The 230,686-nt window shown below is 69.1% G+C and carries 210 protein-coding genes, 5 tRNA genes and 2 pseudogenes (1 of these 217 cut by a window edge); 103 read left to right on the top strand and 114 right to left on the bottom strand.

The features are described 5' to 3' along the window. Positions 1-401 precede the first annotated feature (401 nt). Positions 402-1,085, bottom strand: a complete 684-nt coding sequence (locus QJS31_RS12620; RefSeq protein ID WP_306356789.1) for a DUF6461 domain-containing protein — start codon at positions 1,083-1,085, stop codon at positions 402-404. Between the two features lie 115 nt (positions 1,086-1,200). Further along, positions 1,201-1,917 carry a TetR/AcrR family transcriptional regulator gene (locus QJS31_RS12625; RefSeq protein WP_282782843.1) on the bottom strand — a complete coding sequence of 239 codons (717 nt, stop codon included), beginning with the start codon at positions 1,915-1,917 and terminating at the stop codon, positions 1,201-1,203. Between the two features lie 95 nt (positions 1,918-2,012). Here QJS31_RS12625 and QJS31_RS12630 point away from each other — a divergent pair, with 95 nt between their 5' ends. The 4 genes from QJS31_RS12630 (at position 2,013) to QJS31_RS12645 (ending at position 5,878) form a co-directional block, all read left to right on the top strand. After that, the gene (locus tag QJS31_RS12630) at positions 2,013-2,858 is read left to right on the top strand and encodes an alpha/beta fold hydrolase (protein WP_306356790.1); all 846 of its coding nucleotides are present in this window, start codon (positions 2,013-2,015) and stop codon (positions 2,856-2,858) included. 279 nt (positions 2,859-3,137) lie between these two features. Then, positions 3,138-3,899, top strand: coding sequence for a tetratricopeptide repeat protein (locus tag QJS31_RS12635; RefSeq protein ID WP_306356791.1), 762 nt, complete (start codon positions 3,138-3,140; stop codon positions 3,897-3,899). A 282-nt stretch (positions 3,900-4,181) separates the two neighbouring features. Continuing rightward, complete coding sequence (locus QJS31_RS12640; RefSeq protein WP_306356792.1) at positions 4,182-5,057, top strand: SDR family NAD(P)-dependent oxidoreductase; 876 nt, start codon at positions 4,182-4,184, stop codon at positions 5,055-5,057. A gap of 395 nt (positions 5,058-5,452) precedes the next feature. Then, positions 5,453-5,878, top strand: coding sequence for a DUF4189 domain-containing protein (locus QJS31_RS12645; protein ID WP_282782837.1), 426 nt, complete (start codon positions 5,453-5,455; stop codon positions 5,876-5,878). 220 nt (positions 5,879-6,098) lie between these two features. On the opposite strand, the gene QJS31_RS12650 is transcribed toward QJS31_RS12645, so the two are convergent. Then, complete coding sequence (locus QJS31_RS12650; protein ID WP_282782239.1) at positions 6,099-7,409, bottom strand: FAD-binding oxidoreductase; 1,311 nt, start codon at positions 7,407-7,409, stop codon at positions 6,099-6,101. Between the two features lie 178 nt (positions 7,410-7,587). On the opposite strand from QJS31_RS12650, the gene QJS31_RS12655 reads away from it, so the two are divergent. Then, positions 7,588-7,845: a hypothetical protein gene (locus tag QJS31_RS12655; protein ID WP_306356793.1), complete on the top strand. Its 258-nt coding sequence runs from the start codon at positions 7,588-7,590 to the stop codon at positions 7,843-7,845. On the opposite strand, the gene QJS31_RS12660 is transcribed toward QJS31_RS12655, so the two are convergent. Together QJS31_RS12660 and QJS31_RS12665 are read right to left on the bottom strand one after the other, a co-directional pair. Beyond that, complete coding sequence (locus QJS31_RS12660) at positions 7,834-8,718, bottom strand: alpha/beta fold hydrolase (RefSeq protein ID WP_282782243.1); 885 nt, start codon at positions 8,716-8,718, stop codon at positions 7,834-7,836. The two genes, QJS31_RS12655 and QJS31_RS12660, sit on opposite strands and share 12 nt — an antisense overlap. Positions 8,719-8,732: 14 nt before the next feature. Beyond that, positions 8,733-9,563 (bottom strand): NmrA family transcriptional regulator, encoded by an 831-nt coding sequence (locus QJS31_RS12665; protein ID WP_282782245.1) that lies wholly within the window; start codon positions 9,561-9,563, stop codon positions 8,733-8,735. A gap of 126 nt (positions 9,564-9,689) precedes the next feature. Between QJS31_RS12665 and QJS31_RS12670 the strand changes: the two genes are divergently transcribed. Beyond that, on the top strand, positions 9,690-10,589 hold the full coding sequence (locus tag QJS31_RS12670; RefSeq protein WP_282782246.1) for a LysR family transcriptional regulator: 900 nt from the start codon (positions 9,690-9,692) through the stop codon (positions 10,587-10,589). A gap of 53 nt (positions 10,590-10,642) precedes the next feature. Here the strand turns inward: QJS31_RS12670 and QJS31_RS12675 are convergent, their stop codons facing one another. Then, a complete protein-coding gene (locus QJS31_RS12675) occupies positions 10,643-11,263 on the bottom strand; it encodes a TetR/AcrR family transcriptional regulator (RefSeq protein ID WP_282782249.1) in 621 nt (206 codons plus the stop codon). Positions 11,264-11,395: 132 nt separating this feature from the next. Here QJS31_RS12675 and QJS31_RS12680 point away from each other — a divergent pair, with 132 nt between their 5' ends. The 3 genes from QJS31_RS12680 to QJS31_RS12690 all read left to right on the top strand — a co-directional run bounded on the left by QJS31_RS12680 (position 11,396) and on the right by QJS31_RS12690 (position 14,169). After that, positions 11,396-11,839 (top strand): hypothetical protein, encoded by a 444-nt coding sequence (locus QJS31_RS12680; protein ID WP_282782251.1) that lies wholly within the window; start codon positions 11,396-11,398, stop codon positions 11,837-11,839. A gap of 14 nt (positions 11,840-11,853) precedes the next feature. Beyond that, positions 11,854-12,822 carry a haloalkane dehalogenase gene (locus tag QJS31_RS12685; RefSeq protein WP_306356794.1) on the top strand — a complete coding sequence of 323 codons (969 nt, stop codon included), beginning with the start codon at positions 11,854-11,856 and terminating at the stop codon, positions 12,820-12,822. A gap of 480 nt (positions 12,823-13,302) precedes the next feature. Beyond that, positions 13,303-14,169 carry an Ig-like domain-containing protein gene (locus QJS31_RS12690; protein ID WP_282782253.1) on the top strand — a complete coding sequence of 289 codons (867 nt, stop codon included), beginning with the start codon at positions 13,303-13,305 and terminating at the stop codon, positions 14,167-14,169. Between the two features lie 65 nt (positions 14,170-14,234). Here the strand turns inward: QJS31_RS12690 and QJS31_RS12695 are convergent, their stop codons facing one another. Continuing rightward, complete coding sequence (locus QJS31_RS12695; RefSeq protein WP_282782255.1) at positions 14,235-15,107, bottom strand: polysaccharide deacetylase family protein; 873 nt, start codon at positions 15,105-15,107, stop codon at positions 14,235-14,237. 217 nt (positions 15,108-15,324) lie between these two features. Between QJS31_RS12695 and QJS31_RS12700 the strand changes: the two genes are divergently transcribed. Then, a complete protein-coding gene (locus QJS31_RS12700) occupies positions 15,325-15,540 on the top strand; it encodes a hypothetical protein (RefSeq protein ID WP_282782257.1) in 216 nt (71 codons plus the stop codon). Positions 15,541-15,611: 71 nt separating this feature from the next. Here QJS31_RS12700 and QJS31_RS12705 read toward each other — a convergent pair whose 3' ends face one another. Together QJS31_RS12705 and QJS31_RS12710 are read right to left on the bottom strand one after the other, a co-directional pair. Further along, complete coding sequence (locus tag QJS31_RS12705) at positions 15,612-16,001, bottom strand: hypothetical protein (RefSeq protein WP_282782259.1); 390 nt, start codon at positions 15,999-16,001, stop codon at positions 15,612-15,614. A 50-nt stretch (positions 16,002-16,051) separates the two neighbouring features. Next, the gene (locus QJS31_RS12710) at positions 16,052-16,693 is read right to left on the bottom strand and encodes a DUF4097 family beta strand repeat-containing protein (RefSeq protein WP_306356795.1); all 642 of its coding nucleotides are present in this window, start codon (positions 16,691-16,693) and stop codon (positions 16,052-16,054) included. A 230-nt stretch (positions 16,694-16,923) separates the two neighbouring features. On the opposite strand from QJS31_RS12710, the gene QJS31_RS12715 reads away from it, so the two are divergent. Together QJS31_RS12715 and QJS31_RS12720 are read left to right on the top strand one after the other, a co-directional pair. Next, entirely contained in the window at positions 16,924-19,383 is a 2,460-nt protein-coding gene (locus tag QJS31_RS12715) for a BTAD domain-containing putative transcriptional regulator (protein WP_306356796.1), read from the top strand. After that, a complete protein-coding gene (locus QJS31_RS12720) occupies positions 19,362-20,084 on the top strand; it encodes a hypothetical protein (RefSeq protein WP_306356797.1) in 723 nt (240 codons plus the stop codon). The genes QJS31_RS12715 and QJS31_RS12720 overlap by 22 nt, the downstream gene beginning before the upstream one ends. On the opposite strand, the gene QJS31_RS12725 is transcribed toward QJS31_RS12720, so the two are convergent. The 4 genes from QJS31_RS12725 to QJS31_RS12740 form a co-directional block, all read right to left on the bottom strand. Next, the gene (locus QJS31_RS12725; RefSeq protein ID WP_282784746.1) at positions 20,068-20,835 is read right to left on the bottom strand and encodes an ABC transporter permease; all 768 of its coding nucleotides are present in this window, start codon (positions 20,833-20,835) and stop codon (positions 20,068-20,070) included. The genes QJS31_RS12720 and QJS31_RS12725 overlap by 17 nt on opposite strands. Next, the gene (locus tag QJS31_RS12730) at positions 20,832-21,776 is read right to left on the bottom strand and encodes an ATP-binding cassette domain-containing protein (RefSeq protein WP_282784748.1); all 945 of its coding nucleotides are present in this window, start codon (positions 21,774-21,776) and stop codon (positions 20,832-20,834) included. Before QJS31_RS12730 ends, QJS31_RS12725 begins: the two co-directional genes overlap by 4 nt. Positions 21,777-21,865: 89 nt before the next feature. After that, entirely contained in the window at positions 21,866-23,671 is a 1,806-nt protein-coding gene (locus tag QJS31_RS12735; RefSeq protein WP_282784750.1) for a long-chain fatty acid--CoA ligase, read from the bottom strand. Beyond that, complete coding sequence (locus tag QJS31_RS12740) at positions 23,664-24,119, bottom strand: MarR family winged helix-turn-helix transcriptional regulator (RefSeq protein WP_282784752.1); 456 nt, start codon at positions 24,117-24,119, stop codon at positions 23,664-23,666. The genes QJS31_RS12735 and QJS31_RS12740 overlap by 8 nt, the downstream gene beginning before the upstream one ends. 195 nt (positions 24,120-24,314) lie before the next feature. Between QJS31_RS12740 and QJS31_RS12745 the strand changes: the two genes are divergently transcribed. The 3 genes from QJS31_RS12745 to QJS31_RS12755 all read left to right on the top strand — a co-directional run bounded on the left by QJS31_RS12745 (position 24,315) and on the right by QJS31_RS12755 (position 27,709). Continuing rightward, the gene (locus tag QJS31_RS12745; protein ID WP_282784753.1) at positions 24,315-24,947 is read left to right on the top strand and encodes a glyoxalase; all 633 of its coding nucleotides are present in this window, start codon (positions 24,315-24,317) and stop codon (positions 24,945-24,947) included. A gap of 385 nt (positions 24,948-25,332) precedes the next feature. Continuing rightward, positions 25,333-26,697, top strand: a complete 1,365-nt coding sequence (locus tag QJS31_RS12750) for a hemolysin family protein (protein WP_306356798.1) — start codon at positions 25,333-25,335, stop codon at positions 26,695-26,697. Beyond that, a complete protein-coding gene (locus QJS31_RS12755; RefSeq protein ID WP_282784756.1) occupies positions 26,690-27,709 on the top strand; it encodes a hemolysin family protein in 1,020 nt (339 codons plus the stop codon). Before QJS31_RS12750 ends, QJS31_RS12755 begins: the two co-directional genes overlap by 8 nt. A 116-nt stretch (positions 27,710-27,825) precedes the next feature. Here QJS31_RS12755 and QJS31_RS12760 read toward each other — a convergent pair whose 3' ends face one another. Further along, the gene (locus QJS31_RS12760) at positions 27,826-28,269 is read right to left on the bottom strand and encodes an iron chaperone (protein WP_282784758.1); all 444 of its coding nucleotides are present in this window, start codon (positions 28,267-28,269) and stop codon (positions 27,826-27,828) included. A 20-nt stretch (positions 28,270-28,289) separates the two neighbouring features. Further along, a complete protein-coding gene (locus tag QJS31_RS12765; RefSeq protein WP_282784759.1) occupies positions 28,290-28,661 on the bottom strand; it encodes a VOC family protein in 372 nt (123 codons plus the stop codon). 111 nt (positions 28,662-28,772) lie between these two features. On the opposite strand from QJS31_RS12765, the gene QJS31_RS12770 reads away from it, so the two are divergent. After that, positions 28,773-31,844, top strand: coding sequence for a LuxR C-terminal-related transcriptional regulator (locus QJS31_RS12770; protein ID WP_306356799.1), 3,072 nt, complete (start codon positions 28,773-28,775; stop codon positions 31,842-31,844). A gap of 97 nt (positions 31,845-31,941) precedes the next feature. Continuing rightward, on the top strand, positions 31,942-32,715 hold the full coding sequence (locus QJS31_RS12775; RefSeq protein WP_306356800.1) for a hypothetical protein: 774 nt from the start codon (positions 31,942-31,944) through the stop codon (positions 32,713-32,715). 228 nt (positions 32,716-32,943) lie between these two features. Here the strand turns inward: QJS31_RS12775 and fabG are convergent, their stop codons facing one another. From fabG to QJS31_RS12820, 9 genes are all read right to left on the bottom strand, one after another. Then, complete coding sequence (gene fabG / locus QJS31_RS12780) at positions 32,944-33,696, bottom strand: 3-oxoacyl-ACP reductase FabG (RefSeq protein WP_195120011.1); 753 nt, start codon at positions 33,694-33,696, stop codon at positions 32,944-32,946. A 10-nt stretch (positions 33,697-33,706) separates the two neighbouring features. Further along, positions 33,707-34,246, bottom strand: coding sequence for a TerD family protein (locus tag QJS31_RS12785; RefSeq protein ID WP_282785327.1), 540 nt, complete (start codon positions 34,244-34,246; stop codon positions 33,707-33,709). A gap of 19 nt (positions 34,247-34,265) precedes the next feature. After that, positions 34,266-35,099: an SAM-dependent methyltransferase gene (locus QJS31_RS12790; protein ID WP_306356801.1), complete on the bottom strand. Its 834-nt coding sequence runs from the start codon at positions 35,097-35,099 to the stop codon at positions 34,266-34,268. Positions 35,100-35,250: 151 nt separating this feature from the next. After that, a complete protein-coding gene (locus QJS31_RS12795; protein ID WP_306356802.1) occupies positions 35,251-36,204 on the bottom strand; it encodes a purine nucleoside permease in 954 nt (317 codons plus the stop codon). A gap of 60 nt (positions 36,205-36,264) precedes the next feature. Further along, the gene (gene ctaD, locus QJS31_RS12800) at positions 36,265-37,998 is read right to left on the bottom strand and encodes a cytochrome c oxidase subunit I (RefSeq protein WP_306356803.1); all 1,734 of its coding nucleotides are present in this window, start codon (positions 37,996-37,998) and stop codon (positions 36,265-36,267) included. A 192-nt stretch (positions 37,999-38,190) separates the two neighbouring features. Further along, the gene (locus tag QJS31_RS12805) at positions 38,191-39,321 is read right to left on the bottom strand and encodes a lipase family protein (RefSeq protein ID WP_306356804.1); all 1,131 of its coding nucleotides are present in this window, start codon (positions 39,319-39,321) and stop codon (positions 38,191-38,193) included. A gap of 45 nt (positions 39,322-39,366) precedes the next feature. Next, a complete protein-coding gene (locus tag QJS31_RS12810; protein WP_282777212.1) occupies positions 39,367-41,481 on the bottom strand; it encodes an AMP-binding protein in 2,115 nt (704 codons plus the stop codon). Continuing rightward, positions 41,478-42,377 carry an SDR family NAD(P)-dependent oxidoreductase gene (locus QJS31_RS12815; RefSeq protein ID WP_282777214.1) on the bottom strand — a complete coding sequence of 300 codons (900 nt, stop codon included), beginning with the start codon at positions 42,375-42,377 and terminating at the stop codon, positions 41,478-41,480. The genes QJS31_RS12810 and QJS31_RS12815 overlap by 4 nt, the downstream gene beginning before the upstream one ends. Then, positions 42,374-43,006 carry a TetR/AcrR family transcriptional regulator gene (locus tag QJS31_RS12820; RefSeq protein WP_282777216.1) on the bottom strand — a complete coding sequence of 211 codons (633 nt, stop codon included), beginning with the start codon at positions 43,004-43,006 and terminating at the stop codon, positions 42,374-42,376. Before QJS31_RS12820 ends, QJS31_RS12815 begins: the two co-directional genes overlap by 4 nt. Before the next feature lie 195 nt (positions 43,007-43,201). Here QJS31_RS12820 and QJS31_RS12825 point away from each other — a divergent pair, with 195 nt between their 5' ends. The 4 genes from QJS31_RS12825 to QJS31_RS12840 all read left to right on the top strand — a co-directional run bounded on the left by QJS31_RS12825 (position 43,202) and on the right by QJS31_RS12840 (position 47,149). After that, positions 43,202-43,975, top strand: a complete 774-nt coding sequence (locus QJS31_RS12825) for a hypothetical protein (RefSeq protein WP_306356805.1) — start codon at positions 43,202-43,204, stop codon at positions 43,973-43,975. A 91-nt stretch (positions 43,976-44,066) separates the two neighbouring features. Beyond that, complete coding sequence (locus tag QJS31_RS12830; RefSeq protein WP_143982888.1) at positions 44,067-45,413, top strand: wax ester/triacylglycerol synthase family O-acyltransferase; 1,347 nt, start codon at positions 44,067-44,069, stop codon at positions 45,411-45,413. Positions 45,414-45,467: 54 nt separating this feature from the next. Next, complete coding sequence (locus QJS31_RS12835) at positions 45,468-46,220, top strand: RluA family pseudouridine synthase (protein ID WP_306356806.1); 753 nt, start codon at positions 45,468-45,470, stop codon at positions 46,218-46,220. A gap of 140 nt (positions 46,221-46,360) precedes the next feature. Next, positions 46,361-47,149, top strand: a complete 789-nt coding sequence (locus tag QJS31_RS12840) for a phosphodiesterase (RefSeq protein ID WP_306356807.1) — start codon at positions 46,361-46,363, stop codon at positions 47,147-47,149. Here QJS31_RS12840 and QJS31_RS12845 read toward each other — a convergent pair. The 3 genes from QJS31_RS12845 to crcB (QJS31_RS12855) are packed head-to-tail and all read right to left on the bottom strand — an operon-like array spanning position 47,130 to position 49,098. Then, positions 47,130-48,197 carry an AraC family transcriptional regulator gene (locus tag QJS31_RS12845; RefSeq protein WP_282777226.1) on the bottom strand — a complete coding sequence of 356 codons (1,068 nt, stop codon included), beginning with the start codon at positions 48,195-48,197 and terminating at the stop codon, positions 47,130-47,132. The genes QJS31_RS12840 and QJS31_RS12845 overlap by 20 nt on opposite strands. A gap of 47 nt (positions 48,198-48,244) precedes the next feature. Beyond that, positions 48,245-48,607 carry a fluoride efflux transporter CrcB gene (gene crcB / locus QJS31_RS12850; RefSeq protein WP_282777228.1) on the bottom strand — a complete coding sequence of 121 codons (363 nt, stop codon included), beginning with the start codon at positions 48,605-48,607 and terminating at the stop codon, positions 48,245-48,247. Next, positions 48,604-49,098, bottom strand: a complete 495-nt coding sequence (crcB, locus tag QJS31_RS12855; protein ID WP_282777230.1) for a fluoride efflux transporter CrcB — start codon at positions 49,096-49,098, stop codon at positions 48,604-48,606. Before crcB (QJS31_RS12855) ends, crcB (QJS31_RS12850) begins: the two co-directional genes overlap by 4 nt. Before the next feature lie 267 nt (positions 49,099-49,365). On the opposite strand from crcB (QJS31_RS12855), the gene QJS31_RS12860 reads away from it, so the two are divergent. Next, on the top strand, positions 49,366-50,817 hold the full coding sequence (locus tag QJS31_RS12860) for an NAD(P)/FAD-dependent oxidoreductase (protein ID WP_306356808.1): 1,452 nt from the start codon (positions 49,366-49,368) through the stop codon (positions 50,815-50,817). Positions 50,818-50,839: 22 nt separating this feature from the next. Here the strand turns inward: QJS31_RS12860 and QJS31_RS12865 are convergent, their stop codons facing one another. Further along, positions 50,840-51,754: a cation diffusion facilitator family transporter gene (locus tag QJS31_RS12865; RefSeq protein ID WP_282777232.1), complete on the bottom strand. Its 915-nt coding sequence runs from the start codon at positions 51,752-51,754 to the stop codon at positions 50,840-50,842. A gap of 345 nt (positions 51,755-52,099) precedes the next feature. Here QJS31_RS12865 and QJS31_RS12870 point away from each other — a divergent pair, with 345 nt between their 5' ends. The 3 genes from QJS31_RS12870 (at position 52,100) to QJS31_RS12880 (ending at position 55,812) form a co-directional block, all read left to right on the top strand. Continuing rightward, positions 52,100-54,178 carry an ATP-binding cassette domain-containing protein gene (locus tag QJS31_RS12870; RefSeq protein ID WP_282777236.1) on the top strand — a complete coding sequence of 693 codons (2,079 nt, stop codon included), beginning with the start codon at positions 52,100-52,102 and terminating at the stop codon, positions 54,176-54,178. Continuing rightward, positions 54,175-54,936: an energy-coupling factor transporter transmembrane protein EcfT gene (locus tag QJS31_RS12875; protein WP_282777238.1), complete on the top strand. Its 762-nt coding sequence runs from the start codon at positions 54,175-54,177 to the stop codon at positions 54,934-54,936. The genes QJS31_RS12870 and QJS31_RS12875 overlap by 4 nt, the downstream gene beginning before the upstream one ends. Before the next feature lie 216 nt (positions 54,937-55,152). After that, positions 55,153-55,812 (top strand): ammonium transporter, encoded by a 660-nt coding sequence (locus QJS31_RS12880; protein WP_282777240.1) that lies wholly within the window; start codon positions 55,153-55,155, stop codon positions 55,810-55,812. Positions 55,813-56,291: 479 nt separating this feature from the next. Here QJS31_RS12880 and QJS31_RS12885 read toward each other — a convergent pair whose 3' ends face one another. Next, positions 56,292-57,566 carry a lipase family protein gene (locus QJS31_RS12885; protein WP_282777242.1) on the bottom strand — a complete coding sequence of 425 codons (1,275 nt, stop codon included), beginning with the start codon at positions 57,564-57,566 and terminating at the stop codon, positions 56,292-56,294. 606 nt (positions 57,567-58,172) lie between these two features. Here QJS31_RS12885 and QJS31_RS12890 point away from each other — a divergent pair. Beyond that, positions 58,173-58,817 carry a cysteine hydrolase family protein gene (locus QJS31_RS12890; protein ID WP_282777244.1) on the top strand — a complete coding sequence of 215 codons (645 nt, stop codon included), beginning with the start codon at positions 58,173-58,175 and terminating at the stop codon, positions 58,815-58,817. A gap of 17 nt (positions 58,818-58,834) precedes the next feature. Here QJS31_RS12890 and QJS31_RS12895 read toward each other — a convergent pair whose 3' ends face one another. From QJS31_RS12895 to QJS31_RS12910, 4 genes are all read right to left on the bottom strand, one after another. Then, on the bottom strand, positions 58,835-61,129 hold the full coding sequence (locus QJS31_RS12895; RefSeq protein ID WP_306356809.1) for an ATP-dependent DNA ligase: 2,295 nt from the start codon (positions 61,127-61,129) through the stop codon (positions 58,835-58,837). 232 nt (positions 61,130-61,361) lie between these two features. Then, positions 61,362-61,637, bottom strand: a complete 276-nt coding sequence (locus tag QJS31_RS37350; protein WP_372341764.1) for an antitoxin — start codon at positions 61,635-61,637, stop codon at positions 61,362-61,364. A gap of 38 nt (positions 61,638-61,675) precedes the next feature. Further along, positions 61,676-62,794, bottom strand: a complete 1,119-nt coding sequence (locus QJS31_RS12905) for an MBL fold metallo-hydrolase (RefSeq protein WP_282777265.1) — start codon at positions 62,792-62,794, stop codon at positions 61,676-61,678. Positions 62,795-62,877: 83 nt separating this feature from the next. After that, the gene (locus tag QJS31_RS12910) at positions 62,878-63,603 is read right to left on the bottom strand and encodes an enoyl-CoA hydratase (RefSeq protein WP_029930959.1); all 726 of its coding nucleotides are present in this window, start codon (positions 63,601-63,603) and stop codon (positions 62,878-62,880) included. A gap of 121 nt (positions 63,604-63,724) precedes the next feature. Here QJS31_RS12910 and QJS31_RS12915 point away from each other — a divergent pair, with 121 nt between their 5' ends. Beyond that, positions 63,725-65,158: an FAD-dependent oxidoreductase gene (locus tag QJS31_RS12915; RefSeq protein WP_282777248.1), complete on the top strand. Its 1,434-nt coding sequence runs from the start codon at positions 63,725-63,727 to the stop codon at positions 65,156-65,158. Here the strand turns inward: QJS31_RS12915 and QJS31_RS12920 are convergent. Further along, positions 65,136-65,993 carry an aldo/keto reductase gene (locus QJS31_RS12920; protein WP_282777250.1) on the bottom strand — a complete coding sequence of 286 codons (858 nt, stop codon included), beginning with the start codon at positions 65,991-65,993 and terminating at the stop codon, positions 65,136-65,138. The two genes, QJS31_RS12915 and QJS31_RS12920, sit on opposite strands and share 23 nt — an antisense overlap. 99 nt (positions 65,994-66,092) lie before the next feature. Here QJS31_RS12920 and QJS31_RS12925 point away from each other — a divergent pair, with 99 nt between their 5' ends. After that, entirely contained in the window at positions 66,093-66,362 is a 270-nt protein-coding gene (locus QJS31_RS12925; protein WP_029930956.1) for a helix-turn-helix transcriptional regulator, read from the top strand. Next, positions 66,359-66,898, top strand: a complete 540-nt coding sequence (locus QJS31_RS12930) for a hypothetical protein (protein WP_306356810.1) — start codon at positions 66,359-66,361, stop codon at positions 66,896-66,898. Before QJS31_RS12925 ends, QJS31_RS12930 begins: the two co-directional genes overlap by 4 nt. Positions 66,899-66,917: 19 nt before the next feature. Here the strand turns inward: QJS31_RS12930 and QJS31_RS12935 are convergent, their stop codons facing one another. Genes QJS31_RS12935 through QJS31_RS12955 form a run of 5 tightly spaced genes read right to left on the bottom strand, consistent with a single transcriptional unit; the run spans position 66,918 to position 73,255 of the window. Then, positions 66,918-68,441, bottom strand: coding sequence for a carboxyl transferase domain-containing protein (locus QJS31_RS12935; protein WP_306356811.1), 1,524 nt, complete (start codon positions 68,439-68,441; stop codon positions 66,918-66,920). 49 nt (positions 68,442-68,490) lie between these two features. Beyond that, entirely contained in the window at positions 68,491-69,093 is a 603-nt protein-coding gene (locus tag QJS31_RS12940; protein WP_172544792.1) for an ATP/GTP-binding protein, read from the bottom strand. Then, positions 69,074-69,448, bottom strand: coding sequence for a DUF742 domain-containing protein (locus QJS31_RS12945; protein WP_029930952.1), 375 nt, complete (start codon positions 69,446-69,448; stop codon positions 69,074-69,076). The genes QJS31_RS12940 and QJS31_RS12945 overlap by 20 nt, the downstream gene beginning before the upstream one ends. Before the next feature lie 7 nt (positions 69,449-69,455). Then, the gene (locus QJS31_RS12950; protein ID WP_029930951.1) at positions 69,456-69,869 is read right to left on the bottom strand and encodes a roadblock/LC7 domain-containing protein; all 414 of its coding nucleotides are present in this window, start codon (positions 69,867-69,869) and stop codon (positions 69,456-69,458) included. Then, entirely contained in the window at positions 69,866-73,255 is a 3,390-nt protein-coding gene (locus QJS31_RS12955) for an ATP-binding protein (protein WP_306356812.1), read from the bottom strand. Before QJS31_RS12955 ends, QJS31_RS12950 begins: the two co-directional genes overlap by 4 nt. 319 nt (positions 73,256-73,574) lie before the next feature. Here QJS31_RS12955 and QJS31_RS12960 point away from each other — a divergent pair, with 319 nt between their 5' ends. The 6 genes from QJS31_RS12960 (at position 73,575) to QJS31_RS12985 (ending at position 79,950) form a co-directional block, all read left to right on the top strand. Then, complete coding sequence (locus QJS31_RS12960; RefSeq protein WP_306356813.1) at positions 73,575-75,671, top strand: AMP-binding protein; 2,097 nt, start codon at positions 73,575-73,577, stop codon at positions 75,669-75,671. Between the two features lie 72 nt (positions 75,672-75,743). Then, complete coding sequence (locus tag QJS31_RS12965) at positions 75,744-76,139, top strand: hemophore-related protein (protein ID WP_306356814.1); 396 nt, start codon at positions 75,744-75,746, stop codon at positions 76,137-76,139. Between the two features lie 16 nt (positions 76,140-76,155). Further along, positions 76,156-76,872 (top strand): response regulator transcription factor, encoded by a 717-nt coding sequence (locus QJS31_RS12970; protein WP_306356815.1) that lies wholly within the window; start codon positions 76,156-76,158, stop codon positions 76,870-76,872. A 97-nt stretch (positions 76,873-76,969) separates the two neighbouring features. Then, positions 76,970-78,316, top strand: a complete 1,347-nt coding sequence (locus QJS31_RS12975) for a sensor histidine kinase KdpD (protein ID WP_282784625.1) — start codon at positions 76,970-76,972, stop codon at positions 78,314-78,316. Positions 78,317-78,346: 30 nt separating this feature from the next. Continuing rightward, a complete protein-coding gene (locus QJS31_RS12980; protein WP_282784627.1) occupies positions 78,347-79,555 on the top strand; it encodes a YhgE/Pip domain-containing protein in 1,209 nt (402 codons plus the stop codon). A 98-nt stretch (positions 79,556-79,653) separates the two neighbouring features. Next, complete coding sequence (locus QJS31_RS12985; protein WP_029930944.1) at positions 79,654-79,950, top strand: hypothetical protein; 297 nt, start codon at positions 79,654-79,656, stop codon at positions 79,948-79,950. Between the two features lie 335 nt (positions 79,951-80,285). Here the strand turns inward: QJS31_RS12985 and QJS31_RS12990 are convergent, their stop codons facing one another. Beyond that, the gene (locus QJS31_RS12990) at positions 80,286-80,648 is read right to left on the bottom strand and encodes an FKBP-type peptidyl-prolyl cis-trans isomerase (RefSeq protein ID WP_029930943.1); all 363 of its coding nucleotides are present in this window, start codon (positions 80,646-80,648) and stop codon (positions 80,286-80,288) included. Positions 80,649-80,759: 111 nt separating this feature from the next. Here QJS31_RS12990 and QJS31_RS12995 point away from each other — a divergent pair, with 111 nt between their 5' ends. Both QJS31_RS12995 and QJS31_RS13000 read left to right on the top strand, forming a co-directional pair. Next, positions 80,760-81,563, top strand: coding sequence for an RNA methyltransferase (locus QJS31_RS12995; RefSeq protein WP_282786177.1), 804 nt, complete (start codon positions 80,760-80,762; stop codon positions 81,561-81,563). Next, positions 81,560-81,856, top strand: a complete 297-nt coding sequence (locus QJS31_RS13000) for a DUF2537 domain-containing protein (protein WP_029930941.1) — start codon at positions 81,560-81,562, stop codon at positions 81,854-81,856. The genes QJS31_RS12995 and QJS31_RS13000 overlap by 4 nt, the downstream gene beginning before the upstream one ends. 133 nt (positions 81,857-81,989) lie before the next feature. Here QJS31_RS13000 and QJS31_RS13005 read toward each other — a convergent pair whose 3' ends face one another. From QJS31_RS13005 to serC, 3 genes are all read right to left on the bottom strand, one after another. Further along, positions 81,990-82,766, bottom strand: a complete 777-nt coding sequence (locus tag QJS31_RS13005; protein WP_282786176.1) for a hypothetical protein — start codon at positions 82,764-82,766, stop codon at positions 81,990-81,992. A 574-nt stretch (positions 82,767-83,340) separates the two neighbouring features. Further along, positions 83,341-84,357, bottom strand: coding sequence for a septation protein SepH (sepH, locus tag QJS31_RS13010; protein WP_306356816.1), 1,017 nt, complete (start codon positions 84,355-84,357; stop codon positions 83,341-83,343). A gap of 216 nt (positions 84,358-84,573) precedes the next feature. Then, the gene (serC, locus tag QJS31_RS13015) at positions 84,574-85,698 is read right to left on the bottom strand and encodes a phosphoserine transaminase (RefSeq protein ID WP_029930938.1); all 1,125 of its coding nucleotides are present in this window, start codon (positions 85,696-85,698) and stop codon (positions 84,574-84,576) included. A 134-nt stretch (positions 85,699-85,832) separates the two neighbouring features. On the opposite strand from serC, the gene QJS31_RS13020 reads away from it, so the two are divergent. Further along, the gene (locus tag QJS31_RS13020; RefSeq protein WP_306356817.1) at positions 85,833-86,534 is read left to right on the top strand and encodes a hypothetical protein; all 702 of its coding nucleotides are present in this window, start codon (positions 85,833-85,835) and stop codon (positions 86,532-86,534) included. A 79-nt stretch (positions 86,535-86,613) separates the two neighbouring features. Here QJS31_RS13020 and QJS31_RS13025 read toward each other — a convergent pair whose 3' ends face one another. After that, on the bottom strand, positions 86,614-86,961 hold the full coding sequence (locus QJS31_RS13025) for a DoxX family protein (RefSeq protein WP_306356818.1): 348 nt from the start codon (positions 86,959-86,961) through the stop codon (positions 86,614-86,616). 126 nt (positions 86,962-87,087) lie between these two features. Beyond that, positions 87,088-87,288 (bottom strand): DUF1272 domain-containing protein, encoded by a 201-nt coding sequence (locus tag QJS31_RS13030; protein ID WP_306356819.1) that lies wholly within the window; start codon positions 87,286-87,288, stop codon positions 87,088-87,090. 203 nt (positions 87,289-87,491) lie between these two features. Here QJS31_RS13030 and QJS31_RS13035 point away from each other — a divergent pair, with 203 nt between their 5' ends. Next, on the top strand, positions 87,492-88,265 hold the full coding sequence (locus tag QJS31_RS13035) for an RDD family protein (protein WP_306356820.1): 774 nt from the start codon (positions 87,492-87,494) through the stop codon (positions 88,263-88,265). A 113-nt stretch (positions 88,266-88,378) separates the two neighbouring features. Here QJS31_RS13035 and QJS31_RS13040 read toward each other — a convergent pair whose 3' ends face one another. After that, positions 88,379-89,521 carry a citrate synthase 2 gene (locus tag QJS31_RS13040; RefSeq protein ID WP_306356821.1) on the bottom strand — a complete coding sequence of 381 codons (1,143 nt, stop codon included), beginning with the start codon at positions 89,519-89,521 and terminating at the stop codon, positions 88,379-88,381. 100 nt (positions 89,522-89,621) lie between these two features. Here QJS31_RS13040 and pdxH point away from each other — a divergent pair, with 100 nt between their 5' ends. From pdxH to QJS31_RS13065, 5 genes are all read left to right on the top strand, one after another. Then, positions 89,622-90,347: a pyridoxamine 5'-phosphate oxidase gene (gene pdxH, locus QJS31_RS13045; RefSeq protein WP_282781196.1), complete on the top strand. Its 726-nt coding sequence runs from the start codon at positions 89,622-89,624 to the stop codon at positions 90,345-90,347. 109 nt (positions 90,348-90,456) lie between these two features. Continuing rightward, positions 90,457-91,743: an MFS transporter gene (locus QJS31_RS13050; protein ID WP_306356822.1), complete on the top strand. Its 1,287-nt coding sequence runs from the start codon at positions 90,457-90,459 to the stop codon at positions 91,741-91,743. 198 nt (positions 91,744-91,941) lie between these two features. After that, positions 91,942-93,255 (top strand): citrate synthase, encoded by a 1,314-nt coding sequence (locus QJS31_RS13055; RefSeq protein WP_282781200.1) that lies wholly within the window; start codon positions 91,942-91,944, stop codon positions 93,253-93,255. A 303-nt stretch (positions 93,256-93,558) separates the two neighbouring features. After that, positions 93,559-94,767, top strand: a complete 1,209-nt coding sequence (locus tag QJS31_RS13060) for a GNAT family N-acetyltransferase (RefSeq protein WP_282781202.1) — start codon at positions 93,559-93,561, stop codon at positions 94,765-94,767. 204 nt (positions 94,768-94,971) lie between these two features. Further along, positions 94,972-95,385 carry a YccF domain-containing protein gene (locus QJS31_RS13065; RefSeq protein WP_282781203.1) on the top strand — a complete coding sequence of 138 codons (414 nt, stop codon included), beginning with the start codon at positions 94,972-94,974 and terminating at the stop codon, positions 95,383-95,385. Between the two features lie 6 nt (positions 95,386-95,391). Here the strand turns inward: QJS31_RS13065 and QJS31_RS13070 are convergent, their stop codons facing one another. After that, complete coding sequence (locus tag QJS31_RS13070) at positions 95,392-95,829, bottom strand: MarR family winged helix-turn-helix transcriptional regulator (protein WP_282781205.1); 438 nt, start codon at positions 95,827-95,829, stop codon at positions 95,392-95,394. A gap of 528 nt (positions 95,830-96,357) precedes the next feature. On the opposite strand from QJS31_RS13070, the gene QJS31_RS13075 reads away from it, so the two are divergent. Then, complete coding sequence (locus tag QJS31_RS13075; RefSeq protein ID WP_282781206.1) at positions 96,358-96,597, top strand: DUF2530 domain-containing protein; 240 nt, start codon at positions 96,358-96,360, stop codon at positions 96,595-96,597. 34 nt (positions 96,598-96,631) lie between these two features. On the opposite strand, the gene QJS31_RS13080 is transcribed toward QJS31_RS13075, so the two are convergent. Then, entirely contained in the window at positions 96,632-98,671 is a 2,040-nt protein-coding gene (locus tag QJS31_RS13080) for a neutral/alkaline ceramidase (RefSeq protein WP_306356823.1), read from the bottom strand. A 128-nt stretch (positions 98,672-98,799) separates the two neighbouring features. On the opposite strand from QJS31_RS13080, the gene QJS31_RS13085 reads away from it, so the two are divergent. Further along, positions 98,800-99,414 (top strand): TetR/AcrR family transcriptional regulator, encoded by a 615-nt coding sequence (locus QJS31_RS13085; protein WP_228807462.1) that lies wholly within the window; start codon positions 98,800-98,802, stop codon positions 99,412-99,414. Positions 99,415-99,501: 87 nt separating this feature from the next. Here QJS31_RS13085 and QJS31_RS13090 read toward each other — a convergent pair whose 3' ends face one another. Both QJS31_RS13090 and QJS31_RS13095 read right to left on the bottom strand, forming a co-directional pair. Continuing rightward, positions 99,502-102,774, bottom strand: coding sequence for a sacsin N-terminal ATP-binding-like domain-containing protein (locus QJS31_RS13090; RefSeq protein WP_306356824.1), 3,273 nt, complete (start codon positions 102,772-102,774; stop codon positions 99,502-99,504). A 441-nt stretch (positions 102,775-103,215) separates the two neighbouring features. Beyond that, a pseudogene (locus tag QJS31_RS13095) lies at positions 103,216-104,055 on the bottom strand (DUF3027 domain-containing protein); the annotation flags it as partial. 17 nt (positions 104,056-104,072) lie between these two features. On the opposite strand from QJS31_RS13095, the gene QJS31_RS13100 reads away from it, so the two are divergent. The 3 genes from QJS31_RS13100 (at position 104,073) to QJS31_RS13110 (ending at position 107,445) form a co-directional block, all read left to right on the top strand. Continuing rightward, a complete protein-coding gene (locus QJS31_RS13100) occupies positions 104,073-104,888 on the top strand; it encodes a glutaminyl-peptide cyclotransferase (protein ID WP_282781213.1) in 816 nt (271 codons plus the stop codon). Between the two features lie 345 nt (positions 104,889-105,233). Beyond that, entirely contained in the window at positions 105,234-106,853 is a 1,620-nt protein-coding gene (locus tag QJS31_RS13105; RefSeq protein WP_306356928.1) for an MFS transporter, read from the top strand. A gap of 16 nt (positions 106,854-106,869) precedes the next feature. Next, complete coding sequence (locus tag QJS31_RS13110) at positions 106,870-107,445, top strand: DUF2771 domain-containing protein (RefSeq protein ID WP_306356825.1); 576 nt, start codon at positions 106,870-106,872, stop codon at positions 107,443-107,445. Between the two features lie 125 nt (positions 107,446-107,570). Here QJS31_RS13110 and QJS31_RS13115 read toward each other — a convergent pair whose 3' ends face one another. Then, entirely contained in the window at positions 107,571-107,990 is a 420-nt protein-coding gene (locus QJS31_RS13115) for a cold-shock protein (RefSeq protein ID WP_029930919.1), read from the bottom strand. A 179-nt stretch (positions 107,991-108,169) separates the two neighbouring features. Between QJS31_RS13115 and QJS31_RS13120 the strand changes: the two genes are divergently transcribed. From QJS31_RS13120 to QJS31_RS13135, 4 genes are all read left to right on the top strand, one after another. Next, the gene (locus QJS31_RS13120; protein ID WP_282785832.1) at positions 108,170-108,400 is read left to right on the top strand and encodes a hypothetical protein; all 231 of its coding nucleotides are present in this window, start codon (positions 108,170-108,172) and stop codon (positions 108,398-108,400) included. Positions 108,401-108,821: 421 nt separating this feature from the next. Then, positions 108,822-109,445: a transglycosylase family protein gene (locus QJS31_RS13125; RefSeq protein ID WP_282785831.1), complete on the top strand. Its 624-nt coding sequence runs from the start codon at positions 108,822-108,824 to the stop codon at positions 109,443-109,445. 203 nt (positions 109,446-109,648) lie between these two features. Beyond that, complete coding sequence (locus QJS31_RS13130; protein WP_029930916.1) at positions 109,649-109,837, top strand: hypothetical protein; 189 nt, start codon at positions 109,649-109,651, stop codon at positions 109,835-109,837. 570 nt (positions 109,838-110,407) lie between these two features. After that, a complete protein-coding gene (locus QJS31_RS13135) occupies positions 110,408-112,669 on the top strand; it encodes a helicase-associated domain-containing protein (RefSeq protein WP_306356929.1) in 2,262 nt (753 codons plus the stop codon). A 213-nt stretch (positions 112,670-112,882) separates the two neighbouring features. On the opposite strand, the gene QJS31_RS13140 is transcribed toward QJS31_RS13135, so the two are convergent. After that, the gene (locus QJS31_RS13140) at positions 112,883-113,398 is read right to left on the bottom strand and encodes a hypothetical protein (protein WP_306356826.1); all 516 of its coding nucleotides are present in this window, start codon (positions 113,396-113,398) and stop codon (positions 112,883-112,885) included. Between the two features lie 322 nt (positions 113,399-113,720). Continuing rightward, on the bottom strand, positions 113,721-115,328 hold the full coding sequence (locus QJS31_RS13145) for a cellulase family glycosylhydrolase (RefSeq protein ID WP_306356827.1): 1,608 nt from the start codon (positions 115,326-115,328) through the stop codon (positions 113,721-113,723). A gap of 245 nt (positions 115,329-115,573) precedes the next feature. On the opposite strand from QJS31_RS13145, the gene QJS31_RS13150 reads away from it, so the two are divergent. The 5 genes from QJS31_RS13150 to QJS31_RS13170 all read left to right on the top strand — a co-directional run bounded on the left by QJS31_RS13150 (position 115,574) and on the right by QJS31_RS13170 (position 120,810). Beyond that, the gene (locus QJS31_RS13150) at positions 115,574-117,232 is read left to right on the top strand and encodes a DNA repair helicase XPB (protein ID WP_282784358.1); all 1,659 of its coding nucleotides are present in this window, start codon (positions 115,574-115,576) and stop codon (positions 117,230-117,232) included. Between the two features lie 43 nt (positions 117,233-117,275). After that, positions 117,276-117,950 carry a DUF3239 domain-containing protein gene (locus QJS31_RS13155; protein WP_282784360.1) on the top strand — a complete coding sequence of 225 codons (675 nt, stop codon included), beginning with the start codon at positions 117,276-117,278 and terminating at the stop codon, positions 117,948-117,950. A gap of 44 nt (positions 117,951-117,994) precedes the next feature. Beyond that, positions 117,995-118,633: a LysE family translocator gene (locus QJS31_RS13160; RefSeq protein ID WP_282784362.1), complete on the top strand. Its 639-nt coding sequence runs from the start codon at positions 117,995-117,997 to the stop codon at positions 118,631-118,633. A gap of 55 nt (positions 118,634-118,688) precedes the next feature. Further along, positions 118,689-120,098, top strand: a complete 1,410-nt coding sequence (locus tag QJS31_RS13165; RefSeq protein ID WP_306356828.1) for a M1 family metallopeptidase — start codon at positions 118,689-118,691, stop codon at positions 120,096-120,098. Between the two features lie 67 nt (positions 120,099-120,165). Next, on the top strand, positions 120,166-120,810 hold the full coding sequence (locus tag QJS31_RS13170) for a LysE family translocator (RefSeq protein WP_282784367.1): 645 nt from the start codon (positions 120,166-120,168) through the stop codon (positions 120,808-120,810). Positions 120,811-120,894: 84 nt separating this feature from the next. Here QJS31_RS13170 and QJS31_RS13175 read toward each other — a convergent pair whose 3' ends face one another. Beyond that, a complete protein-coding gene (locus QJS31_RS13175) occupies positions 120,895-122,070 on the bottom strand; it encodes a pyridoxal phosphate-dependent aminotransferase (protein ID WP_306356829.1) in 1,176 nt (391 codons plus the stop codon). A 174-nt stretch (positions 122,071-122,244) separates the two neighbouring features. On the opposite strand from QJS31_RS13175, the gene QJS31_RS13180 reads away from it, so the two are divergent. Continuing rightward, positions 122,245-122,511: a hypothetical protein gene (locus tag QJS31_RS13180; RefSeq protein WP_039809360.1), complete on the top strand. Its 267-nt coding sequence runs from the start codon at positions 122,245-122,247 to the stop codon at positions 122,509-122,511. A gap of 128 nt (positions 122,512-122,639) precedes the next feature. Here the strand turns inward: QJS31_RS13180 and sigJ are convergent, their stop codons facing one another. Continuing rightward, positions 122,640-123,566, bottom strand: a complete 927-nt coding sequence (gene sigJ / locus QJS31_RS13185; RefSeq protein WP_306356830.1) for an RNA polymerase sigma factor SigJ — start codon at positions 123,564-123,566, stop codon at positions 122,640-122,642. Between the two features lie 28 nt (positions 123,567-123,594). Between sigJ and QJS31_RS13190 the strand changes: the two genes are divergently transcribed. The 5 genes from QJS31_RS13190 to QJS31_RS13210 all read left to right on the top strand — a co-directional run bounded on the left by QJS31_RS13190 (position 123,595) and on the right by QJS31_RS13210 (position 126,846). Next, positions 123,595-124,182 (top strand): GNAT family N-acetyltransferase, encoded by a 588-nt coding sequence (locus QJS31_RS13190; RefSeq protein ID WP_282786631.1) that lies wholly within the window; start codon positions 123,595-123,597, stop codon positions 124,180-124,182. Between the two features lie 156 nt (positions 124,183-124,338). Next, a complete protein-coding gene (locus QJS31_RS37355) occupies positions 124,339-125,529 on the top strand; it encodes a hypothetical protein (RefSeq protein ID WP_372341586.1) in 1,191 nt (396 codons plus the stop codon). A gap of 56 nt (positions 125,530-125,585) precedes the next feature. Further along, positions 125,586-125,828 (top strand): CopG family transcriptional regulator, encoded by a 243-nt coding sequence (locus QJS31_RS13200; protein WP_282784945.1) that lies wholly within the window; start codon positions 125,586-125,588, stop codon positions 125,826-125,828. Then, complete coding sequence (locus QJS31_RS13205) at positions 125,825-126,259, top strand: type II toxin-antitoxin system VapC family toxin (RefSeq protein WP_306356831.1); 435 nt, start codon at positions 125,825-125,827, stop codon at positions 126,257-126,259. Before QJS31_RS13200 ends, QJS31_RS13205 begins: the two co-directional genes overlap by 4 nt. A gap of 92 nt (positions 126,260-126,351) precedes the next feature. Continuing rightward, entirely contained in the window at positions 126,352-126,846 is a 495-nt protein-coding gene (locus tag QJS31_RS13210; protein WP_306356832.1) for a trans-aconitate 2-methyltransferase, read from the top strand. 116 nt (positions 126,847-126,962) lie between these two features. Here the strand turns inward: QJS31_RS13210 and QJS31_RS13215 are convergent, their stop codons facing one another. Beyond that, complete coding sequence (locus tag QJS31_RS13215) at positions 126,963-128,051, bottom strand: 3-deoxy-7-phosphoheptulonate synthase (RefSeq protein WP_306356833.1); 1,089 nt, start codon at positions 128,049-128,051, stop codon at positions 126,963-126,965. Positions 128,052-128,521: 470 nt separating this feature from the next. Continuing rightward, on the bottom strand, positions 128,522-129,403 hold the full coding sequence (locus QJS31_RS13220) for an oxidoreductase (protein WP_282784952.1): 882 nt from the start codon (positions 129,401-129,403) through the stop codon (positions 128,522-128,524). A 158-nt stretch (positions 129,404-129,561) separates the two neighbouring features. On the opposite strand from QJS31_RS13220, the gene QJS31_RS13225 reads away from it, so the two are divergent. Next, positions 129,562-129,726 (top strand): DUF5993 family protein, encoded by a 165-nt coding sequence (locus QJS31_RS13225; protein ID WP_282784954.1) that lies wholly within the window; start codon positions 129,562-129,564, stop codon positions 129,724-129,726. Then, positions 129,720-130,379, top strand: a complete 660-nt coding sequence (locus QJS31_RS13230; protein WP_282784955.1) for a disulfide bond formation protein B — start codon at positions 129,720-129,722, stop codon at positions 130,377-130,379. The genes QJS31_RS13225 and QJS31_RS13230 overlap by 7 nt, the downstream gene beginning before the upstream one ends. 60 nt (positions 130,380-130,439) lie before the next feature. Here QJS31_RS13230 and QJS31_RS13235 read toward each other — a convergent pair whose 3' ends face one another. After that, entirely contained in the window at positions 130,440-135,266 is a 4,827-nt protein-coding gene (locus QJS31_RS13235) for a non-ribosomal peptide synthetase (RefSeq protein WP_306356834.1), read from the bottom strand. 115 nt (positions 135,267-135,381) lie between these two features. Between QJS31_RS13235 and QJS31_RS13240 the strand changes: the two genes are divergently transcribed. Continuing rightward, entirely contained in the window at positions 135,382-137,034 is a 1,653-nt protein-coding gene (locus tag QJS31_RS13240) for a (2,3-dihydroxybenzoyl)adenylate synthase (protein ID WP_282785205.1), read from the top strand. A gap of 232 nt (positions 137,035-137,266) precedes the next feature. Here the strand turns inward: QJS31_RS13240 and QJS31_RS13245 are convergent, their stop codons facing one another. Both QJS31_RS13245 and QJS31_RS13250 read right to left on the bottom strand, forming a co-directional pair. Beyond that, positions 137,267-137,410, bottom strand: coding sequence for a hypothetical protein (locus QJS31_RS13245; protein ID WP_282785206.1), 144 nt, complete (start codon positions 137,408-137,410; stop codon positions 137,267-137,269). 125 nt (positions 137,411-137,535) lie between these two features. Then, a complete protein-coding gene (locus QJS31_RS13250) occupies positions 137,536-138,891 on the bottom strand; it encodes a salicylate synthase (protein ID WP_372341587.1) in 1,356 nt (451 codons plus the stop codon). A 199-nt stretch (positions 138,892-139,090) separates the two neighbouring features. Here QJS31_RS13250 and QJS31_RS13255 point away from each other — a divergent pair, with 199 nt between their 5' ends. Further along, a complete protein-coding gene (locus tag QJS31_RS13255; protein ID WP_306356835.1) occupies positions 139,091-141,811 on the top strand; it encodes a glycerol-3-phosphate 1-O-acyltransferase in 2,721 nt (906 codons plus the stop codon). Beyond that, complete coding sequence (locus QJS31_RS13260) at positions 141,808-143,376, top strand: HAD-IB family hydrolase (RefSeq protein ID WP_306356836.1); 1,569 nt, start codon at positions 141,808-141,810, stop codon at positions 143,374-143,376. The genes QJS31_RS13255 and QJS31_RS13260 overlap by 4 nt, the downstream gene beginning before the upstream one ends. A 23-nt stretch (positions 143,377-143,399) precedes the next feature. Here QJS31_RS13260 and QJS31_RS13265 read toward each other — a convergent pair whose 3' ends face one another. From QJS31_RS13265 to QJS31_RS13290, 6 genes are all read right to left on the bottom strand, one after another. After that, positions 143,400-144,101, bottom strand: a complete 702-nt coding sequence (locus QJS31_RS13265; RefSeq protein WP_306356930.1) for a polyprenol monophosphomannose synthase — start codon at positions 144,099-144,101, stop codon at positions 143,400-143,402. 151 nt (positions 144,102-144,252) lie between these two features. Next, on the bottom strand, positions 144,253-144,429 hold the full coding sequence (locus QJS31_RS13270) for a hypothetical protein (protein ID WP_162836493.1): 177 nt from the start codon (positions 144,427-144,429) through the stop codon (positions 144,253-144,255). Positions 144,430-144,608: 179 nt separating this feature from the next. Continuing rightward, a tRNA-Phe gene (locus tag QJS31_RS13275) sits at positions 144,609-144,682 on the bottom strand. Between the two features lie 36 nt (positions 144,683-144,718). Then, positions 144,719-144,792, bottom strand: a tRNA-Asp gene (locus QJS31_RS13280). Positions 144,793-144,823: 31 nt separating this feature from the next. Further along, positions 144,824-144,899: transfer RNA gene (locus QJS31_RS13285), tRNA-Glu, on the bottom strand. A 92-nt stretch (positions 144,900-144,991) separates the two neighbouring features. Further along, a complete protein-coding gene (locus QJS31_RS13290; RefSeq protein ID WP_282785683.1) occupies positions 144,992-145,657 on the bottom strand; it encodes a TetR/AcrR family transcriptional regulator in 666 nt (221 codons plus the stop codon). Positions 145,658-146,834: 1,177 nt separating this feature from the next. On the opposite strand from QJS31_RS13290, the gene QJS31_RS13295 reads away from it, so the two are divergent. From QJS31_RS13295 to phoU, 6 genes are all read left to right on the top strand, one after another. Further along, a tRNA-Lys gene (locus QJS31_RS13295) sits at positions 146,835-146,907 on the top strand. 135 nt (positions 146,908-147,042) lie between these two features. Beyond that, a complete protein-coding gene (locus QJS31_RS13300) occupies positions 147,043-147,642 on the top strand; it encodes a DUF937 domain-containing protein (protein ID WP_282786502.1) in 600 nt (199 codons plus the stop codon). A 203-nt stretch (positions 147,643-147,845) separates the two neighbouring features. Continuing rightward, positions 147,846-148,817, top strand: coding sequence for an acyl-ACP desaturase (locus QJS31_RS13305; RefSeq protein ID WP_039809347.1), 972 nt, complete (start codon positions 147,846-147,848; stop codon positions 148,815-148,817). Positions 148,818-149,068: 251 nt separating this feature from the next. Then, complete coding sequence (gene dusB / locus QJS31_RS13310; protein WP_282784505.1) at positions 149,069-150,220, top strand: tRNA dihydrouridine synthase DusB; 1,152 nt, start codon at positions 149,069-149,071, stop codon at positions 150,218-150,220. Positions 150,221-150,329: 109 nt separating this feature from the next. Continuing rightward, a complete protein-coding gene (locus QJS31_RS13315) occupies positions 150,330-152,828 on the top strand; it encodes an LCP family protein (RefSeq protein ID WP_306356837.1) in 2,499 nt (832 codons plus the stop codon). A gap of 101 nt (positions 152,829-152,929) precedes the next feature. After that, the gene (gene phoU / locus QJS31_RS13320; protein ID WP_282784507.1) at positions 152,930-153,601 is read left to right on the top strand and encodes a phosphate signaling complex protein PhoU; all 672 of its coding nucleotides are present in this window, start codon (positions 152,930-152,932) and stop codon (positions 153,599-153,601) included. Between the two features lie 129 nt (positions 153,602-153,730). Here the strand turns inward: phoU and QJS31_RS13325 are convergent, their stop codons facing one another. From QJS31_RS13325 to QJS31_RS13355, 7 genes are all read right to left on the bottom strand, one after another. Then, the gene (locus tag QJS31_RS13325) at positions 153,731-155,365 is read right to left on the bottom strand and encodes an MFS transporter (RefSeq protein ID WP_306356838.1); all 1,635 of its coding nucleotides are present in this window, start codon (positions 155,363-155,365) and stop codon (positions 153,731-153,733) included. Positions 155,366-155,578: 213 nt separating this feature from the next. Beyond that, a complete protein-coding gene (gene pstB / locus QJS31_RS13330; RefSeq protein ID WP_282784511.1) occupies positions 155,579-156,355 on the bottom strand; it encodes a phosphate ABC transporter ATP-binding protein PstB in 777 nt (258 codons plus the stop codon). Positions 156,356-156,376: 21 nt separating this feature from the next. Then, positions 156,377-157,279, bottom strand: a complete 903-nt coding sequence (pstA, locus tag QJS31_RS13335) for a phosphate ABC transporter permease PstA (RefSeq protein WP_282784512.1) — start codon at positions 157,277-157,279, stop codon at positions 156,377-156,379. After that, a complete protein-coding gene (pstC, locus tag QJS31_RS13340; RefSeq protein ID WP_306356839.1) occupies positions 157,276-158,247 on the bottom strand; it encodes a phosphate ABC transporter permease subunit PstC in 972 nt (323 codons plus the stop codon). The genes pstA and pstC overlap by 4 nt, the downstream gene beginning before the upstream one ends. A 103-nt stretch (positions 158,248-158,350) precedes the next feature. Continuing rightward, on the bottom strand, positions 158,351-159,460 hold the full coding sequence (gene pstS, locus QJS31_RS13345) for a phosphate ABC transporter substrate-binding protein PstS (protein ID WP_306356840.1): 1,110 nt from the start codon (positions 159,458-159,460) through the stop codon (positions 158,351-158,353). Between the two features lie 473 nt (positions 159,461-159,933). After that, the gene (gene mshD, locus QJS31_RS13350; protein ID WP_306356931.1) at positions 159,934-160,830 is read right to left on the bottom strand and encodes a mycothiol synthase; all 897 of its coding nucleotides are present in this window, start codon (positions 160,828-160,830) and stop codon (positions 159,934-159,936) included. Between the two features lie 633 nt (positions 160,831-161,463). Then, complete coding sequence (locus tag QJS31_RS13355; protein ID WP_282785603.1) at positions 161,464-162,219, bottom strand: response regulator transcription factor; 756 nt, start codon at positions 162,217-162,219, stop codon at positions 161,464-161,466. Between the two features lie 668 nt (positions 162,220-162,887). On the opposite strand from QJS31_RS13355, the gene QJS31_RS13360 reads away from it, so the two are divergent. The 6 genes from QJS31_RS13360 (at position 162,888) to QJS31_RS13385 (ending at position 167,006) form a co-directional block, all read left to right on the top strand. Beyond that, entirely contained in the window at positions 162,888-163,715 is an 828-nt protein-coding gene (locus QJS31_RS13360; protein ID WP_039809301.1) for an LmeA family phospholipid-binding protein, read from the top strand. Continuing rightward, a complete protein-coding gene (locus QJS31_RS13365; protein WP_282785601.1) occupies positions 163,712-164,167 on the top strand; it encodes a thioredoxin family protein in 456 nt (151 codons plus the stop codon). The genes QJS31_RS13360 and QJS31_RS13365 overlap by 4 nt, the downstream gene beginning before the upstream one ends. Before the next feature lie 260 nt (positions 164,168-164,427). After that, on the top strand, positions 164,428-164,940 hold the full coding sequence (locus QJS31_RS13370) for a DUF4395 domain-containing protein (protein ID WP_306356841.1): 513 nt from the start codon (positions 164,428-164,430) through the stop codon (positions 164,938-164,940). Between the two features lie 27 nt (positions 164,941-164,967). Beyond that, positions 164,968-165,801 (top strand): sulfurtransferase, encoded by an 834-nt coding sequence (locus QJS31_RS13375; RefSeq protein ID WP_282785600.1) that lies wholly within the window; start codon positions 164,968-164,970, stop codon positions 165,799-165,801. 5 nt (positions 165,802-165,806) lie between these two features. Beyond that, positions 165,807-166,112: a DUF1416 domain-containing protein gene (locus tag QJS31_RS13380; protein ID WP_029930876.1), complete on the top strand. Its 306-nt coding sequence runs from the start codon at positions 165,807-165,809 to the stop codon at positions 166,110-166,112. A 201-nt stretch (positions 166,113-166,313) separates the two neighbouring features. Beyond that, positions 166,314-167,006, top strand: coding sequence for an FABP family protein (locus QJS31_RS13385; RefSeq protein WP_372341588.1), 693 nt, complete (start codon positions 166,314-166,316; stop codon positions 167,004-167,006). 9 nt (positions 167,007-167,015) lie between these two features. Here QJS31_RS13385 and QJS31_RS13390 read toward each other — a convergent pair whose 3' ends face one another. The 6 genes and pseudogenes from QJS31_RS13390 to QJS31_RS13415 form a co-directional block, all read right to left on the bottom strand. Then, positions 167,016-167,618 carry a Uma2 family endonuclease gene (locus tag QJS31_RS13390; protein WP_306356842.1) on the bottom strand — a complete coding sequence of 201 codons (603 nt, stop codon included), beginning with the start codon at positions 167,616-167,618 and terminating at the stop codon, positions 167,016-167,018. 309 nt (positions 167,619-167,927) lie between these two features. After that, a complete protein-coding gene (locus QJS31_RS13395) occupies positions 167,928-169,793 on the bottom strand; it encodes an ATP-binding cassette domain-containing protein (RefSeq protein WP_372341599.1) in 1,866 nt (621 codons plus the stop codon). 704 nt (positions 169,794-170,497) lie between these two features. After that, a pseudogene (locus tag QJS31_RS13400) lies at positions 170,498-172,432 on the bottom strand (ABC transporter ATP-binding protein/permease); the annotation flags it as partial. Between the two features lie 3 nt (positions 172,433-172,435). After that, the gene (gene cydB / locus QJS31_RS13405) at positions 172,436-173,485 is read right to left on the bottom strand and encodes a cytochrome d ubiquinol oxidase subunit II (RefSeq protein ID WP_282782469.1); all 1,050 of its coding nucleotides are present in this window, start codon (positions 173,483-173,485) and stop codon (positions 172,436-172,438) included. A gap of 10 nt (positions 173,486-173,495) precedes the next feature. Continuing rightward, positions 173,496-174,959 (bottom strand): cytochrome ubiquinol oxidase subunit I, encoded by a 1,464-nt coding sequence (locus QJS31_RS13410; protein ID WP_306356843.1) that lies wholly within the window; start codon positions 174,957-174,959, stop codon positions 173,496-173,498. A gap of 189 nt (positions 174,960-175,148) precedes the next feature. Further along, on the bottom strand, positions 175,149-176,066 hold the full coding sequence (locus QJS31_RS13415) for an aminodeoxychorismate lyase (protein WP_306356844.1): 918 nt from the start codon (positions 176,064-176,066) through the stop codon (positions 175,149-175,151). A gap of 89 nt (positions 176,067-176,155) precedes the next feature. On the opposite strand from QJS31_RS13415, the gene QJS31_RS13420 reads away from it, so the two are divergent. The 4 genes from QJS31_RS13420 (at position 176,156) to QJS31_RS13435 (ending at position 179,616) form a co-directional block, all read left to right on the top strand. Then, a complete protein-coding gene (locus tag QJS31_RS13420) occupies positions 176,156-177,271 on the top strand; it encodes a folate-binding protein YgfZ (protein WP_306356845.1) in 1,116 nt (371 codons plus the stop codon). After that, on the top strand, positions 177,268-178,017 hold the full coding sequence (locus QJS31_RS13425) for an MOSC domain-containing protein (RefSeq protein ID WP_306356846.1): 750 nt from the start codon (positions 177,268-177,270) through the stop codon (positions 178,015-178,017). Before QJS31_RS13420 ends, QJS31_RS13425 begins: the two co-directional genes overlap by 4 nt. A 251-nt stretch (positions 178,018-178,268) precedes the next feature. Then, the gene (locus QJS31_RS13430) at positions 178,269-179,231 is read left to right on the top strand and encodes an asparaginase (RefSeq protein WP_282782479.1); all 963 of its coding nucleotides are present in this window, start codon (positions 178,269-178,271) and stop codon (positions 179,229-179,231) included. A gap of 172 nt (positions 179,232-179,403) precedes the next feature. Next, positions 179,404-179,616, top strand: coding sequence for a DUF3073 domain-containing protein (locus QJS31_RS13435; protein ID WP_282782482.1), 213 nt, complete (start codon positions 179,404-179,406; stop codon positions 179,614-179,616). A 403-nt stretch (positions 179,617-180,019) separates the two neighbouring features. Here the strand turns inward: QJS31_RS13435 and purM are convergent, their stop codons facing one another. After that, positions 180,020-181,099 (bottom strand): phosphoribosylformylglycinamidine cyclo-ligase, encoded by a 1,080-nt coding sequence (gene purM / locus QJS31_RS13440; protein ID WP_282782484.1) that lies wholly within the window; start codon positions 181,097-181,099, stop codon positions 180,020-180,022. A 289-nt stretch (positions 181,100-181,388) separates the two neighbouring features. After that, the gene (gene purF / locus QJS31_RS13445; protein WP_282782486.1) at positions 181,389-182,939 is read right to left on the bottom strand and encodes an amidophosphoribosyltransferase; all 1,551 of its coding nucleotides are present in this window, start codon (positions 182,937-182,939) and stop codon (positions 181,389-181,391) included. Between the two features lie 113 nt (positions 182,940-183,052). Here purF and QJS31_RS13450 point away from each other — a divergent pair, with 113 nt between their 5' ends. Continuing rightward, the gene (locus tag QJS31_RS13450) at positions 183,053-184,396 is read left to right on the top strand and encodes a YhgE/Pip domain-containing protein (RefSeq protein ID WP_372341589.1); all 1,344 of its coding nucleotides are present in this window, start codon (positions 183,053-183,055) and stop codon (positions 184,394-184,396) included. A 246-nt stretch (positions 184,397-184,642) separates the two neighbouring features. Here the strand turns inward: QJS31_RS13450 and QJS31_RS13455 are convergent, their stop codons facing one another. The 3 genes from QJS31_RS13455 to QJS31_RS13465 form a co-directional block, all read right to left on the bottom strand. Next, positions 184,643-185,032 carry a sterol carrier family protein gene (locus tag QJS31_RS13455; RefSeq protein ID WP_282782658.1) on the bottom strand — a complete coding sequence of 130 codons (390 nt, stop codon included), beginning with the start codon at positions 185,030-185,032 and terminating at the stop codon, positions 184,643-184,645. Between the two features lie 348 nt (positions 185,033-185,380). Continuing rightward, complete coding sequence (locus tag QJS31_RS13460) at positions 185,381-186,043, bottom strand: CPBP family intramembrane glutamic endopeptidase (protein WP_282782656.1); 663 nt, start codon at positions 186,041-186,043, stop codon at positions 185,381-185,383. A gap of 158 nt (positions 186,044-186,201) precedes the next feature. Beyond that, entirely contained in the window at positions 186,202-187,908 is a 1,707-nt protein-coding gene (locus QJS31_RS13465) for an alpha/beta hydrolase (RefSeq protein WP_372341600.1), read from the bottom strand. A gap of 215 nt (positions 187,909-188,123) precedes the next feature. Here QJS31_RS13465 and QJS31_RS13470 point away from each other — a divergent pair, with 215 nt between their 5' ends. Continuing rightward, complete coding sequence (locus tag QJS31_RS13470; RefSeq protein WP_282782652.1) at positions 188,124-188,414, top strand: YiaA/YiaB family inner membrane protein; 291 nt, start codon at positions 188,124-188,126, stop codon at positions 188,412-188,414. A 45-nt stretch (positions 188,415-188,459) separates the two neighbouring features. On the opposite strand, the gene purL is transcribed toward QJS31_RS13470, so the two are convergent. Next, a complete protein-coding gene (gene purL / locus QJS31_RS13475) occupies positions 188,460-190,757 on the bottom strand; it encodes a phosphoribosylformylglycinamidine synthase subunit PurL (RefSeq protein ID WP_306356847.1) in 2,298 nt (765 codons plus the stop codon). A 363-nt stretch (positions 190,758-191,120) separates the two neighbouring features. Here purL and QJS31_RS13480 point away from each other — a divergent pair, with 363 nt between their 5' ends. Beyond that, positions 191,121-192,461, top strand: a complete 1,341-nt coding sequence (locus tag QJS31_RS13480; RefSeq protein WP_306356848.1) for a glycosyltransferase 87 family protein — start codon at positions 191,121-191,123, stop codon at positions 192,459-192,461. A 246-nt stretch (positions 192,462-192,707) separates the two neighbouring features. On the opposite strand, the gene QJS31_RS13485 is transcribed toward QJS31_RS13480, so the two are convergent. Continuing rightward, on the bottom strand, positions 192,708-193,832 hold the full coding sequence (locus QJS31_RS13485) for an HNH endonuclease signature motif containing protein (RefSeq protein WP_306356849.1): 1,125 nt from the start codon (positions 193,830-193,832) through the stop codon (positions 192,708-192,710). Positions 193,833-195,259: 1,427 nt separating this feature from the next. On the opposite strand from QJS31_RS13485, the gene QJS31_RS13490 reads away from it, so the two are divergent. After that, on the top strand, positions 195,260-195,916 hold the full coding sequence (locus QJS31_RS13490; RefSeq protein ID WP_306356850.1) for a hypothetical protein: 657 nt from the start codon (positions 195,260-195,262) through the stop codon (positions 195,914-195,916). Positions 195,917-196,140: 224 nt separating this feature from the next. Here QJS31_RS13490 and QJS31_RS13495 read toward each other — a convergent pair whose 3' ends face one another. Together QJS31_RS13495 and QJS31_RS13500 are read right to left on the bottom strand one after the other, a co-directional pair. After that, positions 196,141-196,353, bottom strand: a complete 213-nt coding sequence (locus QJS31_RS13495; RefSeq protein ID WP_029926459.1) for a hypothetical protein — start codon at positions 196,351-196,353, stop codon at positions 196,141-196,143. A 2-nt stretch (positions 196,354-196,355) separates the two neighbouring features. Further along, on the bottom strand, positions 196,356-196,520 hold the full coding sequence (locus QJS31_RS13500) for a hypothetical protein (RefSeq protein ID WP_306356851.1): 165 nt from the start codon (positions 196,518-196,520) through the stop codon (positions 196,356-196,358). A gap of 210 nt (positions 196,521-196,730) precedes the next feature. Between QJS31_RS13500 and QJS31_RS13505 the strand changes: the two genes are divergently transcribed. Beyond that, positions 196,731-197,903, top strand: a complete 1,173-nt coding sequence (locus QJS31_RS13505) for a helix-turn-helix domain-containing protein (RefSeq protein ID WP_282784597.1) — start codon at positions 196,731-196,733, stop codon at positions 197,901-197,903. Between the two features lie 126 nt (positions 197,904-198,029). On the opposite strand, the gene QJS31_RS13510 is transcribed toward QJS31_RS13505, so the two are convergent. The 4 genes from QJS31_RS13510 to QJS31_RS13525 form a co-directional block, all read right to left on the bottom strand. Then, complete coding sequence (locus tag QJS31_RS13510; RefSeq protein ID WP_306356852.1) at positions 198,030-198,446, bottom strand: type II toxin-antitoxin system VapC family toxin; 417 nt, start codon at positions 198,444-198,446, stop codon at positions 198,030-198,032. Next, the gene (locus QJS31_RS13515; RefSeq protein ID WP_195144990.1) at positions 198,446-198,697 is read right to left on the bottom strand and encodes an Arc family DNA-binding protein; all 252 of its coding nucleotides are present in this window, start codon (positions 198,695-198,697) and stop codon (positions 198,446-198,448) included. Before QJS31_RS13515 ends, QJS31_RS13510 begins: the two co-directional genes overlap by 1 nt. Positions 198,698-198,761: 64 nt before the next feature. Then, a complete protein-coding gene (locus QJS31_RS13520; RefSeq protein WP_282784603.1) occupies positions 198,762-200,081 on the bottom strand; it encodes a M18 family aminopeptidase in 1,320 nt (439 codons plus the stop codon). A 154-nt stretch (positions 200,082-200,235) separates the two neighbouring features. After that, positions 200,236-200,673, bottom strand: coding sequence for a MarR family winged helix-turn-helix transcriptional regulator (locus tag QJS31_RS13525; protein WP_282784605.1), 438 nt, complete (start codon positions 200,671-200,673; stop codon positions 200,236-200,238). Positions 200,674-200,718: 45 nt separating this feature from the next. On the opposite strand from QJS31_RS13525, the gene QJS31_RS13530 reads away from it, so the two are divergent. Next, a complete protein-coding gene (locus QJS31_RS13530) occupies positions 200,719-201,798 on the top strand; it encodes a substrate-binding domain-containing protein (protein WP_306356853.1) in 1,080 nt (359 codons plus the stop codon). A 15-nt stretch (positions 201,799-201,813) separates the two neighbouring features. Here QJS31_RS13530 and purQ read toward each other — a convergent pair whose 3' ends face one another. Together purQ and purS are read right to left on the bottom strand one after the other, a co-directional pair. Beyond that, positions 201,814-202,491 (bottom strand): phosphoribosylformylglycinamidine synthase subunit PurQ, encoded by a 678-nt coding sequence (purQ, locus tag QJS31_RS13535; protein WP_282784609.1) that lies wholly within the window; start codon positions 202,489-202,491, stop codon positions 201,814-201,816. Then, positions 202,488-202,721, bottom strand: a complete 234-nt coding sequence (purS, locus tag QJS31_RS13540; protein WP_029926445.1) for a phosphoribosylformylglycinamidine synthase subunit PurS — start codon at positions 202,719-202,721, stop codon at positions 202,488-202,490. The genes purQ and purS overlap by 4 nt, the downstream gene beginning before the upstream one ends. Before the next feature lie 237 nt (positions 202,722-202,958). On the opposite strand from purS, the gene QJS31_RS13545 reads away from it, so the two are divergent. Then, on the top strand, positions 202,959-203,603 hold the full coding sequence (locus QJS31_RS13545) for an MBL fold metallo-hydrolase (RefSeq protein WP_282784612.1): 645 nt from the start codon (positions 202,959-202,961) through the stop codon (positions 203,601-203,603). Here QJS31_RS13545 and QJS31_RS13550 read toward each other — a convergent pair. From QJS31_RS13550 to QJS31_RS13560, 3 genes are read right to left on the bottom strand one after another with little or no spacing between them, the layout of a single operon-like run. Next, a complete protein-coding gene (locus QJS31_RS13550) occupies positions 203,600-204,988 on the bottom strand; it encodes a dipeptidase (RefSeq protein WP_306356854.1) in 1,389 nt (462 codons plus the stop codon). The two genes, QJS31_RS13545 and QJS31_RS13550, sit on opposite strands and share 4 nt — an antisense overlap. Before the next feature lie 14 nt (positions 204,989-205,002). Further along, complete coding sequence (locus tag QJS31_RS13555) at positions 205,003-205,200, bottom strand: hypothetical protein (protein ID WP_306356855.1); 198 nt, start codon at positions 205,198-205,200, stop codon at positions 205,003-205,005. Next, a complete protein-coding gene (locus tag QJS31_RS13560; protein ID WP_306356856.1) occupies positions 205,197-206,309 on the bottom strand; it encodes an APC family permease in 1,113 nt (370 codons plus the stop codon). Before QJS31_RS13560 ends, QJS31_RS13555 begins: the two co-directional genes overlap by 4 nt. 9 nt (positions 206,310-206,318) lie before the next feature. On the opposite strand from QJS31_RS13560, the gene QJS31_RS13565 reads away from it, so the two are divergent. After that, positions 206,319-206,516, top strand: coding sequence for a hypothetical protein (locus tag QJS31_RS13565; RefSeq protein ID WP_282783723.1), 198 nt, complete (start codon positions 206,319-206,321; stop codon positions 206,514-206,516). 135 nt (positions 206,517-206,651) lie between these two features. Here the strand turns inward: QJS31_RS13565 and QJS31_RS13570 are convergent, their stop codons facing one another. Then, entirely contained in the window at positions 206,652-208,811 is a 2,160-nt protein-coding gene (locus tag QJS31_RS13570; protein ID WP_306356857.1) for a S9 family peptidase, read from the bottom strand. Between the two features lie 419 nt (positions 208,812-209,230). Between QJS31_RS13570 and QJS31_RS13575 the strand changes: the two genes are divergently transcribed. Next, positions 209,231-209,446 (top strand): DUF397 domain-containing protein, encoded by a 216-nt coding sequence (locus tag QJS31_RS13575; RefSeq protein ID WP_029926432.1) that lies wholly within the window; start codon positions 209,231-209,233, stop codon positions 209,444-209,446. Positions 209,447-209,458: 12 nt separating this feature from the next. On the opposite strand, the gene QJS31_RS13580 is transcribed toward QJS31_RS13575, so the two are convergent. From QJS31_RS13580 to QJS31_RS13600, 5 genes are all read right to left on the bottom strand, one after another. After that, positions 209,459-210,418, bottom strand: a complete 960-nt coding sequence (locus tag QJS31_RS13580) for an alpha/beta hydrolase family protein (RefSeq protein WP_282783727.1) — start codon at positions 210,416-210,418, stop codon at positions 209,459-209,461. 137 nt (positions 210,419-210,555) lie between these two features. Beyond that, the gene (locus QJS31_RS13585; RefSeq protein ID WP_282783729.1) at positions 210,556-210,981 is read right to left on the bottom strand and encodes an HIT family protein; all 426 of its coding nucleotides are present in this window, start codon (positions 210,979-210,981) and stop codon (positions 210,556-210,558) included. Between the two features lie 44 nt (positions 210,982-211,025). Then, positions 211,026-212,447 carry an adenylosuccinate lyase gene (gene purB, locus QJS31_RS13590; RefSeq protein WP_306356858.1) on the bottom strand — a complete coding sequence of 474 codons (1,422 nt, stop codon included), beginning with the start codon at positions 212,445-212,447 and terminating at the stop codon, positions 211,026-211,028. A gap of 184 nt (positions 212,448-212,631) precedes the next feature. Then, positions 212,632-213,243 carry a TetR/AcrR family transcriptional regulator gene (locus QJS31_RS13595; protein ID WP_029926424.1) on the bottom strand — a complete coding sequence of 204 codons (612 nt, stop codon included), beginning with the start codon at positions 213,241-213,243 and terminating at the stop codon, positions 212,632-212,634. Positions 213,244-213,486: 243 nt separating this feature from the next. Continuing rightward, positions 213,487-214,644 carry a pyridoxal phosphate-dependent aminotransferase gene (locus tag QJS31_RS13600; RefSeq protein WP_306356859.1) on the bottom strand — a complete coding sequence of 386 codons (1,158 nt, stop codon included), beginning with the start codon at positions 214,642-214,644 and terminating at the stop codon, positions 213,487-213,489. A gap of 53 nt (positions 214,645-214,697) precedes the next feature. On the opposite strand from QJS31_RS13600, the gene QJS31_RS37360 reads away from it, so the two are divergent. Beyond that, positions 214,698-216,485, top strand: coding sequence for a peptidoglycan DD-metalloendopeptidase family protein (locus QJS31_RS37360; RefSeq protein ID WP_372341591.1), 1,788 nt, complete (start codon positions 214,698-214,700; stop codon positions 216,483-216,485). A 22-nt stretch (positions 216,486-216,507) separates the two neighbouring features. Here the strand turns inward: QJS31_RS37360 and purD are convergent, their stop codons facing one another. Beyond that, positions 216,508-217,791, bottom strand: coding sequence for a phosphoribosylamine--glycine ligase (gene purD, locus QJS31_RS13610; RefSeq protein WP_306356860.1), 1,284 nt, complete (start codon positions 217,789-217,791; stop codon positions 216,508-216,510). A 103-nt stretch (positions 217,792-217,894) separates the two neighbouring features. Here purD and QJS31_RS13615 point away from each other — a divergent pair, with 103 nt between their 5' ends. Further along, a complete protein-coding gene (locus QJS31_RS13615) occupies positions 217,895-218,272 on the top strand; it encodes a PH domain-containing protein (protein WP_143982975.1) in 378 nt (125 codons plus the stop codon). Positions 218,273-218,276: 4 nt separating this feature from the next. Here the strand turns inward: QJS31_RS13615 and QJS31_RS13620 are convergent, their stop codons facing one another. Next, positions 218,277-218,723, bottom strand: coding sequence for an SRPBCC family protein (locus tag QJS31_RS13620; protein WP_282786227.1), 447 nt, complete (start codon positions 218,721-218,723; stop codon positions 218,277-218,279). A gap of 91 nt (positions 218,724-218,814) precedes the next feature. Between QJS31_RS13620 and QJS31_RS13625 the strand changes: the two genes are divergently transcribed. Further along, a complete protein-coding gene (locus tag QJS31_RS13625; protein WP_306356861.1) occupies positions 218,815-219,240 on the top strand; it encodes an HIT family protein in 426 nt (141 codons plus the stop codon). A 78-nt stretch (positions 219,241-219,318) separates the two neighbouring features. On the opposite strand, the gene QJS31_RS13630 is transcribed toward QJS31_RS13625, so the two are convergent. Together QJS31_RS13630 and QJS31_RS13635 are read right to left on the bottom strand one after the other, a co-directional pair. After that, positions 219,319-220,767, bottom strand: a complete 1,449-nt coding sequence (locus QJS31_RS13630; RefSeq protein ID WP_306356862.1) for a cell wall metabolism sensor histidine kinase WalK — start codon at positions 220,765-220,767, stop codon at positions 219,319-219,321. Next, complete coding sequence (locus QJS31_RS13635; RefSeq protein ID WP_282779032.1) at positions 220,764-221,498, bottom strand: response regulator transcription factor; 735 nt, start codon at positions 221,496-221,498, stop codon at positions 220,764-220,766. Before QJS31_RS13635 ends, QJS31_RS13630 begins: the two co-directional genes overlap by 4 nt. 155 nt (positions 221,499-221,653) lie before the next feature. Between QJS31_RS13635 and QJS31_RS13640 the strand changes: the two genes are divergently transcribed. Both QJS31_RS13640 and QJS31_RS13645 read left to right on the top strand, forming a co-directional pair. Further along, complete coding sequence (locus QJS31_RS13640; protein ID WP_282779034.1) at positions 221,654-222,094, top strand: prevent-host-death protein; 441 nt, start codon at positions 221,654-221,656, stop codon at positions 222,092-222,094. Then, positions 222,091-222,525, top strand: coding sequence for a cytotoxic translational repressor of toxin-antitoxin stability system (locus QJS31_RS13645; RefSeq protein WP_282779035.1), 435 nt, complete (start codon positions 222,091-222,093; stop codon positions 222,523-222,525). The genes QJS31_RS13640 and QJS31_RS13645 overlap by 4 nt, the downstream gene beginning before the upstream one ends. A 38-nt stretch (positions 222,526-222,563) precedes the next feature. On the opposite strand, the gene QJS31_RS13650 is transcribed toward QJS31_RS13645, so the two are convergent. The 3 genes from QJS31_RS13650 to QJS31_RS13660 form a co-directional block, all read right to left on the bottom strand. Then, a tRNA-Thr gene (locus QJS31_RS13650) sits at positions 222,564-222,638 on the bottom strand. Positions 222,639-222,850: 212 nt separating this feature from the next. After that, on the bottom strand, positions 222,851-223,093 hold the full coding sequence (locus tag QJS31_RS13655) for an MbtH family protein (protein ID WP_282779037.1): 243 nt from the start codon (positions 223,091-223,093) through the stop codon (positions 222,851-222,853). A gap of 140 nt (positions 223,094-223,233) precedes the next feature. Continuing rightward, positions 223,234-224,067, bottom strand: coding sequence for an alpha/beta fold hydrolase (locus QJS31_RS13660; protein WP_282779056.1), 834 nt, complete (start codon positions 224,065-224,067; stop codon positions 223,234-223,236). Positions 224,068-224,262: 195 nt separating this feature from the next. Between QJS31_RS13660 and QJS31_RS13665 the strand changes: the two genes are divergently transcribed. Together QJS31_RS13665 and QJS31_RS13670 are read left to right on the top strand one after the other, a co-directional pair. Then, complete coding sequence (locus tag QJS31_RS13665; protein ID WP_157533579.1) at positions 224,263-224,436, top strand: hypothetical protein; 174 nt, start codon at positions 224,263-224,265, stop codon at positions 224,434-224,436. A gap of 65 nt (positions 224,437-224,501) precedes the next feature. Then, a complete protein-coding gene (locus QJS31_RS13670) occupies positions 224,502-226,076 on the top strand; it encodes a trehalose-6-phosphate synthase (protein ID WP_282779039.1) in 1,575 nt (524 codons plus the stop codon). A gap of 27 nt (positions 226,077-226,103) precedes the next feature. Here the strand turns inward: QJS31_RS13670 and QJS31_RS13675 are convergent, their stop codons facing one another. Then, on the bottom strand, positions 226,104-226,685 hold the full coding sequence (locus tag QJS31_RS13675) for an NADPH-dependent FMN reductase (protein WP_282779040.1): 582 nt from the start codon (positions 226,683-226,685) through the stop codon (positions 226,104-226,106). Positions 226,686-226,874: 189 nt separating this feature from the next. Between QJS31_RS13675 and QJS31_RS13680 the strand changes: the two genes are divergently transcribed. Together QJS31_RS13680 and QJS31_RS13685 are read left to right on the top strand one after the other, a co-directional pair. Further along, positions 226,875-227,447, top strand: coding sequence for a hypothetical protein (locus QJS31_RS13680; protein WP_306356863.1), 573 nt, complete (start codon positions 226,875-226,877; stop codon positions 227,445-227,447). 50 nt (positions 227,448-227,497) lie between these two features. Next, positions 227,498-228,463: a hypothetical protein gene (locus QJS31_RS13685; protein ID WP_306356864.1), complete on the top strand. Its 966-nt coding sequence runs from the start codon at positions 227,498-227,500 to the stop codon at positions 228,461-228,463. Here QJS31_RS13685 and QJS31_RS13690 read toward each other — a convergent pair. The 3 genes in view from QJS31_RS13690 to QJS31_RS13700 are tightly spaced (at most 43 nt apart) and all read right to left on the bottom strand, a layout consistent with a single transcriptional unit that may run on beyond the window. Beyond that, complete coding sequence (locus QJS31_RS13690; protein WP_306356865.1) at positions 228,448-229,431, bottom strand: oxidoreductase; 984 nt, start codon at positions 229,429-229,431, stop codon at positions 228,448-228,450. The genes QJS31_RS13685 and QJS31_RS13690 overlap by 16 nt on opposite strands. 43 nt (positions 229,432-229,474) lie before the next feature. Further along, positions 229,475-229,966 carry a h domain protein gene (locus tag QJS31_RS13695; RefSeq protein WP_282779045.1) on the bottom strand — a complete coding sequence of 164 codons (492 nt, stop codon included), beginning with the start codon at positions 229,964-229,966 and terminating at the stop codon, positions 229,475-229,477. Next, positions 229,963-230,686, bottom strand: partial view of a hypothetical protein gene (locus QJS31_RS13700; protein ID WP_306356866.1) — the 3' portion only. The gene runs 209 nt beyond the window's last position; only the last 724 of its 933 coding nucleotides appear in the window; the start codon falls outside the window, past its right edge; its stop codon occupies positions 229,963-229,965. The genes QJS31_RS13695 and QJS31_RS13700 overlap by 4 nt, the downstream gene beginning before the upstream one ends.

The raw sequence follows: 230,686 nt of genomic DNA on the forward strand, positions 1-230,686 counted from the left end.
ACGCCAGGGACGTCCGTGGACCGGGTCCACGATTCATCACAGCGACGCCGGGTCGCAAGCCGGACACGATCTGCGGTGACATCAGAGTTCGCCGATTCCAGTGGATCTCAATCTCGGAGACTGACCCCAGGGTTCGCAGTACCCGCCGTCAGGATTCACCCGCATAGCCAGCAGCGAAAACCCCGCTATGCCGAGGTCGGCGAGCGGGTGTCCGTTGCCAGTTGACCTGACGTATTGCCATCGTTCTGGCACAAGTACGGGGCTTCTGCCATTAACCTGACGCGGTTCGTTCGTTCCGACTGTATTTCGCACAGCGCGATGATGCTCATGGCAGACGTACGAACGATCGTCCCGGGGCGAAGCCCCGCTATCGTGACTCTTCGGGTTCATTAGGTCTGGCCCTATGTGGCGCCGCGGCCGGGAAGTGGCCATCGGTAGGCGATAGGTCCCACGAGCAGAGGCTGGTTCAGCATGACCGGCGTGAACGACACTCCAGTGACCTTGGCCGCCAGGGCGAAAGCTCTCGGCACGGCGATGTTGTAGTTGATCTTCGTGACAGCATCCCAGTCGATCTCATTGTCCGAGCTATCCAGCACCATTCCCAGCTCACGCATGTAATCGTTGAGTCGGTCGGGATCGGAGCCCCAGCGGTTGTACGGGATCTCCAAGTCGTGGGCGGTAACAAGCGTGCTGTCGATTGCGTACGCGAGGCTGTGGCTGGCGTAGTCGTGGCGTGTGATCGCCAGGACCTCACATCCTCGCGACAGGTCCGCCAGCACATCACGATCGGTCGCCCAAAACCCGTACGGCTCGATGGCCACGCTCCACTCACCGGCCGGGAACACGCCCACGTGACCACCGCCGCTTCCGCCGCCGGTCTTCTCGAGGAACTCAACCATCCTGTCGTTGAGCTGTTCGAAGTCCAATTCCTGGCTGGAGTCCTCGCCATTGTTGAAGCGACGCACCACCTCCGACGGGTCGAGCCCGCGGAAGAAGGACACACTGAAGATCACGTCCAGGGGGCCTGCTTGGCTCTCGGATGCAGCGAGCCACTCGAACGGGGCCCAAGGATCGGCTGTCGTCATACAGGCCATGGTGGCAGGCCGCACCGACAATCGACCTCAGCCTCGAAAGCGTCAACAAACTGGCAGACACAGATCCCCACGATCTGGACTGCACCGTTCATCAACCGTCACGTATTCACGGACGTTCCGGTTTGCTCGTGCTAGTTCGCGCTGCGGCACTCGGCTGCGATGTGCACTCGGCGCGAGCGACACCCAGACCACGGCCGCGGAAGCGACTGAGGAAGGTTTCCACGCCCTCGGTCAGCAGTTTGTCCGCCGCATCGGGCGGGATGCTGGAGCCGAGCGAACCGACGATCAGGTGCGGGTAGATGGTGAGCGCGAAGAACTGGGCGACCGCGACCTCCATATCGGGGATATCCAGTTGTCCGCGGTCGCGGAGGTCGCTGAGCAGTTCGGCGGTCGCGGCGGCCGACAGCGCGGGGCCGCGCTGCTGGTAGGCCGGGCCGAGGTCGGGGAAGCGGCGGAGTTCGCCGGTGACCAGATTCCGTAGGGCCAATCGGGAGGGGTCGGTGGCGGAGTCGATCAGGCTGCGGGCCGCGCGCAGCAGCGCCTCGCGCGGATCCATCGTGGCGGCGAGTTCGGCGCGCACCTCCGCCAGGCTCGCGCGCGCCTGGTCCATGGCCTCGCCGACGACCTCGGTGAACAGTTCTTCCTTACTCGGGAAATGGTTGTAGACGGTCACTTTCGACACGCCCGCCGCAGTGGCGATGGCGTCCATACCGGTGTCGAACCCGGAGTTGACGAACAGTTCCCGGGCCGCGGCCAGAATCGCCTGCCGACTGCGCGCGGCGCGTTTGCCGGTCGGTGCCGGGGTGCTGCTTGCTCTGGCCACGAGACCATTCTAGCCACAATTTTAACTGTTGAGTACAGTTCTTCTTTACTGTACTGTTCAGTTAATTTTTCCTTCGATGGTCAGGAGCACCCACGATGACCCGGAATTCGACAGCATCCCCCGCCCACACCCTCCGCGTCGCCGACGCGACCCTCCACTACGAGGTGCGCGGGCAGGGCCCTCTGGTAGCGCTCGTCGGCGCGCCCATGGATGCCGACGCTTTTGCACCGCTGGCAGACCTGCTCGCCGCGGACTACACGGTGCTCACCACCGATCCACGCGGCAGCAATCGCAGCATGCTCGACGATCGCGAACAGGACACCACCCCGGAACTGCGCGCCGCGGACCTGTCCGGACTGCTGACCCATCTCGATGCCGGACCCGCCGCGGTGTTCGGGTCCAGCGGCGGTGCGGTCACCGCGCTCGAGCTCGCTCGGTCGCGACCCGATCAGGTGCACACGGTGATCGCACATGAGCCCCCTGTGGTGGAGCTTCTCGAGGATGCCGAGGATCTGCACGCGGGCACCGAGGAGATGATCGCCACCTACCTGCGCGGCGATGTGCTCGGTGCCTGGGGGAAATTCATGACGCAAGCCAACATTCACCTCCCCGCCGAGGTACTGGAGATGATGTTCGGCGGTGAGCGCGATCCCCGCGCGCTCGCCGACGAACGCCGGTGGTTCGCCCACGAACTGCGGGCGACCACCCGATACCGGCCCGATATCGACGCGCTGCGCCGGTCGGGCGTCTCGATCGTGGCCGGCATCGGTGAGGACTCGGCCGGGCAACTCTGCGACCGCACCACACGCGCGCTGGCCGCGGCGCTGGGTGTGGAACCGACGCTGTTCCCCGGTGATCACACCGGCTTCGCCCAGCAGCCGCAACAGTTCGTCGAACCGTTGCGCGCTGTGCTGCGTCGGGCTCGAGCGCTCGCCGACTGAGCGAGCCCCGAGGGCAGCGCCTGCGTTGCGCCGAGCGGTCGGCCATGACTGGCGCGGCCGGACGGTCGGGCCGTGCTCGCGGTGGAGTTGTGCGAGCGGGTTGCCCTCGAATATGCGGGTCAGCCCATCCTGACCGAGCTCGCGTTCGCCGCGCGAACCGGATCGCGCGGAAACAGCCCGTCCGACCCGATGCGATCAGCCCGGACTTCCCGAACCACAGGACCGGTCGTCCGCGTATCCGCTGGTAGCTTGAACGCCTGACGCCAGGGAGGAGCGGCCGTGAGTGATGTCGCCGCGGATGCGTTCGAGCATGCCGAGTCGCTGATGAATGAAGGGCGTGCCGAGGAGGCCGAGCACCGGTATCAGTTGGCGGCGGCGGCTGGACACGTCCGGGCGATGCGAACGCTGGGAGTGATCGCGGTCGAGCGAGGTGACGAGTCCGCCGCCGAGACGTGGTGGCGGCAGGCGGCAGAAGCTGGGGACGCGGGGGCCATGTTCAATCTCGGTGTCCTGAAGTCCGAGCAGGGAGACTTCACCGAATCCGAACGCTGGTATCGCGCTGCCGCTGCCGCAGGCGACCAGACGGCTGCGTACAACCTCGGGTACCTGCTCGCGGAACGAGGCGCCCGGCAGGAAGCCATCGAGTATTACCGGCAGGCGGCCGACGCCGGCGACTTCCAGGCGATGAACAACCTCGCCAACCTGTTGTCGGAGCTGGGTCGTGAGGACGATGCGGAACGGTGGTTGCTCGCCGCGGCCGAGGCTGGTTCCGGACCGGCCATGAACAACCTCGGCAACCTGTACTTCCGCCGCGGTCAGGCCACCGAGTACGAGCGGTGGTGGCGCTCCGGCGCGCAAGTGGGCGATCCCACCTGCATGTACAACCTCGCTGTCGTCCTCGAGGTGCGCGACCCGAGCGCGGCCGCGCGGTTCTATCGCTCCGCTGCCGCCGCCGGGCATCCGCACGCCGAGGAGAAATTGAACGGACTGCTGACGGGTTTCACTTCGAGAGGCCTTCCGTATATCACCGGTATCTTCTGAGCCTGGACCTGCGGCTTACGTCGGTGCACGTCGGGACCGGCATGGCTGTGCGCGCGAACGGGCCGTCCACGGGTTGTGGCCGTCTCGACCAGTGCGTCGGCGGCGTCGAGGACGTTCGGGCGAGATCGACGAGGTTATGACGGCAATCTAAACAAGACGATACGTCTCGTCTTGACAAATCGGTCGACATGGCGCAGAGTTGCCCCATCATCGAGACGCAACGTCTCGTTTCAACTCTGCCGACCACTCCTTCGAGGCGCGAGTGCCGGACGAAAGGGATTTGTGTTGTCCAGAACCTGGTTCATCACCGGAGCCAACCGCGGTCTCGGCCGTGCTTTCACCGTGGCCGCGCTCGCCGCCGGTGACACCGTCGTCGCGACCGCCCGTGACCCACACGCCATGGCCGACCTGGCCACCGGGCGGCTCACCGTGCTGCCCCTCGACGTCCGGGACCGCGACCGCGTCCGCACCACGGTGGCCAAGGCCTTCGCCGTCACCGGCCGCGTCGACGTCATCGTCAACAACGCGGGCTACGGGCTCGTCGGCGCGCTCGAGGAACTCACCGAAGCCCAGATCCGCGACCAGATCGACACCAACTTCTACGGCGCGCTCTGGGTCTCGCAGGCCGCGCTGCCACACCTGCGCGCCCAGGGCTCCGGCCACATCGTGCAGATCTCGACCGTCGGCGCGGTCGGCTCGCTGCCGCTGTTCAGCATGTACAACGCCAGCAAATGGGCACTCGAGGGGTTCAGCGCCTCGCTCGCCGACGAGCTACGCCCCTTCGGCATCAAGGTCACGCTCGCCCAACTGGGCGGCTTCGACACCGACTGGGCCACATCGAGCATGAAGTTCGCCACCGGCATTCCCGCCTATGCGGCGATCCGCGAAGCCATCCTCGGCATGCCCGACTACCCCGGCACCACCACCGCACCGCCTGCCGCCGAGCCGCCCGCGACCGACACCACGCCTGCCGCCGAGGACGAATGGGCCGATGCCGCACCCGAAGTCGCCGCGACCGCCCTGTTGGCACTCGTCGACGACCCCAACCCGCCGCTGCGCAAGGTCATCGGCCCCACTGCCCATCAGATGGTCACCATGGCCCTCGACGCCCGTCGCGAGGACTACCTCACCGACCCGGAATTCACCTGGCCCGCATAACCGGCGGCCGGGTCCAGCGACTGGAGTACGGCTGTCGCACCGGTCGAATACCGACTTATCGCGGCGAGTTCGACTCACGGCGCAGGAAGGAGACGACCGTGGGAGACGCGGCTCCGGCCGGTGCACGACCGAGACATGGGACGCGCCGGCCAGGCTTCCCGTGTCCGCGGACCCCGCCCATGCGGTGCACCCAGACCGTTTGGTCTGAATATCGAGACAGCGGATCGGGTACGGCGTAGAGTTCGCGATCGGTGAACTGATCTTGGTTGCGGTGGTCGCGGCGACTCAGGAGCGCGGCGATCGCGAGAGTTCGACGAATCGGCACTGTCGACCCGGATCCGGATCGCACGGACCACACGGTGGCGGGACGGATCCCTTCGCGGGAGAAGACGCTGATGAGCCTGTTGCACAGGGTATTCGGTATGTGCGCGTTGGCCGTCGTCGCCACGGCCTGTCCGGGGATCGCGGCGGCACAGCCCGGTTCCGACGGGCGTTTCTACGGATCCATGGCCTCGGAGATCCTCGGGGACCAGGTCCACATCATCTGGGCGCTCAACTACCCGAGTTGGGCGGACTCCGACGGCCAGGTGCTGTCGAAGTGCGTTTCGGAGAACTGCACCGTGCAGGCGCGGTTCGCCAATGGGTGCGGGTCCATCGCGATCCGCAACGGCGTACTGCTGGGCGGGGCGGGCTTCACCCGGGGCGACGCCGAGGGTGCCGCCATGGCCGCCTTCGGTCCTCCGGACTTCGTTTCGATGAGCGCGGGCGGCGATCCGTTCCCCACGGTGCTGCATACCGAATGCACCGCCCACTCGGGCTGAGCGGACAACCGATTCGCCTCGCCTGATCGTCGGCCGACGACAGGAACCGCCTGCCGTCGGCCGACACTCGCCCTAGTAGCCGAAACTGCCGGTGGCGGGCGGTGTTCCGGGGCAAGCACGATGATCGCGGCAACTGGCGACCGTCCGCGCCCGCTCGTCTCCGGCCAACCGCGCGGTGAGCGAACGGGATCCGCCGCCGGGGGCGGCGGATCGACAACGGTCAGCCGAGTACCGGGAAGTTGGCGCGGATGACGTTGTGCGGGTCGCGGGCCCGCTTGATGGTCTGCAGGCGGGTCAGGGTGGCATGGTCGAAGGCCGCGGCGGCGGATTCGCCCGGGGCGAGGAAGGTGTACGGCTTGCTGCCGGTGATGTGGGGGCCGAGGGTGTCGACGATATCGGCGAATCGGGTTCGGATATCGGCGGTCAGATGGGGCAGACCGAGGCCGAGCAGATAGAGGGCGTAGGGCTCGGTGACCGGGCCGCGGGCTCCGCCGTCCGGGCGGGATTCGGCGAGCGCGCCGCCGAGGCCGCGGAGCTGGATGTTGAGCAGCGGGGCCACGGGGGCGTCGAGGAGGGTTTTCACCACCGCGTCGCCGAGATCGGTGAGCAGCTCGCCGCGCGAGAGCGACGGGCTGGGGTCGGTGGGCTCGGCGGTGATTCGGCCGATCTCGGCGGGGGTGAGTTCGCCCCGGGTGTCGGCGATCGCACCGGACAGGGAGTCGAGGCGGGCGGTCAGGTCGCGGCCTTCGACCGGGTCGCCCAGGTAGGCGAAGTCGAGCGCGACCGTCGGGGCCGCGCCGGGAATCTGGTAGCGCTGCAACCACACCGACAGTTCCGCGGGAGCGTCGGTGGTGAGTTCGGTGAACAGGTCGAAGACCTCTCGGGTCCGATCCGCCGACCACATGACGCGGCCACCGTACAGGCGCGGCAGCGGCACCAGGTCGAACTCGAGGGCGGTGACGACGCCGAAATCACCACCGCCACCGCGCAATGCCCAGAACAGCTCCGGATCGGAGTCGGCGGTCACCCGCGCCGGACGGCCCGCCGCGTCCACGATCTCGAAGGCGCGCACCGCATTCGATGCCCAGCCGTACTTGCGGGCCAGCCAGCCGAACCCACCGCCGAGGGTGTAGCCGGTGACACCGACCACCGGATTGCTACCGGATAGCCCCGCCAGCCCGTGCGCGGCGGCCGCGGCCTGCACCCGGCCCCACTGCGCACCGGTGCCGACCCGGGCCACCCGGCGCTCGGCATCGATCTCGATGGAGTTCAGTGCTCCGGTGCGCACGAGCACGGCACCGTCGACGTCCCCGGTGGCTCCGTGCCCGGTCGGCTGCGTCACCACCTGCCGCCCGGTCCGGCCCGCGAATTCCACCACGGCCGCCACATCCTGCGCGTCGGCCACCGCGACAACCGCCGAAACCGATTGCGTGACAGCCACATTCCACGGCTGCGCGGCCCGGTCGAACTCCGCGTCGCCCGGCGTCAGCACCCCACCGCGAACCACGGAGCGCAATTCTTCGATACCCACTGTTCTCATCCTGTCTGCCGCTGTCTCCAGTTTGCTGCTTGGTTGACGACGCGGCGCGCACGAGTGTGACACAGACCTGAGAAGTGGCCCATCGCAGCACCTCGTAGCGGGGATGTCACAGTCGGGCGGGCGGCACCGTCGTCACGGTGAAAGGTCAGGGAAAGGAACGATGATGACCATGACTCACGAGTCCACGGTGCGGAACACAGCGGCCGAGGAGCCCGGCGCCCACCCGCCGAAGTGGAAGTTCTGGCTGCTGACGCTGGCCGGCCTCTACCCGATGCTCACCATCCTGGTGACGGTCACCGCGCCGGTGCTGGAACCGCTGGCGACACCGCTGCGCCTCGCCTGCATCCTGCCGGTCGCGGTGGCCGCCATGGTGTGGGTGATCATGCCGTTCCTGACGCGCCGCTGCGCGGGGTGGCTAGCGCGTTGAGTCCGCTGTCGGGTCGGTGAGCGCGAGCAACTCCGTCACCACGCCATCCCAGGTGTGCGGCGGGAACACCTCATGACCCGTCTGCGATAGTGGCACGAATCGGGCGTCCGGGATCTCGGCGGCCAGCGCCCGGCCGTGTTCGATCGGAAACAGCGGGTCGTCGACGCCGTGCAGCACCAGGGTGGGTACCGAGATCTCGCCCAGCCGATGACGCCACGGCTCGCCCGGATCGAGGAGATACGGGTTGGTGAGCTGCGCGGCGATATCGGCCGCACGATCCACCACGCGACGAGCCTGCTCACGGTGCGCGTCGATGTCGAACGGCCGGGTGGCAGCGGCGAAGGGACGCAGCGACTCGGCCAGGAAGTCGGCCACCGCGGCGTGATCCGACCAATCCGGCGTCGGCGTCTCCCCGCCGAAGTGCGCCGCGAGCTCCGGCGTCATGCCCGGTAGATCCGGCTGCTCATGTCCTGGTCCGCCCGGTGTGCCCGAGGCGATGGCCAGGGTCGTGACCAGTTCGGGATGGTCGAGCGCCACCAGTTGGGCGACGGCCGAACCCTGGGACATGCCGACGAAACCGGCTCGATCGAGGCCGACGGCCTTGATCAGCCCGGCCGCGTCGGCGACCAGATCCCGCAGGCCGTAGGGCGGCGCGCCGACCTGGAATGTGGTCGAGCGCCCGGCATCCCGACTGTCGTATCGGATCACATACCGACCGCCCGCGGCGAGCAACTCGGCGAATTCGGCATCCCACGCCAGCATCGAATCCCCCGCGCCGTGCAGCAGCACGATCGCAGGGTCGGCCGGATCACCGAAACCCTCCATGCACAAATCGATTCCGTCGATGGTGACGGTCCGTTGATGGGAGTCCATTGTCACACCCGCCTTTACACAGTCCAGACACCGGTGGCGGCGGTCTTGCGCACGTAGTCGGCGAAATCGCCCGGCGCGCGACCGAGTCCGCGTTCGATGTCGTCGGTCACGTGCGCGTTGCGGCCGTCGAGTACCGTCGTGAACAGGTAGACGAGGAAGTCCACCAATTCGTCCGGCAAACCCTGGGCGCGCGCCCCGGCGGCGTAGTCGTCCGCCGGGATCTGGAGGAACTCGATCGGACGCCCTGCGGCCGTGGCGATTTCGGCGATGGCTTCGGCGAAGGTGAGCAGCCGCGGGCCGGTCACCTCGTAGACCTGTCCGGCGTGCCCGTCCCCGGTCAGGGCGGCCACCGCGAGATCGGCGATGTCGTCGATGTCGATGAACGGTTCGGCCACCTCGCCGACCGGCAGCACCAGCCGACCGGCCTTGATCTCCGCCGCGAAATGACCCTCGTCGAAGTTCTGCGCGAAGAAACTGGACCGGATCACCGTCAAACCCGGATGGACCTCGGCGAGCAGCCTTTCCGCGGCCTGCGCCTCCTCTTCACCGCGACCGGACAACAGGACCATGCGCCGGACACCTGCCGTCGCGGCCATCTCCCCGAAGGCGCGCACCGCGTCGGGCGCGCCGGGGACCGCGAGGTCGGGCTGAAAGGTGATGTAGACGGCCTCGACGTCCAGCAGCACCGGGGCCCAGGTGGCCGGGTTGTCCCAGTCGAACGGCGGTTCGGCGGAACGGGATCCGATCCGCACCGGCAGCCCGCGCGCGTGCAGCCGTTCGACGATCCGGCTACCCGTCTTGCCGGTGCCGCCCAAGACCAGGGTGTATTTCGTGTTGTCGCTCATGACATTTCCTTCCGCAATGGCTCATCCGATTGCCATCTCCGAGCATCGGTTCGCGAGGCCGCCGAAACAACGACGCGATCGGCAACGTTCGTTCACGCCCACTCAACGATGGAAAGCGATTGAAATATGTTGGAGCGAAGCGAAATCGAGACGTTCTTGACGGTCGCCGAGGAGCTGCACTTCAGCCGGGCCGCCGCACGCCTGCACGTGTCCACCGGCCGCGTCAGCCAGACCATCCAGCGCCTCGAACGCCGGATCGGCGCGGCCCTGTTCGAACGCACCAGCCGCCGCGTGGCCCTGACACCCATCGGTCGACAGTTGCGCGAGGACCTACAACACGGTCATGATCAGATCCAGCAGGCCGTACGCCGCGCCACCGACGCCGGGCGCGGCATCGACGGTGTGCTCACGGTGGGCTTCGTGGGGGCCGCCGCGGGACAGTTGATCCTGCGCACCACCGCGAACTTCCGGCTCGAACACCCGGGCGCGGAGGTGCGCATCCGAGAGGTTCAGATCACCGACGGCTTGGACGGGTGGCGCAGCGACGCCTACGACATGGTGCTGATCAGCCGCCCGATCGCCGAACCCGACCTGGTCACGGGCCCCATCCTGATCAGCGAACACCGGATGCTCGCCATCCCCGCGAAACACCCACTGGCCACGCGAGGTTCGATCGTGCTCGAGGACTTGGCGGAATTCACCCTGCTGCGCATGCCGAGCAGCCTGCCGCGATCGGTCCTGGACGATCGCATCCCGAGCCGGACTCCCGGCGGTAGACCGATCGCGCACGGCCGTACCGCACACACCTTCCAGGAGATCCTCACCCTCATCGGTGCCGGGGCAGGCGCCTTCGTCTGCGGTGCTCAGGTCACCAAGTTCTACCTGCGCCCCGATGTCGTCTATCTGCCCATAGCCGACGCGCCGCCGGTCGAATGGGGCTTCGTCTGGCGCGCCGCGCACGAAACCGCGCGCGTGCGCGCCTTCAACGAGGCCGCCTTACACACCGCACGGCGAGGCATCGACTGAGTTCGGCGCATACTCGAGACGGCCGGGTCCGCGGGAGTGGACGACCACGGCCGTCAGGTCGTCAGCCGCAGGGCGTCGGGGATGGCGGCGAAGGCGTCCCGTAGCCGGTCGAGCAAGGCGGGTCGGCCGCCGTCGCCGTCGGCGGCCACCCAGTCGCGTCCCGCGATGCTCCAAGCGGTGGTGGTCATTTCGGCGAGGATGCGCGGACGCAGGTCGTCGCCGGGGAGGTCGAGTGTGCCGATGAGCTGTGCGGTGATCTGTTTCCGCACGCCGGAACGGGTGTAGCCGACGTGCCCGAGCAGGCTGGGCGCGGTGAGGATCAGCCGCCGGGTGGCGACGTAGCGCTGGTCCCAGTCCTCCGGTAGCGCGAGCGCGGTGTCGATGAGCGCGTCGCGCAATGCGGCGATGATCGGCCCGGAGAGGTCGCGATCGGCCAGGATTTCGAGGTAGCTCGTCCAGAGTTCGGTTTCGGCCTCGATGGCCACGTCCTCCTTGGTGGGGAACGCGCGGAAGAAGGTGCTGCGCGACACCTCGGCCATGTCCACCACCTCCTCCACCGTGGTTGCGGCGAACCCCTTTTCGGTGAAAAGCCGCAGTGCCGCGTCGGCGAGGGCACGACGGGTGCGGATCCGTTTGCGTTCGCGCAGCGGCAGGGTGCGGTCGTCGGTGGCCATGCCGGAATCCTAGCGCGATGCGAACCCGAGAACCGAAAGAAACTAAATCTCGATTGATACTTGCGCATATATGAGACTTAGTGCCAGAATCTACCTCGTCAGCGAGCAACACCCCGATCGAGGAGATCGCGAATGAGCACCACCACCCCGGCCACCTTGACCCCGTCGATCGTCGGCCAGGCCGAGAAGCACCACACCGCGGTCCTCGCCAGGGCACTGGCCGGCACCACGCTCGACGAGAAGCAGTGGATCACCCTCAACCAAGCCGTCGCCGCAGGTCAGCCTGTCGAGCGCGCCGGGCACACCGCTCGCGTCGCGGGCATGACCCAGTGGAACCTCGCGGATGTCGACCACGCCGTGGTCGCGCTACTCGACGCGGGTCTGCTGCGCACCGTGACCGATGGCCGTCTCGCGGTCACCGACGCGGGCACGGCGCTGACCGCCGAGGTGCGCGCCGATTCCGGCGCGATCGTGCAGGCCGCCTACGGCGCGGTCACCCCCGAGGACCTGGCCACCGCGGCCCGCGTACTGGCCACCATCACCACCCGCATGGCCGAGGAACTGGCCCGCGCCTGAAGGAAAGACCCGACATGAAACACCTGAACCGGCGATCACTGCTGCGACTGGCGGGCGCTCTGGCGCTCGTCGCCGGCACCACCATGGCGTGCGCGACACCGCCCGAGAAAGGACCATCCGCCGTGAACACCGTCGATGTGCTCGACTCCTACATCTCCTACACCGATACCGGATCCGGCGACATCCCCGTCGTATTCCTGCACGGCAACCCGACCTCGTCGTACTTGTGGCGCAACGTGATTCCGCATGTTTCGGACAAGACCCGGGTCCTGGCCCCGGACCTGATCGGCATGGGCGCCTCCGGCAAGCCCGACAGTCCCTACCGTTTCACCGACCACGCCCGCTACCTCGACGCCTGGTTCGACGCCCTCGACCTCGATCAGGTGATCATCGTCGGCCACGACTGGGGCGGCGCGCTCGGTATGGACTGGGCCGCACGCCATCCCGGCCGGGTGCGCGGCATCGCCGTGATCGAGACCTTCCTGCGGCCGGGCCGGGCCGCGGACATGCCACCGCAGGCCCGGGAGCTGTTCGACAAGTACCGCAGCTCCGAAGGCGAGCGAATGGTGTTGGAGGAGAACATGTTCATCGAGTTCAACCTGCCCGCGCAGGTGACGAATCTGTCCGAGGAAGACCATGATGTCTACCGCGCCCCCTATCCGACACCGGCCTCGCGCAAACCTCTGCTGGCGTGGCCCAGGGAGCTACCGCTCGATGGCGAGCCCGCCGATGTGGTGGCCATCATCGAGAACTACGGCCGCTACCTGGCGAGCACACCGGAACTTCCGAAGCTGATCATGGCCTTGGAGAACGGCCAGGGCGTCCCCGCGGAGGCCGTCGACTGGGCGGCGACCACCTTCGCGAGTGCGGAGAAGGTCACCATCCCGCCCGCCAAGCATCACGCCCCGGAGGACCGCCCACACGAGATCGGCGCGGCCGTCGCCACCTGGATGGACCGGCACGCCTTGCACGGAACCCGTTGAGCCGTATCGCGAGTCGGGTCGTCACGGCCACCGGGTGCACTCGACAGGATCATCGGACGAACGCGCGGCCGGAGCGGACGACCGGGCGTATCCGCTGGAAGCCCAGCGGGCAGACCTGGGCGAACGGCTTCGATCGCCGTCACGACCACCCGATCGGCCCGGTTCGCGAGACAGCGAATCGGGGCGCTCAACTATCCGAGCTGGGCGGGTGGCGATTCGTTCCCGACCGTGATGCACACGGAATGCACCGCCCACTCCGGCTGAGCCGACAGCTGATTCGATGGGGCATCGGACGACGGTGCGCGGCTCGATACCGTCGGCCGATGCCACACCGCGCGGCACCTCGCCGCACAGTCTGACTAGCTAATATTTCAGAACCTGTTTCAGTTGCGGTTCCACCGTGATTCAATGCTCGCCAACTCGGGTGCGCCAGCGCCTCGATGACGATGTCGAGGGGCACCCGGGGGCGTGGGAGTGACGATGGTGGACAGCAGAATGCAGCGGGTGGCCGGGTCGGTGGCCGCGGTGGCGGTGGCGGCCGGTTTCGCGGTGGCGGCGATGCCGGGGACGGCGGCGGCCGCGCCGGGGTCGATCACCTGGAGCGACGGGAACAGCAAGTTCACCCGGACGGTGTCGAACACCAATCCGGTCGTCGGTGATATCGTCACGGTGACAACGAAATTCGAGCGGACCGGCATTCCGGTGGAGTACATCTACTCGATCAAGGATCTGCATCCCGCCTGCCTGACCCCGGTCCCGGGCTCGGCACGGATGGGCGGCGATCAGGTGCAGCTCGACACCTCCTCCTCGGATTGGGTCCGGGCCGAGTTCGGCATCACCAAATACCCGGTGTACCCGAATATTCAGCCGAAGTCGCAGACCTTCGAGGTGCAGTACACGGTGGGCGTCAACTGCGCCCGCGACACCCCGCTGCCGACCTCCATGCACTACGGCGGTTCCCTCGGCGACGGCATCTACCAGGGCAAGGGTCCGGCCATCACGGTGTCCGGCGATGCCGTGTCGAGCACGGTGCTCAGCGATGTGACCGGCGCGCAGGTCGGCAAGGCCGTGACCCTGGAGGCGAGCGTGTCGCCCGCGGCGGCGGGCGGCACCGTCCAGTTCAAGGCGGGCGACCAGATCCTCGGTGACATCCCCGTCGCCGCGAACGGCAGGGCCGCGATCGTGTGGACCCCGGGCGCACCGGGCGACTACACCATCGGAGCCACGTTCTCCGGCCGCGGTGGTGTGGCCGGATCGTCGACTACCAGGGTGGTCACCGTGGCCGACCAGCCGACCGACCCCGACCCGGGGCCCGGCAAGCCCAGCACCGGCTCCTTCGGGTCCTGACCACTCCGGAATCGGTTGCCGCGCGGGCACGGACAGGCGACCGTGCTCACCGGCCGCGGTGGACTTCAGTGTTGTCCCAGCACCGTGTCGCGGAAGTAGGCGGCGATCTCGTCCGCGGTGGTGAGCCAGACGTCCGGCTGGGCGGCGAGGAAACCCAGCGCCTGCTCGAGGTACTTCGTCCGGAACGCCTGGCCGATGACGAAGGGGTGCAGGGCGATCGGGAGAACGCGGGCGCTGCGGTCGGATTCGGACAGCAGGACGTCGTACTGGTCCTGGATCATCCGAACGTATTCGGGTCCGGTGGTGGCCTTGGCGAAGATGCCGAGATCGTTGAGTTCGAGGGTGTAGGGCACCGAGAGCATGCCGGGGACGTTCAGCGCATAGGGCTGATCGTCATTGGTCCAGTCGAGGATGTAGTCCAGACCGAGATCGCGCAGAATCCGCGGGGTTTCGAAGGTTTCGGTGAGGCCGGGCCCCATCCAGCCTTTCGGGCGCGCACCGGTCGCCCCGGCGATGACGTCGACGACGCGCGTGAGGTAGTCACGCTCCTCCTCGGGCGACATTCCCGCCGTCACCTCGGAATTGGTCTTGCCGTGCACCAGCCAGGCCCAATCCCGCTCCATACCCGCCTTGACGATCTGCGGGTTGTATTCCACCACATCGGAATTCAACAGGGCGCTGGCGCGGATGCCGTACTTGTCCAGCGCGTCCATCACGCGCCAGACACCGACGCGGGCACCGTAGTCGCGCCAGCCGTAGTTGAGCGCGTCGGGGACCAGATCCGCGGTGCCGGGCCAGATGCTGGTGGAGGGCTTGTCGATGCGGAAGTGCTCGATGTTCAGGCCGACATAGAAGGCGACCTTCTTACCGCCCGGCCAGCTGAACTCCGGACGTTCGGTGATGGGGCTGTAGTCGAAGAGGGTGTTCTCCAGTTGCACATGAGCAACCTTCGACGGGATGAGCAGGTCGAACAAGGCCGAATTCCGATACGATCGGTGAGCTGAACTCAACGATCGAGGACACCGGGATGGAACGACACGAGATCGAAGCGTTCCTGCCCCTGGCCGAGAAACTGCACTTCCCCACCGCACCCCCGCCGGGCGACCCATCGCGCGCGGCCCGGCGGTGGCCTATTGGAACGAGGTGCCGACCCCGGTGGCGAAGGGTCGCGGCGGCTCCCCCGTCTCCATGCGCGCCGCGCGGTTCCACGCGCGCCCCGGCGTCGCCTTCGTGCCGATCGCCGATGCGCCGCCGGTGGAGTACGGCCCGATCCGGCGGCGCGACGGCGACACCGCGCGGGTCCGCGTATTCGCCGAGACCCTCTATGAACTTGCTGAACTCGCTGAACCCGCTGGCCTCCCGGCCCGATAGCCATAACGATGCCGACGCCGCGTGATGATCACGACGGCATGGACGATGGCGGTACCGGGGCGCGAAGCTGATCAGCTGCTGCCGGATTCGAGGAGGTCGACGATCGGATTGGATGCGGCGACCTCGACCTGCCCGTTGAATGCCTCGATCCCGCGCGGATTGACCAGGCAGTCCGCGCTCTCGGCGACCTGCAAGATCACCACCACATCGTGGGTGCCGGGTGCGACACCGGTGATGACGAACTCCGGATTGTCGGCTTGGGCCAGTGGCGCCTGCAACTCGCCGTCGATCAGGGCGTATGCGCTCCAGCACGGGTAGTCGGACTCCGCCGACACGGTGATCTTCTCGTGCCCGCCGGTGACGGTCGCCGTATCGGCGGCGGCAGCGGTTCCCGGTATCGCAAGCATCATCATGCCCGCCGCGAGACCCGTTACCGCCGTTGCGATCTTGGAATTTCTCATACCTATCCCTAGCACAACGGTGGTTCCCGGCGGCACCGACGCGGTCGGACTCACGCCGCAGCGGCGTGGCGAACAATGATGTTACCGTACAGGTTTCGCGCGTACACCTGTACCTCATCGGCGTGTGGCGCAGCGCCGACCGGCGCCATGAGGTTGCGGACCGCACCGACCGGGGCGGTGGTCTCCAGCCGCACGGCGCTGCCCGGTTGGATTCCGACTTCCAGCTCGCCCATGGCGGTTTCCAGCCGCAGCACGCCGTGGGCCGCGGTGCCGATACGTATGTCGCCCTGGGCCGCCTTGGCGGTCACGGCACCGCGGACGCGGTCCAGGATGATGTCGCCGGAGGAGATGTCGAGGTCGCAGTCGCCGAGTTCGCCGGTGGCCCGGAGTCGGCCGACGGCGGCGGTGACGGACAGCCGGGAGCCGGTGGGGACCTCGATGGTCATCTCGATGGCGGGATTGCCGCCGAACGGGGTGTAGGTGCGCCAGTTCTTCGGGGCACGCACGGTCAAGGTGTCGCCGGAAAAGTCGACCGTGGTGTGCGCGGCGGCGCGCACATCGCCCTTCTTGGACGGGTCGGCCGGGCAGACCTCGACGACGGTGTCGGTGCGGTCGGAGGCGATCACCGTGACGGTGCCGGACAGCACCTCGGCGGCGACGGTGATCGGTTCCTGGGTCGGGAATGTGGGCATGGTGGTTTCTACCTTCGGAGGTTGGTCGGTGAACCGGGAGGCATCCGGTGGTTCGGGAGCCGCACTCACTGTGCTGTTCACATGGAATACCGTCGCGAGTCCGGCTGATATCGACCTGACACCCGGCTGATACCGCCGCTGGCACCGCATCTGTCCAGCTCACGACCGGTAGTGAGGGCACCGAAAGGTCGACGCGCGAGGCACCGGCCGGTCACGGCAGAATGAGCGAGGTGCAGATCGGAGTGCTGGGCCCGCTGGAAATCCGGGCGGACGACGGCGACGTGATCCAGATATCGGGTTCCCGATTGCGCGCGCTGTTCATCGCGCTCGCACTGGAGCCCGGTCGGGCGGTTCCCAAAACCCAACTGGTGGACTGGATCTGGGGTGAACAGCCGCCCGCGGACGCGGCGAACGCGCTGCAGGCGCTGGTCTCCCGGCTGCGCCGGGCACTGCCGGACGGGGCGCTCGACGTCCAGGCGGGCGGCTACCGACTGGCGGTGGCGCCGGAGTCCGTGGACGCCTTCCGGTTCGAGCAGTTGCTGGAACGGGCGCGCGGCGGCACGGACCCGCAGCGGGCTCCGCTGCTGTGTGCGGCACTGGAGCTGTGGCGCGGTGCGCCCATGCGGGACGTCGACGTGGACAGCGGTGCGGTCGACGCCGTCGTCACGCGATTCGAGGGGCTGCATCTCGCCGCCCTGGAGGACCGCTACGAGGCGGAGGTCCGCCTGGGCGGGGGTGCGGACCTGGTCGCCGAGCTGACCGAGGTGGTGGCTCGGCACCCGTTGCGGGAGCGGCTCGCCGCCGCGCTGATGCGGGCCTTGGCGGCGGCCGGTCGCGGCGCGGAGGCGCTGACCGTGTACCAGCGCACCCGGGAGGCCCTCGCCGACGAACTGGGCGCGGACCCCGCGCCGGAACTGTCCGCGCTGCATGTCGCCCTGTTGCGCGGCGAGGTGGGCGCGCGGGACGAGGAACGCCGGACCAATCTGCGGGTCGAACTGACCAGCTTCGTCGGCAAGGACGCCGAAATCGCCGTGGTCCGTGAGCTTCTCGCGGGATATCGGCTCACCACCCTGACCGGACCCGGCGGCTCCGGCAAGACCCGGCTCGCGCAGGAGACCGCGCGGACCATGCTCGACGATCTGCCGGACGGAGCCTGGCTGGTGGAGTTGGCGGCGCTCGGCCCCTCCGGCGATGTGGCGCAGGCGGCGCTGGCCGCGCTCGGGCTGCGGGACACGCTGCTCGGCGGCGCGTCCCACGCCGAACCGATGGAACGCCTGATCACCGCCATCCGCGACCGGGAAACACTGTTGATCCTGGACAACTGTGAGCACGTGATCGAGGCGGCGGCGCGATTCGCGCACCGGATCCTCGGCGAATGTCCGGGCCTGCGGATTCTGGCCACCAGCCGGGAACCGCTCGGCATCACCGGTGAGGCGATCCGGCGGGTGGAACCGCTGCTCTCCCCCGCCCCCGACGCCGACCCCGCACAGATCGAATCCGCGCCCGCCGTCAGGCTGCTGCGCGATCGCGCCGCCGCCGTACGCCAGGACATGACAGCGGATCCGCCGACCCTGGCGACCATGGCCCGCGTCTGCCGCGCACTGGACGGCATACCGCTGGCGATCGAGCTGGCGGCGGCCCGCCTGCGCACCATGTCCCTGGATCAGCTCGCCGACCGCCTCGATGACCGGTTCCGGCTGTTGACCGGCGGCAGCCGCACCGCGATCCCGCAGCACCGGACCCTGCGCGCGGTGGTGGACTGGAGTTGGGAGCTGCTCACCGACAGCGAACGGGTCGTGCTGCGTCGGCTCGCGGTCTTCGCCGACGGCGCGAGTTCCGAAGCGGCCGAACAGGTGTGCGCGAGCGACGAGACGAATCCGGCGGTCGAGGCATGGGAGGTGCCGGACCTGCTGACCGCGCTGGTCGAGAAGTCGCTGCTGCGCAGCGCCGACGACGATGCCGCTCGCGCGAACGGGCCGCGCTATCGGATGCTCGACACGATCAAGCGGTACGCCCGCGATCGGCTCGACGAAGCCGGCGACGCCGAATCCGCGCGCCGGGCGCACCTCGCGTACTGCACCGACCTGGCCGCGACCGCGGAACCACACCTGCGCCGTGCCGAACAACGGGAGTGGCTCACCGTGCTCGCACTCGAGCACGACAATATCGCCGCCGCCATGCGCGCCGCGCGGGCCGCCGACGACGGTCCCGGGGCGCTGCGGCTCGCGGCCGCCGCGGGGTGGTACTGGTGGCTCGGCGGGCACAAGGCCGAGGGCACCGAATTCGTGACCGCCGCCGCCGACGCCCCCGGCGAGGTGGACGACGAGACCCGCGCCACCGTGTACGGGCTGGCCGTCCACTTCCTGAGTTCGGGGCGCAGTGGCGAGCAGCAGCTGGCGGAATGGATTCGCAAGTCGCACGAATACGCTCACGACCGCCGCGACGGCCATCCGACGCTGCGTTTCGCCGGTGTGCTGGAGCGGCTGCTGCACGGACCGCAGGAGTATCTGCCCGCGTTCGAATCGCTGCTCTCCGACGAGGATCCGTGGGTGCGGGCGCTGGCTCGGCTACAGCTGGGCAAGATGCGGGTCGTCCTCGGTCAGGACGGTCCGGAGACCGGTGCCCACCTGCGGACCGCGCTGACCGAGTTCCGGGAGATCGGAGAGCGGTGGGTATCTCGTTCGCGCTGACCGAGCTGGCCGATCATCTGGCCACCGGCGGCGAATTCGCTGCCGCCGGCGAGCTTTTCGAACAGGCGGCCACGGTGGTGGCCGAAGTCGGCGCGTACGAGGACACGGTGCGGATGCGGGCGCGGCAGGCGCAGCTGTACTGGCTGTTGGGCGATGCGGACGCGAGCGGGGCCGCGCTGGCCGAGGCGCGGCGGCGGGCGGAACAGGCCGCGTGGCCCATCGCACGCGCCGAATTGGCTTTGGCCGAAGCGGAACTCGCGCGGTGGACCGGCGATACCGAGCGGGCACACCGGCAGATCGACCTCGCGACGACCATGCTGGGCGCGGAAGCGGAACAGCCGCACACCAGCGCGGTCATCCACGAGCTGCGCGGCTATCTGGCGACGGATCTCGACACGGCCCGCGCCCACCACGACGCGGCCTACCGGGCGGCCACCGCGTCCGGACACGTCCCGCTGCTGGCTCGCGTGCTCGTCGGCATCGGGGATCTGGCCCTGCGGTCGGGTGCGGACGAGCGAGCGGTGCGGCTGCTCGCGGCGAGCACGACCGTGCGCGGACGCTCCGATCGCTCGCTGCCCGACGCGGCCCGCATCGAGGCGACCGCACGGCAGCGCCTCGGTGACGCGAGGTTCACCGAGGCGCTGCGGGAGGGTGAGCGGGCCGACTGGCAGGATCTGGTCGCCGCTACGCTCGCTTCGTGAAAGTGGCGCGCGACCACAGGAATCCGACGATGGCGAACCCGGCGCACCAGGCCAGCGCCGCGGCGGTGTCACCGCCCGAGGGGTTGCCGGAGAGGAATCCGCGCAGCGCCTCGATGATCGGCGTGAAGGGCTGGTACTCGGCGAACTGCCGCACACCCTGACCCATCTGCTCGGCGGGCACGATCGCGGTGCTCAGGAAGGGCAGCATGATCAGCGGCACCACGCTCATGCCCGCCGACTCCGGGGTTGTGGCGGCCATACCCAGCGCGACCGTCAGCCAGGACGCCGCGAACGAGGTCGCCAGCATGACGCCGATCGCACCGAGCCAGTCGGTCGCGGTGGCGTCCGGGCGGAAGCCCAGCGCGAAGGCCACGCCGATGACCGCCGCGATGGCGACCAGATTGATGACGATGGTCGCCACCACATGCCCGATCAGGATGGCGCTGCGGGAGACCGACATGACCTTGAACCGGTTGATGATGCCCTTGGCCATATCGGAGCTCACCGACACCGCGGTGCCCGACAGCCCGTAGCTGATGGCCAGCAGGATCATGCCCGGCGTGGCGTAGTCGATGTAGTCCTCGCCGACCTCGAACGCGCCGCCGAAGACGTACACGAAGATCAGCATCATCACCACCGGCATCAATGCCGCGTTGAAGATGGTGACCGGGTTGCGGGCGATGTGCTTGAAGTTGCGGCCCAGCATGGTCGACGCATCGGCCAGCGATGCGACCGGGGACAGGGTGCTCATGATGCGACAGCCTCCGTGGTGGCGCGCCCGGTGAGGGCGAGGAAAACGTCATCGAGATCAGGGGTGTGAATGGAGACCTCGGCGGCCTCGAGCGAGTGGGCGGCGAGCCGGTCCAGCAGCTCGCGCAGGAAGGCGCTGCCGCCGCTGCCCTCCACCCGCAGGGCGAGAGCGTCGTCGTCGCGGGTGGCGGTGGGCAGGGCGCGCTCGGCCGCCGCCATTTCGGCGGCGGTGGTGAACCGCAGCCGGACGTGGCTGCCGGGGATACGGCGCTTGAGTTCCGCGGCGGTGCCCTCGGCGACGATGCGCCCAGCGTCCAGCACCGCGATCCGGTCGGCCAGCTGATCGGCTTCCTCGAGGTACTGGGTGGTGAGGAAGATGGTCACGCCGTCGGCCGTGAGTTCGCGGACGATCTCCCACATGGTGCGGCGGCTGCGCGGGTCCAGACCCGTGGTGGGCTCGTCCAGGAAGACGATGTCCGGTTTGGTCACCAGGGTCATGGCCAGATCCAGTTTGCGTCGCATGCCGCCGGAGTAGGTGGCGGCGGGCTTGCGCGCCGAGTCCGTCAGCTCGAAGCGTTCCAGCAGTGCGTCGATCACCTGCTGCCGCCGCGCGCCCCGCATCCGGTGCAGGTCCGCCATCAGCCGCAGGTTCTCCTCACCGGTGAGCAGATCGTCCACGGCGGCGAACTGCCCGGTCACCCCGATGACCCGGCGCACCGCCTCGGGTTCGGTCATCAGGTCGTGCCCGGCGATGCGCGCCGTACCGCCATCCGCCGTTTGCAGCGTGGTCAGCACGTTCACCGTCGTCGTCTTGCCCGCCCCGTTCGGGCCGAGCAGCGAGAAGATCGTGCCCGCACGGATATTCAGGTCGATTCCGTCGAGGATCGTCTTGTCCCCGTATGCCTTCCGCAGCCCGGAGGCCACGATTGCCGCGTCGTTCATGGGTAGAACGATCACGGCAGCGCCTGACACGGACCTGATACCGGGCTGACACACCCGCCGAACCGATGTTCGCGCTGTTCAGGGCACGGTCAGCGGCGGTACATGCCCTCGATCTCGTCGGCGAAGCGTTCGGCGATGACGTGGCGTTTGACCTTGAGGGTGGCGGTGAGTTCGCCGGATTCCTCGGAGAGATCGCGGGGCAGGACGGTGAACTTCTTGATCGCCTCGGCGTGCGAGACGGTGTTGTTGGCGTCGTCGACGGCGCGCTGCACCTCGGCCAGCAGGGTCGGGTCGTCGCGCAGGTCGGCGACGGTGGCGTGGGCCGGGGTGGCGGTGGCCGCCTTCCAGGACTCGAACGCCTCCGGGTCGATGGTGATCAGGGCGGTGATGTAGGTGCGGCCGTCACCGACCACGATCGCCTGGGAGATCAGCGCGTGCGAGCGGATGCGGTCTTCCAGCGGGCCGGGTGAGACGTTCTTGCCGCCCGCGGTGACGAGCAGATCCTTCTTGCGGCCGGTGATGGACAGGAAGCCGTCGGCGTCGAGTTCGCCGAGATCGCCGGTGCGCAGCCAGCCGTCGGACAGCGCCGCGGCGGTGGCCTCCTCGTTGCGCCAGTAGCCGGTGAACACCACGCCGCCGGACAGTTCGATCTCGCCGTCCTCGGCGATCCGAACCCCGTTGCCGCCCAACGGCTGTCCCACGGTGCCGATCTTCACCGCGCCCGGCACGTTGACGCAGTGCGCGGCGGTGGACTCGGTCAGGCCGTAACCCTCGTAGATCGGGACGCCGACGCCGCGGAAGAAATGTCCGAGCCGGGGCGCGAGCGCTCCGCCGCCGGAGATGGCGAACTCGCAGTCCCCGCCCAGGGCCGCGCGCAGCGGCGCGTACACCAGGCGATCGCACAGCGCGTGCTGGACGCGCAGCAGCGGGGACGGTCGCCGCGCGAAACCGCCGGTGCGATCCAGGTTCTGGCTCCATCGGATGGCGGTGCGCTCGGCGAACCGGAAGATCGCGCCCTTGAGCGCGCCGCCCTCGTGCGCCTTCTTGTCCGCGCCGTCGCGCACCTTCTCGAACACCCGCGGCACCCCGAGAATGGTGTGCGGGCGGAACCGCGTGAACTGCCCGGTAATCGTCTTGAAGTCCGACCAGTGCGCCTGGGTCATGCCGCCCTCGAGGGCGGCCAGCGAGACGGCACGGGCCAGCACGTGGGCCAGCGGCAGGAAGGTGAGCATGCGCTGCCCGGGGCGGGCGACGTCGCCGATGCTGGCCTTCAGGATGCCGCGCACCTCCGACAGGAAATTGCGGTGGGTGAGCATGCAGCCCTTGGGGCGGCCGGTGGTGCCGGAGGTGTAGACCAGGGAGGCGAGGCCGTCGGCGCGCAGCCCGTCGAGCCGCTCCCGCAGCGCCGCGTCGGGCACGTCCGCGCCTTCGGCGATCAGGGTGGCCTCGGCCCCGTCGTCGATGACCAGCATGCGCCGCAGCGTGTCCGGTGCGGCGGTGACCAGATCCTTGTGCCGGGCGGTCTCCACCACCGCGAGCGCGGCCCCGGAATCCTCCAGGATCCAGCGCACCTGCTCGGCGGCGGAGGAATCGTAGACCGGCACGGTCACCGCGCCCGCGGCCCAGATCGCGAAGTCGAGCAGCGTCCACTCGAATCGGGTCGCCGACAGCAGCACCACCCGGTCGCCGGGTTCGATGCCATTGGCGATCAGGCCCTTGGCGACGGCGGAGACGAGGCGCGCGAACTCGGCGGCGGTGACGTCACGCCACTGGTCTCCGGCGGGCCGGGAGAACAGCACCCGGCTCGGAAAGTGCTCGGCTTGGGCGTAGACCGATCCGACGATGGTCTCGTCGGCGGCGATGGTGAAGCTGGCTGCCGCGGTGAACTCACGCATGCTCGTCTCCAGTGGTCGGATGGGAGTGACGGAATCGCCGGAGCGCGGCGGCGAAGTCGGAGATTTCCCGGGAGGTCCAGTCGGTCATGCGCTCGCCGAGCAGGGTCAGATCCCGCGCGACCGCCGCTTCGAGGGCCTGCCGTCCCGCGGCGGTCAGGGTGAGCGGGTATCCGGCGTGCAGGCTGCCCTCGCCCGCCGCCACCCAGCCCGCGTCCATGCAGGACCGCAGCTGCCGCGACACCGTCGACCGGTGCACACCGAACGCCTCGGCGAGCTGGGTGGCCCGGCATCCCGGATTCCGCGCGATATAGGACAGGGTCGACTGCTGCGCGAACGACGGCACGCCCTCGGCGACGGGGCGGCCCGCGATGATCTCGCGGACGATCCACGCGAGCTCGTCGTGAACCGCGACGAGCTCGGGGGACGCCCCGCCCGACTGGTGTTGCATAGCGCAACTATAGCGCCGCGGACCGCCGCCCCGACGGACCGGGGTGTTCGGCCGCACGACCGGCCGGTCGCGCCGAACCGGACCGGATACCGAGACACGGCGACGCACCCACGGTCCGCTACGTGCTCGTTCCGTGCCCGGAATCCGTGGTCGGCACGGATGTCGTTCCGCCGCGCGGAAAATAGCGTTAGCTGCATGAACTCCACCATGGAAACCAAGACCGACATCACCGTTCACCTCGAGGTCGCCGACCCCGACGCCGCCCGCGCCACCTACGACGCGGCCTTCGGACTGGGCGATCGTGTGCGGTTCCGCGCCGGACAGGAACCGTCCTCTGGCTTCCGCGGCTGCATGCTCTCCCTCGTCGTCGCCCAGCCCGGCACCGTCGACAGCCTCATCGCCACCGCGCTGGACGCGGGCTTCACCACCCTGAAACCGGCCAAGAAGACCTTCTGGGGCTACGGCGGCGTCATCCAGGCCCCCGAGGGGACCATCTGGAAGATCACCAGCTCCAACAAGAAGAACACCGGCCCGGTCACCCGCGAGGTCGACAGCATCGTGCTGCTGCTCGGCGTCGAGAACGTCAAGGCGACCAAGCAGTTCTACGCCGACCGCGGCCTGCCCGTGGGCAAGAGCTTCGGCAGCAAGTACGTCGAGTTCGCCACCCCGGGCTCGACCGTCACCCTGGCGCTCTACGGCCGCCGCGCCGCCGCCAAGGACGCGGGCGTCGACCCGGAGGGGTCGGGTTCGCACCGGATCGTCATCGGCGGCGATATCGGAACATGCACCGATCCCGACGGCTTCGTCTGGGAGAGCAGCGCTGTCTGACCTCGATATTCCCCATCCGACGCCATGGGCGGCGTCGAACCGGCGGACCACGCGATCATGTGCGGTCCGCCCCCCGATTCCCCTGCGGCACAACGAAGTCCAGCGGCGTCAGTGGTCGTGTCCCGAGGAACGGCATCACCAGGTTCGAACCGATCCGGATGGGCGTTGCCGCCCCGCCCCGCCCCGGGGGCGACGGCGGCCGCCCGCTGGCGAGGGGTCCGGGCCGGGTTGTGACCTCGGCCCGGCATTCAGCCGTGGCGGCCCGATTTGCCCTATCCTCGATGCCACCCATTCCGTCCCGGAGAAAGCAGGTCATGAAGCGACGTTCGCGCCGCCGAAAATCCGTTCCCGGTCGAAGTAAGCGACCCCGACGAGGGGAGCTGACGTGGTGACCGCGGTGAGCATTGTCGCCGGTGTGCTGGTCGTCTTCGCCATCACCGCCGTGACCGGGTACTTCGTGGCCCAGGAGTTCGCCTATATGGCGGTGGACCGGTCGCGGTTGAAGGCGGCCGCGGAAGCGGGGGACGCGAGTGCGGCCCGGGCGCTGGGGGTGACGCGGCGCACGTCGTTCATGTTGTCGGGGGCGCAGCTCGGCATCACGGTCACCGGGCTGCTCGTCGGGTATGTGGCCGAACCGCTGATCGGCCGCGGGATCGGGGATCTGCTCGACGGCGCGGGAGTGCCGCTCGCGGTGGGCGTCGGCATCGGTGCGGTGGCGGCCGTGGTGTTCTCCACGCTCGTACAGATGGTGTTCGGCGAACTGGTGCCCAAGAACCTCGCCATCGCCCGGCCCGAACCGGTGGCCCGCTGGCTGGCCTGGTCCACCACGCTGTACCTGCGCCTGTTCGGCTGGCTCATCACGCTGTTCGACCACGCCTCGAATCTGCTACTGCGCGCGGTGCGCATCGAACCGGTGCACGATGTGGAGCATTCGGCCAATCCGCGCGACCTCGCGCATATCGTCGCCGAATCCCGCGATGCCGGTGAACTGCCCGCCGACCTGTCCACCCTGCTCGACCGAATGCTCGACTTCCCCACCGGCAGCGCCGAACACGCCATGATCCCGCGGCCTCGCGTCGACACCGTGCGCGCCGATCAGCCCGTCGAACTGGTGCTGGAACGGATGGCCACCGGCCACACCCGCTATCCGGTGATCGGCGAGACCAGCGACGACCTGGTCGGCATCGTGCACCTGCACGACCTGCTCGCCACCACTGTCACCGGACCGGTGGCCGCGTACACCCGGCGCGCGGTGGTGGTGCCGGAATCGCTGCCGCTGCCGGAGGTGCTGGCCAGGCTGAACGCGGCCGACGACGAAATGGCGCTGGTGGTGGACGAATACGGCGGCTTCGCCGGCATCGTCACCATCGAGGACATGGCCGAGGAGCTGGTCGGCGAGCTCGCCGACGAGCACGACCCGTCCACCGATCCGAGTCGGGCGCGGCGGCTCGACAACGGCTGGCTCATGCCGGGCGGCCTGCATCTCGACGAGGTCGCCCGTGAGCTGGACCACCGGCTACCGTCCGGTGACTACGAGACACTCGCCGGTCTGCTCATCGCCGTGCACGGTGACCTGCCCGCCGTCGGCGACACCGTCGATGTCGAACTGCCGCCGGACCCGGCCGAACTGGTGGCCGACGCCCCACCCACACCCAGGGTGCTGCACGCCGAGGTGCGTGCCGTCGACAAACACGTGCCCGCACAGGTTTTCGTGACCGTCTCCGAGTCGCGGGAGGACGACCGTGGATAACCCGTGGATCGTCGCCGCCGTCACCGTCGCGCTCATCGCGGCCAGCGCCTTCTTCGTAGCGGTGGAATTCGCGCTGGTCGCAGCCCGCCGCTACCGACTCGAGGACGCCGCGCCGCACAGTGCCGCCGCCCGCGCCGCGCTGCGCAGCGCCTCGGAACTGTCGGTGCTGCTGGCCGGTTCGCAGCTCGGCATCACCGTCTGCACGCTCGCGCTCGGCGCGATCACCAAACCGGCCGTGCACCACTGGCTCACCCCGGTCTTCGACACCTGGGGCGCGCCACTGTGGTTGGCCGATGTCGCCGGATTCGTCCTCGCCCTGCTGATCGTGACCTTCCTGCACCTGGTGATCGGTGAGATGGCCCCGAAGTCCTGGGCCATCGCGCATCCGGAGCGGTCGGCGATCATGCTGGCGCTGCCCATGCGCGCCTTCATGTGGCTGACCCGGCCGCTGCTGACCCGGCTCAACGAACTGGCCAACTGGTGTCTGCGCCGGATCGGCGTACAACCGGTCGACGAGGTGTCGGCCGGGCAGAATTCGGAGGCGCTGCGGCATCTGGTGGAACACTCCGCCACCGTCGGCGCGCTCGACCCTGACGACCATCGGCGGCTGGCGGCCGCGCTGGAACTGGAGAGCGTGACCGTCGCGGATCTGATGCGGGCCGACCCGAATCCGAGTTCGGTACCCGCCGACGCCGGCCCGGCCCAGATCCAGACCGCCGCCGACGCCACCGGGCATCTGCGTCTGCTGGTCACCGGTCCCGACGGCATCACCGGCGTGGTCCACGTCCGCGACGCGCTGCGCGCCCCGGCCACCGCGACCGCCGCCGACCTGGCCCGCCCGGTGCTGCGGCTGGCCGCCGACACCCCGGCCTATCAGGTGCTGCGCACCATCCAGGATTCGCGCAACCACCTGGCCGTGGTGTCCGACGGCGACGGGCGAATGCTCGGCGTGGTCACCCTCGCCGACATCCTGCAGCGCCTCATGCCGACCCCCAGCCGTCCGGCGACCTGACGGGGTGGACGTGCGCCGTGGCATGCCCGCGGCCGATTCCTGCCCGGACGTTCGCGACCGACCTCGCACGGCGGCCCCCGGAACCGTGCGGTTCCGGGGGCCGATATTTCGGGTCGTCAGGATTCGGCCCGGCGCACCAGGTCGGCGATCCGCTGTTCGACGGCCGGGGTGAGTTCGGTGAGGGCGAAGGCCGTGGGCCACATGGGGCCGTCGTCGAGGTGGGCGATGTCGTTGAAGCCGAAGGTGGCGTAGCGGGCCTTGAACTTCTCGGCGCTCTGGAAGAAGCAGACGACCTTCCCGGCGCGGGCGTAGGCGGGCATGCCGTACCAGAGCTTGGGGCTCAGGGTGGGGGCGTGCTCCTTGACGATGGCGTGGACGCGTTCGGCCAACGCGCGGTCCGCGTCGGACATCGCGGCGATCTTGGCGAGCACGTCGACCTCGGGGTCGGCCTTGGAGCCGCGGCGGGCGGCGGCCTTCAACTCCTGGGCGTGCTCCTTCATGGCGGCGCGCTCCTCGGCCGAGAAGCCCACGGTGGTCTTGGTCTTGCGGGTGGTGGTCATGGCGGTTGCCTCTTTCGGTGTCAGTGCGTGCGGTCTTGGAGCAGGCCGAGGACATTGCCGTCGGGATCGGTGACGGTGGCGACCAGGCGGCCGCCGCCGACATCGCGCACCGGTTCCCGCACGGTCGCGCCCGCCGCCAACACGTCGGCGAGCTTCGCCTCGATATCCGGTACGTGCCAGTAGGAGACCGGTGCGGTCATGCCCTGCGGCCCGCCGTCGGGCACCAGGCCGATGTGCTGACCGCCGACCTCGAAACCGACGTAGAAGGTGCCGTCGATCTCGGGCGGCACCCCGAGCAGCGCGCTGTAGACCTGCTTGGCCGCCGCCAGATCGGAGACGGGATGCAGCACGGTCCTGATGCCGGAGTGGTCGACCGTTCGTGTTGCTTCCATGGCGATAACGCTAGATTCGGCGCGGGCCGGTGCCATCCGTGCCGACCACGGATCTCACCACGTAATCGGGTCCGAGGGACGGATCGACGGCGATGCGAGAGGATGGGTGGCGTGTCGAAGCAGAGGGTCTCCGCCGGGATCTCGGACCGGGAGGCCGAGGTGCTGGCTCTGGTCGGGCAGCATCGCAGCAATGCCGAGATCGCGGCCGAGCTGTACATCTCCGTGCGCACCGTGGAAACCCACGTGTCCTCCCTGCTGCGCAAGGTCGGCGTCCCCGACCGGCGGGCGCTGGCGGGCCGCGCGGCCGAGCTGACCAGGGCGGAGCCGACCGGGGAGGCGGCGACCACACTGCCCGCGCCGCTGACGTCGTTCGTCGGCCGGACCGGCGAGCGCGTGGCGCTGCGGGCGGCCGTCACCGCGCATCGGCAGGTGACCGCGCTCGGGCCCGGCGGCGTCGGCAAGACGCGGCTCGCGCTGGCCGTCGCCGCGGATCTGGCGGGTGCATTCGGCGACGGCGCGTGGTTCGTGGACCTGGTGCCGGTGACCGATCCGGAGATGACCGGCTCCGCGGTGGCCCGCGCGCTCGGACTCGGCGAGCAGCAGGGGCGCAGCCTCGACGATTCGGTGCTGGCCGCCCTCGCCGACCGGCACACGCTGCTGGTGCTCGACAACTGCGAACATCTGCTCGACGGCGTGGTGCCGTTCGTCGAACGCCTGCTCGCGCGCTGCCCGCGAGTGTCCGTGCTGGCCACCAGCCGGGCGCGGCTCATGGTGCCCTTCGAGCAGGTCTACCCGGTGCCGTCGCTGTCGGTGGACGGCGGCACGGCCGATGCCGTCGCGCTGTTCCTGGACCGGGCCGCGGCACTGGGCTCGACCGTGCCCGCGGAGCAGGTGGATCAGGTCTTCGAGGTGTGCCAGCGACTCGACGGGCTGGCGCTGGCCATCGAACTGGCGGCGGCGCGACTGCCCACGCTGGGCCTGGACGGACTGCGCGCCAGCCTCGCCGATCCGCTGCGGCTGCTGGTCGGCGGGCGGCGTGCCGATGAACGGCACCGGTCCGTGCGGGCCATGCTGGATTGGAGTCAGGCGCTGCTGACGGCCGAGGACCGCTGCCTGCTGCGCCGCATCGCCGTCTTCGTCGCGCCGTTCACCGCGGCCGATGCCGTCGCGGTGGCGGGATACACACCGCTGGAACCGTTCTCGGTGACCGAGGGGCTGGCGCGGCTGGCCGAGCAGAGCCTGCTGACCGCCGTGCCCTCCACACGCGGCACCCGCTACCGGGCGCTGGCGACCATTCGGCAGTACGAGACCGAACAGCTGGTCGAGACCGGCGAGTTGGTGGACGTGCTCGCGCGCCATCTGCGGTGGTGCCTGACGACCGCCACCGCACTGGACGCGGCCGAGCCGACCGGCGATTGGCGCACCCGCTTCGACGCGGCGGCCGACGATATCCGGGCGGCGCTGGCCTGGGCGGCCGAGCAGGACGATCACCGCGCCGACGCGCACGCCCTGGCCTCGGCCCTCGCGCGACTGGCCTTCTCCCGCAACCTGATCGGCGAATCGCAGCTGCGATACGAGCAGGCCGCGTCCCTCACCGACGACCCGGCCGCCGCGGCTGCGGCACTGCGGCACGCGGCCGAGGTGGCCGGATGCCGGATGCGCGGCGAGGACATGTACCGCCTGTACCGCGCCGCCGCCGACATCGCACGGACCGCCGGAGGGCAGGCCGCAGCGGCCCGCGACCTCGCCACGGCCGCCATCACCGTATTCCGCCTGGCCGACACCTTCTCCGCGCCGCCACCCCCGACCGAGGCCGCGACCCTGCTGATCGAGGCACGAGCCCTGGGCGGCGACGACCCGGCCGCCGTGGCCGCGGTGGCGCTGGCCGAATGCGGGGTGCTCGCCCACCTCGACGACACGATGGCCGCGGAGCTGAAAACCATGGTCCCCGAGGATGATTCGTCCGGCGCAGCGACGGCCGACACCACTCGCGGGGCCGCGAGTATCACACCGCGCCCGCCCGACCGGCGAGCCGCCGCCGAGGGCGGCACGGCCCCGATCATCGGACAGCCACCCGCGGCGACGGCGACACCTGCCCCCTGTACCGCTCCGGCTGGCACGACGCCCGCAGCCACCGCTCACACCGCGAGCGGCCGCACGACACCGCCGAACGCCGCGACTCGTCCGATCGTGGGGTCCGCGGCCGAGCCCACTCCCGCCGCGACCCATCCGAACGCTGGGCCCACCGCCGCGGCGACTGCCGAGCCCACCGCCGCCGCGATCACCCTGGCCCGGCGAGCGGTCGAGCTGGCGGAGCGGACCGGAGAACCGTTGGCGCACAGTGCCGCTCTCGATGCGCTGGCGGCAGCGCAGTGCTGGGCGGGCGATATCTTCGCCGCCGCCGAGACCGCACGCCGCCGGGTGGAACTGCTCGACGCGGTACCGGTGAGTCCGGCCAGTGCGCTGGAGCGGGTGAACGCGCTCGCCGAGGCCGCCGAAACCCTGATCGGGGTCGGTGATCTCGCGGCGGCGCGGCGCTGCGGGGAACAGTTGCGCGATCTTCCGCTGCTGGCCGAGCGGGGTGATTTCGCCACCTCTCGGCTGCTGGCGGCGGATGCCCTGGCCGGCAATGTCGATGATGTGATCGCGGGCAGTGGGCGATTCCTCGATGCCTGGGAGCTGGCCGGGCGACCGCGGGCTCCGCAGCTCGCCATCGCGGCGACCGCAGTGGCGCTGGCGCACGGGCTGCGCGGGGACGACCGGGCTCGGGCCGACTGGCTGGGGATCGTCGACGCCCTCGGCGTCACCCCGGACCAGAATGCCTTCAGCGCCATCGCCGATGCCGTACTGCTGCTCCATCACGGCGAGGCGGACCAGGCGCTGGCCCGGCTCGCGGCTCCGCCCGAGGAACTGGATGTGGAGTTCGTCTGGGTGTGGCGGCACTGGTACACGGCGCTGCGCGCGGAGGCCGCGACACTCGCGAACGATCCGAAGTCCGCCGAATACCGCACCGCGGCGGGCCCGGTGGTCGCCGGGAACCCCGTTGCCAGCGCCATCGTCGACCGCGCCATCGCACTGCACGACGGCGATCTCGCCCGCCTGCCCGCTATCGCCACCGCCTTCGAGGCCGCGGCGTGCCCGTACCAGCGCGACCGCACCCGGTCCCTCGGCGGTGAGGCCTGATCCGGTCGAGGCACTTCACGTCCGGTGGACGGCCGTCGGCAACCTGGTCATTCGCCGCCCTGTCTCCGCGTGGCCGCCGCCCCTAGCGTGATGCGGCATGAGGATTCGTTATCCACAGCTGATGAGGGTCGCGGCGGCGGCCATGTGCGCGGGCCTGCTGGGCGTCGGTGCGGCGGGCGCGGAGCCGCCGACGCCGGGCGGACCGGTGCCGCCCGCCGAGGCACCGGTGGACGGCCCGGCCAATCTCGACGGGCTGACGGTGCGCGTCCGGCCGGACGGCGGCTATCTCACCGGGGTCACCGTGGAATTCGATCGGACCAGCCGCACCGAGAGCGGCGAGAAACCCGCCGCCGCACAGCAGTTCGTCTTCCTGTTCGATCGGTCCGTGCGGATCAACGCGGAGCGGTTCCCCACCTGTGCGCGTGCGGTGCTGGCCGCGCGGGGACCGGCGGGCTGCCCGGCCGGTTCGCAGGTCGGGGCGGGCGCGGCGGAGATCCATCCGGATCGGGCCGTGGAGGTGCTGGTGTTCAATACCCGCTACGCGAACGGCGATCGGGGCGTGCTGATCACCATTCCCGCCACCGGCGGCATTCTGGAGAACACCCTCGAGCCGGTGTCCGACGGCTACCGCGCCGACTACGGCGTCGCCCTCGACGAACTCCTCCCCTCGCCCCTGCCCGCCGCGCAGCGCCCCGCCACCACCCGCTTCCGCGTCACCTTCGGCGCGACCCACACCGACCACACCAGCACCCACAGCTACCTGGAGTCCTTCGCCCTCCCCGGCGCACCGCTGAAGTTCGGCCTCTGGAGCCACTTCGTCACCGGCCAGATCCTCGAACCGACGGCCTACGCACCCCGCCCACTTGCCTGACTCGGTGCTCTTTGTCCAAGACCGCGCAGTATCGATCGCGCACACTGAGGATGTGACATTGAGCTGGCAGGAGGTGGTGGCGATGGCCCCCTCGTCGCGCCGGACCAGTTGCGCGAACTGATCGACGCGGCGTGGTGGGCGGCGGCTCCAGTCGCGATCCGCCGCCGACGCGAGGCACCCGGAGTCTCATGGCGAAGGCCCTCGAAACGGATACGGCCGGTTCAGGTGTCAGTTCTTGGGGCCGCCCGCGACGTAGAGCACCTGCCCGGAGACGAAACCGGCTGCTTCGCCGACGAAGAACGAGACCGCGTTGGCGATATCCGCGGGCACGCCCGTGCGGGCGACCGGGATCATGGCGGCGTTGGCGGCCTTGAAGTCGTCGAAGTTCATGCCCAGGCGTTCGGCGGTGGCCGCGGTCATCTCGGTCTCGATGAAACCGGGGGCGATGGCATTGGCGGTGATGCCGTACTTGCCGAGTTCGACGGCGAGGGTCTTGGTGAAGCCCTGCAGGCCCGCCTTGGCGGCCGAGTAGTTGGCCTGGCCGCGATTGCCGAGCGCGGAGGTGCTGGACAGGTTGACGATGCGGCCGTACTTGGCCTCCACCATGTACTTCTGCACGGCCCGGGTCATCAGGAAGGAGCCGCGCAGATGCACGTTCATGACCGAATCCCAGTCCGCCACCGACATTTTGAACAGCAGGTTGTCGCGGGTGATGCCCGCGTTGTTGACCAGGACGGTGGGCGCGCCGAGTTCGTCGGCGACCCGCCGAACGGCGGTCTCGACGGCCTGCTCGTCGCTCACGTCGACGCCGACCGCGAGGGCCTTGCCGCCCGCGGCGACGATCTCGTCCACCACCGGCTTACCGGCGGCCTCGTCCAGATCCAGTACGGCGACGGCGAATCCGTCGGCGGCGAGGCGGCGGGCGGTCTCCGCGCCGATACCGCGGGCAGCTCCCGTCACGATTGCGATGCGCTCGGTCATGGTCCTGAGCTTAGGCGAGGAACCGCGTCACCTGCCCCACGGCTTCCACCGGATGCTCGGCGTGGATCGGCACCCCGAGCGCCTCGAACCGCCACGTCCCGTCGACCGGGAACAACCTGCCCATGACGAATCCCGCGTGCTCACTGTCGACCAGGTCGTAGCGGGCGAGTTCGGTGCCGCGCACCCCGTCCACCAGGCGGCAGAAGGCATTCTCGATCTGGTCGAAAGCCTGGCCGGTATAACAGGTCACCAGGAACAAGACCGTCGTGACCCGGGTGGACAGCCGGGTCAGATCGACGGTGATCACCTCGTTGTCGCCCTTGCCCTCACCGGTCAGGCTGTCGCCGTGGTGCCGCACCGAACCATCCCGCGAGGTCAGCTGTTCGGAGTAGACGACATCGACGATATCGCCGCCGACGAACAGCAGCGCCGCCGCATTGAGGTCGATATTGCGGCCCCGCCCGCCGAACACGCGGCGGTGAGCAGGATCCCATCCCAGCGCCATCTCGATATAGGTCAGCGCCGCCCCGGTCTCATCACGCAGAGTCATCACACGAGCTTGCCAGCAATCAGCGCTTGCGTCCCACGCCACCCGCGATACAGTGCCGAACCGATTCGAGCGGACGCAGCCGGGGCCCGTCCGGCCACCATTCGTCGCATAGCACCACACCGGGATCGACCATCTCCAGACCGTCGAACATGGCGTCGATCTGCGCACGGGTGCGGAAACGTCCACTGCCCATGGGACTGTGGACGAACTTGTCCTCCATCTTGCGTGCCAGCTCGCTGTGCTCCGGTGTCTCCGGATCGAAGAAGTGCGCGATGGCCACATACGAGCCGGACGGCAGCGCATCGACGTAGGTGCGCATGAGCGCGCCGGCGTCGTCATCCAGATAGTGGTGCAGGGTGCCGATCTGGAACAGCGCGATCGGCTCGTCGAAATCGAGATGGGCGCGCACCGTCGGATGATTCATCACATCGAAGGGCCGGAAGATGTCCGCGCCGACGATGGTGGTGTGTGCCGCGCTGTCGAGCAGTGCGCGGGAATGGGTGAGCACCATGGGGTCGTTGTCCACGTACACCACCCGAGCATTCGGGGCGATGCGCTGCACCACCTGGTGGGTGTTCTCCGCCGTCGGCAGCCCGGAACCCAGATCCAGGAATTGCCCGACCCCGGCCTCCCGCGCCAGGAACCGGCATACCCGAATAAGGAAATCCCGGTTGGCCCAGGCCAATTCGGCCACCTGCGGGGCGACCGCGCGCACCTGCTCCAGTACTTCGCGGTCCACCTCGAAGTTGTCCTTGCCACCCAGCGCGGCATCATAGACTCGCGCGATACTCGCGCGAGTGATGTCCACCCCGACCGGCGCCGCACTCGGATAGGCGGCGAAGTGTTGGGACATCGCGAACTCCTCGCGTCGGGTTCGGCATCGACACGAAGATTTTCCCGCATTTCGCACATTCTGTGGGCAATACGGCCTTACCTATCTGCGACGTTCCCCGTCGCGGCTCGGCCGCACGCGCTCGAGCTGGGCGAACGCCATATGGCGAACGCTAATTCCGATACGGATTCTGCAACAAGTGCTCCACCACGCGGCGGCCGACGGTGTACTGATTCTCCAGCGCCAGAGCGAAACCCGGCCCGGAGTGGTCCAGATGCGCGACCACGGACTGGCCGGGGAAGGGCTGGTCGAAGTTGCTCACGGTACGCAGTGACAGGTAGCGGTCGAGGTAGCCGAAACCGTTCAGGGCCGTCGCGGTGGCATTGTCCTCCATCTGGGTGGTGCAGTAGACGCCCTCACCCTTGCTGCGCACGCCCATGATGTGGCGGGCGGTATCGGAGGGGACCTTCCCGGAGAAGTAGTCGTCGCCGGTCATGGTGTCGCAGATTCGCACATCCGGGGTGCGCCCGGCCTGGCCCGGGTACTGCGCGCGTTCGGCGGCGGCCTCCGGGCTGTCGGCGAGCGTGGCCTCGCGGGTGAGTCCGTAGGCGGTGTCCACGAGCGCGTCGTCGAGGCGATAGGCGGCGGTGTTATAGTCCTCCACCGGACGGAATCCGAACGGCACCTCGGGGGCCTCGGCGGGATCGAGGTGATTGCCGAGGTCGAAGTCGACCACCCAGCGGGCCCAGGACGCGGAGCCGAGCGTGCCCTGATCCGGTGGCGTACCGGCGATTCCGGCGGTCAGGAACCAGGCGTGTGAGAAGTCGAATTTCGGGCTGCTCAGAATGGCGGTCATGGTGGTGGCCGCATTGGATTTGCCCTGGCCGGTCTCGGCCACGCACAGACCGTCGCCATTGCATGCGACCGGTTTGTACGCGCCGGGGACCTCCACCGTGGTGGACAACTGCTCGCGCCGCAGCCACACCTCCGATTCCGGGTCGAACATGGTGATGACCAGGACGCCGACCTCGAGCCGGTCGGGGCCGTCCTCGGTTCCGGAGCAGCCGGCCAGGGCCAGCGCGGCCACGCCGAGGGCGATGGCGAACTTTCGGCAACGGTGCGTCATCGGGTCAGCATAAGCACACCGGGGTGCGGTGGCCGGGCACGCCACCGCACCGAATCCGAGTCAGACGTGTTCGGTTTCGCGCACCTCGTGCTGGCCGCCGGAGCCCCAACCCACGTGGGCCTCGGCGCGCATGCGGTCGATCATGTGCGGGTAGTGCAGCTCGAACGCCGGACGCTCGGAGCGGATGCGCGGCAGCTCGTAGAAGTTGTGCCGCGGCGGCGGGCACGCGGTCGCCCACTCCAGCGAATTACCGTAGCCCCACGGATCGTCCACGGTCACCACCTCGCCGTAGCGGTAGGACTTGAAGACATTCCACGCGAACGGCAGCACCGACGCGCCGAGGATGAACGATCCGATGGTGGACACGGTGTTCAGCGTGGTGAATCCGTCCATCGGCAGGTAGTCGGCGTAGCGGCGCGGCATACCCTCATTGCCCAGCCAGTGCTGCACCAGGAAGGTGGCATGGAAGCCGACGAAGGTGGTCCAGAAGTGCCACTTGCCCAGACGTTCGTCCAACATGCGGCCGGTCATCTTGGGGAACCAGAAGTAGATGCCCGCGTAGGTGGCGAAGGCGATGGTGCCGAAGAGCACGTAGTGGAAATGCGCCACCACGAAATAGGTGTCGGAGACGTGGAAGTCCAGCGGCGGGCTGGCGAGCAGCACGCCGGACAGGCCGCCGAAGAGGAACGTGACGATGAAGCCGACCGCGAACAGCATCGGCGTCTCGAAGGTCAACTGCCCCTTCCACATGGTGCCGATCCAGTTGAAGAACTTCACACCGGTCGGCACCGCGATCAGGAAGGTCATGAACGAGAAGAACGGCAGCAGCACCGCGCCGGTGGCGTACATGTGGTGCGCCCACACCGCCACCGACAGCGCCGCGATGGCGATGGTCGCGTAGATCAGCGTGGTGTAGCCGAAGACCGGCTTGCGGCTGAACACCGGGATGACCTCGGAGATGATGCCGAAGAACGGCAGCGCGATGATGTATACCTCGGGGTGCCCGAAGAACCAGAACAGATGCTGGTAGAGGATGGTGCCGCCGGAGGCCGGATCGTAGATGTGCCCGCCCAGGTGCCGGTCGTAGTACAGCGCCAGCAGGGCCGCGGTGAGAATCGGGAAGGCCAGCAGCACCAGGATGCTCGTGACCGCGATGGTCCAGGTGAACACCGGCATCCGGAACATGGTCATACCCGGGCAGCGCAGGCAGACCACCGTGGTGAGCATGTTGACGCCGCCGAGGATGGTGCCCAGACCGGATACGGCCAGCCCCAGGATCCACAGGTCCGCGCCGACGCCGGGCGAGTGCACGATGTCCGAGAGCGGGATGTAGGCGGTCCAGCCGAAGTCGGCCGCGCCGCCCGGGGTGATGAATCCGGCCGTGGCCATGGTCGCGCCGAACAGGTACAGCCAGTAGCTGAAGGCGTTCAGGCGCGGGAAGGCGACGTCGGGTGCGCCGATCTGCAACGGCAGGATGATGTTGGCGAAGCCGAACACGATCGCGGTCGCGTAGAACAGCAGCATGATGGTGCCGTGCATGGTGAACAGCTGGTTGAACTGTTCCGCCGACAGGAACTGCATGCCCGGCCGCGCCAGCTCGGCCCGCATCAGCAACGCCATCAGCCCGCCGATCAGGAAGAACGAGATGGCGGTGAACAGGTACATCTGACCGAGCGTCTTCGGATCGGTCGTGGTGACCGCGTCACGCAGGAACCCGCCCTTCGGCCTGCCACGCCGGGGGAACGGCCGGGCGGCCTCGAGGTTCTGTTCGGGTTTTGGAGCTACGGCAGTCACGCACATCCTCCTCGGGAGGGTATTCGTTGCGAACGATCCGATCGGCACCACAGCAGACGCGGGCACAGCGTACCCACAGCAAATAGATCTTCGCGGAAAACACTCCGATTCGGAAGAAAAGCAACCGAACTGGAAGAAAGAGCCCCACGGCGGCCGATGCCGAGCGCGACGGCGCGGCACCGGCGCCGGCGCTCAGGCGCTGAGGGGGCGCTGGAGGCGGTTCTCCGTGAAGCGGTCGGCGAGGAAGGAGAAGGCCCGCGGCGCGAAGCCGAAGGCCCCGGTGAGGTGTTCGAGCCGGGGCATGGTGTGCAGGGTGACGTCCACACCGAGCTCACGCCAGTCCGCGTAGAGGTTGGCGGTCTGGCTGAACGGGACGATCTGCTCCCCCGTCCCCGCGCCGAGCAGGATCGGCGTGGCGGGCGGAATGGAACCCAGGCGGTTCTCACGCACCCGGGCGAGCACCTCCGGCACCTCGAGCGGGTGGCGGTGCACGAAACGCGCCGACTGGGTGGGCAGCACCGCGCCGTAGGCCATGCCGAACGCGAAACCGGGAACCACGTGGGCGCGGCGCAGCACCGCGGCCAACATCCGGGCCGAGGGCTTGAGGTGGGAGAGCACCTCGAGTTCGGGGTAGGCGGCGTCGATGCCCATGACCGCCCAGAACAGCAGGAAGGCGAACAGCTTTCCGTCGTGCGCCTCGAACATGCCCTCCAGATCCGCGGGCGGCGACCCCACGGCCCCACCGACCAGCGGCAGATCGGGCGCGTAGCCGGGCTGCAATTGCAGCGCCCAGCCCGCCGCGCAGCCGCCCTCGGAGTAGCCGCAGATGGCGAGCGGACCGTCCGGATCCAGCTCCGCGTCGGCCAACTGCCGGGCCGCCCGCATGCTGTCCAGCACCGACGGTCCCAGCGCCCGCCCCATCACGTACGGATGGGTGCCGTCACTGCCGAGCCCGGGATAGTCGGTGATGGCCACGGCCCACCCGCGCCGCAGCGCCTGCGCGATGAACAGCGATTCGTACTCCAGACCGCGGCTCAGCTGCCACGACGCGGCGGCCACGAAATCGGCCAGGCCCTGGGTGCCGACCGCGTAGCCGATCAGCGGCCGCGGCCCGTCGGCGTGCGGGGTGCGCGGCACCAGCACGGTCCCGGTGACCTCGATGGGTGCGCCCTGCGCATTGGTGGAGGTGTAGCGGATGTGCCAGGCGCGGGCTCGATGCCGCAGTCCGGGAAGCAGATACGCTTTCATCCGCCGCGCCTCGAGCAGTCGCCCGGGCGAATGCTGGTGCGCGGTGACATCGGAGGAGCTCGGGAACGCGGTCATCGTCGATCCGCCTTTCACATCCCGGGCAGGCATGTTCCCCATGGCCTACCCGCCGTACTGCTGTCGCAAGGCCGCGCGGTCGATCTTGCCGGCGGCATTGCGGGGAATCTCCCCCGTGATCATGATGTCACGGGGTCGTTCGAAACGAGAGACGTTGGGATACAGATACTCTCGCAATCGGGTGACGGACGGTGACGATCCGGTCGCGGCCACGACATACGCCACCAGCCGCTGACCGTATTCCTCGTCGTCTACACCCATGACCGCCACATCCGATACATCGGGATGGGCGGCCAAAACGTTCTCCACGACTTGGGGATACACGTTCTCCCCACCCGAGACGATCATGTCGTCGGAGCGCCCGACCACGAACAGCCGCCCCGCGGCATCGAATCGCCCCAGGTCACCGGAGTCGATGAGGCCGGCCACCCGCTGCTTGTCGTGCCCGCTGGAATAGCCGGAGAACCCCTGTGCGCCACCGACGCAGATGCGCCCCGTGCGGCCCGCCGGGACGGGACGACCGGCGGTGTCGAGCACCGCCACCGCGGTACCCGCCACCGGCCTGCCCACGGTGCCGGGCGCGGCCCGCAGCTCCGCGGGCGTGGCCAGCGCGGCGATGCCGATCTCGGAGGAGCCGTAGCCGTTGCACAGGACCTCACCGAAGACGTCCATGAACCGGTGCGCGAGCGCGGGAGACAGCGGGGCGGCACCGCACAGCACGACGGCGAGCGCGGAGGTGTCGTACCGCTCGCGCACCTCGGTCGGCAGGTCCAGCACCCGCCGCAGCATGACCGGAACGACCGCCCAGGCGTCGGCGCGGCGGGCGGCGGTGGCGGCCAGCGCCGCCTCCGGATCGAATCCGCGGCGCAGCACCAGGGTTCCGCCCAACAGCAGCCCGAGCGACAGCACGGCCAGCCCGAAACCGTGGAACAACGGAATCCCGACCACGATGGTGGTACCGCTGCGCAAACCCAGTCGATACAGCGCGCTCAGCCCCGGGCCGAGGAACGACCGCACCGACGGCCGCCGCGGCACCCCCTTGGGCGCGCCCGTGGTCCCGGCGGTCAAAATGACGATGCGGCCCGGCCGAACCCGCCCCGGTGCCGGATATCCCAACCGGATCAACCCCTCGAGGCTCCGCTCCGCCCCGCCCGCACGAACTCGACCCGGATCCGCACCATCGCGCCCGGGCCGGACGCCCACCCCTTCGACGCCCACGGGCCCGCCCGCTCCACCGGCACCAGAACGCTCGCCGGAGCCGACGACCCCCGCCCGCTCGCCAGCCCTACCGCCCCCCGCGTGCGCGCCAACTCCTCCGGCGTCCGCATGCTCGCCGGCGCGGCTGATATCCGCATGCTCGTTGGCGCGGCCGGCATCCGCCTCGCCGGTCCGGCCACTCCCGGGCCTGCCGATCGGCGGCGCGTCCGCTCGCGCGGGCCGCGGACGATCGCCGACCCAGCCGACATCCCCGTGCTCGCCATATCCTCCGGCATCCGCACGCTCGCCACGGCGGCTGGCATCCGTATCCGAGCCGGTCCGGCCGACACCCCCGGGCCTGCCGACGGACGGCGTTTCCGCACGCGCGGGCCGCGAACGATCGCCGTCCCGGTCGCCATCCCCGTGCTCACTGGGGCGTGGCTCGTTTCCGCGGGCGGGTCGGGGGTGATCGCCGTCCGCTCCGGTCAGGATCGGGCCGGAATAGCCTGCGGCGCGGACCTTCTCGATGAACTCCGCGTCGCACACCAGGACCGAGGCGCGTTGCTCGGCCAGGGTGCGGCGCAGCGCCTCGGTGTGGAACTCGGTATTGCACAGCACCATGTCCGCGCCGCAGAGCGCGGCGGCCAACGCTGCTTCCACGAAGGCCCGGCCGTTGCGGCACAGCACCAGAACCGAATCACCGTGCCCGACGCCGTATTCGGTGCGCAATCCGCCCGCGAGGGCTTGCACCCGGCGGTGCAGCGTCGCGAAGGTGAGCGGGCTGCGCTCGTCCACCAGGGCGATGCGGTGCGGCCAGCGGGCGGCGGCGACGCCGAGCAGGGTGGCGATATTCGGACCGCGCCACACCGCACCGGCCAGGCGCGCCAGGGCGGGCGGACTCACCGGGGTCAGGATGCCGGACCGGGTGACCGCGGCGGCGACCTCGCGCAGCGGCGCGGTCACGACGACTTCCCCAGTGCCGCATCGGTATCGCGGGTGCACCGGACCCAGCCCCGCATCAGCAGGTCCAGCGCACCCGGCGCGGCGGCCGAGGCCACCCCGGCGGGCCACACCCACCACGGCTCGATATCGCGCGGCCTGCGCACGATGGCCCGCGCCACGATCTGCGCGGCCTCGTCCGGGAACAGACCCGGCAGCGCGCGCATGATCGGTGTGGGCGCGCTCATGCGGGTGTAGATGAGCGCCATGTAGATGGTGGTGACGGTGACCCCGTCGCGCCGAATCTCCGGGCTCACGCTGCGCAACCAGGTGTCGAAGGCCCCCTTCGACGCCTGATACGCACCCCAGCGCGGGCCGGGTCCGATGCGCACGCCGATGGTGGAGACGTTCACGATGTGCCCGCCGCCGCGCTCCCGCATGGCGGGCAGCAGCCCCAGCAGCAACCCGATCGGGCCCAGGTAGTTGATGTCGATGGTGCGTTCGAAGTCGTGGAATCGGTCGTATTGCAGGTGCAGGGAGCGGCGCAGCGATATGCCCGCGTTGTTGACGATCACGTCCAGCGCGCCGTGCCGCTCGGTGATCGTCTTGGCCAGCTCCGCCACCGCGGTCTCGTCGGACAGGTCGGCCGGATAGGCGACGGCCCGGCCGCCCGCGGCCTCGATCTCGGCGGCGAGGGCTGCCAATCGGTCGGCGGTGCGGGCGACCAGCAGCACCGTGGCACCGGCCGTGCCGAGCAGTCGCGCGGTGGCCGCACCCAAACCGTAGGACGCGCCGGTGACCAGCACCGTCCGCCCGGACACCGCCGCGCGCAGGGCCGACGCGTCACGCAGTCGCGGCGGGTTCACCACCCGGTCGGCCGCGCCGCGGGCGGTGTGGACGACGGTGTCCCACAGGCTCATCGCTTCTCCTCGATGACGCGCTCGGCCGCCACACCGGCGAGACCGACGGCGAGGGTGCGCGCGGCGAACCGCACCAGCTCCTCCCAGCCGTAGGCGTGCAGGTACTGGCGGACGCTGGTGAAGTGATCGGCCAGACCGTTGATCGAGGACCACAGCAGCACCAGCGCCGGTCCGAACTCGTCCTCGGGGGCGTCGTGGCCGCTCAGCCGCACCACCGCCTGGCGGGTCACGGCGAGCACCCGTCCCGCCGCGGCGGCCAGCACGCCGCCCACCTCCGGGTCCAGGTCGACCTCCCCGGCGAGCACGCTCCAGACGTTCAGTTCCCGCCCGTACACCCGGTAGACCTCGAGGTATTCGGTGGCCACGGCGACATAGAGGTTCTCGGCGTCGTCCGCGACGGCGCAGACGGGTTCGATGGCGTCGGCGAATTCGTGCAGGCGCTGCGCGTAGAGCGCCGCGTACAGCGCTTCCTTGGTGGCGAAGTAGGTGTACACGGTGCCGGGGCTGATGCCCGCCCCCTTGGCCACGTCCCGCATCTGCAGTGCGCCGAAGCCGTGCTCGATCAGCAGGGCGCGCCCGGCGTCGAGAATGTCGCGCCGACGAGCGTCGCGGTCACCCCACTTGGCCATGCGCCCTCCAGATTTTGAACACGGTTCATATTGAACAAGGTTCAGAATGCCCGTAACCGGGGTTCACGTCAACCCCCGGCGCCGGGGCCGGTTCGCCCGCACTCATGCGGCCCGGCGATATCGGGCGCGTCTCGATACAGAAGGTCACGGGAATTTCTCATATTCCTTGTCGGGCAAGGAATTACCATTGGATTCGTGCACAGCACACTGGAGGCGGCACGCCGTCATCTGCTCGGAGTGGATCCGGACGCACTTCTGCATTCGCGCAACCGGCTCGCCGAAACCGGAATCGCGCGTCTGGGATTTCTGCTGCCTCATCGCGTCAAGCGGGCACTGGCGGCAGAGGCGCTGGCCCTCGTCGAACATCATCGACAATGGGGCGAGCAGCTGCCGATCGAGTCCGCACCGCCATCGCACGGCATCGACATCCCACCGTGGACCATCGACGCGCACGCCGTGTTGATTCCACGGCTCTACGACTGTGATGCGTTGCGGCACAACCTTTCCGTGGTGGCGGCCGAGACGGTGCTGCCCCACCCGGACGTGACCCGCTACGCGATCGTCCGGCGGCATCACGACGCGCCCTGCCAATGGCATTGGGACGACTACTCTTTCGCCTTCGTACTGGTGGTGGAATGTCCACCGCTGGCCGACGGCGGATTCGTCCAGACCGTGGCACACACCCGCCGCTCCCACTATCGCGAGGACATTCACCGCACGCTCACGCGAAATCCCATTCGCTCCTGGGAATTGCGGCCCGGCGATCTGTATTTCATGCGCACCGCCAGCACCCTGCACCGCGTGTACCCCTTCGAGCACGGCCACCGCACCATCGTCAGCATGAGCTTCGCGGCGCGCGGGGATCCGGAGCGGGAACGCACCGCGCGGGCGAACGCCGGCCGCGTCCCCGACACGCCCGGACCAGGTTTGATCACGGGTGAAGCGGCTATGACGAATCAAGTACCGTGATAGCCTCGTTCACTGATACGCAGCGGGGGGCAGTGTCGCCGAACCGTATATACCTGGGCAGCATCTGCCCCACCGGCACAGGCGATGACACATGGATCTTCTCAACCCCATTGACGCGATCTTCCTGGGCATCGAATCCCGTGAGCACCCCATGCACGTGGGCGGCCTACAGCTGTTCGAACCGCCCGCCGACGCCGGGCCGACCTTCACCCGTGACGTCTTCCGCCGGATGACCTCGGCCACCGACGTGCGCACCCGCTTCCGCCGCCACCCCAGCCGCGGGCTGTTCGGCGGATTCTCCAGCGTGTCCTGGCATCAGGCCGACGAGGTGGACCTGAGCTACCACCTGCGACGCTCGGCCCTGCCCGCACCCGGCGGCATGTCCGAACTGCTGGACCTGACCGCCCGCCTGCACGGCCAACTGCTGGACCGGCACCGCCCGCTCTGGGAGGCGCGGCTCATCGAGGGGCTCGACGACGGCCGCTTCGCCGTCTACATCAAGATCCACCACGCCCTCATCGACGGCGTCTCCGCCATGCGCCTGCTGCAGCGCACCCTCACCGACGATCCGCTCGATACCGAACTGCGGGTGCCGTGGACCATGGGCGCTCCGGCCCGACCGCACACCGAACCCGTGAGCCCATGGCAGCAACTACGAAAGGCGTTGCCCCGCACGGTATCCAGCGCCCGCGCCGCCGTGGGCCCGCTGCGCGGCGTGCTCGACGGCCGCCTGGAACTGCCCATGACCGCGCCGCCCACCATGTTCAACGTGCCGATCGGCGGAGCGCGCCGGATCGCGGTGCGGTCGTGGCCGATGGAGCGGATCAACGCGGTACGCACCGCCACCGGCGCCACGGTCAACGACGTGGTACTGGCCATGAGCTCCGCCGCGCTGCGCGAATACCTCATGGACCACGACGCGCTGCCCGACCAACCACTCATCGCCATGGTGCCGGTGAACATCCGCACCGAGGCCGAGACCGACGGCAATATCGTGGCCGCCTGCCTGTGCAACCTCGGCACGAATATCGCGGACCCGGTCGCCCGCCTGGAAACCATCAGCACCTCCATGCGCGACGCCAAGCAGATCTTCACCCAGCTCCCACAGTTGGAGGCCATCGCGCTGTCGGCCCTGCTGATGGCGCCGCTCGGCGTCTCCCTGCTCCCCGGCTTCGACGCCCTGCCCCGGATGCCGTTCAATCTGGTGATCTCCAATGTCCCGGGTCCGCGCACTCCCGTGTACTTCCAGGGCGCGCGCCTCGACGCCAACTACCCGCTCTCGATCCCCTTCGAGAGCCAGGCCATGAACATCACCCTCAACACCAATGGCGACAACCTCGATTTCGGCATCGTCGGCTGCCGCCGCATCCCCCACCTGGACCGACTGCCCGAACACCTGGAAAGCGGCCTGGCCGAACTCGAGAAGGCGGTGGCCTGACCCGGCGGGCGGGCGTCCCGCCGCCGCGATCCGGGCTCGCCTACGCTGTCCCGCGTGGATGTGGAGTGGGCTCAGCTGCGGGAACGGTGTCTGGTCACGGAGGACGACGCGGTGCTCGCGCTGAACAAGCCCGCCGGGATCTCGGTGACCGGGGAGCGGCACGACACCGACATGGTGGAACTGGCGGCGGCCCAGGGGGAGAAACTGTACCCGGTGCACCGGATCGACAAGGTGACCTCGGGACTGGTGCTGCTGGCCAAGGACTTGCAGGCGCACGGGCAGCTCACCCGGCAGTTCACCAAGCGCACCGCGGCGAAGGCGTACCTGGCGATCACCGCGACCACCGGCCTGCCCGAGCACGGGGTCATCGACCTGCCGTTGAGCGTCGGGCGCAAGAACCGGGTGCGGATCGCCGCGCCACGCGAGAGCATTCGATGTGACGCGGACACCTGGATTGTCGATGCCGCGGATGTGCTGGCGGGCAAGAACTATCCCTCGGTCACCGAGTTCACCACGCTCGCCGTGACCGATGAGCACACGGTACTGGCGTTGCGACCGGTCACGGGGCGGCGGCATCAGATCCGGGTGCATCTGGCGTGGATCGGGCATCCCATCGTGGGCGATCCGCTGTTCGACCGGTCGGGGACGCACCCGCGCACCCATCTGCACTCGTGGCGGCTGCGGCTGGACGCCGACTGGCGCACCCCGCCGGTGCTGGATCTGCGCGCCCGGCCCGGCGCGGATTTCTGGACGGTCGACGGCGCACCCGTCATCGCCGATCCCGAGGCGCTGTTGGCCCCGGAATAGCTCCACGACCAGCCGATAGCAGACACCTATAAGCGTTGTCGAGGCTCACCGAGACCTGGGGAAACCGGGTCAACTACGCTGGAAAACGTGCCTCCCGCGGCACATCGGGCGCAATGGCGCGATCCAGGAACAGAAAGCGAATGCCGATGGTTCTGTTGGCACATCTCAGTGACACCCACTTCAATGGCGGAGGCCGCAACAGCGACCGCGCCGAACGGGTCATGGCCTTCCTCGCCGAGCTGCCGACACGCCCCGACGCCATTCTCGTCTCCGGTGACATCGCCGACGAAGGCAGTGCCGAAGAGTACGAGCAGGCGCGCGCCGTGTTCCGGAGTGCCGATGTGCCGGTGCTGCTGCTGCCCGGCAATCACGACGACCGGGGCACCATGCGCGAGATCCTGTTCGGCGCGGCCCCCGGCTACCAGCCCATCAACCAGGTGCACCGCGTCAAGGCGCTGACCGTGGCGCTGCTCGACTCCAGCATTCCCGGCAAGAGCGAGGGGCTGCTCGCGGACGAGACGTACGCGTGGCTGGAGAATCTGCTCGCCGCCACGCCCGCGGACGACACCGTGGTCATCGCCATGCACCATCCGCCGGTGCCGATCAAATCCACGGTGGTGGACCCGATTCCGCTCACCAACCCGGAACGGCTGGCCGAGATCGTCGCCGGGGACGACCGCATCGTGGGCGTGTTCACCGGGCACGCGCACGTGCCGGTGCAGACGCTGTTCGCCGGCAAGCAGTTGGCGATCGCGCCGAGCGTGTCCTCCTTCATCGGGTGTGAATGGGAGGTCGGCGTCCCCGGTCAGGTGCCGATCGACTTCGCGCCGGAACCCTCGCTGTACTTCCACGCCATCGAGGACCGCCGCCTGCTGACCTCGCTGCGGCCGGTACCCCTGGGCGGCGGGCTCACCGAACCAGCGGAGTGACCCGGTTGCGGCGGTAGGCCGACGGCGTCGTACCGGTCCAGCGCTTGAAGGCGTGGATGAAGGTGGAGGCCTCCGCGTAGCCCAGGCGGATCGCCACATCGCTCACCGACAACGGTGTCGCGGTGAGCATCTCCTCCGCCAAGGCCCTTCTGACCTCGTCCAGCAGCGCCCGGTAGCTGGTGCCCGCCGCATCCAGATGTCGGCGCAGCGTCCGGGTGCTCATATTGAGATCTTTTGCCACGGAGTCGATTCCGGGCGGCGCGGCGAATCCGTCCGCCCCGCCGCGCGGCACCAGCCGCTCCCGCACCTCGGCGGCGATACCGGTGCGGGCGCGCCGCCGCGACACCAGATCCCGGCACTGCGCCAGGCACATGGCCCAGGTGGACTCGTTGGCCTGCGGCAGCGGCTGTTCCAGTTCCACCGGATCCAGTGCGAACAGGTTGTGCGGCTGCTCGTACGCCGGTGTCACTCCGTAGATCTCGGTGATCAGCTCGGCGCCCGCGGGTGCCGGGAAGTCGAACTCCGCCCGCACCAGGGCGACCTTGCGCCCCAGCAGATCGCAGAGCATCTGATGCATGGCGGTGACATCCCGCTGCACCAGAAACCGCCGCACATCCGCGGGCACCCGCTCGTCGTGGACCCGGGCGACGAACTCACCGGGCCGCCACCGCGCCACCGGAATGCAGAAAGTGAAGCTCAACTCCAGATACCGCAGCGCGAACGAGATCGCCTCGCCCAGGGTCGGACTGCTGACGCAGGCGAACCCGAAGATCCCGAACGTGGTGATCCGATACCGCCGCCCCACATCCACCCCGAGCAGCGGCTCGTCCCCCAGCTCCCGCACCAGATTCCGCACCACCGCCAGTTCGGTCCGCGCGTCGATCTGCAGGTCCGGATCCGCCAAGGTCGCCGCGGTCAACCCGGTCCCGCGCAGCATCAACTCCTCCCCCACCCCCCGTTCCCGGGCATACCCCACCATCAAGGCCGCACTGGCGACTCCCCGTGGAAAGTCCCAGTCCCGAATCTCCGGCTCCTGCACCGCGCCCATCCGAGCATTGTGGCCGAAAGTCTCAATCAGAACCAGTCTCGGGCAGGTCACGCGAGGAGGGCATCGGCGACGGCGTAGCCGAGCATGGTCGCGCCCAGGCCGGTCGCGACATTGACGACGATCGTGAGGGCCGCGTGGCGGTAGGCGCGGGTTTCGGTGAGGCGGAGGGTTTCGTAGGTGAAGGTGCTGTAGGTGGTGAGGGCGCCGCACAGGCCGGTGGACAGGAAGGCGGTCCAGGGGGTGGAGAGGGCGGCGGCGGTGAGGGCGCCCAGGAGTAGGCAGCCGGTGAGGTTGACCGTCGCGGTGCCCCAGGGGAGGGCGGTGGCGTGGCGGGATTGGACGGCGCGGTCGATGAGGTAGCGCAGGGGTGCGCCGAGCATGGCGCCGAGGACGACCAGCAGCGGGGTCACGGGGCCACCTGCTGTCGACGGGTGATGCGGTGGGCCCGGCGGGTCAGTGCGACGGCCGTGGCCGTGGCGGCCAGTGCGCAGAGCAGGGTCAGGGCGAGGTAGGCGATGGCGGTCGGGACCGTTTCCGGGGTGAGCAGGGCGCGGGTGTCGTCGGCGTAGGTGGAGAAGGTGGTGAACCCACCGAGGACGCCGACCCCGAGGAAGGGGCGCAGCAGCGGGTGGGCGGGCCGGATCTCGGTGATGGCGACCATGAGGACGCCGATGAGGAAGCAGCCGAGGACATTGGCGGCGAAGGTCGCCCACGGGAAGCCGCCCGGTGCGGTGGGCCAGATCTGCGCGAGTGTGTAGCGGGCCAGTGCGCCGATCCCGCCGCCCAGGGAGATCACGGCCAGGATCGCGCCGTGGGAGCGGGAGAGTTCGCGGCGCTGCTCGGGTGCACGGATGTCGACATCGGGGTCGATCGCGTCGTGGACGGTCAGCTCACTGGACACAGGCGTCTCCTACTCCATCACCGCAGGGGTGCTTCTGGGGTAGGGACTGTTGGTGGAATCCACGGTTGTTCGGAACCGGTCGGCCCGAAGCGGCGAGCCCCACCGCCGCGTGCGCTCAGCGTACCGGTCAACCCCCCGGGTGGGGGATCGACCGTGGGTGAGATCACCGTGGTGCGCACCCTCCGGGCAGGTTGGCCGAAGATCTCGATCGGCTCACGCCAAGGCGGATTCTAGAGTGGAGAGCAACCTAGTGTGAGGAGCGCCACAATGCCGTCCGTGATCATCATCGGCGCCGGATTCGGGGGGTTGGGGATGGCGATCGAATTGCAGCGCAATGGCTTTCGCGAATTCACCATCCTCGAGAAGGCGCAGGATCTGGGTGGGGTGTGGCGCGAGAACACCTACCCGGGAGCGGCGTGCGATGTGCCGTCACCGCTGTACTCGTTCTCCTACGAGGCCACACCGGATTGGCCGCAGCGCTATTCGGGGCGACGCGATATCCACGCCTACATGTGGGAGGTGGCGCGGCGGCACGGACTGCTGGAATCCATCGTGTTCGGCGCGGAGGTGACCGAGGCCGAGTTCGACGAGACCACCGGCCGCTGGACCGTGCGGACCGGCGACGGCGTGACTCGCACCGCCGATGTGCTGGTATCGGCGGTCGGGCAGCTGTCGCGGCCCGCCTGGCCCTCGATACCGGGGATCGACACCTTCGCGGGGCAGTCGTTCCATTCGGCGCTGTGGGATCACGACGTGGACCTCAACGGCAAACGAGTGGCCTGCATCGGTACCGGAGCCAGTGCGGTGCAGTACATTCCGGAGATCCAGCCCGCGGCGCGGCGGCTGACGCTGTTCCAGCGGACCCCGGCCTGGGTGCTGCCGAAGTTCGACACCGATTACACGCCGGTGCATCACCGGGTGCTGCGGCGGATTCCGGGAATGCCGCTGGCCGAGCGGGTTTCGTGGTGGCTGATCGGCGAGACGGTGGCGCTCGGACTGGTGGAGTTTCCGGGCATCGCGCGGGTGGTGTCGCGGATCGCGGAGAAACATCTCGCCGAACAGGTGCCGGATCCGGAGCTGCGCGCCGCGCTGACGCCGGGCTATCCCATCGGCTGCAAGCGGGGGCTGTTCTCCAACGACTACTACCCGGCGCTGACCCAGCCCAATGTGGAGCTGGTGACCACACCGATCGCCGAGATCGTGCCGGAGGGCGTGCGCACCGAGGACGGCATTCCGCACGCCGCCGACGTGATCATCTACGGCACCGGATTCAAGGGCACGGAATTCCTGTGGCCCATGAAGATCCGGGGCCGGGGTGGGCGGAATCTGGCCGATGTGTGGGCCGACGGGGCGCACGCCTACCTGGGGATGACGGTGCCGGAGTTCCCGAATCTGTTCCTGGTGTACGGCCCCAACACCAATCTCGGCGTGGGGTCGATCATCTACATGCAGGAGTCGCAGGCCCGCTACATCCGCGGCGCGATACAGGTGTTGGCGGAACATCCGGGCTGCACCCTGGAGGTGCGACCGGAGGCCGAACGCGCCTTCAATATCGCGTTGCAGCAGCGCCTGGCCCTGACACCGTGGAACTTCTGCACCAGCTGGTACCGGAACGAAGCCGGGAAGATCACCAACAACTGGCCGGGGACGACGCGCAGCTATCGGCGGCGGACCCGCAAGGTACGGCCCGAGGACTATGTCCTCACCCGGGTCCGCTAGTCGCCGACCGCACCGCCCGGCGTCACCACGACAGCTCGGCGCACCGGCGCGCCGAGTCCGCGCCCTCGACCTGCAAGGTCGCGTGCTCGATGCGGAAGTCGTGCGCCAGCACGTGCTGGGCGGCGCGCAGCACGTCGTCGCCGGTGTGCCCACCCGCCACGGTGATGTGCGCCGAGGCCACCTCCATCCCGGAGGTCAGCGTCCACACGTGCAGGTCGTGCACATCGGCGACGCCGGGCACGGCGTGCAGGGCGGCGGCGATCTGCTCGACATCGAGGTTCTCGGGGCTGTGCTGGAACAGGATTCGCAGCGAACGGCGCGCCAGCACCCAGGTGCGGGGCAGCACCCACAGGCCGATGGCCACACCGATGATCATGTCCGCGTAGCGCCAGCCGGTGGTGAGGGTGATGGCCGCCGAGACCAGTACGCCCACCGAGCCGATGAGGTCGGCGAACACCTCGAGGTACGCGCCGCGCACATTCAGGCTCTCCTTCGCGCCCGAGCGCAGCAGCAGCGCCGACGCGATATTGGCGACCATGCCCAGCGCGCCCACGATGAGCACCGGCCAGCCCGGCACCTCCGGCGGCTCACCCAGTCGCGCGATGGCCTCGTACAGCACATAGATCGCCACGCCGAACAGCAGGACGGCGTTGGCCAGTGCCGCCAGCACCTCGGCGCGGTAGTAGCCGAAGGTCCGGGTGTAGGTGGGGCGGCTGCGCTTGGCGAGCAGGATCGCCGACAGCGCCATGCCGACGCCGACGACATCGGTCAGCATGTGCGCCGCGTCGGAGAGCAGCGCCAGCGACGAGGTCCAGAACGCGACCACGAATTCGGCCAGCATGAAGACGGCCGCGATGCCCAGCGCCATCACCAGGCGGCTCAGATACTTGCCCGACGCGCTCTCCGGCGCGATGCCATGCGAATGATCGTGTCCCACGATGGTCCAAACTATGCATAGTTGCGCATGAATGCAACACCTACGGTCGAACGAATTCGGCCCGCCCGCCCGGAACGGCTCACGAGCCCCGGCCCGACCCGCGCGGTATCGCCCCGACAGTGTCGGTTGCCACCCCGGTTCACGCCGAAACGCGCACGGGCGACAGTGGGTCGATCGCCACCCGGCCGATCACCACCCTGGTCGCACCGTAACCCGCGCGGCCGGTGGAGTACCCCACAACTCCGCACCAGCGCGGACCGATGCACCCGACTCCCCGGGGACCCCTGCGGACAGGCCGGGCACCGGTCGGTACGTGCACACCCGCGCACACGGCAGACTGGGTGCGTGACTGTTTCGCCCGGAGCTTCCGCACCGCACGGCCCGCTGCGCCCGATCGAACTCGCCACCGGTGCGGTACTCGGCGGGGCGACCGTCGGTTTGGTGACCGTCGGGTCGGTGGTGCCGTTCGCCGCCGCACTGCAACTGGTGGCGGCCGTGCCGATGGGACTGCTCGCATACCGGCACCGGGTGCGGGCGCTGAGCACCACCACCGTCGCGGCCACCCTGGTGACCTTCGTGGCGGCCGGAATCGTCCCGGCGCTCAACCTGGCGTCGGTCGCGGTGATCGGCGGCATCATCGGCGTGGTGAAACGGCGGCGCGGCGGACTGCTCGCGGTGCTGGGACTGTCCACACTGGCGGGACTGGCTGGGGCATCGTTCTCCGTAGGATTGCTGCTGCTGTTCTCCCGGGCACGCCAACTGGTGTTCGACACTATCCGCAATACCGCCGCCGGCGTGGAGAAGATCCTCGCCAGCGAGTCCGCCCTGGCACCGCTCGGCCACGCCATCGCCGATCTCACCGATACGGTGCTGCGCTGGTGGTGGGCGTGGATCGCGGGCGGCGTGCTGGCGGGTGTGATCACCAGCGGTCTCATCTCCTGGTACGTGCTCGGCTCGGTGCTGGAACGGCTGTCCTGGCTGCCCGGCCGCGACCTGCTCGACGCCCCCGCCGACGACCGGCCCGTGGCACCGCTGCCGGTCGCCCTGCACCGGGTGTCGTTCCGCTATCCGGGGGCGCGCACCCCGGCGCTGGCGGACATCGACCTCACCGTGCGGCTCGGCGAATTCGTGGCGGTGGTCGGGCACAACGGCTCCGGAAAGTCCACGCTCACCCGGATTCTCGCCGGACGGCCGCCGACCTCCGGCACCGTCACCCGCCCCGGCTCCGCGGGCCTGGGCGTCACCGGCGGCACCGCACTGGTGCTCCAGCGGCCGGAGAGCCAGACCCTCGGGGTGCTCGCCGCCGACGACGTGGTGTGGGGCCTGCCCACCGAGATCGCCGCCACCGTCGACATCGAGGGGCTGCTGGCCGAGGTCGGACTCGGCGGCATGGGGGACGCCGAGACCGCGACGCTGTCCGGCGGGCAGCAGCAGCGGCTGGCCGTGGCCGCCGCCCTGGCGCGCCGCCCCACCCTGCTGATCGCCGACGAGGCCACCGCCATGATCGACCCCGACGGCCGACGTGAACTGGTCGCCCTGCTGGCCGACCTGCCGAAACGGCATGACATGGCGGTGGTGCTGGTGACCCACCACGAGGCCGACGCCGCCATGGCCGATCGCGTCGTGCATCTGCGCGACGGCCGCACCGTCGACCACCTGCCCGCCTGGCCGCGACCCGTCCGCGAGCCCCGGCGGCGGCCCATCGGCGAACCCATCCTGCGCCTGCGCGGCCTGCGCCACACCTACAATCGCCGAACGCCTTGGGAGGCACCGGCATTGCACGGAATCGACCTCGACGTGTACCGCGGCGAGGCGTTGCTGATCGTGGGCGGCAACGGATCCGGCAAATCCACCCTGGCCTGGATCATGGCCGGACTCACCGTGCCCACCGAAGGCACCTGCATCCTACTCGAGCCCACCGGCCCCCGTCCCACACATCGCCGAATCGGGGCCGTGCAGTTGGCATTTCAGCATTCCCGCCTGCAATTGCAGCGCCAGACGGTCGGCGCGGAGATCGAGGACTGGGGCGGACACGGCACCCTCGCCATCGGCCGCGCCCTGGACGCCGTGCGGTTGGACCGCGCCCTGGCCACCCGCTCCATCGAGGAACTCAGTGGCGGACAGGCGAAACGGGTGGTGTTGGCGGCCATCGCGGCCAGTCGCCCACAGGTGGTGGTACTGGACGAACCGCTGGCGGGGCTCGACCCCGAGGGACGCGCGGATGTGGTGGAATTGCTCGGGCGACTGCGGGATTCCGGCCTCACGCTGATCGTCATCTCCCACGATGTCGACGACATGGCCGTGCTGTGCGACCGCACCGTGCACCTGAGCGGCGGGAAACTACTCGAACCCCCTTCTCCCCCAACGCGATCCGCGCCACCGCAGCACCCCTATCCGACGAACCAGCCGGAGGCATGGCGATGAGCGGCCCAATTCTGCGCGAAGTCCCCGTGGCGAGCCCGGTACACCGACTGTGGGCCGGTACCAAGATGATCGCCGCCTTCGCCGTCAGCGTCCTGCTGATGTTCATTCCGTCCTGGCCGGTGCTGGGGATCTGTGTGGCCTTCCTGGCCGCGGTGTGGCTCACCGCGCGGCTACCGCTGGGCACCCTGCCGCGCTTCCCCTGGTGGTTCTGGGCGGGGCTGCTGCTCGGCGCGCTGATCAATCTCCCCATCGGGAGCGCGGCGGTGCTGCGCTATCTCAATGTGGCGGTATTCGGACTCATCCTGTTGAGCGCGTCCTTCCTCATCGCGTGGACCACACCCATGGGGGAGATCGCGCCCGCCCTCGCAAAACTCGGCGCGCCGCTGCGGCGGATCGGGTGGACGCGGCGTGGGGTGCGGCACGCGGTGCCGGTGGACGAGTGGGCGGTCGTGGTGGCGCTGACGCTGCGCGGGCTGCCGCTGCTGCTGGAGGAGATGCGGATTCTGCGGGCCTCCCGGAAACTGCGTCCGAGCGACGGAATGTTGCAGCGGGCCGCGAATCCGCTGGTGGACATTCTCACCGCGGCCCTGGCGGTGTCCACGCGGCGAGCGGGTGAACTCGGGGAGGCGATCACCGCGCGCGGTGGCACCGGAGAACTCACGGCGCGGCCCAGCACACCGGGTCGACGGGATATATACGCTCTCGCTATCGTCGGGGTCGTCTGCGCCGGTGCGATTCTGGTCGACGTGCTGTTCTGAGTGGGTTTCCCGGCGGCGCAGATTCCGCTGATGCCCAGGCGTTTTGCCTCCCGACCTCGGTCTGGGCCGAAAATCGTACGGCGTGTCGGTGGGGCGCGCTACCGTTGGCGATTGAAGATCGGATGAGGGATCACGATGCGATTCGCATCACGGCTGCACACGCGCGAGGGGTGAGGAAGTTTCAGCGTGTGCGGCCAGCGTTGACAGAACAACCTGATGAAGATTGGACAACCGCAGATGTACCGCAAGATCACGGCTGTTGCCGCACCGGTAATCACCGCCCTCGCCATCGGCACCGGCGCCATGGGGACCGCGCAGGCCGACGCCGTCGCCCCCGATATCGGATACGAGGCCAAGCTGGTCGGCAATACCGTTGTCACCAGCCTCACCAACGGAACCTTCCAGCTCGCCGGCAATTCGGTGAACATCAACGACAATGCCGGGCGCACCTGGGTGAGCCTGCCGCTGGCGTTCCAGCAGGACGGCACGGAATACTCGCTGCCGCACAACATCAGTGCCGACGGCGCCACGCTGTCGCTGACGGCGATCAAGGACGAGTCGACGGCTCGACCGGCCGGGATCAAGCCGGTCGCCTCGCCGAAGGAGAACCTGTTGGCGCAGCAGACGTTCGCCAGCCAGTTCGGCATCGCCACCGCCATCGGGGCGTTCATCGGCACCGCGCTCGGCGCGGCGGTCGGACTCACCGGCATTGTCGGCGGCCCGACCGTGATCGCCAGCGTGATCGCGGGGGCGGCCATCGGCGGCATCATCGGCACCCTCGTGGTGGGTGGACCGACGCTTATCATCGCGGGGATCGACCTGATCAACACCCTCATGGCGCCCCCGGGGACCAGCAAGTTCGCCGGAGCCAACTGAGCCGGGCCAACTGAGCCGGGCCAACTGAGACGGAGCCGACTCGGCCGGACGCCGGGCCCTAGCCGACCGAACCCGGACAGGGAGCGGTCGGGAAGCAACGATGGAGCGGTCAGGGTGGGCTCCGCACTTGCCCCACCCTGTGCCCTCGGTGCGGCCCGGCGCACCCGTGGCACAGTCCGCCCAATCACGGACTGTCCGATCGCAATCGGTTCAGACCTCCTCGGGGGCTGCGCGCCACACGGATGTACCCGCCCCCGGCCACGTGCCCGGGAGCCTGCTCCGGCAGCACGTTTCGCCGCATACCAACCACGGCACCGGCACCGGTCGATCTGGGGGACCTCAGCGTCGGCCACCACGCCCGCCGCCCTGGGAACCCGCGCATCCGCCATTCGGCTCGCACATCCTCCGCGCAGGCGTCATTCCCGCTCCCGCACCGTCCGCGCACACCCGCCCCGGGTTCGCACGCACCGGGAGCGACGTCAGTTCTCCGCGCATTCGCGGGGAGCCGGAATTCCCGCGAATCGGTCCGACAGGTACTTCATCGCGCCCACGGATTCCACCAGGGCCGCGGGATTGTGGCCGGGCACCCGCGAGTGCACCGAGACGAGCGTCGCGCCGCCCGCGCAGTAGCGATTCCGCAGCGCGGTGAATCCGGCCACGGGGATCACGTCGTCTCCGGTGCTGTGATAGAGGTACAGCGGGACGTCGGGGGTGGATCCGCCCAGCTCCTGGGGTTGCGCGGTGGCCTCGAAGGCCGGGTGCGACAGGAGGTTCGGGACCGCCGAATAATTGTCCACGCGATCGAACGGGTGCCGCACCACCAGGTCCGCGCCGCAGGCTTCGGACTCCTGCGCGAGCGCCGCGCGGCCGCGCTCGTCGAGCAGGTCGATCAGGCCCGAGGCGGGGTCGTTGCGGGCCAGCGACAGCAGGATGAGCAGGGCCAGTCCGGCCTGGAGGCTGCCGTCCACGCCGCGGGCGACGGCCGGGATATTCGCGGGCACCCCGCCCGCCGTGACCCCGTGCAGCCACACATCGGGCGCATAGGCCGCGCGCAGTTGCGTGGCCCAGAGGGTGGCGAACGCACCGCCCGAGTAGCCCCAGGCCCCGATCGGGCTGTCGGCGGTCAGCCCCAGCGGGGCGAAGTCGCGGGCCGCCCGGATGCCGTCGAGCACACCGCGCCCCGAGGTCACCCCGTCGAAGAAACGCGACTGCGGCCCTTGATAATCCGAGACCACCACGGCCCAGCCGCGGAGCAGCGCGGCGGCCAGGAACGGAATGTCCAGCAGCGTGTTCACGATGGAGAAGTCGCGGCCGCCGCGCAGGGCGTAGGAGGGCGCGCATCTGGTGCCGAGGCTGTCCTCCGCTATCTGGTACGACAGCAGCGGACGCCCACCGGGATTCGTCCAGGCTCCGGGCGGCAGCATGACCGTGGCGACATTCGCGATCGGGACGCCCAGCGAATCGGTGCTGCGGTACTGCAACTGCCAGGCGGCCACCGGCAACGGCAGCCCGAACACCGCGATGGGCCGCGAATCCAGCACGGCCCCATTGGCGTAGGCCGACAGGTTCGCCGGGGGCGCGTAGAACGGATCGTCGTCCGGCACCGGAATCTGCGGTCTGGCCAGCGGCGCGACCGCCGCGGCCAAGGCGATCACCACCGCGATCAGGAATATCCACCAGCCCCTGCCGCCCCGCGCGCATCCTCGAATCCGCGCGCCGCCCTGCCGCATTACGCCTCCAGCGTCGTATCCCACCGACGCTCCAGCTTCATCAGGCCCGTGATCGCGCCGTACCTACTCCCGGCGCATCGGAGACCTCAAGGTACTGCGGACCATCCGGCCTGGTCAATGGACGTCCGACGCTCCTCGGCGCGTCTCGCGACCCGGGCGTGGCGTGCGCGCACAGCCGCCCACCACCGCTGCCACCGCACGGCCGCGATTTCGGTGGCACCGTCCCCATCACCACGGCGACGCGGCGCCCTGTGCACCCGACCCACCAGCACGGCGACGCGGCACCCTGTGGACCCGACCCACCAGCACGGCGACGCGGCACCCTGCGCACCCGACCCACCAGCACGGCGACGCGGCACCCTGCGCACCCGACCCACCGCACGGCATCCCGTGCACGCCCCTCCGCAACCACGGCGGGCAGGACGTCCGGCAGGTCGGCGCGGCTGGCGTGATCGGCGTGGGTGTGCGGTGGATCAGGTGTTGCCGGTGCGGTGGTGGCGTGCACTCGCAACCGCGGAATCGAGGGCGCGCCGCGCCTTCCGCTCCCGCGCACGACGCCGAGAGTTTGCCCCGGAGCTGCTCGCTCGCGGGTAGGGTTGGGCGAAACGCATTGGGCGAGTGGAGGATAGCGTGCGATACGGGAACAGCCTGGAGATTCCGGACTCGCTGGAGGAGCTGTGCGCACCCGAGCGGATGGCGGTGATCGTCTACGACATGCAGGTCGGGGTGCTATCACAGCTGCCGGACGGTGACGCGATCATCGAGCGGGTGGTGCGGGTGGTCGAGGCCGCCCGGCGCGGCGGCTACCCGGTGATCTTCCTGCGGCACATGTTCCTGCCCAAACGGCTGAGCGGAACGTTCGCGCTGCGCATGGCCATGAACTGGCAGCGGGTGGATTCCGTGGACGAGGTGCACCCGATCCTGCAACGCGACACCCCGGCCTTCGAACTGGTGCCGCAACTTCGCCCGACCGCCGACGAGACGGTCTTCGACAAGACGGCCATGTCGGCGTTCGAGGGCACGCCGCTGGCGGCCACGCTGCGCGACCTCGGCATCGGGGCCTATGCGATCGTCGGTGTGGCACTCGAGATCGGCATCGCCCCGACCGTCGCGCACTCCACCGATCTCGGCTTCATTCCGGTGGTCGTCAAGGACGCGGTGGGCGGACGTGACATCGAGGCCATGGATCGGGCCTGGGCCGACTTCGAATTCCAGGGCCACGCGGTGGTCACCGATATCGACACGCTCACACCGCTGTTCGAGAAGTCGGCCTGAGCCTGGGAGCGAAAGGCTCAGTCCGAGGCGGGGATCCAGGCCGGGTGCCACAGGCGTCCGGTCTCGGTCCAGTTCATGAACCGCACGGTGCCGGTGATCTTGGGTGTCACCCACACCGCGTCCTTGCGCTCCTCGGCGGTGAGTTCGTTGTCGAACGGGCTGGTCTTGCGTTCCAGGCGGCGCAGTTTCGAGTCCAGCTCGCTCATCTCCTGTTCGCTGAAACCGGTGCCGACCCGCCCCAGGTAGTACAGCCTGCCCTCGTGCTCCACCCCCACCAGCAGGGAGGCGAAGCGGCGCACGTCCGAGCGTCGGTAGCCGCCGACCGTCACCGTCAGGGTGCGCCAGTTGCGCGTCTTGACCCAGGACTGCCCGCGTTTGCCGGGCAGGTACACCGAATCCCGGCGTTTGGCGACCACCCCCTCCATTCCGTGCTCCTGGCTGTAGCGCAGCGCCCGCGCCCCCGAACCGTCCAGGCGCGGCGGCACCACCAGCGAGGGCGACCGCCCGGCCAGCGCCTCCAACACCCGGCGGCGATCGTCGTAGCGTTTACGCAGCAGCGAGGTGCCGTCCAGGTAGAGCACGTCGAAGGCCACGAACACCGCCTGCCCGGCGTGGTTGCGCAACAGCCCGAGATTGGCGGTGCCGTGATCGTCGAAAACCACCGCCTCGCCGTCCAACACGATCGAATGCCCGGCCAGTTCCGCGCCCAGCCGAGCGATGGTCGGATAGCGGCCGGTGACGATATTCCCGGCGCGGCTGCGCAGCGTGACCGCGCCGTCGTCGACCTCGGCGATCAGGCGGAAGCCGTCCCACTTGGTTTCAAAGGCCCACTCGTCGGCCTCGAAGGTGGAGACGTCGCCGGGGGTTGCGAGCATGGGCGTGAGTCCGCGCGGCAGCGGCACGGGTTGCCGGGGCGGCGTGAGCACCCGTGCGCCGTCGCCCGACACCGCGCCGTCGCCATCCGGCCGGTCGAGTTCCGGATGCTGGTCCTTCATCAGGTGCATGAGCCACTGATCGCCATTGGTCTGGATGAGCGCGTACCGGCCGTCCAGCCGCTCACCGTGCAGGCGCACGATCACCTCGTCGTCGCGCCACTTCTCGGTCTCGTAGGTGCCCGCATCCCAGATGGTCATCTCCCCGGCCCCGTACTGGCCCTTGGGAATCGTGCCGTGGAACTCCAGGTACTCGAGTGGGTGGTCCTCGGTGTGCACGGCGAGGCGGTTCTCGTGGGTGTCGGTCGGCGGACCCTTGGGCACCGCCCACGACACCAGGACGCCGTCCCGTTCCAGTCGCACGTCCCAGTGCAGCCGCCGGGCCCGATGCTGTTGCACCACATAGCGATTGCCCTCGGTGGACGCGGGACGAGTGGCGGGCACCGGCTCCGGGGTGCGGTCCGGGTCGCGCATGGAGCGGTAGCGGGTGAGCCGGTCGGGCTGATGTTCCGGCAGCGGTGCGTCCAGTGCGGCGATCAGATCGCCGTCGGACCGCCACCGTTCCAGCACCTCCTCGAAGCGTAGGTGCCGCAACTTCTTCCGATTCTCGATCTCGTCCCAGGTGCGCGGTGCGGCGACGGTCGGCTCGTCGCGGCCGCGCAGCGAGTACGGGGCGATGGTGGTCTTGGCCGGATTGTTCTGGCTCCAGTCGAGCAGCACCTTGCCCTCGCGCGCCGCCTTGGCCATGTTCGCGGTAACCAGATTCGGGTACAGCTGTTGCAGATTGGTGGCTACCTGTTTGGCCACGGTGGATGCGCCGCCCGCGCTCAACCGACGATCGAGCGGGACGTAGACGTGAATGCCCTTGCTGCCGCTGGTCACCGGGAAGGCGTCCAGGCCGACATCGCGCACCACATCACGCAGCATGAGCGCCACCTGCGCACACTGCCGCAGCCCGGCCCCCGGCCCGGGATCCAGGTCGAAGACCAGCCGGGTAATGGGGCCGCGCGCGTCACCGTCGAATATCCACTGCGGCACATGGATTTCCAGGGCCGCCTGCTGCCCCAGCCACGCCATGCCCGCCACCGAGTCGATCACCGGATAGACGACGGTGCGGTCGGAATGCTCGAGGCGATGGCGCTCGATCCACTTCGGTGCGTGGTCGGGCAGGTTCTTCTCGAAGAACGACGGCTCGTCCACCCCGTTCGGCCAGCGCTTGCGCGTCACGGCCCGCCCCGCGATATGCGGCAGCAAAGCCGGGGCGATGGCCGTGAAATAGTCGATGACCTCGCCCTTGGTGGTGCCGGTGGCGGGATACAGCACCTTGTCGAGGTTGGTCAGCGCCACCTCGACTCCCCCGAAACTCCGCCGGGACCCCATGCAGCCAGTCTAGAGGCGGGTACCGACAATCATCGGAACCCGTAAACCACACGGACCCGAAAAACCAACGGACCGTTCGGGTCCCCATCGGAGACACGAACGGCCCGAATGCCGCGCTCGGCCGGTTCCGGGTCCGCGCCCTGCACCATGATCGGGTCTGCACCCTGATCGACCCCGAACGAGGGCCGCCCGGAACAACGAGCCGTCCCGGGCGTCCCGGAGGTCGCTCGGCTTACGGCGTCGGAGGCTTCTGCTCCCCCGGCGGGTTCTCACCCGGAGTGGGATCCGGAGCGGGAGCCGGGCTCGCCTCCGGAGCCGCGCCCGCGCCGCCCTGCTCCGGAATGGCGTTCTTCACCGCCTCGGCACCCTTGTCGATCTTGTCGGAGTACTTGCCTCCGGTCTTCTGATCGATGAAACCCCCGGCCTTGTCCACCGCGGACTCGATCTTCTCGGCGTTCTGGGCCGCCACATCCTTGCCCTTGCCGACCAATCCCTTGAGCGTGTCCATAAGACTCACAGCCCTGCTCCTTCACACTCGGTCTTCGGTCATCGGCTGACATCTTTCCACCAGGTCTGTCCTGGTGGGACACCATTGCGGTCGATCCGCTGTCCCGGTTTCGGCACGGCGACGGCCGTACCCGCCGCGTCGGCCGCCGCCACCATCCGCTGCACCGGCTCCGACCAGCCGTGGAAGGCCAGATTGAAGGTCGCCCAGTGAATCGGCACCAGCAGTCCGTGCGCCGCGTTTCCCAGATTCAGATCGGCGTGTGCGCGCACCGCCTCCTCCGGATTCATGTGCACATCCGGCCAGGCGGCGTCGTACGCGCCGATGGGCAGCAGGGTCAGATCGAACGGGCCGAGCTTCGCGCCCGCCTCCGAGAACGCCTTGGTGTAGCCGGTATCGCCACCGAAGTACACCCGATGCCGCGGACCGGCCAGCGACCAGGACGCCCACAGGGTGGTGTTGCGCACCAGCCCGCGGCCGGAGAAGTGGCGGGCCTCCGTACAGGTGATCGTCAGATCCGTGCCCTCGTGTGCGCGCTGCAGCGTCGACAGCGAAACCGAGGTGCCCCAATCCATTTCGACGATCCGCTCGTCCGGCACCTGCCAGTGCCGCAGGTGCGCCCCGATCCCGAGCGGCACGATGAAGACCGCGCTCTGGCTCTCCATCAGACCCTGCACGGTATCGCGGTCCAGATGGTCGTAGTGGTCGTGCGAGATGATCACCGCGTCCAGCGGCGGCAGCTCGTCGAGCCGCTGCGGCACCGGATGCTGGCGGGCCGGGCCGATGAGCGGTGACGGCGAAACGCGTTCGCTCCACACCGGATCGGTGAGCACCCGGTAGCCGTCGATCTCGACCAGCGCGGTGGCATGGCCGTACCAGGTGACGGCCAGATCCGCGGCCTGTTCCGGCAGCTCGGGGGTGACCAGCGGAATCGGGCCGGGCGCACGGCCCAGATTGCGCTTGGTCAGCACCGAGTTCAGCAGCGAGAAACCCGAACCGGAGGCGATCTGGCTGCTCGGCTCGGTGTTGTGGAACTGGCGGTTGCGGTAGCGGACCGAGGCGGTGGCGGTCGGCTGGATGGCCGAGATGCCCGCCCCCATGGCCGAGGGAATACCCCACGCCGCGCGAATCAGCCAGCCGATGCCCACGGCGCCGGCCATCGCACCCACCACGGTGCGCGCCGCACCCGTGAGTCGGTCCCGCACCACCTCGATATCGGTTGTCCCGGTGTCTCGTTCGGCATTCATCGTCCGGTGAACCTCGCTGTGCGCTTCTCCTGGCGCGCCAAGCGCGCCTCCTGTGCGTCCTCGCTCGTCCATGCCGCCCTCAGCGCCTCTCGCTGCTCGATGGTGTCGGCCTCACGGGTGCCGTCGTCGTTGAACACCAGCTTCATATGCCGCAGCGACAGCGGTGCCAGCTCCGCGATGGATTTGGCCCACGCCTGCGCGTCGGCGAGGGTGCCGAGGCGATTGGCGAAGCCGAAACCGTAGGCGTCCGCGGCGGGGATCGGTTCCGCGCCCAGCAACATGGTGCGGGCCGGGCCGGAGCCGATCAGCGAGGCCAGTCGGCGCACCGTCCAACGGTCCACGGAGATACCGAGTTTCGCGGCCGGAATGGCGATGTAGGAGTCGGGGCTCAGCACCCGCAGATCCGACGCCAGCGCCAGCTGCACGCCCGCGCCGAGCGCACCGCCGTTGATCGCGGCTATCACGGGCACCGGCACCGACTCGATGGTGCGCAACATGCCCATCAGGCCGTCCAGGAACTCGTCGGAATAGACGCCGTCCAGATCGGCCCCCGCACTGAAGATCGGCCCCTGGCCGGTGAGCACGATGACCCGTGCGTCGGCCGCCGCCTCCTGGACAGCGGTGCGCAACCGGCCCACCAGCTCGAGGTTGAGAGCGTTCCGGCGTTCCGGACGCTGCAGTTCGATGGTGACCACCTCACCATCGCGGCTGACTCCGAGCATCTGTCCCTTCCCCACTGTCGGCACCCTGGTCCCTTCACTCTAAGCGGGACCGACCGGCAGTTCCGCGCTCGACGCGGCCGTGTGTACCGACCGGTAACGCACCGTCGGTACTGTCTGGACGGTGAGCGCGACACCCGATGTGGACATCCTGGTGATCGGTGCGGGCCAGGCCGGACTCTCCGTCGGCTATCACCTGCGGCGACTGGGGCTGCGGCCCGAGCAGGACTTTCTCATTGTCGACCACTCCCCCGGACCGGGTGGCGCCTGGCAATTCCGTTGGCCCTCACTCACACTGAGCACGGTCAATCGTGTCCACGACCTACCCGGGATGGAATTCGCCGAAACCCTGCCGCCCGACGCGGCGCACGCGCAGGCGGCGACCGCGGTTCCGCACTACTTCGAGCTGTACGAGAAGCGGTTCGACCTGCGCGTGCACCGACCGATCTCGGTGGCCGTGGTGTGTGATCGTGCCACCGCCGCGACCTGCCCGAACACTGAAGTGGACGGGCTGCTGCACGCGGAGACGCGGGTGGGTGGCGAGCGGGCCGCCGCGCAGGAAGCCGGGGGCCTGGTGCTGGAGGGGGCCGAGGGCCGGGCACCGGAGGAGGCAGGGAGCCGCGCGGCGGAAGAGACTAGCGGCCAGGTGGCGGAGATGGCCGGGGGTCGGGTGGCGGACAACCCCGGAGACCGCGGCGGCGGCGCCGCTGGTCCGGAAACCGACCACGCTGTCGATTCCGGTCCGAGCGACGCCGCCACCTCGCGCACCGGACGAACCGCTCCAGCCGCCGCCTCCGACCTCGGCGGGGGCGTTCCTCGTCGGGTGCCCACCCCAGGCGCCACGCTGCGTGTCCGTGGCTTGATCAACGCGACGGGTACCTGGGACAAGCCATTCATTCCCTATTCCCGCGGCGCGGAAACATTCGCTGGACGACAACTGCACGCCCACGACTATCGCGCCGCCGCGGAGTTCGCGGGAAAGCACGTCGTCGTGGTGGGCGGGGGCATCACCGCCGTGCAGTTGCTGGATGAGATCTCGCAGGTCACCGGCACCACCTGGGTGACACGGCGGGAACCGGTGTTCCGGGACGGGCAGTTCGCGCCCGAGGACGGTCGGGCGGCGGTGGCGATCGTCGAGGATCGGGTGCGCCGGGGGTTGCCGCCCGGATCGGTGGTGTCGGTGACCGGGTTGCGCGAGGACGAGCGGGTGCGGGCGATGCGGGCGCGGGGAGCGTTGCACCGCCGCCCCATGTTCGACCACATCGAACCCGACGGGGTGCGATGGGCGGACGGGGAGTTCCAGGCGGCCGAGGTGATCCTGTGGTGCACCGGGTTCCGCAGCGCCCTGGATCATCTGGCGCCGCTGCGACTGCGCGGGCCCGGAGGCGGGATCACCATGGACGGGCGGCTGGCCACCCGGGTGGCGGCGGATCCGCGGATTCATCTGATCGGGTACGGGCCGTCGGCCAGCACGATCGGCGCCAATCGGGCGGGGCGGGCGGCGGCGGTGGAGTTGACGGAGTTCCTGGGGTGGTTCAGTCCGGAGCGCCTGCGGTGAAGGTTTCGGGGTCGGGGCCTACGCGGGCGCCTTTGTCCAGGGCGGAGATTCGCGACATCTGGTCGTTGGTGAGTTCGAAGTCGAAGACGGCGAAGTTCTCCGCGATGCGGGTGGGGGTGACCGATTTGGGGATGGCGACATTGCCCAGCTGGAGGTGCCAGCGCAGGATGACCTGGGCGGGGGTGCGGCCGGTTTCCTCGGCGACCGCGACGATGGCCGGGTCGTCGAGCAGGGTGCCCTGACCGAGCGGGCTCCATGCCTCGGTGGCGATGCCGTGATCGGCGTGGAAGGCGCGTAGCTCGGGCTGGGTCAACCGGGGGTGCAGTTCGATCTGGTTCACCACGGGGGTCTCGCCGGTTTCGGCGATCACGCGCTCGAGGTGCTCGCGGGTGAAGTTGGAGACGCCGATGGAGGTGATGCGCCCGGCGGCCTTCAGCGATTGGAACGCTCGGAAGGTGTCCACGTACAGGCCGGAGTCCGCGATCGGCCAGTGGATGAGGTAGAGGTCCAGGTAGTCCAGGCCCAGGCGTTCCATACTGGCGTCGAAGGCGCGCAGGGTGGCGTCGTAGCCCTGATCGGAGTTCCACAGCTTGGTGGTCACGTAGACCTGGTCGCGCGGCAGGCCGGAATCGCGGATGGCGCGACCCACCTCCGCCTCGTTGCCGTACACCATGGCGGTGTCGATGCTGCGGTAGCCGACCTCCAGGGCGGTGGTGACGGCGTCGACCGCTTGCTCGGGCGTCACCTGGAAGACGCCGAAACCGAGCTTCGGTATCACCTGCCCGTCGTTCAGCACGATCGAGGGGACGGCGCTCGTTTCACTCCTGAAGGTCACGTTCCGACCGTAGAAGCGGTTTGCCGCTTGGTCAATCAGCCCTTTCGCTGTGTTGGTCACCACTTGACAGGATGTTGGGTTTTTACAACACTATGTTGTGTGAGTCCAGTGCGAAGGGGTAAAACCCTGCCGATCTACAACCGCATCGCGGTGCTGCGGGCCGAGCACCGCATGAGCCGCGCGGCGCTCGCCGAGGCGGTGGACGTGAATGTGCAGACCATCGGGGCACTCGAACGGGGAGACCACTACCCGAGCCTCGACCTGGCCATGCGCATCTGCGACGTCTTCGGCGTGCCCGTCGAGGCCGTCTTCTCTCGCACCGAATTCACCCCGCTGTCCGCGGAGTTCTACTCGAAGGGGAAACCATGACCACCGCAACCGGTCTCATCGACCGCTACCAGGACTACCGGGTCCGCCGCTGGCTGGTCCACGAGCAGCGCATGGCCGGCATGCTCCCGACATGGCGCACCCGGCGCCGGCGGCGGGCGCTGGTCGTCACCGTGGCCGTCAGCCTCACCGCGCTCTTCGTCACCGGCGTGCTGTGCGCATTCGATCTGCAGTGGGCGACGCTGCTCATCCTGCCGGTGATCCTGATCTTCCTGGCCGCCTGGACCATGCTGCGCGTCGTCTCCCAGGGCCAGGACAACGCACCTGCCGAAATCCTCGACGAACTCGAGATCGCGCAGCGGACGGCCGCCCGATCCATCGGACTGTCGGTCACCCAGTGGCTGACGCTGCCGCCACTGTTCTACGTGATCTGGGCACCCGCCCTCGGCTCCGAGATGAGCGCCTTCCAGACCTCCTACGCGGGCGGCGTCATGATCCTGGCGACGTTGCTGGCCGGTGGCTGCGCTCCGGCCATGATCCTGGCGTGGACGCGACCGGAGCCGGAGCCGGAGGGCTGAGCCGGCCGGTCGACGGGCATCAGCCGACGGCGGGCGGATTGCCGAGACGGCGGTACCGGAGGTGTCGGGCCGCGCGCAGTTCCGCCACCGGGCGGGCGGTCAGCTCGGCCAACTCCTGCGCGATGACCGCGACCATGCGGCGGGCGAAATCCACCGGTTCGGCCGCCGCATCCGGGCGTTCGGGAACGATGCGGTCCACGATTCCGTCGGCGAACAGATCCACCGACCGGATGCGCTGGGACGCCGCCAATTCCGGAGCATGCTCGGTATCGCGGAAGACGATGGCGCTGGCTCCCTCGGGCGGTAGCGGCGCGAGCCACCCGTGCGAGGCCGCCAGCACCCGGTCCGCGGGCAACAGCGCCAGCGCGCCGCCACCGGTGCCCTGGCCGAGCAGGATCGAGATGGTCGGCGTATCCAGGGTGACGAGATCGGCCAGGCAGCGGGCGATCTCGGAGGCGAGTCCGCGTTCCTCGGCCTCGCGGGACAGCGAAGCACCGGCGGTGTCGATCACCAGCACCAGCGGCACCCGCAACTGCAGAGCCAACTGCATGCTGCGGCGTGCCTCCCGCAAAGCGGCCGGACCCATGGTGGTCTCGGTGGTCTGTCCGGGGCGATCGTGGCCGAACACCACACACGGATTGCCGCGGAAGCGGGCCAGCGCGTGCACCACCGTCCGGTCGGATTCCCCCTGGCCGGTACCGCTGAGCGGCACCCGATCGGTGACCTGACGCAGCAGTTCGCGAATACCCGGACGGTCGGCACGTCGCGAGTTCAGAACCGACTGCCAGGCCGGAATAGCTTCCAACGAAGCATATTCCGCCGGAGAACAATCCAAAGTGGCTGGATCCCGCGAATATTCGGCATGCCCGACAGCGATTCCACTGAACACGTTGAGGGCTCGGTGTGCGATACGACGGAAAACCCGCACCGGGACCACACCGTCGATGACGCCGTTGCGATAGAGGTTCTCCGCCGTCTGCACCCCCTCCGGGAAATCGCGCCCGTACAGCGCCCGGTACACCCGCGGTCCCAGGAAGCCGATCAGCGCACCGGGCTCGGCGAAAGTCATGTGCCCCAACGATCCCCACGAGGCGAACACCCCGCCCATGGTGGGATTTCGCAGGTAGACCAGATAGGGGAAGCCAGCCGACTTGTGCGCCGCGACCGCCCCCGCGATCTTCACCATCTGCACGAAAGCGACTGTGCCCTCCTGCATTCGGGTTCCCCCGGAGGTCGGCGAGGCCACCAGCGGCAGCCCCAGCGCGGTGGCCCGCTGCACGGCCGACACGATGCGCTCGGCCGCCGCCACCCCGATCGACCCCGCGAGGAACCCGAACTCGCACGCGATCACGGCCACCCGCCGCCCGCGCAACCGCCCCTCCCCGGTCAGCACCGCTTCGTCGAGACCGCTCGCGGCCGCGGCCGCCCGCAGCTCGGCGCGGTACTCGGCGGAACCGGGAATCTGCAGCGGAGGCCGATCCCAGCTCACGAAGGAGCCGGGATCGAGCAGACCACCGAGAAGTTCCCGCGCCGCTGTCTTCACAGCGCGAGAATAGCCGTGTCCGATTGCGTCGCCGTCGGCGATGCCCGGATCAGTACCCCTGCACGACCTTGCGCAGGGCGTACTCGGTGACCGCGACCAGGGCCTGCTTCACCGGTTCCCGGCGGCGGGCGTCCATCGACAGAATCGGCGTATCCGCCGGGACCGCGAGGGCCTGGCGGATGTCCTCGATCGGGTAGCGAGGCGCGTCGTCGAATTCGTTGATGGCCACCAGGAAAGGTAGGTTCCGCGCCTCGAAGTAGTCGACGGCGGCGAAACTGTCCTCCAGTCGCCGGGTGTCGACCAACACCACCGCGCCGATGGCGCCGCGGATCAGGTCGTCCCACATGAACCAGAATCGGTACTGGCCGGGCGTACCGAACAGGTACAGCACCAGGTCATCGGCAAGACTGATCCTGCCGAAGTCCATGGCCACCGTGGTGGTGGCCTTCGATTCGACGCCACTGAGGCTGTCGACGCCGACACTGGCATTGGTCACCAATGCCTCGGTGCGCAGCGGAACGATCTCCGAAACGGCACCGACCAGGGTCGTCTTGCCCACACCGAAGCCACCGGCCACCACGATCTTCGCCGACGTCGGCTTGCTCGTGCGTGTGTCGACCTGTGTCGTCGAATCAAATACGCCGGAGTCCACTGAGAACCCTTTCGATCAGCTCGCGACGTTCATCGTCGCTGGAATCGTCTTTCAATGTCGCCGAAACCTTCACGTGGCCGGCTTCGATCAAGTCGGCGACCAACACCCGGGCCACCCCGATCGGGATGCCCAGGCGCGCTGCGACTTCGGCGACAGACGGCGATTCTCTGCACAACTCCACGATTGACGTCTCGATATTGGTGAGTTCGAACTGCCGCTCGAAGGCGACCGGATGCGATGCGACGAGCGCCTCCAACGCCAATTCCACCTTCGGCCGCGTGCGGCCGGCGGTCAAGGAATACGGGCGAACGAGGCTGGGCTCGGCGCTCCCCAAGCGCTGATTGTCTATGTCCATCCCACCATCAGGAACCCATCGTGACGCGAGGTGTGGCCTGGACTGTCTGGCCCACCCGCTCGACCAACAAAGCCATCTCGTATCCCACCTGGCCGATGTCACACGAGGTATTCGTGAGCACCGCGAGGTAGGAACCGTCACCAACGGCCATGAGCAACAGGTATCCGTGCTCCATCTCGACAACGGACTGCAGCACGGTGCCGCCCTCGAAGAGGTTGGACACGCCCACCGAGAGGCTCGCGAGCCCCGCGGTCACCGCGGACAGCTGTTCGGCCCGATCGACGGGCAGCTGCGCGCTGGCAGCCATCAGCAGGCCATCGGCCGAGACAAGCACGGCATGCGCGACGCCGGGAACCTCATTCGCGAAGTTCGAAACCAGCCAATCCAGCTGTCGCTTCGTACCACCTAGATCGGGGTTCATCGGTCTCCTTTATCTCCGGTTAGGTTCATTGCTTGCTGTGCACGGCCATCCCGGACGCCCTGCTGGTGACGACTCAGGCTGGACCTGATGGATTCCGGATCCCGGCGGGTGGTCCGTTCGGCGTTGCCGTTCACGCCGCCCGGCACCAACCGGTGCCCCGGATCACGCTGCGGCAGACCGGCTGCCGTGCGCTTCTCCGGCTGAGATTCCACCGCACGACGGGCCGCTTGCCAACCCTCGTCCCCCGGTGATTCGAAGGAGGCGGCCACCTGGGACCGGTCCGCGTTCGGATCCTGCAGCCACGCCGACATCATCTCAGCGAAGATCGGAGTGCCGAACGACGAGTCGTCTTCGCTGGCAGGCTGCAGTCGAGTCTGGAAGAACGACGCCGTCTTCTGCGGATTGGAGCGGAAGCTGTGCTTGCCCGGACCGGCGGGCGCCTCCTCGGTGGCACCGCCCGCGGCAGGGCCGCGCAGCCCCGGCACCGGAGCCGGACGCTGCGGCAGACCCGCACCCGGGTCGCGCTGCGGCAGCCCGGATGGACTGGGCCGCTGCGGCATACCGCCCGGGGCGGTGCCCGGCTGCCGCTGCGGCAGCCCGCCGTCACGCTGCGGGAGCAGGGTGTTGTCCCGCTGCGGCAGCGCCGATTCCCGCTGCGGCAGTACGGTATCCCGCTGGGTCAGGCCGGTGGACGCGGCATCGCGGCGCGGCATCGCGCTATCGCGCTGCGGCAGACCGCTGTCGCGCTTGGGTAGACCGCTGTCGCGCTGCGGCAGCCCACCCAGGGCCGAATCACGCTGCGGCGGTGCACCGTTGCTGCCGGGCGCGCGCTGCGGCAGACCACCGGGGGCCTCGCCCCGCTGCGGCAGACCACCGGGAGCGTCACCCCGCTGCGGCAAACCACCGGGAGCGTCACCCCGCTGCGGCAAACCACCGGGAGCCTCACCCCGCTGCGGCAAACCACCGGGAGCCTCACCCCGCTGCGGCAAACCACCCGGAGCGTCACCACGCTGCGGCAGGCCCTTGCCCGGCTCCCGCGGAGGCAGGCCCTTGCCGCCCTCACGCGGCGGCGCGCCATTGGCACCCGGATCACGCTGCGGCAGGCCGCCCGAGGCGGCACGCTGCGGCAGCCCACCGGCGGACGGATCGCGCGGCGGGGCGCCGTTCGTACCCGGCTGCCGCTGCGGCAGCCCACCCGGTCCGGCGGGCGCGGCACCGCCCGGCGCACGCTGCGGCAGCCCCACCGCGGCACCGGCCGATCCCGGCGAACGCTGGGGTAGCCCACCGGAGGCGTTCGCGGCGGCGGGCGCGGGAGCACCGGCCCCCGATCCGGGGGCGGCCGGAATCGCACCGCTGCCACCCGGATCCACGGTCACCATGACATTGCCGGTGGCGGTGCGGGTCACCGCCCGCATCTGCATGGAGGACGGGGCCGACGGCTGCGGCCCACCCGGCTGCGGGGCCGGCTGCTGCTGCCCACCCGACTGCGGCGGCACCGAGATCGCGCCGCCCGGCGCCATGATGAGCGCCTTCGGCACGTGCACGGTCACGGTCACACCCGGATCGCGCGCGGTGTCGAAGGTGGGACGCAGCCGCACGGTCAGGCCGTGCCGCTCGGCCAGTCGGCCGACCACGAACAGGCCCATGTGCCGGGCGGTGTCGGGACCGACCTCGGCGGTGGTCTCCAGTCGGCGGTTGATCTCGGCCATCTCCGCCGGCGGCATACCGATACCGCGGTCGGCGACCTCGATGAGCAGACCGGTGTCGTGCGCCTGCGCGAAGGTGAACTTCACGTCCGTCTCCGGCGGCGAGGCGCGCAGCGCGTTGTCGAGCAACTCGGCGAACAGGTGCGCGAGGTCGGAGGCGGCCGGTTCGACCAGGGCACCGCGCGGCGTGGCGCCCAGCTTCACACGCTCGTAGTCCTCCACCTCGGAGATGGCCGCGCGCAGCACGTCGGCGATCTCGACGGGGGCGGACTTGGACCGGCGCTGCTTGGTGCCGGCGAGAATCAGCAGGTTGTCGCCGTTGCGTCGCATACGCGCGGCGAGATGGTCGAGGCGGAACAGGTTCTCGAGAAGGCGTGGGTCCTTCTCGTCGTACTCCATCGCCTCGATGAGGGTGAGCTGGTGGTCGACCAGCGACTTGGAGCGCCGCGCCAGGGTTTCGAACATGTCGTTGACCTGGGTACGCATGGCGGCCTGGTCGGCGGCCAGGCGCAGCGCCTGACCGTGGATGTCGTCGACGGCGCGGGCCAGCTGGCCGATCTCCTCGTCGGTGTCCACCGGCATGGGCTCGAGCGGAACGTCTTCCGGATCGGCGCCGTCACGCAGCGCGGAGACCTCGTGGGCCAGATCGTGTTCGGCGACGCGCAGCGCGGCCAGACGCAGCCGGCGCAGCGGCACGATCATCGAGCGGGCCATCAGCACGGCCAGGGCGAGCGCACCGAGGATGGTGGCGACGACGATGACCGCGTAGCGGATGGCGTCGGTGCGTGCGGTGGCGGCCAGGGCGTCCACTCGGGACACGATGGCCTTGGTGGAGTCGGTCGCGATGGTCTGGTACTTGTCGACGCTGACGACCAGCGAATCCTTGAGTTCCGTCACCGGCAGCTGACCGACGCTGGCCTCGGGACTGCCGACCAGCTGGAGCCGGATGTTGACCTGGTTCTGCAGCTCGGAGATCAGCGGATCGCCGTCCGGGAACCGGTGCGCCAGCACGGCCAGCAGCTGGCGCTCGGTGCTGATGCCGATCTGGATGTCGCGGACGCCGTCCTTGGGGTTGTTGCGTAGCGCCTCGGCGAAGCCGGCGACCTCGCCGACCAGCACGGCACGGGAGTTCAGCGAGTCGACCAGCTGCAGTTTGGCCTGGTCGACGGATTTGTCGGCGACGGTGGCCACGATCGACTCCACCGTGTTGACGCTGCTACCGCGGACTCGCTCGATCTGCGCGACCGTGTCGGGAACCGATTCCGAGGGGGCGAGACCCTGCGCCCGAATGGCCTTGGCGGCCACGATCATGTCGTCCAGCGCGGCGCGCGCGTTCGGCATATCGCTCAGCTTCGGCGCGGCCTTCTCGGCGAACTGGATCGCGGTGTCCAGCTGGGCGAGTTCGGGATCGGTCGTGAACGAGTTCCCGCCGATCTTCACCATCTGACCACCGGCGACCTGCGACGCCGTCGCACTGAGGCCGGTGATCGCCGGAATCACGCTGACATGTTCCACCGCTGTGGACAGCCGTGTCGACTCGCGGAACTCCGCCGAGATCCTGGAGGCGCCGAGCACCACCGCGACCAGTAGCGGGACGGCTAGCACAGCCGTCACCTTCCAGCGCAGGTCCCAGTTGCTCAGCGCCCAGCGCTTGCTGCCGGAACTAGCGGCGTCACGCATCTCCCACTCACTTTCCAAACTGGCCCTGGCCACGCGCTATCAGCGAGCCTCCACGATCGCACGCTGGGCTCGACAGGCAGAGCTGGCCGAGAACTGCGGCTGGCCGAGAAATTGCGTCCATGACGGCCGAAATATGTGACATGCGATTCTAACGGATCAATAACTTCTTGTGTGACCTCTTGGCAACCACCGGTCGCTGACCTGCCTGTTCCAGACAAAATCAAAGGTCGCGGCGTCCGCCCGGACGTCGCGTGAAGTCTGCCACAATCAGGCAGATCTATCGAGGCGGGCATCGACGGGGAGCTAGGGAGTCACGGGGTTGAACGCGAAGCAGGAGTACCGGCCGGCGTACCAGACGAGCCTGGTCGATCCTTCGGAGTTCTGGCTCGCCGCGGCCGAATTCATCAGCTGGGAGGTGCCTCCCACCCAGATCCTGGACCCGACAGCCCGCCCGACGGCCCGGTGGTTTCCCGATGCTCGCCTCAACACCTCCTACAACGCACTCGACCGCCATGTGCGCGACATCACATCGGACGATGACCAGTCCAACGGTCGCGAAGGGGGTCGCGCCGATCAGCCCGCCCTAATATACGACTCCGCTATGACGGGCGCCAGATGTGTCTATACATATAAGGAGCTACTGGACGAAGTCGCCCGGTTTGCCGGATCCCTCCTACGCCTCGGCGTCCGGACCGGCGATCGTGTCGTCATATATATGCCGATGATCCCGGAAGCCGTGATCGCCATGCTCGCGTGCGCGCGCATCGGTGCGGTCCACTCCGTGGTCTTCGGCGGGTTTGCCGCCCCCGAACTCGCCGCCCGCATCGACGACGCCGAACCTGTGCTCATCATCACGGCCTCCGGTGGACTCGAACCCGGCCGCCGCATCGAATACCCGCCCATCGTGCTGCAGGCCCTCGATATCGCCGACACCACCGCGCCCCGGCTCGTCCTGGTGAAACAGCGCGACGGCTTCCCCACCATCCGCTTCCCCACCCCGCAGGCCGCCACCGAGAACCTGCCCGACTCCACCGAGACGGTGGCCGCACGCTGGCTGGACTGGGAAGACGCCGTCCGCGACGCCGAACCGGCCGACCCGGTATCCCTGGCCGCGACCGATCCGCTCTACATCCTCTACACCTCCGGAACCACCGGGAAGCCCAAGGGCGTGGTGCGCGACAACGGCGGGCACGCGGTCGCGCTGGCCTGGACCATGCGCAACATCTACGACGTCGCGCCCGGGCAGGTCATGTTGACCACCTCCGATATCGGCTGGGTGGTCGGGCACTCCTACATCGTCTACGCGCCGCTGCTGGTGGGCGCGACCACCGTGCTGTACGAGGGCAAGCCCATCGGCACGCCCGACGCGGGCACCTTCTGGCGGCTGATCGAGGACTACGGCGTCGATGTGATGTTCACCGCGCCGACCGCGCTGCGGGCCATCCGGCGCGCCGACCCGCAGGCGGCGGCCGCCAAACGCCACGACCTGTCCCGGCTGCGCGCGCTGTTCTGCGCCGGGGAACGGCTCGATCCGGCCACCTACGAGTGGGTGACCACCACCCTGCTGGCCGACCACCCGGACTGCCCCGTCGTGGACCACTGGTGGCAGACCGAGACCGGCTGGCCGATCTGTGCGAATCCGCTGGGATTGCAGCAGCTCCCGGTCAAGCCCGGCTCGGCCGCGGTGCCGGTGCCCGGATACCGGCTGCGGGTGCTGGACTCCAACGGCAACGCGGTGCCCGCCAACACCGAGGGCACTATCGTGATCGGGCTGCCGCTGCCGCCCGGCACACTCACGACACTGTGGCGCGATGACGCCCGCTTCGAACGCAGCTACCTATCCGCGTATCCCGGCCACTATCTGACGGGCGACTCGGGATATTTCGACGAGGACGGCTACCTGTTCGTGCTCGGCCGCACCGACGACGTGATCAATATGGCCGGGCACCGGCTCTCCGCGGGCGGGATCGAGGCCGCCATCTCGGGACATCCGGCCGTCGCCGAGACCGCGGTGATCGGGATACCCGACGAACTCAAGGGGCAGCGGCCCATCGGGTACGTGGTGCTCAAACAGGGTATGGACATCGACCAGGAGCAACTGCGCGGCGAGGTGACCGAGCGGGTGCGCGACCGGGTCGGGGCCATCGCCACCCTCTACGACGTGGTCGTGGTGAGCGCACTGCCCAAGACCCGCTCGGGCAAGATCCTGCGCCGCACCATCCGGCAGATCGCCTCCGGCGAGGAGTACGAGGTACCGCCCACCATCGAGGACGCGGGCATGCTCGACGTGCTCGAACAGCAGGTGGGCGATGCGGCCGAACTCATGCGCAGCGGTGAACGCACGCCGCCGCTGCCTCTCGATCAGGACACCGCCGACGGCGGCGACGCTCCCGCCGATCCGGCCGTCACCAACTGAGCGGTTCACTCTTCAAGAACTTCTCAGAATCGGTTCATCGGGCTCTCGAGCGGGTGGCCTAGCGTCGGGCGCATGTCATCCACGCACAGCCGTCCGCGCCGCACCATCGCCGCCGCGGGAGCCTTCGGTGCTCTCACCGCGGTGTCCGTCTGGCTCCTCCCCGCGACGGCCGCCGCCGCGCCCGTCGATATGGTCGCACCGCTGCTCACCTCCACCTGCACCTTCGACCAGGTCGATGCCGCACTGCACGACAAGGCCCCCGCGCTGGCCCAGTTCCTGGACCAGAACCCCGACACCAAGGCCGAACTGCGGGCCAAGTTCGACCAGCCCGTCGAGGCGCGCCAGGCCGAATTCGACGCCTACGTCCGCGCGAATCCGGAGGCCGCCGCCCAGGCCGAGAACGACCCGCGGGCGGGCGGAATCGCCGCCGCCATCCAGGCCGTCGCGGAGTCCTGCCACAACTACTGACCCCGCCTGCGCCAAAATGGACACCGTGGCCGAACGCGGAGAGACCCCGACCGTGCTGGTAGTCGACGACGACGAGGATGTGCTCGCCTCCGTCGAACGCGGGCTGCGGCTCTCCGGGTTCCGGGTGGTGATCGCCCGGGACGGAGCCGCGGCCCTGCGCGCCGTGACCGAGGAGTCACCGGACGCGGTGGTGCTCGATATGAATATGCCGATCCTGGACGGGGCCGGGGTGGTGACGGCGCTGCGCGCCATGGGCAACGAGGTGCCCATCTGCGTGCTCTCGGCGCGCAGTTCCGTCGACGACCGCATCGCCGGACTGGAGTCGGGGGCCGACGACTATCTGGTCAAACCCTTCGTCCTGGCCGAGTTGGTGGCTCGGATCCGCGCACTGCTGCGCCGTCGCAGCGATACCGCCGCGCCGGCCACCCCGGGCGGCATCACCGTCGGACCGCTCGAGGTGGATGTGGCCGGATACCGGGCACTGCTGCACGGCAAGGAGATCGAGCTCACCAAGCGGGAATTCGAGCTGCTGTCCACCCTGGCCCGCAGCGCCGGGGTGGTGCTCAGCCGGGAGCGGCTGCTGGAGCTGGTGTGGGGCTACGACTTCGCCGCCGACACCAATGTGGTGGACGTCTTCGTCGGCTACCTGCGGCGCAAGCTGGAGTCCGATGGAACGCCGCGACTGCTGCACACCATCCGCGGGGTCGGATTCGTGCTGCGAGCACCGAAGTGACGGGCACCGACGGGAACGGACGGCCGCGGTGAACGCCATCCGGCGGAGGTGGTTCGCTCGCTCCGAGCAGCGGTCCCGACCGCCCAGGTCGTATTCGTTGCGTACGCGCGTCGCCGCCGCGGCGGCACTGGGGGCGACCGTCATCGTGGCCGCGCTGTCCTGGGTGACCATCTACGCCATCGAACGCAACAATCTCGCCCAGGCCGACCAGCAGTTGACGCTGGCCTCGCAGATCGTGCTCATCGAACCGGTGCTGTCGGTGAATGTGCTCGAATTCCTGGGGGCCAACAAGGATTTGGCGATCACCGTCCGCAATCAGCAGGGCCTGGTGGACAGCACCCGGATCGAGCTGCCGCCACTGCCGCTGGGCTCGGAGACCGTCACCGTGGGCGGCGTGCCCTACCGGGTGCTCACCACCGATCACAACCAGCCGCCCGGACGCGTTGTCTCCCTCGGCATTCCGACCACGCAGACCGCCGAGGCCACCGCCGAGCAGCGGCGCTGGGTGCTCGTCGCCGCCGTGGTGGCGGTGGTCGCCGCCGCCGCGCTGGGCTGGCTGTTCGGCGGGCGCGCCGTGCGCCCGATCGCCGATCTGACCCAGCAGGTGGATGAGCGCCGCCCCTCCAATTCCGGTGCGCCGCTTCCGGTGGACGGCTCCGGTGTGCGCGAGGCCGAGAAACTGGCCGATGCCGTCAACACCATGCTGCGCCGGGTGGACCGGGCCCAGGCCGAGACCGCTGCCGCACTGGAGACGGCGCGTGACTTCGCCGCCGTCTCCGCGCACGAACTGCGCACGCCGCTCACCGCCATGCGCACCGACCTGGAGGTGCTGCGCACCCTGGACCTGGACGAGACACAGCGCGCGGAGATCCTGGCCGATCTCCAGCGCAGCCAGGACCGGGTGGAGGCCACCCTGGCCGCGCTGGAGCGGCTCGCCGCCGGCGATCTCACCGACGAACGCGACCATGTGGAAACCGATGTGGGCGATCTCTGCGATACCGCCGCCCACGACGCCATGCGGCACTTCCCCCATCTGAAGGTGCGCATCGACACCGATGCCGAACTGGTCACCCGGGGACTGCCCACCGGGCTGCGGCTCGCCGTCGACAACGCCCTCACCAATTCGGCGCGGCACGGGCGGGCGACCGAGGCGCTGCTGTCGGCGCATCGGGCCCGCAACGGGCACATCATCATTTCCGTGGACGACAACGGACGCGGAATCCCCGAGGCGGAACGCTATTCGGTATTCGAGCGATTCTTCCGGGGCAGCCAGGCCAGCAAGGGCGGTTCCGGCCTGGGCCTGGCTCTGGTCGCGCAACAAGCGCAATTGCACGGCGGCCGGGCCTATTTCGACGACGGCACGCTCGGCGGCGTACGGTTGGTGCTGGACCTGCCCGATCGCACCGCATCCCTTACCGAACCCTCAGACAATCGCCAGAGCTGAGGACATTTCGTACCCGTACGGTCGCAAAGCGTGTCCGCCAACAGCACCTCGAATTCGACCGCATCGCATCGCGCCGGAATCCGCGGCCGTAAACGCCTGCTATTCGCACTGCTCGCCCTCGTCGTGACCGGGGCGCTCGCCGCCGGTGCGGTGACCTATCTGCGCTCGGCGAATCCGCCCACCTCCGTGGCGCTCGTCAACGGGGACGAGGGCCCCCTCGGCGAACGCATCGCCACCACCCTGCGCGAGCGCGGCGCGCACGAGTGGGCGGTGGTCGACGAGGCCGACACCGCCGACTACGCGGCGGTCGTCACCCTGCCCGCCGACCTGTCCACCTCCGTCGCCTCGCTGGCCACGGCCGCCCCGCAGCGGGCGCGGGTCGAGGTGAACTCGAACGACCACGCCGACCCGAACCTGGTGAACGACGCGGTCACCGAGGTGACCCGGCAGATCAGCGCGGCCGGGATGGACACCGTGTTCGCCCTCATGAACTCCGCGCGCGGACAGGTGTCGCAGGTGGCGTTCACCGCCACGCTGCTGGGTGCGGGCGTGCAGGCGGCGGCCGACGGCGCGGAGCAGTTCCAGGGCGGGGCCGATGAGATGCTGGCCTTCCTGGAGAGCGCGAAATCGGGTGCGGGACAGATCACTTCCGCCATCGCCACGCTCGAGCAGACAGTGTCGGCGGCGACCGCGCAGGCCAACTCCTTCGCCGACACCCTGGACAGCACCGGGGTGACGGTCGGCCAGGTGCAGCAGTCGGCGACCACCCTGAGCGACGGGCTCGCGACGGTGCTGCCGCTGTTGCGTGCTCTGCCGTTCGCGGCGGATCCGCAGCTGGCGAACATCATCACCCAGCTCGAGGGGCTGCGGAAGGTCGCCGACGAGGCCAGCGCCCAGCTGACCGGATTCGGACAGTTGACCGGCACCCAGGTCACCCCCGACACGCGGATCGGTCAGCTGCTGCGCGATGGCGCCGTGCGCCTCGGCGACGCCAGCGCCCAGCTGAGCCAGGGCGCGCAGCTCGCCGAGCAGATCCCGCAGCTCGCCGATCAGGGCGCGGCGCAGTTGCTCGCGGCCATGCAGGCGCTCACGGGCGGGGTGGACCAGCTCCAGAATGTCACCACCACCCTGGGTAAGCAGGCCAATCAGGCGGTGACGACGCTCACGAAGGGCAGCGGCGGACAGCAGTCACAGATTGCTATCAGCCTCGCCGATCCCGTGGAGATCGTTCGCAAATAACAAGATCACTGGGTTTAGAATAAGCCCGATTTGCTCTGGTCGACCGGTTTCACAAGAAGCTCCATCCCCACCATCTGGTATTCGGAGAGGAACTGATCGTGAGCAGTATTCTCGTCGCCGCGCACGACCTGTACGGAACCGTTGTGGCACAGCAGTACACCAATCCCACGTCGGAAACCCCACCGGCCGCCGACAAGCTCATGAAGATGTTCCGCTATTTCACCTGGTTCGCCCAGATGTCCGGAATCGCCGCCATCACCTACGGCGGCGGCCGCTTCGCCTGGGAGAAATGGGGTGGCGGCGGACTCCAGTCCCCGAAGATGGTCGCCAACGCCATGCTCGGCGGTGCGACGGCCACCAGTGCGGGCACCATCATGAACGCTGTCGTGGGCTAGTCCGCCTCTCCGGGACTTCAGCGGGCGGCGGAGTGCTTGTCCGCCTCCCCGAGTCGTCGGCGGGCGGCGGAGTGCCGTGGGGGCTCATGCATCCGTGCCGACGGTTCGGGAGGGAACCTATGTGGGCCTACCCCGGTGAGCTACCCCGATTCTTGCGAGATCAGTGGTCGCGTTCCTTGGGGTGAGCAATGGTCGCGGGCGTGCCCGGTTCGGGCGGGACCGATGTACCGGTCGGTTGCGTGTGAGCGGATCGCTCTCGCCGTCGCGGGCGCTCTCCCTCACGCGACTCGTGCCCGCCGTGCTGATGCGCGGCGGGCACGATCATGTCCGATCGCTCAGCTCACGCCGAGCAGGTCGATGATGAAGACGAGGGTCTTGCCGGAGAGCTGGTGTCCGGCGCCGGCCGGGCCGTAGGCGAGCTCCGGGGGGATGGTGAGCTGGCGGCGGCCGCCGACCTTCATCCCGGGGATGCCCTCCTGCCAGCCCCGGATGAGGTTGTTCAGCGGGAAGTCGATGGACTCGCCGCGGTTCCAGGACGAATCGAACTCCTCACCGGTGTCGTACTCGACGCCCACGTAGTGCACGTCGACCTTGTCGCCCGGCTTCGCCTCGGGACCGGTGCCCACCTCCAGGTCCTTGATCACCAGCTCGGCGGGCGCGGGGCCTTCTTGGAATTCGACTACCGGCTTGTTGCTCATACGCTGTCCTCTTCACGATCGGGGATCCTGCGGTCGTGCTTCACCTTATGACGACGTGCGGCGCGGGTCCGGAGCCGGGCCGCGTATGTCGCCAGGGCAGGATGTTTGCCCGTGGCCGAAGTGATCGATATCGACGACCCCGCCGATCCGCGGGTCGCCGACTTCCGCGACCTCAGCAATGCCGACCGCCGACCGGACCTCCCGGGCGGGAAAGGGCTGGTCATCGCGGAGGGCGTGGTGGTCGTGCAGCGCATGCTGAGCTCCCGGTTCCTTCCCTTCGCCCTGCTGGGCACGGCACGGCGGCACGAGCAGCTGGCCGACGACCTGGCCGGGGTCGACGTGCCGTACTACCGCGCCTCGGCCGAGGTGATGGCGCGGGTGGTGGGGTTCCATCTCAACCGGGGCGTGCTGGCCGCCGCCCGGCGACCGCCGCAGCCGTCCGCCGAGCAGGTGCTGGCGACCGCCCGCACGGTCGCGGTGCTGGAGGGCGTGAACGATCACGAGAACATCGGATCCATCTTCCGCAATGCCGCCGGACTCGGCGCGGACGCGGTGCTGTTCGGTGACCGCTGCTCGGATCCGCTGTACCGGCGCTCGGTGCGGGTGTCCATGGGACATGTGCTGCGGGTGCCGTTCGCGCGGCTGCCGGAGCTGCCGGGCGGATTGGACCTGCTGCGCGCCAACGGCTTCCAGACCATCGCCCTGACTCCGAATCCCGCGGCGCCCACCCTGGCCACCGCCATGACCGGAGCGAAAGTGGCGCTGCTGCTCGGCGCCGAGGGTCCCGGCCTCACCGAGGACACGATGCGGGCCTGCGACATCCGCGCGCGGATCCCCATGACACCGGGGACCGATTCGCTTAATGTGGCCACCGCGGCCGCCATGGCCTTCTACGAGAGAGTCAGGACACAGTGACCTATCCGCCGGATGGACCCTACGGGTACGGGTACTCCGAGCCGACCCCGTGGGCGGCCGGTCTGACCGTCGTGGTCATGGTCGCGCTGCTCACCGCGTGCGGCGTATACGCCTTCGGCGCGGCACTGGCGCAGGTGCATCCGCTGCTGTCCATCGCGGTGAACCTGGTCGCGGTGGGCGGAGTGCTCCCCACGGCATGGCGGTGGCGGTTCGCGCCGGTCACGCGGTGGGTGATCGCGGGGCTGGGCGCGGGTGTGCTGCTGGGCTGGATCGCCCTGCTGATCGGCGTGTAGCCGCGCTGATCCGAGTGGCCGCGCTGATCCGTGTGGCCGCGCTGATCCGAGTGGCCGCGACTGCTCGGTGTGCGGCGTGTCGCTGTCACACGCGGCGAAGGCGATCGGTCAGCGCACCGGCGGTGATAGCCACTCAGCTCACGCGGTCACGGCCGCGCAACCAGTGGAACAGCCCGCGTTTCCCATTATGTTCGTGATCGGGTTCGGCGGGAGCCTCGGGCTTGGGGGCCTGTCCCTTGGGGAACAGGGAGAAACCGCAGACCTCGATCTCCTCCGGTGCCAGCGGCATATCCGCGAGGGTCGGAATGTCCTCCGGGGCGACGCCGGGGGCGCTGGTCGCGCCGTTGCGGTAGCGGAAGCCGAGCCATTCGGCATTGGCGGCGTCCGCGAAATCCGGTGGGTCGAAAGGCAGGAACTGCGGGTCGGGCAGTTCCCCGGCGCGCAGTTGGATCGGGTGCTCCCCGGCCCAGTACGGCCGCTCCCAGACCCGTGGCAGACCCTCGTCCTCGAGAATGTTCGCCCGGGTGGCGCTGAAGGAGCGGCGGAATTCTCCCCGCTCCCAGTACGCGAACGCACCCCAGCCCATGGCGAGGTCGTAGGAGACGAGATAGGTGTGCTCGGACGCCAAGGGGCGCACCAGCAGTTCCGGCAGTCGGGTCGGACGGGCCAGGGCGGCCTGGGTCGAGCACACCACCGTGACGCCGGGATAGCAGCCGATATAGACGGCTCCGGGATCGGGTCCGGCCCAGACCTTCATGGTGCCGGAGGCGGCGGGTACCACGTCGCGATCCGGATTGAGCTGCTTGGCCAGGGCGAAGGCGGCATCGGGATCGGGGCCGGGGTGGGCGCGCAGGACGGCTACCGGATCGGGGGCGTCGACGTACCAGAGCGAGGAGACTGTGGACGGCACAGGCGCGACACCTCCCGAGATCATTGCATCCCAAGTGTAGCTATTATCGAGCTACATTAAATGGTCGAATGCCCAGCCAGCGTGTGATCGACTCGGCAATCACTGCCATCACCAAGAAATCTACCCCTGTCAGGCCCGAAATGGCGTGGTTGCGCAAGGACTTTCCGGGCGCGGCGGACACTCGGGCGATGCGATCGCGGTCAGCCCTATCGGACGAATCGGTCGGTATGCTCCCGCGCAGTGAATCAGCAGGTAGTCACACTGGCCAACGACCCGGAGCACGGAGACGCCGCCCGAGCACACGCGATCGCGAAGCCACGTGATCGGAGCATGAGCAAACTTGCAGCTGCCGATGCGAACCCACTCACAGGCACGGTATGCGGAACTCAGCGACCGATCGCCGGGCACGGTGGTACGAGATGCCCACCTGAACTCGGCACCTGCCTGAACTCGACGCGCACGGGCGAGCGAAGGCGCGGCGCGACGAGCGGTTACGGCGCAGAGGAGCGCGAGATTACGACGCGGACCAGCGCGAGATTACGACGCGGGCGTGCGAGGGGTCCGCAGCGCGGGCTCAGTGGCCCGAGCTGCGCACGCCTAGGAGCACGTCCTCCCACGACGGCATGGGAGCCTTGCCGCCGCGCTTGGCTCGGTTCGGCTTCTGCTTGGGCGCGGGCTGCGCGGTCGCCGGTTCGGCGGGCTTGGCCTCGGCGGCCGGAGCCGAAGGTGCCGGGGCGGCCGGTTCCTTCGGCGCGGTCGGAGCGGCCGGTGCGGCCGGAGCCGGAGTGGGTGCGACGGGAGCGGCCGGGGCGGCGGCCGGAACGGTGCCGTCCCCTACCGCCGGACGCTGCTCGTAGAAGCCGTCCAGGCTCTGCTGGTCGGAGACGCGGGGCGCGGCGGGCGCTTCGAACTCCACGCGTTCGCGCGCCGCGGGGGCCGGGGCGGGCGCAGGCTCGGCGACCGGTTCGTTCTGATCCGGCAGGATGGTGGCCAGACCGCGCAGGGCGCGGCCGAAATCCGGATCGATCAGATCGGAGGCCGGATCGTCCAGCGGCACCACCGAGCCGCCGTGCGCGTCGGGCTGGTAGCGCCAATGCGCGGCGATGACCGAACGCCCCGCCTGCCACTGCAATTGCGCGACCCAGTAGCCCTTCTCGTCCTTCCAGGCATCCCATTCGGCGACCTCGACATTGTGGCCGCGCTCGGCGAAGGCCGCCGACACGATCTCGATGAGGGTTTCCACCGACGGACCGTCATTGCGCACCGGATGCGCCTTCTGCGCCAATTCGGCGGCCCGCTGCCGCTCCAACAGGACCGGGTAGGCGAAACGCTCCACCCGGCTGGCGGGCATGCCGGACTCTTCGGTGACCTGTTCGACCGAAGCACCCGCTCGGATACGGGCCTGGATATCGCGAGGACGCATCGTGGCTTCCGTTTCGATCTCGATCTGGCCGAATCGGGCAAGGTCTCCGCGCGCCGCGGCGCGCAGTTTGTCGTCGGCGGCGAGCCGGTACTTCTGGCCGGTTTCGGTATCGATGCACACGATGTGCGTGGAATCGGGCGTCAATCCGATCACTCGAAGTTCACGCACCGTTACCTCCTTATCGCTGCTTCGATCACAGCCAGGCTCGCGACACCGCCCATATGCTGGAACAGTAGTGCACTTCCGAGATTCGTGGGTCAAGACACGCGGGCGCGGAAATCTGCTCACAGACTCCCGCGCCGCATTACTGTGAACGATTCTGTCACAGAGCGTTCGGTACGGCTCGCGGATTCAAGATCCGCGAACCGCCCACATTTTTACTGCTCAGGCGAGCTTTTCTACGACCCAGTCGATGGCCCGGGTCAGCTGCGAGACGTCCTCGGGGTCGATGGCCGGGAACATGCCGACGCGCAACTGGTTGCGGCCCAGCTTGCGGTACGGCTCGGTGTCGACGATGCCATTGGCGCGCAGCACCTTCGCGACCTGGGCCGCGTCCACCGAATCGGCGAAGTCGATAGTGCCGACGACCTGCGAACGCAGCGCCGGATCCGACACGAACGGGGTGGCGTACGAGCTGGATTCGGCCCACGAGTACAGCCGCGACGAGGAGTCGGCGGTGCGCTTCACGGCCCAATCGAGACCGCCGTTCCCATTGAGCCATTCGATCTGATTCGCGAACAGCAGCAGGGTGGCCAGCGCCGGGGTGTTGTAGGTCTGGTCCTTGGTGCTGTTGTCGATGGCGATGGGCAGCGACAGGAAATCCGGGGTCCAGCGACCCGAGTTCTTGATCTCCTCCACCCGCTCCAGCGCCTTGGGGCTCATGAGCGCGATCCACAGCCCGCCGTCGGCGGCGAAGCACTTCTGCGGCGCGAAGTAGTACACGTCGGCATCGGTGATGTTCACCGGCAGACCGCCCGCACCGGAGGTGGCGTCGATGGCGATCAGGGCGTTCTCCGAGCCCGCGGGACGCGAGACCGGGATGGCCACGCCGGTGGAGGTCTCGTTGTGCGCCCAGCCGATGAGGTCGACCGACGGATCGGAGGTCGGCTCCGGAGCGCTGCCCGGCTCGGACTTGATCACGATCGGATCGCCGATGAAGGGGTTGCCCTTGGCGACGGCGGCGAACTTCGAAGAGAACTCGCCATTGCTCAGGTGCAGCGACTTCTCCCGGATCAGGCCGAAGGCGGCGGCATCCCAGAAGGCGGTGGTGCCGCCGTTGCCGAGCACGACCTCGTAACCCTCGGGCAGGGAGAACAATTCGCGCAGACCGGTGCGCACGCGCGCCACCACGTCCTTCACCGGCTTCTGCCGGTGGGAGGTGCCGAAGACCGAGGCGCCGGTGTCCACCAGGGACCGCAGCTGCTCGGGACGGACCTTGGAGGGGCCACAGCCGAACCGACCGTCGGCCGGCTTGAGTTCGTCGGGGATGGTCGGGAACGCAGAGGTCATGGCGACAAGGGTAGAGCGTGACGGAGGCCGCATCCGCGAGTGGGTAGGCGCTGCAACACCATCGGCTCCGCCACTGTCGGCAACCGGCGGGTATCGCTGTGGCCGCGAACACACTGCGGTTATGGTTCACGGCTATGAACACGGCCGCACACGACAGGTCGGAGACCGCCGCCGCCGCGGCCGACTCCGGCCGCCCCCGGCGGCGTCCGGGCCTGTTCACCCGGCTGTCCTCGCAGTTCGGCTCGGGCGGTCTACCCCGGCGGGATGCGGGCATGTCCGATGCCGCCCGCCGCGAGCTGCTGCTGCGCGGCGTCGCGGGAACCGCGACCGTGCTGGGCGTGCGGGCGCGCCGCTCGGAGCCGGAGCACGAATTCTGGATCCGGGTCCAGCTCGAGGATCGGCATCCGTACGAGACGCGGGTGCGGCAACGGGTCGGCGCATCCGATCTGGAATGGATGCAGCCGGGCGATGTGGTGTCCTGCCGGGTCGATCCGGGCGACAAAGACCGGGTGGTCCTGTATGCCCCGCCGCCGGAGGAGACCACCCGCACGAATATCGCCAAGATCCTGAGCGACGGCCGCCGGGCCCGGGCCACCGTCCTGGCCGCCACACCGGTGGCCGCCGACTACGCGGGCCGCGACGATCCGGTGCTGCGCCTCGATCTGGAGTTGCGCGCCTGGGACGAGCCGTCGCCGTGGCTGGTGCGGGTGGTGGCCGCGGTGCCGCTGTCGGCCATCGAACTCGTCGATCTGGGACGGCAACTCGAGGTCGCCTTCTTCACCGTCGATCGCGGCGAATCGGTGGCGGTCGATTGGGCGGCCTCGCGCGCACTCTGAACGCACCCGAGACACACCGAAACCCGGCCGATTCGGCGGCGCCGAATCGGCCGGGTCGAGAATTTACGTCCCGTTGAGCTCAGGCCGCGAGACCCAGCCCGAGGGTGATCGCGACCGGCACCAGGTACAGCACCGGGAACACGACAGTGCCGTACGACCCGGCCCGCAGCGCGGTGACCACCGCGCCCAGGAAGTACAGGATCAGCCCTACCGCCGCCAGCACGCCGACGACCGGCACGAACAGCCCGACCACGAGGCCGATCGAACCCGCCGCCTTGGCCAGCCCCAGTGGCGTCCACCAGGACCGCGGCACCCCGTACCGCACCAGCGGATCGACCACCCACGAGACGCGCCGCAGCAACGAGAAGGCCGAGAACCCGACCCACAGCGCGGTCGCGACGGCACCGACGACATATCCGGTGTTCATTGGAATGCACTCTCCCTCAACAGCTTTCGCATAGCCCGCGGTTAGCGCCGAGCTGGTTGTTCATCAGGTCGACGGCGCGGGACCGCGATGTGTGACACGGCTGCGAAATCCGGGGAACGGGCGCTGTCAGCCCCTGCGGCGCGGCCGATGCACCAATTCGCCGCCGCAGTTCGGGCAGGTCCGGTCCATGGCCGCGGCGCAGTTCGCGCAGAAGGTGCACTCGTAGGAGCAGATCCAGGCGATGCCCTCGGGGTTCAATCCTGTCGTGTGACACCGCTCACATACTGTTCTCATCTCGAGCGCCACCGTCGATCCTCCTACGCGCATCCCAATATCGATCTTCGGTCGCGGCGACCCCGCGGCCGGGGATCTCGGTCGTTCGCGGCGGATGTCGTCAACTCGGCGCGCCGCGAGAGCCGAAGTGCACCAGACTGTAGCGAGCCCGGACCCCGAACGGCCCGCCCGGCACACAGCGGGCACCGGATCGGCTACCCGTCCGTGCCGAAATATCCAACCCCGCAAGGAAAAGAATGAGTTACCCGAACAACCCGTACCCGCAACAGCCCGGCTACGGGCAGCAGCCCTACCCGCAGCAGCCGCAGTACGGGCAGTCGAACCCCGGCTACCCGCAGCAGCCGCAGTACGGGCAGTCCAACCCGGGCTACCCGCAGCAGCCGCAGTACGCCCAGTCCAACCCGGGCTACCCGCAGCAGCCGCAGTACGCCCAGTCCAACCCCGGCTACCCACAGCAGCCCGCGCACGCCGCTCCCCAACCCGGTTACGGCGCACCGCAACCCGGCTACCCGGCTCCGGGCGCACCCGGCGGCTACGCGCCGTACGGTCCGCAGGCTCCGCTCGCCGACTGGGGTTCCCGTGCGGGCGCCCACATCGTCGACGGCCTGATCTTCGGCCTGCCCGCCTCGCTGCTGTACGTCATCGCGAGCGTCGCCGGTACCGAGAGCATCACCTGTTCCACGACCACCGGCCGGTGCACGGGCGGCGGCCTGAGCGGCGTCGGCGTCATGTTCATGCTGCTGGCCTTCGTGGTCGGCATCGCCGGTCTGGTGTTCCTGGTCTACAAGGAGGGCACCACCGGACAGACGCCCGGTAAGAAGATGCTCGGCATCCGTCTGGTCGGGGAGGCCACCGGTCAGCCGATCGGCTTCGGCACAGCATTCATCCGGAAGATCTGCCACGCGGCGGATTCCTTCGCCTGCTACATCGGCTGGCTGTGGCCGCTGTGGGACGAGAAGCGTCAGACCTTCGCTGACAAGATCATGAAAACGGTCGTGGTGAAGGGTTGATCCCCTTGCCGATCCGGTAGGCCGGGGGATCCGCCCGGATACGACCGCGGCTCGCAACCTTTCGGTTGCGAGCCGCTTTCCTGTCTTCGAAGAACCGCCGAGAGGCTCGAGCCCTACTTGCGGATCACGTTCTCCCAGCCCGCCACGGTCTCCGGCTTGCGCGGCGCGGGGCCGGTGTAGATGGCGGCGGGGCGCACCAGCTTGCCCAGCTTCTTCTGCTCCATGATGTGCGCGCACCAGCCCGCGGTGCGGCCGCAGGTGAACATGGCGGGCATCATGTGCGCGGGCACCTCGGCGAAGTCGAGGATGACCGCGGCCCAGAACTCCACATTGGTCTCGATGGCGCGATCGGGGCGACGCTCGCGCAGCTCGGCCAGGGCGGCCTGCTCCAGCGCTGCCGCCACCTCGAAGCGCGGGGCGCCCAGCCGTTCGGCGGTGGCGCGCAGCACGCGGGCGCGGGGGTCCTCGGCGCGGTACACGCGGTGCCCGAAGCCCATGAGCTTCTCCTTGCGGTCGAGGATGCCCTTGACCAGCGCCCGCGCGTCGCCGGTCTTCTCGACCTCCTCGATCATGGGCAGCACGCGGGCGGGTGCGCCGCCGTGCAGCGGGCCGGACATGGCTCCGATGGCACCGGACAGCGAGGCCGCGACATCCGCGCCGGTGGAGGCGATGACGCGGGCGGTGAAGGTGGAGGCGTTCATGCCGTGCTCGGCGGCGGAGACCCAGTAGGCGTCGATGGCCTCGGTGTGCTTGGGGTCCGGGTCGCCCTTCCAACGGGTCATGAACCGCTCGGTGACCGTGGTGCACTCGTCGATCTGCTTCTGCGGCACCGCGGGCTGGTAGATGCCGCGCGCCGACTGCGCCACGTAGGACAGCGCCATCACCGAGGCGCGGGCGAGGTTCTCGCGGGCTTCCTCGTTGTCGATGTCGAGCAGCGGCTGGTAGCCCCAGATGGGAGCCAGCATGGCGAGTCCGGCCTGCACGTCGACGCGCACGTCGCCGGTGTGCACGGGCAGCGGGAACGGTTCGGCGGGCGGCAGGCCGCGACCGAATTCACCGTCCACGAGCAGCGCCCACACATCGCCGAAGGTGACCCGGTTGGTGACCAGGTCCTCGATGTCGACGCCGCGGTAGCGCAGCGCACCTCCGTCCTTGTCGGGCTCGGCGATATCGGTGGTGAACGCCACCACGCCCTCGAGACCGCTCACGAAGTCGGACGGAACTGCTGAACTGGGAACCGCAGCGCTGGCAGTCATGTTGTGACTCTCCTTGCAAACCGGGCCGCCCGATCGATGGGCGGCCTCGCCGATCAGTTAGACCTTAACGCCACCATTACTCCGGAGTAACGTCTGGCCCATGACCGACCTGGAGAAATCCGTCACGTCCGCGCTGGATATCGCGGCCATGCGCGTGGAGTACGGCGTGGACGCCGGGGACAATCATCCGGGCCGTGACACCGATCTGGACGAGAGCTGGCTGGCCGACGGCTGGGAGCCGTTGCTGCGCACCTGGATCGAGGAGGCCACCCATGCCGGGCTGGTCGATCCGAACGCCATGGTGCTGGCGACCGTGGAGATGACCCCGAGCGGACCCAAGCCCGCGACCCGCACCGTGCTCTGCAAGGGGCTCTCGCCGGAGGGGGTGACCTTCTACACGAATTTCGAGTCGTTCAAGGGGCGGGCGCTGGCCGCGACGCCGTATGCCTCGGCCACCCTGGTGTGGCCCGCCTTGAGCCGACAGGTGACGGTGCGCGGACCGGTGCACCGGGTCGCGCCGGAGGTCACCGAGTTGTACTGGCGGTCGCGCCCGCGCGGGTCGCGGTTGGGCGCGTGGGCGTCGGAACAGTCGCGGGCCATCGGGTCGCGGGCGGAGCTGGATCAGCGGATGGCCGAGACGACCGAGCGGTTCACCGGGGTTGACGACATTCCGGTGCCGCCGTTCTGGGGCGGATTCCAGATCCGGCCGGAGACGGTGGAGTTCTGGCAGGGGCGGCGCAGCCGCATGCACAACCGGATTCGGGTCACCCTGGAGCCGGGAACCACCGATGTGGCGGCCATGAAGATCGAACGCCTCCAGCCCTGAGCCCACGGCGGATTCCGGGATTCGCTCGGTTTTCAAGGGGCCGCAATGGTGGGATGAATCACCGGAAATCCGGTGCCGCCGGGCAATTCATCCCATTAATCTCCTGGCGGTGAAGCTGCTCGCCGACGTCACCCCGCTGCGGAATCCGGATTTCCGACGACTCTGGACCACCGGCATCGTCACCGTCATCGGCGCGCAGCTGTCCGTGGTCGCGGTCCCCAAGCAGCTCTACGACATCACGCAGAACTCGTCGTACGTCGGCCTCGCCGGCCTCTTCGGCCTCGTCCCGCTCATCGGGTTCGGCCTGTGGGGCGGCGCGCTCGCCGACGCCATGGACCGCCGCACCCTGCTGCTCATCACCAGCACCGGCACCGGCCTGACCGCCCTGGCGTTCTGGGCGCAGGCCGCCGCCGGAAACACCAACCCGTGGCTGATCCTCGGGCTGTTCGCCGCGCAGCAGGCGTTCTTCGCGGTGAACCAGCCCACCCGCGCCGCCATCTACCCGCGGCTGCTGCCCAGTGCGCAACTGCCCGCGGCGAATTCGCTGTCCATGACCGTCATGCAGTTCGGGGCCATCGCCGGACCGGTGTCGGCGGGCATGCTCATTCCGGTCACGGGGCTGGCCATGCTGTATCTGCTGGACGCCGTTGCCCTGCTCGCCACCGTCTGGGCGGTGTGGAAGCTCCCGTCCATCCATCCCGTCGGCGAGACCCGCCGCGCCGGAATTCGGGAGGTGCTGGACGGTTTCGGCTATCTCGCCACCCAGAAGGTGCTGCTGGCGTCGTTCGCCGTCGATATCGTCGCCATGGTCTTCGGCATGCCGCGCGCCCTGTTCCCGGAGATCGCGCAGCACAGCTTCGGCGACTCCCCCTCGGGCGGAACGGCTTTGGGCCTGCTCTTCGCGGCCATGTCGGTGGGAGCGGTGCTCGGCGGCGTGTTCTCCGGCTGGCTGTCGCGCATCCGCCGCCAAGGGCTGGCGGTGATCTGGCTGATCGTGCTGTGGGGGCTGGCCATGGTCGGCTTCGGGGTCGCGGTGGGCGCGACCGGGCACGGCCTCGGCCTGGTGGCGGGTCTCTGGATCGCCCTGACCTGCCTGGCCTTCGGCGGCGCGGTCGACATGTTCTCCGCCGCCCTGCGCACCACCATGCTCCAGCAGGTCGCCACCGACGAGATGCGCGGCCGCCTGCAGGGCGTATTCATCGTGGTGGTGGCGGGCGGACCCCGAATCGGTGATGTTGCCCATGGTTTCGCGGCGGCCGCGGTGGGTACCGCTGTAGCCGCGGCGGGTGGGGGCGTGCTCGTGGTGATCGGCATGGTGATCTCGGCGATCGCCTTCCCGATCTTCGTGCGCTATCGCGTCAGCCGTGCACCTGCGGACGTACCGGCCGGAAGCTGATGATCACGGCCGGCCGGAGGGTTCGAGCCGATACCACATGACGGCACCGAACCTCACCTCGCGGCGAAGTGACTGTGAGGTAGTCAAGGGTGACCCTCATTAGTCGGGCCTTCCGGACAGCGACTAGCGTTGAGGGTAAGCGCACCGTGTGCCGACCGCACCGATGCCGACGGTTACAAGCCTGAGAGGGATCCTTCCGTGCCCGCTGAGAACATCATCAACGTCGACGACGACGCCAAGCCGGTGCTGTCCTACCCCGGTGGCGAGTACCCGATGACCGTCGCCAGTGCGACCGAGGGCAATGACGGGATCGACCTGGGCAAGCTGCTCGCCAGCACCGGGTACACCACCTTCGACCCCGGCTTCATGAACACCGCGTCGACCAAGTCGGCGATCACCTACATCGACGGTGAGGCGGGCATCCTCCGCTACCGCGGTTACCCGATCGAGCAACTCGCGGGGAAGTCCACCTTCATCGAGGTGAGCTACCTGCTCATCTACGGCGAGCTGCCGACCCGGTCGCAGCTGGACGACTTCACCGACCGCATCCGCCGCCACACCCTGCTGCACGAGGACCTGAAGCGGTTCTTCGACGGCTTCCCGCGCAACGCGCACCCGATGCCGGTGCTCTCCTCGGCGGTCAACGCGCTGTCGGCGTACTACCAGGACTCCCTGGACCCGCGCGATCCCGAGCAGGTCGAGCTGTCCACCATCCGCCTGCTGGCCAAGCTGCCCACCATCGCGGCCTACGCCTACAAGAAGTCGGTCGGCCAGCCGTTCCTGTACCCGGACAACTCGCTGTCGCTGGTCGAGAACTTCCTGCGGATGACCTTCGGCTTCCCGGCCGAGCCGTACGAGGTGGACCCCGAGGTCGCCGCGGCCCTGGACATGCTGCTCATCCTGCACGCGGACCACGAGCAGAACTGCTCCACCTCCACCGTGCGCCTGGTCGGCTCCTCCGACGCCAACCTGTTCACCTCCGTCTCCGGCGGCATCAACGCGCTCTGGGGTCCGCTGCACGGCGGCGCGAACCAGGCGGTGCTGGAGATGCTGGACGACATCAAGGCGCAGGGCGGTGACGTCAAGGAGTTCGTCCGCAAGGTCAAGAACAAGGAAGACGGCGTGAAGCTCATGGGCTTCGGGCACCGCGTCTACCGCAACTACGACCCGCGCGCGACCCTGGTCAAGAAGGCCGCCGACTCGATCCTGGCCAAGATCGGCGGCGACGACCAGTTGCTCGACATCGCCAAGGCGCTCGAGGAAGCCGCGCTCACCGACGACTACTTCATCGAGCGTCGCCTGTACCCGAACGTCGACTTCTACACCGGCGTCATCTACCGGGCCATGGGCTTCCCCACCCGCATGTTCACCGTGCTGTTCGCCATGGGCCGCCTGCCCGGCTGGATCGCCCACTGGCGCGAGATGCACAGCGAGCCCCTGAAGATCGGCCGCCCCCGCCAGATCTACACCGGCTACGGCGAGCGCGACTACCAGGACATCACCGGCCGCTGACCCGGCACCCCGAAACCCGCCCCCGTACCCGGTGGCGGGTTTCGCGCATTCCCGGGCGGCTGGCAGGGGACCTCGCCGATGTGGCAGTGGGAAGACCGCAGCACCCTCCCACCGGCAACGCCCTCCCGCACATCCGCCCGCGGCTCGAACGCAAGCGGATCATTAGGACCCGACTAGCGCGAGCGCGCATGCTCCTTCGTAGAGCGGAGCTCACCTGCCGCGGCGGGGGCGGCAGGTGGGCTCCGTTCGCATCGCCGGGAAATTCGGGTGCGCACCCCCACGCCCGCGTGCAATCGTCCAGTAATGGCATCGACGAATGGCATCACCATCCGCTCGTCCACCCGCGACGACTGGCCCGCTGTCGTGAATCTGCTGGAGACCGGCTTCGGCCAGCGCTACGACCCGGCCGAACTCGACATCATTCCCGATATCTTCACCCCCGACCGCGCCCTGCTGGCCATGGACGGCGACCGCATCGTCGGCCACGCCGTCGACCGGCGGATGACCGTCACCGTGCCCGGGGAGGGGACCGTTCTCGCCTCCGGTATCTCCGCGGTGTCGGTGGCCCCCACGCATCGGCGGCGCGGCATCCTGCGCGCGCTCTACACCGAGCAGCACGCGCGCACCGAGGCCGAGGGATTGCCGCTCACCATGTTCACCGCGAGCGAGGGCACCATCTACGGCCGGTTCGGCTACGGCACCGCCATCGAGCGCGATTTCATCAGCATCGACCGGCATCGGGTCCAATTCCGGCCCACCACACCGGATCCCGGCGGCGTCGAGATCGCCCCGCTGGACGAGCCGACCCAGGCGCGCATTCGCGATGTGTACGACCGGTGGCGGCGGCTGGTACCGGGTGCGCAGGAACGCCCGGACGCCAGCTGGCGGCTCTGCTTCGCCGATCCGCCGCGCTACCGCGGCGGCGCGTCGACGCTGTACGCGCTGCTGCATCCGGACGGCTACGTGCTGTACCGCCGGGAATGGGGCGAGCGGGAATCGGTCGCGACCGTCTGGGAGTTCCGGGCCGTCACCGCCGAGGCGCATGTGGCGCTGTGGCGGGTACTGCTCGGCCTGGACCTGGTGGACCGGGTGGTGTGCGATCTGGCCGACCACGACCCGCTCCCCTACCTGCTCACCGATCCACGCCTGGTGCGCGTCACCGGTCGTCGCGATCACCTGTGGCTCCGGATCATGGACGTGCCCGCCGCCCTGACCGCCCGCACCTACCGGCGGGACCTGGATGTGGTTGTGGGCGTGCACGATCCGTTCCGCGACGCGGGCGGCACCTTCGCCCTCCGCGTTCACGACGGTATCGCCGAATGCGAGCCGACCACCCGTACGGTCGAACTGGAACTCGGCACCGCCGAACTGTCCAGCCTCTATCTGGGCGGCCACCGCGCCCGGGTGCTGGCCGCCGCCAACCGGATTCACGTCAAAGATCCCGCCGCCCTGCGCGCCGTCGACGAAGCCTTCACCACCGATCGCGACGCCGAGTTGGGCTGGCCCTTCTGATCCGGTACCGGACGCTGGTCCGTGAACATCCGGTGGCGGCGCGCGACGTCCGCCACCGGTTCTCTCGCACGGCGTACCCGGCGTCGCCGCGCGCCGTGGCGATCGGCGACTGTGCGGTAGACGGTGACCGACAGCGCGTACCGCCGATCACGCGCCGATCACGGACGGTGGCAGAGGTTCCTGGCGGCTGGCATGCTGGGGAAGGTGAGCGTGCTCAGACTGCTGTTGAACGTACTGTGGCTGGTGTTGGTCGGGTTCTGGATGGCGGTCGGCTACATCGTCGCGGGGTTGATCTGCTGCATCCTGATCATCACCATTCCGTGGGGTATCGCGTCGTTCCGGCTCGCCTCGTTCGTGCTGTGGCCGTTCGGGCGGGAAGCCGTGGAGAAGCCGGGGGCGGGCGTGCCGTCCATGCTCGGCAATGTGGTGTGGTTCATCGTCGCGGGCTGGTGGCTGGCGCTGGGCCACATCTTCACCAGTATCGCGCTGGCGGTCACCATCATCGGCATCCCGTTCGCCTGGGCGAACCTGAAGCTCGTTCCGGTCTCGCTGTTCCCGCTGGGGCGCGAAATCGTTTCCAGCGACCAGCCTTTCGGATCCCAGCCGGTGCGGGCCTGACGCGCGCTACTCCGACTCGTCGACGATCTGCTTCATGATCGTGACGGCCTCCTCGAGCACCTTCAGCTGCTCCGGACTGAGTCCGCCGAGCTGTTCGGTCATCCACGCCTCGCGCGCGCTGGTCTCATCGGCGATGAGCGCCCGCCCGGCGTCCGACAGCGACACGATGATCTGCCGCCCGTCGGTCGGGTGCGGATCGCGCCTCACCAGATCCATTTCGGTGAGCGATGCGATCACCCGGGTCATGGACGGCGGCTGCACCCGCTCCTTGGCGGCCAGTGTGCCGGGGGTCATGGCGCCTTCCCGGTTCAGGGTGGCGAGCGCCGAGAGCTGGGTCAGCGAAATCTGGGCATCGGCTCGCCTACCCCGCAGATGTCGCGTCAAGCGCACCACCGCCAGTGAGAGGTCACCAGCGAGCGCTCGAATATCGGAAGGCGTTGTCACAGAGGCAAACGATACGGGACCAGCCGCGTCGGGGGCGGCTGTTCGGCCCCGGACCGCGCACGTTCGCACCGCACGCCGGACTCGGCCACCGTCCCATCGCCCGGCGGCCCACCTACCGATCATGCCCCACCACAGCAGGCGAACACCCCGACAACGGCCGAAACCCGCTATCCAACCTCCCGCCCCCGGCGTCCCGAACCCCCCACAACCCGACATTCGACCCAGCCCGAACCATCCCTGTCCCATCCGGGCCACACCGTGAATTTCCGGCAGCAAAGTGACAGCTCCCCCGAGCACCGTGACCTGGAACGGTCGAATCCTCGCACGCCGCCGCAGCCCGCCCCCGCCCTCCCGAACGGAGACCCGGGGACATCCGGCCCTGCGCAGCGGGCTGGGCGCGATCACCCGGAAGGTTCGGACGAACCGGGCCGAGTGCGAACTTCCGGGACGCGTACGTCGCCGGGCGGGACGCGTGCGTCACCCGGCGGGATCCGCGCGTGGCTGGGCTGAGCGTTCTAGGCTGGTGGGGTGACTCGACCCGTACCGGAGATTCCGCCGCGCTTCACCGATCCGCGGCCGGTGCTGGCGATCGGCAGTATCGCCTGGTTGGTCGCCACGCTGGTGGTGTTCGCCAGCGGCGACCGGTGGCACGAGGCGCGGCCGGTGTGCCTCATGGGGCTGGCGGTGGGCCTGCTCGGGTACACCATCTTCGCCATTCAGCGACGCGGGGCGCGACGGGGGGACAAGGGGGCTCAGCTCGGGCTCTGAGGCGGGCGGCGGCCCGGCACGGACCCGTTCCTGGTCAGTGGATGTCGAATTCCGCACTGAGGCCGGTGAAGGGGTGCAGGGTGCCGTCGGGGGCGAGGTGGTCGGCGAAGTGTTGGAAGCGGTAGCGGCCGGGGGCGGCGTCGGCGGGGATGTCCCAGGTGAAGCGGGCCGTCGAGATGTCGGGGCCGCGGCGGGACCAGTGGTACTTCACCGCCCACTCCCCCTCGTTGGCGACGCGGGCCCACTCGCCGCCGGTGTGGCGCTGCACTTCCAGGAAGGTGCCGTTGCGGCGGGGGTTGTGTTTGGGGTGGGCCGAGACGAATTCGACCTGTGCCTGTTCACCGCGGGTGTAGGCGGCGGCCGGTTGTAGCAGTGCCGCACCGAAATCCAGGCCGGGCAGGGTGGCATCGGGGCCGGGGGCGGGCACGAAGCCGGGCTGCATGGCCGAGACGTCGCGCGGCGCGGGGCCGCGCGGCACCCGCTGCCGGTCGGCGAAAGCCGTTGCCAGTCGGTGAAATTCCTGCTGGTAGGCGGGCAGCGTGTAGCGACCGTAGAGCGTCGAGCCGCCCTCGTACTGCTGGGCGTCGTACTCCTCCGGGGTGGTCACGTACTGGTGGTAGGCGTTGGCGTACCCCTGCATGAGCACCTGTTCCAGCGGCACCCCGAGCGCCGCGGCGACGGTGCGGCGGATACGCAGCCCGGAGACGATGGTGAATTCCGCTCCGCCGCAGGCGAGATAGAGCTCGCCGATGCGCACGATCTGGATCGGCACCACGCTCGGCACCCAGGGCACCGGCGGCAGCAGGCCCAGCGGCGCGACGATCGCCTTCGGCGCCTGCGCGTCGGTGAGCCAGTCCGGCACCGGCATGTTCGCGCCGCCGAGCGCGTCCACGAACGGATTGCGCACGCCTTCGGGAATCGGCACGCCCGGCAGTCCGGGCCCGTCCTCGATGCTGCCCGCGATGAGCGAGACGCCCGCACAGGCGGGTGCGGTGTGCCGGGGCTGCCCGTTCGGGGTGTAGCGGCCGTCCACCGCGATGTCGGACAGGTCGATATAGCAGAGCATGGCGTCCACCGGCCCGCGCATCGTGCGCGCCGTGGCGAGTGCGGCCTTTCCGGCGCGGTATTGACGCTCGCCGATGATTCGGGTGTTCTCGAACTCGTCCTCGGTGGGGCCGGAGGTCGGGCGCAGGTTCAGATTGGGCGACATGTCGCCGCTATTGGTCTGTGGGAAAGCGGCGAGGAAATCGACTCCGCCGTCTAGGTACCGGACGCCACGCTCACCGTGTTCGAACGCGAAGGACGCGTAACCCTTGTTGTCACCGCTGATGAGCCGATTCGTGTTGCTCATGGAGGTGTTGTGGGTGGCGAACCAGGTGATGACGCCGACCTGTCGACCACCCTTGCGCAGGGAGAGCACGGTGACGGCCGGATCGATGGCATTCGGAAAATACCGTTTGTCGGCTTCGGGATTGCGATCGAAGGCGATTCGCGAGCGATTGACGCTGGCGTCGTGCAATTCCCCGCGCCCGAGTTCGAGACTGCCGGGTCCGAGGTCGGCGTCCGCGGCGACGACGGCCTCCACGATTCCGTTCACCTCGGCGTCGTACACCTGCCGCTGGAAGCCGAGAATCGAGAGATTGTAGGCGTAGTCGTGGCTGGCGCCGCCGCACACCGCATGCGAGTGCGTGGCGGTGAGCAGGACGTTCTGCTCGGTGTAGCGGTCGCCGAAGCGCCGGGCGAGTTCGTCGAGGACGCCGCGGTGCACGGACTGGAAGATCATGGCGTTGTCGGCGACCACGTAAACGATCCGCTGGTCGCCGCCGCCGATGATGAAGGCGCGGGCCCTGGGCCGCAGGTGGATTCCGGCGGTGGTCTGTTCCAGCTGGGAGTAACCCATCATGCCGCATTCGGCCGCCGGGCCGGTGATGTCGGAAATGCCCACACCGATCAGGAAGTCGCCGCCGGCAGTCGCGTGTGCCGACCCGCCCGGCAGCGCGATCGTGGCGGCGGCCGTGAGCGCGGCGGACCCCGCCGCCGCACCGGCCAGAACAGTCCTGCGCGACACCACCATTCGGCGACTCCCTTCGTCCCAACTCGCAGCGAACCACAGAACTGGACACACGTCCAGTGGAGACTTTCCCGACGCGCGAATTGACTGCGCGGCTCTTGAAGGCTTAACTCCCTGGAGTGTCCTCCCGATTGAGCGTCGAAGAACGACGGGCCCACCTTATCGAGGCGGCCATCGGCCTTGCCGAAAAAAAGGGCGTGGCAGGAGTTACCACGCGCGATGTAGCTCAGGCAGCCGGTGTTTCGCTCGGTGTGGTGCATTACTGTTTCGAAAACAAGGACGCGCTCATGACCGAGTTGGTCAAAGCGCTCTCGATGGAATTGCGCGATTCCGTCGATGCCAACGAAACGGTATGGCAGGACGTCGGAAGTGGAAAAGAATCACTTCAAAAACTGATACGCGCCGGCCTGGAACTCATGTGGCAGAACGTGGAAGCCACCCCGGAACGGCAACTGCTCACCTACGAGACCACCACCTACGCCCTCCGCGAAAGCGAACAGACACCGGCGAAACTCGCCATCGCCCGCGAACAGTACGCGTTCAACGATTCCACGGTCGCCGACATCATCGAACACGCCCGCGAGGCGACGGGCACCCGCTGGTCCGCCCCCGTCGGCGTCATCAGCCGCTTCATGCTCGCCGCCATCGACGGCATCGTGCTGCGTTGGCTGGTGGACAACGACAGCGCGGCGGTGCGCGAGCAGATGGACCTGCTGGCGCAGACGGTGGTGCAGTTCAGCGAATAACCCGACGCCGGACGGGCCGCCGATACCGGACGGCCGCACCCGCGCCCGAACGGCCGCCGACCCGTTACGCCCGATTGCCGGACTTCGCTAGTGCGCCGGACGCGGCTGCGATACGACGTGGGTGTCCGCGCCGTCACGCCACCACGGCACCGTGACGGTCGCCTCGTACGCGCCGGACAGCCGCACCCGCAGTTCGTCGTGGACGACGAGATCGCCTGCGGGGGTGGGTTGTCCGCTCTGCATGCGCCACAGCACGCCGAGCGGTTCGGCCGACCAGGTGGTGCGGCGGCCGGTGCCCTCGACGCGCGCGGTGACGGCCTGCGAGGCCAGCGGCAGGTCCAGCAGCGCCGCCAGCTGCGAGGCCGAGTCGATATCGCCGACCACCAGCCGGTCCGGCGGGAGCGCCAGGCCGTACCAGGGCAGATCCAGCACCAGGGCGTCGGCGGCGTCGATGACCGCCCCGGAGAGGGCGCGCACCCGCTCGGGCAGGACCAGATCGTCCAGGTCCAGGCGGCCCGCGGCGGTGGCCGCGGCCAGCCGCTCATGGGTTCGTGAAATCGCCTCCGCGGTCGGATGTCTCGACGGGTCCGCGAGAGCCGCGAGAAGTTCGGCGGCCAGCTCCGGGGTGATGATCTCCGGATCGGCGAGCACGGCGCGCAGCGCGTCGATGTCGGCCGCGTCGGTCTCGGTGTCCATGGACAGTACCGGCAGCAGGCCCGCGAAGACCGGGTCGGCCGGGTGGCGGAACAGGCCCAGCGCGGTGCCGTCGATGCGCGCGTGCGTCCGCAGCCACCACGCCGTATAGCCGTCGCGGTCGGCGAGCAGCGGCCGCGTGGCGGGGTCGGCGAGCAGCAGCCGCAGGGCCCGCGGCCACTGCTCCGGATCGACCAGATCCAGATCGCGGACGGCGAGCAGCTCCGGCGGATCCTCGGCGAGGGTCTCCCACCAGGTCTCCTCGTCGTCGAGATGATGGTCGGGGCCGGTCGGATCCGATTCCGCCACCACGGTGAAACCCCAGCCCACGCCGACCGCCCGCAGGGCGGTCGGGCCGTAGCGGCGCACCAGGTCGTCGGCGACGGTGCCGAAGGGCGAATCCTCGACCAGGACCCGAGCCAGCGGGGCATCCGGAAGCAGCAATTCGTCGGCGGGGACGAGATCACCGGTGTCGTCCGGGATTTCGAGCAGGCCGAGCCAGGTGGGCAGCAGTCCGGGGACCGGGGCGGCTGGCTCACCTCGGACCGGATCCGTTGCTCCGGAACCGGGTTCGACGATGCCCGCGCCGGGATTGGCGTGCGCGGCCAGGTTCAACACCGCCTCCACCGTGTCCGGATCGGCGGGATCGTGCTCGAGCTGGGCGTGCAGCGCCGGATCACGCAGCAGCTCCTCGGGACCCGCTGGGCGCGCACCGAGCCGCCCGAGCAGCGGATGCGCCGCCTCCGGATGTACCAGGCGTGCCCAGTGCACCGGCACCGCGGACTCCAGGTGGTCGTCGAGCACCACGGTGCGTGGCCCGGTCACCATCCGACCGTCCGCCAGCGGCACCGCCAGCGCACCCAGCTCCTCCACCGCCAGCGGGTCGCCGACGAACGGCTCCAGCGCGTCGTAGAGCGAATACCACCACTGCGGTGGGCGTTCCACACTCCCTGACAGCTCCGCGATCCGCGCCAACCCGATCCGGTGCACATCCAGCACCGACAGCGCATCGGCGGTCGACCGGCCGGACAACTCCGGAACCACCAGCGGACCAACGATTTCGGCGAGCACACCCGCCAATTCATCGGTCACCCCGATGAATACGCTCGCCCGCCGAGGCCGCTCGACGGCCACCACTGCGAGACCCGCCGCGGCAGGGACGGGTTCGTCCTCCGGTTCGGCGTGGAGGACCGGGAGCCACGGCTGCCCACCCAGTTCCGCGACCAGCGCCTCACGCAGCAGACCATCGGCCTCACTGCGGGCGAAGCCGGGCGTGGGAACCAGGAGCAGCCGGTCACGGGCGGGCAGCGCACGCGCGAAATCCGCATAACCGGAGGCCAACTCGGCAATGCGCGCGCCGGGGAGCAAGCGGCGGCGATCCGGTTGCATGGGAATGTCGGCGATCAGCAGCGCCGGCAGGGAGAGCTCCTCGTCCGAACGGGTCGGCGCCCGCAGCACATCGGGTGCGGCGGCGACCGGACGACCGTCCCGCAGCGGAAGCAGCCACCGCGCCCGGCCGGTACGGAACTGCCACCAGCGGTGCGCCTCTCCGCTCGGACCGGAGATACGCACCTCCTGGAGGCCGCCGACGGCCCGGTCGGACGCCGTCTCGCCACGCGCGGCCGAGTGCGTGGTGCGGCCGGGTGCCGTAACCCAGCCCGAGGCCGGGTACATGTCCCCCGCGAGCGCGGCTGGTCCACGCGTATCGGAGTGCTCCGCCCGATCGATTTCCGCCGGGCGCGTCGCTGCCTCGGCTACGCGGTGTTCGTACGCGTCCGGATCCTCGGTCGGGTCGGGCCCCGCGCCACCGTACGCGACCGGATGCGCGGTCCTCGCGGGGGCGGCGGGGTGATACGCAGTCGTGCTCTCCGCCCGCTCGGCCGCGGCGCCGTACCGGTCCGAGTGCTCGGCGTCGCCGGTGGTGACGTCGTGGCGGGCCGGGCAGTCGTCGGCGCCGCCGTGACTCGCGGCGACCGGGGGTGAGAGGTCGGTCACCGTGCTGGTGAATTCGTCGGACTCGATCCGAATGCTGTGCAGGGCGGGCAGTTCCAGCAGCAGGTCGAGGGCTTCGGCGCGCATGCTCGCCAGCAGGGCGGGGGTGTCCACGTCGGCGCGTGGGGTGAGGATGATCTCGGTGTCGAAATCCGGCACGGGGGTGTGTTCGGTCGGCCAGGCCAGGCGCAGCGCGGGTGGCTCGAACGGGTGCTCGGTGTCGGGGATGCGAATGCCGCTTTCGCGCAACGCCTGCCGGGTGTCCGCGCGGGAGAACCGCACCGAGCCGCCGGTGGAGCGCAACTCGATCTCGTCGGCGATGCTCAGCACGGCGGTGAAGCCGACGCCGAAGCGGCCCACCGCGGTGTCCGCGCCGGTCTTGGCGGAGGCGCGCAGGGCGGTCAGTGCGTGCACGCCCGAGACATCCAGGGGCACACCGGTATTCGCGATGTGCAGGCGGCCGTCGGTCAGCCACACCGCGATACGACCCGCCACCCCGGCCTTGGCCGCGGCGTCGGCGGCGTTCTGGGCCAACTCGGTGAGCACCCGGTCGCGGTAGCCCGCCCGCACCAGATCCGCCTCGGTGGCCGCATCCTCCCGCAGACGGGTGGGCGAGCCGCGCCAGGCGGCGAGCACACCCTCGCGCAATGCCGCGGTCCCGAACGGATCCGCCACCCCGCTAACCAATCCGAACACCCCTTTCACGGCGGTGCGTAGCGATACGGGAGTCGAATCGCTCGAAGGCGCGGCGGGAACGACCCCGCCGCGGACTCAGTTCGATCCCGGCGCGGATTCGCCGCCCTGCGGCTCCACATTCACCGCGGTGACGCCCCAGGCATCGTCGTAGGGCCCGGCATCCGGGTCGTACAGATCGAACAGCGTGGCCTCACCGGAGTCCACCACCTCCGCCCCGGACGCCGCGGCGACCGCCGGATCCGACGAGTAGGCCACCGGCGCACCGAACTCCCCACCCGGCACCTCGACCGGCGCGACCGCCTCGGCGGCATCGGCCGACGCCGTGGGGGCATCCGCGCGGTCCAGCGTCGGCGCGGCGGTGGCGTCCGCGACATCAGCGGCGGCAGGGGTGCCGTCGTCAGTCGCCGTTTCCTCGATGAAGGTCGCCTGCTCGGCATCCTGGCCGGCGTCCGTCGCGGCCTCGGTCGGTTCCGGTGCGCTGGCGGGTGTGTTCGCCTCCTCCGGCCGACGCAGGTCGGCGGTGGGGATCACCTCGACGGCGGCGTCGTCGTAGGCCTCGTAGCGGGGGGAGCCGGAGCCGGTGGGGAGGGCGGTGTCGGAGTGGGCGCCGCAGCCGTAGTCGACGTGCACCACGTGGCCGTCGGCGCCCATGGCGTTGGCGCAGACGCCGAAGGCGGCGCGCAGGGAACCGGCGAGGGGGACGTAGAAGCCGCAGAGGCCGCAGGTGGAGGGGGCGGCGCGGGCCATATCGGTGTCGGGGCCGAATTCGGAGTACCAGCGGTCGGCGGCTTCCTCGCGGCCTTCGCGGGACAGCACCTGACTGCGGCCGAGTCCGAGTTCCAGGGCGACGTCGTCGACGACCGGATCGCCGGTGGCGAGATAGCCGGGGACCAGGCGCGGATCGTCGGCGGGCGGGGCCAGCAGATCGCCGGGGGCCAGATCGCCGGGGCGGATGCGTTGATCCCACGGAATGAAGTCGGGAGCCACCAGGGCGTCGGGCCCGGGCAGCAGTGCGGACTCGCTCACGGTCGCGTGGTCGGCCTCCGACGGCGCGGCCACCACGACCGCCCACTGCCAGCCGCGGTAGCCGGGCAGGGTGGCCTCGAAGTGATGGGTGGCCGAGGACTCGTCCTCCGCCGACACGCCGAGATGGACACCGACACCGGTCGGTTCCAGCTCCACGAGCGCGCGACGGGCCTGCTCGACCGCCTCCGCCAGGATCGGCCGCACACCGGACTCCGAAACAGGAACAGCGCTCACGTCCTACATTTTGCCGTATGGAGCGCAAACACCGTGCACCGGTGGTGACTGGCCTGTTCGGACGGCGCATCGCCGTGTTTCTGGCGGCGACGGCGCTGTTCGGAGCCGCAGCCGCGTGCGGCTCGGCGGAACCGGACGACGCGCCGCGGCTGCGCGCCGAAGTGGTGGCGACGCGCCCGCACGACCCGGCCCTGTTCACCCAGGGCCTCGAGATCCACGACGGCGTGCTGTACGAGAGCACCGGCCTGCCCGGGGAATCCCTGGTCCGCGCCAGCGACCTGGCCACCGGCGCCGAACACGCCCGCGCCGACCTGCCCGCACCGCTGTTCGGGGAGGGCATCACGCGGGCCGGTGACGTGCTGTGGCAGCTCACCTACACCGAGGGCGTCGCCATCGCCCGCGACGCCCAGACCCTGACCGAACTGCGCCGCACCGACTACGAGGGTGAGGGCTGGGGCCTGTGCACGCGCGGCGACCGCATCGTCATGAGCAATGGCACCGCCACCCTGACCTTCCGCGATCCGGAGACCTTCGCCCCCGTCGGCGAGGTCACCCTCGCCAGCCGTGGCGATACGCGGCTCAACGAACTCGACTGCGCGCCCGACGGTTCCGTCTACGCCAACGCCTGGCCCACCGACACCATCCTGCGCATCGACCCCGACACCGGCACCGTGCTCGCCGTCATCGACGCGTCCGGGCTGCTGCCGCGCTCGGCCCGCACGCCGTCCAGCGATGTGCTCAACGGCATCGCGCACCTCCCCGGCACCGACCGCTTCCTGCTCACCGGCAAGAAGTGGCCCACCTCCTTCGAGGTCCGCTTCGTCCCGGAGTGACGGTCCCGCCCATCGCATTCGCGCTGGTGGGCACGTCCGGGTGCGGCGGCCCGCGACGCCGTCGGTGGACACTGCAAGAATTGGGGCGTGACATCTCCTCGTGACCCTGACGCCGAGTCCGGGCGGTGGAGGGACGAGGAGTACCCGCTCATCGATCGGCACCCCGGGTACGACCGCTATCCGCCGCCGAACACGCCCGCGCGCACACCGCCGCCGGATGATCCGGACCTGCCGGATTTCCTGGCGCGCCGGGCCGGCCGGTCGCGGGCGGCGCGGCGCGGTGTCCCCGTGCCGCCGGACGAGCCGCGCGGCGGCACCCGCTCCCCCGGCGAGCCGGGCGGCGGCATGGCGCCCACGCAGAGTTCCGCCCGGCAGAGTTCCGCCCGGCGGACGCCGCCCGGCGCCGGGGCACTGCCCACGACCGGAGCCTCGGAGCCCGCCGCGCCCGATTCCGGTGACCTGCCGCCGACCGCCCGGTTCGCCGCCACCGATCCGGACCATCCGGAGCGCACCCGTGCGATCACCAGTCCTGGCCTACAGAAGCCACCGCGCAAGCTGACCGTCACCCGGGTCGCCGCGCGGCGCGGCATCGAGCTCACCAATCGCGGCTTCGCGACCTTCCAGCGCGCCGCCAAGGCCGACGGCGCGGAGGAGTCCGGGCTCACCGCGCTCGTCTACGCCACCATGGCCAACTTCGCCACCGACGCCGCCATCGCGGTGGCGCTGGCGAATACGCTGTTCTTCGCCAGCGCCACGGCCGAGTCCAAGACGAAAGTGGCGCTGTACCTGCTGATCACGATCGCACCGTTCGCGGTGATCGCACCGCTCATCGGGCCCATGCTGGACCGGCTGCAACGCGGTCGCCGGATCGCGCTGGCGAGTTCGTTCGCGATTCGCGTCGTGGTGGCGGTGTTGTTGATCTTCAATTACGACACCTGGGCGCTGTATCCGCTGGCGCTGTGCATGATGATCCTCAGCAAATCGTTCTCGGTGCTGAAATCGGCGGTCACCCCCAGGGTGCTGCCACCGGGAATCGACCTGGTGCGCACCAACTCCCGGCTCACCGTCTTCGGCCTGGTGGGCGGCACGCTGGTGGCGGGCGGCGTCACCGGTCTGATCGCTTCGGTGCTGCACACGCCGGGTGCGCTGGTGTTCGCGGCGGTGCTGGCGGGCGCGGGGTGCTATCTGAGCCTGCGGATTCCGTCGTGGGTGGAGGTCACCGAGGGCGAGGTGCCCGCGACCCTCGGCTATCACGGCGGCGACGCCCGCACCGAGGTGCTCGATCCGAGTCAGGCGGCGAAGATCCAGCCGAGCAAGCGGCGCCAGCCCCTGGGCCGGGCGGTGGTGACCGGGCTCTGGGGCAATGGCACCATTCGCATCCTGACCGGATTCCTGACGTTCTACGTGGCGTTCGTCGCCAAGGCCACCGAGCATCGGCCGGTGCAGCAGGCCGCCATGCTCGGCGTGGTGGGCGCGGCGGCCGCCGTCGGCAACTTCACCGGTAATGCCACCGGCGCGCGCATGAAGCTGGGCCGCCCGTCGCTCATCGTGCTCAGCTGCACCATCGCCTGTGTGGCGGTCGCGGTGCTGGCGGCGCTGCTCGGCAATCTGATCGGCGCGGCGGTGGCGGCGCTGGTGGCGGCGGGGGCGAGCGCGCTGGCCAAGGTGTCGCTGGACGCCTCCATCCAGGACGATCTGCCGCCGGAGTCCATCGCCTCGGGTTTCGGCCGTTCGGAGACGGTGCTGCAACTGTCGTGGGTGCTCGGCGGCGCGGCGGGTGTGCTGCTGCCGACCGACTACTGGAAGGGTTTCCTGGTGGTCACGGCGATCATGGCGCTCGGTCTGGTGCAGACCGTGGTCAGCTACCGTGGTCATTCGCTGCTGCCCGGTTTGGGCGGCAACCGACCTCAGCACGCGAAACAGGAGACCTCCCGCACGCACGGCGCGGGAGAACCCGCCACATGACGGACAGGAAGCACCGGTGAGCAAACCGAACGCCCGCACGATCCTCGCCCTCGTCGCAGCGGCGCTGCTCGTATTCGTGGCCGCCGTCGCGACGGTTGTGGCGCTCGCGGTGCGCGATGCCGACGAGCCGAAGCCCGCCATCACCGCCTACGCGCACGGCAAGGCCGTGACGGTCGAGCCCTTCATGTACTGCTCCGTGCAGATGGATGATTGTCTGGTGCTGCCCAAGGACGGCGAGACGCAGTTGCCCGTGGCCCTGGACTGCCCCGCGGATTCCGACTGCCGCACCGGCGAATTCGCCGACCTGGAGGTGCCGGGCGGGTACCCGCTGCAGCTGTCGCTGCCCAAGTCGATCGCGCGGAGCCCGTGGGTGGCGGTGGCGTACTACGAACTGCCGGACGGGGTGATCATGCCGCAGCGGATCTCGCACCGCGATTTCGACGAGGGCACGGTCGCCATCACCATTCCGTCCGCCGAGCGACTGCCGCTGCTCGGCGTGGAGTTGCAGCTGCCGATCCTGGCCCGCGACACCACAACCGGTGAAGAGGGCTACATACCGCACGCCGCCTGGTCCATCCGTACCGCGGACTGACCGCCCGGACGCACCGCGGACCCACCGCCGGACGTACTGCGGACCTACCGCCCGGACGACACCGTCCGCCAACGCAATCGGGCCCCGGTGAGCGAATGCTCATCGGGGCCCGTCGTTTCGGCCGGTCAGTGGTCGAGTTCGCGGGCCACGCCGCGCACGACCTCGGCGATGCGCTGGGCCATCTTGCGATCGGGGTAGCGGCCGCGCTGGAGGTCGGGCTGCACCTTCATCTCCAGCAGCTTGATCATGTCCTCGACCAGGCCGTGCAGTTCGTCGGGAGTCTTTCGCGGAGCGGCGGGTTCGGCATTGCGGCGCTCGCCGCGCCCTTGGCCGCGCACGGACGGGGTCTCCAGCAGCTTGAGACTCAGGGCCTGGGGGCCGCGCCGGCCCGCCGCCATGCCGAATTCCACCCGCTGGCCGGGCTTGAGGGCCTCCACGCCCTCCGGCAATGCGGACGACCGGACATAGACGTCCTCACCCTCATCCTGGGAAAGGAAGCCGAAGCCCTTTTCGACGTCGTACCACTTCACCTTGCCGGTCGGCACTGCGCTCACCCGTTCGTTGTTCGGATGCCCGGCCTCCCGGGCACAACTCGTTGTCGGACCAAACGTCCGCAACCTATCCACTTGCGAAAGAACGCGCCCCACACAGGTATGAGGGACGCGAATGCTTCGAGTCTACCCCGGTGTGAATAGCCCGAGCACATCAGTTTTATGGTCTCGAGGTGTCCGACACCTCCTCGAACTCGACCCCGCGCAGGTCCGGGACCTGGCTGCTGCGTACCGCGATCGTCCTGTTCGCCATTGGATTGCTGGCGATCGTAGGCATTTTCGGCTGGGCGATTCTCGCCGATTCGGAGCCGGGGCTCTGGCTCTATCTCCTCGCCATGTGCGCACCGCTCGGATTTCTGTTCGGGTTGGTGTTCGCGCTGTGGTCGGGTCGGCGCTCGCGATAACCCGCCGGGGGTATCCGCGGACACGCGGATTGCCCATTCCGTTACCCGACTACACGTGTGATCTTCGTCACATAACGAGACGGTAACAGCGCGATGACAGGACCCTCTCGGACCAGACACGCCGTGACCACCAGCACAGACGGGTCTGCGGAAGCCCTTGTGCCGGATCGCCACTCGATCAGACCCGCCGGTTACCAAATAGTGATTTTTCGCGGCGGTAGTCGTAGTGTCTCTCGCTAGCCGGGTCAGCCCGGCGCCACCGGCCCGCCGCACCGAACCTCACCCCGCGGGTACGGACCCCCACACGGAACCAGGGGTGAGGGCGAGGAACAGCGCGCACCAGCGCGCCGGGACGGACGACCTCTCAGTTCGCCCCCGGTAGTCGGCCTCGCAGGAGCGTACGAGAGGAAACGACCCGAACATGAGTGGACGCCATCGCAAGCCGACCAACACCGGCCGCACCGTCGCCAAGGTCGCCGTCACCGGCGCCATGATCAGCGGCGCCGGAGTGGCCCTGGCGGGCAACGCCAGCGCGGCTCCCGACTCCGATTGGGATCGCCTCGCACAGTGTGAAGCAGGCGGCAACTGGTCGATCAACACCGGCAACGGGTACCACGGCGGCCTGCAGTTCTCGCCCAGCACGTGGCGCGCCCACGGCGGCGGCGAATTCGCCCCCAATGCCTACCAGGCCAGCCGCGAAGAGCAGATCGTCGTCGCCGAGCGCGTGCTCGCGACCCAGGGCTGGGGCGCTTGGCCCTCCTGCTCCTCCAGCCTCGGCCTGAGCAGCGCTCCGACGCCGCGCAGCGCCCCGGCCGAGGAGACCCCGCGCTGGAACCCCGGCGCCGCGCCGCAGACCCAGGCCGCCGACAGCAGCCATCAGGTCTTCCAAGCCGTCGACCGCGCCTTCGAGGTCGCCCAGCAGAACGGCATCAACATCCCGCAGGAGGCGCGTGCCTTCGTCGACGCGGCCAAGAACGGCGGCGTCAAGCTCGATCCCGCGGTGGTGGACTTCTTCGAGGCCAACAAGAACCTGCTTCCGCAGTAATCCCTGTCGCGTACGGCCGAGCCCCGCATCGATCGATGCGGGGCTTCGCCGCGCCGAGAACGCACCCGACATCCCCGGGAGCCGGGCCGCCGCGGTCGGGCGACCCGTGCCACCGCCCCCGTTTGCCGGAGAAGCGCCGTCCCCGTCGGAATATCCGGGTGCCGGGGCAGGCGGCCCCACCCTCCCCATGCCAGAATGAGCCCGTGGTGAACAAATCGAAGAAACCGTACGTCGACAATGGCTGGCCGGAAGTGCCGAGCGGTGAGCATGCCGTGACCGAACTGTCGTCGACTCGTTCCGGCAACCTCTCCCCCTACGGCGAGGACACCGAGTTTCCGCTTCCGGTCGATCAGCTGCCGTACGTGCACCCGCACACGGTCATCAACCGCTGACGACGCTTCACCCCATGCGGTTCGTGGCGCGACACGTCGCGCGGTGGCCGTCGCACGTCCGATTCGGCGCGACGGCCATCGAAACGTGCCCCATGACGCATACCGGCCGGTCGTCCTGCCACCGTGCCCCGCTGGTCCGCCGTGACCGGTAGCGGCCCCGACCACGCCGAGTTCTCCGACGGCACACCGGCTTCCGTACCGTCCGGCGGCGCCGCACCGGATGCGGTCAGCGCTCCGCGCTCGGCACCACCCGTGGGCGACAGCACGCCGACCACAGCGGCGAGCGGGGCGGTCGAATCCAGCGTCGTGGACGATGATCCGGGTTCGGCATCCGAGAGCGCCACGAGCGGTGCGAGTACCCCACCTGGTGTGGACGCGCCCGCCACCACGGCCGAACCCAGCGCGCCTGGTGTCGATTCCCCCGGAAGCAGCCCGGCGACCGCAGGTGCGGGTGTGGCCGACCGGCGGTCCGGAGCCGCCGCCTCGGAGACGAAGGCCGCCGGGCGCGGCAAGGCGACCGGCGCGAAGGGCCGCAAGGCCGCCGCCGAGGCCGCCTCACCGACGGAGTGGCTGGCGGCCCGGTCGGACGACGAATTGGTTCAGCTGTTGCAGCTGCGGCCGGATCTGGCTGTGCCGCTGCCCGGTTCGATGGCCGTGCTGGCGGCGCGGACCGAACAACGGGCCTCCGTGCTGCGAGCCACCGACGAACTGGACACGCTCGACTTCGCGGTGCTCGAGACACTGGCGGTGCACGGAGCGGCCGACGCCCGTACGCCCGTCGCCATGCCCAGAACGCGTCTGCACGAGCTGTTGGGCGATCGGGTGGGCAAGAAGGCGATCAACGCCGCCGTGGACCGCCTGCGGGCACGGGCACTGGTGTGGGGCTCGGACAAGGCGCTGCGGCTCACCCCGTCCGCCCAGGAGGCGCTACCGTGGCCGCTGGGCAGCACCACGGAGATTCCCGACGCCCTCACCGCGGCCGAGATCGCCACCGCGCTGGGCGAACTCACGTCACAGGAACGCGCGCTGCTCGACAAGCTCGCCACCACCGGCCCGCGCGGCCGCACCCGTGACGCCGCGCCCGGCACGCCCGCCGACCGTCCGGTGCGGCGGCTGCTGGCGCGCCGCCTGCTGAACTGGATCGACCCGGAGACCGTCGAACTGCCGCCCATGGTCGGCCAGGTGCTGCGGCGGGAACCGACCACCGATCCGCACGCGCTCACCCCGCCGCAGCCCGCGACCACCAAACTCACCGCCGCCGATGTGAACGCGGCCGCCGCCGGCGAGGTCGGCGAACTGCTGCGCCACAGCGCCACACTGCTGGAATCCCTGGGCCGCACACCGGCTCCCGTGCTGCGCTCGGGCGGGCTCGGGGTGCGCGAGATCCGGCGCATCGCCAAGCAGACCGGTATCGACGAGGCTCGCCTCGGACTACTCGCCGAGGTGCTGACCGCGGCCCGTCTGGTGGACCGCGGCATTCCCGAACCCGCACCGGACACCGAGGCCGACGACTACTGGGCCCCCACCACCACCGCCGATGCCTGGGACGCCGCCGCACCCGCCAAACGCTGGGTGGTGCTCGCCCGCGCCTGGCTGGAGCTGGACCGCTTCCCGTGGATGATCGGCCTGCGCGACGCCAATGACAAACCCCTGGCGGCGCTGTCGGCCGAGCTGCGTACCCTGCACGCCGTTCGCGATCGCCGCGCCATCCTCGACCTGTTGGGCGAATTTCCGTCCGGTACAGCGGTACCGGCGGCGGAGCTGAGCCGGGTGCTGGCCTGGCGGCAGCCACGCTGGCGGCGGCACTTCCGCACCGACGCGGTGGCGAGCACCCTGGCCGAGGCACAGGCGCTGGGACTGGTGGCGCACGGTGCGCTCACCTCTGCGGGCCGAGCCCTGCTGCACGGCAACGAATCCGGTCCCGCCGATGCCGAGGCCGCGATGGCGGCGGCGCTGCCGGAACCGGTGGACCACGTCCTGGTGCAGGCGGATCTGACGGTCATCGCGCCCGGCCCGCTCACCCCCGAACTCCAGGACCGCATCTCCCTGGTCGCCGAGGTGGAATCCGCCGGTGCCGCAACGGTGTACCGCATCAGCGACACGTCCGTGCGGCGCGCCCTGGACGCCGGAGCCACCGCCGCGGAACTACACAATCTGTTCACCACGCACTCGCGCACCCCGGTTCCGCAGTCGCTGACCTACCTCATCGACGATGTGGCGCGCCGCCACGGCCGGCTGCGGGTCGGGATGGCGCAATCCTTCGTGCGCAGCGAGGATCCGGCGCTGCTGGCCGAGGTGCTGGCCGCCCCGGTGGCCGGACAGCTGGCGCTGCGGGCCGTCGCGCCCACGGTGGCGATCTCCCAGGCGCCGCTGGGCGAGGTGCTGGAGCAGTTGCGGGCGGCGGGTTTCAGCCCGGCCGGTGAGGATTCCTCCGGGGTCGTGGTGGATCTGCGGCCGCGCGGCATCCGCGTCGCCCCGCGGCCGAATGCGCGGCCGGTGTACCGTCCGAACCCACCGAGCCCGGAGCAGCTGCGGTCGCTGGTGGGCGAGCTGCGCGCGGGAGAGCTTGCGGCACAGGCGCGTTCGGGGCAGGCAGTGCGTTCGGACGGCACCCGCACCAGCACCGCCGCCACCCTCGCCCTGCTGCAATTGGCCGCCCGGGTCCACCGTCCGGTGCACATCGGCTATGTGGACGCGCAGGGGGTAGCCACCCAGCGGGTGGTGGAGCCGGTCAAGGTGGGCGGCGGCCAACTCGACGCCCTGGACACGGTGACCGGCACGGTGCGCACCTTCACGCTGCACCGCATCGCCTCGGTGGCCCTGGTCGACTGAGCCGCCATGGCTCCGGTGACACAGCTTCGCCGACTCCGATCGGGTGGGCCGCCGGCGGCCGGAGGGTGCTGCGCCTGTTCCGTCCCCGCACCAAGCGCGGCGGCGCGCGTATGGCGCTGACCGGCCGGGTTCGCGGCTTCGGGCACGGCTTCGACCGCCGGAAGCACGATCGGCCCGCCGCACCCCGGTGCGGCGGGCCGATCCGGTCCCCGGTCAGCTCTGCGGGCTGCCCAGGCAGAAGGTCATCTTGGGATCCGGGACGATGCGGTAGCCGATGGCCGCGGTATCACAGAGGAACTCGTCGGTCTGTCCGTCGATGCGCTTGGTCACCTTGAACGACGCCTCCGGAGCGGAGCAGTCCACGCTCTTGTATCCGGTGGTGGGGCTCTCGTTGTAGCAGGCGCCCTCCTTGAAGTTGGGGGCCAGGCACAGGAACGCGGTGGTGCCGCCGTTCAGGGTCTCCTCGTAGGAGGTGTACTCCTCCTTGCACTCGGTCTGGGTGTCGTGGACGTCCATGACCTTGTAGACGGCCTTCTCGGAGGAGCAGTCGACCGGCTCCGTCTCGGAGTCGACCGCGGACCCGGAGATGACATTGATGCAGTCACCGACCTGCGCCTTCGCGGTGTCGGACTTGCTGGCCTCTTGGAACATCGAGCATCCGGCCAGCGCGGCGACCGCCACGAGAGCCAGCACGAGGCGCGCGATAAGCCTCGTTGGTGCGAACTTCACCTGCGAAAACCTTTCTCACCGAACCGTTCACGGCCGCCGTGAACGGCCTGAGGGTACCCGCAGGCGACCGGCGACCGCATCAGTCCCGCGATGGAGCGGCGGATCAGTAGTAGTACATCCCACCGCCACGCATGCCCAGCAGCGACAGGTTGAGGATCATGGGTAGGAAGTTGTTGAGCAACTGCAGACTGAAGTAGTTCACAAGTGTTCCCTCTCAATTATCTGGGCACATGACCAGCTATGGGTCTCGCGCCCGTGTGTCGTGCCGGATCGCCGTCCCGTTACAGACCGGCGCGCCCCGGGTTTCCGGGGCGGCACAGCCTCAACTCGACCCCGCGGAGCCGGTGGCCGCCGAGCCCGGCACCGCCGACCCCGAATCGCCCGAACCCGTTCCGGCGGAACCGGACTCGATCGAACCACCACTCGCCGATCCGGTGCCGACCGGCCCCTCCGGAACGGTCTCGCCCGCCGAATCGGGCCGGTTGACGTACACCGAGACCGGCGCACTCGTGTCGGCGACCACCGTCACCACCCGCGCCCCCGGAGCCGAGGTGACCGTGCCGCCCTCCACTCGCACCCGGTACCCGTCCGGATAGTGCAGATCCGATACGTAGATCTCGGTCGGCCCGGTGGCGGGACGCGGACTATAGCGGTAGGCGAAGTCGCCGTCGGCGGGATCGAAGACCATCCGGCCGGGCACGCCCGCGGTGGCACGGGGGTAGGTGCGCACGAGTTCGCGGCCGAGCTCGCCGTGGAAGGGATCGGGGCGCGGACCGCCCGCCCCGAAGCGGGAGGCGTAGTGCCAGTACATCCAGCCGATGAAGCGCTCGTCGGCGCGCACCAGCGTATTGCGCAGCACGGTGGCGTCACCGTCGCCGAACTCGGTCACCAGCGTGGGTATCCCGGTGCGGCGGGTGAAGGCGTCGATATTGCCCCAGGTCTTGTCCTGCTGCACCCCGCACAGGGCCCGCAGCCCGTCGGGCAGGCCCAGGTAGATGGCCAGCTGGCTGGGAATGCAGTAGTCGTGCGGCGCGAAGCCGATATCGGGCGCGGTGATGGGCGGATTCTTGCCCAGGTTGGTGGGCATGGTCTCGTTCCAGGTCACATTGGGTTCCCAGAAGATCATCAGATCGGCGGCGCGGGCACGCACCGCATCGGTCAGCCGCTGCATGGCCGCCTGGTAGACGGCGTCGAAGCCGGGACAGCCGTCGGGGAAGCAGGACAGGAAGGCCGAACCCGGCCACGGCTCGTTCATGAGCTCGATCCCGAGCATGCCCGGCCGCTCCGCCAACCGCGCGGCCAGCGCGCCGAGTGCGACGCCGAGCTGGTCCAGCACCCCATTGTCGTTGTGCCACACCTCATCCCAGCCGCGATTCATACTGGGCATCAGATAGTAGAGCGGGAAGCCCGGATTCGGCTCCAGCGCGCCGGGCCGGGAGCGCAGCGACCATTCGGGAAAGCCGTTGCCGCCCCAGATCTTCGACAGTCCGTCCTGGTGATTGTCGATCAGCGTGTAGATGCCGCGCGCCGCGAGGAGGTCCACCACCGCGGCGACCCGGTCCAGGTACGCGGTGTCGACGACGCCCCGGGTGGGCATGAGGCCGTCGAAGGCGACGCCGAGCCGGACCACGTTGAATCCGTGCCGGGCGAGTAGTTCCGCGTCCTCGGCGGTCAGGGTGAAGCCGTCGCCGAGTTCGATGTAGGGGGCTTCCTTGTCCACATTGTTGACGCCGTGCAGCAGCACGGTGCGCCCCGCCTCGTCGACGAACCGATCGTCCTCGACGTGGATATCCGGCAGCGCGGGCGGCGCCGCCGCCCCCGGTGCCGCCACCAGCAGCGCTGCCCCGATCACCATCGCGGCGAGGCCCGCCACCCAGCGCCCGCGCCGTCGCCGTCCGCCCGCGTCGTCCCCCGCTCCGACCCCGCGCATCGAATCACCCGCTGTCCGTCGACTCCAATTAGCTGGACGTACGTCCAAATGAGGTGTGATCTTAGCCATCGAAACTGGGGTCTTGCGGGCTTTCCGACGAATGAACTTCACCCGGTCACACCGCGATTGTCACAGCACCGACCCGCCACTGGGAAGGAACACACCCGCGGGACCCGGCGCGGTGTCGGCGGCTTCGGGAAGAATGGTCGACGGCCCGGGTGGGCGGGCCCGATCCAGGAGGTGGCATGACCGACGGTCCATTGATCGTGCAGAGCGACAAGACGCTGCTGCTGGAGGTCGACCACGAGTCGGCCGACGCGGCGCGGCAGGCGATCGCGCCGTTCGCCGAGCTCGAACGCGCGCCCGAGCACGTGCACACCTATCGGATCACACCGCTGGCGCTGTGGAACGCGCGAGCGGCCGGACACGACGCCGAGCAGGTGGTGGACGCGCTCGTCACCTATTCGCGGTACGCGGTGCCGCAGCCGCTGCTGGTGGACATCGTCGACACCATGGCCCGCTACGGGCGGCTGCAACTGGTGAAGCATCCGGCGCACGGGCTCACGCTGGTCTCGCTGGATCGCGCGGTGCTGGAAGAAGTGTTGCGGCACAAGAAGATCGCGCCCATGCTCGGCACCCGCCTCGATGACGACACCGTGATCGTGCACCCCTCCGAACGCGGCCACATCAAGCAGGCGTTGCTGAAGATCGGCTGGCCCGCCGAGGATCTGGCCGGGTATGTGAACGGCGAGGCGCACCCCATCGACCTCGATTTCGAATCCGGCGGCTGGCACCTGCGCGACTACCAGGAGATGGCCGCCGACTCCTTCTGGGCGGGCGGTTCCGGCGTGGTGGTGCTGCCCTGCGGCGCGGGCAAGACCATGGTGGGCGCGGCGGCCATGGCCAAGGCCAAGGCGACCACCCTGATCCTGGTCACCAATACCGTGGCCGGGCGGCAGTGGCGGCGCGAACTGCTGGCCCGCACCTCGCTCACCGAGGACGAGATCGGCGAATACTCCGGCGAGCGCAAGGAGATCCGCCCGGTCACCATCGCCACCTATCAGGTGATCACCCGCAAGACCAAGGGCGAGTACCGCCACCTCGAACTCTTCGACAGCCGGGACTGGGGCCTGGTCATCTACGACGAGGTGCACCTGCTGCCCGCGCCGGTCTTCCGCATGACCGCCGATCTGCAATCGCGGCGGCGGCTGGGCCTGACCGCCACCCTGGTGCGCGAGGACGGCCGCGAGGGCGACGTGTTCTCCCTCATCGGCCCCAAGCGCTACGACGCGCCGTGGAAGGACATCGAGGCGCAGGGCTGGATCGCGCCCGCCGACTGCGTCGAGGTGCGGGTGACGCTCACCGACGCCGAGCGCATGGCCTACGCCACCGCCGAACCCGAGGAGCGCTACAAGCTGTGCTCCACCGCGCGCACCAAACTCGCGGTGGTGGAATCGATTCTGGCGCAGCACCGCGACGCGCCGAGCCTGGTCATCGGGGCCTATCTGGATCAGCTGGAGGAACTGGGCGAGCATCTGAACGCACCCGTGATCCAGGGCTCCACCCGCACCAAGGAGCGGGAGGCGCTGTTCGAATCGTTCCGGCAGGGCGAGATTCCGGTGCTGGTGGTCTCGAAGGTCGCCAATTTCTCCATCGACCTCCCGGAAGCGTCGGTGGCGGTGCAGGTCTCGGGCACGTTCGGATCGCGGCAGGAGGAGGCGCAGCGGCTGGGCCGTCTGCTGCGGCCGAAACAGGACGGCGGGCAGGCGCACTTCTACTCCGTGGTCGCCCGGGACACCCTGGACGCCGAATACGCGGCGCACCGACAGCGTTTCCTGGCCGAGCAGGGGTACGCCTACCGCATCACGGATGCGGACGACCTACTGGGTCCGGCGATAGGATAAAAATGGAGCGGCAGCCTCCATAAAAGGGCGGGAGGGAACCGACGTGCGACGGCGCTTCGAATTCACGGTCGATCGTGAGCATGCCCGAACGGTCAACGAGGTCGCCGCCTACCTGCGGCGGATTCGGGTGCTCGCCATCGCCGCGTCGATCGTGCTCGGCGTGGGGACCGGCTACCTCATCTGGCTCGACCACCCGTGGTCCTACCTGCTCGCCGTCGCCTTCGCCCTGGGCGCGGCGACCGCGCTGTTCGTGGGACTGTGGACCCCGCATCGCGCCCGCATCGACAAGCTCTACGCCACCGGCGCGCTCGTCCCCGCGGTCGTCTCGGAGAGCACCGCCAAGGGCACCACCCTGCTGGCCCTGGTGGATCTGGCCAAGCCCACCGCCGACGGTCCGCGCTACGCGCTGGTCACCCGCACGGTCCGCAGCCTGCCCGGCCACCGGATCCGCGCCGGGGAGCGGGTGCCCTCGGTGACCGTGCGCATCGACCGCGCCCCCGCCTCCGTGGGCGAGCTGTGGCATGCGGTGACCATGATGCCCATCGCCTGGGGCACCCGGGATCTCAATGTCATCGAGCGTGCCCGCACCACCATCCACGAGGTGGAATGGCAGCTGCTCACCGACAATCTGGACCTCGCCGCCAAGGTGCGCCGGGTCGACGCCAAACGACTGCTCATCGATCCGCAGCAGCTGCCGGACGAGCTGCGCGGGACCTGATATTCCGTGGACCGGAGATAGGTGCACGCGCATACACTGAGTCGATGATCCCTGCCGCAAATCTGCTGGCCTTTCTCGTCGCGGCCACCGTTCTGATCGTAATCCCCGGTCCCGGTGTACTTTTCGTCATCGGACGCGCCCTCGCCAACGGACGGCGGGCGGCCCTGCTGTCGGTGCTCGGCCATTCGGTCGGGGTGCTGCTGGTCCTCCTGTGCGTCGCCGCCGGGCTGGGCGCCCTGGTCGCCGCGTCCGCGGTCGCGCTGACCATCGTGAAGGTGGTCGGGGCGCTCTACCTGATGTACCTCGGCATCCAGGCCATCCGCGACCGCAAGTCACTGCGGGCAGCGCTGCGGGCCGACGTGGAGCCGGCGCATCGGAACAAGATGCTGCGCCAGGCGTTCCTCGTCGGGGTGAGCAACCCCAAGGCCATCATCTTCTTCTCGGCGGTGCTGCCGCAGTTCGTCGATCCGGCGAGCGGGGCGATACCGCTGCAAATGCTGATTCTGGGCCTGGCCTTCCTGCTCATCGCCCTGGTCTCGGACAGCGCGTGGGCGCTGCTCGCTGGGACGGCGCGCAGCTGGTTCGCGCGCTCACCCAAGCGGCTGGAGGCGGTCGGCGGCGCGGGCGGCGTCATGATCTTCGGGCTGGGCGCGAGCGTGGCGGTGTCGGGCACCAGCCACTGACACGCGGCGGTTAGCATCGGCTGATCGGCAAGGGATGCCGGAAAGGGGCAGCTCGGTGACTTCTCGCAGGTGGTGGCGGTACGCGGTGGCGAGTGTCGCGTTGGCGTCGGCCGCCTCGGCCGCTCCCGCGCAGGCACAGCCGGTCGATCCGCTGGCGGGTGCGCCCGGGCTCGGTGACCCCTACTACCCGTTGGACGGCAATGGCGGCTACGACGCCACTCATTACGACGTCGCGATCGACTACGACCCGCCCACCCGGCACCTGACCGGTTCGGCCCGGGTGCACGCCCGGGCCACCCAGGCGCTGCGCACCTTCAATCTGGACTATGCCGGTCCGGAGGTGGCGACAGTGACGGTGAACGATCTGCCCGCCCGGTTCGACCGCACCGACGAACACGAACTCGTCGTCACCCCGCTGCTGCCGCTGCTGCCCGGCCTGCCGTTCACGGTCGAGGTCGACTACGCGGGGCCGGTGGGTGCGGACGAGAATTCCGGCTGGTACGTCTCCCCCAGCGGCGGGGCCTTCGTCGCGGGCGAGCCGCATTCGGCCACCAGCTGGTACCCGCTCAACGACACGCCAACGGACAAGGCGACTTTCACGCTGACCGCCACGGTGCCGCAGGAGTGGGAGGTCATGTCCAACGGCGCCAAGACCACCGATACGGTGACCGACGGTCGCCGGACCACGCGGTGGGAGTCGCGGCATCCGGTGATCGGCTACCTCACCACCGTCGCCATCGACCGCTTCGAATTCCTGGAACAGCGCCGCGCCGACGGCACCCCGCTGCTGAGCGCGTTCGCACCGGATGCGGTGGACGCCAAGGAGAACGAGTTGCGGCTGCCGGAGATTCTCGACTTCGGCGAGGAACTGTACGGGCCCTACCCCTTCGATGTGGCGGGCGGCATCTACGTCGACACCGACCTGGAGTTCTCGCTCGAAACCCAGACCCGGCCCATCTACGCGCCGTGGACGGATCTGCAGACCGTGGTGCACGAGATCGCTCACCAGTGGTGGGGCGATTCCATGTCGGTGCGGCAGTGGTCGGATATCTGCCTGAACGAATGCTTCGCCAGCTACACCGCCGACTATCTGTGGCCGGAGCGCAAGGAAGGCAGGGACGTCGACGCGGAGTACCGCGACACCGTGGCCGAGTTCTACGACAATCCCAAGTTCTGGCAGATCAAACTCCAGGATCCGGGCGTGGGGTACGAGTTCACCTCCGTCTACTACCGCGGCCCGCTGTTCCTGCACGCCCTGCGCCGCACCCTCGGCGACGACGTGTTCTTCTCCGCCATCCGGGATTTCGTGGTCGGGCACGCCTACGGCAACGCGTCCATGCCGGAGTTCCGCGAGTTCGTGCGGTCCCGCACGAGCCACGATCTGACCGGGTTCTTCACCGCCTGGCTGGACCGCGAGGAACCGCCCGCCGACGAATACCTGTATCCGGGCACGCTGCGCTCGTGATCGGCCGGGCCAGTGGTTGCCGACTGGCCCGCGACAGCAGGCACACGGGCCGGGGAGTATCGACCGCATGATCGAGGCGACGGCGATACTGGGCGTGGCGGCCGCGGCGCTGGGGTTGGTGCTCACCCCGGGACCGAACATGATGTACCTCGTCTCCCGCACGGTGTCGCAGGGACGACGGGCCGGATTCGTCTCGCTGGCGGGCGTCGCGGTCGGCTTCGCGTGCTATCTGGGCGCGGCGACGGCCGGAATCACCGCGGTCTTCGCGGTGGTACCCGGCCTGTACCTGACGATCAAGTTCGCCGGGGCCGCCTATCTGGCCTGGCTGGCCTGGAAGGTGCTGCGCCCCGGCGGCATCTCGGCGTTCGCCCCCGACGCGCTGCCCGCCGATCCGACGCGACGACTGTTCACCATGGGGTTGGTGACGAACCTGCTCAATCCCAAGATCGCGATCATGTACATGGCGCTGATCCCGCAGTTCGTGACGCCCGAGCACGGGCGGGTGTGGTTGCAGAGCCTGTGCCTGGGCGCGGTGCAGATCGCCATCGCCCTGGCCGTGAACGGTCTGATCGTGCTGGGCGCGGGGGCGGTCGCGGGCTTCCTGAGCGGGCGGCCGCTGTGGCAGCGGGTGCAGCGGTGGGTGACCGGGACCATGCTGGGCGCGATGGCCGCCCTGCTCGCCGCCGACCGGGCGCGGCCGGTGCCCGCCTGATCCGAGGCCGCGCACCGGGCGCCACCCGGCGGGGCCGGGGCGGACGACCCACACGGCCGACTATTTCCGGCCGTGCCGACCGGGTCAGCCCACCTGGACACCGGCGCGCAGCCGCCGCACCCCCTCCTCCAGGGTCTCGTCCCGCTTGCAGAAGGCGAAGCGCACCAGATGGTTCCAGGCGGCACGGTCGTCGGCGAATACACTCACCGGCACGGCGACCACCCCGAGGCGTGCGGGCAGCTCACGGCAGAACGCCAGGGCGTCGGTCGCGCCCAGCGGGGTGATGTCGGCGCAGACGAAATACGTTCCGTCACTGCGCTTCACCGCGAACCCGGCCTCGGCCAGAGCGGACGAGAGCCGAAGCCGCTTGTCCGCCAGTGCTTCCCGCAGGTCGGCCACCCACCGCTGTTCGTGCTCGATGGCGTGCGCGACGGCGGGCTGGAAGGGGCCGCCGCCGACGAAGGTGAGGAACTGCTTGGCGGCCAGCACGCCGTCCAGCAGCGGCGCGGGAGCGCAGGCCCAGCCGATCTTCCAACCGGTGACGCTGAACGTCTTGGCGGCGCTGGAGATCACGACCGTGCGCTCGAACATGCCCGGCAGCGTGGCGATGCTGATGTGCTCGTGCCCGTCGAAAGCCAGGTGCTCGTACGCCTCGTCGGCCATGACGAGGAGGTCGTGTTCGACGGCGAGTTCGGCGATGGCGGTGAGGTCCGCGCGGCCGAGTACCGTGCCGGTGGGATTGTGCGGCGAATTCACCAGCAGCATGCGGGTTTCGGGGGTGATGGCGGCACGCAGGCTGTCCAGGTCCAGCGCGAAGCCGTCGCCGTCGGGAACCAGCCGGGCGGTGCGGCGCTTGGCCCCGGCGAGGGCGACGGCGGCGGCGTAGGAGTCGTAGTACGGCTCGATGAGCACCACCTCGCGCCCCGGCTCCACCAGCCCGAGGATGGTGGCCGCGATGGCCTCGGTGGCGCCGACGGTGACCAGCACCTGGCTGTCGGGGTCGTAGGCGGTGCCGTAGCGGCGGGCGCGATCGGCGGCGATGGCTCGGCGCAGCACGGGCATGCCGCGGCCCGGCGGGTACTGGTTCAGACCGTCGGCGATGCACTGCCGCGCCACCTCGAGCATGCCGGCGGGACCGTCGCTGTCCGGAAACCCCTGACCGAGGTTGATCGCGCCGTGGCGAACGGCGAGTTCGGTCATCTCGGCGAAGATGGTGGCTCCGAAGGGGCGGAGGCGTTCGACGGTGGGAACGTAGGGCATGTCCGGAGAGTAGCCCACCGGGCGAAATGGTTGCGAAGCGATAGCGAATGCCTATGTTTCACTTTTGAAATAGCTTGTCTACCAGTGTGATTGTGCATTGACCCAATGGCGGCTAGCCTCCCCGTGTTCCATCTCACACCCACCCTCGCCGGTGGATCAACGAAAGGGGCGCACATGGCCTCCTTTATCGACCTGCTGTTACAACCCGTCGCGGTCGTCGATCATGCCCACCACATCGCAAACCAGCTCATCGGCTGGGCCACCGGGTCGACCACCCCGGACTGGAGCACCGGATCGAGCTTCCCGCCCTCCGGCTCCGGCGGGAACTCCGGCTCCGGAACCGGATCCGGGATCGGCAACTGCACACCCACCGGATCGGTGAGCCTGTCCGGCGGCATGGAATGCGAGAGCGGTTCCGCGGTGCAGACACCGCCGAACTGACCGAATCCGGTGTGCGGCAGGACCGTCGGGGGTGTGCCGCCCACTCGGATGTGGACGGCGCGGTCGCACGTGCGCGACCGCGCCGTCGCGCTGTCCTAGGTTCGCCGAATACCGGTTCGCCGAATGCCTCAGCGCGACAGGCGAATGCCGGACAGCTTGGCCGGATTCGCGAGATCGTAGATACCCCAGATCTTTCCGTCCGCCACCGTGAAGCCGTACACCCGGCGCGGATTGCCCGGATGGTTCTCCCCCGGTTCCCGCTCGTGCACCAGCACGCCCAGTTGACCGTTGACGAGTACCGGTTCGAACACACCGCTGGCGAAGGCGGCGGGATCGTCGAATCCGAGCTTGCGGCGCAGTCCCAGGAACAGCCGGGCGACCCTGTCCGCACCGGTGACCACATTGATGGCGGTGGCGGTGGTGCCGCCCGCGTCGCCGATGGTGCGGGCGTCCGGATGCAATACCGCCACCACCCGGTCCAGGTCACCGGAATACATGGCCTCGATGAGCCGCTGCACGACGGCCTCGTGCTCAGGATCGGGAACCGGCTCCGGGCTGCGCGCCGCGGCCTTGCGCGCCCGCGCGGCGAGCTGCCGAGCGGCGTCGGTGGAAATGTCCAGGATATCGGCGATCTCGTCGAACGGCACCGAAAAGGCTTCGTGCAGAACGAAAGCCACGCGCTGCGGCGGAGTGAGGTTGTCCAGCACGATCATCGCCGCGAAGCGGGCGTCCTGCTTGCGGACCACCGCGGCCAGCGGATCGGGGGTGCTGGAGGGGTTCGGCGCGGTCACGATCGGCTCCGGAAGCCACTGCCCCACATAGGTTTCCCGGCGCACCGCGGCACTGCGCAGGCGATCCAGGCAGATGCGGCTGACCACGGTGGTGAGCCAGGCGCGCAGATCCTCGATCTCGTACTGGGGCGTGGTGGCCAGGCGCAGCCAGCTCTCCTGCACCGCGTCCTCGGCGTCGGTGACGCTGCCGGTCAGCCGATAGGCCACCGCGAGCAGGTGCGATCGATGGGATTCGAACAAATCGGCGAGCAGTGCGGCAACCACCGTGGTGATCCTATGCCAGCATGAGGCGATGGACCCGAGCACCCTGTCGAACGGAACGGTCTGGCTCACGCCGCCCACGGTGTACGACATCGACGCCATCACCACCTGCTGTCAGGAGCCGTCCATCGGGGAATGGACCACCATGCCGGTGCCCTACCTGCGCGAACACGCCGAGGGCTTCGTGACCGACATCGTGATTCCCGGATGGGCCGCGCGCAGCCCCACCTGGGCGGTGCGGACGGCGGCGGACGGGCCGGTGGTGGGCATGATCGGCCTGCACCCCACCATCCGCCCGCAGGACGAGACCGCCGAGATCGGCTACTGGCTCTGCCCCGCCGTCCGCGGTCGCGGCCTCATGACCCAGGCCGTGGACCTGGCCTGCACCGCCGCCTTCGCCCCCACGCCCTTCGGCTACGGCCGCCTCGAATGGCGCGCCATGGTGGGCAACCACCCCTCCGCGGCCGTGGTCCGCCGCACCGGCTTCCGCTACGAGGGCATCCTGCGCGGCGGCATGGTGCAGCGCGGCATCCGCCGCGATATCTGGATCGCGGGCCGCCTCGCCACCGACCCACCCGGCCAGGCCCCGGCCTGGCCCGCCGAATTCGACCGCGATTGAACACCCGACCACCGCGCCACGCCGAACCGCGAACCCACGTGCGGCCCGCTCCGCAGCCGGACACGATACAACGAGCGGCCAGCCACCGGGAGTGATCGGAGGCGAACGACCAGAGGTGGTCGAAACATCCGGGGTGGGCGCTCGTAGGCTGGGGGCATGACGCTCGAGGAGGTTGCGGGCGAGCTGTACGGCCTCGCCCCGGCGGAGTTCGTCGCGGCGCGCGACGAGCGGGTGCGGCGGGCGCGCGAGGACGGGGATCGGGCGCTGGCCGGGGCCATCGGCACGCTGCGGCGGCCGACGGTGGCGGCGTGGGCGGTGAATGTGCTGGCCCGGGAGGCGACGGACGAGGTGACGGCGCTGCTGGCGCTCGGGGATGCGCTGCGGGAGGCGCAGCGGAAACTGTCGGGCGAGGCGTTGCGGGCGCTCACCACCCAGCGCCAGCAGGTGGTGAGCGCGCTGACCCGGAAGGCGGGCGAACTGGCGGCCACCCATGACCAGAAGTTGAGCGAGGCGACCCTCCGCGAGATCGGCCGGACCCTGCACGCCGCCCTCGCCGACCCCGACGTCGCGGCAGCGGTCCGCACCGGCACCCTCACCACCGCCACCAGCTACGAGGGCTTCGGCCCGACCACCCTCTCCGCCGTCCCCACCCAGGAATCCCCCTCCGCCACCGGCACTTCCACTCGCGCGGGCGCGACTCGTGCACACGCCGCCGATGATCCGGCGCACCCGACGACGGGCGCAAGGGCACCACGCGACCGGGCGAAGGGAACCGGAAAGTCCGGCAGCACGACCGCCGACGGCAGGCGTTTCGCCGGAGCCGATACGGGAAGTGCCGCAGGAGATTCCGGCGGTGGCAACAGACCCGACGGCGCGCGCGGACCCGGTCGCGCCGCGAGGTTCGGCGGCACGGCCGAGTCCGGCAGCACCGCGATATCCGGCGACACAGGAACGTCCGACAGCACCGCGACATCCGACAGTGCGAAGTCCGGCAGTGGGAAGTCCGGCAGCGCGGCACGGGCGCGGGAGGAGCGGCGCAGGGCGGCCGAGGAGGAGGCGCTGGCCGCCGCCCGGCAGGAGGCCGCCGATGCCCTCGCGGCGCTCGAATCCGCCCGCGCCGCCCGCGATTCCGCCCAGGCCGACCGCGACCGCGTCACCGCCGACCTCACCGCCGTCGAGGATCGCATCGCCGCCCTGCGCGCCGACCTCTCGCACGCCGAATCCGAACGCCGCTTCACCGTAGCCGCCACCCGCACCGCCCAGGAGGCCCTGAACAAGGCCCAACGCCACCTCGACCACGTCGAACGTTGGGCGGAGAAGGCCCGAGCCCGCCTGTCGCCCGGTTGACGTCACCGCGACCACAAGCAGTCCGCACCGGCCAAACGGGTGGCACCCTATATGGCATGGTGAAGACGACCGTGTACCTACCGGACGAACTGGAGACGCGGCTCGACGCGGAAGCCGCCGCTACCGGTGTGAGCAAGGCCGAGCTCATCCGCAGAGGTATCACCATGCTGTTGGACGCATCCACCAGGCCCAAGCACGACGCTCCACTGCCGGTATTCCACAGCGGTCGATCGCGCACGGCGGAGGAAATGGACGAGGAGATCTACGCGCATATCAAGCAGCAGTCGGAGCGGCGATGATCATCGTCGCCGACACCTCCGCACTGTTCGCGGCGTTCGATGCCGACCAGGATGATCACCGGTCCGCAGCTTCGGTCATGGAGAGTGAGACCTTGGCGATCTCGCCGCTCGTCCTGACCGAGTTGGATCATCTCGTACATCGAGAGCTCGGCTTCCCAGCCGCGATGCAGATCGTGAACGCACTCATGGGCCGCATGATCGACGGGCGATATCGGTTGGCCGAGTTGAAGCATGTCGATCTGGCTGCGGCACAGGAGGTTCGAGCCAAGTACGAGGAGCTTCGCCTCGATGTGGCGGACGCTGTCGGTGTCGTCCTTGCCGGTCGCTATCGAACCAACGCCATCTTCACATTGGACCAACGGGACTTTCGAGCAATCACGCCACTCACACACGGAATCGAGAATTTCCGGATCCTTCCGGCCGATCTGTGATCGTCATGGGCGAAGGACATATGAGCCTGGGGGTGCCCGCGTAGATTGCGGTTATGGCGGGCACGGCGCGGTTCGAGTGGATTGTCAGGATCATGGGAATACGGGCAGAGGACCGGATCCTGGAAGTGGGCGCGGGGTCCAGCCCGTCGGTCGCCTATCTGGCGGAGCCGTTGACGACGGGGCAGGTCGTCGCCATCGACCGGTCCGCCACCGCCATCGCACGATCCAGGAAAAAGCATGCCGCACTGATCGATTCGGGCCGGGTACGGCTACTCCACCTGGCCTTGGAGGAACTGCGCCCCAAGGATGTCCGGGACGGCGGCACCGGTTTCGACAAGGTGCTCGCGGTCAATGTGAATCTCTTCTGGACCCGGGATCCGACCCCGGAGCTCACCCTCATCCGCGAGCTGCTGAACCCGGGCGGTGCCCTGTACCTGGTGTACGGCTACGGCGAACCCGGAGCAGGCACCTCGAGCAGCCCGAAACCGTTGCCGGGCAAGCTGTCCGAGCACCTGAGGGGCGCGGGTTTCGAGGTCCGAACCCGCGCCTCAGGCGATCTCCTCGGCATTGTCGCCACCCCGGCGTGAGCGAATTCAGCCGCGTCTTACGGCTGAGTACGACTCAGCGCTCCGTGCGGCTGCGAACAACTCGGCCGCTCCGTGTGGCTGCGAACAACTCGGCCGCTCCGTGTGGCTGCGACAACTCAGCCGCGTCGTGCGGCGACGGCCTCGGCCAGCCGGTCGAGCTGCGCGGCGGTGGTGTCCCAGTCCAGGCAGGCGTCGGTGATGGACTGTCCGTAGGCCAGGTCGTCGGCGCGGCCGAGGGTGAGGTCCTGGCGGCCGGCGAGCAGGAAGCTCTCCATCATGACGCCGACCGTGCTGGTCTCCCCCGCCGCGATGCGCGCGGCGATATCGGTGACCACGTCGACCTGCCGGTTGTGGTCCTTGTTGCTGTTGCCGTGGCTGGCGTCGATCACCACGCGCTGCGGCAGCGACGACTTCTCCAGGCGCAGGCACGCCTCGGCCACGGAGGCCGCGTCGTAGTTGGTGCCGTTGCTGCCGCCGCGCAGGATCACATGGCAGTCCGGGTTGCCCGCGGTGCGGATGAGCGCCGAACGCCCCTCCAGATCGGTGCCGGGGAATACGTGGCTGGCGGCGGCGGCCCGCACGCCGTCCACGGCCACCTGCACGTCGCCGTCGGTGCCGTTCTTGATGCCGACCGGCATGGACAGCGCACTGGAAAGCTGGCGATGCACCTGGCTGGCCGCGGTGCGCGCGCCGATCGCGCCGTAGGCGACCAGGTCGGCGATGTACTGCGGGGTGATGGGGTCGAGGAATTCGCAGGCCACCGGCAGCCCGAGCGCGGTGATGTCGACCAGCAGGCGACGGCCCAGATCCAACCCGGTGTTGATGTCGAAGGTGCCGTCCAGGTGCGGGTCGTTGATCAGGCCCTTCCAGCCCAGGGTGGTGCGCGGCTTCTCGAAGTAGACGCGCATCACGATGTGCAGCCGGTCCCCGAGTTCAGCGGCCTTGGCCGCCAACCGGCGTGCGTAGTCGAGGGCGGCGTCGGGATCGTGCACCGAACACGGGCCGACGATGACCATCAGGCGGTCGTCGTCGCCACCCAGCACGTCGACGGTGGCCTTGCGGCCCGCGCGCACGGTATCGGCGAGCGCGTCGTCGATGGGGTGGGTGCGACGGATGTCGGCGGGCGAGCGCAGGGGGCTCACGCTGAGGGTGCGCTGATCGTCCAGATCGGCATGCCTGGAGTCGATGGCGGCGGCGAGAGTCATGATTCGTGGGTTCCTTTTCTCAGGCCGACCCACGGAGATTCGCGATGAGATTCCCTCGGAGCCGGTCTGTGTTCATCCGGCTCGGGGTGGGAGGAAGTCAGCGCTGGTGCACGCCGCTCGGCCCACCCGGGGCCGGCTGGCTAAACCAGAAATACACGCGCTGCATGGCGGCGACAGTACCAGAAGCCACGGAAAATGCGTGTGGCCGCTGACACATTCACGATAAGCATCTCACTATTCGGGATGACGTTCCATTGACCGAGCCAGCCTATCGAGCGTCCGCCAACGCCGCGCGAACGTGAAACGGCCCGGTGCGGAACAGTTCCGCACCGGACCGAAACGATGATCCGCTCAGCCGAGCACCGCCCAGTCGGTCGATGGCGCTCGCGATACCGTCGAAGCGGCCGGTGCACACTGACCACCGCACCCACCCGCTGGGTGACGGCGAGGTTCCACGGCTGGGCCGCTCGCTACTTCCGCCCGAACGGGTAGGTCACCTTGGTGAGCTGTTCGGACAGCTCCCAGAGGCGACGGGCGGTCATCTCGTCGCGGGAGGCCGACGACGATCCGGAGCGCACCGGATGGCCACGCAGACCGCGCAGGCCACCGGGGCCGTAGAACGCGCCCGGTTCCACCTCGGCGGTGGCGGCGTACAGCGTCGGCAGCGCACCCATCTCGGCGCTCTGCGCGAACAGCCGATTGCCGACGGACATCATGAAGTCCTGGAAGGATTCGGTGTGCGACTGCAGTTCCGTCGCGGCGTAACCGGGGTGGGCGGCCAGCGACAGCGTCGGGGAGCCGGCGGCGGCGAGCCGGCGTTGCAGCTCGTAGGCGAACATGAGATTGGCCAGCTTGGACTGCCCGTAGGCGGCCCAGCGCTGGTAGCGGCGGCGCTCCCAGTTCAGATCCGCCAGGTCGATGCGCCCGATGGCATGCGCGCCACTGGAGACGGTGACCACCCGCTCGCGGATCTTGTCCAGCAGCAGCCCGGTGAGCGCGAAGTGGCCGAGATGGTTGGTGCCGATCTGCATTTCGAAGCCGTCGGCGGTGCGACGCAGCGGCACCGCCATGATCCCGGCATTGTTGATCAGCACGTCAGCGGATTCGATGCCGTCGGCGAAATCGCGCACCGAGGCCAGGTCGGCGAGATCGAGGCGGCGCACCTGCGCGCGCTCCCCCATCTCGGCGGCGACGGCATGTGCCTTGACCTCGTTGCGGCAGGCCATGATCACCCGTGCGCCCGCACCCGTCAGCGCCCGCGTGGTCGCGGCGCCCAGGCCGCTGTTCGCGCCGGTGACGATGTAGGTCCGCCCGGTCAGATCGGGGATGTCGCCGATGTCCCAACCACTCACCCGCACGAGTCTAGGTGGGTGGGCGCGTCGGCGCGGAGTGTCGGCGAACGCACCCGGATGCCGCCCATTCGCCGAAGGGCGATCACACCGCGGATCGAGCGGCGTGTCAGAGCGCCGATCGATCGGATCCCAGCAGGTGAAGCAGTAGCGTCCGGCACATGGACACGATCCTCTGGGCCGGTTTGCTGGTCGTATTGGTCATGATCTGTCAACAGCGATCCCGCCGCCTGGTGCTGGCGGCCTGGTGGATCGCGTTCCTGGCGACCGGCCTCCTGTTGCAGCACCACATCACCAGCGGACTCGGTCTGGGGCTGACATGGTGACGCCCACGACGCTCGGCACCGGCACCACCGAGCACACCCGGCTCGGCCGGGTGCAGTACTGGCTCGCGGTCGTCTTCGTGGTCGGCTGGACCGGTGTGGTGTGCGGCGGCCTGGCCGTGCAGTTCGGCACCTGGGACTATCCGTGCCCGCTGTGCATGGTGCAGCGCAACTTCATGACCCTCGCCGCGCTCGGTGGCGCCTACATCGTGGCCAAGGGGTTGCGCGGAACCATCACCCGGCGCGACTACATGACCGGCTGGGGGCTGGCCATCGTCGGCTGTTTCGGCGGCGGCTTCGCGGCCTGGCGGCAGACCATGCTGCACATCCTGCCGGGCGATCCGGGTTACGGCGGCACGGTACTCGGACTGCACCTGTACGTGTGGGCGTTGATCCTGTTCGTCGCCGCCATCGCCACCATCGGCGCGGTGCTGGCCTTCGCTCACGCGACCGCGGGCGACACGATTCCGACCGGCGGCGTCGCCGCGCGCATCGGCAGGCTCGCGCTGTGGTTCTGCGGGCTGGTCATCGTGATCAACCTGGTCGCGGTGTTCCTGCTGGAGGGCCTGCACTGGTTCCTGCCCGACAATCCGTCGTGCTACCAGTTCTTCCACGACATCGGGGTCATCGACGGAACCTGCCCGGTCACCGAGTAGACCGATCCGAATGCCGCTGCCTCGCACCGGTTTCGGTGCGAGGCAACGGGTATCGGGAACTCAGCGCTGCGCCAGCACCTCTTCGTCGGACAGGGCGGCGACCTCCAGGTACATCGCCGCCACCGTGGCCAGGCGGCCCGGGGTGGCGGTGCGCTGCTCACGCTCCAGCAGCCGCCGCGCCAGTCCGGCGACGGTGCGGGCGGCGAAGAAGTCGGCCACCACGGTGTCGGGGGAATCCAGCCATTCCCGCACTCGCGCGACCACCGCGGTGGCGAGCACCGAATCGCCGCCGAGGGCGAAGAAGTCGTCGGTCGCGCCGACTCGATCCCGGCCGAGCACGGCGGCGACGATATCGGCCAGGGCACGCTCCAGATCCGTACGCGGGGCGACGAATTCGCTCACCCGCTCACCGGCGGCCAGCAGCGTGGCAATGGCCTTGCGGTCCGGTTTGCCGTTGGCCGTGAACGGCAGCTCCGCCAGCAGTTCGACGCGCGCGGGAATCATGTAGGCGGGCAACAGGTCCGCCGCCTGCGCCAGCAGCGCCTCCACCCGCAGCTCCGCGCCCTCGACCCCGACCACCACGGCGGCCAGTTTCGGTGCGGCCGAACCGATCACCGCGGCGATGGCATGGCGCACGCCGGGCAGGGCGCGCAGCGCGCTCTCCACCTCGCCCAGTTCCACCCGGTAGCCGCGAATCTTGACCTGGTGGTCGGCGCGGCCCAGGAATTCCAGGGTGCCGTCGGGCAGGTAGCGCGCCAGATCGCCGGTGCGGTACCAGCGCAGGCCCTCGTGAGTGACGAAGCGGTCGGCGGTGCGCTCGGGGTCGTTGCGGTAACCGGCCGCCACCCCGTCGCCGCCGATCCACAGTTCCCCGGTCACCCAATCCGGGCAGTCGTGCCCGGCCGGGCCGACCACGCGGCAGCGCACGTTCCGCAGCGGAGTGCCGTAGGGCACCGCCGACCATTCCGCGGGCACGCGGGCGTCGACCACCTCGCAGATGGTGGAGTGGATGGCGGTCTCGGTCGCCCCGCCCAGACCGGCGAAGCGGCAGTCCGGCGCGACCTGCCGCACGCGGCCCGGCAACGCCACGTCCACCCAGTCGCCGCCCAGGATGACCATGCGCAGGCTGTCCAAGCGACGACCCGATGCCGCGGACAACAGCATGTCGAGCAGGCTGGGCACGCAGTTGAGCACCGAAACCCGGTGGCGCTCGATGAGTTCCAGCCAACGGGCCGGTTCGGCGCGCTGGGTCTCGTCCACGGCCAGCACCGCGCCGCCGACGGCGAAGAGGCCGAAGATGTCGTACACCGACAGGTCGAACTCCAAGGCGGACAGGGCCAGTGCGCGGTCCGCGGGGCCGATGTCGAAGCGGTCGTCGAGATCGTCGATGGTGTTCATGGCCGCGCGGTGCGGCACCTCGACGCCCTTGGGCTTGCCGGTGGAGCCGGAGGTGAACAGCACGTAGGCGATGGCCTCCGGATCCGGGAACACCGGCTCGGCAAGCGGTTCGGCGAACACCCGGGCACCGGCGAGCGCCAGCGTGCGCACCTCCGGCACCTCGACCCCGGCGGTCAGCGCGGCCACCACGTCACCGGTGCGGATGATCTCCGCGCGGCGCGCGGCGGGCTGATCGAAGCCGATCGGCACATACACGCCACCGGCCGCCAGCACACCGAGGGTGGCGACGATCTGATCCGGCCCCTTCGGCAGCTGCACGGCCACCGCGTCCCCCGGCCGCACCCCGGCCGCCCGCAGCGCACCCGCCACCGCGAGCGCCTGCGCGGCAAGCTCCCCGTAGGTGAGCGTGTGCGCCCGCGCCGCACGCTCACCGTGGGCGCGATCGGCGGCCCGCACATCATCCTGGCCGTCGGGGCGACCGTCCGTCCGCGCCGCACGCTCACCCTGGATGTGAGCGTGCTCCTGCTCGCTCCCGGCGACGCCACGGCGAGCACCCGTCTGCGCGGCTGCCGTACCGGCGGCGGGATCGAATCCCCGCCCGGCCACCGCATGGGCGAATGCGGTTGCGCCACTTCCGGGTTCGGCGTCGGTCTCCCAGATCACGGCGGGCGCGTCGGGATTCACGGCCGCGTGCTGGAACAGTCCGGCATGCAGCGTCCGCCCGCTCACCGGTCCCGAGGTGGCGTTCACCCGCGACCGGACGACGGCCTGCTCCAGCGGAATCCGCACCGTGGCCTCGGCATCCCAGCCGGTCTCGGTGTTGTCCACCGGCCGCGCCGCCGACAGCGCGGCGGCCACGGCCTCCTCCATGGCGTCGACCTGGGCGGCCAGATCCGCGCCAGGCTGCGACGACGCCCCGGCGGCATCCGCGATGCCCCCGGCAACCTCCGTCACGCCCGCGGCATCCGCGATACCCCCGGCAACCTCCGTCGCGCGCACGGAGTGCGCGATACCTGTGGCAGCGTGCGCGCCATCGGCGACGGCTTCGGGTGCGGCGTGTTCGGTGATCCCGGGGGTCGAGGTATCGGCCGCGTCGCAGGCGGTACCGCCTGCGACGTTCGCGCCGTGGGCGGCTGCGCCGGTGGCCGTCGTGCCGGTGGCCGTCATGCCAGCGGTCCATGTTCGCGCCGCTGCCGTGTACGCCGGTCGCGACGCGGGCGACTGGCTCGCGTCCGCCGTTCCGAGGGCCGCACCGTCTCGCTGAGCGGATGCGGTGGCCGCTCGTGCCGATGTCCCCGCCCCGCCGATGGTTTCGCTGGCCTCGGAGCTGTCGGTGATGCCCGCCAGGCGGAGGATGGCGTCGATGTAGCGGGCGAACATGGCCTCGACCATGCCCGCGGGGAAGGCGGAGGCGCGGACGTCCCAGTTCAGCAGGAGGCCGCCGCGAACCTCGGTGACCTGGGCGTCCAGCAGCACCTGCGGGCCCTGGGAGATGATCCAGGCCGGGTCGCCGAAGGTGTCGGTGACGTGCTCGGCGAAGAGTTCACCGAGGTTGATGGCGCTGGTGTAGACGATCGGGGCGAGCACCGGCTCACCGCGCAGGCGGCCCAGATCGCGCAGCACCTCCAGCCCCGAATAGGCCGAATGCGCACCGGCGGCGTGCAATTCGCGCTGCAGGGCCTGGGCGCGCTCGGTGACGGTGGCCGGTTCGGTCACATCGACCTCCAGCAGCACCGAGGAGGTGAAGTCGCCCACCACGCCGTCGACCTGCGGATGCACCGGCTCCCGGTGGAACAGCGGCAGATTCAGCAGGAATCGCCGCCGCGCCGACCAGCCGCCGATGGTCTCGGCGAATACCGACGCCAATGCCATGGCAGGGGTGATGCCCCGGGTGTGCGCGGCCGCGAACATGCGCGCCTTCGCGGTCGGGGACAGCCAGCGGTGGAAGCGCACGGTCCGCATCTCGGCCGAGTGGCCGGCATCGACACCGGTCGAGCCGCCCGAGATTCCCGAGAGCCGCTCACCCGCACCGAGGTTCGAGTCCACGTCGGCCGAGGCTGGCGCGGCCTCAGGCACAGGTGCCCCGGCTGACGCGGGTGCCGCAGCCGACCCAGATGCCGGAGCTGGCACGGGTACCGCAGCCGACGCGGGTACCGAGGCTGGTGCGGGTGCCGTCGCGTGCGTCAGCTCCGAGGCGCGCGGAAGTTCCGGTGCGCCGGGCAGTTCCGGCAGGCGGCGCTGCCACCAGTCGCGGGCGCGTGCGTGGTCCGGTCCCGGCGCGGCCTGGCCCGCCAGGTACTCGCGGAAGGTGTAGGTCTGCGGCGGCAGTTCCTCGCCGTGGTAGAGGCGCGCCAGGTCGCCGACCAGGATGCGGTAGCTCATGGCGTCGGCGGCGAGCATGTCCACATCGAGGTGCAGGCGGGTACGACCGCCCGGCAGCAGGGTGAGGGCGATATCGATCACCTGCCCGTCCTCCACCGCCATGAGCTGATGGGTCTTGCCGTCCCGCAGCGCCGCCAGCACCCGCTCGACCTCGGCGGCGTCCCGATCCCGCAGATCGGTCACGCTCCACACCGGCCGCCCCGGACGCTCCAGGGTCTGCTGCGTACCGTCGGGCAGGAACCGCGTGCGCAGCATGGGATGCCGCGCCACCAGCAGCTCGGCCGCCCGCTCCAGACGCCCGGGATCGACATCCCCACCGTCGAATTCGACATACAGATGCGCCGCGACCGCCCCCAACTGCTGCCCCTCGGACCGCCCGATCCAGTAGGCGTGCTGCATGGGCGCGAGCGGAAACGGGGAACCGTCGTCGGCCGCAGCGTCCGCACCGGCAGCCGCGCCATCCGCACCGACCGGTGCGCCCGAGCGCCCTTGCGGCCGAACGGCAGCGCGGTCCGGCCGAGTATCGGCACCGTCCGCACCACTCGCGACAGCACCGGACCCACCCGCCGCCACAGGGTCTGGCACCGCCACAGGGTCGGACCCACCCGCCGCGGTAACGGATCCACGCGCCGCCGCGCGCCCACTCGCGGCACTGTTCTTCGCGGCACCGTCCGACTGAGCATCGGCATCGCCCGCGACGCCGTTCTCACCATGGGCGGCCGCGCTGTATCCGCCCGCCGCGCTGTCGGCATGGTTCACCGCCGCTGCGGCACCATCGGCTGCCGCACCGGCGATTTCGGTGGGGGCGCGATGTGCGCCCGCACCACGGTCCGGTTCCGGCGCGGCCGGGTCGCCGCCGAGCAGGCGGTACCAGTCGGCGACGGTGGGTTCGGCGGCGAGTTGGGCGAAGTTCACGGCGATGCCGCGTTTGCGCCAGCCGCCCGCGAGCTTCATGGTGCGGATGGAGTCGAGGCCGAGTTGGATGAGGTCGTCGCCGTCGGCGATATCGGCGGGGTCGAGGCCGAGGTGGGTGGCTATGGCGGTGCGGATCTCGTCCTTGCCGATCGCCGCGCCGGTCGCGTCGCTGCCGCTCTGCGCTGACTCCATGCCGCTGTCACTCCTCGTGCCGTGCCGCCGGGATTCGCCCGGACTCCTTCACGAGCAGACTAACCCATTGAGATAGGGTTGCCTAACCTATGTAGCGCCATTCGCTAGCGTGACCATGACATCCCATAGCGTGAGTAAGAGGCACGACGTGACAATCCCAGCCCCAGCCGCCCAGGACCACCGCGACGGCTTCGTTCCCTTCCCCGCCGATCTCGCCGACGAATACCGTCGCGCGGGCTACTGGACCGGCCGCCCGCTCGACCGCCTGCTGCGCGAGACGGCCCGCACCCGGCCCGACCGCCCGGCCCTGCTGTCCGACGACGCCACCCTGACCTACGCCGAACTCGACGCCGCCGCCGACCGCACCGCCCACGGCTTCCTGAAGCTCGGGCTGCGCCCCGGCGACCGCGTGGTGGTGCAGCTGCCCAACGTCCCCGACTTCCCGCGCATCCTCTTCGGCCTGCTGCGCGCCGGGATCATTCCGGTGCTCACCCTGCCCGCGCACCGCCGCGCCGAGATCGAGCACCTGACCCGGCTCTCGGGCGCGGTCGCCTACCTGATCGCCGACCGGCTGGGCGATTTCGACTACCGCGTGCTCGCCACCGAGGTCGCCGCCGCCGTTCCGACCCTGCGCCATGTGCTGGTGCTCGGCGATCCGGGCACCTTCACCGACCTGAATTCCATTTCCGGCGAGGGCGATTCGCTGCCCGAGATCGACGCCGCCGATATCGCGCTGATGCTGGTCTCCGGCGGCACCACCGGACTGCCCAAGCTCATCGCGCGCACCCACGACGACTACGCCTACAACGCCACGGCCAGCGCCGCGGTGTGCGAACTCGGACCCGAGGACGTCTATCTCGCGACGCTGCCCGCCGCGCACAACTTCCCACTGGCCTGCCCCGGCATCCTGGGCACCGTGGCCACCGGCGGCGCGCTCGCCTTCGTCACCGACCCCAGCCCGGAGAGCGCCTTCGCCGCCATCGAACGGCATCGGGTCACCGTGACCGCCGTGGTGCCGCCGCTGGCGCAGCTGTGGTGCGCGGCCACCGACTGGGAGGAGGCCGACCTCTCCTCGCTGCGCCTGCTCCAGGTCGGCGGCGCACGCCTGGCGGAGGTCAATGCCCGCGAGGTCGCCCCCGCCCTCGGCGCGCGACTCCAGCAGGTGTTCGGCATGGCGGAGGGCCTGCTCAACTACACCCGCCTGGACGACTCCGACGAGATCGTCTGCACCACCCAGGGCCGCCCGCTGTCCCCGCACGACGAACTGCGCATCGTGGACGGGGAGGGCAATGACGTGCCCGAGGGCGAGGAGGGTGAGTTGCTCACCCGCGGGCCCTACACCCTGCGCGGCTATTACCGTGCGCCGGAACACAATGCGCGCTCCTTCACTCCGGACGGCTTCTACCGCAGCGGCGATCTGGTGCGCCGCCTGCCCAGCGGACATCTCATCGTCTCCGGGCGCATCAAGGACGTGATCAACCGCGGCGGGGAGAACGTGTCGTGCGACGAACTCGAGGAGCACCTGCTCGCGCATCCCCGCGTGCGGCACGCCGCCGCCGTCGGCCTGCCCGACGCCGCCCTCGGCGAAAAGGTCTGCGCCGTCTTGGTGGTCGAGGGCGAGCTGCCCAGCCTCGCCGAGATCAAGCGCTTCCTCACCGACCGCGGCCTGGCCACCTACAAGTTGCCCGATGTGCTGCGCCAAGCCGACACCCTGCCCATCACCGCGGTCGGCAAGATCGACAAGAAGGCGCTGCGCGCGGCGGGCTGAGCCGGGTACCCGCGCGCGGGTCATCGGCGCGACAGCCACCGGAGCGCAGGTGCGCCGTACCGGAACTCGTCGACCCGATCGGGCACGAGCGCGCGAAACACCGTGTCGCCCCGACCGAAACGCGTGTGGCCCCCTGCTCGGGCGGGGGCCACACGCATTCCACCGGCGACACGACCGCCGACGAGGGGAAGACGCGGCGCGGTCTCGGCGCGGAGGTTTCGGTCAGGTCGGCTCAGTGCTGCTGTTCCCGGATCGCATAGGGCGACGCCGCCCAATCCTCGCAGGTCTGCTCGAATTCGCGCTCCGGCCGCGACTGGCCCACCACGCCCGCACCGGCGCGCAGCCACGCGCCCTCACCGGGGGCCACACGGTCCATCGGAGACCGACTGTCCGCGAGGGGACGACTCGATCTCCGCGCGGAGGTGTTCGGCCGCGTTGTCGCGCCGCACTGTCGTGCCGAGGAGTCCGGTCCGGACTTCCCGCGGAGGTCGCGGCGGGGCCTCAGCGCTGTTGCGCGCGCACCACATACGGTGCGACGCTGCCCAATTTCTCGCAGGTCTCCTCGAATTCGCGCTCCGGCCGCGACTGGCCCACCACACCCGCACCGGCGCGCAGCCACGCGCCCTCGCCGGTCTGGTAGACCGCGCGCAGCACCAGGGTGGCCTCCAGCGCGCCGTCTGGCGAGACCGTCACCACGGCACCCGAATACAGGCCGCGCTCGTCGTGATCCAGGCGGAAGACCGCGTCCACGCCGCCCGCCTTCGGGATGCCGGAGGCGGTCACCGACGGGAACAGCACCTCCAGCGCGTCCCACGGGCTGCGGTCGGCGGCCAGGGTGCCGCGCACGGTGGAGGCCAGATGCTGCACGCTGCCGCGCTCGCGCACCGCCATGTAGTCGGCGACGACGGTGGTGTCGGGTTCGGCCACGGTCGCGATCTCGGCGAAGGAGGTCTGCACCGACAGCGCGTGCTCGACGATCTCCTTGGGATCGCTGAGCAGATCGGCGCGCGCGGCGGTGTCGGCCTCCGCACCGCGGCCGAAAGCGCGTGTCCCGGCGAGTGGTTCGGTGGTGACCACCCGATCGCCGTCCACCGCGGCGACCAGCTCCGGGCTGAACCCGGCGGCCTCCAGCGCACCCAGGCGCAGCAGGAAGGATCGCGCCGGGGTGTTGTTGGCCCGGCCCAGCCGGTAGGTGGACGGGATGTCGACGGCGAAGGGCAACTCCACCTTCCGCGACAGGATGACCTTCTGGTAGCGGTCCGCGTTGATCTCCGCGACGGCCTTGGCCACCCGTTCCCGGTACCCGGTCGGATCGCCGGTCACGTCGACCGGATGTCCGGTCGGCAGCGCGGTGCCCTGCGCGGCCCCGATGAGCGCCAGGATGTCGGCGGCCTCGTCGGTGGTCGCACCCGACACCTGGATGCCGGCGGCGTTGAGCCGCACCTCGATACGCGGGATCATCAGGTGCGCGAGGGTGGCGCGGGGGTGGACGTACTGGGTCGAGCCCAGCGCCCAAGCGCAGAATTCGAAGCCGATCCAGCCGTAGGCATTGCGCCCGGCCAGCGGCAGGCTCGCGAGCGCGCGGTCGACGACCCGCGCCGGGCTGCCGGTCCACGGCGTGGCGGTGATGTCGCCCGCCCAACTGACCCGCAACTCGTCGGCGTCGAGTTCGATGCCGCCGAGCGGGTCGGCGGCGAACACCCATTCGCCGGGCTTCTCGTAGACGACGTATTCACCGAATCGGTCGGCGGCTGCCAGGCCGGTGACCGCCGCGATGGGGTCGATACCGCCCTCCGGGGCGGCTGGCGCCGGACTGTGCGCAAAGTCCAGTCGTACTCGTTCGTCCGTCGCCGACACCTGTCCTCCAAGGTAATGCTGACCTAACTCAGGGAAGTAAGGTTAGCATTACCTGTTTCGCGTGGAAGTGTTGCGCCAGCCACTCCCGTACCCCGCCCGCGAATCGCCACGCTTTCGGCAGTGTTTCCCGCGACCGGCCGACCACGGACACCCGTATCCGCTTGAATGGAGAACATCAGCACGCGCGGAGGGATCACAGATGATCGACCACGACAGCCGGATACCCACGGCCACCACCGCCCCGCGCTCGGTGGTAGCGCTGGTCGACTCCACCACCCACGTCGAACGTGAACTCGTCGGCAGTTGGCTGGCCGAGGGCGGCATCAACCAGGAATTCGGCACCGAAGCGCCCGTCACCCAGATCGACCTCGACCCCACCGCCATCGCCACCCGCCTGGTCGACCGCCACGACGACCCGCTCGTGGTGCCGGTACGGGTGCTGTGGCTGCCACCGGAACGAGACGGCGTGCGGCGCACCACCTTCACCGATCTCATCACCCTCAGCAATCCGCGCAAACCCAACCGCCTCATGCAGCGGCGACTCATCGGCAAGGCGCCCGACCGGCACCTGGTGCTCACCGGGCAGCCCGCGCGCCTGAGTGAGCTGCGCGCCAACAATCCCGGAGCCGCCGGTGCGGCCGAGGCGTTCGCCCGCGCCATCGTGCGCGCGGGCATCGTCGCCCTGGAGCGCGCGGAACGCGCCGTCATCGGCGACCGCTACAAGGTGCCGCGCCTGGTGGCCGAGGAGATCCTCGACTCCCCCGAATTCCTGCGCCGCCTCGACGATATCGCCGCGCACACCGGCACCTCACCGCGCGAGATGCACCGCCGCGCGGAGAAGGCGCTGCGCGAACTCGTCGCCGCGCAGAGCCGCCTGGTCTCCGATCTGTTCACCCAGGCCATGCGGCCCGTGCACGCCTCCACCTGGAAGGTCGACGACGACCCCGTCGGCTTCGAGCGGCTGCGCAGCCTCAACCGGCGCTACCCGCTGGTCTTCCTGCCCTCGCACCGGTCCTACGTGGACGCCTTCGTACTCGGGGATGTGCTGGCCCGCAACGACTTCCCGCCCAATCACGTCATCGGCGGGGCCAATCTCAGCTTCTGGCCCATGGGTCCGATCGCGCGGCGCACCGGCACCGTATTCATCCGCCGCAGCTTCGGCGACGACGAGGTGTACAAGGCCGTCGTCGAGGAGTACTTCGCCTACCTGCTCGCCAAGCGGTTCAACCTGGAGTGGTACTTCGAGGGCGGGCGCACCCGCACCGGAAAACTGCGGCCGCCGCGATACGGCCTGCTCAACTATCTCGCGGCGGCGCTGCGCTCGGGCCGCGTGGACGATGTGATGCTGGTGCCGGTGTCCATCACCTACGAGCGGCTCAACGAGATCGGGGCCATCGCCGACGAACAGACCGGCGGCAAGAAGCAACCCGAGGGGCTGGCCTGGCTGGCACGGTACGTACGCAACCAGCAGCATTCGGCGGGGCGCGTGTATGTGCGCTTCGGGGAAGCGCTCTCGGCGCGGGAGCGGTTGATCGCGCACGGCGACCCGCTCGTCGAACCCGCCGATCCGGGAAAGGCTCCGGGACCGGCGATCTCGAAACCGGCATCGAGCCCGCGCGCGACGACCGCGGGCGGGGCTCCGACAGCATCGGCCCCCGCTGCGGCGGGCACCGCGCCGAGCACATCGGATCCGGCCGCGACGGCGGCGGACACCGCTCCGGCAGCGTCGAACCCGCGTACGTGGAACCCGGCTATGTCGGATCCAGCAGCGTCGAAACCAGCAGCGTCGAACCCGGCAACGGCGGACCCGGCCGCGCCGAACCCGGCCGCGCCGAACCCGGCCGCGCCGAACCCGGCCGCGCCGGACCCGGCCACGGCGACGGCGCACCCGGCAGCGGGGGGCGACGGCATCGTCCCCGCATCGGAAAGCGTTGTGGAGGAACAGGAGCGGCGGGCGGTGCAGCGGCTGGCGTTCGATGTCGCGGTGGGCATCAACGCCGTCACGCCGATCACCGTCAACGCGCTCACCACGCTCGTGCTGCTGGGCGTGCACGAACGCGCCCTCACCCGGGACGAATTGCGCGCCGCCATCGCGCCCGTGCTCGGCTACATCGAATACCGCGATCTGCCGCGCGGCGAACTCGACACGCTCCATGACGATCACGGCCTCGCGGTGGTGCTCGAACAGCTCGCCATCGCCAAGGTGGTGACCGTGTACCGGGGCGGATTGGAGCCGGTGTACTCGATCGGCGCGGGTGCGCACCTGGAGGCGGCGTTCTACCGCAACAGCGCCGTGCACTGGTTCATCAACCGCGCCATCCTCGAGCTGGCCGTGCTGACCGCTGTCGAAGCGCCCGAGGGCGATCAGCTGCGGGTCGGTTGGGAGGCCGCCTACCGGTTGCGCGATCTGCTCAAATTCGAGTTCTTCTTCCCCGAGCGGGCCGAGTTCACCTCCCAGCTCACCGCGGAGATGCTGCACGTCGACCCGCAGTGGCACCGCCGCACAGCCGCCGGAACGGTCGGCACCGAAATTCTCGCCCTGCTGGCCGGATCCGGCTTCATGATGGCGCACCGGGTGCTGCGCTCATTCTTCGACGCGCAACTGGTGGTCGCCGAACGGCTGGCCGCCCACGACCCCGCCACCGCCGTCGACCGCAAGGCGATCATCGACGAATGCCTGAACGTGGGGCGGCAGATGCTGTTGCAGCAGCGTCTGCAGAGCCCCGAATCGGTGTCCTCCGAACTGTTCGGCAGCGCACTCAAACTCGCCGACAATCACGGGCTGCTCGCCGCCGACGTGCGGAACCCGGCCGAATTGGCCGCGCGCCGGACCAGATTCGCCGGGGAGCTGCGCGCCATCGGCGGCCGCATCACCCGCGCCGCCACCCTGGACCCGTCGAACCGGCTGGAAACGCTATGAGCGCCCGCAGGATTCCCGGCGGTGCGGCACCGACGCGCTCCCGGGCCACGCGGAAGACCGACCCCGCCCGCACCGGCGGACCCGCGTATCTGCGGCGACGACGGCCCGGTGCGGGCATAACCGAACAGTCCGCGCGGGCCATCACGCTCGACGAGGCGGTGACGGCCATCCGCTCCGGCCCGCAGGGTCCGGAGATCGCCGCCATCTTCGACTTCGGCGGGACGGTCGTGCACGGATTCGACCCATCCTCGCTCACCCGGCGGCTGCTGCGCCGCGACCGCGACCCCGTCGCGGCCGGCCTGCTCGGCAGCATTCGCGGCGCCCGCAGCGAGGGCGAATACGAGCGGTTCCTACAACACACCATGCACGCCTGGGCCGGTCTGCCGGAGCAGCGGCTCGAGGAGCTGGGCGCGACGCTGTTCCAGCGCACCGTCTACGGACACCTGTACCCGGAAGCCTGGCGGCTGATCCGCGAACACGAGGCCGCCGGGCACACCCTGGTGCTGGTGAGTGCGCTCACCCGCTTCCAGGTGCGGCCCGCCGCCGACGAACTCGGCATCCCCACCGTGTTGTGCACCGCCATGGCCGCCCAGGACGGCGTCCTCACCGGCCACGTGGAGGGCAAGCCGCTGTGGCGCAACGGCAAGGCCGACGCGGTGCGGCGCTTCGCCCTCGCCGAGGGCATCGACCTGACGCGCAGCTGGGTGTACGCCGACAGCGCCGCCGATCTGCCGCTGCTCGGGGTGGCGGGGCGGCCGGTGGCGGTCAACCCCGATCCGCGCACGGTGCTGGAGGCCACCGAGAAGGAGTGGCCCATCCTGCATTTTCGGCCGCGCACCACCCCCCGTCCCACCGACTACGCCCGCACCGTCGCCGGCTTCGCGGCGCTGCTCGGGGGCGCGCTGTTCGGGGTGGCGGCCAAGGCGCACACCAAACAGCGCCGGGAGATGGCGGATTCACTGCTGAACCACGCCGCCGAGTCCACCCTGCGCGGCACCGGGGTGCGGGTGCGCGTGACGGGGCGGGAGTACGCTCGCGCGCCGCGGCCCGCCGTGTTCATCTTCAATCACCAGAGCCAGTTCGACATGGTGGTGGTGGCCGAGGTGCTCGGCGGCGGTATCACCGGCATCGCCAAGAAGGAGATCACGCGCAATCCGATCTTCGGACCGCTCATGCGCTTCGTCGAGGTGACCTTCATCGACCGCGCCGATACGGCGGCGGCCAAGGCCGCGCTGGCTCCGGTGGTGCAGACGCTGCGCGGCGGGCTGTCCATCGTCATCGCACCCGAGGGCACGCGCTCGCGCACACCGCGGGTGGGGGCCTTCAAGAAGGGCGCGTTCCACATCGCCATCCAGGCCGAGGTGCCGATCATTCCCGTGGTCATCCGGAACGCGGGCGAGATCGCCTGGCGCGATTCGGCGGTGGTCCGCAAGGGCGTGGTGGACGTGGCGGTGCTGCCGCCCATCGACGTGAGCGGTTGGGACCCGGCCGCCATGGACGCCGATATCGAGCGGGTGCGTCAGCTGTTCGTGAACACCCTGCTGGAGTGGCCGACGGGCGACTGAACCAGCTCAGCGACTGAACCAGCTCAGGGCTGGCGGCCGAACAGCAGCTTCCACGGCATGGCGGCGGATTCCAGCTGCACCTTGAGGCTCATCTTGGACGCGCCCTTGGTGCGCTCCTCGAAACGGATCGGCACCTCGGCGATCCGGATGCCCTTCTTGACCGTCCGGTAGTTCATCTCCACCTGGAACGAGTAGCCGTTCGACTTGATCGACGCCACGTCGATGGCGCGCAGCGTATCCGCCTTCCACGCCTTGAACCCCGCGGTCGCGTCCTTCACGCCCAGGCGCAGGATCAGGTTCACGTAGAAGTTGGCCCAGGCCGACAGCGCCTTGCGGTACCACTTCCACTCCTCCGCGGTGGAACCGCCGGGCACGTAACGGGATCCGAGCACCACGCCCGCGTCGGTGGTCTCCAGCTTCTCCAGCATGGCCGGGATCACCTCGGCCGGATGCGAGAGGTCGGCGTCCATCTGGATCACCACGTCCGCGCCCTCGTCGAGCGCCCGGGTGATGCCCGCGATGTAGGCGCGGCCCAGGCCGTCCTTCTCCGTGCGGTGCAGCACGCCCACGACACTGGGCAGTTCCGCCGCGAGCTTGTCGGCGACCTCGCCGGTGCCGTCGGGGGAGTTGTCGTCCACGACCAGCACGTGCAGGTCGGACACGGGTAGCGCGGTCAGCCGCTCCACCGCCACCGGCAGGTTCTCCCGCTCGTTGTAGGTCGGCACCACCACGGTTACCTTCAAGGCTCGCCCTCCCGCTCGATTCCGGCCCGTACGCGCGCGCGGCACGGGCGGGCATTCGTCGTTTCTGCTCCCGAAACGGTACTTGATTCACCTGAGCGACGAGTGAGCGCACCGGCAGCCGCGGGAAAAGGGCTCAATCCTCGGCTTCGTCGGCCGCCTTGTTCCGCGCCCTAGCGATCTCCAAAGCCCGCTCCGCCGTGGCTTTGTCGGGGTAGGGACCCATCCGTTCACCCACCCAGTGCTGCTTGCCCTGTTCCGCCCGGTGATGTTTCAGGCAGTAGTACCACTGATCATCCGAGTTGTCAGCCATACCTCCAGCATCCCACCGCGATCACGACGGCGGATGTGAAACACACGGCAGCGCGGCAGTACGGCGTCAATTCGAAATTTCGAAATGAAAAACTCGCCGTGACAGCTACGGCCTGGATATCCCGCCCGGAAACGAACAATGGGTGTTGCACACGCTGTGTGCAACACCCATTCGAACTGTGGCCAAGGCCGGGATCGAACCGGCGACCTTCCGCTTTTCAGGCGGACGCTCGTACCAACTGAGCTACCTGGCCGGAGGCACCCGTACCGAATGCCAAGCTGTAGTCTTGCGACCCTGACGGGACTCGAACCCGCGACCTCCGCCGTGACAGGGCGGCGCGCTAACCAACTGCGCCACAGGGCCTTGCTTGCTCCTCCAGCGGTGTTTCCACCACTGGTACCCCCTACGGGATTCGAACCCGCGCTACCGCCTTGAAAGGGCGGCGTCCTAGGCCGCTAGACGAAGGGGGCCCGCCGGATGTCTCCGGACCGTTTGCTCAACGGCTTCCGTTGGGAGCGGAGATAGCTTATGACAGCTCGCCGCTTATTCCCAAATCTGCTGGTCAGAGTGCCAAATTGAGATCCTCCAACCGGGCGTTCACCCGCCAGCCCACGCGGCGGAACTCCTCGGACCACTCCGGGGTGGCCGTCGCCTCGATGATCACCTCGAGCGCCTCACGGAACCGGGAACGCAGATCCCCGGGGCCGCCGAGCACATCCGCGATGTAGCGCTGACCGGCCAGGGCGGCGGCCAGGGTGCGGGTGAAGCGGTCCGGATCGGCATCCGGCCGCAACTGCTTGTGCTCGATCGCCCGCACCGCGAGCAGCCGGATGGCGCGGCCGAGAATGCGCCCGCCACCCGACTGGATGTCGCGGTAGAACTCCGGTTCGATGATGAGCCGGAACTCCGCCTGGATGATGATGTCGTTCTCCAGGCGCAGCGCGATCTCGTCGACCATCCCGTGCAGGATGTCGAGCGGACCGAGATCGCCTCGGGTGAGCCATCTTTCGGTGGACGCGCGGTAGCGGTCCACGGCCGCTTCCAAGACCGCGCGCGCGAGATCCTCCTTGGAGTCGAAGTGGAAGTACATGGCGCCCTTGGTGGCGCGAGAACCTTCCAATATGCGGTTGAGCGATGCAGCGGCATAGCCGCTCTTCCCGAACTCAACGGCGGCGGACCTGATGATCGCCGCACGTGTCCGGCGGGCCCGCTCTTGCTGCCGTGCCATGCTCGAAACGCCTCCGAAGCTAGCTAACCGCCGTTGCGCCATTCTCCACGGTGAGAACAGCCATCCGGCGCAAAGTTACGTGTCTTTCAAATACTTCAGAACGGGCTTGCGCCCGAATTACCAAACTTGTGGTACGAAAAAGCGCGAAAAACTTGAAACACACCAACTGGTATAGTTTTTCCCGCCCGGGTGCGCCGCAGGGGGTGCGCACCCGGGCGTTCACGTCGTCTGGTCGCCTCCCGCTGCCTCTCTTCTGGAGCCGCGATCGGCCAGACCGGTCGCGACACGTTCGGGCACATCAACGATAAGCCGAATCCCGTGCCGCCGGGGCAATCCCGGTTCTTCGGGAATTCACCAGTCGGTCACCGTACCCGGAAAGCGCACTCCGCGTGGTGTGTACCGGAAAGTTAGTTAGCCAGAACGTCCCCTATCTCGTTCCGCAATTCCGCAGCAACCGGTTGGGCGATTGGTCCGAAAGGACGAATTCACCCTTATCCCACGGAGGTTCGACGCACCCGCCGACTCCGCCGCGACCGCCCGCACGCGAGCCGCGCCGCCGCCACCACGACGCCGCCCGCCCGGCGCCGCCCCCGCCCGGTTACCACACCCCCCACCAATTACATTGCCACACATCACGATTGGATGATATTCGGACGACGGCCGCCTGAATCAATCTGGGTGTCAATACGATTGCCGACCCCCCGCCGAACCACCGCCCGCCCCGGCCCAACCCGGCCACGACACCGTGTGGCCCACTCCTCGGCGATCACTCGGAACGGGTATCGACACGCAACCGTCGACACTCCCCATCCACATCGGTTCACCACCGAGGATATCCCCGATCGCCCCCCAGCCACCTTCCGAGCGCCCACCCGGATCCACCGCACCTCCGTCCCCTCATTGCCCGCTCATTGCCCCGCCCCAGCAGTTGCCCCACCCCAGTAGCTGCCCCACGCCAGCCGTAAACCCGACCGCGCGAACCGGCCCGCTCAGCTCCCCCTCGGACCGCCACCCCCGCCGCCCACCGCCCCACGCCCCCGCCCTACGAAACCTCCCGCCCCACGCCCCGACACACCGCCCGCTCAACTGCCATGACCTGCACAAACATCCGGTGCTAACCACCAACCGGATACTCGGTTAACACTTCCGGGGCGGGCACATTAAACTGGCCTCCCGCGCCCCTATAGCTCAGTTGGTAGAGCTACGGACTTTTAATCCGCAGGTCCCAGGTTCGAGCCCTGGTGGGGGCACTCGCGTGGCGGCGGGCGTGGAACCGACCTTCCGGTCCGCCGCCACACCCGCGAATTCATGGCAACATCCCGTGTTTTCCCCTAGGGTGAGCCCGATAGGCCTTTTCCCGGGAACCCCAAAAACAGGCGGAACTCATGACTTCCTTCGATGACCTGCTCTCCCAAGTCCCCGTCTCCCAGATCGCCGGGAAGCTCGGCGTGGACGAGGCAACCGCGAACACCGCCATCCAGGCCGCCATCCCCGTGCTACTGGGCGGCTTGCAGGCAAAGGCCAGCAACCCCGAGGCCGCGTCGGCGATCGAAGGGGAGATCGCCAACCAGCCGAGCAACCTGCTCGACGGCGGCGTCGATATCGATCAGGTCGATGTGGCGGGCGGCGACAAGATCGTCGATCAGACCTTCGGCACCGAGAAGAACACCGTCATGAGCGCGCTCGGCGATGTCGGCGGCGCGGGCGGCCAGGATCTGATGGCCAAGCTGATGCCCATGCTCGCCCCCATCGTCCTCGCGTACCTTGGGAAGAAGGTGCTCGGCGGTGCGGGTGGCGGTGCGGCCACCCAGGCCGGCGGCGGCGGGCTCGGCGACATCCTCGGCAGCCTGCTCGGCGGGGCCACCGGCGGCGGCTCGAGCGGCAACGCGGGCGGACTCGGCGGCGCACTGGGCGACGCACTCGGCAAGAACGCGGGCAATGTGCTCGGCAATGTTTTGGGCGGTCTGCTCGGCGGTAAGAAGTGAAAATCGCCGGAAGCTAACGAAATACGGCCCACGGCGATGGAGAACACGTCGTGGGCCGTCATCCATATGACATCGATCACCGCCGCCGCAATGCTGGTCGTATGCGTTTCGCATCACACCTACGGTGCCGTAAGGTATGGGACCGCGGCGGCATGGCCTGCGAGGGAACCACTGGAAGTTCGCACGACACGAAGGGCGTATACATGGCAAGGGATCTGACTCAACTCGAGTTGCTGATGGAGTTGGAGCCGGTTGCCGAGGAGAACGTCAACCGCCACCTCTCCCTGGCCAAGGACTGGCATCCGCACGACTACGTGCCGTGGGACGAGGGCCGCAACTTCGCCGCCATGGGCGGCGAGGACTGGGACCCGTCACAGTCGAAGCTGAACGAGGTCGCCAAGGCGGCGATGATCACCAACCTCCTCACCGAGGACAACCTGCCCTCCTATCACCGCGAAATCGCCGAGAACTTCTCCCAGGACGGCGCCTGGGGCACCTGGGTCGGTCGCTGGACCGCCGAGGAGAACCGGCACGGCATCGTCATGCGGGACTACCTGGTCGTCACCCGCGGTGTGGATCCGGTGGCGCTCGAGGAAGCGCGCATGGTCCACATGACCAACGGCTTCGCCTCCCCCACCGAGGAGGACGCCGGATTCCTGCATTCGGTCGCGTACGTGACCTTCCAGGAACTGGCCACCCGCGTCTCCCACCGCAACACCGGCAAGGTGTGCGACGACCCGATCGCCGACCGCATGCTGCAGCGCATCGCGGCCGACGAGAACCTGCACATGATCTTCTACCGGAACATGTGCGGCGCGGCGCTGGACCTGTCGCCCGATCAGGCGCTCGACGCCATCACCCTGATTCTGGAGAACTTCCAGATGCCGGGCGCGGGCATGCCCAACTTCCGCCGCAACGGCGTGCTCATGGCCAAGCACGGCATCTACGACCTGCGCCAGCACCTGGAAGAGGTGGTCAACCCGGTGCTCAAGAAGTGGAAGATCTTCGAGCGCACCGACTTCACCGCGCGCGGTGAGCAGACCCGCGAACGGCTGGGCCTGTTCCTGGAGAAGCTGTCCAAGGACGTGGAGAAGTTCGAGGAGCAGCGCGACCGCATGCTGGCCCGAGAGGCCGCCAAGCGCGAGAAGGCGCTCGCGGGAGCCGGGATCAGCTGATCCGTGCCTCGACTCGTCGGCCCGGTCGCACACGCCGTGCGACCGTGCCGCATCCGTCGCACACGCCGTGCGACCGTGCCGCATCCGTCGCGCCCGCCGGGACGACTGCCCGGCACAGGCCTCGGCCCCACGGTGACGGGCGAGCGAACGCTCCGCCTCCGGTCGCCCAGCGGCGGCGAAACGATCACGGCCGAGTCGGTCGGCGGGTGTGTGGCCGAGACCACTCCCCGACTGATGCGACAATCGATCTCGTGACGACGTCCCTGGAAACCGCTGCGAGCAGTCTGCGGATCGGCCCCTACCCGGTCGATCCGCCCGTCGTGCTCGCCCCGATGGCCGGAATCACCAACGTCGCCTTCCGCACCCTGTGCCGGGAATTCGGCAGCGCCACCTCCATCTACGTGTGCGAGATGATCACCGCCCGCGCGGTGGTGGAGCGCAATGAGAAGACGCTGCACATGATGTCGTTCGGGCCCGACGAGAGCCCGCGGTCCATGCAGTTGTACGGCGTCGACCCGAAAACCCTCGGCGAGGCCGTGCGCATCGTCGTCGGCGAGGGCTGGGCCGACCACATCGACCTCAATCTCGGCTGCCCGGTGCCCAAGGTGACCCGACTCGGCGGTGGCGCGGCGCTGCCCTACAAGCGCGAGCTGTTCCGGGCCATCGTGCGGGAGATGGTGGCGGCGGCCGCACCGGCCGGAGTGCCGATCACGGTGAAATTCCGTATCGGCATCGACGACGACCACATCACCTATCTCGACACCGGGCGCATCGCCGAGGCCGAAGGCGCGGCGGCGGTCGCGTTGCACGCGCGCACCGCGGCGCAGCGGTACTCCGGGGAGGCCGACTGGACCGCCATCGCGCGGCTCAAGGAGGCCGTGACCACCATCCCGGTGCTCGGCAACGGCGACATCTTCAGCGCCGACGACGCGGTGACCATGATGGCGCGGACCGGATGCGACGGTGTCGTCGTCGGCCGCGGCTGCCTCGGACGGCCCTGGCTGTTCGCCGAACTCGAGGCCGCGCTGCGCGGCGAACCCGTCCCGACCCCGCCGAATCTCGGCAAGGTCGGCGAGATCCTGTACCGGCACGCGTCCCTGCTCGCCGACCACGACGGCGAGGACAAGGGCATGCGCGATCTGCGCAAGCACATGGCCTGGTACCTCATGGGCTTCCCGGTCGGCTCCGAACTGCGGCGCAGGTTCGCCACCGTCGGCAGCCTCGCCGAACTCTCCGACCTCATCGGACAACTCGATCCCAACGCGCCGTTCCCCAAGGACGCGGAGGGTCCGCGCGGCAGACAGGGCTCACCGGGCAAGGTGGCGCTGCCGCACGGCTGGCTCGACGATCCCGACGACTGCGCGGTCCCGACCGCGGCGGATGTCATGCACAGCGGCGGCTGACGTGGGTTCCGGCGGCGGCTGAGACCGCGCGGTTCTCAGGTTCGACTGGTCCGTTGTGGCGAAATCGTTATCATGGCCTCTGCATCGAAGAGCAAAGTGAGGTTCGTTGGTGGGTGACGATCGGTACGGGCGTACGCCACGGCCCGGAGGTCGCGCCCCGTGGGAGCGCTACCCCGCGGACGAGGCGGAGCAGCCGCGCGGCCGCCGGAATCGGCACGCCGACGACGCCGCCAACGGATCCGCGCCCATCTCGGTGCAGGACCTCGTGGAGAAGGTCGACAACGAGCGCAGGGGCCGACGCCGACGCGCCGAATCCGATGCACCGGCCATCGACGCCTGGGACGCCGAGCCCGGCAACGGATCTCACGGCACCACCGGGCCTCGCGGCACCAACGGAGCGCGCGGAGCCGACACCCACGGCGCCCGGCGCGCGGCCGACCAGACCGGAGCGCGCCGCGCCGTCCCGACCGAGGTGAACGGCATGGGCGGCGCGGACTCCGCCCCGGTGCGACGCCCCGCCCCGGGCGAATCGGGAGCGATACGCCGTCCCGCCCCGATGGATTCGGCGCCGACCAGACGGCCGACTCCGGTGGACTCCACACCCACCCGACGCCCTGCTCCGGTGGATTCAACACCAACCCGACGGCCCGCCCCGGGCGAATCCGGTGCCATCCGCCGCCCGGCCCCGGGCGAATCCGGTGCGATCGGCCGACGGGGACCCGCGGACTCGGGTGCCGTACGCCGCCCGCCCCCAGACGAATCCGGTGCGATCGGCCGACAGGGACCCGCGGACTCCGGCGCCATCCGCCGACCGCCCCCGAGCGAATCCGGCACCATGGCCCGCCAAGCCCCCGCGGACTCCGCCCCGGTGCGGCGCGCGCCGTGGGGTAAAGGCAAGGGGGCCGCGAATGCCGGTGCGGCGGGGCCGGTTCGGGCCGCGGCCGCCGATCCGGTCACCGAGGAACTGCCGCCCGTGACAGGTCCGGCGCCGGAGCCGGAGGAGCCGCGCCCCATCCGAGGTGTCGCCTCACCGGCCGACTACCCCACCACCGCACTGCCCACATCGGTTGGCTCCAAGCCGCTCTCCCGCTTGGCCGGGAATCGCCAGCGCCGCACCAAGCGGCTGCGGCTGGCCGGACGCAGCACGGCCGCGGTCGTCGCGGTCATCGCGCTGCTCGTCACCGGCGTCGGCTGGAGCTACATGAAGGTCAAGGACGGCAGCCTCAACCAGGTCGCGGCCCTGGACGAGAACTCCGCCGACATCATCGACGCCAATGCGCAGTACGGCGACGAGACCTTCCTCATCGTCGGCACCGATACCCGCGCGGGCGTGAACTCCGACCTCGGCGCGGGCACCACCGAGGACGCCGAGGGCGCGCGCGCCGACACCGTCATGCTGGTCAATATCCCGGCCAAGCGGGATCGTGTTGTGGCCGTGTCCTTCCCGCGCGACCTCGATGTCACCCGTCCGGTCTGCGAGGGCTGGGACAACGAGAACGCCAAGTACAGCTCCGAGACTTTCGCCTCGGCCATCGGGGACAAGCTCAACGCCACCTACGCGCTGGGCGGGCCCAAATGCCTGACCAAGGTCATCCAGAAGATGACCGGCCTCAAGATCAACCACTTCGTCGGCATCGACTTCGCGGGCTTCGAAGCCATGGTCGACACCATCGGCGGCGTCGAGGTGTGCACCACCAAGCCGCTGATCGACGACACCCTCGGCACCATCCTCACCGAGCCGGGCAAGCAGATCGTGAACGGCGCGACCGCACTCGACTACGTGCGCGCCCGCCACGTGTACGGCGAGGAGCGCAGCGACTACGACCGCATCAATCGCCAGCAGCGCTTCCTGGCCTCGCTGCTGCGCGGGGCGCTGTCGAACAAGGTGCTGTTCGATCTGGGCAAGCTCAACGGCTTCATCAACGGCTTCGCGCAGCACTCCTTCATGGACAACGTGAACACCAAGGACCTGCTCACGCTGGGCCGGTCGCTGCAGAAGGTGGATGCCGGAGCGATCACCTTCCTCACCATCCCGACCGCGGGCACCACCTCGTACGGCAACGAGATTCCGCGCGAATCCGATATCAAGGCCATCTTCCGGGCCATCATCGACGACCAGCCGCTGCCCGGGGAGAAGAAGCCCGAACCCGAGGAGACCACCACCACGCAGGCCCCGCCGACCAAGCCGAAGCTGACGGCGGTCGACCCGAGCATGGTGTCGCTCCAGGTGTCCAACGGCTCCGGAATCTCCGGCATCGCCTCGACCACCGCCACCAAGCTCGCCAACCAGGGCTTCCAGATCTACAGCACCGGCAACTACGCCGAGGGCTCGTCCGCCACCACCAAGGTCCGCTACTCCGGCAGCGACCAGGAGGCCGCGGCCGCCACCGTGGCCAGCGCGATCCCGGGTGCGTCCCTGGAGTCCACCACCGGGCTCGGCAGCATCGTGGAGGTGGTGCTCGGCTCCGATTTCACCGGCACGGTGAAGACGCCGACCACCTTCGGCCAGACGCTGCCCGACGCGCCGGTCTCCACCGCCGAGGAGACGCCGATCACACTGCCGTCCGATCTGGAGCATGTGAACGCGGCCGACGACACCTGCAAGTAGCGGCCACGCCGCCAGCGGTGACGGACGACATGCCGACCCGGCACCGATGATTCACCGACCGTTGGTGACTTGGTCAGCGATGGCTACTAGTGTCTTGACTCATGCGTGTCATCTACAACGAACAAATGGCCGAGCTCGCCGACCTGCTCGGCGGCATGGCCGGCCTCGCGGGCGACGCGATGGAGCGGGCGACCAAGTCGCTGCTCGACGCCGACCTCGAAATGGCCGAGCAGGTGATCACCGAATACGACCGGATCGCCGAGATGATCACGCTGGCCGAGGAGAAGGCGTTCGCGCTGCTCGCCCTCCAGGCGCCGGTGGCCGGCGACCTGCGCCAGGTGGTGAGCGCCATCCAGATCGTCTCCGACGTGAACCGCATGGGCGTGCTCGCCCTGCACGTCGCCAAGATGACCCGGCGTCGCTTCCCGAACCACACGGTGCCCGAGACGGTGAACTCCTACTTCGCGGAGATGGGACGCATCGCCGTCAAGATGGGCGCGGCGGCCAAGGACGTCTTGGAGACCCGCGACCCCGAGCGCGCCGCCAAGCTCAATGACGACGACGAAGCGATGGACGATCTGCACAAGCATCTGTTCACGCTCATCATGGACCGCGACTGGGAGCACGGGGTGGCCGCCGCCGTCGACGTGGCGCTGCTGGGCCGCTACTACGAGCGCTTCGCCGATCACGCCGTGGAGATCGGCCGCCGCGTGGTGTTCCTGGTGACCGGCGTGCTGCCGCCCGATCCGGATCAGGAGAAGGAATCTCTCTGACCGTCCGACAATGACGCGCGATGCGGCCGCCCGATACTCCGGGCGGCCGAATGCGTTTCAGGGCTGAGGAATTCAGCGCCGAAGAATCCAACGCTCAGGAATCCGACGCCGAGGAATTCGAGCGGCGGTTCAGTCCGTGCGCGTCTTCTCGTCGGTGGCCTCGGCCTCGCGCCAGCCGAGCAGCAGCGACCGGTTGCGTTCCGGCTTCCAGGGCAGCGCGACGGCCACGATGACGGCGCACACCACCAGCGTGCCCACCGCGACCATGGAGGCCGCGTGCGAGCCCTCCAGCGCCGCGACCTTCATGGCGTGCACCAGATCCGCGCGCGGCTGCTCCAGCAGCGGGTTGAGCGGCGCCTTCATGATCTCCAGCACGCTGATCGGGGTATTGGAGGCCAGTTCCTTCTGCTGGGCGTTCATGATCGCCTCCGGCACCGCGGCGATGCGTCCGCTCACCCGGTCGGCGTAGATGGAGCTCATGATGGAGCCCAGCAGCGCCACCCCGAGTGCGCCGCCGACCTCGCGGGTGGTGTCGTTGACCGCCGAACCGGCACCGGCCTCCTCCAACGGGACCGAACCCATGATGGACTCGGTGGCGGGACCCTGCACCACCGCGAAGCCGATGCCCATGAGCACCATGGAGACCAGAACCGGCCCCAGGTACGGGGTTTCGACCGTGGTCTGCCCGGCGATGTACATGGCGACCGCCAGCACGAGCACACCGGTCACGATGACCGCGGTCGCACCGACCCGCTGGGCGATCAGGGTCGCGGCCGGGGCTCCGATACCCACCGCCAGCGCGAAAGGCAATGAGTGGATGCCGAATTCGAGCGGGGACAGCTCCTTGACGCCCTGGAAGTACTGGGTGATGAGGAACAGGAAGCCGAAGGCGCAGAAGTAGGACACCGTGATCGCCAGCGCAGGCACCGCGAAGCGGCGGATCCGGAACAGCCGCATGTTCAGCACCGGGGTCCGCACCCGCAACTCCCAGGCCACGAAGGCGGCCAGCGCGGCCGCCGAGATCGCGTATCCCAGCAGGCTTTCCATTGACAGCCAGCCGTGCTTGGGCGCTTCGATGATCGACCAGACCAGCAGCGTGACACCCGCCAGCGACAGCACGATGCCGATGCGATCCAGGCGATCCACATGCGACGCACGGGATTCCGGCGTGGTGTACCAGACCGCGACGATGGCGATCACGGCCACCGGTACGTTGATCCAGAACACCGAATGCCAGCTGAAGTGCTCGAGCAGCCAGCCGCCGACGGTCGGGCCGATGGCGATCGCGATGCCCGCCATGGCGGTCCACACGGCGATGGCGGCGGCGCGTTCCCGCGCGGTGGTGAAGATATTGGTGAGCAGCGCCAGGGTCGCCGGGAAGACCATGGCCGCGAAGATGCCCATGCCCGCGCGCGCCGCGATCACCTGGCCCAGCCCCGAGGCCAGCGCACCCGCCGCCGACATGACGGCCACACCGGCCAGACCCCACACCAGGAACCGCTTGCGCCCGTACCGGTCGCCCAGATGCCCCATGGCGAGCAGGAGGCCGGAGAACGCCAGGGTGAACGCGTCCACGATCCATTGCAGTCCCGCCATATCGGCCCGCAACTGCACGGCCATCGACGGCAGCGCCACATTCACGAGGGTGTTGTCGAGTACCACGAGCAGTTCGGCGAGGCAGATGGCGATCAATGCCGCCACCCTGCCCCGCCCGGACAAGGCGATCCGCGCTTCGGACTGCTGGATCGACGCTGATAAAGCCATCCTCCGCCTCCTAGGTATAACGATCGGTTTAGTTACCTAGGACACTAACTGTTACCAACAGTTGCATACAATGCTGGCGCGGCCATATGACACAGCTAACATTCGGCGAAGCGAATGCATGGACGTACCACCGCGACCGTGCTCCTCGCCCGCAACGACCACGGCACCGGTCCATCAGGACCGGTGCCGTGAAGTATCCGTCGAGGCGGACCGTCAGCCGAAGCGGCCGGAGATGTAGTCCTCGGTGGCCTTCTGCGACGGGTTGGAGAAGATCTTCTCCGTCTCGTCGATCTCGACCAGCTTGCCGGGCTTGCCCTGCGCCTCCAGGTTGAAGAACGCCGTCTGGTCGCTCACGCGCGCGGCCTGCTGCATATTGTGGGTGACGATGACGATGGTGAACTCCTTCTTCAGCTCGGCGATGAGATCCTCGATCGCGAGCGTGGAGATGGGGTCCAGGGCCGAACACGGCTCGTCCATCAGCAGTACGTCGGGCGAGACCGCGATGGCGCGGGCGATGCAGAGACGCTGCTGCTGACCGCCGGAGAGACCGCCGCCGGGCTTGTCCAGGCGGTCCTTGACCTCGTTCCAGAGGTTCGCGCCGCGCAGCGAGCGCTCGGCGACCTCATCGAGTTCCTTCTTGCCGCGCATCCCCTGCAACTTGAGCCCGGCCACCACATTGTCGCGAATCGACATGGTGGGGAACGGGTTCGGACGCTGGAACACCATGCCGATGGTGCGACGCACCCCCACCGGGTCGATGGCCGCCCCGTAGATGTCCTCGCCGTCCAGCAGCACCGCGCCCTCGACGCGCGCACCCGGGGTCACCTCGTGCATGCGGTTGAGCGAACGCAGCACCGTGGACTTGCCGCAGCCGGACGGACCGATGAACGCGGTCACGCTGCGCGGCAGCACGGTGAGCGAAACGTCCTTCACGGCATGGAAGGCGCTGTAGTAGATATTCAGATCTTTGACGTCGATCCGCTTGGCCATCTCGTCTTTATCCGTTCCGCTCTATCGGTTCCGCGTCAGGAACTTGTTGACCGCCGCGGCGGCAAGGTACAGCAGGGCGATCATCAGGATCAGCGTCAGCGCCGCACCCCAGACCCGCAGTCGGCCCGCGGGTTCGGGGTTGGCCAGCTCCTGGTAGATCAGCAGCGGCAGCGACGCCATATTGCCGTCGAAGACATTCGAGTTGATCGACTTGCTGTAGCCGACCAGCACCAGCACCGGCGCGGTCTCGCCCATGACGCGGGCCAGCGACAGCAGGATGCCGCTGATCATGCCCGGCAGCGCCGTCGGCACCACGATCCGCAGGACGGTCTTCCACTTCGGCACGCCCAGCGCGTAGGACGCCTCGCGCAGCTCGTCGGGGACGAGCTTGAGCATCTCCTCGGTGGAGCGCACCACCACCGGCAGCATGAGCAGCACCAGCGCCAGCGACACCGCCAGCGCGCTCTTCGGGAACCCCAACGTCGATATCCACAGCGCGAAGACGAACAGCGCGGCAACGATCGATGGCACACCGGCCAGAATGTCGACGGTGAAGGTGGTGACCTTGGCCAGCCAACCGCGGCCGTACTCGACCAGGAAGATGGCGGCCATGACACCCAGCGGCACCGCGATGATCGCCGCCACGGCGGACTGCACGATGGTGCCGTAGATGGCGTGGTACACACCGCCCGCTGTCTGGTCGGGCAGCACGCCCCGCTGCGAGTTCATCCACCAGTTCGGCGCGACGATCGCCTCGAGGCCCTTGCTGACCACCATGAACAGCACCCAGCCCAGTGGGATGAGGGCGAGCACGAAGCAGGTCCACACCACACCGGTGGCGATATTGTTGCGAATCCGCCGGTTGAGACTCGTCTCGCGGAAGGTCGGTGCCTTGACCGGCTTGTCGAGCAGTACGGTACTCATCCGTTCACCTTCCCGCCGGCCGCCAGCCGTGCCAGGGCGTTCACCACGAAGGTCAGCGCGAACAGCACGAAGCCGGCCGCGATGTAGGCGCCCGTAGGCAGGGCGTCATTGAATTCCGCCGCCGCCGAAGCGATCTTGGACGCGAAGGTGTAGCCGCCGTCGAACAGCGACCAGGTGCCCGCCTCCGCCGCGGTGCGCAACACCACCAGCACGGCGATGGTCTCACCGAGCGCGCGGCCCAGGCCGAGCATGGATCCGGCGATCACACCGCTGCGGCCGTAGGGCAGCACGGTCATCCGGACGACCTCCCACTTGGTGGCGCCCAATGCCTGCGCGGCCTCGATGTGCGCGTACGGGGTCAGACCGAACACCTCGCGGCTGACCGAGGTGATGATCGGCAGGATCATGACCGCGAGCACCACGCCCGCGGTGAAGATGGTGCCGCCGCCCGAGATGCTGACATTGCCGTCGGAGAACAGGAAGAACCAGCCGAGGTTGTCATTGAGGAAGCGCTGTACGGGCTCCAGCTCCGGCGCGAGCACCAGGAAGCCCCAGAGGCCGAAAACGATGGAGGGCACCGCGGCCAGCAGGTCGACCAGCACCGCGAACGGCCGCGCCAGCGCCTTGGGCGCGTACTGGGTGAGGAACAGCGCGATCCCGACCCCGATCGGCACCGCGATCACCAGCGCCATGAGCGAACTCAGCACCGTGACCATGAACAGGTCCCTGATGCCGAAACGCAGATGCTCGGCGTTGGAGGTGTTGAACTCCGTGCTGGAGAAGAAGTTGGCCTCGTTGGCCTGGATCGACGGCACCGCCCGCACCAGCAGGAAAAGCGCGATCAAGGCGATCGCCGCCACGATGACGCCACCCGCCGTGGTGGCGGCCGAACGGAACAGCCATTCGGCGTTCAGCCCCGATCCACGGGATGCGGCGGCCTTCGGTTTCGTGCTGGGGTCGGTCGGCATGAGCGAAGTATCCCCCGACGGGTGAGCTGAGCCCGGCCGCGGGCCCGCCGGTTTCGACGGGCCCGCGGCCGAGACGTCATCGTGAACGGTCATCGGCGGGCGATCAGGAGATGGCGTCGATCGCCGTGGTCAGCTTGGTCTTGAACTTGTCGGGGATCGGGATGTAGCCGGTCTCCTCCAGGCCGGTCTGGCCGTTGGTGATCGCCGAGGTCAGGAACGCCTTCACCGCGGTGGCGGTGTCCGCGTCGCCGTACTTGGAGCACACGATCTCGTAGGTCGGGAGGATGATCGGGTAGGCGCCCGCCTCGGTGGGCTTGTAGAACGAGGAAACATCCAGCACCAGGTCGTTGCCCTCGCCGGCGATCTTCGCGCTGTCGATGGCCTTGCCCGCGGACTCGACGCTCAGCTCGACCGGCTCGGGACCGGCCGAGGTGACGATCTGGGCGATCGAGAGGTTCTGCGCCTTGGCGAACGACCACTCGTTGTAGGTGATCGAGTTCTTGGTGCTCTTGATCGCCGCCGAGGTGCCCTCGTTGCCCTTGGCGCCTTCACCGACGCCGCCGTGGAAGACCTTGCCCGCGCCCTTGCCCCACGCGCCGTCGGAGGCGGCGTCGAGGTACAGCTGGAAGTTGTCGGTGGTGCCCGACTCATCGCTGCGGAAGATCACCGCGATCGGCCCGGCCGGCAGGCTGGCGTCCGGGTTCAGCGCCTGGACCTCGGGAGCGTCCCAGGTCTTCACGGTGCCGTTGAAGATCTTGCCCAGGGTCGGGCCGTCCAGCACGAGGTCGGTGACGCCGTCGATGTTGTAGGTGACCGCGATGGGGCCGAAGACGGCCGGCAGGTTCCACGCCGGGCTGTCGCAGCGGTCGGCGGCCTGCGCGGGCTCGTCCTTCTTGGCGTTCAGCGGGGAGTCGGAGCCGCCGATGTCGGTCTGGCCGCCGAGGAATTCCTTCACACCGGCGCCGGAACCGCTGGAGGTGTAGTCGAGGGTGTAGCCCTCGCAGTTGGCCTCGTAGGCGGCGATGAAGCGCTCCATGGCGTTCTTCTGCGCGGACGAGCCACTGGCCTTCAGCGAGGTCTTGCCGCCACAGGCGACATCGGTATTCGCGGACACCTGGCTGGTTTCGGTGTTGTCGTCGCTGCCACACGCGGCGAGCGTCATGGCACCTGCGGCGAGCACGCCGATCAGGGCGCTACTACGCTTGAGATTCACCTAAGTTCCTCCGGGAATCATCGTTCTGCACGCCCGACCCCTCAACGGCCGGACGGGCGCATATTGGTGGCTGTTCGCTGCGAACTCGCGCACCGGGCAGCCTGGTACCGCCCACATAGCAACGTAGGGGCGGTACGTAGACAGTTGGACCTGGGCGGGTGAACGGAAGGTGAACAACCTCGTGCGATCTCGGCCGATATGCGTGATATTAGCCGCTAATTAGCGGGTCGTGTCGATAGCCACGCAGTTGCGACCCGGATGGACGGTTGCCCGACCGTGACCGAAAGCACTGGGATGGAAGTCACCCGACGTCGGCGGCGTGCGCCGGTCGCTCCCGCCCCCGCGCCCGCCACCCGATCCCGCTGCCGGAAGCCGGGCACGGGGCGGCGGGCTGCCGGCCACGGGCGCGGGTAGCTGGGCGAGAGTGCGGGTGCGCACGGGGGCGGTGCGCGGAATGCGTCGCCGCAGGCAGGTCAGCGCGCGTAGGCGGCGTCCACGTGAGCGGGTGCGAAGCCGAGGCGGGTGTAGGTGTGCACGGCGGCGGTGTTGTCGGCCTCGGTGTAGAGCAGCACCTCGGGCAGGGAGCGCTCGCGCAGATGGTGGAGTCCGGCCAGGGTCAGCAGGCGACCGAGGCCCCGCCCCTGGGCGGCCGGGTCGACGGCCACCACGTAGACCTCGCCGACCTGGGGGTTCTCGTCGAGATGCACCTTGGTCCAATGGAATCCGAGGATGCGGTCCGGATCGGCGGCGTCGGCGGCGATGAACAGGCCCTTCGGATCGAACCAGGGTTCGTCGCGGCGCGCGGCGAGCTCGCGTTCGGTCCAGCCGCCCTGTTCCGGATGCCAGGCGAACGCGGCATTGTTGACGCGCAGGATCTCGGCGTCGTCGGACGGACCGGCGTAGGTCCGCAACAGCATGTCCCGCGGCACCATCAGCTCCGGTAGCTCCGAGTCAGCAAGGGAGCGGCGCATTAGCCAGAGTTCGCGGGCCACGGACAGACCGAGTCGGGATGCGACCGATCGGGCCGCGGCCAGATTCCCGTGCGCCCACACCCGCGCGCCCTCGCCGCCCGCGTCGAGGGCGGCGGTCACCAGCTCCGCACCGACACCCCGCCCGCGGTGTCGCGGATCGACGGCCACCTCCGCCATGGCGGGGTGCTCGCCGTGCGCGGCGACCAGATTCGCGTAGCCGGTCACCGCGTCACCGTCGCGGGCGACCAGATGCCATGCCTCGGCGTCCCGGGTGAGGGACAGCACGGCCTGTTCGGATACGGGGGCCACGCCGTCGGCGACGGCGGCGCGGTCCAGGATCTCGCGCACCGACCCGGAGTCGTCGGCGGGCAACCGGTCGGTCCAACCCAGTTCGCGCATGCGCCGCGCTTCGACCTCCACCGCATCCTCCCATCGCGGGACACCGCCGAAGTCGGCTCCCAGTCATACCGCCGGTAGCGGAACCGGCGGCGAGTTCCGTTCCGGCCCCGTGCCGGTCGACTCGAACACGTCCCACCCGCTGTACGCGGTCGGCGCGCTCCGATCGGCTCACGCTATCGGCCCTGCCGGACCAGTCCAACACGGCGAGGTCACACGATCATTCCGGCCCGCGCGCCGGACCGCTTCGTGACCGATCCACCACCGCGCACCACGACATCGGAGCAGTCGCGCCCGCATGTACTCGGTACACGCGGCGGCGGTCCGCTTCGGCGTCGAGGTCCGCGCAGCGGTTACCTACCTACGGTCGGCACCGCATCACGGCATCTCGACCCAGCGGCGGCGTCCGCACCAGCGGACGGCACCCTGCACCGTGTCTCGGCACAGCGGCGGCATCCGCACCAGCGATCGACACCCTTGCACAGTCTCGGCACAGCGGCCGACGTCACGGCGGGCGGCCACACCGCGGTCGGCACCGCGTCACCGGGTCTCGGCACAGCGGCCGGTCGCGGTGGGGATCCGCAGCGCGATCGGTATCGCGTCACCGGGTCGGTGCGGGTATGCGCGGCCGTGTGGCTACTGGACCGTGCCGTTCACCGGGGCGTATTCGTCGTCGCTGCTCTCGGTTTCGGGGAAGGTCACCGCATCGCCCTTGTTGGCGCTGCGCGCGGGCCGCACGGCCTTGTAGCCGACATTGCGCACGGTGCCGATGAGTGATTCGTATTCGCTGCCGAGCTTGGCGCGTAGTCGTCGCACGTGCACGTCCACGGTGCGGGTGCCGCCGAAGAAGTCGTAACCCCACACCTCCTGTAGCAGCTGGGCGCGGGTGAACACGCGGCCCGCGTGCTGGGCGAGGTATTTGAGGAGTTCGAATTCCTTGTAGGTCAGGTCGAGCGGGCGGCCGCGCAGGCGCGCGGTGTAGGTGCCCTCGTCGATGACCAACTCACCGAGGGTGATCTTGCCGGTGTTCTCCGGGCTGGCCGCGCCGCCGTTGCGGGCCACCAGCAGCCGCAGCCGCGCATCCAGTTCGGCGGGGCCGGTGCCGGGCAGCAGGATGTCGTCCAGCCCCCAGTCGGCGTTCACCGCGACCAGTCCGCCCTCGGTCAGCACCGCCACCACCGGCACCGAGGAGCCGGTGCTGCCCAGCAGCCGGCACAGTCCGCGAGCGGCGGCCAGATCGGTGCGGGCATCGACGAGCGCGACATCGGCCGACCCCGCCTCCAGCAACGACGCAACCTCGGTGGGCGCGGGTCGCACGTGGTGGGGCAGCAACGCCAGCGACGGCAGTACCGACTCCGGATTGGGATCGGAGGTCAGCAGGAGCAGCTCCATGGGGGCTCTCCTCCCATCTGGCATGTGCGCGGCAACCTCATCGTCCGCCACGACGCCATGCGCGTCATCACAGGTAAGTCGCGTCATACCTTAGCGCGTATGTCCGCGTGACCACGTATAGCAGCCGCCCAGGTCACTCCGGCTACCCCAAGATCACAACGCGGGAACCGCCCATTCGCGCCGACTCCCACACCATCGACGCCCGAACGCCAATCCCCTGATGCCTGCGCCGCGCAGCACCACAACGCGCGCCGCTGGGTTCCGCGCCCAGCCGTCCAGAGTCCAGGACCGCCCCTGGGGACTACCGATTCATCCGCAAGCCTGCCGCCCGTTCAGTCGTCCCCAGCACAGCGCCCCTCGTTCGCGGCGCATCCCGACTCCGGACCGACCGGAACAGCGACGCGAGGGAGAAGCCGGGACCCGCGGACCACCCGCACACTCACCGTCCGTCCGCACACTCACCGCAGCACCTAGCGCCACGCTCCTGGGTTTGCGGCGCGTCCCGGTTCTGGACTGAGCGGGGCGGGGGAGCGAAGCGGAGGAGCGGAGGGAGGGAAGAACCGGGACCTGCAGCGCCGCAAACCCGCCGGAGCGAAGCGGAGGCAAGCAAACACAGCACCCGCCCGGAGCGAAGCGGAGGGCAAATTGAACACAGTAGGGTGCCTGTCATGAGTTTCCGCAGGGTGATCATCGGGCTGCTCTGCCTGGCGGGGCTGGCGGTCGTGCTCGATTTCGGGACGGCTGCCTACTCCGAGTACCGGGTGTCGCGGCTACTGCGCGAAGGCTCGGACCTGAGCGCGGACCCGGAGGTGACCTTTCGCGGGTTTCCGTTCGTGGCGCAGGCGGTGGACGGGACCTACGACGACATCTATATCCGGGCGCGGGCCCGGCGGCCGGATATTCCGGGCGAGATTCAGATCGAATCGAATCTGTACGGGGTGCGGCTGCCGCTGAGCGATCTGGCCGACGGCCGGGTGCGCATGGTGCCGGTGGACGAGGTGCAGGCCAGCATGCATATCGAGCCCATCGAGCTCGGGCGGCTGTTCCGCATTCCGGATCTGCAGGTGTTCGGCCCGCCCGCCGACAAGTCGGACGGTTCCGGCGGTTCCGGCGGCACCGGCATGACCACGTCCGGGGCGATCATCCTGACCGGCACCGTGCCGCCGCGCGTCGATACCCCGCCCGGCTCGTCCAGCACCGAGAAGGGGCAGCTGGTGAGTGTGCTCGCCGATCTGCGGCTGGACGCCGACGGCCAGATCCAGATCGTGGCGACCGAGATCTACCACGGTGAGGAGGCCACCGCGACGCCCGTGGCGGTGCTGCCCGCGGTGCCGACCGAGATGATTCTGGGCTGGTTCACCCGCACCATCGACACCCGTGATCTGCCGTTCGGCATCCGCCCGACCAAGGTCGAGGCGGTCGGCGGGCAGATCGTGGTCGAGGGCCGCGGCCGCGACGTCACCATCGACCTGGACCATCTGCAGCGGCAGCAATGATCGAGCTCGCCGTCCTCGCCGCCGCCGTGGCCGCCGCTGTCGCGGTGGGAATTCTGCTGCGGCGCAACGAGGGTCGGGTTCGGGCCAGCGCCGCGGCGCAGCCGGATGCCGCGTCACCGCGCCGCGAACTGCTGGCTGCCGCCGGGCTGGTCGCGAATCGGCCTGCGGTGCTGCACTTCTCGGCCGACTGGTGCGGCCCGTGCGCGGCGGTGCGACGGGTGGTGGCGGGCACCGTCGCCGAGTTCGCCGACGCCCCGGCCCCGCCGCTGGATCTGGAGATCGATATCGACTCCGATCCGGCGCTGGCCAAGGAGCTGTCGGTGCTGTCGCTGCCGACCACATTCGTCTTCGACGCCGACGGTCGTGAGCGCTTCCGGATCTCGGGCGTACCGAAAGCCGCCGATCTGCGCTCCACCTTGGCCCCGCTAACCAGGGCGAATACCGAAGAGTGACCAGCATTACGGACCCCGGGTCCAATTTCCCCCGAAAACCGGGTAAACTCCGAATCGTGCAATCCAACCGCGAGCTGATGCTCACCCGACGCCGCACGGTAGATCTGTGCCGCCTCGGTGGTTGTTGCTGCCTGTGCCGCTAGCCGGTCGGCCTTTCGAATCCTTCTGTCGCCGACCGGGATTGACCCGCCGTACGAGTGATGTCCGCATCCTCCGGCGCTCTGGCCAACCGAATCCTCTTCCTGCGCAGGAGCACGAATATGTCGCACACTACTTCCCCCAACCCCCAACCGGTCGGTACCCGAATTCCTTCCGGTCAGGTCGACGTCCGCGGCCCCCGTTTCGCCGCCTGGATCACCACCGCCGTGCTGGTGCTGACCCTCATCCTCGCCGCCTTCTCCCCGCTGGCGGCCGCGATCCTGCTGGCCGCCCAGGCCGTGGTCTTCGCCCTCGGCGCCCTGCGCGGCCCGGGCGGCAGCCCCTACGGCCTGCTCTACAAGAACCTGGTGCTGCCCCGCATCGGCCCGGCTCCCGCCGTGGAACCCGTTGCGCCACTGCGGTTCGCCCAACTGGTGGGCCTGATCTTCGCCGTCCTCGGCGTGATCGGGTTCGCCGCCTCGAACCCCGTCGCCGGTGCGGTTTTCACCGGTTTCGCGCTGTTCGCAGCGTTTCTCAACGCGGCGTTCGGCGTCTGCCTGGGCTGCAAGCTCTACCCCCTCGCCTCCCGGCTGGTCCCCAAGGCCGCGGCGACCAACCCCCATCCCACCGCCTGACCCCGGCAAACATCTGAAAGGAACAACATGGCTCGCTCCGATGTCCTGGTCTCCGCTGACTGGGTCGAAGAGAACCTCAACGCCCCGGGCGTTGTCATCGTCGAGGTCGACGAGGACACCTCCGCCTACGACACGGGCCACATCGAGGGCGCCGTCAAGCTGGACTGGAAGACCGACCTGCAGGACCAGGTCCGTCGCGACTTCGTGAACCGGGAGCAGTTCTCCGATCTGCTGTCGGCGCGCGGCATCGCCAACGAGGACACCGTGGTGCTCTACGGCGGCAACAACAACTGGTTCGCCGCCTACGCCTACTGGTACTTCAAGCTCTACGGCCACCAGGACGTGAAGCTGCTCGACGGCGGCCGCAAGAAGTGGGAGCTGGACGGCCGCCCGCTGTCCCGCGATGCCGTGAACCGGCCCGCCACCACCTACAAGGCCGGTGAGCAGGACCTGTCCATCCGCGCCTTCCGCGACGAGGTCATCAACGCCATCGGCACCAAGAACCTGGTCGACGTGCGCTCGCCCGACGAGTTCTCCGGCAAGATCCTGGCCCCCGCGCACCTGCCGCAGGAGCAGTCGCAGCGTCCGGGCCACGTCCCGTCCGCCATCAACGTCCCGTGGTCGAAGGCCGCGAACGAGGACGGCACCTTCAAGAGCGACGCCGAGCTGGCGGAGCTGTACAAGGAGGCCGGGCTGGACGGCGAGAAGGAGACCATCGCCTACTGCCGCATCGGCGAGCGTTCCTCGCACACCTGGTTCGTGCTGCAGGAGCTGCTGGGCCACAAGAACGTCAAGAACTACGACGGGAGCTGGACCGAGTACGGCTCCCTCGTCGGTGCACCGATCGAGTTGGGAGCGTAATCAGTATGTGTGCAGCACCTACCCAGGGTCAGGCCATCCCCGCGGGCGTCGACGTGGAGAAGGAGACGGTCATCACCGGCCGCGTCCTGACCGCCGACGGCCAGACCGTCGGCGGCGCGTTCGTCCGCCTGCTGGACGGCAATGGTGACTTCACCGCCGAGGTCGTGGCCTCCGGCACCGGTGACTTCCGTTTCTTCGCCGCGCCCGGCGCGTGGACCGTGCGGGCGCTGTCGTCGTCCGGCAATGGTTCAGCCGAGGTGAAGCCGGAGGGCGCGGGCATCCACGAGCTGGATGTCGTCGTCGCCAAGTAACTCACCGATCACCCTGTTCAGGGGTGAGGGATCGTGGAAACGGCCCCGGGAATCGTTTTCCCGGGGCCGTTTTCGCATCCGGAATACGGTGCCACTAGACTCCGGAATCGTGGTGCTTGCCTTCGAGATTTTGCTGGTTCTCGTCTCCGTGCTGATCGCGTGGTTCGGTCTGTACGTCCTCTACCGGCTGTTCACCGAGTCGTGACAGAGCCGGCGAGCGAGAACACCGACAATGGCGCGTTGAACGGTTCCGCGTCGGAATCCGCCACTGCCCGGCGCAGTGGTGATCAAGCCGTGGCCGATGCCGCCGAGAAGGCGAAGTCGACCGGCGGCCTGAACATCCCCTCGCTCTCCGGTCTCCCGCTGCCGGAGGACACGGCCAATCTGCGCCAGGGTCCCGACCTGAGTTCCTCCATGCTCGCGCTGCTGCCGCTGGTCGGCGTCTGGCGCGGCGAAGGTGAAGGCAACGACCCCGATACCGGCGACTACCGCTTCGGCCAGCAGATCGTGGTCTCCCATGACGGCGGCGACTACCTCACCTGGGAAGCACGCTCCTGGGTCATCGCCGAGGACGGCTCTTACGGCGGCCCCGACCTGCGCGAGAGCGGTTTCTGGCGGGTCGGCATCGACGGCGACGACGAGGTGCTGGAGCTGCTGCTCACCCACTCGTCCGGCATCGTGGAATTGTTCTACGGCCAGGCCCTCACCCAGTCGTCCTGGGAACTCGCCACCGACGTGGTGATCCGCAGCCAGTCCGGCATCGTGGTCGGCGGGGCCAAGCGCCTCTACGGCATCGTCGAGGGCGGCGACCTGGGCTACGTGGAGGAGCGCATCTCCGCCGACGGCGCGCTGGAACCCCGCCTCTCGGCCCGCCTCCAGCGCTATATCGGCTGACCAGATGAACTAATCGAGCCTGTCGATGGCCGTCAGTTCGATCTCCACCGGAAACGGGACCGACATGTGGATGCGGTCGTGGAAAATCCCGGTCGGGCAGTAGCGGCTTGTCGCGGGGTCGAGTTCATACGCATAGACGACGGCATCGCCATCACGACGCTCTACCCGCCAGTAGTACGGGATGCCCGCCTTGGCGTACTTGAAGGGCTTCGTCTCTCGATCCCGGTCCTCCGAATCCGGAGACACCACTTCGAGGGCGAGAACCACATCCTCCGCGAAGTAGTACGTGGCCGGTGCTCCACGGTGATACGCCTCCCGCGTGACCACGAGGACATCCGGCTCGGGCATCTGCCGCTTCCCCAGCTCGACCGACATCTCGCGGTCCGCGTGTAGATGCGCGGGGGCCTGTCGTTGCAGTTCCGATCTGAACAGATCGATGGCACGCCTGTGCCACTTCTGCTGCGGACTCACAAAGATCAGGCTCCCGTCGATGAGTTCCGTGTGCCGCGGCAAGTCACGCAGCCGTAGGAAAACGTCGACGGTGAACCCTTCTTTCGGTGGAATGAGCCAGTCAGGAACTGGTTCGGATTCGGGAACCGGTTCGACGGTCATGTCCTCAGAGTAGTCCCTGGTCAGAGAAGACGCGCCGGAAAAGGTACGGCCCCCGAGCCATATCCGCGGATGCAACGTTCACGCGGATCCGATCGGACGGATCGGGACTCGGGGGCCGGGTGACTGCCTGGGATTCGCGAGGCGCTCGCGCGAACGGAATCCATCTGCAGCGGTAGCGCCTAGCTGGCAGCCACCTCACGCGTCCTAGAAATAACCATTTCTCGAACCACCTCCTTTCCCGTGTACCGATGAATCTAGTGGGGGTGCGCGGTGGCGGCAATGCATTTTCTCGGACGGCGAAAACGCAGGTCAGTAGGGAATAAACCGGTCTATTGCCACGGCGCCGTCGGCGGCCACCCGCACCACGGTGTCGGCACGGTGATCGGGTGGGAGCTGATGGGTGACCACCACGACGACGCGGTCGGGGCCGACCAGGCCGCTGGTGCGGTCCAGCAGGCGGCGTTGCAGATCCGCGCCCGCGGCGGCCTCCAGGTGTTCGGTGGGCTCGTCCAGCAGCAGGACGCGGGCGGGGGCGAGCAGGGCGCGCGCGAGCAGGATGCGGCGGCGTTGACCACCGGATACCGCGGCCGCGCCGCCGACCAGTTCGGTGTGCACGCCGTCGGGCAGGGAGTCGAGCCACGCACCGGCTCCGACCGCGCGCAGGGCGCTTTCGGCCTCCTGCCCGGTGATGTCGCCGCGCGCCACCCGCAGATTCTCCAGCACGGTGGTGCCGAACAGGTGCGCGTCCTCGGCGAAGAAGGTGACGCCGGGGCGCGGGGTGTCGAACAGGCCCGCCCACGCCATGAGCAGCGTGGTCTTGCCCGCACCGCTCGGGCCGACCACCGCGATGCGATACCCGTCCGGCAGTTCCGGCAGATCCGTTCGCACAGCTGCGGATTCGCCGCGCTCGAACCGGCCGATGCGGCGCAGCGGCGCCCGCCCGTTGGTGAGCGCCTGCGCGGCGGCGGGCAGCACCCCGACCGCTTCGAAGGCCGACAGCGGCACCAGTACGAGCACGGTGAGCGCCATGGGCGAGATCCCACCCGGCTCGACCGTCTGGAATCCGGCGGGCGGCGGGCCGGTTCCGGTGCCGTACAACACGATCCCGATGAGCAGCGCGCCCAGTACGCTCACGCCGATCGACAGCGGTGTCGCCGCGGCCGCCCACGCACTGCGCGAGGCCGCGCGGTCCTCGGCGGCGACGGCCCGCTCCCCCGCCGCCCGCGCGCTCGTCACGGCGCTGTCGAGCCGCCCCGCGACCCGCAGTTCCGGGGCATGGTCGAGCACGGTCAGCGCGGCCGCCGTGAACTCGGTGCGATCGCCGCGCACCGCCTCCTCGGCCTCCCGCGCCGCCCGCGCCGAAAGCCACGGCGCGACAACGCCCGCCACCACCAGTGCCACCGCGAGAATCAGCGCCGCCGGTATCGAGATGAACGCCAACAGCACCACCGCGCTCAGCGACAGCACCCCCGCCACGGCCATCGGCACGAACGCCCGCACCACCACGGCCCCGAGATCGTCGATATCCCCCATCACCCGCCCGAGCAGCTCCCCCCGCCGCAGCAGGGTGGGGTCTCCGACCGCACCGAGCTCCGCCACCCGCGTCGACCATGCCGCCGCAGCCGTGCTGCTGCTATCCCCCGGCCGCGCGACAGCCCCGCTGTCACTTCCCACCCGAGCCGGTGCGACCGCCCCACCATCACTTCCCACCCGAGCCGGCGCGACCGCCCCACCATCACTTCCCGACCGAGCCGGCGCGACCGCCCCACCGTCACTTCCCGACCACGCATGGGCGGCCGCGTCGCCGTCAGCGGTCGCACGCTCGCGGACTGCCCCTATGTCTCCCGTCGAGCCGCCATGTGCCGCCGCGGCATTCGGCGAATCGGCCGCGGCCGCATCGCGCCGCGGCCGCCAGATGTCCGCCGCGGCCAACGTCCGGTAGGTCGTGGTGCGCGCGGTCGTCATGGCCCGCAACGCCACATCATGGGTGGCCAGCCGCTCCAGATACCGGCACAGTCCGCGCGCGATGCCCAGCGCCCGCACCGACACCACCGCGATGGTCAGATCCAGCACCGGCGGCATCTCCCAGGCGCGGGCGATCAGCCACGCCGCCAAGGCCGCCAGCGCCAGACCGCTCCCCAACGCCAGCGTGCCCCATCCGATCGACACCGCCATCCGCCACCGCGACAGCTCCAGCAGTTCGCGAATCCGCCGGAAATCGGCCAGCATCGCCTTCACCGCCCCACCACCCCGGCGGTCCCGGACACTCCGGCCGTCCCAGGCAGCCCGGCCGCGCCGGACGGCCCGCCGTGCGCGGCACTACCGCCGACCGCGCCGCGCGCCCCGGTCACCCGGCCTGCGCTTCCGAATGGCCGCGCCGCGCCGTTGTCCGCCGATCCCGGCGTGGGATCCAGGCAGTGGTCCGTGCATGCCGCGGAGCCTGCCACGGGATTCGGCGTTCCGCTGGCGGCGACGGGGCGAACGCGTAGTGCATCGCTCGTGCGAGCGTCCCTACCCGCGACGGCAGCGCTGCCCGTGGCAACGCCTCCACTCGCGGCAGCGGCCTCGGCGGCGCACCGACCCGCCACGGCCGCGTCGGCACCGTGCGGACCCACGGCGTTGTTCTCCATACGTCCCCGCCCCGGCTCCGCGCTGCCGATCCCCTCCCGGTGCTGCGCTCCGGTCGCAGCGTCCTGCCGGGTCGCGCCGGTGTCGGGTGCGCCGCTGCCGATGCGGTCGCCGACGGTGCGGCGCGATGTCCTGCCGGGCGCGGAATCCTGTGCGGGTCCGGATGGTTCGGGGACATACGCGGAGGTGTTCGAGTCGCGCTCGTCATCCGGCTGTGCGACGAGGGAATCGGACTCGCCGGCGGGCTGGGTGGCGTGCACCTCGATGACGTGGTCGGCGATGGCCAGGATGGTGGGGCGGTGGGCGACGACCACCACGGTGGCTCCGGCGCGAGCGCGGTCCACGAGGACGGTGAGGACGGTGGCCTCGCTGGCGTCGTCGAGGTGGGCGGTGGGCTCGTCGAGCAGCAGGACCTGGCGTTGGGCGGCGAGGGTTCTGGTGAGGGCGAGGCGTTGGCGTTGGCCGAGGGACAGGCCGATGCCGCCGGTGCCGACGACGGTGTCCCAGCGGTCGGGGAGTTCGTCGAGGACGGTGTCGAAACCGGTTGCCGCGCAAGCCGCCGCCAGCTGCGCGGGGTCGGCGGGAGCGCCGAGGAGTTCGAGGTTGTCGCGGAGGGTCCCGGGGACGAGCACGGGGCGCTGCGGCAGCCAGGCCACCCGGGACCACCACTCGTCGGGGTCCAGGTCGGCGACGGGGATACCGTCGACGCGCACCATGCCGTGATCGGGGGCGATCAGTCCCAGCAGCGCCTGGAGCACCGTGGATTTGCCGCAGCCGTTGGGGCCGGTCAGCACCGTGACCGCGCCGGGCCGCAGCGTTGCGGAGAGCCCATCCGGGGCCGCGCCGCCGCGCGCCGCGACGCTCAACTCGGCGAGTTCGATGTGGCCGCCGATATCTCGGCCCCGCACGGGCAACGCATCGGTCGAGGTAGCAGATGCGCCCACCACTCCCGGCGTCGATTCGGCCGCCGGGTCAGCAGCGACCGCCGCGGCGGCCCTCGGGGCAGCAGTCGTCGGGACGGCACGCGTCTCGGCGGCGGTCGGGTCGGCTATTGCCGAGTCGGCGGCTCCCGAATTCGCGTCCGGTTTCCTGTCGTCCGGCTCGAGCACCGCGAAAGCCTTGTCGGCGGCTGCCATTCCGTCCTGCGCCGCGTGGAACCGCTCCCCCACCATACGCAGCGGCAGGTACACCTCCGGAGCGAGAATGAGCGCCACCAACCCCCCGTACAGCCCCATGTGCCCGTACACCAGCCGCATGCCGATGGAGACAGCCACCAGCGCCACGCAGAGGGTGGCGAGCATTTCCAGCACCATGGACGACAGGAAGGCGATGCGCAGCGCGGACATGGTGCGCTTGTGCAGGGCCTCGCCCAGATCGCGCACCCGTCCCGCCATGGTGGTGCGGGCCGCATCACCCGATGCCGAATCGCCCGATCCGGCCACGGCGTCCCCGCGTCCGAGGGCCGGTCCCGCGATGTCGGCAGCGGTGTCGATCGCGGCGTCTCCGCCCGCTCCGGGCCGCGGCCGCGACGTCTCCCGTCCCAACGCCCGCAGCGTCGGCATGCCGGCGAACAGGTCGAGCAGTTGATCCGACAGTCGTGTGGTGGCAGCCAGGGTCTCCTTGGACTTTCCCTGGGTGAGCAGTCCGATGAGGATCATGAAGATCGGGATGAGCGGCAGGGTGACGGCGATGATTCCGGCGGAGACCAGGTCGTGCAGCGCGATGACGGTCAGCAGGACCGGGGGCACGAGCACGGCCAGCAGCAGGGCGGGCAGATACCCGGCGAGGTAGGCGCGCAGGCCGTTCAGTCCCGTTCCCGCCACCACCGCCAATTCGGTTCGGCGGCACTCCAGTTCGCGCGGCGGCAGCTGGGCTCCGGCGACCACCACCGCGGTCTCCAACTCCGCCACCACCTGCGCTCCGGCACGGTGCGCGAGCCGCGACTGCCACCAGGTGGCCGCCGCCCGAACCGCGACCGCGATCGCGAACACCGCCAGTTCGGTTGTCCAGGAGCCGATGTCACGGCGTGCCGGATCGGTGATGACACCGGCCAGCACCCGCGCCAGGGCCAGGGCCGCGACCACGATGCACACCGTGGTCGCCAGCGACAGCGCCACGCTCAGCACGAGATACCGTCGTGCCGAACGGGCGTGCCGCCACAGGCGCGGGTCGACCGGTCGAGCCATGGGTCAGTTCTTCGCCTTCTCCGGGAGCAGCCCGATGGGGTCGGGGATCTGTTCCATGGTGAGCCGCTTGCGGAACACCCAGTACGTCCACCCCTGGTAGATGAGCACCATCGGCACCATGACCACCGCCACCCAACTCATGACCACCAGCGTGTAGTGCGTGGACGAGGCGCTGACGGTGCCGTCGCGGCCGTCGACGGTGAGGCTGAAGGCCGGGTCGATGGTCGAGGGCAGCACATCCGGGAACAGCGACCCGAACAGCAGGGCGGTGGCCGACAGGATGGTGAGCGCGGTGCCGGTGAAGGCCCAGCCGTCGCGGCTGCGGCTGTGCGCCAGACCGGCGACCACGATCCCGATCACCGCCAGCGCCAACGGAATCCAGGTCCAGCTCTGCCCGTAGGACAGCTGGGTCCAGATGCCGAACACCGCCACCACCGCGGCGGTGGGCACGAAGATCTTGCGCACGATCGCCTCGGCGTCGTCGCGCACCTCGCCGCCGGTCTTGAGGCAGATGAAGATCGCGCCGTGCAGCAGGAACAGCAGCAGCGTGGTGAGCCCGCCGAGCAGCGCGTACGGGTTGAGCAGGTCGAACAGCGTGCCCTCGACCTGCCGTTTCTCGTTGAGCTGGACGCCGCGCACGATATTGGCGAACGCCAGACCCCAGGCGAGCGCGGGAATCCAGGAGCCGAGCCCGATGCCGAGGTCGCACCAGCGCCGCCACTTGTCGTCGTTGATCTTGCTGCGCCATTCGATGGCGCAGGCCCGGGTGATCAGGCCGACGAGGATGAGCAGCAGCGCGAGGTAGAACCCGGAGAACAGGCTCGCGTACCACTCCGGGAAGGCCGCGAACATGGCGCCGCCCGCGGTGAGCAGCCACACCTCGTTGCCGTCCCACACCGGCCCGATGGTGTTGAGCACCACGCGCCGCTTCACCTCGGATTTGCGCCCGATGATGGGCATGAGCATGCCGACGCCGTAGTCGAAGCCCTCCAGCACGAAGTAGCCGATGAAGAGCACGGCGACCAGCAGAAACCAGAACACTTGCAGAGTCATCCGGAGTCTCCTAGTAAGCGAAGGAAAGCTTCTCGACGGAATCCCCGGTCATCTTCGGGGCGTCGGATTCGGTGGCGGCCGGTTCCGGCCCGGCGACGGTGTAGCGCCGCATCAGGTAGAACCAGGCGACCGCGAGCATGCCGTACAGCAGCGTGAAGACGATGAGCGAGGTGAGGATGGTGCCCGCGGACACCCCGGAGACGCCCTGCTGCACCGTCATTCGGATGCTCTGCTCCCCGGTCGGATTGGGCACCACCACCCAGGGCTGCCGCCCCATCTCGGTGAACACCCACCCGGAGATATTGCCCAGGAACGGTGTGGCGATGGCGAGCAGCGACAGCCAGGAGAACCACTTCCCATCCGGCACCCGCCCGCGCCGCGTCACCCAGAATCCGATGAGCGCCAGCAGGATCGAGCCCGCCATGAAGGTGATCATGGCGCGGAACGACCAGTAGGTCACGAACAGGTTGGGCCGGTAGTCGCCGGGGCCGAACTTCAGGACGTATTCCTCCTGGAGGTCCTGCACGCCGGCGAGGGTGACGCCGCTGAATTCACCCTTGGCCAGCCATGGCAGCACATAGGGCACCTCGATGAGGTGGCTCACGCTGTCGCAGTTGTTGTGCGTGCCCACGGTGAGGATGGAGAAGTTCGGATCGGTTTCGGTGTGGCACAGCGATTCCGCGGAGGCCATCTTCATGGGCTGCTGCTCGAACATGAGCTTGCCCTGCACATCACCGGTGTAGACGAGCGCGACGGCCGCGATGGGAATGATCCACAGGCCCATGCGCGCCGCGGGCCGCCACATGGTGCGGGCCTCCTCGACGCCGACGGCCTCCCCCTTGCGCATATTGCGGACCATCCACCAGCCGGCGATGCCCGCGACGAAGGTGGCGGAGGTGAGGAAGGCGCCCGCGATGACGTGCGGGAAGGCGGCCAGGGTCGTCACATTGGTGATGACTTCCCAGATGCTCGTCAATTCCGCGCGTCCGGTCTCGGGATTGAATGTCGCGCCGACCGGATGCTGCATGAACGAGTTGGCCGCGACGATGAAGTACGCGGAGGCGTTCACGCCGATGGCGACCAACCAGATGCATGCCAGGTGCACCTTTTTGGGTAGTCGGTCCCAGCCGAAGATCCACAGGCCGAGGAAGGTCGATTCCATGAAGAAGGCGACCAGCGCCTCCATGGCCAGCGGTGCGCCGAAGACGTCACCGACGAAGCGGGAGTATTCGCTCCAGCCCATGCCGAACTGGAATTCCTGCACGATGCCGGTGGCGACGCCGAGGGCGAAGTTGATCAGGAAGAGTTTGCCGAAGAATTTGGTGAGGCGCTTCCAGTGCTCCTTGCCGGTGATCACCCAGGCGGTCTGCATGCCCGCGACGAGCGGTGCCAGGCCGATGGTCAGCGGCACGAAGATGAAGTGATAAACGGTGGTGATACCGAACTGCCAGCGCGCGACGTCGACGACGTCCATCCGACCTCCCTGCCGATCTACGACATGACGTAGTACCGGACACTACGCCTGCTGGGTATCAGATGACCATGTGACGCGCCACAACATGCTGGTCGTTTGCCAAGCGGTGACCGAAGTCCCCGAAAGTGTGCCCCCAGGTCCTCGCGCGAGCCCTTCCGAAGGTCATCCGAAAGGCCTGCGGCACACCCCTCACCAGTCGGCGATGCTGCCCGCCCGCGCCACCCCGCGGTTCACCAGTTCGATGATCTCGGGGGCGTGGTCCGGCGCCGACATCCGCAGTCCGTCGAACGAGTTCACCCGGGCGGCCAGGGTGATGCTGGAGAGCATCCAGATACTGTCCGCGGTAATCAGTTCGGCGACGAACAGCGGTTTGTACAGGCATTCCCAGCCCGCCTTCTCGGCCTCGGCGAACAGCGCCCGCTGCGTGGTGCCGGGCAGGACGCCGACCTTCGGGGGCGGGGTGATGAGCTGCTTGTCGCGCACGATCACCACGGTGGAGCGCGGGCCCTCCAGCACCTTGTGCTCGGTGCTGGTGAAGATCACGTCGTCCGCGCCCATACGGTGCGCGAAACGCAGCGCCGCCATATTCGTCGCATACGACAGGGTCTTGGCGCCCAAGAGTTGCCAGGGCGCGGCCTGGGCCAGATCCACCGAGATTCCACGCGACAGTGTGATGACCGAAACACCCTCGGTGCGCGCGGTTTCCACCCGTTGGGGCACCGGCAGCACCAGTACGTAGCCGGTGGTCGCGGGTTCGGCCGGCGTCAGCTCCTTGTTGGCGGCCTGCCCGCCGGCGCCCTGCTCGCTGTCGCGGCCACGGGTGAGCACCATCCGCAGCAGCCCCTCGCGGGACTCCCCCCATTCCTTGGCCGCCTTCTGCACGGCGGCGCGCCAGGCGTCGAGATCCGGGGGCGGCAGCTCCAGGGCCTCCGCGGATCTGCGTAGTCGCGCCAGATGCGATTCGATCGCGCACGGCTGGCCGTCGCGCACCAGCACGGTCTCGAACACGCCGTCGCCGCGCAACACACCGATGTCGTCCGCATACAGCAACGGCGCGTCCGGATCCCGGATCGCGCCGTCGAGGGACACCAAAACTCGTTCCACCATGGCAAGTGAGCCTAGGACAGATCGAGCCCGGTTACGCGGCTTCTCCACCGCCGGCGCACGGCGGATCGGGCAACACCTATTGTGGGTATGTGTCCTCCGAGGTTGCACCCAGCCCGATCCTTTCCAATCCAGGGGCAGTCGCGGGGCTGCCCGAGTCTCCCGATTCGGCTGTCGCGTGGCATTACGGCGATCCCTTCGGTGAGCAGCGCGCGGCGGCGCAGCGGGTGGCGGTGGTGGACCGTTCGCACCGCTTCCTGTTCACCATCACCGGCAAAGAGCGGTTGACCTGGCTGCACACCGTCTCCAGCCAGCATGTGGCGGAGCTGGGCGACGGACGGTCGGCGGAGAATCTGGACCTGGATCTCAACGGCCGCGTGCTCAACCACTTCGTGCTGACCGAACTCGACGGCACGGTGTGGATCGACACCGAGGCCCAGCGCGGCCCGGCACTGCTCGACTTCCTCGCGAAGATGGTGTTCTGGGCCGACGCCAAGCCCGAGGCCGCACCCGACTACGCCATGCTGAGCCTGCTCGGGCCGCGCGTGTCCGAACTGACCGACACCCTGGGTGTCGCGGCGCTGCCCGATATCAATGCGGCGGTGGCGCTGCCCGGTGGCGGGTTCCTGCGCCGCATGCCCTGGCCCACGGCCGATTCCTACGATCTGATCGTTCCCCGCGCGCAGCTGGGCGACTGGTGGGCGCGGCTGCGCGCCGCCGGAGCCGAGGCCGCCGGAATGTGGGCCTACGAGGCGCTGCGGGTGACGGCGCTGCGCCCGCGCATCGGCGTCGACACCGATGAGCGCACCATCCCGCACGAGGTGCACTGGATCGGCGGCCCGGCCGAATTCGGCGCGGTGCACCTGAACAAGGGCTGCTACCGCGGCCAGGAGACGGTGGCCCGCGTGCACAATCTCGGCAAGCCGCCGCGACAGCTGGTGCTGCTGCATCTGGACGGGTCCGCGGATTCGCGTCCGGCCCCCGGTGATCCGGTGACCGCCGGCGGCCGCGCGGTCGGCGTGGTGGGCACGGTGGTCGACCACTACGAATTCGGCCCGGTGGCGCTGGCCCTGATCAAACGCAATGTCCCGGTCGACACCGAGCTGGCGGCCGGACCGGTCGCCGCCTCCATCGACCCCGATTCCGTGCGCGCCCACGACGAGCCGCAGGCGGGTCGCCTGGCCGTGGAGAGGTTGCGCGGCCGATGAGCGACGAACTCACCGCGGCGGCGGAATGCGTGCTGCCCGAGCACGCCGCGGCCCCGGCGGCGTCCAGCGCGGTCGGTACCGTGCTGGCCGTCTGCGTCGTGCACGCCGATATCGAGGTGCCGGGTCGGGTCGGCCGCTCGGCCATCGACAAGCGCCCGGTCACGCGGCGGGTGCGGGTGAACAGGCTCAGCCTCGACGGCGATCACGTGTGCAATACCGAACACCACGGCGGCGAACACCAGGCCGTGTACGCCTACGCCCAGGAGGACGCCGAACGCTGGGGCCGCGAGCTCGATCGCGAGCTGCCCTACGGCTGGTTCGGCGAGAATCTGCGCATCGGTGGCCTGCCGGTGAGCGATGCGGTACTGGGTGAGCGCTGGGCCATCGGCGACGCACTGTTCGAGGTGAGCGCGCCGCGCGTCCCATGCGCCACCTTCCAGCACTGGACCGGCGAGCAGCAGTGGGTGAAACGCTTCACCCTGCAATCGGATACGGGCGCGTATCTGCGGGTGCTGACCGAGGGCGCGATCGGCGCGGGCGACGAGGTGCGGCGGATCCACATTCCCGCCCACGGCATCACCGTGCGCGACCTGTTCGGCGGCCGCGACCAGGCGCTGCTGGACCGGCTGCTCACCGAGGAGCCGACCATCTCCGACGATGTGCGCATGCAGATCGAGCGCCACCGCCGCCGCAACGACCGCGTTGCCGCGACGAATGCGAAGACGAGCGGGGAGCTGACGGCATGAGCGCTCGGACCCGCCGGCGGCGGCGCGGGACGAGCCGGCGGGCGGGTCGCCGATCGCGGGCGGTGGTAGCCGACGGTCGGGCCACGACGCGAAGGGACACCGCATGAGCGGTCAGGTGCGGAGGTCGCAGCCGAGAGCAACCACGCAGCGCCCCGCACGCGCACGAAAGGGCACAGCATGAGCGGTCAGACGCGGAGGCGGCAGCGGAGCGTAACCACGCAGCGTCCCGCACATGCGCGAAAGGGCACAGCATGAGTGTGGAACTGGTCGAGGTGGTGCGGTCGGGTTTCCGCGAGTGCGTGCACCGCGGTTCGCTGGTGATCCTCGGCCCCGACGGTGAGCCCGCCGTGGAGCTCGGCGAGGTGCACGGCCCCATCTTCCCGCGCTCCACCAACAAGCCCATGCAGGCGATCACCCTGCTGCGCAATGGCTTTCATCCCGTGGACGACGCCGAGCTGGCCATCGCCACCGCGTCGCACTTCGGCGAACCCGATCATGTGGAGCTGGTGCAGCGGCTGCTGGATCGCTTCGGCTTCGCCGAGGACGAGCTGGAGTGCCCGCCGGATCTGCCCTTCGAGGAGCAGGCCCGCGCCACCGCGCTCGCCGGGCACGACCGCGCGAAGGCGGCGCGCCGGATCTTCATGAACTGCTCGGGCAAGCACGCCGCCATGCTCGCCACCTGCCGAATCAACGGCTGGCCGACCCGCGGCTACCTCGATGCCGGGCATCCGCTGCAACGCGCGGTCACCGACACCATCGCCGACATCACCGGTGAGCCGGAGACCGATCTCGGTCTGGACGGCTGCGGCCTGCCGATCGTGCCGGTGTCGCTGGTGAACCTCGCCCGCGCCTACGCCACCATGGCCACCGCCCCGGACGGCTCGCCGGAGCGCCGGGTGGCGGAGGCGATCCGCGCCCATCCGCGAGTGATTTCCGGCACGGACGGGCCGGATCTGCGCGTGATGACGGCAACGCCCGGACTGGTGTGCAAGATCGGCGCGGACGGGGTGCACGCGGGAGCGCTGCCGGACGGTTCGGCCTTCGCCTACAAGATCGATGACGGGCACGACCGCGCCCGGGTGCCGCTGACGCTGGCCATTCTGCAGCGTATGGGCATCGACTGGACCGACGACCACGCCGAGCTGGCGGCTCCCGCCGTGCTGGGCGGCGGCGCCCGGGTCGGCGTGATCCGGGCAATTCCCGGGCTGCTCTGACGCCCGACGGAAACGGCGTCGCCCCGGTCGGAACGGCACTCGCGAGGATCTTCCGGCACTCATGGAAGCGCGACCGCCTGACACACGCTAAAGTGTCTGTCAGGAAGATATTAATTCGAACGGGGCCGCCAACCACCCCAGGCCGCCCCGCAGTGACGCGAGGGGGTCAGCCATGGGCCGTGGCCGGGCTAAGGCAAAGCAGACCAAGGTTGCGCGCGAGCTGAAGTACAGCTCGGCACCAACCGACTTCGCGAGCCTTCAGCGCGAGCTGTCGGGAAGTTCTTCCCCCAGCTCGCAGCGGAGTGGTGTGCTTTCCGACGAGCACGACGCGGATGAATCGTCGCGTTGGGAAGATGAAGACACCTACGACGACTGGCGCCGCTGACTCGGACTGAATCGACGTGCTAAGGGGGAGGCCGTGACTGGCCTCCCCCTTAGCGCGTCGATTTTGCCGTGATTCACGGTGCTGAGGGCTCGAACTACACAGTGACCACATCGGCGTCCCGCGCGCAGTCGTGTCGGGACGCTGGTGTGTTCGGGCTGTCCGGTCGCCGGGCAGCTGAACAGCAGCCGACCGAACCAGCGCGGCCTTTCGGGGCGCATGCGCGGCCTCGACGTCGGCCGTGTTCTTCGCACCCTGGATCGCTCGCGGCCTTCCCGGGTGCCGCGCCGTGCGCTTCGGCGACCCGGAGCCGTTCGGGAGACCCGAAGCGTTCGACACCCTATCGACGAAAATCGCCCCGGCCACGAGAGCGGCCGGGGCGCATCGTCTTCGGATGTCCGAATGCTCAGAAGCGCGGGTGGTCTCCCACCAGCACCGCGCGGGCGGCGTCGGCGTCCTTGGCCTTCTTGACCGTGCCGAGGGTCCAGCATTCGATGTGGCGGGCGGTGAGGACGGCCAGTGCGCGATCGGCGTCCTCGGGCGCGACGATGGCGACCATGCCGACGCCCATATTGAACGTCTTCTCCATTTCGACCCGCTCGACGCGGCCGCGCTGGGCGATCATCTTGAAGACCGGGGCCGGGTTCCAGGTGCCGCGATCGAGTTCGGCGACCATGCCCGCGGGCAGCACACGCGCCAGGTTGTTGGCCAGGCCGCCGCCGGTGACGTGGGCGAAGGTGCGCACATCGGTTTCGGCGATCAGGGCCAGGCAGTCCTTGGCGTAGATGCGGGTCGGCTCGAGCAGCTCCTCGCCGAGGGTGCGGCCGAATTCCTCCACGTGTCCGGTGAGGGACATGCGGTCGATGTCGAGCAGCACCTTGCGGGCGAGGCTGTAGCCATTGGAGTGCAGGCCCGAGGCGCCCATGGCGATCACCACGTCGCCGGGCCGCACCCGGTCCGGACCCAGCACCGCGTCGGCCTCCACCACGCCGACGCCGGTGGCGGACAGGTCGTAGTCGTCCGGACCCATCAGGCCCGGGTGTTCGGCGGTCTCGCCGCCGAGCAGGGCGCAGCCGGCCTGGACACAGCCTTCGGCGATGCCGGAGACCAGTTCGGCGACCCGTTCGGGCACGACTCGGCCGACGGCGATGTAGTCCTGTAGGAACAGCGGTTCCGCGCCGCACACGACCAGGTCGTCGACGACCATGGCGACCAGGTCGAGGCCGACGGTGTCGTGCTTGTCGAGCGCCTGCGCGACCGCGATCTTGGTGCCGACGCCGTCGGTGGAGGCGGCCAGCAGCGGCTCGCGGTATCCACCCTTCAGCGCGAACAGTCCGGCGAAGCCGCCGAGTCCACCCTGCACCTCGGGCCGGCTTGCCTTCTTGGCCAGCGGTGCGAAGAGCTCAACTGCCCGGTCGCCGGCTTCGATGTCCACTCCGGCCGCCGCGTACGACGCACCGGCACCGCTGGGGGTCTGTTCAGTCATTGTCTTCGGAGAGCTCCAAGCCGAATCGGTGGATAGATGCCTGCTCACGCTACCGGAGCCGGATAACGACATCGCACCCGTATCGGGAATGCGGGTTGACAAACCCTCCGGTCCGCAACGCCGAGACGCGCGACCGGCCCCGCGCTCGCCCCCGTCCGCACCGTCGAACCCTGTTGATCAGCGGCATCGCGCCCGGACCCGAAAGGGCTCGAACCGCCCCGACATACAAGGGTCCCCGGATAGCACAGTGCCCGCCCACCGAGGCGGGCGGGCACGACGTCGACGTCGGCTACGGGCGGCTCAATGCGCTGGCATTGGCGTTGTCGGCCAGCAGTTCGGTTTCCGTCGCACCGGTGAGCATGCCCTCCAGCACGTTCTTACCGATGGCGGCCTCGGTGGGGAGGGTGATGGGGTACTTGCCGTCGAAGCAGGCGCAGCACAGGCGGCTGCGGGGCTGTTCGGTGGCGGCGATCATGCCCTCGGTGGAGATGTAGCCGAGGGTGTCGGCGCCGATGGAGCGGCGCACGCCCTCGACCATGTCCTCGAAGGAACCCTCGCCCGCGCCGTTGGCGATCAGCTCCGCCCGCGAGGCGAAGTCGATGCCGTAGAAGCAGGGCCATTTGACCGGCGGCGAGGCGATGCGGACGTGGATCTCCAGCGCGCCCGCCTCGCGCAGCATGCGGATCAGGGCCCGCTGGGTGTTGCCGCGCACGATGGAGTCGTCCACCACGATGAGGCGCTTGCCGCGAATGACCTCGCGCAGCGGATTTAGCTTGAGGCGGATGCCCAGCTGGCGGATGGTCTGGCTGGGCTGTATGAACGTGCGCCCCACATAGGCGTTCTTCATCAGCCCCTGGCCATAGGGCAGTCCGGAGCCCTGCGCGTAGCCGACGGCGGCCGGGGTGCCGGATTCCGGCACCGGGATGACCAGGTCGGCGTCGACGGGATGCTCGGCGGCCAGCCGGCGGCCGATCTCGACGCGGGTGGCGTGCACGGAGCGTCCGGCGATGGTGGAGTCCGGGCGGGCCAGGTACACGTATTCGAAGACGCAGCCCTTGGGTTCGGGATTGGCGAAGCGCATGGACCGCACCCCGTCGGCGTCGATCGCCAGCAGTTCGCCGGGCTCGATCTCGCGCACGAAGGACGCGCCGACGATGTCGAGGGCGGCGGTCTCACTGGCTACCACCCAGCCGCGATCCAGGCGGCCCAGACACAGCGGCCGCACCCCCCACGGGTCGCGCGCCGCGTACAGCGTGTGCTCGTCCATGAAGGTGAGGCAGAAGGCGCCGCGCAGGGTGGGCAGCAACTCCATGGCCGCCTGCTCGATGCTCTTGTCGGCGGCGGCGTGCGCGAGCAGCGCGGTCATCACGTCGGAGTCGGAGGTGGCGCCCAGGGATCCGGCCAGTCGCCCGCTGATCAGGCCCAGTTCCCGTGCCCGCGCTCCCAATTCGGCGGTATTGACGAGATTTCCGTTGTGTCCCAGCGCGATTCCGGTGCCGACCGCAGTGGTGCGGAAGATCGGCTGGGCGTTCTCCCAGGTGGTGGAGCCGGTGGTGGAGTAGCGGCAGTGGCCGACGGCGACGTGGCCGGGCATGGCGGCCAGGGTCTGCTCGTCGAAGACCTGGCTCACCAGGCCGAGATCCTTGAAGACCAGCACCTGCGCGCCGTCGGCGACGGCGATGCCCGCCGCTTCCTGGCCCCGGTGTTGAAGGGCATAGAGCCCGTAATACGTGAGCTTGGCGACATCCTCGCCCGGTGCCCAGACACCGAAAACCCCGCATTCTTCACGCGGTTCGTTCTCGTCCTGGTCGGCTGCGGCGGCGGAGGGGTGCAGATTCACCGTTTGCTCCCTGTTCGGCGGGCTGGGGGCACGCACCAGTCTACGGGTAATCACGACGCAACCCGCCGTTGGGATAACCCGGGTGGCGCGGCGTTTGCTGTTAGCTTTCTCCGGTGACGACCAGCGATACCCCGGAACCTACGCCACGTCGGCATCTCACCCCGATCAAATGGGGTTTTCCGATCATTGTCGTCACGCTGCTGGCCTCGTTGCTGGGCGTGATGTACCTCGACTATGTCGTGGATCCGGAAGAGAATCTGCACGACTTCCCGATAGCACTCGTGAATCAGGATGTCGGCGACACCATCGGCGCGCCCGGCCAGGAAAAGCAGGTGAACTTCGGCGATCAGGTCGCCGCCGGACTGCGCGAGGCGGTGCCCGCGGACAAGATCGATCTGCGCGAGCTCGGCATCGGCGAGGCGCAGCTGCAGATGCAGCAGGCGCAGGTCTACGGCACCATCATCATTCCCAGCGACTTCTCCAAACGGCTCGGCATTCTGGGCGTGGGAAGTGTGGTGCCGGGCGATATCTCGAAGCCGGTCATCACCTTGCAGACCAATCCGCGCACCGGCGCGTTCGCGACCGCCATCACCCAGAAATTCGGTGAGGAAGCTCTCAGTCAGGTGCAGATCCAGGTCGGCAAGCAGCTGACCGAACAGGTCAACGCCCAGCTGGCTCCGCCGCCGGACGGGCCACCGGCGCCGGAGCTCACCGCGGCCACCCGGGTGGCGCTGGCGGAGCCGCTGAATATCGTGGTCGAACAGTTCCGGCCGCTACCGAACGGTTCCGGTGAGGGTCTTACGGCGTTCTTCTACAGCCTGCTGCTGCTGTTGGTCGGCATGGTGGGCGCGATGATCATCCATCAGTTGATCGATTCGGCGCTGGGCTTCCTGCCGACCGAATGGGGGCCCTGGTACGTGCATTTCCCGCGCGCCCCGATCTCGCGGACGCGCACGCTGCTACTCAAATGGGCGGCAGTGTCGGTGATGGCGGTGGCGGTATCGGCCGCGCTGCTCGGCATCGGCGCGGCGCTGGGCATGCCCATCGACAAACCGCTGCTGCTGTTCATCTACGGGGCGTTCGTGATCATCGCGGTCGGATTCACCTGCACCTCGGTGCTGGCGGCGGTGGGCACGGCCGGGCTGATCGTCAACCTGATCATCTTCATCATTCTCGGCCTGCCGTCCTCCGGCGGCACCGTGCCGATCGAGGCGACGCCGAAGTACTTCGGCTGGCTGGCCAATTTCGAACCCATGCACCAGGTGTTCCTGGGCACCCGCGCGATCCTCTACTTCAACGGCAGCGGAGTGGCGGGATTGACGCGCGGGGTGTGGATGGCGGCCCTGGGCTTGGCGATCGGCGTGGTGTTCGGCCTGCTGATCACGCGGTTCTACGACCACAAGGGGTTGGAGCGCAAGCCGGTGGAGAAAGACGCGCGGGCGGCGGCGCGCACATAGCCGCTACCCGCGACGACAGCGGCGGCGCACGTAGCGGCTTCGCGCGAGGTCAGCGGCGGCGGGCGAGGATCGCGAGCGGGGCTGGAGGGCGGAGCGCACTCTCAGGAGGTGCGCTTGCCCCCTGCACCCGGTGCGGACTGCCAAGGCGCTCGGACTGCCCCGAGCGCGGAGAACAACCGTGGGCGGGAGCAGCACAGTCGAATCCGAGCGCGGTCGATGCGGTCGGATGACCGTGGGTCCAGCGGGCTATCGCGGGCGGATGACGGGGAGCCAGCGGGCTATTTCGGGGGCCCGGGTGCCCGAGGCGGTCAGTGCGCCGGAGGTCAGGGCTTCCTCGAAGTCCAGCAGCCCGGTGGCGAGGAGCAGCCAGGTGCGGGGGTCGGTTTCGACCACGTTCGGCGGGGTGCCGCGAGTGTGGCGCGGGCCCTCGATGCACTGCACGGCCACGAAGGGCGGGACGCGGACCTCCACCGAGGCTCCGGGGGCATCGGCCGCCAGGGTGCGGGCGGTGCCCTTGACCGCCGCGCCGAGTTCGGCGCGGGTGGGTGCGGGTACGGTCTCGTCGCGCAGCCAGGGCTCCAGTGCCGCCAGGGCCGCTCGCAGTTCCTCCGGGTTCACCGCCGCTCGTCGTGCCACCCGACGAGGCTAGCTCGTCCGGCACACACACGATCGAGCACGCGGGCCGCGAACCATGAGCCGCGAGCCGCGAGCCACGAACCACGAACCGCCAACCACGAACCGCCAACCACGAACCGCCAACCACGAACCACGAACCGCGAGCCGCGAGCCGCGAGCCATCGATACGCGCCACGGTGGAGCGACGAGAAATGGGGCGGTGAGACGACGCCGGTACACGCACGCGGCGCAGGCTCTGGACGGCGGTCAGGCGCTCGACACCGCGTCACACCGGTCGAACGGCTGGTCGTGCCGGAATGCCACTGCGCTCGCGGCACGGCCTGTCGGACCGTGGATGGCGTCGGGATGTCACTCGCCGACCAGGATCTCCGGGGGCTCCGAAATGCGCCGGGCCAGCAGCGGGGCGAGTGCGCCGCCCGCATTGAGGGCGAGGTGGAGCAGGGCGGGGGCGGTGGCGCTGCCGGTGCGGTGCCGGAGGTGATCGAACAGCAGTCCCGCGGCGGCGGTGATGGCGACCGCGGCCGGGATCGGGTCGCCCGCCGCACGCGCCGGGTAGATGTGCCAGAGCCCGAAAACCGTTGCGCCGAGCCAGGTGCCGCCGGGGCCGAAGGTGTCGTCCAAGAGCGGTGTCAGAGTGCCCCGGAAGACGAGCTCCTCACTGACGACGGTGCCCACCGGGATGTGCAGTCCCACCCACTCGGCATGCGATGTCTCCGGCACCCGCTCGGCGATCTCCCCCACCCGCTCGCGCAATCCCGGAACGGCGAGTGCCACACCGTATCCCGCCAGGGCGAGCCCGGCGACGGCCAGTCCGACCCGCCAGCCCCGCGCCGAAAACCACTCCGGCCGCCCCCGGAACGCCATGGCGTAGCCACCGGCGAAGGCGAGGTTCGCGGCGGTGCGCCCGCGCATCCCGAGCCGTAGCGCGGGCAGCACCCGATTGCTCCACACCAGCGGCATCCCCACGGCCACAGCCGTTCTCGGCAGCGCCCGCAGCCGCTCCCACCGCATCGGCGACTCCACACGCGCCCACCCGCTGCCACGCGGCACAGCCGACAAGTGCGCAACCCCGCGCGAACCGGCCCGCCGCGACGCACGTTCCACCTCACGTTCGGTGGTACGGCCCGGATATCCGGACCGTGGCACCGCTCTCGCCCGGTTCGACACCCCTACTTGACCGCTCGCTCGTAGTCCTCGGCCAATTCGATCTGGGTGCGGATCTTCTCGCGCAGTTCCGGGTTCCAATCCGGCGGTGCGGCAATGGCTTCCCAGCCGTCGAGGACCAGGGATCCGTAGCGGTGGCCGTGGCCGTCGCTGACGCCCTGGGCGTTGGTGAGGTCGGCCGCTACCTGCCAGAAGGTGACGAAGGGCCACCACCGCATCTGCGAGGACACGTCGGAGCCGCGCGGCTCGGACAGCCAGTCCGGTTGGGAGAGGATGAGATCGGTCGACCACCAGACGATCGGGTCGGAGGCGTGCATGAGGTAGGCGATGCGGGGTTGCCGCCATTCCGTCGACGGCCGGGCGAGGTCGGCGGCGTCGGCGGCGAAGCGCACCACCAGCCCGTCGGCGTAGATCGGCGCGACCTCCCGCGTCCCCGGGTCCCGGCGCGAAACGAACTGCTCCCACAGCCGATTCGAGTTGGGCGGCCCCACCCACAGCGCACCGTCGACCTTGGAACGCAGGTCGGCCAGCCCGTCGAACGCGGCCTCGGACCCCTGCGAACCCAGACTCTCCCCGTACACCAGCAGTTTCGGCCGCTCCTCCACCGGCCGCCGCGACCAGGCGGCGTAGACGGCGTCGAACATCTTCTTCCCCGCGGCCGCCACCTTCTGCCGGTCGGCGAGGAACGACAGCACACTGGGCAGGTACGAATACTGCGACGCCACGATCGCGGTGTCCCCGCCGTACATGTATTCGATGGCGGCGGCGGCCATGCTGTTCACCCAGCCGGTGCCGGTGGTGGTGACGATCACCAGCACCTGCCGGTCGAAGGCCCCGGTGCGTTCGAGTTCGGCGACCGCCAACTCTTCCTGGGTGATGTCCTGTCCGGCGGACTCCAGCCCCACGTACACGCGAATGGGCTCCTTGGCCGGTTTGCCGGTGAGCGAGCTGATCAGCAACGGGTCCGGCCCGTGCGAGACGAACCAGCGGCCCTCCGAGCCGAGGGTCTCCCACTCCGACAGCGAAGCCGGGCTGCCCGAACGTTCCGGCGCGACCGGTTGGACGGCATACGGCGACATCTCGTCGTTGCGCACGCTGAACGCCGAGTTCGCGACGGCGAAGAACGCCTGGGTGGCGACGCCGTTGAACAGCGTGATGACCAGCACGACGAGCAGCAGCGTCCCGGCGGCGGGGGCGAGGTGCGGCGGCACCCGGACCCAGCGGCTGAGCTGGCGGCCGAAGAAGCGCACCACCTCGCGCAGCGTCCGATACGCCGCCACCACCAGCACGCCGACCAGCAGGCTGAGTCCGCCGGTGCGCAGGTATGCCTCGGTGGTGGTGCCGTACATGCCCATGAGCGAGAAGATCTCGCGCTGCCAGTCCGCCGACAGCACCAGCATGTAGGCGGCGACCAGCGCGCAGGTGAGCACGACGGCGGTCTTCACGGCGTCGCGCACCCACATGGGCGGGGTGCTGACATTGATCTTGGGACGCACCCACCGCCGGAACACCCACTCCAGCACACAGCCGACGCCGTAGCCGAGCGCCGCGTTCACCCCGGAGATGAGGCCCTGGAACAGCCAGTCGCGCGGCAGCAGCGAGGGAGTGACGGACCAGGCGAAGAAGACGGTGGCGACCACCAGCCCGACGTGGTTGAGGTCGATGATCTCCTCGATCTTGCGCCAGACGGGGGCGGCTCGGCGCACCCACATCGACACGGGCCGTACCGCGACGGCGCTACCGGTGCGCAGCCGCGTCAGAGCGTCGGTCGTGTCGAGCACCCGTCAAGTATGGCGGTAGGCTGTCCGAATCAGGGGATTCGGTGGCGTGACGTCGCTCAATGGTGATGCGGGTAGGGTATCTACCCTGGTGGCTCGAGTAGAACTACGCGGGTCCGCGGGCGTCGTGGCCGACAGACTTCTCCGGTATGAGCAACACTCCCAACGCACAGAGCAAGAGCACCACGGCATTTCTCGCCCAGGCCGCTATCGCGTTCGGAATCTCCTTCTCCGCCAGCCTTATCGGCATCCTCTATCTGCCGCTGGACATCTGGCAGCGCGGGTTCCTGGTGATGTCGCTGTTGTTTCTGGTCAGCAGCTCCTTCACTCTCGCGAAGGTGGTTCGAGATCAGCACGAGGCGTCGCGGGTGCACAGCCGCATCGACGAGGCCCGGCTGGAAAAGCTGATGGCCGAACACGATCCGTTCAAGGTGGCATGACAGCGCCCCGCCCGGAACGAGGGGTCCGGGCGGGGCGTCTCGCTGTCAGTGTTCGACGGCTCCGCCGAAGAGTGCGGGCAGGGTGCCCTCGAAGGTGGTGCGCAGTTCGTCCAGCGTGATGGTGAACTGTCCCTGCACCTCGACCGAGTCGGAGCCCTGATCGACCACGCCGATGCGCGTCCACGGCAGCCCGCGGGCGTCGCACATCTTGGTGAAGCGGGTCTCCTCGGTGCGCGGCACGGCGACGAGGACGCGTCCGGCCGACTCGGAGAAGAGGGTGACGAACGGGTCGGCGTCCTCGGGCAGCAGGATGCGGCAGCCGGTTTCGCCCGCCAGCGCGGCTTCGACCACGGTCTGGGCGAGACCGCCCTCGGACAGGTCGTGCGCGGCGCTGATCATGCCGTCGCGGGATCCGGCGGTGAGGATTTCGGCGAGCAGCTGCTCGCGGGCGAAGTCGACCTTCGGGGGTTCGCCGCCGAGGTGGTCGTGTTCGACCTGCGCCCAGATGGAGCCGCCGAATTCGTCGCGGGTCTCGCCCAGCAGGATGAGGGTCTCGCCGGGTTCCAGGCCCAGGCCGGTGGGGATGCGGCGGTGCACGTCGTCGATGACGCCGAGCACGCCGACCACCGGCGTCGGCAGGATGGCGGTCTGCCCGGTCTGGTTGTAGAAGGACACATTGCCGCCGGTGACCGGAATGCCCAGGGCCACACAGCCGTCCGCGAGACCGCGCACGGCCTGCTGGAACTGCCACATGACGCCCGGATCCTCCGGGGAGCCGAAGTTGAGGCAGTTGGTGACGGCCTTCGGGGTGGCGCCGGTGGTGGCGACATTGCGGAAGGCTTCGGCCAGCGCCAGCTGCGCGCCGGTGTACGGGTCGAGCTTGGTGTAGCGGCCCGAGGCGTCGGTGGCCAGGGCGATACCGCGGCCGGTTTCCTCGTCGATGCGGATGACACCGGCGTCGGCGTGCTCGGCGAGCACGGTGTTGCCGCGCACGTACCGGTCGTACTGCTCGGTGATCCACTTGCGGGAGCACAGCTGCGGGCTGGCCAGCAGCTTCAGCAGGGTGGCGCGCAGTTCCTCACCGGTCTTGGGCCGGTTCAGCTTGTCCGGGGTGTCGGCGATGAGCGCGTCCTGCGAGTCGGGGCGCTGCACCGGGCGCTCGTACACCGGGCCCTCGTGGGCGACGGTGCGCGGCGGCACGTCCACCACGGTCTCGCCGTCGTAGGTTATGACGAGCCGGTCGCCGTCGGTGACCTCACCGATGACGGTGGCGATGACGTCCCACTTCGCGCAGACCGCCATGAAGGCGTCCACGTTCTCGGGGGTGACGACCGCGCACATGCGCTCCTGCGATTCCGAGGACAGGATTTCGGCGGGCGTCATATTGGCGGCGCGCAGCGGCACCTTGTCGAGTTCGATGTGCATGCCGCCGTCACCGGCGGCGGCGAGTTCGGAGGTGGCGCAGGACAGTCCGGCCCCGCCGAGGTCCTGGATGCCGACGACGAGGTCGGCGGCGTACAGCTCGAGGCAGCACTCGATGAGCACCTTCTCGGTGAAGGGGTCGCCGACCTGGACGCTGGGCAGCTTCTTGCGGCCGGCTCCGGACTCGTCGCCGGAGAAGGTGTCGGAGGCGAGCACGGAGACGCCGCCGATGCCGTCGAGGCCGGTGCGCGCACCGAAGAGGATGATCTTGTTGCCCTGGCCGGAGGCGAACGCCAGATGCAGGTCCTCCACCCGCATGACGCCCGCGCACAGCGCGTTGACCAGCGGGTTGCCCTGGTAGGAGGGGTCGAAGACGGTCTCGCCGCCCACATTCGGCAGGCCGAGGGAGTTGCCGTAGCCGCCGACGCCGCGCACCACGCCGTCCACCACGCGCCGGGTGTCCGGGTGGTCGGCCGCGCCGAAGCGCAACTGGTCCATGACGGCGATCGGACGCGCGCCCATGGCCATGATGTCGCGGACGATGCCGCCGACGCCGGTGGCCGCACCCTGGTAGGGCTCGACATAGGACGGGTGGTTGTGCGATTCCACCTTGAAGGTGACCGCCCAGCCCTCGCCGATGTCCACCACGCCCGCGTTCTCGCCGATGCCGGCCAGCATGGCGGCGCGCATCTCGTCGGTGGTGGTCTGGCCGAAGTAGCGCAGGTGCACCTTGGAGGACTTGTAGGAGCAGTGCTCGGACCACATCACCGAGTACATGGCCAGCTCGGCATCGGTCGGGCGGCGGCCGAGGATCTCCTTGATGCGGGCGTACTCGTCGTCCTTGAGGCCGAGTTCCTTGTAGGGCTGCGGCTGTTCCGGGGTGGCCGCGGCGGCGCTGACGGTATCGACGTGGTTGGTCACGGGAATACCAGAGTCCTTTCGGCCGGAACGAGACAGCGACCGGCAAGCTGGATACGGCGGGATTCGCTTCGAAGTCTAATGCCCGGCAAACCCCACTCTCCCCCGCCTCCCCGCGACTTCGGCGCACGGCTGTGAGCCGTCGACCGTCGCATACGCGCGCCGGCGGTCGTAGAGCCGAACCAATGATGGGCGCACCCGGCGGATTACCCCGATTCTCACGAAATCAGTCGTCACGTCCGATGTCGTCGGCTCCGCGTTCGAGCACGGTGCCAGCCGCGATCGCAGTGTGAACTGTGGCGCGCGCAACAGCCTCCGCGGACCCGGAGCAGCAGCCGAGTGGGGCGTGCCAGCTAGTCTGTCCCGGTGAACGATCGATCCGGGGTCGCGGATCCGACCGAGAAGCCTGCGACGACGCATGGAGGGCCCACGGGATTGTCTCGCCGTCAGGTCCGGCTGCTGCTCATCGCGCTCGCGTTGTTCGTGGTGTCGGCGCTCATCAGTCATTTCGGGAAGATCTGGCACGGGTACATCGATCTTCAGGTGTACCGCAACGGCCCGCGGGTGTGGATGGACGGCGGGGAGCTGTACGGCCCCATGCCGGAGGTGTTCGGGATCGGCCTGCCGTTCACCTATCCCCCGCTGGCCGCGCTGTTCTTCGCGCCGCTGGCCCTCATGCCGCTGCCGGTGGCGGAGGTGCTGGTGCTGGCGACCTCGATCACCGCACTGGGCGTGACGCTGTGGATCGTGCTGGAGCGGGTGCGCCCGGCCATGGACCGCCCGACGCGGCTGGCGCTCGTCATCGGCGCGGTGGCGATCCTGCAATGGCTGGAGCCGATCCGCCAGACCTACGGTTTCGGCCAGATCAATCTGGTGCTGATGGCCGCCATCGCCCTGGATTGCCTGGTGCGCAAGCCTTTCTGGCCGCGCGGGATGCTGATCGGCATCGCGGTGTCGGTGAAGCTCACCCCCGCCGCCTATCTGCTGTTCTTCCTGCTGTGCCTGAACTTTCCGCCGCGCGGCGGCTGGCCCGACGCCGCGGGCTGGCGGCGCTACCTGCCGCGCGGAGACTGGAAATCGCCCATCACCCTGGTGGTTTCGACCATCACCGCGGTCGGCCTGATGTTCGTGTTCTTCTGGCACGAGTCGGTGCAGTACTGGTTCCACACCCTGTCCGACACCGGCCGCATCGGCCCCCCGCATTTCGCGGGCAATCAGTCCCTGAAGGGTTTCGCCTTCCGTCTCGGCGTCTCCGATTCCACCGCCACCGCCATCTGGCTCACCCTGTCGGTGATCGCCGTAGCCCTGGCCGCCGTCTGGATGAAGCGCCTCATCGACGCGGGCCGCCCGGTCACCGCGCTCATGGTGAACGCGGGCGCGGTCCTCTTGGTCTCCCCGGTCTCCTGGTCCCACCACTGGGTCTGGATCGCCCCGACCCTGGTGATCGCCGTCGACGCCATCCGCCGGGGCCGCCGCAACCGCTGGTTCATCGGCACCGTCGCCTTGGCGACGGTCCTGTTCGCCATCGGCCCCCAGTGGGTGCTGCCGCACGACAGTGACCGCGAACTCGCCTGGTCCTGGTGGGAGCAGATCATCGGCAGCAGCTACGTGCTGCTCACCTTCGCGATCTTCGTGGTCGCGGTGATCACCTACCACCCGGAGCGGATGCAGCGGCTCAACGAAGGTTCCGCAGCGCAACCAGGCTGATGCCTGCGCGCCGTTACGAGCCGTCGAGACCTCTACTCAGTTCCCGCATTTCACGACCGAGCCGGTCACGCCCGCATGTCCGACAATGAACCGCAGGCGTTCGGATCGGTTCGGCCTGTCGGCATGTCCGAGGCTGGGCCGAGCGTGCGCGGCACACGCGCGTGCTGAATACCCCTGCGCGGCGGGACGACTTCCGCGTGGGGTCCGGACCGGTGTCCGGTTGTGGATCGGCTCGTGATGCACGATTTACTCCCGAGCACGGTGGGCAAGCAACCTGGCTCGTCGGCGTTTCACGCTCTCGGCCAAAACCTGCTCGGGGTGATGGAACCGATTCACCCGCGCCCGTCGTCGCGGATCCACTGACGCGGGCGGACAGAACGCGGTGCGGCCGGCATTCGCACCACCCGGCGAGACGCGATGAGTGGCCCATCCGGTCGGATCGTCGGCGTCGGCGTCGGCGGCGATCCGCGCATGATGGGCATCGCACACCAATGTCAGGTTGTCGATATCGGTGGGACCGTTCGCCGCCCACGGGACGACGTGGTGCATCGCGCACATGGTCGCGGGCGCGGAACAATCGGGGTGCGTGCAGCCGCGGTCGCGGGCGATGGCGGCCAACCGCTGCCACTGCGATGCGATCCGCGCACCTTCCCCCAGATACAAGGGCTTGCCCGCGTTCTCGTCGAAGATCAGCAACAGCGGGATCGACCATTCGGGATCGAAACAGCCTTCGAACGTGCTCATTCCATCCAGGCGCTGTTCACCGAAGGTCGCCACCCGTAACCGAGCCCGGTCCTTGTCCGTGGTCAGCGAACCGTCCGGGTCGAGATAGCCCAGGATGCGGTCACCGACCTTGCCCACCATCTCCGGAGTCCCGGTGCGCGCGGCGGCAGCGAGGTGTTCCTCGGCGACGGCGCGGCGCTCGGTATCGACGGCATCCGGTATGCGCTCCATCACCCGCATCACGGCCCGCGCATGATCCCCCGAGATCGCACCCTCGGCGTGGGAGACAGCGGCATGCGGCAGACGTGGTTCGCATTTCTCGCCGTAGGCACTGGTCATCACCCCGAGCTGGGCGGCGGCCTTGACCCGCGCGACCGCGTCGGCCTTGGCCAGTAGCAGGGTTTCGACCAGGTACCGGTAGAGCCCGACCGATCCGGTGGTGGTCCACAGATGCCGGTCGTTGATCTCGACCACATGCCGATGCCCCACCGCCTCCAACCGGCGGCGGCACACCTCCAACCCCCGGATGCGGACGGCGAACTCGGCGTCGCTGAATCCGGTCAGGTCCTCGGCCGCGAGGGCGTCGACCGCCGCCGCCAACGCGGCGAGCGCGGTATCGCCCTGCGGAATGTCCCCCTCCGAATCCATGCAGCTATTCTACCGCGAAACCATTTGCGGCAGAACGGCAAACACCATCTGAATCAACCATCTTCACACATTCCCACCCAGGAACAACAGGGCGCTCGATCAGACAGGATTCTCGAAAGGTTGACACTGGACCGCTGAATCATCACCGAGTCGCACGTCGATGACGTTGCTGTTGATCCAGCGTTATGCGAAGGCATCCAATCCATACCGAGTGGCAGTACAGTTGCGCGGTTCGACGAGTCGATCACGCCAGACAGGCGAATTTTTGCCCATGTTCTCCGTAGCCGACGTGAATTCTTCAGCTGGCGTGACTCCGAGAATCAGTGTCGCAGGCGAGTCGCCGTGCACTTCTCGGACACAAGCCGCAGTGACCCGCAGCCGATCTGGAGCAAGCCCCTGTACATCGAACTCTTCGGGCATTGGCACGAGTTCGGGCCCGCGTATGGCCGTCGTTGTCTTGTTGTCGTTCAGACCGTCGCCGCCCGCCGCAAGTCCGCGACCGCATACACGGCGACCCCGAAGACCAGGGCAGCGATGACTACTCCTATGATTGCGCGGGTTCGTTGGGAGATTCTCACCGCTGCCCCTTCACACTATCGGGTTCGACCTTCATGTAGGTCGGGGCTCTTGCACGCACCGCAAGCGTTGGCATTGGGACCCGATCCGGGCGTCGGGCAGTACCGCAGGCTGCTCGGTTCGAACCGGCTCAGTTCGCTCGGTTGCGCTGGGCCCCGGGACGATATCGCCGTCGCCATCGGACAGTCGTCCGGGAGCATTCCTGGCCTTGAACGCCCGTCGCCGGGCGCTTGCGTGGGCTGCGAACCAGACGCGGCCGGAGGGGTGGTCGGTGTCGTGGTGGCTGGCTCTCCGGGGTCGTGGCAGACATACGGCACCGGCGGTGGAGGTGGGGGTCCCGGGTTGCCGGGATTGCCTGCCCGCCACGTCGATTCCCACGCCGCGTTGTAGGCCGCGGTCTCCCGCGCACACCGTTCGGCGGGGGTTTCACCGGTGGCGGTGGCGGGGTTGAGCGCGATCACGGTCGCCGCCACCACGATCAGGGAAGCGGTGATCGCGGCAACCGCGAGCCCTCGCCGTTGAGGTTCGAGGATGTCTGGGAGTCTCATGTCCGGTCCCGCCCGTTCAGATGGTGGTCGGGTCGGAGTAGACCGTCACCGTGGTGTCGGCGACATGGGTCGAGATCGAGAACTGGGTGAAACCGATACAATTCGAGTAGCTAACCATTTACCGAAATAGTCAGTTCGCGTGGCAAATGTCCGTTTTGTCCACTTGAAATTCGCTGCGGCGCTACGGAATAGAAGAATTGCTCTGCGGCACGCCGCAAATCCGGTGTGTTCAATCCATTGAAAGCGCTTGCGTGGCTGTATGGTCTGTTTCGCGCTCGCAACGCTGGTAGCAGACTGCTATCGGTGAACGATGCGGCTCTACCGGAGGCGTTTCCTCTCCCAACCATTCACGCTGACCCAGTCAGCGCCCGTCGAAAGGTGTGTCTGCACGTGTGGATTCGTAAGCTCGTTGCTACGTCTTTGCTTGCTATTGCCGCCACCGGAGTGTCGGCAGCAACATCGCACGGTGAAACCGCTGTCGCCGCCCCCACATTCGGCGGCCCCACCATGACCGCGACCGACCAGGGTATGACCGTCACCGCCGGCGCTTCCGAGGACGGCACCGGCATTACCGCTCATCTGGTCGGCGGCCGGTTCGATGTGAGCCCGGACGGCAATACGATCACCATCACCAACAATGACGGCAGCGCGGTGCAGAACGTCCCCACCGTGTTCGCCAACACCGACCGCATCGTGCGTCTCAGCACCGAGGTCAGCGCCGACGGCAGCACCATCACCATGCATCCGACGTCCGAGCAGCGGGTCGTCTCGGTGACCGAGGCGCAGGAAATCGGCCTGGTCGGCAGTGTCGCGGGTATGGTCGTCGGCTTCTTCGCCGGCGCCGTCGCCGGTTGCATGATCGGCCTCGCCGGTCTGATCGTCGGCTGCGTTCCGATGATCTTCATCGGCGCGATCGCCGGCACCATTGTCGGCGCCGTCGCGGGTGCCCTGGTGCTCTGATCGACACTCTTTCGCGTGGGCTGCGGTTGGTGCCGCAGCCCACGCGGCGTTCACCCGCCTTCGGCCACGGCCGGCGGAGTCGGAACAGGACTGGTCGACGTCCACCGCCATATCGGTGACCGGCCAGCCGTCCGCGCCCACCGGCCACACCCCGTCATCACGATGCAGGAACCCGATCGGGCCGTCGACCCGATCCCGTCCGCGCCACGCCGACCCCGCGCCGGTCACCGTACCCGCCCGGAATCCGGCACCAGCTTCCCCTGCTCCCGCAACATCTGGTGCGCAACGGATTTCGTGACGCACACCCCGACCTCGCACTCGATATGCACCTGCATCGCCCGGTGCGGATCGCGCTGCGCCCATGCCGGACTCACGCAACTGACCAGCGTCGCGATGGAAATCGCGTCGGCGCCAACGGGAATGCTGACGAGATCCACACTCACCACCCCCGCAGCGGAAGATAGGTACGCGCGGACTCGGCCGCCAACCGCGCCTGAAGTTCCGCGACAGGCCGCCCGTGCCGGTGGCGCGGCGGCCGGTGCTGGTGCGTGGTGAGGGCGGCTAGCACGCCCGCAACGATGAGAATGATGGCGAGGATGTCCATTCCGCTTCCCTCCGATGCGATCGGTGATGTGGAGGCACCCTCGCCGAGGCGTCGAGACCATCTCGGTGCCGGGGCCACAAGAAGCCTCACACGCCCACTACCAGCCGAAGTACCAGAAAAGTGCCAGCAACTTGCCCCATCGCGCGCCGCCGATTCCGGATACGCTCGTAGGCGTACCTGTACCCGCCCACTCGGAGCGAGGTTCTCGACATGACCACCAACGGCATCGGCAGTCGTATCGCAGCGGAGCGCAAGGTCGCCGGTTTGACGCAGGAGGCGTTCGCGAACCGCATCGGCTACAGCAAGGGCATGGTCAGGGCGGTCGAACAGGGCCGCGAGCCCGCCTCGCCCGGTTACATCGCGAAGGCCGCTCTCGTGCTCGGCGTCGAGCCCGAACACCTGATGGGCACCCCGTACTACGACACTCTGGAAGAGGATGGGCCGCTCGATGGTCTGGCGGATCTGCGCGCCATCCTCGCCGAGGGTGCGTTCGTCCGGCAGGTGGAGCCAGCGCCGCTGCCCGAGCTGCGGGCACGCCTCACCACGATCGAGATCGCTCTGCGGAATGACAAGACACGCAAGGCTCTTGCCGAGTTGCCCGGTCTGATCCGCCAACTCTACGGGGCAGTCCATACCGGCGGCGAAAGCGATCAGGCCTATCGCATGCTGTGCTCCGCATGGATCGCGGCCGAGGGAGCTTGTACCCGCCTCGGCCACACCGCCCTGACCGCGCTGATCCTGGACCGCCTCGATTCGACCGCCGCGCATGTCGACGACCCGCTGATGACAGTGCGCAGCCTGATGAAACGTGCCCGCCTCCTCATGACACACGGCTCGACGGAGGTTGCTATGTCGTTGGTGGAAAAAGGTATCGGGCTCGCGGCAGGTCAGAGCGAGGCCGAGCGAGTGCTGCGCGGTTACGGGCTGCTCCGAGGCGCGATCGTTGCCGGACGCGACCGCAATCTCGACCTGGCTCAGCAGTTCGTCACCGAGGCCCGAGGACTCGCTCGGCCGATGCAATGCGAGAGCGACCTCTACACCACGGAATTCGGACCGGGCAATGTCGAAATCCACGCCTGTGCGGTCGAACTCGAGGCCGGGGATCCCGGCAAAGCCGCTCGCGAGGGTGCCGCCCTGCGACTCCCCACCGATATCTCCGCTACCCGTGCCGGACACCACTGGCAAGACAATGCCCGCGCCTGGATCCTCGCCGGTCAGCCGGACAAGGCATTGCACTCCCTCACCATGGCCCGCCGCATCGCCCCACAGCAGACCAAGCTCCACCCGAATGTCCGAGAGTCGCTGTTCGCCATCGCCGCGGCGGAGCGCCGGAAATCGGACAGCACAGGCGCGTTCGCCCGCTGGTTGGGTGTGACCCTCTAACGAGCGGACCGATCCGCTACGGCCATGCCCGCGAGATGCTGAGCGAGCTGTCGAAGAAGCCACCCACGGGCATGCGTACCGAGGTGCGCGAGCTCAGCCGGAAGGTCGGCGTCCGCGCCTAGCGAGCTATTGCCATGGATTGATGACCGGCACTCCGGCGGCTTCGAACGGTGCGGTGTCGCGGGTGGCGACGGCGAAGCCTGCGGCGGACGCGGTAGCCGCGATCATGCCATCGGGGGGAGAGATGGCCAATCCGGCGGCGCGGGCGGTGGACATGATGTGTGCGTATGCAACGGTGGCGTCCAGGCCGTAGGGCAGGATGCGGCCGGTGAACAGCGGCAGTATGGCGCCTTCCAACCGATCGAGGAGCTGAGTGCGGCGGCGGCCGGGGGGCATGACGGCCGCGCCGAAACGCAGCTCGCCGACGGTGATGGTGCTCAGATAGAGGGTTTCGACGCTTTGGGCGTCGATCCAATCAGCGACGTGCTGATTGGGAACCGGGCGCAGGGGTTCACTGATGACGTTGGTATCCAGGATGATCACTAATCGAACTCCAGCGGCTCGGCCGGGGTGCGGTCGCGGTTGTCGAGCAAGGCGTGTTCCTCGTCGGTCAGCGCGAGTTCGCGGCCGATCTCGGCGAGCATCGAACCGAGCTTGATCCGCTCGGGTGGCTGTACGGCCTCGGCGAGAATGGCACGCATCTCCGCCTCGACGCTGCGACCGTGGGTGGCCGCGCGTTGGCGAATCGCGCGGTGCACCTCGTCGCTGAGATTACGGATCGTCACGTTCTTCATATGACACCACCCCTCCAATGTTGCCATCAATGATAGCAAGCATCGGCTTTCGCCATCACCGAAATCAGCGCCCGATCTCCGGGGTGAGGAAGGCTGCCAGCGCCGCCGCGTAGGCGGGGACGTCCGCCGCGCCCATCATCTCCCGGGCCGAGTGCATGGCCAGTTGGGCCGCGCCCACGTCGACGGTCGGCATGCCGGTGCGGGCGGCGGTAAAGGGGCCGATGGTGGAGCCGCAGGGGAGGTCGGCGCGGTGGACGTAGCGTTGCAGAGGGACGTCGGCTTGGGAGCAGGCCAGGGCGAAGGCGCCCGCGCCGGTGGCGTCGGTGGCGTAGCGGAGATTCTGGTTGACCTTGAGCACGGGGCCGCCGTTGACCTCGATGCGGTGCATGGGTTCGTGGCGGTCGGGGTAGTTGGGGTGGGTGGCGTGGGCCATGTCGCCGGAGGCGCAGACGGAACCGGCCAGGGCGGCGAGGTATTCGGCCCGACCGCCGCCGCGGCTCAGGACGATGCGCTCCAGCACCGTGGGCAGCAGCGAGGACTGGGCGCCGCGATCGGACTGGCTGCCGACCTCCTCATGGTCGAACATGGCCAGCACCGGTACCGCCGCGCCGGGTTCGGCGATGGCGGCGAGGAAGGCGCGCAGGCCCGCGAAGCAGGTGCCCTGATTGTCCAGGCGCGGCGCGCTGACCAGGTCCAGGTCGCGGCCGATCAGTTTGGCGGGCACCAGGTCGTGGGTCATGAGTTCCCAGCCGAGCACCGCCTCCGGGTCGATGCCGGAGCGTTCGGCGACGAAGGCCAGGAACGAGCGCGGTTCGACACCGACGCCCCAGACGGCATTCACGTGCCGCTGCGGGTCGAGTTTCACTCCGCCTCGGTCCTCGGACAGGTGGATGGCCAGCTGCGGCACCCGCAGGATCGGTTCGTCGATGCGAACCAGCCGCTCGCGCACCACATTTCCGTCGCGTACCGACAGTCGACCGGAGATGCCGAGGTCGCGGTCGAGCCACGAGTTGAGCCACGCCCCGCCGTAGGGCTCCAGCCCGACCAGCTGCCAGCCGGCGGACGCGAGGTCCGGATGCTGCTTCACCCGCAGGTTGGGGCTGTCGGTATGCGCCCCGATCACCCGGAACGGCGCGGCCTGCCCGCCCCGGAATCCGGACGGCGCCCCCGGCCCACCGTCGGCCCACGCCACCAGCGAACCGCCGCGCACCACGTAGTAGCGCCCCGCGCTGCTGGACGGCCAGGGCGCGGATTCCGACAGTCTCGTGAAGCCGTGATCGTCGAGTTCCGCCGCGACCGTGCGGCATACGTGGAACGGGGACGGCGAGGCGTCGATGAATTCGCACAGTCCGGCGGCGGTGGCAGCGGTCACGGAAACGGGCATGAGCCGATCCTAAGCAGTGACACTTCGCATCCGCCGCCCGGTATCCGAGCGGCGATACGACCGGCCGGGGCATGGCAGCCGGTCTCCAGACCCATCGGATGCGCCCGGACCGGCCGGTACCCGCCGTGGACACGAACTTCAGCCGCGAGCGCGGTCAGTCGGGTAGCGGGGTCTCCGCGACCTGCTCCAGCAGGCGCAGCAGCTCCTGATAGTTCGTCCCGCCGAGGCGGCGGCGGAGTTCGGCTTCGGCGCGCTGTTCCTCGGCGCGCACCTCCCCCACCAGGTCGACGCCGCGGCGGCTGAGGCCGATGAGGATGCGGCGGCGGTCGGCGGCGGCGGCGATGCGGAAGATGAGTCCGCGTTCGGCCAGGCAGTCGGCGTGCCGGGTGGCGGAGGAGGGGGCGAGCTGGGCGCGGGAGGCGAGTTCACTCATGGTGATACCGGTGTCGGCGGATAGATTGGACAGCATGGACCACTGATCCGGGGTGAGCCGACGGGCGGCGAGCGCCTCCTCGAGGTGACGCAGCCAACTGCGTTCCGCGGCCCGCAGGGCTCCATGCAGCGTGTTAATGCTGCTTACAATTGTCGCCATATTGTCCGCCCATCAATTTCCGCTCAACGAGAAGCAGAGTAACCGATGGTACCGCCGCCGGAGAATCCCGATCACAGTATCGAGATCCTCAACATAGTCCCGCTCCAGGGGCCCGGCGGTATCTTCGCACCGTCCTGTGAGGCCGCCATTTCTCTGGCCGCCGAAGAAATCAACAGTGGCACTGGAATTCTCGGCCGGGAATTGCGCACGACGCACATCGACGGGGGCCGCGATCCCGAGGAGGTGGCGCGGGAGGTGGAGGCGCTGCTGGCCACCGGCATGGTGCACGCCGTCACCGGCTGGCACACCTCGGCGGTGCGGCGGGCGGTGGCCCGGGTGACGGCCGGGCGGGTGCCGTACCTGTTCGCCACCGACAACGAGGGCCTGGATCAGGCCCCACCCGGATTGTTCCTGGTCGGCTCGGATCCGAGCCGCCAGATCCTGCCCGCCCTGCGCTGGCTGCGCCGCGAACTGGGGGCGCGCCGCTGGGCGATCATCGGCAACGACTACGTGTGGCCGCGGCGGACCGCCGAGGTGGTGCGCGCCGAGCTGGCCGAGGCCGGGCGGGAACCGCCGCTGCCGCTGGAGATGTTCGTGCCGCTGGGCACCGAGGATTTCACCGAGTTTCTGGCCGATCCGCGTCTGGATCGCGCGGACGGGGTGATCGTGCTGCTGGTCGGGGCCGATGTGGCGCGGTTCAACCGCCAGTTCACCCGGGTGGGGCGGGCCGAGCGGCAGCTGCGGGTGAGCCCGGCGGTGGATCAGAACGTGCTGCTCACCGGGGGCGCACCGGCCAACCGGAATCTGTATGTGCCGTCGAGCTTTTTCGTGAACGCGGGCGCGGACGCGGACCGGTTGGCCCGGTATCGACGGCTGCACGGTGAATTCGCGCCCGCCCTCACTAATTTCAGTAATACCGAGTACGAGGCGATCCACACCCTCCGGGCGATGGCGGAAGCGGCGGGCTCACTGGAGGTGAAACGCGTGCACGCGGCCGTCCAGGACGACCGCGTGCTCGAAACCCCTGCTGGGGAAAGGCGATTCGCCGGACAGCAGGTGGTGCTGCCCGGCTATATCGCAGCGGTCGACGGTGTCGATTTCGACATCCTGGACCGCATCTGCTGACTACGCCGAGACCGACTACGCCGAGACCAGGCTGTCCAGCACGGACAGGAACATGCCCAGGCCGTCGTCGCTGGGGCCGGTGAGCGCCTCGGTGGCGTGCTCCGGGTGCGGCATGAGGCCGACGACCCGGCCGTTGGCCGAGGCGATACCGGCGATGCCGCGCTGGGAACCGTTCGGGTTGTCGCCCGCGTAGCGGAAGACCACGCGGCCCTCACCTTCGAGCTCGTCGAGTACGGCCTCGGACGCCTGGTAGCGGCCCTCACCGGACTTGAGCGGGATGAGGATCTGCGCGCCGGGCTCGTAGCGGGAGGTCCACGCGGTATCGGCGGTCTCCACCTGCAACCACTGGTCGCGGCAGATGAAGTGCAGCCCCTCGTTGCGGGTGAGCGCGCCCGGCAGCAGCCCGGCCTCGCACAGCACCTGGAAGCCGTTGCAGATCCCCAGCACCGGCATGCCCTGGCCCGCGGCCCGCACCACTTCGCCCATGACCGGCGCGAAGCGGGCGATGGCGCCGCAGCGCAGGTAATCGCCGTAGGAGAAACCACCGGGCACGATGACCGCGTCGACACCCTTCAGGTCGGCGTCGGCGTGCCACAGGCTGACGGCCTCGGCACCGGCGATGTTCACCGCGCGGGCGGCGTCGACATCGTCGAGCGTGCCCGGGAAGGTGATGACACCGATGCGCGCGCTCACAGCCGGACGACCTTCCAGTCCTCGATGACGGTGTTGGCGAGCAGCGATTCGGCGATCCGCTCGAGCTCGTCGTCGCTGACGTTGTCGTCGACATCGAGTTCGAATCGCTTGCCCTGGCGCACATCCGAGATGCCCGGGTGTCCCAGGCGCCCGAGCGCGCCGACAATGGCCTGACCCTGCGGATCCAGGATTTCGGCCTTCGGCATCACCTCGACCACGACACGTGCCACGTGTTGCTCCTAAAGCTGGTGGGGGTTTACCTGATCAGCGTAATTGCCGCCGCTCGAGAACACCTCGCCGGGTCCGCTCGACCGTGCCGCTCACCACAACCTGCCGGTTCGCGGCGCGTCTCGGTTCTGGACCGACCGGAGCGGAGGAGCGAAGCGGGAGAGCGTAGGGAGGGAAGAACCGAGACTTCCAGCGCCGCGGACCCGCCCGGAGCGAAGCGGAGGGGCAATATACACAGTATGCGCATAGCCCATTTCGGACACTCCTGCATTCTCGTGGAACTGCACGGCACGAAGATCCTGTTCGATCCCGGCAACTTCTCGCACGGTTTCGAGGGGATCACCGGATTGGACGCCATTGCCGTGACCCATCAGCATCCCGACCATATCGACCCGAATCGGATAAGCGAACTTATCGAAGGCAATCCTAAGGCGCGATTGCTTTCCGATCCGCAGACCGCGCAGCAGCGGGCGGAACCCTGGGAAGCCGTGCATGCCGGAAATGTCTTGAAAGTTGGAAATGTACAAGTAACCGGCGGTGGTGGCCGCCACGCCGTCATCCACCCCGAGATTCCGGTCATCGACAATACGGTCTTCCAACTCGGCACCCCGGACGATCCGGCCGAACTCGTCCACCCCGGCGACTCGCTGTGGGTGCCGCCGGTTCCTGTGGGCGTCCTCGCCCTGCCCGCCGTCGCGCCGTGGATGAAGATCAGCGAGGCCGTCGACTACCTGCGGGCCGTGAACCCCCGCACCGCGTTCCCCATCCACTACGGGATCATCGCGGACGCGGCGCAGGGGATCTACTTCGGCCGACTCAATGAGATGACACCCGCCGGAACGGATTTCCGGGTCATCGAGCCGGAGGACCACACCGAGTTCTAATCCGCGTACGACGCCAGGAACAGCGCCTCCGCCAGCGCCATGTGCTCGATCTCGGTCGGATCCACGCTCTCGTTGGGCGCGTGGATCAGGCATTTGGGCTCCTCCACCCCCAACAGCATGATCTCGGCGTCCGGATAGGTGTCGGCGAAGACATTGCACAGCGGGATGGCTCCGCCCTGCCCCTCGGTCGTGGCCGGGCGACCGTAGGCGGCGGCCAGCGCGGCCTCCATGGCGGTGCGGGCCGGTCCCCCGGCCGCCGATGTGAACGGCGCGCCGACGCCTTCCGTCTCGATCGTCACCCTGGCGTGCCAGGGCGTGTGCCGCTTCAGATGCGCGGTGAGCAGCCGCAGCGCCTGCCCCGGGTCGGTCCCGGGCGGAATCCGCAGATTGAGCCGGGCGGCGGCGGTGGGCTGGATGGCGGCCGACGACCCGACCACCTTGGGTGCGTCGATGCCGAGCACGGTCAGCGCCGGGCGCGCCCAGAGCATATCGGCGGGCGTCCCGCTGCCGACCAGCTCCACCCCGGGCAGCACGGTGGCGTCGGCCCGGAACTGCTCCGGCGGATACTGCACCCCGTCCCACACCTGATCGTTGGCGAGACCGTCCACGGTGGTGTTGCCGTGCTCGTCCCGCAGGGTCGCCAATAGGTGGATGAGCGCCGCCAGCGCGTCCGGCGCGGCGCCGCCGAACATGCCCGAATGCATGGGGCTGCCGAGGGTTTCGATGGTGACCACGACATTCACGTTGCCGCGCAGGGTTTCGGTGAAGGTGGGTACGCCGACCGCGAAATTGCCGGTGTCGCACATGAGGATGGTGTCACTTCGCAGCAGGTCCACGTGCTGCGGCACGAATCGCTCCAGCCCGCCGGTGCCCTGTTCCTCCGAGCCCTCCGACACCAAGGTCAACCCCACCGGGAAACCACCGTCCCCCAGCACTTCCCGTAGCGCCCGCAGCGCGGTGAGGTGCATGACGATATTGCCCTTGCAGTCCGCCGCCCCGCGGCCGTACCAGCGCCCGTCCCGTTCGGTGAGCTGCCACACCGGCGTATGCCAGGCCGCGTCGTCCAGCGGCGGCTGCACGTCGTAGTGGCAGTACAGCATGATGGTCGGCTTCCCGGCGGGTGCGGCGCGGCGGGCCACCACGGTGTCGGTGCCGTCGGGGGTGGTGTGCAGTCCGGCGTCGGTGAGCCCCTCGGCGGCGAAGGCGTCGGCCACCCACTGCGCGGCCTTTCGGCATTCTTCGGCCGGGAACTGGCGGGGGTCGGCCACCGACTTGAACGAAACCAGCTCGGCGAGATCGGCTTTCGCCTGTGGCATGTGCTTGCGCACGGCGGCGCGCAGTGCGGCGGTGCGCGGATCGTCTTCCGCCTCGGCGGTATCGGTCATAGTCAGCTCCTGACTTACTGGTTGCCTTGGGATTTCAGCGTGTCACCGGTTCTCAGTGTTCCCGTTTCCTCCAGGTAGGCGGCGAGCCGATCCGGGCAGTAGGTCTCGATGGCCACCGCGACGGCCGCCAGCACGGCGGCCACCGCGAGGTAGACGAGCCGTCGCCCACGCGCCGAAAGGTGCTCTGTCTCCGGCCATTCGACTTCGCTCATGCCAACGCCTCCTGTGGGTCGTCGATCTTCCAGGCAGGCTTGCGCAGACGCAGGAACAGGTACGGGACCACCAGCCCGACGATGCCCGCGCCGAGCCCGACGAGCAGCACGTAGCCCAGCGGACTGCCGCTGCCGTACTGCGAGGGCGGGACGAATCCGATGAGGAAGGCCGCGAGCGAGGAGGCGATGCCGACGCCGCACAGCGCGACCAGCATGGGGGCGCGGTATCCGCGCGGATGATCGGGCTGGTCGCGGCGCAGGCGCACCGCGGCCACGAACATGAGCACGTACATGATCAGGTACACCTGCGTGGTGATCACCGACAGGATCCAGTAGGCGCTGGACACGTCGGGGATGAAGGCGTAGAGCAAGGCCAGCAGCGTGGTCACCACCCCCTGTACGACGAGCATGTTCTGTTGCACCCCATGCTTGTTCACGCGGGTGAGCACCGGCGGCAGAAACCCTTCCCTGCGCCCGATCAGCAGCAGTCCCTTGGACGGCCCGGCCAGCCGGGTGAGCATGCCGCCCAGCGCCGCCGCCACCAGCATGACGCCGAGAATCGGCGTCAGGAAACCGATGTGGAAGTGGTTGAAGAATCCGTCGAACGCCTGCATGACGCCCGCGGTGAGGCTGAGGTTCTTCGACGGCACCACCCAGCTGATCACGACGGCCGGAACGATGAAGATGGCCAGCACCAGCAGTACGGCCAGCGCCATGGCCCGCGGGTACTCCTTGTCGGGATTCTTCAGCGAGGACACGTGCACGGCGTTCATCTCCATGCCCGCGTAGGACAGGAAGTTGTTGATGATGAGCACCAGGCTGGCCAGCCCGGTCCAGGCCGGGAGTAGATGTCCGGCGTCCATGGGCGCGGCCGGTTGGTTGCCCTGCGCCAGGAAGACGAAGCCGAGCGCCACCAGCAGCGCGCCGGGTATCAGCGTGCCGATGACCAGTCCCGCACTCGACAGTCCCGCTACGGTTTTGGTGCCCTGCGAGGAGATGTACACCGCCGCCCAGTAGATGGTGATGATCACGATGGCCGCGTACCCGCCGTTGGCGGCCAGCGACGGGTCGATGATGTAGGCGACCCGCTGCCCGCCGACCGCCAGCACGAGACCATCATGCGCGCGGTGCTGCGCCACGGCTTCAGCGTCGACATGATCGACCTGCTGCTCGCCGATCTGGAGCGCGGCATCGCCCAACTGCGCGAGAATCCCCGATCCACCCCGCTCACCCGGGCGGACGTGGGCGGCTTCACCCACTCGGCCACGGCGGCGGTGCCGACGTCGAATACCCGTGGGTCCGGCTCGACGCGATAGCGGAACGCGCCGTCGCCGGGCGGGCACGCCGATGCCGAACGTCCCGCGGGTCCGGCTCGAAGCAGTAGCCGGAACCCACTGGTACCGGGCGGGTGCGGCGGCGCGACCGGCCACCGCACCCGCGGGCGGTGCGGCTCAGCGGTCGGCCAAGCCGACCTTCTCCAGCACCCAGGCGAACTCGAACGCGACTTCCTTCCACTTCTCGTAGCGGCCGGAGACGCCGCCGTGTCCGGCGGTCATCTCGGTCTTGAGCAGCAGTTGGCTGTCGCCGGTCTTGGTGGCGCGCAGTTTCGCGACCCACTTGGCCGGTTCCACGTAGAGCACGCGGGTGTCGTTGAGGCTGGTGATGGCCAGGATGGCCGGATAGTCCATCGCCGCCACGTTCTCGTACGGCGAGTACGACTTCATGTACTCGTAGACCTCTTTGTCCGCCAAGGGATTTCCCCACTCGTCCCATTCGATCACGGTGAGCGGGAGCGAGGGGTCGAGAATGGAGGTCAGCGGGTCCACGAAGGGGACGTTGGCCAGGATGCCCGCGAACAGCTCGGGCGCGAGATTGGCCACCGCGCCCACCAGCAGGCCGCCCGCGCTGCCGCCGTCGGCGATCATGCGGTCGGGCGCGGTGATACCGGTCTCCACGAGATGCCGTGCGCAGGAGACGAAATCGGTGAAGGTGTTCTTCTTGGTGAGCGTCTTGCCGTGCTCGTACCACAGCCGGCCCATCTCACCGCCGCCGCGCACATGCGCGACCGCGAACACCATGCCGCGATCCAGCAGCGACAGTCGCGCCACCGAGAAGCCCGGATCGATACTGGCCTCGTAGGAGCCGTAACCGTAGAGCAGCAACGGTTTCAGGCCGTCGCCGAGATCCTTGCGCTTGACGATGGACACCGGAATGCGGGTGCCGTCCGACGCCACCGCCCACACCCGATGCTGCTCGTAGTCATCGGCCTGGAAGTCGCCGAGCACCGGCTGTTCCTTGCGCAGCAGCATCTCCCCGGTGGCCGGCACGTAGTCGAAGATCCGCATCGGCGTGATGAAGGAGGTGACCCCCATGCGCAGGGTCGGCTGCTCCCACTCGGGATTGGAGCCCAGCCCGGCGGCGAACAGCTCCAGGCCGAACTGGATCTCGGCGAGTTCGCCGTAGCCGTCGGCGGTCAGCGGCCAGACCGCGACGCGCGGCAGCGCCTCACGGCGGTAGGACAGCACCAGTTTGTCGGAGAAGGCGTCGACATCCTCGAGCCGCACATCGTCGCGGTGGCCGATGAGGATGCGCTGATTCGCGGGATCGTCGACCGGGGCCTCGGCGAGTACGAAATTCTCCGCCTTCACGCCGTCGACGACATCGTTGTGCAGGATGAGCAGCCGGTCCGCGCCACCGATGACGGCGTGCTCGGCCGAGTACTCCACGCCCTCGCGGCGCGGCATGAGCACCCGGAACTCGCCCTCGGGCTGGTCGGACTCCAGGATCCAGCCCTCGGTGGTGATCTTGGAGCCGACCCAGATGACGAGGTACTTCTCCGAGCGGGTGGCGCCGATGCTGACCCAGTAGCGCTCGTCGGGCTCGTGGAAGACCTTGACATCGGCGTCCTGGGCGGTGCCCAGGCGGTGCCGCCACACGGTGTCGGGCCGCCAGGACTCGTCGACGGTCTGGTAGAAGACGTGGGTGCCGTCCAGCGACCAGGTCGCGCCGGGCGCGGTGCCCGGAATCTCATCGGCCAGCGCCTCGCCGGTCTCGAGATTCTTGAAGCGCAGCACGTAGCGCTCGTCGCCGACGGTGTCGTCGGAGTAGGCCAGCAGATCGCCCGCGTGGCTGATGGAGAACGCGCCGAGGGCGAAGAAGTCGTGCCCCTCGGCCAGTTCATTGCTGTCCAGCAGCACCTGCTCGCCCGGGACCTCGATATCGACCTCGAGCTGCGGCGGGGTCCAGTCGTCCCGGTCGCCGATCGGGCAGCGGCAGTGCACGCCGTACTGTTTGCCCTCGAAACTGCGCGAGTAGTACCACCAGTCGCCCATGCGCGTCGGCACCGACAGATCGGTCTCCTGGGTACGCGACTTGATCTCGTCGAAGATCTTCTCCCGCAGCGGCCCCAACTGCGCCGTCTGCGCGTCCGTATAGGAGTTCTCCGCCTCCAGGTACGCGATGACCTCGGGATTCTCCTTGTCCCGCAACCATTCGTACTCGTCGGTGAACACATCACCGTGATGGACGCGCTCCGCCGGAACCCGCTTCGCGATCGGCGCGGTCACCACGGATTCGGAGGTCGTCGCTGCGCTACCACTGTCCAGAGCCATGCGATCCACCGTAGTGCGCAACTCCGCCCGCCCGGCGCGCACCCGGCCGTCGCGCTCAGGCTACGACGGCTCGGACCCGGAGTGCCGACGGCTAGCGCAGCCGACGACGGCCGTTACCGGCCAGATGGCGATTCTGCTCGTAGAGGTAGAAGACCGCCGCCTTGCGTCGTGCGCATTGATCGGTCGGGCACGTTCGATGGATTCGCAGAATGCTCTGTGCCAATTCGATGGTGAAGCGACCGGGCACTACCTCACAACTATCGGAGATGGGGGCTGCTCGCTGAGGGGACCATGGCGTGCGCACCATACCTCCTTCCTGCCGACACAAGATGGAATATCCGATCCGAGCAACCGGCAAACCCTGGCAGTATGAGTGCGACCCAAATCACCGTCCGGTACCACCACGCACAGGAGTCCGAGTGGAAGCCAAGAACCGCGAGATCGAGCCCGACGCCGTATGGCGGCGCAGCACCGACACCGGCGACGGTGTCGAGGTCGCCTTCCTGGCCAGCGGAAATATCGGATTGCGCAATTCCGCCGACCCGGACGGCCCCGTGCTCATCTTCACCCCGGGCGAGTGGGCGGCCTTCGTGGCCGGTGCCAAGGACGGTGAATTCAACCGCCCCCGAAACTGATATCCGGGTGGATCAGGCTCCGATCGCCGCGGCGATGGTCGGCCACGAGGAGTGCAACGTGTCCTTCCAGTACGACCAGGAGTGCGTCCCGACCGGGCTGTAGTCGACACGGGCCGGAATGCCCAGCTCCCGCAGCCGACCCTCGAACGCGGTCACGCAGGCGTTCACGCCGAATTCGATGGGTCCGCCGAAGAAGATGTTCTCCGGCAGCTGGGGTTTGATCTCGAGTTCGTGCGGACCGGGCAGCCCGGTGCCGGTGGACAGGTAGATGGTCTTGCCCCGCAACCGGTCCGCCAGCAGCGCCGGATTGTGTTCCGCCCACGCGGGGCTCGAGACCGGACCCCACATATTGAACGGATTGCCGCCGCGATTGGCGATGGAGAACAGCATCGCGCCCTGGGCGATGGAGGTGTCCGGGCAGGCGCTGTAGCCCGCCACCGCGCGATACAGGTCCGGCCGCCGCGTCGCCAGCATGAAGGCCGCGTTGCCGCCCATGGACAGGCCGCCGATGGCGTTGACGCCATTGCCCGCGAAATGGCTGTCGATGATCGGCGGCAGTTCCTCGGTGAGGAAGGTTTCCCAGCGGTACCGGCCGAACTTCGGGTCGTCGGCGATCCAGTCGGTGTAGTAGCTGGCCTGGCCGCCCATCGGCAGCACGACATTGACGTTCTTGCCGCGGAAGAACGGTTCCGCGTCGGTGGCGTTGGTCCAAGTGCTCTGTGCCGCACCGGGATCCAGGCCGTCGAGCAGATAGTAGGAGGGCCGGGAGCCGCCGCCCGCCGGGTGCAGGACCTGCACCTGGATCTCACGGTTCATGGCGGCGGACCGGATGAAGATCGCCGAACGCGTGGGACCGAGGTCGTCGATCCGGACGACCTGTGCCGCGCTCGCGGTTGCCGGTTCGGCCAGCACCGGACTGAGCAAACCGATGGCGACCGAAAGAACGGCTGCCGCAACGGCTCTACGATACATATCCCCACCTCCGTCAAGCCCACCACAAGAGGGGTTACACGTTACCCATACGGATGCACCGAGGGGTGAGAACAGCGATACGGCGTGTCTTTGGCAAACCACATGGTATGCATGTGGTAATGCCGTCCGGCTATGGCTTACAGCCGATCCAGCGCGCCCCGAATCGAGCCCGCGAGGTAGTCCAGATCCGCACGCTGCGGCGTCGTCGGCCGCCCGCGCAACCCGAATCCGTCGCCCGGCGTGCGGGGAATCACATGCAGATGCACATGGAACACCTCCTGCCCCGCCGTCACGCCGTCCGCGAGGAAGAAATTCACCCCGTCGCAGCCGACCTCCGACTCCCGCAGCGCCGCGGCGAGACGCTGGCCGACCTGAAACAGCTTCCCGCCGACCGCCGGATCCAACTCCGCCAGACTCTTGGCCGGAACCTTCGGGATCACCAGCAGATGTCCCGGAGTGAACGGCCGAATGTCCATGAACGCCAACACATCGTCGTCGGAGTACACCTGGGACGAGGGTGCGCGGCCGGCGACGATATCGGAGAAGATCGTGTACGGATTCATGCCCGGCAGCCTAGAACCATTGCCTACCGAATACGTTCTCTCGCTTAGAGAATCGGCGACGGCGTGTAGCGCGCCGCCTCGGGGTGGGCGTCGACCAGCTTCTGCACCTGGGCGATGACGTCCGCCGTCTGCGCCTCGGCCGCACCGATGAAGGCGGTGCGATCCGCGAGCGCCGCGTCCAGGGCGGCGCGGTCCAGGGGCATCCGGTCGTCCGCGGCCAGGCGATCCAGCAGGTCGGGTTCGCGGCCCTGCTCGCGCATGGCCAGCGCCACCGCGACGGCGTGCTCCTTGATGACCTCGTGTGCGGCCTCCCGGCCCACCCCGGCCCGCACCGCGGCCATCAGAATGCGGGTGGTGGCCAGGAACGGCAGGTAGCGCTCGAGTTCGCGTTCGACGACCGCCGGGTACGCGCCGAATTCGGTCAGCACCGTCAGGAAGGTCTCCATCATGCCGTCGATGGCGAAGAAGGCGTCCGGCAGCGCGACCCGGCGGATGACCGAGCAGAACACATCACCCTCGTTCCACTGCGCACCCGCCATCTCGGCCGCCATGGAGCCGTAGCCGCGCAGCACCACCTGCAGGCCGTTGACCCGCTCGCAGGAGCGGGTGTTCATCTTGTGCGGCATGGCCGACGAACCGACCTGACCGGGCTGGAAGCCCTCGGTGACCAGTTCGTGCCCGGCCATCAGGCGAATGGTGTGCGCGAACGACGACGGCCCCGCGCCGACCTGTACCAGCGCCGAGAGCACATCGTGGTCGAGCGAGCGCGGGTAGATCTGGCCGACACTGGTGAACACGGTGGCGAAGCCGAGGTGGCGCGCCACCTTCTGCTCCAGCTGCGCCAGTTTCGCGGCATCGCCGCCGAGCAGGTCCAGCATGTCCTGGGCGGTGCCCATCGGGCCCTTGATGCCGCGCAGCGGGTACCGGTCGATCAGCTCGCGCAGGCGGGTGAGCGCGATGAGCAGTTCGTCGGCGGCGGAGGCGAAGCGCTTGCCGAGCGTGGTGGCCTGGGCCGCCACATTGTGCGAGCGGCCCGCCATCACCAGCGGCTGGTACTGCGCGGCCCGCTCGGCCAGCCGCGCCGCGACGGCCACGCCGTGCGCGTACACGTGTTCGAGCGACAGCCGGATCTGCAACTGCTCGACATTCTCGGTGAGGTCGCGCGAGGTCATGCCCTTGTGCACGTGCTCGTGCCCGGCCAGGGCGTTGAATTCCTCGATGCGGGCCTTCACGTCGTGGCGGGTGACGCGTTCACGCTCGGCGATGGACGTCAGATCGACCCGGTCGACGACCCGCTCGTAGTCCTCGACCACTCCGGCCGGAACGTCCACGCCCAGTTCGGCCTGGGCGCGCAGCACCTCCAGCCAGAGCCGCCGCTCGAGCACGATCTTGTTCTCGGGCGACCACAGGTGCACCAACTCGGGGCTGGCGTAGCGGGTGGCGAGGACGTTCGGGACAAGACTCACGTCGAGTGAGTCTAGTTAGCTCGGTGGCGGCTGCCGAACCCCGGCTCACCCGCGCGATCCGACCCCGCGATCCCGGGGCTGCTCGTGCCGACTGCCATCGGTCCCGGGTGCCATCAGACCGGTCTGCACCGGTCGCCCGGACCGGTGGAGCCGTCTCGCCACGACATACCGATCCAGAGCCGCGTCACACCGGCGGCGCGACGATGTCGATGAGTTCCAGCAGCGCTCCCCGGGCCGCCCGCCGAGGTTGCGGGTCGAGTTCGCCGAGCGCCGTCACCACCGCGCCGTCGACCACCGACACCAGCCGTCGTATCTGTTCGGCCCGCACCACCCGATCGGACCGCCGCAGCACGTCGGCGAGCAGCTCGTCGAGCTGCGCGCGTAGTCGGAGCTGTACCTCGCGTAGCTCCGGGTGGCGGGCGGAGGCGACCGATCGCTCGTAGCGGGCGATCAGCTGGCCGCGCGATTCCGCGTCCTGGTCCTGCCCGTCCGGGCACACCAGCAGGTCGAGGATCAGCTCGACGGTGGCCTCCGCGCCGCGGCGGCGGTGGGTCACCTCACCGACACGGCGGCGCATGTTCTCGAGTTCGGCATTGCCGGAGAACTCGACCGCGCGCGCGATCAGATCCTCGAGGGATTCGAAGTAATACGTCGTCGAGGCGAGCGGCAGATCCGCGCGCGTCGCAACCGAGCGGTGTCGTACCGCTTCGAACCCACCCTCGAGTAGCAACTCGGCGGCAGCTGCAACCAGCGCTTGGCGACGCCGTTCGCCTTTCGGAGTCGTCGCGGTGATCACCACGTCATCGTGCCAGTCATCATCGGTTCATCTGTGCCAAATGGGTGCGATCTGTGTGTTTTCCAGTTCGGATGGGCTGCCGACGAGCCGTGCGGAATTCGCATTACAACGGTTGTACCGCATCGGCGAAGGATGGGGGGCGAGTCCGGAAAGTCTTTGCGGGACATCGCCGCTCGGCTCCGCTCGCCGGACCGGTCGGGATCGCTCCGGCAAACTCACGGCATCACTCCGCCCGGCCGCGCGTCAGCTCAGATGGGCTTCCAATCGCGCCAACGCCTCTTCGATATCGGCCGTGGCTCCGGCGAAGGAGAATCGCACCGTGTGCCGACCGTTACGGGTGTCGAAATCGATTCCCGGGGCGAGGGCCACGCCGGTGCGGTTCAGCACCTCGGTGCACCACGCCATGGAGTCGTCGGTGAGGTGTGCGATATCGGCGTAGGCGTAGAACGCGCCGTCGGCCGGAGCCAGGTCGGTGATGCCGAGTTTCGGCAGCCCCTCCAGCAGTAGCCGACGATTCTCCGCGTAGCGGCGGACATGCCCGTCGAGTTCGGCCTTGGCCTCCGCGCCGAAGGCGTGCACCGCCGCGTACTGGGAGATGGCGGGCGGGCAGACGGTCATATTCGAGGCCAGCCGCTGCAGCGCCGGGCGCAGGTGCGCGGGCGCGAGCATCCAGCCCAGCCGCCAGCCGGTCATGGAGAAGTACTTCGACACCGAGCCGATGACCACCGAATTCCGGGAGGTCTCCCAGGCCGAGGCGGTCGGCTCGGTGTCGGCGTAGACGATGCCGTGGTAGATCTCGTCGGAGATGAGCAGCGTGCCGTGCTCGTCGCACCAGCGGGCCAGCGCGGCCAGCTCCGCCGCGTCGATCATGGTGCCGGTCGGATTGGCCGGACTGGCCACGATCAGGCCCGCCGGGGGCTGCGGCAGCGCCTCCACCATGGCCACGGTCGGCTGGAACCGGGTCTCGGGACCGCAGTCCAACTCCACCACCTCGCACCCCAGCGCGGTGAGGGTGTTGCGGTAGGCCGGATAGCCCGGCCGCGCCACCACCACGGTGTCGCCCACGTCGAAGGCCGCCAGGAAGATGAGCGTGAACGCACCCGACGATCCGGTCGTCACCACCACGTCCTCGGCCGTCGCGTCCACCCCGTAGGTGTCCCGATGATGGCCCGCGATGGCCTCGCGCAGCGTCAGGATGCCGAATGTCTCGGTGTAGCCGAGCAACTCACGTTCCATGGCCGCCCTGGTGGCCCGCAGCACCGGCCGCGGCGCCGGAGTGGACGGCTGCCCCGCCGCCAGCACCAGCACATCCCCGTGTGTCCGGGCCCGCTCCGCTGCTGCTTTCCAGACGTCCATCACGTAGAAAGGTGGAATGGTCGACCGGCGAGATTCGATACGCACTCGACAGACGGTAGAGCACCCGCTCCCCCGTCGGTCCCGCAATCCCCGCCGGAATGACTGAGCAGAACACCGTGTCGGGGGGACACCACATCGACCAGGAGGTCATAACGCCCGTCGCAGCCGACACCACCGAGCCCGGCGAACCTCGCCCCGGGCGGGGTGACGCCGTGGTCGGCGCCGAGCGCACGGCGACGAACCACGTCACCCGTGCGGACGACCGTCCCGCACCCGTGGACACGGACAACAGCGCACCCCGCGATGACAACGGTCTCGATCCACGCGACGGCATCGCCCAGCCCACATCCGCAGGCGGCACCGGTCGCCAGGCCGATGCGGCGGAACCCCCGCCCACGACCAATCGCGTTCCCTCGACCCACAACGCGCTGGTGCGCACGGCTGAGCTGCCCACCACCGGTAGCACATCGGAGGATGCCGATGTGGAAGCCGAAGGTCCGGGGGCCGAGGCGGGCATCGAGGCACGGGCGACAGCGGTCGATCCCCGGTCGGCCGTCGCGGCTTACACCAGCGGCACCCCGACAACAGCGAAAAGCGAAAGGCGTACCGGTGTCGCGACGGTCCCCGCGGCTGCCGGGAACGGCGCGGAGACCGGAGACAGCGCAGCGGCCGATGACGAGGCGGCAACGGCAGCGGGGAGCGACACACGAACCGGCGGCACGGCGGTCTCCGCGACAGCCGAAGGTGACACGACAGCCGAAGGTGACACGACAGCCGGGAACGACACCGCAACCGGAGACGAGCTCTCTCAGGGGTGTCGGCTCGCGGAGTTCCGGGGTGGTCGGTTCGTACCGGGGCTGCGCGCTGAGGTGGCGCGGCGTGCCCCGGGAGGTCGCGCGGATGCGCGGGGTGCGGCCGCGTGGCGACGCGTCGCGGATCGGGTGGCGACGGACGTTGCGCGGGTGACGAGTGCTCGCCACGACGAAGGGCGCGTGCCCGGAGCCGTCGGCGCGCGGATGCGGGCCGAGAGCGCACGGCTGTGGCGGGCGATGCCCAGGAGCCGCGAAGAGATGCGGGAGCTCGGGCCTCGGGTGCGGGCGCAGGCGCGGCGGCAGGCGCCGGTGGTGCGGGCGTGGGCGGGGGCGCATCGGTATCTGCTGGCGGGGATGGCGGCGGTGCTGGTGTTCGCGGGGGCCGACAGTCCGCTGGCGATCATTCCGGTGGACGCACCGGCCGAGCCCGGGGTGGCGCTGCGGGTTCCGACGGCCTATCCGCTCCAGGTGGCGGCTCCGGCGGCGTCGACCAAGCGCTACCTCGACGCCATCGACCACGGGGAGAAGCTGCGCGAGGCGGCCGTGGTGGCGGCGGCCGCGCGGGCCACGCTGGAGCGGGCCAAGGCCGAGGCGGCCGCGGCGGTGGCGGGAGAGACGCAGCCGTGGCTCAACTCGGGCGCCGACCCCGGCGGCGCGCTGCCGCCCGGCTTCGTGCTGCCCAGCATCGGCGGATTCGCGCTCCCGGCCAAGGGGCTGTTCACCTCGGCGTTCGGCCAGCGCTGGGGCACCTTCCACAACGGCATCGACATCGCCGCGCCGCTGGGCTCCCCCATTTACGCCGTGGCCGCGGGCACTGTCGTCGACGCGGGCCCCGCCGCCGGATTCGGCCTGTGGGTGCGCATCCGCCACGACGACGGCACCATCACCGTCTACGGGCACATGTACGACTTCATCGTCTCGGTGGGCGAGCGCGTCCCGGCCGGAATGCAGATCGCCCGCATCGGCAACCGCGGCGACTCCACCGGCCCGCACCTGCACTTCGAGGTCATCCAGAACGGGCAGCACGTGGACCCGCAACGCTGGCTCGCCCTGCACGGCCTGTCCCTGAACTGATCCGGAAGGTTTCCGGGGTTCCTCAGACGGTGGTGGGCACCGTGATCCGGTTCTCGGTGGCCGCCAGTGCGATATCGGTGCGGAAGTGGCTGCCCGGCAGCTTGATTCCGGAAAGGCGGGCGTAGGCGTTCTCGCGCGCCGCCTCGAGATCGGCGCCGTGGCCGACGATCGACAGCACCCGGCCGCCCGCCGAGACCAGCGCCCCGTCGGCGCGCTGCGCGGTGCCCGCGTGCAGCACCTCGGATTCGGTTCCGGTACCAGCGGATTCGGCTCCGCTGATGACATCGCCGGTGCGCGGCCGCCCCGGGTAGTTCTCGGCGGCCAGTACGACGGTGACCGCGGCACCGTCCTTCCAGCACGGTGCGGCGACCCGGTCCAGGGTGCCGGTGGCGGTGGCGTGCAGCAGTTCGCCGAGCGGGCTGTCGAGCATGGCCAGCACCGCCTGGGTCTCGGGATCGCCGAAGCGGCAGTTGAATTCGACCACCGCCGGACCGGCCTGGCCGATGGCGAGCCCGGCGTACAGCAGCCCGGAGAACGGCGTCCCCCGGCGAACCATCTCGGCCGCAACGGGTTTCACCACCTCGTCGACGATGGTGGTGACGGTCTGCTCCGGCAGCCACGGCAGCGGCGTGTACGCGCCCATTCCGCCGGTATTGGGCCCGGTGTCCCCGTCGCCCACCCGCTTGTGGTCCTGTGCGGGCAGCAGCGGCACCACCGCCTCCCCGTCGACCAGGCAGAACAGCGACACCTCGGGCCCGTCCAGGAACGACTCCAGCAGCACCGGATGCCCCATCTCCAGGCATTCGGCGGCGTGGTCGCGCGCGGCCATCCGATCCGCGGTGACCACCACACCCTTGCCGGCGGCCAGCCCGTCGTCCTTGACCACCCAGGTCGGCCCGAAGCGGTCCAGCGCCGCGTCGAGTTCGCCCGGGCTGTCCACGACCTCGCTGTGCGCGGTCCGCACCCCGGCCGCGTTCATCACGTCCTTGGCGAACGCCTTGGATCCTTCGATCCGCGCGGCCTCGGCGGACGGTCCGAAGCAGGCGATCCCGGCCGCACGCACCGCGTCGGCGACGCCGAGCACCAGCGGCACCTCCGGTCCGATCACCACCAGATCGGCTTCGACGTCGCGCGCCAGCGCCACCACCTCGTCGCCGGAGCAGGGGTCGACCGGCCGGATCTCGGCGTGCTGGGCGATGCCCGCGTTGCCGGGCGCCGCGTACACCGCGGTCACCGCCGGGTCCCGCCGCAAGGCCAGGACGAGGGCATGTTCACGGGCTCCGGAGCCGATGACGAGTACGCGCACGCGCAACAGCTTAGGTGACGTCGGTTCGGTGCGGATCAGCCCTCCGGCAGGGATGATGGGGGTGACAGCCGCCACCGCGATCGCGCGAAGGATGTGCAGGCCGATGGGCTTGATCGACGGACTGATGGGCAATGCCGGACGCATCGATCCGAACTCCGCACAGCAGGAGTACGCGAAGCTGTTCGGGCAGGGGGAACAGGTGTACGCCGCGTACCTGCTGGTGCGCGACGCCATCCTGTTCACGAATCGGCGATTGATCATCGTCGACAAACAGGGCATGACGGGACGCAAGGTGAGTTATCACAGCATCCCGTACCGGGCCATCACGCATTTCTCGGTGGAGACCGCGGGCACCTTCGATATGGATGCCGAACTGTGCATCTGGATCGGCGGCTCCCCGGAGCCGGTGCAGAAGCGCTTCAACCGCCAGGTGGACATCTACGAGGTGCAGAGCATCCTCTCGCACTTCGTGGCGGTCTGACCGGTCAGGCTTCGGCGGCGGCGGCGATATCGTCGAGGTCGCGCTGCACCAGCTTGCGTGTCGCACCCTCGAACAGCTTGCCGAACACTCCGGCGAGCTTGGCCGCGAGACCCTTGGCTTCGCCGCCGAAGGTCATGGCCAGCAGCGTGCCGTCGCCCTGCGCCGTGACGGTGATGACCGAGGTGAAGTGGGTGCCGCGGGAATCGGCTTCGACGGTGTAGGAGCGACCGGGCTCGATGGCCGTCACCGCCATGGTCTCGGTGCTCTGCCTGCCGAACATGGTCCGCGTCTCCCGCCACGTGGTGCCGACCTCGAATCCGGTGCCGCCGCCGACCCGCTCGACCGTGTCGATGCCCTTCATCACCTCGGCGGCGCGGTCGATGTCGGTGACCACCGCCCAGACTCGTTCGGGCGGCGCGGCGATTTCCCGGGTAACGCTGATGGTCGGCATGGCCTGGTCTCCTCGGCGCGGTGGCGGGTGCTCGAGGCGAGTGTAGGCGCGCGCACCGACGACCCGCGGCCGCCGCGCGTACGCTGCCGCTATGGCTTCTGTTTTCTCCGCAATCATCTCCGGCCAGCTTCCCGGCCGGTTCGTGTGGGAGGACGACGAATTCGTCGCATTCCTGACCATCGCCCCGGTCACCCAGGGGCACACGCTGGTGGTGCCGCGCAAGGAGATCGACCAGTGGCAGGACCTGGACCCGGAGACCTTCGCGCGCATGAGCGCGGTGGCGCAGCGGATCGGCAAGGCGGTGCGGGCGGCCTGGGACGCCCCGCGCGCGGGCCTGCTCATCGCCGGTCTGGAGGTGCCGCACCTGCACATGCACGTCTTCCCCGCCTTCGAGCTCGGTGATTTCGACATCTCCGGAGCCGACACCGACCCGAGCAAGGAATCCCTCGACGAGGCCCAGGCCAAGATCAAGCAGGCCCTGCGCGACCTGGGTTACGGGCCCAACGTGCCGGAGTAGGTTCGCCGCACCGACCAGCCCGTCGTCCCCGCCCGCGCGGGGACGACGGGCCTCTTCGTCCGCGAGACCCGCTGCGCGTCAGCCGTGCTCGCGCGGCAGCCGCACGGTGAACGTGGTCCCGGTCCCGGGCGTGCTCGCCACCGCGACCGTTCCGCCGTGCGCGGCCACCAGCGCCTGCACGATGGACAGCCCCAGCCCGCTGCCGCCGCTCTCCCGGCTGCGCGAGGCATCGGCGCGATAGAACCGCTCGAACACCCGCTCGGCCTGCTCCGGTTCCAGCCCGGGACCGGTGTCGGCCACCGCCAGCAGTACCGCGTCCGCGGCCGGGGTGAGGCGCACGGTCACCGCTGCCTCCGGCGGCGTATGCACCAGCGCGTTGTGCACCAGATTCGTGAACACCTGCCGCAGCCGCGCCTCGTCCCCGGACACCTCCACGGTGCCGGTGCCGTCGACGATCTCGAGTTCGATCGGCCGCGCCGGACCGTCCGGCCGCCGCGCGGCCTCCACCGACCGCGCGGCGTGCACGACATCGCTGGCCAGGGCCAGCAGATCCACCGGCCGCCGCTCCACCGGGCGCTGCGCGTCCAGACGCGCCAGCATCAGCAGGTCTTCCACCAGCAGCCCCATCCGCTTGGACTCGTGTTCGATGCGGTCCATGAACACCGCCGGATCAGTCACGGCCCCTTGCCGATACAGCTCCGAGAAGCCCTGGATGGTGGTGAGCGGGGTGCGCAGCTCATGGCTGGCGTCGGCCACGAACCGGCGCATCCTGGCCTCCGAGCGCCGCGCCGCCTCCTCCGACGCCTCGGTGGCCGCGAACGCCTGCTGGATCTGGGTGAGCATGCCGTTCAGTGAGCGCGAGAGGTGATCGACCTCGGTGTCGGTGCCGCGCACCGGGACTCGGCGGTGCAGGTCACCGGCGGCGATGGCGGCGGCGGTCTCCTCCACCCCGCGCAGCGGGCGGAGACTGCGCCGGATGACCAGTCGCGCGACCACCGCCAGCACCGCCAGCACCAGCACACCGATCACGGCCTGGAGCACGATGAGCCGATCGATGAAGGACTCGGTCTGTTCCAGCGGCAGCGCGACGGTGCTGGTACCCGACGGCCCCGACCACCGCAGCACCCGCCATGTCACCGCGGCGTCGCCCACCGAGCCGACGGTGATCGGCCCGCGGCCCATATCCGCGGGCACATCGGGCTCGTGGGATCCGGAATCGCCGTGCAGCAGCAGGTTTCCGTGCGGATCAAAGACCCGCACATAGAACAGTTGCGGCGGCGAATTCCGGTCCGGTCGCACCGGCGGCGGGGTATCCGGTCGCGGCGCACCGGGCCGCGCCCAGGTGTGCACCGCCTCGTCCAACTGCCGGTCGAGCCGTTCGACGAGCACCCCGCGCATGGCCGAGGTGACCGCCACCCCCGAGATCAGCAGTCCCAGTGCCGCCACCAGCACCAGCGCCAGGGTGAGCGTGGTGCGCAGCGGCACCGCGGCGAGCCGGTGCGAAACCCGCTGCCGCACAGCGTTCATCGCGCACCCGACCGGCTGCTCGATTCCCGCATCACGTAGCCGACGCCGCGCAGCGTGTGAATGAGCCGCTCCGGCCCGTTGTCCACCTTCTTGCGCAGGTAGGACACGTACGTCTCCACCACCCCGACCTCACCGCCGAAGTCGTAGCGCCACACGTGATCCAGAATGCGCGGCTTGCTGAGCACGGTCCCCGCATTGACCATGAAATAGCGCAGCAGCGTGAACTCGGTGGGCGACAGGGCGACCGGCTCCCCCGCCTTCCACACCTCGTGGGTGTCGTCGTCGAGTTCGATATCGGCGAACCGAATCCGCGCGGACTTCCGCTCCGGCGCGGTGTGGCCCGCACGGCGCAGGATCACCCGCAGCCGCGCCACCACCTCTTCGAGACTGAACGGCTTGGTGACATAGTCGTCGGCTCCCAGCGTCAGCCCGGTGAGCTTGTCCTCGATATCGTCGCGCGCGGTCAGGAACAGCACCGGCGCGTCGATCCCGTCGGCCCGCAGCCGCCGCAGCAGCCCGAACCCATCCATCCCCGGCATCATCACATCCACGATCAGCGCATCCGGCCGAAACGTCCGGGCCCGGTCCAGCCCCGCGCTGCCGCTGCCCGCACTCGCCACCTCGAACCCCTGAAACCGCAGACTCACCGTCAACAGTTCGACGATCATCGGCTCATCGTCGACGACGAGAATCCGAGCCTCGGGTTCACGCTGCGCGGGCACACCTGTCATGTGATCATCGTCCGCCGCCCACCCCGGAACTCCCTGGACGTCGGCTGGGAGTTTCCTGGGAACGGTTCGGCGCCTCGTTCCGATAGGTTCAGATAAACTATGTACATCATGTACATGATGTACATAGTTGAGCACCAGCAGAGGGAGAGACATCGATGACGACCGTCGACCGGATCACGTCCGTCAGTCGGTATACCTCGATGAACAGCGCCCGCGAGAACTTCAGCCAGATGCTGACCACTGCCGAGAACGGCAACGTCGCCGTTGTCACCCGAAAGGGGAAGGATTCCGCGCTCGTGGAGGTCGGCCGACTGCGTTGGCTCCTCGCGCACACCATCCGCCCGCATGAAGCGCAGGTCGTTCGGGAGAACGGCAACTGGGTCGCCTACCTCCCGGGCCTGCCACTGGCCGTGGAGGAGGCCGACTTCGAGACGGCGGTCAACGCTCTCATCGAAGCCATGCGCGAATATGCCGCCGATTGGCAGGACCATCTCCACGCGGCGCTCAACCATCGCGACAACGTCGACTTCGTACAGTTCGTGGAGCTATCCACCGACGACCAGCTGAGAGAATGGTTGACGGCGGCCGAGCAATGACGCAATACCCGCCGGGCAACAAGAAGGCCCATGAGACGTTCTGCCGCAACGACAAGTGGGAGCGCGTTCGCAACGCCAGAGGCGGGGTAGTCGGGCACCACAGCACGTGGGAGCTGCTGTTGCCCGATGGCCGTGTGCTGCGTACCCGCATCTCGCGCCCCATGGACAACACCGACTACGGACCCAAGCTCTGGTGCCAGATCCTGAAGGAACAGCTGCAGGTCACCGAGGCCGAATTCTGGGCGTGTGTCAACGACCAGACCCGACCGATGCGCATGCGGGAGGCAGTGGCCATTCCGGACAGGGAACCGATTCCACTCGGCGTGGTCGAGAAGTTGATCCGCTTGGTTCACCTGTCGCCGGAGGAGATCGAAACCATGACCAAAGACCAAGCGGTATCCCGACTCAACCAGTTCTGGGCTGAGCAGTGACTTCGAGAGTGACGTCACCGTGTCGCCCACTGGCTGTTTGGAGCCCCCTGTCGGGATTGAACCGACGACCTTCGCTTTACAAGAGCGGTGCTCTACCACTGAGCTAAGGAGGCGGGAAAGCGGGGACATCATAACTGGATGGACCGGCTGCGCGGAAACCGGTTCCAGCTGGGATACCCAAGGGCGGGAACGGCTACCGAACCGGCCGCATGCCACCCGAAGTGTCATGCGGCCGCATCCGGTTCAACCGTTTCTGCGCGGGTAACCCTGTATCCCTCATGGTGCGGCGCTCGGTGCGAGCGCCGCCGTGGCTGTTCGCCGACTGTCAGGACTTAGTGGCCTGACGGGCCGCGTCATCGGCCGCCATGGCGTCGCGCAGGCTCTTCGGACGCATATCCGTCCAGTTCTTCTCGACATACTCGACGCAGGCGGCGCGGCTGTCCTCGCCGAACACGACTCGCCACCCGGCCGGGACCTCGGCGAAAGCCGGCCACAGGGAGTGCTGTTCCTCGTCGTTGACCAGGACGAAGAACCGGCCGTCTTCGTCGTCGAAGGGATTGGTGCTCATTTCACCTCACTGGATACTGGCGCTGTGTACGGGAACGCTGGTGGAACGCGCTCCGCTCGGTTGTCAGCCACGAGCGTCGAACGAACCCCCGACGTTGATTCGACCCTAGCAAGGCGAGCGTTACGCGTTGGCGGTTACCTTCATGCCGCGAAGAAATCGAGCAGGATCTTGTTCACGGCCTCCGGACGCTCCAGGTAGCCGAAGTGCCCGGCATCGGGAACTTCCTGGTAGCGCGCGCCCGGGATGGCCTCGGCGACCTCGCGGGACAGGTACGGGGGGATCATTCGGTCATCGGCGAAACCAATGGACAGGCACGGCACCGTAATGGCCCGGTAGGCGGCCAGGCGGTCGAAGTCGTGGTCCATGCGGCGCTGGGCGCGCACGCCGGGCGAGACCGGGCCGCCGGTGAACTCGAACAGGTCCAGCCAGTCACGGGCGGCGTTCGGATCCGCCATGGTGGCCGGGGAGAGGTTCATGACGGCGGTGAGGGCGGCGTCGTACTTGGCGGGCAGCGTGACCCCGCTGGCGTCGAGTTCGTGCTCGCCCAGCGACAGCGTCTTCTGGAACTGGTCGAGCCGACCGTGCCCCGCCATGAACACGGCCTTGCGCACCAGTTCGGGGCGGGCGAGCGCGAGTTCCTGGGCGACGCGCGCGCCCATGGAGGTACCCGCGACCAGTGCCGGACCCTCGTCCAGGAATTCGATGAGCGCCGCGGTGTCACGCACCAGATCGTCGATGGTCATGCCGTCGGCGGCCTCGAAGGACGGGGCGATGCCACGATTGTCGAAGGTGCACACCCGGTACCCGGCGGCCACCAGTGCGGGCGTCTGATGCAGCTCCCACACCCGCCCCGGGCTGCCGGTGCCCATGATCATGACGACCAGCGGGCCCCCGCCCTTGACGTCGGTGCCCTTGGCGCGGTCGCCCTTGACCTGGTAGTTCAGCGAAATTCCGTTCACCGTGGCCAACGGCATGGACATCGACCCCTTCATCACCTTGACTCGTGCATTCGCCTGTCGTCTGCACCTCCACCGTATAGCCCGCGGGGCGCGCGACGTTTCTCACCACCGGCCTTCGGAGCCCCATCTGCACCGAGCGGACGGTTCACCTCCGAGGTGCGGATACCATGGACACCTCATAACCTGTGCACAGACATCCGAGAGGACACGATGATGGCCGCGAAGAGCAGCGCCAACGACATCGCGGACGACGATCTCGAGCCGCTCGCCGACGAAACCGCCCGTCAGGCTCAGCGCGTCGTGGCCGCCTACGCCGCGGACGCCGACGAATGCCGCATGCTGCTGTCGATGCTCGGCATCGGCCCGAGCAACCGGGCCGACTGAGGCGGGTTCGACTACCGACAACTACAACGGGCTCCCTGCGACGGGCAAAGGAATCGAGTGGACCGATGAATCAGACCGACGACTCCCAGCACGATCCGGACACCGAGCCCGACGAGTTCGACGGTGTCCCCGCGGCCTACCGTGGCCCGGGGGCGCTCATTCCCGATGAGGGTGCCGGTTCCGGATTCGTGGTCGTCGCGAATCGGCTGCCGGTCGACCTGGAACGCCTTCCGGACGGCACCACCCGCTGGAAGCGCAGTCCGGGCGGCCTGGTGACGGCGCTGGAGCCCGTGCTGCGCAACAACAAGGGCGCCTGGGTCGGCTGGGCCGGTGTTCCGGACGTGGAGGTGGACCCGATCACCGAGGACGGGTTGGACCTGTTCCCGGTGCCGCTGTCGGCCGAGGAGGTGGCCGACTACTACGAGGGCTTCTCCAATGCCACGCTGTGGCCGCTGTACCACGACGTGATCGTGCGGCCGGTGTACGACCGCCAGTGGTGGCAGGCCTACGTCCAGGTGAACCGCCGCTTCGCCGAGCACACCGCGAAGGTGGCGGCGGAGGGCGCGACGGTATGGGTGCAGGACTACCAGCTGCAACTGGTGCCGAAGATGCTGCGCATGCTGCGTCCGGATCTGACCATCGGCTTCTTCCTGCACATTCCGTTCCCGCCGGTGGAACTGTTCATGCAGATGCCCTGGCGCACCGAGATCGTGGAGGGGCTGCTCGGCGCGGATCTCATCGGCTTCCATCTGCCCGGTGGCGCGCAGAACTTCCTGTATCTGGCGCGCCGTCTCGCGGGCCAGCCGACGTCCCGCGGCACCGTCGGCGTGCGCTCGAAAATGGGTGTGGTGCAGGTGGGTTTCCGCACCGTGCGGGTCGGCGCGTTCCCCATCTCCATCGCCTCGGCGGAGCTGGACGAGCACTCGCGTCGCCGCTCGGTACGCGAACGGGCCGCGAAGATCCGTGCGGAACTGGGTGATCCGAAGACCGTCCTGCTCGGCGTGGACCGCCTGGACTACACCAAGGGCATCGATATCCGCCTCGCCGCGCTGGAGGAGCTGCTGCACGAGGGGAAGATCGACCCCGCCGAGCTGGTCATGGTGCAGCTGGCCACCCCGAGCCGGGAGCGGGTGGAGTCCTACATCCAGATGCGCGGCGATATCGAACGCCAGGTGGGTCGCATCAACGGCGAGTTCGCCCGGGTGGGTCACCCGGTGGTGCACTACCTGCACCGCCCGATTCCGCGCGAGGAGCTGATCTCGTTCTTCGTGGCCGCCGACGTCATGGTGGTGACGCCGCTGCGCGACGGCATGAACCTGGTGGCCAAGGAGTACGTGGCCTGCCAGGGCGGCCTGAACGGCGCGCTGGTGTTGAGCGAGTTCACCGGCGCGGCAGCCGAATTGCGCCAGGCGTACCTGTGCAACCCGCACGATCTGGAAAGCGTCAAGGAGGCCATCCTCGCCGCGGTGAACGACGACCGCGACGCCCGCCGCCGCCGGATGCGCTCCATGCGCCGCCAGGTCCTCACCCACGATGTCGACCGCTGGGCCCGCGCCTTCCTCGACGCCCTGGCTCAGGACCGCGTGGCGGGCAGCGCCCTGCTGTCCGACGACGACGTGGATCCGGCACCGCGCCGCTGAGCGCGGCGGTTCGGTTCCCGATGGGGCTCAGCCCACCGGCTGCGGGCGGTGGGCGCGGTCGATCTTGTCGGCCAGCGCCGTCAGCAGGTTCGCGAGCAGATCCACCGTGGTCCGATCGGTCGGATTGCCGTCGTCGTCGAAGCGCTCGTGGGCATTGTCGATGATCACCTGCGGTGTGACCACGACATCGCTGCGCGTCTGGAGCAGCACCTGGCGCAGGGCGAGCTGGGCGCGCACGGAACCGAAACGGCTCGGTGACGCGCCCATGATGGCGATCGGTTTGCGCAGCAGCGGGCGGCCCTCGACCTCGGCCCAGTCGGTGCTGACCCAGTCGATGGCGTTCTTGAGCACCCCGGGCATCGAATGATTGAACTCCGGTGTGGCGATGAGGAGTCCGTCCGCCTCGGTGATCCGGCGGCGCAGGTCGGTCACCACCGCCGGACGCCGGTACGGGTCGTCGAAATCCAGATCGTAGGGCGGGATGTCGCGCAGGCCCTCGTAGATCTCGATATCCAGGTCGGTGCCGAGCCGCTGCGCCGTGCGCAGCAGCGCCGTATTGTGCGAGCCCACGCTCAGGCTGCCGGAGATGGCGAGGATGCTGTACGTCACGCGTTGGAGCCTATGACCGGCGGTGACGGTTTCCGGAGGGTCCGGCACGCCGCGTTCCGGACCCGATACGCCAAACCGGCGCCGCACCCGGTTCGATCCGGCCTCCGCCCGGGGTGCGGGTCTCAGGACCCCTGTACCCCAGTAGCCTTCGCCACGTCCGCGAGCATCTGATCGGCCGCTTGGACCCCGATGCCCGACAGCGCGCGAATCGCACTCGGGCTGGCCCCGAGAATGCCCGTCATACCCGATCTCACCGAAATCAGCGTCACGTACCGCTCGCAGGCAGATGCCAGCGCGGATATTCGCGAACTCGCCGCGCAGGCCACCGCCATCGATGTCATGGCGGTACGCGGGCTCGGAATACTCGGCTTGAATGATTCGCTGCTTCGGGAGGCTTTGTCGTCGGATGTGAGACTTCGTGTCCTACTCCTGGACCCCGATTGTGAAGCTGCGCGATTTCGCGCCGAGGAAATCGGCGAGTCACCCGAGTGCTTCTCGGCGGGCATCAACCTGTCCATCGCCCGCCTCAGGGAACTCGCTCGGTCGAACCACTCGGTCGAGCTGTACACCTATGACCGGATTCCGGTGTGGCGGATCCTCAAACTCGATGAGGTGCTGTTCGTTTCGGCGTTCACCGCCTACGGCGAGGGACATTCGTCATCCACGCACCGAATCGACCCCAACCGACGCGGCATCCTGCATCATGCCTTCGTGCGGGTTGTGGAACAGTCCTTCGCCGATGCGACACGCCTCGCCCCGTAGTCAGGAACCGCTGTGATCGAAGCCGAGTACTTTCCGCGACAATGGGCCGCGTGCTGACCATTCGTGGAATCTCGTACCTGGTCGACGGCGTTCCGGCGGAGGCCGCACGAGCGGATTTGGAGGTGATCCACGCGGATTTGCACTGCACGGCGGTGATGCTGATCGGTGCCGATGGGGTGCGGATGCTCGGGGCGGCGGAGGACGCACTCGAGATCGGACTCGAGGTGTGGATACGCCCACAGGTGAGCGACCGGCCGTGGCGGGAGGTGTGCGGACGGCTGGGTGAGCTCGCGACGGGAGCCGAAGAACTGCGGGGGCGGTATCCGGGGCGGGTGACGCTGCTGGTGGGCAGTGAATTCACCCATACCGCGCCGGGGATGGTGCCCGGATGGTGGTCGTACGCGCGGCTCATGCTGATCGTGCGCGCGTACGGGGTGTTTCGGCGGCGGGCGACAAGGCGGCTGGACGCACTGTTGGAACGGGCCGTGCGGACGGCTCGGGAGCGGTTCGAGGGGCCGGTCGGGTACGCGGCGGCGGGGTGGGAGGACCTGGACTGGTCGCGATTCGATGTGGTCGGCGTCAATCTCTACCGATCCGGGCACGATCCCGACCGCTACGCGCGACGCGTCCGAGAACTGGTGGCCGACAACGAGAAGCCGGTTGTCATCACCGAGTTCGGTTGCGGCGCTTTCGAAGGTGCGGACCGCCGGGGCGCGGGATCGTTCCGGATCGTCCGCTGGTTCAGCGATCGACCGCATATCCGCGGCGAGCATCCGCGCGACGAACGTATACAGGCAGGCTATCTGGGCGATCTGATCGGCCTGTACGAAACCAGCGGTGTGCACGGCTGTTTCGTGTTCACGTTCGCCATGCCCGACTTCCCACACAGCACCGATCCCCGCTTCGATCTCGACCGAGCGGGATTCGGCGTCGTGAAATTCGCCGACGGCGCGGTCGGCGGCTGGACACCCAAGCAGGCGTTCCATGAGGTGGCGTGCCGCTACCGGAGGGAGTGACCTGCCTCCAGATCGCCGACCGGCTCGGTGAAGCGGAAGCTGACGCCGGTGAGTTGCTCGGACTTCTCCCACAGCCGCGCCGCGAGTTCCGGGTCGTCGGCTCCGGGGGTCGGCGCCTTGCGGACCGGATAGCCTTTGAAACGCCCCGTGGGGCCGAAGAACTCACCGCCGCGCACGCTCGGGTCGACGGCCGCGCGCACGGTGGGCAGCGCGCCCATTTCGGGGGTCTGCTTCAGCGAGTCGAAGAACCACTTGAAAGCCGGGCGGGACAGGAAGCGGACGACCGGGCCCAGGTTCTGTTCGAAATCGGATTGGGCGATACCGGGATTGGCCATCGTCGCGACCAGCCTGGCGTCGGCGCCGTTGAGGCGGCGCTGCAGCTCGGCGATGAAGAGCTGCACCGCCAGTTTGGACTGCGCGTAGGCGTGCAGGCCCCGGTAGTCGCGGCGCTCGAAGAACAGGTCGTCGACGTCCACGGTGTCCATGGTCTTGCCGAACGCGCCGCTGGTGACCGAGACGACCCGGGCGTCGGGTGCGGCCAGCAGGCGGTCGAGCAGCAGGCCGGTGAGCGCGAAGTGGCCGAGATGGTTGGTGGCGATGGTGGTTTCGAAATCGTCGACGGTACGCTCCGGCCGCATCACCGCGGTGCCCGCGTTGTTGATCAGCAGATCGATGTGCGTGAAACGGTCGCGAAGCTGTCGCGCCGCCGCATGCACCGATGCCTGCGCGGCGAGATCCAGTTCCACCAGCGACAATTCGGCGTCGGGTGCGCCGACACGAATGGAATCGGCCACCAATTCCGCTTTTTCGAGGTTGCGGCAGGCCAGTACCACGTGCGCCCCGCTGTCGGCGAGCAGGAAGGCCGTGGCCACGCCGATTCCGGCGCTGGCTCCGGTGACGACGGCGACGCGGCCGTGCAGATCCGGTATGTCGGCCGCGGTCCACTGCGGCTGTTGTGTCGTGCCCACGCGATCTTCCTGATTCCTAAGGTCTTTCGCTGACCTCAGCACTCTAGATGGGGTCGACGTCCGCCACCAGCCAGCGACCCCCCTCGCGGTCCAGTCGCACCTTCAGGCGGCTGGCGTCGTAGGTGCCCTTGGCGGGGTCCTTGCCGGTGCTGCGCTGGTTCAGGAAGATCATGACCTCGGTGTGATCGGCCTCGGCACTGATCACGCCGCTGCCGGTCACGGTGGCCTGCACCACGAGTTCCTTCTCCTTCGCGCCGGGCGCGAGGACGGTTTCGGTCACGTTCTTCCAGTCGGCCTTGAAGTCCTCGGTCATATCCTCGCTGACCTTGGCCATCTGGGTGTCGATGGTGTTGAAGTTGTAGCCGAACATGCCCTCCACGGCGCGGCGGGCAACGACCAGCGAATCCTCCCTGGCCTGTTCGGCCCGCTGATCCTGCCGATATGCGTAGCCCACCCAGGAGCCGACCACCATGGCGGCGACGAGCAGCAGGCAGGCTCCGGTCAACAGGAAGCGGTCGACAAGTCGCGCGGTCATATCACCATCTCCATCTGCGTCGCGGCCAGACCTCGCTCGGTGTGGGTGATGGTCACCCGGAACCGGAACTGCCGCTGCTGCGGACCTTCCGCACCGGCGTTGGTGAGGGTCTGCTTGACGGCCACCAGCACGATCGCGGAGTGGTCGTCGGAGCTTTCGATGGCGGCGTCGATGACCTCGCCCTTGGCGCGCACCTCCGCCTTCTGCACGATTCCGGCGTAATCGTCCTTGCGCTGCTCGTATTCGGCGGCCAGCTCACCCGAGGTCACCTCGAGCACCCGCTTGATGTCGTCGGACGCGGTCTCGGCGCTGATATTGGTGATGTTGAGCATGGCCTGCTTGGCCGTCTGCACGTAGTCGGCGCGCAAGGCGTTCTCCGCGGCGATCTCACCGCGCAGGTGCACCAGGTAGCCGGTGCCGCCCATGAGCGCCACCGCCAGCAGCACCGCGGCCACCGCCACGATCCGCTGCCAGCCGATGCCCGCGGCCGAAGGAGCTGCGGGCCCCTCGGACACGACGGCCTCGGATGTGACGGCCTCGGATGTGACAGGATCGCCGGTCGGCGGTGCGGGAGGAACCGGGGCAGGCACGGCGGCTGCGGCGGGCGGCTGCGGAATCCGCTCGGCCGCACTGCTGTCCACAGCGTCGTCGAGCCGCACCGGCTCGGCGGCCGCCGGTTTACCGAGTTCCACCGACGCCGCGGCCGACTCGCTCGGCTCG

This window comes from Nocardia sp. CC213A (assembly GCF_030766805.1).
Taxonomy (GTDB): domain Bacteria; phylum Actinomycetota; class Actinomycetes; order Mycobacteriales; family Mycobacteriaceae; genus Nocardia; species Nocardia otitidiscaviarum.

Coding starts and splice junctions, on each gene's coding strand:
- QJS31_RS12620 (WP_306356789.1), bottom strand. CDS start 1,085: ATGACGACAGCCGATCCTTGGGCCCCGTTCGAGTGGCTCGCTGCATCC.
- QJS31_RS12630 (WP_306356790.1), top strand. CDS start 2,013: ATGACCCGGAATTCGACAGCATCCCCCGCCCACACCCTCCGCGTCGCC.
- QJS31_RS12645 (WP_282782837.1), top strand. CDS start 5,453: ATGAGCCTGTTGCACAGGGTATTCGGTATGTGCGCGTTGGCCGTCGTC.
- QJS31_RS12655 (WP_306356793.1), top strand. CDS start 7,588: ATGACTCACGAGTCCACGGTGCGGAACACAGCGGCCGAGGAGCCCGGC.
- QJS31_RS12660 (WP_282782243.1), bottom strand. CDS start 8,718: ATGGACTCCCATCAACGGACCGTCACCATCGACGGAATCGATTTGTGC.
- QJS31_RS12665 (WP_282782245.1), bottom strand. CDS start 9,563: ATGAGCGACAACACGAAATACACCCTGGTCTTGGGCGGCACCGGCAAG.
- QJS31_RS12670 (WP_282782246.1), top strand. CDS start 9,690: ATGTTGGAGCGAAGCGAAATCGAGACGTTCTTGACGGTCGCCGAGGAG.
- QJS31_RS12675 (WP_282782249.1), bottom strand. CDS start 11,263: ATGGCCACCGACGACCGCACCCTGCCGCTGCGCGAACGCAAACGGATC.
- QJS31_RS12680 (WP_282782251.1), top strand. CDS start 11,396: ATGAGCACCACCACCCCGGCCACCTTGACCCCGTCGATCGTCGGCCAG.
- QJS31_RS12685 (WP_306356794.1), top strand. CDS start 11,854: ATGAAACACCTGAACCGGCGATCACTGCTGCGACTGGCGGGCGCTCTG.
- QJS31_RS12690 (WP_282782253.1), top strand. CDS start 13,303: ATGGTGGACAGCAGAATGCAGCGGGTGGCCGGGTCGGTGGCCGCGGTG.
- QJS31_RS12705 (WP_282782259.1), bottom strand. CDS start 16,001: ATGAGAAATTCCAAGATCGCAACGGCGGTAACGGGTCTCGCGGCGGGC.
- QJS31_RS12710 (WP_306356795.1), bottom strand. CDS start 16,693: ATGCCCACATTCCCGACCCAGGAACCGATCACCGTCGCCGCCGAGGTG.
- QJS31_RS12725 (WP_282784746.1), bottom strand. CDS start 20,835: ATGAGCACCCTGTCCCCGGTCGCATCGCTGGCCGATGCGTCGACCATG.
- QJS31_RS12730 (WP_282784748.1), bottom strand. CDS start 21,776: ATGAACGACGCGGCAATCGTGGCCTCCGGGCTGCGGAAGGCATACGGG.
- QJS31_RS12735 (WP_282784750.1), bottom strand. CDS start 23,671: ATGCGTGAGTTCACCGCGGCAGCCAGCTTCACCATCGCCGCCGACGAG.
- QJS31_RS12740 (WP_282784752.1), bottom strand. CDS start 24,119: ATGCAACACCAGTCGGGCGGGGCGTCCCCCGAGCTCGTCGCGGTTCAC.
- QJS31_RS12745 (WP_282784753.1), top strand. CDS start 24,315: ATGAACTCCACCATGGAAACCAAGACCGACATCACCGTTCACCTCGAG.
- QJS31_RS12760 (WP_282784758.1), bottom strand. CDS start 28,269: ATGACCACCACCCGCAAGACCAAGACCACCGTGGGCTTCTCGGCCGAG.
- QJS31_RS12765 (WP_282784759.1), bottom strand. CDS start 28,661: ATGGAAGCAACACGAACGGTCGACCACTCCGGCATCAGGACCGTGCTG.
- QJS31_RS12775 (WP_306356800.1), top strand. CDS start 31,942: ATGAGGATTCGTTATCCACAGCTGATGAGGGTCGCGGCGGCGGCCATG.
- fabG (WP_195120011.1), bottom strand. CDS start 33,696: ATGACCGAGCGCATCGCAATCGTGACGGGAGCTGCCCGCGGTATCGGC.
- QJS31_RS12785 (WP_282785327.1), bottom strand. CDS start 34,246: ATGACTCTGCGTGATGAGACCGGGGCGGCGCTGACCTATATCGAGATG.
- QJS31_RS12790 (WP_306356801.1), bottom strand. CDS start 35,099: ATGTCCCAACACTTCGCCGCCTATCCGAGTGCGGCGCCGGTCGGGGTG.
- QJS31_RS12795 (WP_306356802.1), bottom strand. CDS start 36,204: ATGACGCACCGTTGCCGAAAGTTCGCCATCGCCCTCGGCGTGGCCGCG.
- QJS31_RS12805 (WP_306356804.1), bottom strand. CDS start 39,321: ATGACCGCGTTCCCGAGCTCCTCCGATGTCACCGCGCACCAGCATTCG.
- QJS31_RS12815 (WP_282777214.1), bottom strand. CDS start 42,377: ATGAGCCTGTGGGACACCGTCGTCCACACCGCCCGCGGCGCGGCCGAC.
- QJS31_RS12820 (WP_282777216.1), bottom strand. CDS start 43,006: ATGGCCAAGTGGGGTGACCGCGACGCTCGTCGGCGCGACATTCTCGAC.
- QJS31_RS12830 (WP_143982888.1), top strand. CDS start 44,067: ATGGATCTTCTCAACCCCATTGACGCGATCTTCCTGGGCATCGAATCC.
- QJS31_RS12840 (WP_306356807.1), top strand. CDS start 46,361: ATGCCGATGGTTCTGTTGGCACATCTCAGTGACACCCACTTCAATGGC.
- QJS31_RS12845 (WP_282777226.1), bottom strand. CDS start 48,197: ATGGGCGCGGTGCAGGAGCCGGAGATTCGGGACTGGGACTTTCCACGG.
- QJS31_RS12860 (WP_306356808.1), top strand. CDS start 49,366: ATGCCGTCCGTGATCATCATCGGCGCCGGATTCGGGGGGTTGGGGATG.
- QJS31_RS12875 (WP_282777238.1), top strand. CDS start 54,175: ATGAGCGGCCCAATTCTGCGCGAAGTCCCCGTGGCGAGCCCGGTACAC.
- QJS31_RS12880 (WP_282777240.1), top strand. CDS start 55,153: ATGAAGATTGGACAACCGCAGATGTACCGCAAGATCACGGCTGTTGCC.
- QJS31_RS12895 (WP_306356809.1), bottom strand. CDS start 61,129: ATGGGGTCCCGGCGGAGTTTCGGGGGAGTCGAGGTGGCGCTGACCAAC.
- QJS31_RS37350 (WP_372341764.1), bottom strand. CDS start 61,637: ATGGACACGCTCAAGGGATTGGTCGGCAAGGGCAAGGATGTGGCGGCC.
- QJS31_RS12905 (WP_282777265.1), bottom strand. CDS start 62,794: ATGGCCGGCGCCGTGGGCATCGGCTGGCTGATTCGCGCGGCGTGGGGT.
- QJS31_RS12910 (WP_029930959.1), bottom strand. CDS start 63,603: ATGCTCGGAGTCAGCCGCGATGGTGAGGTGGTCACCATCGAACTGCAG.
- QJS31_RS12930 (WP_306356810.1), top strand. CDS start 66,359: ATGACCACCGCAACCGGTCTCATCGACCGCTACCAGGACTACCGGGTC.
- QJS31_RS12945 (WP_029930952.1), bottom strand. CDS start 69,448: ATGGACATAGACAATCAGCGCTTGGGGAGCGCCGAGCCCAGCCTCGTT.
- QJS31_RS12950 (WP_029930951.1), bottom strand. CDS start 69,869: ATGAACCCCGATCTAGGTGGTACGAAGCGACAGCTGGATTGGCTGGTT.
- QJS31_RS12955 (WP_306356812.1), bottom strand. CDS start 73,255: ATGCGTGACGCCGCTAGTTCCGGCAGCAAGCGCTGGGCGCTGAGCAAC.
- QJS31_RS12965 (WP_306356814.1), top strand. CDS start 75,744: ATGTCATCCACGCACAGCCGTCCGCGCCGCACCATCGCCGCCGCGGGA.
- QJS31_RS12970 (WP_306356815.1), top strand. CDS start 76,156: ATGGACACCGTGGCCGAACGCGGAGAGACCCCGACCGTGCTGGTAGTC.
- QJS31_RS12990 (WP_029930943.1), bottom strand. CDS start 80,648: ATGAGCAACAAGCCGGTAGTCGAATTCCAAGAAGGCCCCGCGCCCGCC.
- serC (WP_029930938.1), bottom strand. CDS start 85,698: ATGACCTCTGCGTTCCCGACCATCCCCGACGAACTCAAGCCGGCCGAC.
- QJS31_RS13020 (WP_306356817.1), top strand. CDS start 85,833: ATGAACACGGCCGCACACGACAGGTCGGAGACCGCCGCCGCCGCGGCC.
- QJS31_RS13025 (WP_306356818.1), bottom strand. CDS start 86,961: ATGAACACCGGATATGTCGTCGGTGCCGTCGCGACCGCGCTGTGGGTC.
- QJS31_RS13030 (WP_306356819.1), bottom strand. CDS start 87,288: ATGCGCGTAGGAGGATCGACGGTGGCGCTCGAGATGAGAACAGTATGT.
- QJS31_RS13035 (WP_306356820.1), top strand. CDS start 87,492: ATGAGTTACCCGAACAACCCGTACCCGCAACAGCCCGGCTACGGGCAG.
- QJS31_RS13040 (WP_306356821.1), bottom strand. CDS start 89,521: ATGACTGCCAGCGCTGCGGTTCCCAGTTCAGCAGTTCCGTCCGACTTC.
- pdxH (WP_282781196.1), top strand. CDS start 89,622: ATGACCGACCTGGAGAAATCCGTCACGTCCGCGCTGGATATCGCGGCC.
- QJS31_RS13060 (WP_282781202.1), top strand. CDS start 93,559: ATGGCATCGACGAATGGCATCACCATCCGCTCGTCCACCCGCGACGAC.
- QJS31_RS13080 (WP_306356823.1), bottom strand. CDS start 98,671: ATGGTGGTGTCGCGCAGGACTGTTCTGGCCGGTGCGGCGGCGGGGTCC.
- QJS31_RS13100 (WP_282781213.1), top strand. CDS start 104,073: ATGGAGCGCAAACACCGTGCACCGGTGGTGACTGGCCTGTTCGGACGG.
- QJS31_RS13105 (WP_306356928.1), top strand. CDS start 105,234: ATGGCGCCCACGCAGAGTTCCGCCCGGCAGAGTTCCGCCCGGCGGACG.
- QJS31_RS13125 (WP_282785831.1), top strand. CDS start 108,822: ATGAGTGGACGCCATCGCAAGCCGACCAACACCGGCCGCACCGTCGCC.
- QJS31_RS13145 (WP_306356827.1), bottom strand. CDS start 115,328: ATGCGCGGGGTCGGAGCGGGGGACGACGCGGGCGGACGGCGACGGCGC.
- QJS31_RS13150 (WP_282784358.1), top strand. CDS start 115,574: ATGACCGACGGTCCATTGATCGTGCAGAGCGACAAGACGCTGCTGCTG.
- QJS31_RS13160 (WP_282784362.1), top strand. CDS start 117,995: ATGATCCCTGCCGCAAATCTGCTGGCCTTTCTCGTCGCGGCCACCGTT.
- QJS31_RS13170 (WP_282784367.1), top strand. CDS start 120,166: ATGATCGAGGCGACGGCGATACTGGGCGTGGCGGCCGCGGCGCTGGGG.
- QJS31_RS13175 (WP_306356829.1), bottom strand. CDS start 122,070: ATGCCCTACGTTCCCACCGTCGAACGCCTCCGCCCCTTCGGAGCCACC.
- QJS31_RS13180 (WP_039809360.1), top strand. CDS start 122,245: ATGGCCTCCTTTATCGACCTGCTGTTACAACCCGTCGCGGTCGTCGAT.
- QJS31_RS13190 (WP_282786631.1), top strand. CDS start 123,595: ATGGACCCGAGCACCCTGTCGAACGGAACGGTCTGGCTCACGCCGCCC.
- QJS31_RS37355 (WP_372341586.1), top strand. CDS start 124,339: ATGACGCTCGAGGAGGTTGCGGGCGAGCTGTACGGCCTCGCCCCGGCG.
- QJS31_RS13200 (WP_282784945.1), top strand. CDS start 125,586: ATGGTGAAGACGACCGTGTACCTACCGGACGAACTGGAGACGCGGCTC.
- QJS31_RS13205 (WP_306356831.1), top strand. CDS start 125,825: ATGATCATCGTCGCCGACACCTCCGCACTGTTCGCGGCGTTCGATGCC.
- QJS31_RS13210 (WP_306356832.1), top strand. CDS start 126,352: ATGGGAATACGGGCAGAGGACCGGATCCTGGAAGTGGGCGCGGGGTCC.
- QJS31_RS13215 (WP_306356833.1), bottom strand. CDS start 128,051: ATGACTCTCGCCGCCGCCATCGACTCCAGGCATGCCGATCTGGACGAT.
- QJS31_RS13225 (WP_282784954.1), top strand. CDS start 129,562: ATGGACACGATCCTCTGGGCCGGTTTGCTGGTCGTATTGGTCATGATC.
- QJS31_RS13230 (WP_282784955.1), top strand. CDS start 129,720: ATGGTGACGCCCACGACGCTCGGCACCGGCACCACCGAGCACACCCGG.
- QJS31_RS13235 (WP_306356834.1), bottom strand. CDS start 135,266: ATGGAGTCAGCGCAGAGCGGCAGCGACGCGACCGGCGCGGCGATCGGC.
- QJS31_RS13240 (WP_282785205.1), top strand. CDS start 135,382: ATGACATCCCATAGCGTGAGTAAGAGGCACGACGTGACAATCCCAGCC.
- QJS31_RS13245 (WP_282785206.1), bottom strand. CDS start 137,410: ATGGACCGTGTGGCCCCCGGTGAGGGCGCGTGGCTGCGCGCCGGTGCG.
- QJS31_RS13255 (WP_306356835.1), top strand. CDS start 139,091: ATGATCGACCACGACAGCCGGATACCCACGGCCACCACCGCCCCGCGC.
- QJS31_RS13260 (WP_306356836.1), top strand. CDS start 141,808: ATGAGCGCCCGCAGGATTCCCGGCGGTGCGGCACCGACGCGCTCCCGG.
- QJS31_RS13270 (WP_162836493.1), bottom strand. CDS start 144,429: ATGGCTGACAACTCGGATGATCAGTGGTACTACTGCCTGAAACATCAC.
- QJS31_RS13290 (WP_282785683.1), bottom strand. CDS start 145,657: ATGGCACGGCAGCAAGAGCGGGCCCGCCGGACACGTGCGGCGATCATC.
- QJS31_RS13300 (WP_282786502.1), top strand. CDS start 147,043: ATGACTTCCTTCGATGACCTGCTCTCCCAAGTCCCCGTCTCCCAGATC.
- QJS31_RS13305 (WP_039809347.1), top strand. CDS start 147,846: ATGGCAAGGGATCTGACTCAACTCGAGTTGCTGATGGAGTTGGAGCCG.
- phoU (WP_282784507.1), top strand. CDS start 152,930: ATGCGTGTCATCTACAACGAACAAATGGCCGAGCTCGCCGACCTGCTC.
- QJS31_RS13325 (WP_306356838.1), bottom strand. CDS start 155,365: ATGGCTTTATCAGCGTCGATCCAGCAGTCCGAAGCGCGGATCGCCTTG.
- pstB (WP_282784511.1), bottom strand. CDS start 156,355: ATGGCCAAGCGGATCGACGTCAAAGATCTGAATATCTACTACAGCGCC.
- pstA (WP_282784512.1), bottom strand. CDS start 157,279: ATGAGTACCGTACTGCTCGACAAGCCGGTCAAGGCACCGACCTTCCGC.
- pstC (WP_306356839.1), bottom strand. CDS start 158,247: ATGCCGACCGACCCCAGCACGAAACCGAAGGCCGCCGCATCCCGTGGA.
- mshD (WP_306356931.1), bottom strand. CDS start 160,830: ATGCGCGAACTGGGTTGGACCGACCGGTTGCCCGCCGACGACTCCGGG.
- QJS31_RS13355 (WP_282785603.1), bottom strand. CDS start 162,219: ATGGAGCTGCTCCTGCTGACCTCCGATCCCAATCCGGAGTCGGTACTG.
- QJS31_RS13360 (WP_039809301.1), top strand. CDS start 162,888: ATGAGTTTCCGCAGGGTGATCATCGGGCTGCTCTGCCTGGCGGGGCTG.
- QJS31_RS13365 (WP_282785601.1), top strand. CDS start 163,712: ATGATCGAGCTCGCCGTCCTCGCCGCCGCCGTGGCCGCCGCTGTCGCG.
- QJS31_RS13370 (WP_306356841.1), top strand. CDS start 164,428: ATGTCGCACACTACTTCCCCCAACCCCCAACCGGTCGGTACCCGAATT.
- QJS31_RS13375 (WP_282785600.1), top strand. CDS start 164,968: ATGGCTCGCTCCGATGTCCTGGTCTCCGCTGACTGGGTCGAAGAGAAC.
- QJS31_RS13380 (WP_029930876.1), top strand. CDS start 165,807: ATGTGTGCAGCACCTACCCAGGGTCAGGCCATCCCCGCGGGCGTCGAC.
- QJS31_RS13390 (WP_306356842.1), bottom strand. CDS start 167,618: ATGACCGTCGAACCGGTTCCCGAATCCGAACCAGTTCCTGACTGGCTC.
- QJS31_RS13395 (WP_372341599.1), bottom strand. CDS start 169,793: ATGGCGGTGTCGATCGGATGGGGCACGCTGGCGTTGGGGAGCGGTCTG.
- cydB (WP_282782469.1), bottom strand. CDS start 173,485: ATGACTCTGCAAGTGTTCTGGTTTCTGCTGGTCGCCGTGCTCTTCATC.
- QJS31_RS13410 (WP_306356843.1), bottom strand. CDS start 174,959: ATGGACGTCGTCGACGTCGCGCGCTGGCAGTTCGGTATCACCACCGTT.
- QJS31_RS13415 (WP_306356844.1), bottom strand. CDS start 176,066: ATGGTGGAACGAGTTTTGGTGTCCCTCGACGGCGCGATCCGGGATCCG.
- QJS31_RS13425 (WP_306356846.1), top strand. CDS start 177,268: ATGAGCGACGAACTCACCGCGGCGGCGGAATGCGTGCTGCCCGAGCAC.
- QJS31_RS13430 (WP_282782479.1), top strand. CDS start 178,269: ATGAGTGTGGAACTGGTCGAGGTGGTGCGGTCGGGTTTCCGCGAGTGC.
- QJS31_RS13435 (WP_282782482.1), top strand. CDS start 179,404: ATGGGCCGTGGCCGGGCTAAGGCAAAGCAGACCAAGGTTGCGCGCGAG.
- purM (WP_282782484.1), bottom strand. CDS start 181,099: ATGACTGAACAGACCCCCAGCGGTGCCGGTGCGTCGTACGCGGCGGCC.
- QJS31_RS13460 (WP_282782656.1), bottom strand. CDS start 186,043: ATGCGGTGGGAGCGGCTGCGGGCGCTGCCGAGAACGGCTGTGGCCGTG.
- QJS31_RS13465 (WP_372341600.1), bottom strand. CDS start 187,908: ATGTGGGTGCGCCGAGCCGCCCCCGTCTGGCGCAAGATCGAGGAGATC.
- QJS31_RS13470 (WP_282782652.1), top strand. CDS start 188,124: ATGAGCAACACTCCCAACGCACAGAGCAAGAGCACCACGGCATTTCTC.
- QJS31_RS13485 (WP_306356849.1), bottom strand. CDS start 193,832: ATGGATTCGGAGGGGGACATTCCGCAGGGCGATACCGCGCTCGCCGCG.
- QJS31_RS13500 (WP_306356851.1), bottom strand. CDS start 196,520: ATGGACATCCTCGCCATCATTCTCATCGTTGCGGGCGTGCTAGCCGCC.
- QJS31_RS13505 (WP_282784597.1), top strand. CDS start 196,731: ATGACCACCAACGGCATCGGCAGTCGTATCGCAGCGGAGCGCAAGGTC.
- QJS31_RS13515 (WP_195144990.1), bottom strand. CDS start 198,697: ATGAAGAACGTGACGATCCGTAATCTCAGCGACGAGGTGCACCGCGCG.
- QJS31_RS13520 (WP_282784603.1), bottom strand. CDS start 200,081: ATGCCCGTTTCCGTGACCGCTGCCACCGCCGCCGGACTGTGCGAATTC.
- QJS31_RS13525 (WP_282784605.1), bottom strand. CDS start 200,673: ATGGCGACAATTGTAAGCAGCATTAACACGCTGCATGGAGCCCTGCGG.
- QJS31_RS13530 (WP_306356853.1), top strand. CDS start 200,719: ATGGTACCGCCGCCGGAGAATCCCGATCACAGTATCGAGATCCTCAAC.
- QJS31_RS13545 (WP_282784612.1), top strand. CDS start 202,959: ATGCGCATAGCCCATTTCGGACACTCCTGCATTCTCGTGGAACTGCAC.
- QJS31_RS13550 (WP_306356854.1), bottom strand. CDS start 204,988: ATGACCGATACCGCCGAGGCGGAAGACGATCCGCGCACCGCCGCACTG.
- QJS31_RS13555 (WP_306356855.1), bottom strand. CDS start 205,200: ATGAGCGAAGTCGAATGGCCGGAGACAGAGCACCTTTCGGCGCGTGGG.
- QJS31_RS13565 (WP_282783723.1), top strand. CDS start 206,319: ATGCGCGCGGTGCTGCGCCACGGCTTCAGCGTCGACATGATCGACCTG.
- QJS31_RS13570 (WP_306356857.1), bottom strand. CDS start 208,811: ATGGCTCTGGACAGTGGTAGCGCAGCGACGACCTCCGAATCCGTGGTG.
- QJS31_RS13580 (WP_282783727.1), bottom strand. CDS start 210,418: ATGTATCGTAGAGCCGTTGCGGCAGCCGTTCTTTCGGTCGCCATCGGT.
- QJS31_RS13585 (WP_282783729.1), bottom strand. CDS start 210,981: ATGAATCCGTACACGATCTTCTCCGATATCGTCGCCGGCCGCGCACCC.
- QJS31_RS37360 (WP_372341591.1), top strand. CDS start 214,698: ATGACTGAGCAGAACACCGTGTCGGGGGGACACCACATCGACCAGGAG.
- QJS31_RS13615 (WP_143982975.1), top strand. CDS start 217,895: ATGGGCTTGATCGACGGACTGATGGGCAATGCCGGACGCATCGATCCG.
- QJS31_RS13620 (WP_282786227.1), bottom strand. CDS start 218,723: ATGCCGACCATCAGCGTTACCCGGGAAATCGCCGCGCCGCCCGAACGA.
- QJS31_RS13625 (WP_306356861.1), top strand. CDS start 218,815: ATGGCTTCTGTTTTCTCCGCAATCATCTCCGGCCAGCTTCCCGGCCGG.
- QJS31_RS13630 (WP_306356862.1), bottom strand. CDS start 220,767: ATGAACGCTGTGCGGCAGCGGGTTTCGCACCGGCTCGCCGCGGTGCCG.
- QJS31_RS13635 (WP_282779032.1), bottom strand. CDS start 221,498: ATGACAGGTGTGCCCGCGCAGCGTGAACCCGAGGCTCGGATTCTCGTC.
- QJS31_RS13640 (WP_282779034.1), top strand. CDS start 221,654: ATGACGACCGTCGACCGGATCACGTCCGTCAGTCGGTATACCTCGATG.
- QJS31_RS13645 (WP_282779035.1), top strand. CDS start 222,091: ATGACGCAATACCCGCCGGGCAACAAGAAGGCCCATGAGACGTTCTGC.
- QJS31_RS13655 (WP_282779037.1), bottom strand. CDS start 223,093: ATGAGCACCAATCCCTTCGACGACGAAGACGGCCGGTTCTTCGTCCTG.
- QJS31_RS13660 (WP_282779056.1), bottom strand. CDS start 224,067: ATGCCGTTGGCCACGGTGAACGGAATTTCGCTGAACTACCAGGTCAAG.
- QJS31_RS13665 (WP_157533579.1), top strand. CDS start 224,263: ATGATGGCCGCGAAGAGCAGCGCCAACGACATCGCGGACGACGATCTC.
- QJS31_RS13670 (WP_282779039.1), top strand. CDS start 224,502: ATGAATCAGACCGACGACTCCCAGCACGATCCGGACACCGAGCCCGAC.
- QJS31_RS13680 (WP_306356863.1), top strand. CDS start 226,875: ATGCCCGACAGCGCGCGAATCGCACTCGGGCTGGCCCCGAGAATGCCC.
- QJS31_RS13695 (WP_282779045.1), bottom strand. CDS start 229,966: ATGACCGCGCGACTTGTCGACCGCTTCCTGTTGACCGGAGCCTGCCTG.